The organism is Blautia sp. AM28-27, assembly GCF_003480905.1.
GTDB classification, from domain to species: Bacteria; Bacillota; Clostridia; order Lachnospirales; family Lachnospiraceae; genus Fusicatenibacter; species Fusicatenibacter saccharivorans.
Window position 1 is genome coordinate 1 of sequence record NZ_QUJK01000003.1, and the last position, 230,686, is coordinate 230,686.

Sequence of the window (230,686 nt, forward strand, 5' to 3'; positions counted from 1 at the left end):
TCATTTTGGTGCAAGCGTAATTCATGAGTAACGTAGCAATATTTTGCGCTTACTTTATAGGTATTCAGATCATATCTGGATAAAGCAGGAATTCACTATGCTTATCTACCACCGTACAGTCCAGACCTGAACCCAATAGAGAAAATGTGGTCAAAAATGAAAGCGATTCTTAGAAAACAAAAAGTACGTGTCGCTTCTGAGCTGCCTGAAGCTGTAAAAAAAGCTCTGGAAATGATAAGGCATACGGATTGTGAGGGGTGGTTCCATGCGTGTGGATATATGCACTAATTTATGGAAATGCTATAGTCGTAAAAAAATTATATATAAGAATAAGTGGTATTGAATATATAAAAGAAACTGTGTTATAATATATTGACATTATAGAGGAAAGGAAAAGTGACAATGGATAATTCTACTAGAAGAATGATTAATTCATTAGCGGAAGATGTATTGAGTGCGTACAATATATCTGTACCAATTGGAAATATTGATGAAATTGTTGAAAAGCTAGGTGGTACTATCCAGAAGGAAGCTTTTTTTTCTGATGGTGCCGTTGAGAAAGAAGGAAATGGATTTAAAATTATTGTATCTCCTTTTCAAGATGAAAAAAGAGAACGTTTTACAATAGCACATGAATTAGGCCATCTTTTTCTTCACATGGGTTATCGAACCAATAATGAATTGTGGGAAAAACAGGAGAATAATATTTATCATCGAATTGGAAATTCAGAAAAGGAATATCAAGCAAATGAGTTTGCGGCAGCTTTTTTAATGCCGGCGACAGAATATCTTGCTGTATTAAACAAAGTGGCAGAGGGAAATATGGTTGATACATCTAAAATAGCAGAATATTTTAACGTATCGATAGAAGCGGCAGCGAATAGAGGAAAATTTTTGGGGTATTTAAGATGGTAGATCAAACTCAGAGATTAAGCAGATATAGAGAATTAATACAGGAATTGAATGAAACGAAAAAAATGGAAATAGCTCGACGAACAGTTGAGCTATTCTTTTCGTTTGATATCGTAAATTCATCGTTGTATAAAACAATCAACTACACAGGATGGTATAATGTGATTATTTCTTTATTTAAAGAAATACAAGCAAGCGTAATGAAACTTATGCCAGGTGCAGAGATGTGGAGAGTTTTAGGGGATGAAATAGTTTTCATAATCCCGATAAAAGAAAACAAGGATTTTTTCGTATATACAGATAAAATATTTGAGATCCTTAATATTTTTGTACTTAAGTTAAAAAATGGTCAATTTTTTGATGAATTGGAAATCGATAATGATAAGAAGCTTTTAATGAAAATGCAAAATGTTATTTCGCTAAAAGCAGCTGCATGGATTGCAATTGTGGGTGAAAATGTACAACAAATAGAACGATATGATAATTTGCTGGAAAGATACAAATTAAGAGAAGGGTATGGGCTTATTGAATTTCTGGGAAATGACATTGATGCTGGATTCAGAATAAAAAAAGAGACTGAAAATAGAAGAATGGTTATAAGTTTTGAACTTGCGTACATCTTAGCAAAGGATACAGACTATTTGAAAAATATACATATCATTACATACAAAACTTTGAGAGGAATTTGGCAGAATAGATTATATCCTATTATTTGGTATCACGATCCCAAATATGCTGAAAACATACAGTTTGAGGACAGTTTTTTTTATGATGAGACAGAAGAAAATGAATTAACAAAAGAGTATTTTTCTAACAGAGAAAATTCAGTATTAAAAAAAGAGATGTATTATAATGTTTATAATGCATTAAATAAAATTTTGTCTGATCAGAATTTGATACATAAATTTGTAAAAATGGATAAAATTATAGAAGATTCACCGACAACACAAACGGCAAAAGGAAATTTGTTAGAACCCAAATTTTTCTTGAGACTTCATTGTGTGGCGGTATGCTATGATAAATCTACGAAGAAAATATTAATAATGAAACGATCAAGTAAAAGAGAAAAATACCCAGATAAGTGGGAATTTGGGTGTGCAAAAGCGGTTTTAGAAAGATCCTTAAATGAACAGATTGAGCAGGAATATTATAATGATTTCGGGGTTAAGATAAAAGTTGTTTGTGATGAAGAAAGAGAAGATAAGCAGCCGATACCGTTGGCATTGTATGAAGTGGAAAGTGAACAAGGAAAAGATAAGGGAGTCATTTCATTAGCTGAAGTAGTCGAAACGTATAAGAAAAGCGATTTTAAAGAAAATGAAAAACATTCCGAAGTGCGCTGGATTTCGAGAGAAGAAGTTGATACCTTTAAGGAAGACACTGTTAAAGATTTTAAAAACACATTAAAGCTGGCATTTGCAAAAATGGAGGAGATGTATGGAAATACAGATGAATGATAATTCTATAGTAGAGATGTTGGAAACAATATTTTCGAATGTTAATAGTTGGTTAAATTTTGCAGAAGCAAAAAACGCTGCATTGATGGCGTTTAATATAGCAATGTTAGCAGTAACATGGGGGAGTACAGAGAATGCTGGTAAGAACATATTATTTTATGGTGTGAATCTTGCAATAGTAATATCAACAATCATAGCTTTAAAATCGTTTAAGCCTGATAAGGGAAAATGTAAAGAAGAAACAGGCGTTATAAAAGAAAATGATAATTTGCTTTTTTATGAAGACATTGCAAAGTATTCGAAAGAAAGTTATTTAATAGCTCTATACAAAAAGTATCAAGATACAGTGAAAACGGAAGATGAACTTTTAAAAAGAGAAATAGATTATGCGGATGAAATAACATACAATGCTAAAATTATTGTTCAAAAATATAAGTGTTTTAAGAATGCATGGTATGTGGATTTTATAGGATTGGTGGGAATTGCTGTATTAATTCTGGCAGCCTAAAATGTGTAAAATTTCAATGGATAGTTTTTCATCGTTTACTTAAAAACAGGCTGAGCAATAGACGAATGTAAAACAAAGGAGTTGATATTGTGCCGTCATTAGCTTCATTTCAATTAACACCGCCTCAGGATGCGAGAGAGTTTGAACAATTGATGAGGGATTACTGTAATTGCATATATCCAGGAATGGCATGCTTATTTGCACGACCTGGGCAGAAACAGTATGGCGTTGATGTTGTTAGTACAGGCTCCAATGGGGTGGTGGCAATTCAGTGTAAGAATTATCAAGATATGTCTGTTTCAATTTCGATGATAGATCAGTGGATTCAGGGCGCAGAGGAGTTTAAACCGGAGATTTCTCATTTCATAATTGCGATTGGCGCTAAGACGGATGGAGAGATTCAAAAGTATGTGCTCAAAAAAAATCAATATCGGCAAAGCCATAATTTGTTTTCTGTTGAAGTAGTCTACTGGGAGGAGATCAGTGCATTTTTGAAGTCTGATGCACGAATACTGCAACGTTATTATCCGTTTATCAATACGGATGGAATCCAAGATCAATTTGATATTGCTTATAGCAGTTTAGACATAATTCGGCATGATTTTGTAGAGTTGATATTGAGGTATAAAATTCTGGATTTTTTGTTGGAAGATCCTTTTGTAGGTATAAAAACAGAATATCTTATATTGTCAGACAAATTTGATATAGCTTTAAAAGATCTGCTTCAGCGGACTGTGTTTTTGCAAGAAACTGAATTATATCAGAAAATAATCGCATTCTGTGGAAAATGGAATAAATATAATGGCTATATAGGGCTTAAAGTACAACCGAGCAATAATGGGCAATATGTCAGAATGAATCAAGTGCTGATGGAGGATTATGAAGAAATAGAAGCTATTGTTCAAAGAATGAAAAGTGAAATCTGCGAAATTTACGAATCAATAAGTCAATAAATGTAATGAAAAAAGGAAGATTTTTGACAAAATCTGTGATATACTAAAATACAGGTGTTTCAATCTATGATTGAAAAACGATGTTCCCTGGAGAGGGACAGAAATTAATACTACAATGATAAAGTAAGGAACAAAGAAAAGACATGTCACACAAAACTCTATTTTTACAGCAGTCCTACATCGACTGCACAAACCAGTACACCGCGCTTCTGGAAGCGCCGAATCTGCCGTTATGGGATTATGTAATTCTCACAGCATCCAATGAGGAGCAGGCTGCATCGTACCGTACACAGATTCAGTATCGTCTGGAGCACCATATGATTCCAGAGTCGACACACTATGCAGTTCTTCCGGATCCAGACGGAAAACGAGTAGGCAGTGGCGGCGCCACATTGAATGTTCTGCGCTACGTTCATGAAAATGCAGGCTCATTCGAGAATCAGCGGATTCTGGTAATCCATTCCGGCGGCGACAGCAAGCGGGTGCCGCAGTATTCTGCCTGCGGAAAGTTATTTTCACCGGTGCCACGTGTTCTGCCGAATGGAAAACGTTCTACTCTGTTTGATGAATTTATGATTTCCATGAGTGGTGTGGCCGCACGGATGAATGCTGGTATGTTGGTGTGTTCCGGCGATGTGCTGCTGCTGTTCAATCCGCTGCAGATTGATTTTTATGGCAAAGGTGCAGCGGCGCTTTCGATTAAAGAGCCGGCGGAGATCGGAAAAAATCACGGTGTTTACCGGGTTGACAGCGAAGGAAATGTAGGTGGTTTCCTGCACAAAAAAACAGTGGAGCAGCTGCAGAAACTGGGAGCTTCGGATGATCAGGGAAATGTAGATATCGATACAGGAGCGGTAATCTTCAACAGTGAGATGCTGCAGGCGCTGTACCAGCTGGTGGATACGAAAGAAAAATTTGCAGCTTATGTGAATGAGAGTACCCGGCTTTCCTTTTATGCTGATTTTCTCTACCCTCTGGCATCAGACTCTACGCTGGAGCAGTATTATAAAGAAACACCGGAAGGTGATTTTACGCCGGAACTGGAACAGTGCAGAACGGAGTTGTGGAGTGTATTGCATCCGTATCAGATGAAACTGATTCGAATGTCACCGGCTGCATTTATCCACTTTGGTACGACAAAAGAACTGCGTGAGCTTATGACAGAGCGGATGGATGAATTCTATTATCTGGGATGGACATCGAACATCAACACGAATCGGGAGGAAGCGGATTTTGCAGCTTCGAACAGTTACGTCAGCCCGAATGCAGAGATTGGAAAGGGAAGCTACCTGGAAGACTGTATGATTCGCAATAAGTCACAGATAGGTGAAGAGTGTGTGATTTCCGGCGTGACATTAGATGGTCAGACGATTCCTGCGCATACTGTTCTGCATGGACTGAAACAGCAGAATGGAAAATTTGTTGTCCGCATGTACGGTGTTTCTGACAATCCGAAGGAAGCATTGCTGTTTGGAAAAACATTGCCGATGCCGCTCTGGGAAGCTGCGATTTATCCAGTATGCGATTCAATGGAAGAGGCAGTGCATCAGACACTGGAAGCCTGGAGAGAAGGTTTTCCGATTCGGGAAGATGCGATTTCACTGAAAGACAGCTTTAACCAAGCAGATCTTTCTGCACTGATGCCGTGGCAGGAGAAGGTATCGGATAAAGTAGAACTGGAAGAAATTCTGGAGGCAATTGATCGAAAGGAAAATTTAACCAGACTGGTTGAGCAGATGCGGGATGGTATCTCAGAGCGGGTGAAAGGTGAACTGCTGAAAGAAGCACAGAGATTAAGCGAGACAGAGCTTGATCAGTTCAGCAGAAAGATCAGAATTTATTATGTTCTGTCCTGTTTTGATGAAAAGTATATGGACTCCTGCTTTGCGACCATCAGCAGCGGTATTCTTGCCGGAGCTGTAAAAGGTCTTTGCTATGATGCCGATGCGAAAATGGGAAAAGATCAGGTTACCGTAAATCTTCCGGTCCGTGTGAACTGGGGAGGCGGCTGGAGTGATACACCGCCGTACTGCATGGAACATGGCGGAACCGTACTGAATGCGGCTGTGATGCTGGACGGAAACTGCCCGATCGAAGTTGTGGTTAAGAAAGTCGACGAACCGGTGATTGTTCTCGCAAGTGCGGACAGTGGTGCCGAGCAGACCTTTACCGATATTTCCAGTTTACAGGATTCCAGCAATCCATACGATCCGTTTGCCCTGCACAAAGCGGCACTGATTGCCTGCGGCGTGATTCCATATAAGGATCCGATTTCCGTGCAGGAAATCACGGAAAATCTGGGAAGCGGCCTGTATCTTTCCACGCAGGTCATCAATATCCCGCGCGGTTCCGGCCTTGGAACATCTTCGATTCTGGCGGGTGCCTGTGTAAAAGCGCTGTATGAGATGCTGGGAAAAGAGGTAACAGACGAAGAGCTGTATGACCGTGTTCTTTGCATGGAACAGATTATGTCTACCGGCGGCGGATGGCAGGATCAGGTCGGAGGTCTGGCACCGGGAATCAAGATGGTTTCGAGTGAACCGGCAATTCGACAGAGAATTACGTGTGTGCCGTGCAAAATCAGTGAAAAGACAAGAAAAGAACTCGACGAGCGTTTCTGCCTGATCTATTCCGGACAGCGCAGACTGGCAAGAAATCTGCTGCGGGATGTCGTTGGACGATATGTCGGAGGAATCGAGGATGCGGTGGATGTCTTATATGCGATTCAGCAGACGGCGGTTCTGATGCGGTTTGAACTGGAAAAAGGCAATATCGATGGATTTGCAGAGCTTTTGAATCAGCACTGGGAATTATCCAAGAAACTGGATGCGAGTTGCACGAATACGTGTATTGATATGATCTTCCATTCCGTAGAAGACCTGATTGACGGAAAGATGATTTGCGGTGCCGGCGGAGGCGGTTTCCTTCAGGTTGTGCTGAAAAAGGGCGTAACACAGGAAGATGTGCGGAAACGGCTGCGTGAAGTTTTCCAAGACAGCGGTGTAGATGTATGGAGCTGTTCACTGGCGTAGGAGGAGGAAAAGAATGTTAAAAGGAATATCACCGTTATTATCACCGGAACTGTTAAAGGTGCTGGATGAAATGGGACATGGAGATGAGATTGTATTTGCCGATGCGAATTTTCCAACGGTCAGTACAGGAAAACGAATTGTACGTGCAGACGGAATCGGTGCAGTGGAGCTGCTGGATGCTGTTTTGCAGCTGTTCCCGCTGGATCAGTACGATGAGGATCATTTTGTACTGATGGAAGTGGTGCCGGGAGATCCGGTTCAGACGCCGATCTGGGATGAGTATAAAGCGGTTCTGAATCGATACGAACCGGAAGCAAAAGTACATACGATGGAACGCTTTGCCTACTATGAGCGTGCAAAAGAAGCCTATTGTGTTGTGGCAACGGGTGAGACGGCACAGTATGCCAATATGATTCTGAAAAAAGGTGTGGTAAGATAGGAATGGAATATTTTGCTTCGTCGTCCCATTCGGTGTCGTCGCAGCGTATTTTATATACACCGTCGGAATTTGCCAGAACTTCACTTCTGTATTTACAGGAAACAGGTTCGCTCCATGCACTGGCGGCGCATACGTCTCATCGAGAGCATCTGGCTTCGTATCTGTTCTTTTCGGTAACATCGGGGTCAGGAGAGCTGAATTACAATGGGAAAACGTATGCACTGCATTCCGGAGACTGTGTTTTCATCGACTGCAGAAAACCGTATTCCCATGCGACATCGGCAGATCTGTGGACCTTGCAGTGGTGTCATTTTTACGGTCATACCATGCCTGATATTTACAAAAAGTATCAGGAGCGCGGCGGACAGCCGGTTTTTCATCCCAAGGAAATGGAAGAATTGGTAGAAGTTATGACAGACCTGTATTCTGCGGCAGGATCGGACAGTTATGTGCGGGATATGAAAATTAATGAGATTTTAAACCGCCTGCTTTGGATTCTGATGAAGAATTCCTGGCATCCGGAACAGGGACGCGCTGCGCATGCCAGAAAACGGATGAGCATGGAAAAGGTGAAAAGTTATCTGGATGAAAATTATAAGGAACATATTACACTGGAACTGCTGTCACAGAAATTTTATATTAATAAATATTATCTGACGAAGATATTTAAAGAAACATATGGTGTGACAATTATTTCTTATCTGGAAACGAGACGGATTACGCAGGCGAAAAATCTGCTTCGATTTACTGATATGACGGTGGATGAAATCAGTGCCGCAATCGGAATGAATGATGCAAATTATCTGGCGCGCCGTTTTCGAAAAATAGAAGGAATGAGTCCGGGAGAATACCGGAAAAAATGGTAAAACAGAAAACCGCAAATCATTTTCAGCAGATCGGGCAGAAAATGGTTTGCGGTTTTTCATTACAATTTAGAAAAGGGACGGCAGATCGTATTTATGTTTATCGTGTACATTGATGTCTTTTCCGAATTGGACTTCAATGATCTGCAGTTCCGTATCAGCAAAAATGGTGTGTTTGCTGCCTGCATTCATCTGCAGGGTGTCACCGGCGTGAACATTGTAAATAACGCCGTCGATCACGGCACGTCCTGTGCCGGAAATAACGTTCCAGACTTCGTTCCGGAAATCATGACTGTGGTAGTTCATCTGATGACCCGGATTTAAAGTTACTTTAATCGTAAGACTTTCTTTTTCGATATCCAGAATGCGGAAACTGCCCCAGGATTTTTCTGCAAACATAACGCGGTGATCCAGGGTATTGACAAAGGGCTTGATGTAACTGGACTGCTCTTTGTCGGAAACCAGGATGCCGTCCGGGCTTGCAGAAACTACAATGTCTTTCAGACCCATACAGAGTACGGGAAGATTCAGCTCGTTGACTACGTGCACATTTCTGCAGGTTTCGTTAAACAGTGCTTCACCGACATTGTGGCTGTCCATGGCCTCAGTAAGAGTATTCCAGGTTCCAAGGTCTTTCCACATGCCGGAGAAACGCATCACTTCGATACGGTCCTCGTGTTCTACCACTGCGTAATCAAAGCTGATTTTGTCTAACGTTTCATATTTATTGAAAAGATCTTCGTAGTTTTCAAAATCAATTAATGCATGAGCACGATCCAGAACATAACCAAGACGGAAAGCAAAAACACCGCCGTTCCAAAGAGCACCCTGGGAAATATACTGTTCTGCAATTTCTTTGGTCGGTTTCTCTTTGAACATCGACACCGTGCTGACAGGAGCCGGGGTGTCTGGAATAATGTATCCGTATTTTTCGCTTGGATAGGTCGGTTCAATACCCATCAGAACCAGGTTGGCATTGCTGGAAGCAGCCTGGGCACCGAGGTCTTTTAAGGCATCAAAATAATCAATTTCCACATAAGGGTCAACCGGGCAGACAACGACAGGTTCGTCCTCGGAAATTCCCTTTACATCCTTCAGATAGGCTGCGGCAAGCGCAATGGCCGGGAATGTATCACGGCGGCAAGGCTCAACGCTGATGCCGACATCTTCTCCTAACTGATTGTGGATGGCGGAAACCTGTGATTTTGAGGTCGCGATGGTTACCGTTGCATCCTTGTCGATCGTACGGATCTGACGGTAAACGCGCTGTACCATGGATTCCAGTTCACCATCTGCCGTATGGAAAATTTTGATAAACTGCTTGGAACGGATATCATTGGAAAGCGGCCACAGGCGCTGGCCGGAGCCGCCGGATAATAAAACGATATTCATAAAGTTTCTCCGTTATCTTTCTGCACGCATCGGGTTGTTCAGGAAATCCTCGTAGGAGAGACGGATGCCGTCTTCCAGCTCGGTTTTGTAGGTCCAGCCAAGAGCGGTTGCTTTGGATACGTCGAGCAGTTTTCTTGGAGTACCATTTGGCTTTGTGCTGTCCCAATTGATTTTTCCATTATAACCGATTACTTTTGCAACAAGCTCTGTCAGCTCTTTGATGGTCAGTTCTTTTCCGGTTCCAGCGTTTACGGTCTCATTTCCGGAATAGTTGTTCATCAGGAAGACACAGAGATTTGCAAGGTCATCGACATACAGGAACTCACGCAGCGGAGAGCCGTCGCCCCAGCAGGTAACTTCCGGCAGATTGTTAACCTTTGCTTCATGGAAGCGGCGGATCAGTGCAGGAAGTACGTGGCTGTGGGTTGGATGATAGTTATCGTTTGGTCCGTAAAGATTGGTTGGCATAACGGAAATATAATCAGTTCCGTACTGACGGTTCAGAAACTCACAGTATTTTAAGCCGGAGATTTTTGCAAGTGCATAAGCCTCGTTTGTTTTTTCCAGTTCAGAAGTCAGCAGACAGCTTTCCTTCATTGGCTGCGGTGCCATACGCGGGTAAATGCAGGAGGATCCAAGAAACTCCAGTTTTTTACAGCCGTTTTTCCACGCAGAGTGGATGACATTCATTTCCAGTGTCATGTTATCATACATGAAATCTGCCAGTGCTTCCTGGTTTGCAACGATGCCGCCTACTTTTGCAGCAGCGAGGAAGACATATTCCGGTTTTTCCTCTGCGAAAAATGCCTCGACAGCATCCTGACGGCAGAGATCCAGTTCTTTGTGGGTACGGGTAATGATATTTTCATAACCCTGGCGTTTCAGTTCTCTTACAATCGCGGAACCAACCATTCCACGGTGTCCGGCTACATAAATTTTTGCATTTTTTTCCATCATGATATTTGCATCTCCTAAATTAAAGTGCGGCTTTCATGGCTTTTTCCTGTTTTGCAAGCTGACGGTCATGCTTTGCCATAATTTCTACTAATTCAGCATACGTTGTTTTCTGCGGATTCCATCCAAGAACGGTTTTGGCCTTGGTCGGATCGCCCCAGAGGTTATCAACGTCGGTCGGACGGAACCATTCCGGATTGACACATACCAGCATTTTGCCGGTTTCTGCATCGTAGCCTTTTTCTTCCAGACCGGTGCCTTCCCAGCGGATGGTAATGCCGTTTGCAGCGAATGCTTTTTCAGTGAAATCACGTACGGTATGCTGCTCGCCGGTTGCGATGACGAAATCTTCCGGTGTTTCATGCTGCATAATCATCCACATGCACTCCACATAATCTTTTGCATAACCCCAGTCACGCAGGGAGTCCATGTTCCCAAGTTCCAGATGATCCTGAATACCTTCTGCGATTCTTCCGGCAGCCAGTGTGATTTTACGGGTAACAAAGTTCTCACCGCGGCGCTCGGATTCATGGTTGAACAGAATACCGTTGACAGCAAACATGCCGTATGCTTCGCGGTACTCTTTTACAATCCAGAAGCCATACTGCTTTGCAACCGCATACGGGCTGTATGGATGGAACGGGGTTGTCTCGCGCTGCGGAACCTCTTCTACTTTTCCATACAGTTCAGAAGTAGATGCCTGGTAAACTTTTGTCTTTTTGGTAAGGCCAAGAATGCGGCATGCTTCCAGAATACGAAGAACACCAAGAGCATCCACATCGCCGGAATACTCCGGAACATCAAAAGAAACCTGTACATGAGACTGTGCAGCCAGGTTGTAAATCTCATCCGGCTGGACAATATTGATAATACGAATCAGCGATGACGAATCAGAAAGGTCACCGTCATGCAGTGTGATTTTATCCATAATGTGCTCGATACGAGCTGTATTTGCAAGCGAAGCGCGACGGGTGATACCATGAACCTCATAACCTTTTTCTAACAGAAACTCCGCAAGATAAGAGCCGTCCTGACCAGTGATACCGGTGATAAGTGCTTTTTTCATTCGAAAATCCTCTCTATTCAATAATGTGTAGTGTGGAGAAAAATCTCCGTATTAGTTGTTTGTGTATGTAGTTTAACGGAAGATGGGGAGAAATGTGAGAGGATATTTTGGGGGTTGATAGCATTATATTGGTTTATTCGGTCAGAAGTGGTTTGATTTCCTTTTCTGAGGCACTAGTTCATGGATAAGTCAAATTTGGAAAAATGGTGGGAAAAGATAAGCACAGAACTTGACACATAAGAACAGGAATGATAAACTAAGATTGAACAAAATCGCTGCGCGATGGCCTGCCAAGGCTGTGGCGCAGTTTTATTTTTATTAAAAAAGCAGTGGAATTACTTTCCATAATCCGTTATTGTTAAGTTACCACACGAAACAACTGAACTAAGAAAGCTCCACTGCCTATGATAAGAATAACATTTTCCAGTCTCTTCCGCAACCGGAATTATGACGCTAACGCACCTCCGAATAGGTAGATGTAATTATTAACACTCTCCATATAATGATATGATACCTCTGAAGTAGACAAGGTAAATAACCAAAATCTACGTTGGAGGTATTTTTATGGGAAAAAAACCCAAGTGTACGGTTGAAGAAAAAATTTCTGCTGTCGAGGATTATCTGAATGGAATACGTTCTGTCTCTGAAATTATGGTAGATTTATCTATAAAAAGTACACGAACTATAAGAGACTGGATACTGGCATATCAAAATGGGGGAATAAAAGCCCTCTGCCCTGTTACAGCTAACCATTCCTATTCCAGTGAATTTAAAATTGAAATGGTTCGGAAGTATATCAACGGGGAAGGATCGGTTACCGATTTATGCGCCAGATATGGAATTCCTGCACATGCAACACTACAAAAATGGATTTCGTTGTATAATGCCAATAGAGAACTTAGGGATTATGATCCCAAGAGGGAGGTCTATATGGCAGAAGCACGAAGAAAGACAACGTTAGCTGAACGTAAGGAAATCGTTGAATACTGTATTACCCATAACCGTGATTATAAAGGAACAGCTTCTCTATATGATGTTTCTTATAGCCAGGTGTACTCATGGGTCAGAAAATATGATGCTGTTGGGGAAGATGGACTGTCCGATAAACGCGGGCACCACAAAACGGATGATGAAGTCGATGAACTGGAATGGCTGCGCCGGGAGAACCTGCGACTAAAGCGCCAGCTTGAAGAAAAAGATATGGTGGTGGAACTGTTAAAAAAAAGTGAAGGAATTCGAAAGAATGTGAGGCTTGGAAAACTACGGTTTGAATCAAAATATCAGGCAATAAAATATTTTTACGAAAAAAAGCAATGGGGTGTCAACTGGATGTGCAAACAATTGGGCATATCACACGCTGCTTACTATAAATGGCTGCACCGGACAATTCCAGAGCAGGAATCCGAGAACACAAAACTGGCAGAACTGATAAAGGAGTATGACGAACGGTTCGGACATATCTTGGGATACAGGCGGATGACAAGCTGGATCAACCATTTCAATCACACCAGCTACAGCAGGAACAGGGTTCACAGAATCATGAGGAAGCTGGGAATTCATTCTATTATCCGTAAAAAGAAGAAGAAATACCCGTCGTCCAGACCGGAGACAACAGCGGAAAATAAGCTGAAGAGGGAATTCAATGCAACGAAACCTAATGAGAAATGGGCTACGGATGTTACGGAATTCAAGGTTCCTGAGACTGGCAGGAAACTATATCTCAGTGTCATCCTTGATCTATATGATCGATTTCCAGTTGCGTATGTCATAAGCGGAAGAAATGACAATAAGCTCGTGTTTGACACATACGATAAGGCTCTCAAAGATAATCCGGATGCCAGGCCGATTTTTCATTCTGACAGAGGTTTTCAGTACACGAGCAGAATATTTCAGAAAAGGCTTCGAGAACAAGGCATGGAACAGTCTATGTCCCGTGTTGGACACTGCATTGATAATGGTCCTACTGAAGGATTGTGGGGGATTATCAAATCAGAGATGTATTGTATGTATAAGATAACCGACGAGATATCTTTACGTTCGGCAATCGACAAATATATAAAGTTTTATGCCGAAGAAAGACTGCAGGAAAGATTCCATTGCAAAACGCCACTGGAAGTACGAAGCGAAGCATTATCAGCGGAAACCCCGATACAATATCCGATTGCTGAGAACAAAAGAATAGAAGCATACAAAGCAAAATGGTGTGCCTCCTCCTCTCTGGCACGTCAGGAAAGAGAGTTTGCCAGATATGATCTCGATCTCTCCACAAAGACTATGGCGAACTGGATCATAAACTGTGCAGACAGATACCTGAAACCGCTGTATCAGCTGATGAAAGAGGAACTTCTGGAAAGCAGATATATCCATTGTGACGAAAGCCGGATCCAGGTACTCGGAGAACCGGATCAGAAAGGGACGACCCAGAACTGGATGTGGGTATATCTCACGGATGAATTCAGTGGTTCCCCGCAGATGGTACTCTTCGATTATGAAAGGACCCGTGCGGGATATCATCCTGTAAACTTTTTAGGGGACAGGTTTCATGGGTATCTGACCTGTGATGGATATCAGGCTTATCACAGTTTAGGAGAAGGTATCATAGTAAGCGGGTGCCTTACCCATGCAAGACGACGTTTTGATGCAGCCCTCACAGCATTAAAAAAAGACTTTACAAAAGAACAGCTGAAAGAGACCATTGCATATCAGGCGATGTCAAGGATCGGGATCCTCTATAAGATCGAGGAAATGATCCACAATAAAGCACCGGAAGAAAAATATGAGGAGCGCCAGAAACAGTCCCGTCCAGTTATGGATGCCCTGTTTGAATGGCTGCATACGATGGAAGATTCTGTAGACAGGTCTTCCCTTATTGGTGATGCCATTTTGTATACGCTTAATCAGGAAGCATATCAGAAACGCTATCTGGAAGATGGCCATCTCAGTATAGACAACAACAGTGCAGAACGTGCATTGAAAAACTTTGCAGTGGGACGCCGCAACTGGCTGTTTGCCAAAAGTGTACGGGGAGCTGGTGCCAGTGCCCTTGTTTACAGCATTACAGAAACGGCACTTCTGAACCATCTGAAACCATACGCATATCTGACTTATATATTGGATGAACTCAGAAAAATGGGAGCTTTTCCTAAAGAGGAAGAGTTAAAGAAACTGCTTCCATGGTCAGAAGATCTTCCGGAATACTGCCGTACTAAACTAAAAAATAATACTAAGCCATCTGATATAGAATTTGGCAGACAGCCAGAAACAGTATCAGATGGCTTTTATAAAATGTCAATATACGGATGATTACCTACTTACCTGTGTACAGCTCGGTATCAGCATTGCCGACCTCGACCTGCTGACCATCGGGTTGGTCAATGATATGTTCACGGAGCGGCAGAATGACGGCTATTCGTACAAAGAGCTGGCAAGTCAGTCGGACTTCGATCGATTTTAAAGGTTCGACTTATTTTACTTGACTTTGCAGACTATCTGATTTATTATACTCGTAAAGAAGTAACTTACGAGTTACTAACTCACGAGTATAATTATTGGAGGTGAGTAGATGAGTCAATTCTATTGCCGTGAGGATGAGCTGCGGAAACTGAATAAACGGTATGCAGGTGATAAGTTTGAGTGCATTGTCATCTACGGCAGACGGCGTGTTGGTAAAACGGCACTGATCAACGAGTTCTGCAAAGATAAGCCTACCATTTTCTTTTCTGCATTGAACACGACAGGAAAGGAAAATCTGGAAGCTCTCTCAAAGTCGATTATGAGTTTTGAGCGGCCGGATATGGAGTCTGCACCGGAGTTCAGGTCCTATGATGCAGCTTTGGATGAGTTGACAGCACTTTCAAAGGAAAAGAGGATTGTCTTTGTCATTGATGAGTATCCTTATCTTGCAAAAGCAAAACCAGCTATTTCAGCGATGCTGCAGCACATCATCGACCACAAATGGACAGAGTCCAAGATGTACCTGATTCTTTGCGGCTCCTCTATGAGCTTCATGGAGAGTCAGGTGCTTGGAAAGGAAAGTCCGTTGTATGGCAGACGTACTGGCCAGTTTAAGATTGAGCCGCTAGACTATAAAGAAACCGCTGTGTTCCACCCAAATCTGTCTGCAGAAGACAATTCCCTGATTTATGGGATCACGGGAGGAGTTCCCCACTATATCAATAAGTTGGATGTGCGAGATAGTGTGGATGAAGCTCTGTTGGATAATTTCTTTGACCGCTCCAGCTATCTGTATGAGGAACCGGGGAACTTACTGAAGCAGGAACTCCGGGAGCCGGCCATTTATAATGCAATCATTAAAGCGATTGCAGAAGGTGCTTCCCGAATGAACGATATCAAGATGAAGGTCGGCGAGGAAAACTCGGTCGTATCGAAGTACCTGAAAACGCTGATCGACCTTGGCATTGCGAAGAAAGAAACACCGATTACAGAAAAACCGGGTAAGAAAACCATCTATCTGCTGGCTGATAACTTCTTCCGTTTCTGGTATCGGTTTGTGCCAATCAATATGAGTGCCATTGACTCTGGCAGAATTGCAAAGACCTATCCACACGCTGTAAAGCAGTATCTTCCTGATTACATGGGTCTAATTTATGAGAAGATGTGTCAGGATTACCTGCTCTATTATTCGGATAGCCTTCCTATTGAGCTGAGTGAAATCGGCCAGTGGTGGGGGACAGACCCGAAGAAGAAAAAGCAGATACAGATTGATATCGTCGGAACTCCTGTTGAGGGCAAAGACTATATCATCGGTTCATGCAAATACCGGAATGAGAAAATCGGTGTGGATGAACTCGATTTGATTCGGGATTATGCCTCAGTTTTTGGAAAGGGCAACAACTATCACTACTATATCTTCTCGAAAGGCGGATTCACAGATGGACTTCTTCAGGCACAAGAGCGAGGTGAAGTTCGGCTGATAACGCTGGAAGACCTTTACAAGTAAAAATTCTAATCAACCCTGCTGGTGAAAGTTGGCAGGGTATTTTAGTTTGCGCGCCATGGGCGCGCTCTAACGGGTGAAAGTCCCGAACACGCCTAGGCGACAAGGAAGTGTATAGCTGAACAGCAAGGGTGTCTATCGTAAGGTAGAATCTGAAGGAAGCTGTAAGCGAACTCTTGGTCCGACGGACAGAAATCACATATGAGGCTAGGTTCCGCTTGGTAAGTCTGCTAAATAAGACAAAGCCGTAAAGTTGCCGTTTGTAGGAACCGAGTAAATGTGGCGGATATATGAGAGAAAAGAGCGTGCACCTTAAGCGTGGAGGTCTCACAGGGGTTTCATTAGCCTAGTAACAACGAACTGTGAGAAGTCAGCCGAGCCCATAGTAGTAAAGAAGTCTCTGTAATGGAGATGGAGCGAAGGGGCGAACAATCAATAAGTTTGAGTATGTCTCGTATTGCAGAAATGACAACATCTGCCGTAACCAATCGGGAAAAGGGTGGTCAAATCAAGCGAGACGGAAAGGAAAGAACGCATGTACACAAGTAGTCTAATGAAGCAGATACTGTCCAGCGATAATCTCAACAGAGCATATCTGCAAGTCGTACGAAATAAAGGTGCCGAGGGAGTGGACGGAATGAAGTACACAGAACTTAAAGAACATCTTGTAAAGAACGGCGAAATAATCAAGGAACAGTTGAGGACAAGAAAATATAAACCTCAACCAGTACGAAGAGTGGAGATACCAAAGCCAGACGGTGGTGTCAGAAACCTGGGAGTACCAACAGTAACAGACAGATTCATACAACAAGCCATTGCACAGGTCTTAACACCAATCTATGAGGAACAGTTCCATGACCATAGCTACGGATTCAGACCGAATAGATGTGCACAGCAAGCAATCCTAACAGCACTTGATATGATGAATGATGGTAAGCCATTTATCTTGAAGTGTCTGAGAAGACGGAAGCTGCCAAAAAGGCTGGATGCCGGGTTTCCGTTTCCGGAATGTTGAAATTTTTAGGTGTCTCTCGCTCAGGATATCTTGCATGGCTCCACCACGTACCTTCTGATACAGAAAAACGTCGTAAAGCTGTAAAAGCAAAAATACAGGATATTTATGATAATTCCAAGCAGAACTACGGTGCTCCGAAAATCACTGTAGAACTTCGAAAAACTGGTGAAGTCATTTCGGAAAGAACCGTTGGTACATATATGCGCCAAATGGGAATTCGTGCTCAGTGGAGCAAACCATGGACGATCACCACAAAAGATTCCGATTTTAGCACTGAATTACAAAATATCCTTGATGAGCAATTTAATCCTGATCGTCCGAATGCAGTCTGGTGTTCGGATATTACCTACATCTGGACAATAGATGGATTTGTCTATCTGACCAGTGTTATGGATTTATTTTCCAGAAAAATTATAGCCTGGACGCTTTCAGAAACACTGGAAGTATCTTGCGTGATTGATACTATAAACAAAGCCAAAGCTCGCCGAAATATCGATCAACCATTCATTATCCATTCGGATCGTGGCAGCCAATATGTTGCAACAGGCACGCATCAAATCCACAAATCTGGATTACCTGAATAAACTGACCAAGCTGGATCTGCTTGTGATCGATGATTTCGGTCTTATGGATCTCGACCTTGATAAATGCCGGGCTCTCTTTGAAGTCCTTGACACCAGAGATGGAAGAAAATCAACTGTAGTCATCTCACAATTTCCAGTCAGCACATGGTTCGATATGTTTGCCGATAACACCTACGCCGATGCGTGTCTTATACGAATCACGGATAAGCACCATACGTATCGTCTGGAGATGAACGGTATAAATATGCGTGAAACAGAATGATGTAATCTAGCGGTACTTCGTACCGTTAAAAATGGAATAGCCGTTCCGCAGTAGCGGAACTGGCGTTCCGTTTAAGCGTAATTTGCAGTGTACGATGAACACGTCAAATATCAGAAATTATAAACCAAAAGATTTTGCTGAATTATTAGGGGGTTCGGTCAAAACGTTGCAGCGATGGGACCGGGAAGGAATTTTAAAAGCCAACCGTACTCCAACAGACAGACGCCATTACACTTATGATCAGTACCTTCAATTTAAAGGAATTCATACAGAGTGGAGAGTATTGGGGTCAGACCCTCTTATGATTTTCTTACAATGAATTTGCACTTTTTAAAAGGAAGAAAGCTGCTTATCACGGCCGGTGTGTATGAATCGGAAGTGGCGGAGAAGGTACAGGATACCTTTGAGAAGTATCGAGAAACACAGAGTTATAAAGAAGCCATCCTCTCAACCGCAAATACTCTTCAACTTTCCAAAGCCTCCGTCACCTCATACCTGCCATATCAGAAAGGCGTGTACTTCCCGAGTACAGCAGATAAAGAGAAAATCAGTGTTGGAGCAGAGCGGCAGCGGAGATACAGAGCGATAAGAAAACTGAGATCAGAGCCGACAGAGGAGCACCTGTGGGAGACGGTCTTGCTTTATTGTGGTGTGCAATTTAAAACCTATTCCGGCTTACCCTTTACCTATGAAATACGAAAGGGCAGAAGCGGCGAATATACAAAGGAATTGTGGATCGACCGCCGAGGGAAGAGCAAAAGCCTGGCGTGGAGTTCTGTGCTGCTGGCACTGGGGAATATCAAAAAGGTAGGAGAAGTAGTTGAACGACCAAAGGCTCTGAGTGACATCCGGGGTGTGACTTACATCTATGGGATGTTCTATCGCTTCGGACTGATCGATGTGCCGAAAGAAGTGAAGGAAAAGAAAAATGATCGAGGCAATAAAAAACAGAAGAAGGGAAGAGAAGATATGCTTGAAGAAAATATAAAATTTTTTAGGAGACTTTAAAAATCCTATCATTTATGATATGATCTATATAATATATGCGAGAGGAAAAATATATGGATTACGATATTGAAATGAATAAGAAGGATTACCAAAGAGAAAAAGAAGCTCGTGCGAAGCGGTTGGAAGCATATGCGGAAGCGATTCAAACGATCACTTTGCAGAAATCGTCCAAAGTGATAGAAGAACTTATAGAGGAGAGACGCAGGCAGGGGCTGACACAGCAGGACTTAGCGGATATGACGGGAATTCTTGCACCGAATCTGGCGCGGCTGGAGAGCAGAAAAAGGGTTCCAACACTGGTCGTGCTGCAAAAATACGCTTCGGCGTTAGGAATGCACATTGAAGTAAAATTGTGTGATGGAACAGAAGAGGAAAGATATACAAGATCAGATGTGACAAATCAAGAATATGATACCGATGTGAAACGGGTGGCGAAGCCGGTATAGGTGAATATATGCAAAAATTATATGGGAAAATCTTTTAGTTATACGAGAAAACATATTTGATAGTAAAGGGGCAAAATACAAATGAAAACCAGACGAATCACCTTAGAAACGCATCTGCACAAGATAGCAGAATATGATGAAACTGTAAAAAATCTGGAAAGTGTATTCAATATTCAGAAGCAGAAAGTTATAAGATATATCGGCTCTGTCGTTACATCGTTTCCCACTTATAGTACGCACGATGCCGTTCATTCCATGAATATTATTTCAGCGATCGAAAAGATTCTTGGACAAAAGACGATTAAGAAAATGTCGGGCATTGATACGTTTTTAATCTTAATGTGTGCTTATATGCATGATACAGGAATGCTGTATTCGGACGAAGAAGTGAAACAATTATGGGAAACGGAGGGATTTCAGGATTTTCTCACTTCTGCCAGAAAGAGAGAAGATGAAGTAGGAAGAGCTGCGCGGAAGATTGATAAGGCAGAAAAAGGAGAAGGATGTTCGGTTCTTGAAGTACGCCGTTCTGTTGCTGTGATTCTGATGGAGTATTTCCGCCCAAGACATGGCCAGAGAATCAAGCATGTGACAGATGCCAGAACAAGTGAATTTGGTTCATTACTGTCGATAGATGATTCATTCCTGCCAGACAGAATTATTCATAACATCTATCGGATATCCATGGCGCACAACTGGTCGTTTGAGGATATTTTAAAAGAAATGCCATTGGCAGATTCATTCGGTGTTGAAGAATTCCATCCGAGAATGGTTGCATATCTGATCCGTATGGGCGATTTATGTGATATGGATAATAATCGTTTTAATGGTGTTGGAATCAAAGTATTCGGCAATCTCGGAGAAGAAAATCTTGCACATTATTTCAAACATAAGAGTGTAGAGACTTTACATATATCTTCGGATGGGATAGTAGTTGTTGCCAATGTCTGTTATGATATGATTCAGAGGGAATGTGAAGAGAACTGGCTGAAACATATGGAGAAAGCAGAACGGGATTCTGCGCTGAAAAATATATTTCAGAATACGGTGAAAGAGCATATTAACTGGAAATCCTGGCTGGAGCAGGAGGTTACTGCAGGAAAGATGCATTCAATGGAATTATTTCCAGAGAAAAAGTTTATTTCTGTTCCTGAACTGAAGTATAAGATTTTGATTGACGGAGAGGAATCTGAATCTACACATAAAAATCTGAAGTTTCTTTTCTCATCTGAAAAGGCATTTAAACTGATTGAAGATATCAGCATTTACCAGAATAATAAATTGATTTTTGTGAGAGAACTGATACAGAATGCACTGGACGCAACAAAGATGCAGTTATACAGGACGTTGTCTGCGTATGGCTTTCAATTTAATGAAAAAACATCGCCGTTTGATGTAGAAAGAGCATATCCCAATATTTTTGAGGAACATGCGATTATGATTCACACAGACTATAGTCGTGAAACGGGAAAAGTTTATTTTTCGATTCGGGATAAAGGGATTGGCATCAGCATGGATGAGTTTAAACGTAATATTCTGACAACAGGACGAAGCTGGCCGGAACGAAAAGAATACCAGGATGAAATCAAAAGAATGCCGGAATGGCTGAGACCGACAGGGGCATTTGGAATTGGACTGCATACGGTATTTTCAGTAACAGATTCCCTGACGATACGAACTAAGTCCGATAGTGAGAACAAGGCAAATGAGATGACATTATATTCAGGGAAAAAAGGTGGTTATGCATTTTGCAAGAAAACGAATCAGACTCTGCAAAGGGGATCAGAATTTAGTTTTTCGTTTCTGTTAACGGAAGAACTGAAAGAATGGGTAACCGGAAGTAATGGTGGAAAATTGTTTCTCGAAAATGTAAATGATGGAATACAAAAGGAAATTAAAAAGATAATGGAAACGTGGTGCGTAACACCTATGGTTTCCATCTATGCGGATCAGGATTATGGAATACCAGCTTTTTCGCAGTCGACCTGGTACAATGAACTGAGCAGAACAGAAAAAGAAAATCAATTGATTGATCAGTCTGTCGAGTCAGAACGATATCATTTTGCGTTTACAGATGACTACCGGTCGATAATGGTGTGGGATCGGGAGAAGGATTGTGCATTAAGTTTTGGAATGGAGAGCATGGAAGGAAATAACGTTTGCTATAAGGGGATTCGTCTTACAGAAAGGATGGAATCTGGCAAATGCAGTGACAGCTTATATCTGAATCAGATGGATGTGCTGGATGGTGCAGGAAATGATTGGGTGGACGCAGCAAGAATGAAATTATCTCTGGCAGCACGCAGAAAACTGGAAAGCGTTGTGGAAGAGGCTACTGCATTTGCAAAAAGAATATATGTTTTCATGTTGGATGAATTTTATCAAGACAATGATATTAGAAATCTCACAAATGATATTGATGCAATGGCAAATAGAATTTATCAGAAGAAAGAGATATCATTGAAAGAAATATGGACAGAGGGCTGTGAACTTAAGAAAAAATATTGGGGAGTGCCAGAGTGGTGGAACCATAAAATGCTTACCAGAAAGATACTGCCATATTTTTTAATTGTAAAAATGTTAGATAAAAGCATAAAACTGTGGGATCCAGAGTCTGGGATGGAAGAGGTGCAGCATATATTTTGCCTTGCAGATCAGTTGATTAAAAGATGGAAAATGGATTGGAACGGAATGCACGGGGAATCCTTTCAACAGTCGTATTTTGATCAGCAGATGAGAACTCTGCTGTGGCATTTTCTGCAGATTGCAGGAATTGGATTTTCCTATGTTGCGTTTGAAAAAGTGAATTTTGACGATAACGAAAAAAATACGTTGTTTGAATATAAAAATTTGATTACGCAGAAAAGCTTTCAATTTTATCAAAAAGCATTTCCGTTCTGCTCGCAATGGAAATTTACAAAAGATATGTATCAGTGCGTAGAGGAGAGTGCCATAAGCGGGTTGATTCGATGGCGACCGGAATTCAGGAACAGAGTTCCGGATTTTATTAGATGGAAATATTGCCTGCCGAATTCGGCTTTGGATAAAGTGTTTGTGGAATGGAGAGCAGAGCACTGTTTTTCAAATGTAAAACCGTTGGAAATATTCCTGAGATTTTCAGGGATTCCTGAAATTGTATTAGACATACCAGGGGAAAACTGCCCGATTGGAGAAAAAGAGAAAAAAGTATGGCGTAAATTCTGCACAGAGTCCTATCTTAACTGGAAACTGTTTTATCGAATCAGACCATTATCTGAAGTTGCAAAAGATATGCTGAATAAAGAGACGATTGTTTTAAGGAGACCATTTACGACATATATAAGTGAACTGTTTCCGGTTTTCCACAGAATGTCTCTTGTAAGTATGGACGAAAGAAGGATGGAATTCAGCATTCATAACAGTAACACACACGGAGTACAGATAGATTCACAGACGAAAAAGAGAATATTTAAAGAATTCTGGAAAGAAGTAGAGCGGAGCCATGATCCGAAGGGATATGTGGCTATGATTGGAATGGAAGAATATCCGATGCTTGGAATTGAAAATGCAGAAGAACAATATCATGCACAGATTGGAATGCTGGCGAAGTATCCGGAGATACCATTATGGGATTATGGGGCAGGAATCAAAGCGTTTATGGATCAATTCATTGGATGTCCAATTGATGAAAAGAGTCAGGAAATTATAGATCGTATTATTAATTCAGAGGGTGGAAAGGCAGTGATTCATTACATCGCAGTGTACAGAAAAAAGACGGGAGATGATGTGAAAGAAGAGAAAATTGAGACACAGTACAGGGAGTTTTTGAAAGAGTTGATTTATTGTTGGGCAGATGGAAGATGCACGTTTGGATGAAAAAACGAAAAATAACAGTATACGAATCCCTGCCATTTTGATTCGCGGAGTTGATATTATGCCATCATTAGCATCATTTACGAGAGTATGAAACTTTTCTGTAAAATAATGTTTAGAAGGCTTTTCTGTGATGCAATAAATATCGTTAGGAGGGTCTTTATTATGGAAAGACAAAAGAAACCTGTATATCGAGTACAAATTTTCAAAACGAAGAAAAATTCTAAAATAAGTTTGTAATTATTTTAGAAAACTGGTATACTTAATTTGAAACATGGCAAAGCTTATGTTAAGCTTGAGCTGGCTTTATGAAGGAAGTGAGTGCTTTGAACATTAAAAAGCTAGTTTTTAAAAATTTCAAGACATTGGAAGAGGTGTCGTTTGAGCCGGGACGTGTAAATGTTTTTATTGGAGCAAATGGCTCTGGAAAAACAACAATCCTTGAGGCTATTGGTTTGCTTTGTGCTGCTATGACAGATCGAGTAGATAACGCAAGTATGCAGCGGAAAGGTATTCGTCTTAGTGTTCCGGGACTTTATAAGTCGGCATTCTCCGATTTAAGGAGAAAAGCACCAACCATCAATTTTGATGTGTCTTGGCGACAAAATGAAAAGGACTATCAATATGGAGTCAATTTGAATGTTCCAAATGAATCGGATTCAGCCAGACGAGACATGTGGCGTTATCATTCGGAAAAATTGACTGTAAATAATCAAACACTGTGGGGAAGAAGCGGTGCATCAAAAACAACATATGATCCGTATGTAGGGTTACTGATGCTCGAACCTAATGAAGAACTTGCTGAGGTTAGACCGGAAATTGAGAAGTTTAAGAACTATGCGATTTATCAACCTAACACACAAGCATTGAGAGGAACGCTCCCTGATCCGTATCAGGTTAATCCTATCGGTTTGTGCGGAGGCAGACTTGCAGAGGCAATTGAAGAAATCATGAGGCAAGATGAAGACGGTGAAAGCTACTTGCAGAATCTTCCACTGGATGAAGTCTTGGAACTGATCGATTGGGCAAGTGGGTTTGATGTGACTGCACCTAAAAAGTCAAGCGTAAATGCTGCTGTTCCGACGACGAGAAGAATTTTGGAGTTCCAAGATCGATATTTGACTTCAAAAACAAGCTTTACCGCTTACGATGCCAGTGAAGGAGCGTTGTATGTTCTGTTTCTTCTTTGCTTGGCATTGCACCCTGATGCACCGGGCATTTTTGCTGTGGATAGTTTTGATCATGCAATGCATCCTAGACTTGCGAGAGAGACGACAAAGCTGTTCTGTAAAACAATTCTGGAACAGGATAAGACTGTTTTTGTAACAACCCACAACCCTCTGGTTTTGGACGGACTTGATTTAATGAATGATGATATAAGATTGTTTGCAGTAAACAAGAGCAGAAAATCAGGTCACACATCTTTACAGAGAATTCAGGTAACTAAGGAGTTAATGGATTCTGGTTATTCTCTGTCGAGATTGTGGACAGAAGGACGGTTAGGGGGCGTACCAAATCTGTAATGAAAACGATAGGAATTGTTGCAGAAGGCCCACGGGATTTTGAACTGATTGCTGCAGTCATTGATACAATTACCAATGAAGAAAACAATTATCAAATGATTCAGCCAGAACCCAACATGATCGGACAGTTTGGAAATGGTTGGAAAGGTGTCTGGAAATGGTGTGAAGACAATCAGGGAAAGCTGAAGGCCTATATGCATTCCTTGACACCAGTACTTGATCTTTTGGTTGTCCATATGGATGGAGATGTCCAAAGATGCGAGAAAGAAGTCCATTGTGTTTGTCAAAGGGCACTTTGTGATGCGCCGGAAGGAGCACATCCGCTTACCTGTGAAAAAATAATTGGAGATAGAAACGAATGTCCGGTTGCGTTACCGTGTGAACACCATGGAAATACTCCAGATGCAGAGGCTGATTTTTTAAGAACATTCATAAGGACGTTGTTGCTTCCGGAAGATGGACTGGCTGTGAGCTATATGATTCCGTTTGATGCAACGGATACATGGATTGTGGCAGCCTGTGATCAGTACGATGATTATGAAACATTACTTGATCCGTGGGTTAACATCATTGCACATTCACCGCAATATCATGGAGTGAAAATTAAAAATCGTCCTAAAAAAGAAAAACGGACATACGAAAAGTTAATTGAAACTGTTTGTGAAAATTGGGATGATGTGGTTGCAAAATGTCCACAAGCAAAACGGTTTGATGAAGATGTACGTGATTTTTTGATTAAACAGAAAACAGCAAATGTGTGATAAACGGGGCTTCTTTTCGCTGAGGAAAGTGACTGAAGCACATCCGAATCAGTATTATTTTGAGCGAATTGATACATGTGATAATGCGTTGGTTCGCTCTTTTTTTTGCCTAACGGAAGGAAGCATGAAGGCTGTGCCTCATACCGCATGAACCACAGACAGCACCCAGGTGTAATCCGAAGTGCAGCTGTGGCTTATGCGGTTTTGCTTCTGAAACGGGAAAATATTGGGCTGAATAAAATAAAAGTTTCCGAAATGGGAAAATATTTTGATGTTCTGCGTATAATATGCCATACTGAGAAAAAAGAAGAAATGGAGTCACACCAGAACAGATGATATCATCGACTGGCTTTTGGGATGATGTCACTGTGTAAAGACTACCTCAAAGATCGTTCCACCGGACGGGCTGGACTGAACGGTTATTCTGCCGTCATGTACGCGCACGATTTCATGAACCAGGGCCAGCCCAAGGCCTACTCCGCCAAGCTGGCGGCTTCTGGATTTATCTACGCGGAAGAATGGTTCAAATATGCGTTCTTTTAATTCAGCCGGGATTCCGCTTCCGGTATCTTCTACGGACAGGCAGATGTTTTTTCCCTTCCGGTATGCGGTTACGGTAACCTGTCCGCCGAAATGGTTGTATTTGATTGCATTCTCAACAAGATTGTATACCATCCGGTAAATCAAAATGTCACTTCCGACCATCGTGGTATCTTTACAGTTCCCGATCAGTTTTATCTCCTTTTCCTGGGCAAGCGGTTCCAGATCCACCAGTACTTCATCGACGAGGGCATCAACGGCAATGGTTTCATCCCTGCTTACTGTTTGAAGCTCACTCATATCGAGCAGTGTCTTGACCATTTTGCTGAGTCGGCCGTTTTGCTCCGTCACCATTTTCAGTGTTTGTAAGGTGTCGGCGTCATTGCCCGGATGCGGGGTGGAATGGTATAAATCGAGCTGTACCTGCATGACAGACAATGGGGTTCGAAGCTCGTGTGCTGCATTTGCCGTAAACTGTCTCTGGATTTCAAAAGCATCTGCGAGACGTTCCAGCATCTTGTTATACGAAATACGAAGCTGGTTCAGCTCTTTTACTTTGTTTTCTTCAATGCGCGAATCGGCCAGATTCTGTGCCTGCACCTCCTCAATTTTTTCGGAGAACTCACGAATGGGTCTGAGCGCATGGCCACTGATAAAATAGGTAGCGACACCGCCAAGAAGGGCCAATAAAGCGGAAAGGATCAGACTGTTTCTTTTGTAGTCTGCTTTATTGTTGTACACCTGAACAGAGAAATCTCTGGCAAATTCATCCCACTTGTCCTCCGGAATGCTGATATAGATTTGATCGGAACCGTCTGTGGCACCGTCCCCGTCCTGATCTTCGGCATCATCGCCCCTGGCATCTACGGTCTCCTGCAGGGAATCGATATAATAAATTCCGTTTTTATAGACAAGCAGGGTCAGACATCCACAGATGACCGCAATATATAGGGTAATGATACAGGTAAGTCTCCACTGCAGTGATATTTTTTTCATCGGTCGGACTCCTCTCGTATTTGATATCCTTCGCCTACTTTATTCAAAATCGGATCGTATCCAAGTACCGCCCTGAGCTTTCGCCGAAGCGAAGACATATGTACGCGGATGGATCCGCTGAAGCTGTCCACGGAGGCATCCCAGACATGCTCGATCAATTCTTCCTGACTTACCGGTCTGCCAAGGTGAAGAAGCAGATATTCCAAAATGCCGTTTTCTTTTCTTGTCAGGGGAACCAGGGTTCCGTTGGCATAGGCCTCTCGTTTGATGGTATCGAATTTGATCCCGCCACTTTCCAGACAGACATCCTTTTGTACAAATTTTCTTCTCGTCAGACTGCGGATCCGCGCTTCCAGCTCCTGCAGATGGAACGGCTTTTCCATATAATCATTTGCCCCGGCATCGAGTCCTTCTACTTTGTCTGCAATCTGTCCTCTTGCAGATAAGATCAGCACCTTCGTTTCTTCGTTTTCCTTCCGGAGCTCTTTTAGAAGATCCATTCCGTCCATGCCGGGCAGATTGAGATCCAGGACAATCAGATCATAATTTTCTGCCAGGATGCATTCCAGAGCCTCCGCCCCATCATAGCAGGTATCTACCTCGTACCCGGCGGAGTACAGACTTCTGGCAACTGTGTCACACATTTGTTTCTCATCTTCCACGATTAATAATCTCAAAATTTTTTTCACCTGCCCATTTCTTAACAATGATTTTACAACAGCTATTGTATAATATCAGAGTCAGCTGGTCAATCAATAAAATCAAAGGAGCAACCACATTTTGAAATGCGGAAAAATATCTCAAATTGTTCTAGTTATCACAGGCATAGCGATGATGGGCTATGGCGCCGTCAGAGGGGAAGCGGCTGCTGTGCTTGGGAAAGCAATTAAATTATGTCTGGAGTGTGTCGGAATTGGATAAGAAAAAGAAGTTACGATCAAAGAAAATAGCCGGAATACGCGGGTGGATCCAGGCAGCGGCCACACTGCTTACCAATCCTCATATCCCCAATTTTTTTCAGGGCAAAATATATCAGGGCAAGGCGAAAACGGTATGCGTACCGGGCCTAAACTGTTATTCCTGTCCTGCTGCGACGGGAGCGTGCCCCATCGGAGCCTTTCAGGCGGTTGTCGGATCATCCAAATTTAAGTTTTCCTACTACATAACCGGGTTCCTGATTTTACTCGGCGTGACACTGGGAAGATTCATCTGTGGTTTTTTGTGTCCGTTTGGATGGTTTCAGGATTTGCTTCACAAAATCCCTGGAAAGAAATTCTCCACGGCCAGACTGAAGCCGCTGCGGTATCTGAAATATATCATCCTTGTTGTTTTTGTGATTCTTCTGCCGATGTTTGCAACGAATTCGATCGGGATGGGAGATCCGTTCTTCTGCAAATATATTTGTCCGCAGGGCGTTCTGGAGGGGGCGATCCCGCTTTCCATCGGAAATGCCGCAATCCGGTCTGCACTGGGCAAGCTGTTTTCGTTTAAATTCTGTATTCTGATTACGGTTGTCGTGCTCAGCATCTTGTTTTACAGACCCTTCTGCAAATGGATCTGTCCTCTTGGGGCAATCTATTCCTTATTTAATAAGGTAAGCTTTTTACATATCACGATTGAAAACAGCAAATGTGTCGGATGCAATCAGTGTTCCAGGGCATGTAAAATGGATATCGACGTGTGCCGGACCCCAAATCATCCGGAATGCATCCGATGCGGAGCCTGCATCAAGGCCTGCCCGAAGGATGCGATCCACTATCAGTTTATGGGAAAAACGTGTCAGAAAAAGGACACCGGAGATCAACAGTCAGAGATCAGAAACCATTGATCAGCAGCAGATCACGAAGCATCGAAGGATGATATTGAATTCTTGTTTTTTACATTATACTATCTTAAAAGGAGCCATAATTTATGAAAACCAAAAGAACTTTTATCCCTGTTTTTACACTCAGCGTAGCATTATTACTTACCGCATGCAACGGAAAAGAGGCTGCAGACACAAAGAAAACGCAGACAACCCAGACGGAATCCGGCACAGAAGCTGTTACGGGATCTGTTGCGGAATCCGGAACCGAAACGGCAGGGGCTTCCGGCACAAAGCTGGACGATTTATATCAGCAGGAGAACCAGATTTTTGCAGATCATGCGGATGTATGGAACAAGGTGTTTGGCATGATGAATAAAAGCACGGCGGATCCAAGCGGAAATTATGCGGATTATCTGGCAGACACGGTTGAAGCCAACAAGGATTCTTTTTCAGAGGACGAGCTGAAAACACTGACGGATGATATTCAAACGATACGAACAATCGAGGAACAGATGGCGGAAATAGAAAACGGCAATACAGCATCGGAAGATAGCGACGCGAAAAACGATTCCGAAGAGGCATCTCCGTTCCGGGATTTCTCGGGCCAGGATTATGATGGCAACACCGTTGACGAAAGTCTGTTTTCCAAAAATGCGGTAACGGTCGTGAATTTCTGGTTTACTGGCTGCAAGCCTTGTGTTGCTGAGTTATCCAAGCTGAACGAATTAAACGATGCAATCAAATCCATGGGAGGCGAGGTTGTAGGCATCAACACAGAAACCTTCGACGGAAATCAGGATGCGATCAAAGAAGCAGCAGCGGTTCTTGAAAGCCAGGGTGCGAAATACCGCAATCTTTCCATTGACTCTGCTTCCGCGGCCGGAAAGTATGCTTCCGATATTATGGCATTTCCGACCACAATCTTAGTCGATCGGAACGGAAATATTGTAGGAGAACCGATGCTTGGTGGAATCGACAATCAGGAGAATTATGATACGCTGATGAAACAGATCCAGTCTGTGATGGATGCAGACAGCGCGAAGTAAGACGAGAGCTGCGGCAGCCGAAGAAAGCAAACGATACTGCAAAGTGAGGCTTGCGGATTGCGGAAGTGATTTAGGGCTTGACATTATAGGAAGGGAGTGCGAAAAAGCAAAGTTACGTTTTTTCGCACTCCCTTTTCATAACAGGATTTTTTTCAAATACATTTACAAGACGAGGTAGCGGGCAAAGGAAAAAGGAACGTTTCATTTTCCGTTTTGTTATGAATTGATAGTCCGTTCTGAATCCGCAGGTTTCATGGAGATCGTCAGTGATTTCCTGACGTTCATATACCGGCATGAAACCCTGTTCTTCTATATCCGCAAATTTTATGTCTTTTAAAGTGTGAAGTAATTGTTCTGTGGTATAAGTCCCTTTCAAGGAGCGGTTTAATAACCGGAAATGTAACAAAGCAAGAAAGCAGGTGAGGAAATGAGCTTTAATCCGGTCTTCACGGTTTAAGTAAACGGGTCTGGCTTCAAAGTCTGTTTTCATAGTTCTGAAACAGTCTTCAATCTGCCATCTTCCTTCACTGACTTTTAGGATAGCTGCAACGTCATCATCAAGCAGATCTGTACATACAGCATAAATGATGATACAACTTCAAGTTTGCAGGGCAGGTGGCTATCATGGAGATGAAGAGAAATGGATGAGAGGAAAGCGTATTGGTTTGAACAGCCATATATGCCGCGGATGAAAAATATTGCGGTGGCTCCTGTTATTCTGGAAGATGGAAGGCTGTCCTTCTGTGTTCCGGGGGATGATGGTCCTCCGTGGTCCGGGGTGTGGAACCTGACTGGAAAGATTGTTTTGGACGGGGATGATTATATTTACGAAAGCATCGGTCACCTGGTTGGCTGGTGCTTTTTTCGTGGGGAAATGGAGGTGGCGGAATGACGTATGAGTTCGGGTCGAAGGAGATTGTGAAGGGTTCCGGATATATTTCCAGGCAGTGCTGAACCACATTGGGGTCAGACCCCATTACTGTTGTGGGAAACTTTTGGGCGGTTCCTGTTTTTGGGCTTGAAATTCGAAAAATCTTTATACAATCTTAATGCCATGGAAAAGGTATTTATACGTTTTTAAAACGGAAGTCTCTAAAATAAGGAAGAATCAAAAAGAAGGAGTAAAAAGAGAAATGTGGAGTATAAAACTGCGATACAGGAAACAATGGTCGTCGTTTGAAATTATCATTCTTGGATTTGCGGGGGTAATTCTGGCAGGAGCACTGCTTTTGATGCTTCCTGTGGCTTCGCGGGAAGGAAATGTAACGCCATTTACAGAAACACTGTTTACTGCAACATCAGCCGCCTGTGTGACAGGACTGGCAGTCAGAGATACAGGAAGCTACTGGTCCGTCTTTGGACAGAGCGTGATTTTGCTGCTCATTCAGATCGGTGGTCTTGGTGTGGTTACGATCGCTGTTTCGATTGCGATGCTTTCCGGGAGAAAAATTTCCCTGATGCAGCGAAGCACGATGCAGGATGCGATTTCTGCCCCGAAGGTAGGCGGAATTGTGCGCCTGACGCGTTTTATCCTCAAAGGAACCTTTGGAATTGAACTGTTGGGGGCGTTGTTTCTTCTGCCTGTTTTTTTACGGGATTACGGCGGAAAAGGAATCTGGATGGCGTTGTTTCATTCTGTATCCGCATTCTGCAATGCAGGATTTGATCTTCTTGGAAAAACGGATCATCTGTATCCGTCCCTGACTTCTTATGTGGGAAATCCACTGGTTAATCTTACGATTATGGGGCTGATTGTAATAGGTGGAATCGGATTTCTGACCTGGGATGATATCTATACAAAAAAATACCATTTTCGTCAGTACTGCATGCAAAGCAAGGTGATCCTGCTTACAAGTCTGTTTCTGATTTTTGTTCCGGCGGCCTTCTTTTTCTTCCGGGATTTCGCTGGAATGCCGGTCAAGGAGCGGACGCTCTGCGCATTGTTTCAGTCCGTGACAACAAGAACGGCCGGATTTAATACGGCAGATCTTTCCGGGATGACAGGTGCCTCCCAGGCGATCATGATTGTTCTGATGATGATTGGCGGAGCACCGGGATCAACGGCTGGCGGAATGAAAATTACCACATTTGCCGTGCTGACAGCTAATGCGTCTGCTACGTTCCGTCAGAGAGAGGACACACAGATGTTTGGACGCAGGGTGGGCCAGGAGGTATTAAAAAATGCATCTACGATTCTGATGATGTATCTTTTTCTGGTGCTAATGGGAGGAATGGTGATCAGTGTGGCAGAAAATCTGCCGATTTCTGAATGTCTGTTTGAGACAGCATCTGCTGTTGGAACGGTTGGCCTGACGCTTGGAATTACGCCGCGGCTCGGTGTTCTTTCGAAAGGAATTCTGATTGCACTGATGTTTCTTGGAAGGGTTGGCGGTCTGACTCTTGTTTATGCTGCGATGCCGGGGAGAAAGAGCGCACATGCAAAAATGCCGCTGGAAAAAATAAATGTAGGATAAGAAGAGAGGAAGAGAAGAGATGAAAAATATTTTACTGATTGGAGTAGGAAGGTTTGGGAGACATATTGCCATGCATCTGAATCAGCTTGGACATCAGGTGATGGCGGTAGACCGAAATGAGGAACGGATCGATGCCGTGATGCCGTATGTGACAAATGCACAGATCGGTGACAGTGTCAATGCAGACTTTCTGCGATCCCTTGGTGTGGGAAATTATGATGTCTGTATTGTGACGATCGGAAGCAGCTTTCAGGATTCGCTGGAAACCGCGTGTCTTTTGAAGGAGCTGGGCGCAAAATGGGTCGTGTCCCGGGCAGAACGGGATGTACAGGAAAAATTCCTGTTGCGGAACGGAGCGGATCAGGTTGTTTATCCGGAAAAACAGATGGCAAAATGGACAGCGATTCGTTACAGCTCGGATCATGTGTTTGACTATATTGAAATTGACAGTCAGTATGCGATTTTTGAGGTTGAAATCCCGGAGAACTGGATTGGAAAAAATGTCGGCCAGCTGGATATCCGGAAAAAATACGGTATTAATATTCTGGCAACAAGAAAATATGGAAAAACAGATGTTGCGGTGTCTCCGGAGACAGTTCTGGATGGCGATGCTACCATATTGGTTCTTGGTGAATATAAAGCGATCCAGAAATGTTTTCGAATCTGAAAGAGAGGTGATTTCTGTGTTAAGTGTAGGACTGCTCTTCGTTACCCTGGTCGGTTTTTTGTCTGGAGGTGTGCTCGTGGATCAGATAGAGACATTTTTCACGGAAAACAGAAGAGAGGAACCGGAAACGGGACAAAATTTCACGGAAAACAGAAAACAAGAACAGGGAACGGGAGAAAAAAAGATTTCCTGACTATAGCTTTCTCTTCATTTATGATCTACAATAGGAGGTGGGGTGAGACAGTTGGAAAAAGAAAAACAAAAAAAAGAGCATATCCTGGTGTGTCTGTCCTCTTCGCCATCCAATGAAAAAATTATTCGGACTGCGGCGCAGATGGCACAGGCGTTTCAGGCCGGCTTTACGGCATTGTATGTGCAGACAGCAGAAAAAACAGAAAAAACACCGGAGGATCTGGCAAGGCTGCAGAAGCATGTTCGTCTGGCAGAGCAGAGCGGGGCAGAAATTGTAACGACACACAGTGAGGATATTGCCCTGCAGATTGCAGAATACGCAAGAATTTCCGAGGTGACGCGGATTGTCATTGGAAAGAGCATGATGAAGCAGGGCTATTTCCATCAGCGAAGGGTGTGGACCGAGCGTCTGACGGATCTTGTGCCTGATCTGGAAATTCACATCATTCCAGACTCAGACGTGTACCGGAGATATCAGAAACGAAAAAAATTTCCGGAGTGGATGGAGCTGCCTTCCTGGAAAGAACTGATGCTTACGGTTCTGATTCTGGCTGCTGCGACCGGAATCGGAGAAATCTTTTTTCGGCTCGGTTTTACGGATGCCAATATTATTACGGTATATCTGTTTGGCGTCATGCTGACATCTATTCTGACCAGCGGTTATACCTGTAGTGTGGTCAGCTCTGTGGCAAGTGTTGTCCTGTTTAATTATTTTATGACAGAGCCAAGGCTTTCGTTGCATGCGTATGGTTCCGGCTATCCGGTGACCTTTGCGATCATGCTTGGCACTTCAATCCTGACCAGTACGCTTGCTTCAAAATTGAAAGAAAATGCAAAGCTTTCTGCACGAGATGCCTTTCGAACCAAGATTCTTTTTAATACCAGCCAGCTTCTGCAAAAGGCAGAGGATGCGTCAGAAATTTTTGATATTACGGCAACGCAGCTGATAAAGCTTCTGGGAAGAAATCTGGTTGTGGCGCCGGTAGAAAAAAAGAAAAACGGCATTGTGCAGGGAACTCTTTATAACGCCGAAACAGGAATAAAATCAGAAAAAGTTTTTAATGAGAAAGAACAGGAAATCCTGCAGTGGGTTCTGAAAAACCGGAAACGGGCGGGAGCTATGACAGAACGTTTTTCTGAAGAACCGTATCTGTACCTTTCCATCTATGCGGCACAGAACAGATATGGTGTGATCGGCATTTTCATCGGACAAAAGCCACTGGATGCGTTTGAGAACAGTATCCTGCTTTCTATTCTGGGAGAGTGCGCCATGGCACTGGATCGGGAACAAAGTGCGAGAGAAAAAGAAGAGGCGGCAGTCATGGCGAAAAATGAGCAGCTTCGGGTGAATCTGCTGCGGACGATTTCCCATGATCTGCGCACACCACTGACATCAATTCTCGGCAATGCAGACTCTTTGATCAGTAACTTTGACGCACTGGACGAAGGGATGCGGAAACAGATTTTTTCGGATATTTATGAGGATGCCGGATGGCTGATTGAACTGGTGGAAAATCTGCTTGCGCTTACGAAAATAGAAGATGGAAGTGTAAAACTGCAGTTATCCGATCAGGTGGTTGAGGATGTAGTCCGTGAGGCGCTGCGCCATGTAGAACGGCGGAAAAACGAACATAAAATTACGGTGGACTGCGGGGAAGATGTACTGCTCGCCCGCATGGATGCAAAGCTGATTGTGCAGGTATTGGTAAACCTGATCAACAATGCAGTAAAATATACACAGGCAGGATCCAAGATCCGGATTACAGCCGGAAAAGAAGAAAAAAACGTATGGATTGCGGTGGAAGATAATGGACCCGGCATTCCGGCGGAGTGCAGGGAGCATGTATTTGAAATGTTCTATTCCGGAAAAAATAAGGTGAGTGACAGCCGCAGAAGCCTTGGCCTTGGGCTGGCGCTGTGCCGTTCCATTGTAAATGCGCATGGCGGGGAACTGGTGCTTCGTGACTGCGCTCCGCACGGCTGTCATTTTCGTTTTACGCTGCCGCTCAGTGAGGTGAATTTAAATGAATAAGACATTGATACTGGTTGTGGAAGACGATACGCCGGTCCACAACCTGATTACGACAACACTGAAAACACACGATTATAAATAACCACATTGGGGTCAGACCCCATTACTGTTTAGAAATTTTGTTCCTGTTTTGGCAATTCTGACACTGCAGACTGTGCTGAATAACAATATCAAAACGGCAGAAGATGTTGAAACTTATCTGGGCCTTAACACCCTGGTCGTTGTTCCGGATTTTGGAAGCAAAAAGAAATCCAGAAGACGAAGAAAAGACTGAACATAAACACAGAAAATTAAAAAGGAGCATCTCCAGGTTTCAAGTTCGAAACCGGAGATGCTCCTTTTTCGTATGCTGCAGAATGAAAAATTATTCTCCCGCCACCGTCACATCCCGCAGCAGTACCGCACACGGCACCACGCGGTTGTTTATCTGCTGTGTCTCTTTCGAGAAAGTCAGATTTTTCAGCACATCGTCATAACGGGCGGAAAGTGATCCGCTGGTTGTCGGATGGGAGGTGGTTCCGTCGCTCTCATACGCGAGCCGGATCTCACCGCCGCAGGTGCCGCTTACGGCATCCATATCAAACGCACTGAAATCGGTGATTTCTATATGCGGCATGCTGCGCAGCTCGTCGAGTGTTTTCGAACCGCCTTCAACTACCATGTTATTCATGGAAGTAGTATCCTTCATGCCGATATAATGGGCATGCTGAAGGCTGCCCCAGTAGGAGCGGCAGATGCCGTTTTCAAACAGAACGCGCTCGGCTACCGGCATACCGGTTTCGTCGTACGGCGCGTTTTTGGCAGAGCCGTCGAGCGTCGGCACGAGGCGGATATTCAGCGGATCCGCATCCGCACCGGTGATGGCTTCACCGATTTTTGCTTTTGCAACGCCCATATACTGATAAGAAGCGTTGGTATGCATGGCAAAATACTGGAAGAAGCTGCCGACGGCATTTCCGGTCAGGAGAACATCAGCATGCTCATTCTGCCGGGTCGGAACAGCATTCAGACGCTGGCGGCCGGTGTGGAACATTCCGCGCACTTCGGCGATGATCTTCTCGGCAGATTTGTCGGAGAAGCGGAGATCCTTGTAGATCTCAATCTCATGATCATCCTTGCGGGAGTTTGTGACAATCTCGATCTCGCAGTCAAAGCCGGAGAAGGTGACATCGACACCGCGGGAATTGCGGATGTGTGTCTGCTTCTGATTGACAAAAATCTCATAGGAGTTTACGCGGGAATCCTCTTCCGCCTTGATTTCCTGCATAGCCTGCACCAGTTTTACGAGTTCAGCGGTAAGATCGCGGGAAGCATCAGCCATGTCGGCGCTTGCTTGGGCATCCGATGGCTCTGCAACAGGGTACCATGGGTTCTGCACAAACTGTGCGGCGAACAGCGCCTGGTCAATTTCCTGCTTCATTTCTTCGCGGGAAATGCCCTGGTGGATCTCTTTTTCTGCGCTTCCGCGGAATTTTCCATCCTCACTGTCGACAAAGACGGTCAGAAACGTATGCGTTACTTTTTTCGCGCGGCTCATGTCGAGCTTCTGACCGATGAAAAATGCCTCGCGGGATTCGGTCTGCTCTTCGCGGATCAGAAAGTCGCTGGCTTTGCTTGTTTTTAATACATCGTATAATTCGTTCATCAGCCTAACCTCACTTTACATTTCAGATACGGGCCGCCATCGCTGACTTTGACCCATTCTTTGTGACCTTTTCCGCACATGCCGGAGCCGAAGAGCTCTTCTTTGTCGGAAACCATGGAGATGCTCTTTAAGAGATCCGGAACGTAGCCGGTCAGGGTGACAGGAGATACGACTTTTCCGGTCAGCTTACCGTCTTTGATCTCGCGGCCGAGTCCGACCATGCACTGGATGCCCCAGTGTTTCGGGTCTTCCATACCGGACTGAACGCTTTCGAGAAGATAGCCGTGCTCAATCGAAGCGATCATATCATCGAGTTTATCTGTGCCTGCGGTGAAGTAGGTGTTGGTCATACGGGAGTAGACTTTGCGCTCGAAGCTCTCGCGTTTTCCGTTTCCGGTCGGCGTGGTGCCAAGGCGGAGTGCGCTTACGAGATCGCTGATGCCGGTAACGAGTGTACCGTGGTCGATGACCGTGGTGTCGGTGCCGAGCGTTCCCTCATCATCAAAAAGATAACTGCTGACCTGCTGTGCGCCGACTGCTCCGTCGTGCATGGAGGAGAGCTGGGAGGCAACAGGCTTGCCGATATACTCTTTGGCGAGTGCGCGGTTTTTGACAAACATATCCATCTCGACACCGTGGCCGAATGCTTCGTGTGCAATCACGCCGGTGACATCCGGTGCGGTGATGACATCGTACATGCCAGGGATGACCGGATCGGAGTGGAGCTTGTCGTACAGAACGGCGATGATTTCCTCAACAATCGCATCCATCTCATTTAAGATTTCCACGCCTTTCAGGCCGGAGCAGGAACGGTACGACATATTCTGTTTTCCGTTTTCTGTGCCGATTGCGGAAAGGGAGCCCTCCGAGAAAGCGTAGGACTGCATCAGATCCTTTTTGGAGGAGAGGAACAGCTTGTTGACACGGGCGAAGCTGACGGTACTCTGGAATTCCAGAATTCCTTCATGGGCAGCGCCGGCGTTGCAGAGCTTCCGAAGGTGGGAGAGAATCTCCTCTGCGGAGACGGTCTCCGGGTCAATCTCGATTTCATTCTGCATCGTTTTGGTGATGGCTTCTTCCTGCACGAGAGGAGACTCCATCTGCGCGATGCCGAGTGCCTTTAATGCCTGAAATTCGGATTTCAGCGCGGAAGTAATTTCCTCCGCAAGATCTGCGGCATCGGTGAGGTTGTTGAAGGAATATTCGGTGTAGGAACCGTCCTGCCATGCACGGACAACGAAGCCGCGTTCACAGAAGTGATAATCGCCGACGGTGGTCTGATGCATGCTGACGCGGTAGGTCGTACCTTTGACATCGGTGCAGAGCACGCTGACATAATCGAATTCGCGCTCGAGCAGACGGATCAGTTCCTGAATCTGTGGTTTGATTTCCACAAGATAGGATGACATTGGAACCTGCATAAGTTTGGTGTCCTTTCTGGAGCCTGCCGGAGTGTTCGATAGAGAACCTGCGCCGGGGCTCAAAATAATAGAATCCGGAAAAAATAGTTTCGAAAAAATCCCGAACATAGTTTCATTATAGAAGTGGGAAATGGAAAAAGCAATAAAAAAAGGTTGACAAAATGAATTTTGATGATATACTTTGAATATCAAAACATTTGAAAAGAAAAATGTTTGAGAATGAAATAAGCAAGAGGACAGTAAGGTGAAAAACGGCAGAATTGCGGGAACCGGTTCGTATGTACCGGAGACGATATGGAAAAATGAAGATCTGGAAAAGATGGTGGATACGAGCGATATCTGGATCCGGGAGCGGACGGGAATCGGTGCGCGCCACATAGCCGGGGAGGAGACAGTTGCCCAAATGGCAGTAAAGGCGGCGAGAAGAGCGCTGGAAAATGCCGGGATCTGTTCGACAGAGCTGGATCTGATTCTCGTCGGAACCTCTTCGTCGGAGAGTATCTTTCCGAATACCGCCTGTCTTGTGCAGGATGAAATCGGTGCTTTCCGTGCCGCCTGTCTCGATGTCAGCGCCGCCTGCACCGGGTTTCTTGCGGTGTATGAACTGGGCCAGCTGTATATCCGGAGCGGCAAGGCAAAAAACGTGCTGCTGATCGGCGCAGATGCCCTGAGCCGCCTGGTGGACTGGCACGACCGCGGAACCTGCATTCTGTTCGGGGACGGCGCGGGAGCCATTGTGCTGACGGCGGAGGAACAGGAGACAAAAGCGTGCGAAAAGATCCATTCCGATGGAGAAAAAGGCGTGTCGCTGACCTGCGAAAAGGGAACGTATCTGCAGATGGACGGCCGTGCCGTGTTCCAGTTTGCCTTATCCCGCGTGCCGGAAGTCATCCGCGAGGTGCTCGCGGAAGCCGACATGGCGGTCGAAGAGATTGATGCGTTTATCCTTCATCAGGCAAACAGCCGCATCATCGACGGCGTGGCAAAACGACTGAAGGCACCGAAAGAAAAATTTCCGCGGAATATCGAAGCATACGGCAATACATGTGCGGCGAGCATTCCGATTCTGCTGGATGAGTGGAACCGGTCCGGCAGAGCCAAAAAAGGACAGAGAATCGTTCTCTCCGGTTTCGGAGCAGGACTGATCTGGGGCGCGGCGTACCTGGAATGGTAAGAAACGCCCATATAAAATAAGAAGAATAAGAAAAAAAGTGAGGACAAAAACATGTTAGAAAAAGTAAAAGAAACCGTAGCAGAAGCACTGGGAGCAGACATCGATACCATCACAGCGGAGACTTCCTTCAAAGAGGATCTCGGAGCAGATTCCCTGGATCTGTTTGAAATGGTCATGTCCCTCGAGGACACCTGCGGCGTGGAAATCCCGACCGAGGATCTGGAAACGATGGTAACTGTCGGTGATGTTGCAGAGTATCTGGAGCAGCACAAAAACTAAGAAAGATCGGGAAGCAGGAGGAAGCGATTCATGATCACAGAAGTGACAAAATTACTCGGGATTCAGTATCCAGTCATTCAGGGCGGCATGGCCTGGGTGGCGGAGCATCATCTGGCAGCGGCAGTTTCCGAGGCCGGCGGCCTTGGCCTCATCGGAGCATCGGCGGCACCGGCAGAGTGGGTTCGGAATGAAATCCGCGAAGCAAAAAAACTGACGGACAAACCGTTCGGCGTCAACATCATGCTGATGAGCCCGTATGCGGATGAGGTGGCAAAAGTGGTTGCCGAGGAAGGCGTAAAAGTCGTTACGACGGGCGCAGGAAATCCGGAGAAATATATGGAACTGTGGAAAAACGCTGGTATCCGCGTCATCCCGGTGGTCGCTTCCGTGGCTCTTGCAAGACGAATGGAGCGTGCAGGCGCAGATGCCGTTGTGGCAGAAGGATGTGAGTCCGGCGGCCATATCGGCGAGACGACAACGATGGCACTCGTTCCGCAGGTGGCAGATGCCGTAAAAATTCCGGTCATTGCGGCCGGTGGAATTGCGGACGGACGCGGCATGGCAGCAGCCTTTATGCTGGGTGCCGAGGCGGTTCAGATGGGAACGCGTTTTGTCGCTTCGAAAGAGGCCGTTGTGCATGAAAATTACAAGCAGCTGGTGATCAAGGCGAAAGATATTGATACCCGCGTGACAGGCCGCACAACCGGTCATCCGGTGCGGGCGATCCGAAATGAGATGACACGCCATTATCTGGAACTGGAAAAAGAGGGAGCTCCGTTCGAAGAGCTGGAAAAACTGACGCTCGGCGGTCTTCGAAGAGCCGTTGTGGACGGCGATGTCAAAACCGGAAGCGTGATGTCCGGTCAGATTGCAGGTATGGTAAAAGACGAGAAAAGCTGCAAAGAAATCATAGAGCAGATGATGAATGAGATGGAAGAACTTCTGAAAGGAGCACCGGCGCGGTTATGAGTAAAACAGCATTTATGTTTCCTGGACAGGGTTCCCAGTGTGTCGGCATGGGCGCGGATTTTTATGAAGCATGTCCGAAAGCGAGAGCCGTCTACGATATGGCATCCGAGCTGATCGGGATTGATATGAAAAGACTCTGTTTTGAGGAAAATGAACATCTGGATCAGACAGAGTTTACCCAGATTGCACTGCTGACAACCGGAATGGCGATGGAGCAGTCCATCCGGGCGTGCGGCCTTACGCCGGATGTGACAGCGGGCCTCAGCCTTGGCGAGTACAACGCGATTGTGTCCGCCGGCGGTATGGAAATGGCGGATGCGATGAAGGTCGTCCGCAGAAGAGGCATCCTGATGGAGGAGGCTGTTCCGGCAGGCGAGGGCGCGATGGCGGCGGTGCTCGGCATGGAAGCTGCAAAAATCGAAGAGATTTTGAGCGGGATTTCCGGCGCCTACATTGCCAATTACAACTGCCCGGGTCAGATTGTCATCACCGGATATGAGGCGGCAGTGGCAGAGGCTTCGGAAAAGTTAAAAGAAGCAGGTGCAAAGCGGGTACTTCCGCTGAACGTAAGCGGCCCGTTCCATTCCCCGATGATGGAAGCTGCGTCCCAGGGGCTGACCGAAGCGCTCGAGGGCGTCGGCTTTATGGAGTTGAAGATTCCGTATGTGACGAATGTAACCGGCCAGTATGTGCGTGACATTGCACTGACGCGCGGCCTTCTGATCCAGCAGGTGGCATCCGGTGTGCGGTGGCAGCAGAGCATCGAGGCAATGATTGCGGACGGCGTTGATACCTTCGTGGAGATCGGACCGGGAAGAACACTGACCGGCTTTTTAAGAAAAATCAACCGGGATGTAAAAGGTTACAATATCCGCACCTATGAGGAAATGCATCAGGTGTGCGAAACTTTATTATAGATAGTGGATTATGCAGCAGGAGAATGAGATGTTAAGTGGAAAAACAGCAGTAGTAACGGGCGCATCCCGCGGAATCGGGCGTGCGATTGCAGAAAAACTGGCGGCGGAGGGAGCCTTTGTTGTCATCAATTACAATGGTTCAAAAGAGGCGGCCGAAACCGTGCTTGCGGGAATCCGCGCGGCAGGAGGAGACGGCTGCGTGATGCAGTGCAATGTATCGGATTTTGCGGCGTGTGAAGCGTGGATGAAGGAAATTCTTGCTTTGTATGGGAAAATCGATATTCTGGTCAACAACGCGGGCATCACAAAGGACGGCCTTCTGATGGGCATGTCGGAGGAAGCCTTCGACCGTGTCATTGAGACAAACCTCAAGGGAACGTTCAACTGCATCCGCTTTGCGGCACGGCCGATGATCCGCCAGAAGAGCGGCTGCATCATCAACATGGCTTCTGTGGTCGGCGTGGCAGGAAACGCCGGACAGGCAAATTATGCGGCATCGAAAGCAGGTGTGATCGGCCTGACGAAAACAGCGGCACGGGAACTGGCATCCCGCGGCATCCGCGTCAATGCGATTGCGCCGGGCTTTATTGAGACCGATATGACGGAGGTTCTTTCGGATAAAGTGAAAGAAGCATCCGTATCCCAGATTCCTCTCGGCCATTTCGGAAAGCCGGAGGATGTGGCAAACCTGGCCGCATTTCTGGCATCCGAAGCGGCAGCTTACATCACCGGACAGGTGATTCACTGCGACGGCGGCATGGTGATCTAAGAAAAGGAGAGTTGGAATGAAGAGAAGAGTAGTCATCACAGGGCTGGGTGCGGTAACCCCGATTGGAAATACCGTGGAGGAATTCTGGAACGGCGTCCGCAAGGGAGCCTGCGGAATCGGAACGATTACGAAATTTGATACAGCAGAATATAAAGTACATCTGGCAGGCGAGGTCAAAGGCTTCGTGGCAAAAGAACGCATGGATTTCAAGGCGGCAAGACGAATGGGAACTTTCTCCCAGTATGCCGTTGCGGCAGCAAAAGAAGCGTTTGCAGATGCCGGCATTTCCATGGAGAATGAAGATCCGTTCCGCGTCGGCGTTCTGGTGGGCTCCGGCGTCGGTGATCTGAATGCATGCGAGCAGGCGAAAGCCAAAATTGATGCCGGAAATCCGTCCCGCGTCAACCCGTTTACCGTTCCGGTGATGATTGCGAACATGGCGGCGGGAAACGTTGCGATTGCACTCGGCGCGAAAGGAAAATGTACCAGCGTGGTAACGGCGTGTGCGACAGGAACGCACTGCATTGGCGATGCCTTCCGCGCAATTCAGTACAACGACGCGGACATCTGTGTGGCAGGCGGCGCGGAGAGCGCAATTACGCCGGTCGGCGTGGCAGGCTTTTCGGCACTGACCGCACTTTCCGAGTCGGAAGATCCGCTGCGGGCTTCGATTCCGTTTGATAAAGACCGGAACGGTTTCGTCATGGGCGAGGGCGCCGGCATTCTCGTACTTGAGGAGCTGGAGCATGCGAAACAGCGCGGCGCGAAGATCTATGCAGAGGTAGTCGGATACGGCGCAACCTGCGATGCGTACCACATTACTTCTCCATTGGAAGATGGAAGCGGTGCGGCACGTGCGATGGAGCTTGCGATGGAAGAAGCGGGAGTAAAACCGGAAGAAGTTACTTATATTAATGCACACGGAACGTCCACACATCACAACGATCTGTTTGAAACGCGTGCGATCCGGAAAGCCTTCGGTGATGCGGCAGACCATGTGCTGGTCAACTCGACGAAATCGATGGTCGGTCATCTGCTCGGCGCGGCAGGCGGTGTGGAAGCTGTTGTCTGTGCGAAATCCATTCAGGACGGCTTCGTGCATCAGACGGTTGGAACAAAGGAAGCAGATGCGGAATGCGATCTGAATTACTGCATCGGCGCTCCGGTGGAAACCGATGTGAAACTGGCAATGAGCAATTCCCTTGGTTTTGGCGGCCACAATGCGGTGCTGCTGTTTCAGAAATATGAATAAAGCGGCATCGTGTTCCGGTGCAGAAAGGAAAATAAGATGGAATTAGATCAGATTTTACAGTTGATTGATAAAGTTTCGGATTCTTCGCTGACCGCGTTTGATTACGAGGCTGATGGGATCAAGATTGCCATGGAGCATGGAAAAGCAGCTCCGGTGCAGGTGCAGATGAGCGGGGTTCCATCCGGTGCCGGTCTGCAGATGGCAGAGATGATGGGCGGAGCAAATGGCGTGACAGTGAAAGAAGCAGCCATGCCGGAGAGAAAAGAAACGGCAGGAAAAAATACAGCGGCTGAGGAGCACAGTGAAGCAGAAGAAGGCGTTTTTGTGACATCCCCGCTGGTCGGAACGTTTTATACAGCTCCGGCAGAGGATGCCGAGCCGTTTGTGAAGGTTGGCGACACCGTGAAAAAGGGACAGGTCGTAGCAATCGTGGAGGCCATGAAGCTGATGAATGAGATCGAGAGTGAAGTGGACGGCGTGATTGCGGAGGTTCTGGTGAAAAACGGCGAGATGGTTGATTACGGAAAACCGCTGTTCCGGGTGAAAGCGTAAAGCCGGGACGAGAAAGGAAGCAGCGAATGAACAGTTTGACAACGAAACAGATTCAGGAGATTATTCCACACAGACATCCGTTTCTGCTGGTGGATTACATAGAAGATTTTGAACCGGGCGAATTCGGTATTGGATACAAATGTGTGACGTACCGCGAGGACTTTTTTGCCGGTCATTTTCCGCAGGAGCCGGTGATGCCGGGCGTGCTGATTATCGAGGCGCTGGCGCAGGTCGGTGCGGTTGCGATTCTTTCTCTTGACGAGAATAAGGGAAAAATTGCATTTTTCGGCGGCATCAACAAGTGCCGTTTTAAGGGAAAAGTGAAACCGGGAGACAAACTTCGTCTGGAGACGAAAATTATCCGCCACAAGGGACCGATGGGCGTCGGGGAAGCGGTTGCTTCGGTCGACGGCAAGGTGGTCGCGCAGGCGGAACTGACCTTTATGGTGGGGGCAGCACAATGATTCGAAAAGTTTTGATTGCAAACCGTGGGGAGATCGCGGTCCGGATTATCCGGGCATGCCGTGAGATGGGAATTCTCACGGTCGCTGTTTATTCGGAGGCGGACCGGGAGGCACTGCATGCGCAGCTCGCGGATGAGGCGGTGTGCATCGGGCCGGCGCCGTCGAAGGACAGTTATTTAAATATGGAACGTATTTTGAGTGCGGCGCTTGTGACGGGGGCGGATGCGGTTCATCCGGGATTTGGATTCCTGTCGGAGAACAGCACGTTTGCGCGGAGATGCCAGGAGTGCCACATTACGTGGATTGGGCCGTCGCCTGAGGTGATGGATCGGCTGGGTAATAAGTCTGAGGCGCGAAATACGATGCAGGCAGCCGGTGTGCCGGTGATTCCGGGGACGAAGGAACCTGTTTTTGACTGGGAGACGGGTCTTTCTGAGGCCGACCGGATTGGTTTTCCGGTGATGATTAAGGCGGCGCTTGGAGGCGGCGGCAAGGGTATGCGCATGGCGGAGACGCGCGGGGAGTTCCAGAGTGCGTTTCAGACGGCGCAGAAGGAGGCTAAAAGTTCGTTTGCGGACGAGACGATGTATGTGGAGCGGCTGATTCGTCATCCGCGTCATGTGGAGTTTCAGATTATGGCGGACTCGTTCGGGAATGTGATTCATCTTGGGGAGCGGGACTGCTCGATTCAGAGGAATCATCAGAAGATGATTGAGGAGTCGCCTTGTGTGGCGATTGATGACACGCTGCGGGAGCGGATGGGCTCGGCGGCGGTCCGGGCGGCGAAGGCGGCGCATTATGCGAATGCGGGGACGATTGAGTTTCTGCTGGAGCCGGACGGGAATTTTTATTTTATGGAGATGAATACGCGGATTCAGGTGGAGCATCCGGTGACGGAGTGGGTCACGGGGGTGGATCTGATTCAGGAGCAGCTTCGGGTGGCTTCGGGGATGCCGCTGTCGGTGACGCAGGGGGAGGTACGGCTTTCGGGTCATGCGATTGAGTGCAGGATTAATGCGGAGAATCCGGCGAAGAATTTCAGGCCTTGTCCGGGGAAGATTACGGAGATGCATCTGCCTGGGGGATTTGGAGTACGGGTGGATACGGCGGCGTATGACGGGTATGTGATTCCGGCGTTTTATGATTCGATGCTGGCGAAGCTGATTGTGCATGGGAGGACGCGTGAGGAGGCGATTGCGCGGATGAGGAGTGCGCTGGGGGAAGTCGTCATCGAGGGAGTCGACACTAACGTTGATTATTTGTATTCTATTTTAAATGAAGAGGAGTATCTGGCCGGGAGGGCGGATATTGAGTTTGTGGAGCGGTTGACGGAGAGATTGTGAGAGACGGACGCCGCCCGGCAGTACAGCAGAGGGGGACGGCGCGGTTTCAGAGGAAAGAAACACTAAGGTCTCCAGCATTTGCTAAAACCATTTTCAAAAATCCAAAACTCGCTGTCGCTCAGACAGTTAGATTTTTGAAAATAACGCAAATTCTGGAAGCCTAAGTGTTTCTATAGCAATCCCCGAAAATAATGCAAAAAATTCAGCACCGCAGAGCGTGAATTACTGCGTCACAGATTTTCGTCGTACCCCGGTACGCCTTCAAATCTGTTCCTTGCAATTCGCGCTCTGCAGCACTGCCTTTTTGGCATTATTTTCGGGTCTTGCTATAGTTCCTCCTGCAAATGCGCCGCCCCCCTCTGCTGTACTGCCGGGCGGCTGAGATCAGACACACGACTGGGAGAGTGTGGTCAGCGACACCGCGGGGCGGTGCGGCTGGGATGACAGGAGTGAGCGGTGAAGAGAGAATGAATGCCTCGATGGGTGAGGTATGTGGTTGGAAGATTGTTATGGTGACAATAGAGTGAAAGTGTTATGACGTAAGGAGTGATGGTGGTATGATGCTGGGTAAGTATTTTAAGAAGACGGTGTTTCGGAAGGAGCACACGGCGGATGGGGTGGTGCCGGAGGCGCCGCAGGGGATTTTGAAGAAGTGTAATGCTTGTAAGGGGGCTATTTTTACGGAGGATGTGAAGAGGAATCTTTATATTTGTCCGAAGTGTGGGAATTATTTTCGGGTGCATGCGTATCGGAGGATTGAGTTTCTTCTGGATGATGGGAGTTTTGAGGAATGGGATCAGGGGATGACGGCGGGGAATCCGCTGGGGTTTCCGGGGTATGAAGAGAAGGTGAGGGCTCTGCAGGAGAGAACAGGACTTACGGAGGCTGTTGTGACTGGTAAGGGACGGATCAACGGGATGGAGACGGTGATCGGGGTCTGTGATGGCAGGTTTATGATGGCCAGTATGGGTGAGGCTGTTGGGGAGAAGATTACGCGGGCGGTGGAGAGGGCGACGAAGCTCTCGCTGCCGGTGATTTTGTTTGCGTGCTCGGGAGGGGCGCGGATGCAGGAGGGGATTGTTTCTCTGATGCAGATGGCGAAGACGTCGGCGGCGCTGAAAAGACACAGTGATGCGGGGCTTTTGTATGTGAGTGTGCTGACGGACCCGACGATGGGCGGCGTGACAGCAAGCTGGGCGATGCTGGGGGATATTATTCTGGCGGAGCCGCATGCGCTGATCGGGTTTGCGGGACCGAGGGTTATTGAGCAGACAATAGGACAGAAACTGCCGAAAGGATTCCAGCGGGCGGAGTTTCTGGTGGAGCATGGGTTTGTGGATCGGATTCTGCCAAGAGAAGAGGCGAAAGAGGTGCTGTCGGAGATTCTGCGGATGCATGGGAAAGATATCGAAGTTTCCTCGGAAGTGCTGACTTTGGGGGATGGAGACGTGAAGCGGTCTTTGGTAGCACCAGAAACGGGAGAGAAAACATCGGCTTGGGACTGTGTGCAGAAAGCGCGGAAAAAGGACCGACCGGTGGGAGAAGATTATATTCGGGAGCTGTTTCCTGATTTTATTGAGTTTCATGGTGATCGACTGTATGGCGATGATGCGGCGATCATCGGCGGTATTGCATCGTTTGACGGCACACCGGTCACGGTCATCGCCGAGGCGAAAGGCGCGGATACGAAAGAAAACATCCGCCGCAATTTCGGCATGCCGTCCCCGGAGGGCTACCGCAAAGCCCTGCGTCTGATGAAACAGGCCGAAAAATTCCACAGGCCTGTTATCTGTCTCGTAGACACCCCAGGCGCCTTCTGCGGAATGGAAGCCGAAGAACGCGGCCAGGGCGAGGCGATTGCGCGGAACCTGTATGAAATGTCAGCGTTAAAAACGCCGGTTCTTTCTATTGTCATTTCAGAAGGCGGCAGCGGCGGTGCACTGGCACTCGCCGTGGCGGATGAAGTGTGGATGATGCAGAATGCCATCTACTCCATCCTGTCGCCGGAGGGATTTGCAAGCATCCTGTGGAAAGACGGCAAACGCGCGCCGGAGGCCGCCGAGGTGATGAAGCTGACGGCGGGGGATTTGAAGGAACTGGGAATTGTAGAAGAGATTGTGGAAGAGCCGGGGGAGTTTACGGTGGACACAATGCCAGTGGTGTGTGAAGAATTGAGAGGCAAAATTCTGAGATTCCTGGAAAAGTATGAGAAGATGGATGGGGAAGAACTGGTAGAGGAGAGGTATCGGAGATTTCGGGATATGTGAAAAGAAGATTTTGACATATTCTGAAATGCATGATATTATGATATTGAAAAGAGTGCTACCGATAGACGGTTAGTCCATATTTATTGGTTTATGTAAGAATAGTCGCCAAAGTTTGCAGGACTGGGCGGCTATTTTTGTGATTTCGCAGTATCTTTGCCGAAGTTGTATCCAAGGCTAAAGCAGGTTAAGCCGAAACTTACAACTGCTATGAAGTCGATAATACTCATGGCTTAGCCCTCCTTTCCAAGGAATTCCCATATAAAGGGTTTCTATGTAATCGGAGAGTCACAGTCCCTCCGTAGAAGGACTAACCGCCTACCGTTATGGCAGCACCCGTATATTGAGTATAACAGTTTCTTGTAGTCCATTCAACAAAAATATGATTGAAATGCAGAATAAAAATATACGGATTTTAGATATACAAAATAAATAGAGGATTTGAAGGGAGGAATAACTAATTGACGTTGGCGGAATTTATGGTAAGATAGAGGGGCAGAATAAGAGTGCGGGAAATATTCTGCGGGTTCAGACGAAGGTCTGTGAGTTGAAAAACATTTTTGAATAACTGTTATGTAAAAAGCATTGGAAAATAATCTGATGCTTTTTATATTTTAGACTATTTAAGAATTATTCAATAATATAAACTTTACATTATTGAAAACTTATAAAAATATAATTTGTATTGCATGTTAGTAGAAAAGGTGATATAGTGAAAATATAAAAGAAGAAGCTATCAGATATTGGCAGTATCGGATAACTTCTTCAGGTAGAAAACTGATTCAATTTAGAAATAAGATCTAAAAAGAATAGTAAACTACGAACATATACTATTCTATACGTTATTTTCTAATTTGTAAAGTCTTCTATAATTTTAGAGTAAAAAATACTCTAACACACAAAGGAAGAATTACAAAATCTAAAAATCTTTGTAAATTCCCAATGTGAAAATAAAAATCAAATTGATACTAAGGCAGAAATGCGATTTAAGAGGAGAGGTGGTAAAAAGGATTTTGAATAGAATTATTTGACATGTCAAAGTAGAAAACGATGAGGTATAAACTAAATATATGATCGAACAAAAGTTTGAAAATATATTGCGCTACAGGTCGGAGTCTGCTATAATGTGGTAAAAATGAATAAAAAATCAGAACTTGACTCCGAAAAATAAACAAAATAGACAAAAGGAGAAAGTGATGAATAATACAAACGAAAATAAAACAAGTGACATTTATCTTGCACATGTGGATTTTGAAACAGGCCGTACCCAGAGCTTTCAGGAACATACAGATAATGTAACATCATATGCAAAAAGCATTTGTCCTATGGGAGAGATTCAGAAACTTGTCGAGGCGGCCGCACTTTTTCATGATGCGGGGAAACTCTCTGATGATGTGCAGAAAGATTTTCAAGATATCTTGAAAAAGGGGGATCAGGCACACCGAAACGATTTGGATCACTCAACCGCAGGTGGACGGATGCTATGGAAAATGATGCGGCAGAAAACAGCAGCAGAGCTGTTAAGTACAGTTGTGTACTCACATCATGGAATCAGCGACTGTATTGATTTTGAAAGCGGGTGTACCTTACAGGAACGCAGAGCGGAAAAAGAGTGTCAGGAAGACATTGTGAAGGAAAGATTTTTTCAGATCTTTGATAAAGAGAAAATCCAAAAAGTGTGCGAAGCAGCAGATGCACAATATGTTCAGATTAATAAAAAAATAGGAATGTTTGTGCGAAAAAGCACAAAACAAAATCGTCATTGTGGAAATGGATATTTTTATATTGGAATGTATTTCAGAGTATTGCTTTCTATGCTGCTTGACAGTGATTGGACAGATACGGAAAAATTTTTTCAGAATGAAGAATTGAAACAACGTATTTCAAAGAAAGAAATACAGAAAATATGGCAACAGAGTATACAATGTTTTGAGAACTATCTTAATCATGAAATTCGAAACAAGGCAGAAAATGGCCAGAGTCTTCAGGCAGTCCGGCAGGAGATTTCTGAGAGGTGCTATGAAGAGGCAGAAAAAGAAACGAGACTGTATCGTCTGACAGTACCAACGGGAGCTGGAAAGACATTAAGTAGTTTGCGCTTTGCACTGTATCGTGCCGAGCGGACCCAAAAACAGCATATTATTTATGTTGCCCCATTTAACAGTATTTTAAGCCAGAATGCCGATGAGATCCGGAGAGCAGTTGACGATCCGGATATCGTACTGGAACATCATTGCAATGTGATTCTTTCGGAGAAAAAGCAGGAGAAAGACTATAAAAAACTGACAGAAACATGGGATGTGCCAATTATTATGACATCAGCTGTACAGGTATTGAATGTACTTTTTTCGGGACAGAAAAGAGATATCCGCAGAATGCATACCTTATGTAACAGTGTGATCATTTTTGATGAGGTACAGGCCATTCCGAAGAAGTGTATGGAACTTTTTAACTTAGCAGTAAATTTTCTTACCAATTTTGCGGAATCGGATGTTGTATTATGTTCAGCTACCCAGCCATCCATTAAAGATTTGAAAGAGAATAATTTAAGTGAATGCATGGAGATGACGGAAATCATAGAAAAGTATGAAGAAGCCTTTCGAAGAACGGATATCGTAGATTTGACAGAAACAGAAGCGTATCCGGGCGGAATGGAAATTGAGGATCTCTGTGATTTTACGTTGCAGCAAGCTGAGACATTTCGAAATGTGCTGGTCATAGTAAATACAACCGAATGTGCAAAACAAGTATATGAAAAGATAAAAAGCAGCTGTTCAGACGAAGATCAAGTTTTTCACCTGAGCAATAAACTTTGCCCGCAAAATAAAGAGGACACGTTGGAAACGGTCCATGCGGCATTACGAAAAAATAGAGAATCCGGATATACAGGCAGAGTGATCTGCATCAGTACACCGGTTGTAGAAGCGGGTGTAAATTTTTCTTTTGGCTGTGTCATTCGATCAAAAGCGGGATTGGATCATGTGATCCAGGCCGCTGGAAGAGGAAATCGCCACAAGGAGTATCCCTGGTTTGGAAAGATTTACATTGTACAATTGACAAACGAGGCCGAAAGTCTGGAAAAGCTGCCAGAGATACAAGAAGAACAAAGAGCAGTACAAAAATTATTAGAACAATTTCGAAGTAAGCCTGAAATTTTTGAAAAAAGATTAGATTCGTCGAAAGCGATAGCGATTTATTATCAGTATTACTATCAGGTGCTGCAGGCTGATATCACGAAATTTCCGGCGAAAAATTATAAAACGACCTTGCTAGAAATGCTGGGAAAAAATTGTCCGGGAAGAAAACAATATTGGCATAAGTTTGAACAAGAGTATAAGGGGGGAATGGCACAGGCATTTGCAACGGCAGGAAAAGAATTTGAAGTTATTTCTAATGATTATAAGATTCCAGTTGTGGTTCCCTATAATGATGAGGCCAAAAAACTGATTGCAGCATTTGTCGGAGCAGATGGTGAGTATTTACCTTGGGAGGAAAAGCAGAGGATGCTGCGGGAACTGCAAAAATATACGGTTGGAATTTCAGAAGTGCAGAAGGAATGTCTTAATAATGCAATATATCAAATTAGTGATGAAGAAATACTCGCGTTGAGCGAAGGGTATTACAGCAATGAAGTTGGTGTGTTGGAAGAACCGCAGATGAACTTTGAGAACTATTAAACATATTGGAGGTGGTACAATGGAAAAACATGCGAATACCATAGAGTACGAGGTGTATGGGAACTATGCATTGTTTTCTGATCCGGTGGTGCGTGTTGGAGGCGAAAAAACAAGTTATTCAATTCCAACTTACGAGGCATTGCGAGGTATTACGGAAAGCATATTTTGGAAACCCACGATCTTTTGGGTAATTGATGAAATTCGCGTTATGAACCGGATTCAGACGGAAACAAAAGGTATTCGTCCTATTAAATACAATGGCGGAAACGAACTGGCATACTACACGTATTTAAAGGATGTGCGTTATCAGGTACGTGCTCATTTTGAATTTAATGAGCATCAGGTCAACATGGTACAGGATAGAAATGAGCGAAAATATCAGTGCATGTCAGAAAGAATGGTAAAGAGCGGAGGCCGGAGAGATATTTTTCTTGGAACAAGAGAATGTCAGGCATTTGTGGAACCGTGTGAATTTGGCAGTGGAGCAGGATATTATGATGATATGGAAAAAGATATAGATTTCGGTTTCTCTTATCACGGAATTACTTATGCGGAAGAAGCCGTTTTGTCGGAGGATCAGGGAAAAATGACGGTAAGATTCTGGGAGCATCCGACCATGACAAGGGGAGGCTACATCGTTTATCCCCGTCCGGAAGAGTGTACAATCAAACGTCATATACGAAAAATGCAGCCGAAAATATTTGAAAATATCGAGAAAGAAGAACATGAAAAAAGGGAGGTGAAAGATACGTGAACTGGGGAAGAGAAGCACTGGATTTGTACGAAAAAAATCTGAACAAGGTAGGAAAAATAGAATATCGTGGTGAATTTCCCTATACGCTGCTTCCAACATTCCACTCAACGGCAACGGCACAGATTACGGTAACCATTGATGAAGAAGGTAACTTTTTACATGGCGAACAGGTTCCTGCAAATGATAAATTTACCATTATTCCGGTTACAGAAAAATCAGGAAGCCGAACATCTGGAAAAGAAGCCCATCCCCTGTGTGATAATTTAAGATATCTGGCGGGCGATTATCCGCTTTATGTGGCGGACGATGGAAGCTGTTTTGAAATTTATATGGAACAATTAAAAAAATGGTATGAGTCAAAATTTTGCCATGATAAAGTAAGAGCAATTTATTATTATCTGCAGAAGAAAAGTTTGATGCATGATTTGATTGAACAGAAGGTATTGAAGCAAAATGAAGATGGAACGCTGGCAGAAAAGGAAACGATTCAGGGAATTGATCAAAGTAAAGCGTTTGTGCGATTTATTGTGCGCTCTTTAAGTAATCCACTGACAGAAACAGTTGATGAATGCTGGAAAGATAAGACCTTATGGGAAAAATATCAGCAGTATCAGCGGTCTATGGAAGGGGAAAAGGGACTTTGCTATTTAAGTGGAAAAAGAGAAAGTATTTCCTATCTACAGCCAAAGAAAATCCGAAATGAAGGAGACGGCGCGAAACTGATTTCTTCAAATGATAAGGATAATTTTACGTATCGTGGTCGATTTACAACGAAAGAAGAGGCATTTGCAATTGGAAATGAAACATCCCAGAAGGTTCACAACGCATTGAAATGGATTATCCGCAGACAGGGAGGCACATATGATACCATGGTGTTTGTTACATGGGAAACAGCGGAGGATTCAGCAGGAGAATTAGAAGTTCAATGGGACTCGGATACGGAGCATATTATATCTGAATTTGATGAATGGGATACCGGACTGGAAGATCCGGAGTTTGACACCAATGCGATCGGAGCGGAGCTGTTTCAGAAGGCGATGAGTGGGTATCGCACGCTGCAGAACGAGGAAAAATGTCCCACGACCATGAAATATATGGTGTTATTAGGAGTCGATGCAGCAACACCGGGGCGCCTGGCAGTCGTGGAAGCAAAAAAAATTGAAGAAACGCGATATTTAGAGAATATCAGAAAATGGCACAAGGACTGCTGGTGGCGTCATGAAAAATGGAGAGACGGAAAAAGAATTGTTTATTATGGCATGGTTGGAGTAAAGGAGATAGCGGATCTTTTATTCGGAATAGAAAATAATGGAAGTATTACCATTGTAGATGGAAACAGCAAAAAACTTTATGCTGAGGTTGCAAAGCGTATCTTGCCATGTATCTGGGATGGGCAGAGAATACCAGCTGATTATGTGGAAAGGGCGATAAATAAGGCATCTAATCCATTGGCATATAAAGAACGGAGAAACTGGGAGCAGATTTTGCAGCTTGCGTGCTCCATGGTTAAAAAAAGAAGAAAAGAACTTTATAAGGAGGAATGGAAAATGGCGGTAGACAAAAATTGTACAGAAAGAGATTACCTGTATGGAAGATTGCTTGCTGTAGCAGATCGAATTGAATATCGGACTTTTGATATGGATAAGGACAGAAGCAGAATTACAAATGCAAAGCGATACATGAATAATTTTTCGCAGAGACCGTTTGAAACCTGGAAAGTTATTGAAGAGAATATTCAGCCGTATTTGAACAAATTGCCAGTGCCGGAACGAAGATTTTATGAAAATCTGCTGGACGAAATCGAGGACGCATTTGAAAGTGTAAACGATTATCAGGAGAATAAACGTTTGAGCGGCTTATATTTACTTGGATTTCACAGTCAGTCCTGTGCGCTGAGAACTTACAAAACAGAGAAAACAGAGGAGGAATAAAGAAATGAGCGAATTAAAAGGAAAAATTGATTTTACATTATTTGTGAGTGCAACGAATGCAAATCCCAATGGAGATCCACTGAACGGAAACCGTCCGAGAATTAATCTGGATGGATATGGGGAAATTTCAGATGTCTGCATTAAACGAAAAATCCGAAACCGCCTGCAGGATCTGGGACAGAAAATTTTCGTGCAGTCAGATGACAGAACGGACGACTCATTCAAGAGTCTGAAGGAGCGCGCAGATGGTTGCGAGGAGCTTAAAAAACAGATGGGAAATAAGAAAGATGCGAGCAGAGATCTCTGCGCACAGATTGCATGCAGGGAGTGGATCGATGTGAGAGCATTTGGACAGGTTTTTGCATTTAAAGGAATTCCAGTATCCTTTGGCGTACGCGGTCCGGTGTCGATTCATCAGGCAGTAAGTCTGTCTCCGATTGATATCATGAGTATGCAAATCACCAAGAGCGTAAACAGCGAGGCCGGAAAAGAAGGAAAGGCATCTGATACGATGGGAACGAAACATAGAGTTGGGTTTGCTGTATACAAGGTGATGGGAAGTGTCAATGTGCAGCTCGCGGAAAAGACGGGCTTTACCCAGGAGGATGCTGAGATACTGAAAGAAGCACTCATGACATTGTTTGAAAATGATGCATCGTCAGCACGTCCGGAAGGAAGTATGGAGGTATGCCGGATGTACTGGTGGCAGCACGAGGAAAAAACACCGGCTATTTCGAGTGGAAAGATCCAGAGAGGATTTGACTGGAATAAAGATTTAGATCATCCGAGAAGCTTTAAGGATTATGATATTACCTGGAATGTAGAAGGATGCAGAGAACCGGAGATTTTTGATTTTGTCTAAAGATACGGTCGTTTTCCGTGAGGGGTGAATTGGAATGTATGATGAGGATGATTATCTGCAGTTGTCAGGAATTCAACATTTTGCATTCTGCCGGCGCCAATGGGCACTTGCATATATCGAGATGCAGTGGCAGGAGAATGTCCGCACGGTAGAGGGAAAGATTCTTCATGAAAATGCACATAATCCGGGTCTCAAAGAAAAAAGAGGAGATCTGCTGATTGTGCGTGCGATGCCGGTTCACTCCTGCGAAATGGGAGTGAGCGGCGAGTGCGATGTGGTGGAATTTCATCGGGTGAAAGAGGGGATTTCACTGCATGGAAAAGAAGGATTTTATCGTGTAGTGCCAATAGAATATAAGCGGGGAAAACCAAAAGAAGGAGAAGAGGATATCCTGCAGTTGGCAGCGCAGGCGTTTTGTCTGGAAGAAATGCTGTGTTGTGAAATCGAGTATGGATATCTTTATTACGGTGAAGTCCGCAGACGCCATAAGGTAGAATTTGATAATGCAATCCGGGAAAAAGTGAAGCAGATATTTGCAGAAATGCATAAGTATTATGAACAACAGTATACACCGAAAGTAAAAATAAGCAGGAAATGTAATGCATGTTCCTTGAAAGATATTTGTCTGCCGGTTTTAAATAAGAATAAATTGGTTGCGGAATACATTACCAAGAGAATGCAGGAAGAGGAAAATCTATGAAAAGATTGCTGAATACCTTGTATATTACTTATGGAAATCGTTATCTTTCACTTGATGGGGAAAATGTCGTAGTAATGGAGGATAAAAAGGAAATAGGAAGAATCCCTTTACATAATTTACAGGCGATCGTGACCTTTGGCTATACAGGAGCGAGTCCGGCATTAATGGGGGCGTGCGCGCAAAGAAACATTGAATTATCCTTTATGTCCGGAAATGGTCGTTTTCTGGCGAGAGTCAGCGGAGAAGAAAAGGGAAATGTGACACTGCGAAAAACACAATACCGCATCAGTGAGAAAAAAGAAGAAAGCGTCAAAATAGCAAAGAATTTTATTCTTGGCAAGGTCTATAATGCCAGGTGGGTGCTCGAGAGAGCCGCCAGAGATTACAGTATGCGGCTGGATGCAGAATTGCTTAAGAAAAAATCAGCTTTTCTGGGGCAGAGTATGAATAAAATCAGAGAATGTGAAGATGCTGGAACACTTTTAGGACTGGAAGGAGAAGCTGCATCGGTATATTTTTCCGCTTTTGATGAACTTATTCTGCAGCAGAAAGAGGATTTTTATTTTCATGGAAGAAATAAGAGACCACCGTTAGATAATGTGAATGCGATGCTTTCGTTTGGATATTCTTTACTGGCAGGAATGTGCGGCGGGGCGCTGGAAGCAGTGGGCCTGGATTCATATGTTGGATTTTTCCACACAGATCGTCCGGGACGAATGTCATTGGCGCTGGATCTGATGGAAGAATTTCGTAGCGTTATGGTAGATCGGTTTGTTCTGACACTTATCAACAAGAGGATTATGAAGCCAGAATATTTTTTAACTAAGGAAAACGGTGCCGTTATTATGACGGAGGAGGGACGAAAAGCCTTTCTTAGTGCATGGCAGGGAAAAAAACAGGAGATGATTACGCATCCATTTTTAGGCGAAAAGATCGAGTGGGGAATGGTTCCATATGCACAGAGCATGCTGCTGGCACGTTTCCTGCGAGGGGATCTGGATGAATATCCGCCATTTTTGTGGAAGTAGGTGATTTTTAATGCTGGTGCTGATCACATATGATGTAAATACACAAACCGTAGCAGGCAGAACGCGATTGCGCAAGGTAGCAAAAGAATGTACCAATTACGGCCAGCGAGTCCAAAATTCTGTCTTCGAGTGCCAGATGGATGCGGCTAAGTGCCGACAGGTAAAAGATATACTAGAAAAAATCATAGATAAAGAGACCGATAGTTTGCGGTTTTACTATTTGGGTGAAAAGTACAAAAACAAAGTAGAACATGTTGGTGCAAAAGCGGTATTTGACGTGATGGACACACTGATTCTGTAGTGCGAATGCCAAGTGCACAGAAAAAAGCAGGAAGATTCGCACTTGAAATTTAAAGGATTTTTGCTGAAAAGATAGAATTTGGGGGAGGAGGGAGATGAAATGAGGAAGAAAATATAGAGATATTGAATAAGCATAGCCGCGATTTAGAAGAAAAATTTGTCTAAATTTGCCGTCGCCCTCCGTGAGGGCGTGAGTTGAAATAAAAAACGAATGTTGTCTTGATATTTAAGTATAAAGTCGCCCTCCGTGAGGGCGTGAGTTGAAATGCCGGAGCATACGAAAACAATCGTCAAAAGCGGTCGCCCTCCGTGAGGGCGTGAGTTGAAATGTAAGCGTGGTGTTGCTGGAAGGATGGTTCGTGTTGTCGCCCTCCGTGAGGGCGTGAGTTGAAATTTAAACCTTCCTACTTGAACAGTGCGGGGGCATCGTCGCCCTCCGTGAGGGCGTGAGTTGAAATGCCCGATTGCTCGTTGAAATGGAAGAGGGGGGGGGGTCGCCCTCCGTGAGGGCGTGAGTTGAAATATCAAGTCGGCGAGGAGAGGACAACCCAGAACGGTCGCCCTCCGTGAGGGCGTGAGTTGAAATAAACGGAATCCTTGCGACGTACTACGGGAATTTGTCGCCCTCCGTGAGGGCGTGAGTTGAAATGAAGGTGACCTGTGAACTGCTGAAAGACAGCGCAGGTCGCCCTCCGTGAGGGCGTGAGTTGAAATGACAGGATAGACACAATGTGCTAAGATCTGAATGTCGCCCTCCGTGAGGGCGTGAGTTGAAATCTCTTTCCATTCAGGGCGAAACGGTGGCAGATATGTCGCCCTCCGTGAGGGCGTGAGTTGAAATGACGACGTTTACAACGCTTTGCATCCTGCTTTGGCGTCGCCCTCCGTGAGGGCGTGAGTTGAAATGGCTTTGGAGGGGCGGAAGAATGAAAGAAACGAGTCGCCCTCCGTGAGGGCGTGAGTTGAAATAAACTGCTGCCGACCATTCCAGATGGTCGAAAAAGTCGCCCTCCGTGAGGGCGTGAGTTGAAATGTCTTTCAGTAGCCGGATCCGGCGGAATTACCTGTCGCCCTCCGTGAGGGCGTGAGTTGAAATGTTGAAAGAAAAAAAGGAGAAAAAATAATGGCAAAGTCGCCCTCCGTGAGGGCGTGAGTTGAAATGACCTTCTTTATAACTACTGCTGGGATCCGTTTACGTCGCCCTCCGTGAGGGCGTGAGTTGAAATATAATTCCATTCTGTAAGATACCGCTCCTGCTCCGGTCGCCCTCCGTGAGGGCGTGAGTTGAAATAAGAAAGAGAGACAGAGCAGTGAACGAATTTTTAGTCGCCCTCCGTGAGGGCGTGAGTTGAAATACAGCTACGCCGTATCCTCCGTACGATGTAGGTGGTCGCCCTCCGTGAGGGCGTGAGTTGAAATACTGGTGACTGGCGGAATGCTTGGCAGAGCGTCAAGTCGCCCTCCGTGAGGGCGTGAGTTGAAATATCATCTCCTTTTAATAATCCGAAAAATTCTAAGTCGCCCTCCGTGAGGGCGTGAGTTGAAATTGAAAAGTATATGGGGGATGATCTCCAGTCAATGGGTCGCCCTCCGTGAGGGCGTGAGTTGAAATAATCACGATAGAAATAAAGTGATCGGAAGAATCGTCGCCCTCCGTGAGGGCGTGAGTTGAAATATCCCGGGAAGGGAACAGGGCATCGTGCTGGATGTCGCCCTCCGTGAGGGCGTGAGTTGAAATGATGCGTCCCCACACAACCGGCCCGATTCCTTTGTCGCCCTCCGTGAGTTGAATCTTCAAACATTGGCGGAATTATTTAGAGTATGATGTATCACACTTCGTGAGTTGAAATAACAGCAGTTATTCCGCAAGCAGAGGAGCGTTCTCAGGAGTGAAATGTGTTTGACACGAAAGGCAAACAATGTTAATCTATAACTAAAGTAAGCGACAACTAACCGCTCATGTATTCGCAAGAACCATGAGCGGCTATTTTTCTATTTTAATATTCGGTGAGAAAGGAGGAAAATTATGAAGAGTCCATTTAAAATATTTTGGATCGTACTCGGTTTTCTGTGCCTGGGATTTGGTACCATCGGCATTGTGCTTCCGATTCTGCCGACAGTTCCATTCTATATGGCAACCCTGTTCTGCTTTGCGAAAAGTTCGGAACGGCTGCACAGCTGGTTTATTGGGACCCAATCATATAAGAAGCATCTCGACAGCTTCGTACAGCATCGGGCGATGACGGTAGGAACGAAATGTAAAATTATCGGGATGGTAACGGTTGTGATGGCGATCGGCTTTTTTGCTATGAAGAATGTGCCGATTGGAAGAATCTGTATTGCTGTGGTATGGATGTGCCATATTTTGTATTTCTTCCTGCGGGTCAAAACCGTAAAAACAGAAGATCATATCCTAGGAGAAACAAAATGAACAAAGTAGAAAAAAAGCGGCAGAAAGAACAGTACGTCGTGGAAGAGATGATCCGCCTGTACTGCCGGAAGAACCATGGAAAAGAGGGGCATGCATCCGGCGGGATGTGTCCGGAATGTCAGAAATTAGCGGACTATGCAAAACAGCGGAGCCAGAAATGTCCCTTCATGGAACAGAAAACATTCTGCGCAAACTGCAAAGTACACTGCTACAAGCCGGAAATGCGGGAAAAGATCCGCGCCGTTATGCGGTTTTCGGGGCCGAGGATGCTGCTGTATCATCCGATTTTAGCTATCTGGCATTTAATCTGCAGCATGAGAGAGAAGCGAAAAGCAAAAGCATAAAAGAGAGGTACTTATGATTAAAACAAGACTGGTGGGGCTGCTGTCCCACGCGAAAAAGTATATCGTGTACACGATTCTGTGGCAGTGGGCGGCGCTTCTGTCGCAGGTGATCGCGGTATTTACGGTTGCCGATCTGCTGGAACGGGTCGTGTATGGTGCGGTAACGGCAGCGGCTGTGAAACGGACGATTTTTACACTGGCAATTGTTGTTGTGATCCGCTTTTTCTGCGAGCGGATGGGCGCGCGGTCGTCGTATCTTGCGTGTGTGGATGTGAAACGGATTCTGCGTGAGAAAATTTATGAGAAAATGCTGAAACTGGGGGCATCCTACAGCGAACAGGTATCATCCTCGGAGGTCGTACAGGTATCCACGGAAGGCGTGGAGCAGCTCGAAACCTATTTTGGAAAGTATCTTCCGCAGCTGTTCTACAGCCTGATTGCGCCGCTCACCTTGTTTGTGATCCTCTGCCGGGTGAGCATGAAAGCGAGCGTGATTCTTCTGATCTGTGTGCCGCTGATCCCGATTTCGATTGTGGTTGTGCAGAAGATTGCGAAGAAGCTTCTGAACAAATACTGGAGCATTTACACCGGCCTTGGCGATTCCTTCCTTGAAAATCTGCAGGGTCTGACGACATTAAAAATTTATCAGGCCGACCAGCAGAAAGCCGACGAGATGGATGTGGAATCCCAGAACTTCCGCCGGATCACGATGAAAGTTCTGACGATGCAGCTCAACTCAACGAGCGTGATGGACATCGTAGCATACGGCGGCGCGGCGGTTGGCATGGCGGTGGCGGTATCGGAATTTCTGAAAGGAAACCTCACCGTGTCCGGCACGCTCTGCATTGTGCTGCTGGCGAGCGAGTTTTTCCTGCCGCTTCGTCTGCTCGGATCATTCTTCCACATCGCGATGAACGGCATGGCGGCGAGTGACAAGATTTTCAAAATCCTCGATCTGCCGGAGCCGCAGACGGGAGAGCGGACGCTGCCGGACGGACCGCTGGATGTCGTGTTGGAGGATGTACATTTTTCCTATGAAGAGGACCGGGAAATCTTAAAAGGCATTGACCTGACGCTCCCGGCGGGCAGTTTTGTATCACTGGTCGGCGAATCCGGCTGCGGAAAGAGTACGATCGCGGGTATCCTTGCGGCAAAGAACCGTGGATATACAGGGCGCATCACCCTGGGCGGTGTGCCGCTCTCGGAAGTCGCTGAGACGGATCTGATGAAGCACGTTGTTCTGGTCCGCCACAATAGTTACTTATTTAAAGGAAACGTAGAAGAGAACCTGCGCATGGCGAAACCGGATGCGACGAAGGAGGAGATGGAGGCGGTTCTGCAGAAAGTCAATCTGCTGGGATTCTTACAGACACAGAACGGACTGCAGACAGAGCTTCTCGAAAAAGCAGGAAACCTCTCCGGCGGCCAGTGCCAGCGTCTTGTGATTGCGCGGGCGCTGCTTCGGAGCGACAGTGCGGTGTATATCTTTGATGAAGCCGCATCGAATATTGATGTCGAGAGTGAAGAGATGATCATGAATGTGATTCATGAACTCGCAAAGACGAAAACGGTATTGCTGATTTCCCACCGCCTTGCGAACGTCGTACAGTCAGATCAGATTTATTTCCTGAAAAACGGTACCATCTGCGAGCGTGGAACGCATGCGGAACTGATGGAACAGAACGGCGCATACCGGCATCTGTACGACAGCCAGATGGTACTGGAAAACTATGGAAAGCAGGGGAATGCATGATGCACGAGAAGAAAAATACAGCAAAACGCAGAAGCGCCCTCCGGATTATGGGAAGCCTGATCGGGCTGGTGAAGCCATTGCTTCATATTATGATGGCGGCAATTATTCTTGGAACAATGGGATATTTATGTGCGATCTTCCTGACGATTCTGGCAGGACAGGTCATCGTGCATGGCTTACTGACGGGCGCGGCAGGGACGAGCCTTTCGGTGCAAAACATGTGGCTTGTACATACCCCGGTAAAAACGATACTCACGGTGATGATCGTGATCGCGGTGCTGCGCGGCATTCTGCATTATGCGGAGCAGTACTGCAACCACTTTATTGCTTTTAAACTGCTGGCGATCATCCGCCATAAAGTGTTTGCAGCTTTGCGGAAGCTCTGCCCGGCGAAGCTGGAAGGACGGGACAAAGGAAATCTGATTTCGATTATCACAACCGATATCGAACTTCTGGAAGTATTCTATGCGCATACGATTTCCCCGATTGCGATTGCAGCATTAACTTCTTTGATTATGGTATGCTTCATTGGAAGATACCATGTTCTGGCAGGGCTGCTTGCACTTGCGGCGTATCTGACGGTCGGCGTTGTGATCCCGATGTGGAACGGAAAGCGCGGAAGCCAGAAAGGAATGGAGTTCCGGACAGGCTTTGGCGAGCTGAACAGCTTCGTGCTGGATTCCCTGCGTGGCCTCGACGAGACGATTCAGTACGGACAGGGCGAAAAACGGAAAGAGCAGATGTCAGGGCGGTCGAAAGAACTGACTTCTGTGCAGGAAAACTTAAGCCGCATGGAAGGCTCCCAGCGGTCTGTCACCAACATGGTGATTCTTCTGGCATCGTTCGGCATGCTGGCACTGACGATCTATCTTTACACGAAAGGCGGGATCGGATTTGAGGGAGTCCTGACCTGCACAATCGCGATGATGGGTTCCTTCGGCCCGGTCGTGGCGCTGTCCAGCCTGTCGAATAACCTGAATCAGACGCTGGCAAGCGGCGAGCGTGTGCTTTCCCTTCTCGAGGAAGCGCCGCTGGTGGAAGAAATTCCGGGAGATGCGGCATCCGGCGGTGACCACGCATTTGCAGGAGCCGAGGCGCAGAATGTAACGTTTGCCTACGAAGACGAGACGATTCTGGATCAGTATTCGCTGAAACTGGAACCGGGAAAAATCACCGGCATCCACGGCGCGAGCGGTTCCGGAAAATCGACGATCTTAAAACTTCTGATGCGCTTCTGGGATGTCCAGACGGGGCGCGTTTCCGTGGACGGAGCCGATGTCCGCGAAATCCCGACGAAGTATCTGCGCGATATGGAAAGCTATGTGACGCAGGAGACACATCTGTTCCACGATTCGATTGCGAACAACATCGCTATTGCAAAACCCGGCGCGACGCGGGAAGAAATTATGGAGGCGGCGAAGAAGGCGTCCATACATGATTTCATCATGACACTGCCAAACGGCTACGACACCGAAGTCGGAGAACTCGGCGATACGCTGTCCGGCGGAGAAAAACAGCGGATCGGTATCGCGCGGGCATTCCTGCATGACGCATCCATGATCCTGCTGGACGAGCCGACATCGAATCTTGATTCCTTAAATGAAGGAATTATTCTGAAATCCCTGAAAGAATCGGCAGAAGAGAAAACCATTGTGCTCGTATCGCACAGAGTGTCCACGATGAACGTCGCGGATGTGGTATATGAAATGGAAAATGGCCGGATTTCCTGATTTTACAGCACTTGACAGAGAAAAGACGATGTGCTACACTAACAGTCGTTAAAGAAAAAACAATTAAATATCGATGTGTAAGGTGTCGGACATGCGTGTCCGGTGAAAAGGGAAGCAGGTGTGAATCCTGCACGAACTCGTCACCGTATTTTGCAAGCAGGGGAATGATCCACTGGGAAACCGGGAAGGAGACCGATGCGCTGGAGTCAAATCCTGAAGCAATGAGCCGGGAGACCTGCCTTTCGCAGTACAGGAACGTTACGTTCGTGCCACGAGGAACTGGCAGTACAAAACAGGAAAGCGGACATTTGCCCCACAGCGGGTGAGATGGTTTTCTTTGTGATGAAAATACTGGAAGCCCCTCGTTGAAAAACGAAAGGGCTTCTTTCTATTTACGCGGGCAACGAGCCAAAGTCCGTGCTTGCACGAGACCTTAGCGACTGCCGCGATAACTTGAGAAACTCGCGGAGCGTGTTTCTCATAGTTTGAAATGTAAAACGTCCCCGATATTGGTTGTTGCAAAGATACCAGCAAATGGGAGGAAAACAAAAATGAAAAAGAAACTTGTAGTCGCTTTAATTTCAGCAGCTATGGTAACATCTATGCTCGGCGCATGCGGAAGCAGCAACGCATCCAGCAGCAGCGCAAGCAGCACAGCAACAAGCAGCGTAAGTGCATCTTCCGCATCTGAGGAAGACACCACAGCAGCAAGCAGCAGCGTAAGCGCATCTTCTGCATCTGAAGAGGTATCCGCAGATGCAGACCAGGAGGCAGCAGATAAAGTGGCAGCTTTGATTGACGCAATTTATGTACAGGAAAGAAATGATAACACCGACGAGCAGTGCAAAGAAGCAAAAGAGGCATGGGATGCCCTGACAGACGCACAGAAAGAACTCGTAGAAGGTGAGAACGCAGATCCGGATTACTTCGGAAGAGACACAGGGGATGCTTCCAAGGATGATCCGTTAAACGGAGACGAGATCGGCGAGAATGAGCTTCTGGTTGTAAGCTTTGGTACTTCCTTCAACGACAGCCGTGCTGAGGATATCGGAGGCGTTGAGAAAGCTCTGCAGGCTGCATATCCGGACTGGTCCGTAAGACGTGCCTTCACTGCACAGATCATCATCAACCATGTACAGGCCCGCGATGACGAGAAGATCGACAACGTAGATCAGGCACTGGAAAGAGCTGTAAGCAATGGCGTGAAAAAACTGATTATTCAGCCGACTCATCTGATGCACGGCGCAGAGTACGACGAGCTGAAAGAAGCAGTAGATAGCTATAAAGATAAATTTGAGTCCGTAACCATCGCAGAGCCGCTGCTTGGCGAGGTTGGAAGTGACGCTACCGTAATCAACGAGGACAAACAGGCCGTTGCAGAAGCAATCACGGCACAGGCAGTAAAATCTGCAAATTATGACAGTCTGGATGCAGCAGCAGAGGACGGCACTGCTTTCGTATTTATGGGACATGGTACTTCCCACAATGCAAAAGTAACTTACAGCCAGATGCAGACACAGATGGATACTCTTGGATACAAAAACGTATTCATCGGAACCGTTGAGGGCGAGCCGGAAGAGACCGCCTGCGAGAATGTGATCGAGGCAGTAAAAGCAGCCGGATACAAGAAAGTAATTCTTCGTCCGCTGATGGTTGTTGCAGGTGACCACGCAAACAACGATATGGCAGGCGAGGATGAGGATTCCTGGAAGAGCCAGTTTGAGGCATCCGGTGCATTCGATGAGATCAACACTCAGATCGAAGGTCTTGGAAGAATTGATGCTGTTGAGCAGCTGTATGTACAGCACACCAAGGCAGCTATGGACGGCAACGGCGTTCAGGACGATGCTGAATAATTAGGGGTTGTATTCCGAACGTAAAATAGAGTAAAATAAGATCCGGCAGTACGGCTGAAGAGACTCAGTGTGCTGTCGGATTTTAAGTTGAGCGGATGAAAAAGATCCGCTTCAAGGTGATACAAGGAGGAATTTTATTATGAGAAAAAAATTGGCAGTTCTTTTTCTTGGAGCAGCACTGACTGTATCCATGCTCGGCGCATGTGGCGGAAAGGATGCAGCGTCATCTTCTGCATCTGCAGTATCTGCGTCTTCTGCGGCAGACGCATCTTCCGCTTCTGTACAGGATGCATCTAAGGCAGAGAGCAGTACATCCACATCAGATGTTTCAGCAGAAAGCGCATCGGCAGCGGAGACTGCAGGAGAAAGCAGCGCATCAGAGCTGGAAGACGGTACGTATACGGCAGACTTCAATACAGACAGCAATATGTTCCATGTCAATGAAGCAAAAGAAGGAAAGGGTGTCCTGACGGTAAAAGACGGAAAAATGACCATCCACGTCAGCCTGGTATCCAAAAACATTGTCAATGTCTTTGTGGGAACAAAAGAAGAAGCACAGGCAGACGGCGCAGAGCTGATCGAGCCGACCACAGATGAGGTAACGTATTCTGACGGAACCACAGATGAAGTGTACGGCTTTGATATCCCGGTAGAAAAACTGGACGAGGATTTCAATGTTGCGATCATTGGTAAAAAAGGAACCTGGTATGATCATGTAGTCAGCGTATCCAATCCGGTACCGCAGGAGTAATCCCGGAAGAAAACAAAAGATATCCACAGAAGGCGAACCATTTTGCACCGTCTGTCCACAGAAATTGTGGAAAGAGAGGGGAAAAGCGGTTCGCCTTTGTGGATATCTTTTCTTATTTTTCCGGAAACAGTTTGCGGAACAGAAAACGGATGAAGGGTCCGCAGTACATGAGCTGCCAGAAGAAGGCAACCGGGAAGTTTAAAAACGTGGTCTGGAGCCAGACAGCAACGAATTCCTTTCCGGCATTTTTAAACAGCAGCGTTGCAATAAAACTCATAATCGGACACATAATAGCAATAATCATAATGGAAATTGCCAGCGTGATTACGATCGGACGATCCTGCGGTGTTACCATGCAAAAAGCTAATTTGTGAGCCAGATGATCCACGAGGAAAAACTCGAGGATAAAAGCGGCCGGCCACATGATTATCATCTCGTGAAACGCCATCAGAAAGACCTGATTTGTCATTCCGCCGATGTTCATGGAAATGTTGTAGCAGATCATGGCATAGACCATCAGAAAGGACATCATGAGGGTAAATACAACGTTTTGAAATTTTGTTTTTGGCATCGATTGTTCTCCTTTTCTTTGCAATTTTGAAAAATGGGCGCAAAAAAGACACATGTGTTGTTCGTTAACCAAGCAATGCACTTGTGCCGTTTCCAATCTGATACCAATCTTTTCTGCAGTTTTTAATTTTGAACCGTCGATTATTATAACGTCTCTGGCGGCGTTTGGCAAGAGGAAATTGAGAAATTTTTAAAAAAGACAGATAAACAAGAAAATTCGATGCGTGCTGGAAGCACGGTTTGGCGAATGGTGCGGGGAACGGCACCGGCGGGAAAAAGAATGGATTGCGAAACGGGAGCGGGATTGCTACAATAGAACATAGTGAAAACAAAGAGAAAACGCAAAAGGAAATCAATATTATGTCAGAGATCAGAAAAATCGAAAACTTTGCGGCGCCGGAGCTCGACGTGTATGCGCGTCTTTCAGAACCGCAGTTATTGCACTATTATGAACCGCAGCCAGGCCTTTTTCTTGCGGAGAGTCCGCGTGTCATCGAGCGTGCGCTGGATGCCGGATATGAACCGGTTTCGTTCCTTGCCGGAAGCGCAGAGCTTGCCGCAAACGAAGCACTCTTTGCGCACTGCCCGGACGCGCCGGTCTATACAGCAGAGACGAAGGTGCTGGAACAACTCACAGGCTTTGCCCTCACGCGCGGCATGCTCTGCGCGATGCACCGCCGCACGCTTCCGGCTATGGAGGAAATCTGCCGGAATGCCCGCCGCGTGGCGATTCTGGAAAATGTCGTGAACCCGACGAATGTCGGTGCGATTTTCCGTTCTGCCGCCGCGCTTGGCATCGATGCCGTGCTTCTCACATCAGGCTGCAGCAACCCGCTGTACCGCCGCGCCATCCGCGTGAGCATGGGAAATGTCTTCCAGGTCCCATGGACCGTGCTGCCAGGCGGCAGTTACTGGCCGGAGCAGGGAATTGCTGCACTGCAGGAACTTGGATTTTATACCGTTGCGATGGCATTAAAAGAAGACTCCGTTCCGATGGATGATCCGTCGTTGAAAACGCATGAAAAGCTCGCCATTCTGCTCGGAACCGAGGGTGACGGACTGGCAAGTGATACGATCGCTGAAACAGATGCAACCGTGCTGATTCCGATGACACACGGTGTGGATTCACTGAACGTCGCTGCGGCGAGCGCTGTCGCATTCTGGGAGCTGGCGGGAAGAAGATAAAGATGTTCCGTCGGTACCGGAGATTACGGAATAAAAATAGGATCAGAGATAGATTTTCGGGATGCATATTTTGATGCATCCCTTTTTGAATTTATGAATTTTGAAATTCCTTCCGATACATCTGCGGCGTACATCCCACTTTGCTTCGGAACTGCCGGTTGAAGTTGGAAAGGTTGCGGAAACCATTGTCGTACGCGATTTCGGACACACTCCGCGTCGTACTGCGCAGCGCCTCGCAGGCGGCTTTGATCCGAAGCTGTGTCAGATATTCAACGGCCCCGAGTCCGAAGGTCTGCTTAAAACAGCTCATAAAATAGCTTTTGCTCAAATGCGACAGCCTGGCAAGTTCCTCTATGGTAATCGGGTCGGCGAAGTGCTCCTGGATATAGGCGAGCACAGGCCGCAGGTTTTCAGCAGCCGCAGGCATGGCGGGACGATCGGTGCAGAGTTCCGGCGATGCGGCGAGCAGATAGAAGAAGCGGAGCAGCTCACTTTTCAGCAGAAGATCGGAGACAGCAGAGTTTTCACGGATGCAGCGGAAAATCTGATGGACGGATGCAGAAAGTGCAGCATAACCGGAATGTTCGGGTGAAATCGGTGCCTGGATGCGGCGCCGGGCGGAGAAAAACGGCTGCAGAATTTCCGTGTAGCTGCGGTCGTCATACCCGCCGATCAGCATATTCTGGTGGAAAACAATCGTATCATAAAACATCGACTCCTGCTCGGCGGGCAGAATGGCATGTACGAGGTTCGGCTGAATCAGAAAAATATCACCGGCATGCGCCGTAAGCAGACGGTCCTCATACTGAAAATACCCCGTTCCGCGTTTGATATAATTCAGCTCCATCTCCCCGTGCCAGTGCAGCGGTACGCCGGGAAAATAGTCGGGCATCCGGCAGTCATAATAACTGTAGGGAACCTGCATGGAGCCGTGCTGGCGTTTTTCTTTCGCAGCAGAAAGCATCATAAAATCCTCCTCCAAAAAGCATGTCCGTAAAATGCCGGGAATGGCAGAGCGTGGCATGGATAAAATCAGTTAATGTTCACTCAGCAGTGAAACACTTGCTGTTTCGCTGCGTAAGAAAGTGATTCAGGCGTGAGCAGCCCTCCTTTTGCGAAGCAAAACTTTAAATGAGGGTTGCGAAGGTTACAGTTCGCTGGGTACCAGTGAACTGTAACTAAAATCATAGAATAGTATTAGAATGAAATAGGAAATTACTGGTATTTCAGCGGATACAGTAGTAATATATCATATAGAAACACTTGCTGCAACGACGAAAATACAGCAGAAATAAGAGCGAAAGAGGAAAAGAAAAAATGTCAAAATGGTTAGATAACGCAGTATTTTATGAGATTTACCCGCAGTCCTTCAACGACACCAACGCCGACGGAATCGGAGATTTCCAGGGTATCATCGAAAAATTAGACTACATCAAGGAACTGGGCTGCAACGCCATCTGGATCAACCCGTGCTTCCTGTCCCCATTCGGTGATGCAGGATACGATGTCGCAGATTACTGCCGCGTTGCACCGCGCTACGGAACGAATGAGGATCTGAAGAGAGTTTTCGAAGAGGCACACAAACGTGACATGCACGTTCTGCTCGACCTGGTTCCGGGCCATACATCTGTTGAGCATCCATGGTTCAAAGAATCCATGAAAGCAGACCGCAATGAATTTACAGACCGCTACGTATGGACCAATAACGTATGGGAAGCACCGGAAGGAATGGGAAGCCTGCGCGGCATTTCCGAGCGTGACGGCGCCTGCGCCATCAACTTCTTCTCCAACCAGCCGGCCCTGAACTACGGCTTTTATCAGCCGGATCCGGAAAAACCGTGGCAGCAGTCCTTTGATGATGAGGGACCGCAGGCAACGCTGGCAGCGATGGAAGATGTCATGAGATTCTGGCTGAACATGGGCTGCGACGGCTTCCGTGTCGATATGGCGGGCTCTCTGGTAAAGAACGATCAGGAAGGCAAAGGAACCATCCGCCTGTGGCAGCAGGTACGGAAATTCCTCGACGCCGAGTTCCCGGATGCAGCCATGGTATCCGAGTGGGGCGAGCCGGACAAATCCTTACAGGGCGGCTTCCACATGGACTTCCTGCTTCACTTTGGACCGTCCCATTACAACGATCTGTTCCGCTGCGATGAGCCATTCTTCTCCAAACGCGGAAAAGGAGATATCTCTGAGTTTGTAGAGACCTACAAAACCAACTACAATAAGACCGCACAGAAAGGCCTGATCTGCATCCCGTCCGGAAACCATGATATGGACCGTCTGGCACGCCGTCTGCAGGGGGATGAGCTGAAAATTGCTTTCGCTTTCCTTCTTTCCATGCCAGGTGCGCCGTTCATCTACTACGGTGATGAAATCGGTATGCGCTACGTCGAAGGCCTGAAATCCGTTGAGGGCGGATACAACCGCACCGGTTCCCGTTCTCCGATGCAGTGGGATGACAGCACCAACGCAGGATTCTCCAGCGCACCGGCCAGTGACCTCTACATCACCATGGACCCGGGCAAAGACCGTCCGACCGCCAAAGCACAGATGGCCGATCCGGATTCCCTGTACCACGAAGTTAAAAAACTCATCCAGATTCGCCAGAGCAGCAAAGCACTCTTAAGCCGCGGAACCATCGAGTTCGTTTATGCAGAGAAAAACCAGTATCCGCTGGCATACGTCCGTGAGGCTGAGGGTGAAAAAGTCCTCGTTATCATCAACCCATCCGACAAAGAGCAGTCCTTCCCATACAGTGCAGAGCTGAAGGATGCCCTCTACACGATCGGAGGAAAAGCAGAATCCAAAGACGGAACCATCACCATCCCGGCACAGTCCGCAGGATTCTATCATATCTGATCGAAAATAAAAATGACAGGGAGATCCAATCGAATTTTTTCGGAGGATCTCCCTGTTTTTAAATATGATACACTCTCAGCTCATGCAATGCCCTGGTCGCTGCAATATACTGCGCCTGCATCATTATCTCCCGTTTCTCGTCCTTCGGGAAAATAGAGAACACCTGATCAAACTCCAGCCCTTTCGCCAGATAAAATGTGGTAACCGTCAGTCCTTTCTTAAAACTGGAGCTGTCACGGTTCAGCCAAGAAAGCCGCTTCCCGCAGTCAAAATCTTTTTCTGCCAGAATCCCCCGCAAAATTAAATAAGCCCGTTCCGCCGTCTTCTCATCCGGTACAATCACCGCCGCCGTCTCATACGTTTTCTCATCTGGAAGCAGCGTATCCACTGCCTCCCGCAGAGCCGCCTCAAGATCCGTGACATCCCGTTCCAACACCGGCATTCCGTGCCGTTCAAACAGCTCCAGATCCGTCACGCCAATGAGATTTGCCGCATACGACGCAATTTCCACCGTATTCCGGTAACTCTTCCGCATCTCAATCCGCCGCAGATCCTTCCCGAAAATCCCCGGTAAAAACTGCAGTACATCCTGCTGCTGATCCGCCATCGTCTGCGCCCGGTCGCCGAGAATCGTCATCTTACAGGAAAACATCCGCCGGATAATCAGATACTGGAGCAGCGAATAATCCTGCATTTCATCAATCACCAGATGCTTAATATTCGACCGCTCCGCCTGCCGCGACAGGCGGTACTTCAGATACAGAATCGGATACACATCCTCATACCGCAGTTTCCGCTTCTCCAACGGCCGCCGCGGCAGCGTCTGATATCCCTCTTTCTTCAGAAAACGATTGTAGAGAACATAAAAATCCATCGTCTCATACATCTTCCGGAATTTTTCGATGAGCGGAATCCGCTCCTCCTCCGGCAGATCCCGGTTCAGCAGCGTCTCGATCTCGTCAATAAACGTCTCCGCCACCGCATCCATCCGCGAGAGCAGCGGAATATCCGCAAACTTGTCATAAAACAGCGTAATAATCTCCGATTCTGACTTCACAAACGACTTATACGAAACGTCTGAGAAATTCATCAGCTCGTCCTCAAGCTCCAGCGCAAATCCCTCCATCTGGTCCACAAACGCCTGCGACTGTTTTAAAGCAAACCGTTCTGCGGCTTTTGGATCCCGCATCTCCCGCTCAATCTGATCACAGCGGTCCTCACAGTCCGCCGCCGTGTCCTGTAATTTGCGGTAAGCAAAGAGATCAAAACTCATCTCCTGAATATTCTCCTCACCGAGCTCCGGCAGAATATGTGAAATATAATCCGAAAATACCCCGTTCGGCGATAAAATCAGAATATTCGAAGACTTCAGATTCTGTCTGTCATGATACAAAAGGTAGGCAATCCGATGCAGCGCCACCGATGTCTTGCCGCTTCCCGCCGCTCCCTGAATTACCAGAATCCGGTCCTTCGTATTGCGGATGATCGCATTCTGTTCCTTCTGAATTGTGCGGATAATATTCTTCAGCTGTACCTCGCCGTTGCTGCCAAGCTCCGCCTTTAAAATATCATCATCAATTTTCACATCACTCTCAAATCCGTAAATCATCTTTCCATCCCGGATCTTATACTGCCACTTGGAACAGATTTCCCCTGTCATCTCGCCGCCCGGCGCAAGATAGGAAGCCGGCCCGCGGTCAAAATCGTAGAAAAGACCGCTGACCGGGCTTCTCCAGTCGTAAATCAGCGGCAGCTCGCCCGGCCGCTCCGCAAAATTGCCGATGCCGATATAGAAAATTTCCGGCTCATCATCCCCGTCATAGCAGAAATCCACACGCCCGAAGAACGGAGAATCCAGCATTTTCCGGAAGCGGCTCCGCAGAAGAAGCTGCTCCTGATTCGCATTCACCTGATGCAGCAGCGCCTGCTGATTGTCGTAATCCTCATATCCGTACTGGTCCATCTCGGTATAGTTCTGCCAGTAATAATCGTGCATATTTTCAATCTCTTTCTGTCCGTCCAGCAGAGACTGGCTGATCTCGGCAAGACGCGCCAGCAGCTTTTCCAGCACAAAAGAAAGATATTCCTGTCCGTTTTTCTGGTCTGTCATAAAAGGAAACCTCCTCTTAAAAATATAATGTCGAGTGCCGGAAAACCCGGCTGATCTTATCAGTATAGCAGACAGGCACGTTTCCTGCAATTCAAACATAAAATAAAGAAAAATCCCCTTTGAGGTGCCGCTTTTCTTGGAACCCTTTTTAAAACCACTGTCTGCACAGGAAGAAAAAAGCTGTCTGGATGCGTATCAGAGGGGCGATACAAAAGCCAGAGACATTCTGGTCGAGCGGAATCTGCGCCTGGTCGCGCACGTTGTGAAAAAGTATCAGGGCCTGCCCGATGATCTCGACGATCTGATTTCCATTGGAACGATCGGCCTCATCAAGGCGGTGATGACATATGATTCGAAAAAAGGAAACCGGCTGGCCGCATACGCCGCCCGCTGTATTGATAATGAGCTGCTGATGTATCTTCGGAGCAAAAAGAAAACGGCACGGGAGATTTCCCTCTACGAGCCGATCGGAACCGACAAGGAGGGAAATGAGATCCATCTGCTCGACATCGTGGAGGGCGGCGGGGAGGATATCGCGGAACAGTACAACCGGAAAGAGGACGCGGTGCGGCTGTACTGTTATCTGGATTCGGAATTAAAAGAGCAGGAAAAACAGGTGATTCTTCTCCGGTACGGCCTTGGCGGAAAAGCAGAATACACACAGAAACAGGTCGCTGCCCGGCTCGGCATCAGCCGTTCGTACGTGTCGCGGATCGAGAAGAATGCAATTGAAAAGTTGCGGTTACGGTTTGCCGCTTCGTAAATGCTTGACATTTCAAACGGACTGCTTCTATAATAAAGGGTAAGGAAATCAGGTGCAGAAAAGGTTTCCTTATCCTTACTTTTTCGAACAAAAATCAAAGATAATATCTTCCCGGTGTTCTTGCCGGACATTTTCCCAAAATGAAAAATAAATAGGAACTATACGACCTGCTACTGAAAGAAAAGGAGGTTTTCTTTGTATTGCAGTGTATTATCAGCCACCGTCTCGGGCATGGAGATGATTCCGGTGCAGGTGGAGGCGGATGTCAGTGACGGCATGCCGCAGTTTACGATGGTCGGCTACGTGAGTGCCCAGGTAAAGGAGGCGCAGGACCGCGTGCGGACAGCCCTCAAAAACATGGGAATTTCCCTGCCGCCGAAACGAATTACGATTAATTTATCCCCGGCGGACGTCCGAAAAGAAGGATCGCGTTTCGATCTTCCGATTGCAGCGGGCGTTCTGATGACGCTCGGTCGGATTCCGCCCAGGTCACTCCGGAAAACGATGGTGCTCGGTGAACTCGGCCTTGACGGCCATGTGCAGGAGATCAGCGGTGTATTTCCGGCAGCGGCGAAGGCGCGGGAGCTTGGATGCACAACGCTTCTTGTTCCAGCCGGAAATGCCGCGGAAGGGGGTCTGGTCGGCGGGCTTCACGTCGTTGGAATCCAGAATTTACAGGAGCTTTTGAACTACTGCTGTGAAGGGAAAATGCCGTCGCTTCCGTCTATAGAAAATCAAAAGAAGGAGGACGGAAAAGAGCCGGACTTTTCCGAAGTGCAGGGCCAGACGGCGGCGCGGCGGGCGGCGCTCATCGCTGCGGCCGGATTTCACAATCTGCTGATGCTGGGGCCGCCGGGCAGCGGAAAATCCATGATCGCAAGGCGGATTCCGACGATCATGCCTCCGATGTCTGAGGAGGAGCAGATGGAAGTAACGCGGATCTACAGCATCGCCGGAATGCTTGCCAAAGGAGAGGGTGTCCGCCGGGAGCGGCCCTTCCGTGCTCCGCATCACACGATGACGCCGCAGGCTCTTGCAGGCGGCGGAAAACAGCCGTCTCCGGGCGAAATTACGCTGGCACACCGCGGTGTTCTCTTCCTTGATGAACTCCCGGAGATGACGCGCACAACCATTGAGATCCTGCGCCAGCCGCTCGAGGAGCACCGGATTGTGATTTCCCGTGTCAGCGGAAACTATGTGTTCCCGGCGTCATTTCTGATGGTGGCGGCAATGAACCCCTGCCCCTGCGGCTTTTACCCCGACTTATCGCGCTGTACCTGCGCACCCGGCGACATCAGCCGGTATCTCTCGAGAGTCAGCCAGCCGTTCCTCGACCGCATGGATCTCTGCGTGCAGGTGGAAGCACTTTCCTACGAGGATCTGCACGGCGAGGAGCGGTGCGAATCCTCGGCCAAGATGCGGGAAAAGGCGACGGCAGCGGCGGAAATTCAGGCGGCGCGCTACCGGCAGGAGTCGATTCATTTCAATAGCGAACTGAAAGCGGGCCAGATCGAGAAATACTGTATCCTGGAAAAGGCAGCGGAAGAGCTTTTAGAGGATGCCTTCCGCCGCCTGCGCCTCAGCGCGCGTTCCTACCACGGGATTATCCGCACCGCGCGGACAATTGCGGATCTGGACGGGGCGGTCAAAATCGGCGTGCCGCATATCAGTGAGGCGATCTGCTTTCGGAGCGCCGACAAAAGTATATGGAGGATCTGACGTATGGCGATGGAAATCTTTACAGTCGGCCGCGGGCAGGAGGGCTATCCGGAGCGGCTTATGCCGTTCGCGGACATGCCGTCCCGCCTTTTCGTGCGGGGCGCGCTGCCGGCGGATGAGCAGAAAACAGCGGCGATTGTGGGCGCGCGGATATGTACGGCGTACGGAAAGAGCCAGGCGGCCTTTTTCGCGCAGGTGCTGGCGGCAAACGGCGTGGCGGTGATCAGTGGACTGGCGTGCGGAATCGACGCGGCGGCGCACGAGGGGGCACTGCGCGGAAAGGGAAAGACGTTTGCCGTGCTTGGCTGCGGCGTGGATATCTGCTATCCGAAACAGAATTACCCGCTGATGCGGCGGATGCTGGAAAACGGAGGCGGTGTCTTAAGCGAATTTCCGCCGGGCGCAGAGCCGCTTCCGTGGCATTTCCCGATCCGCAACCGCGTGATCAGTGCGCTGGCAGATGTCGTTCTGGTAATTGAGGCAAAAGAGAAGAGCGGCTCGCTCATTACGGCGGACTACGCGCTGGAGCAGGGAAAAACGGTATTTGCCCTGCCCGGACGGACAACGGATGCGACAAGCCGCGGCTGCAACCGCCTGATCGCGCAGGGAGCGGAAATTGCGATTTCACCCGAAACGATTCTTGAGGAGCTGGGCGTGAAAAAGGCCGGGACAAAAAGAGCCGCACCGCGTCCGCGCTATGGAAAAGAGGCGGAAATGGTTCTGAAAACACTCGCGGCAGAACCGCAGAATCTTGCACAGCTTGCCGGCAGCACCGGAATCCCGCTGCAGGAGCTGACCGGCATTCTGCTGGCACTCGAAATTGACGGCGTTATTGCGGAAAATCCGCCGGGCGTGTACATGGCGTTATCGTAAAAGGGACGAGGAAAAGAAAGGTTTTGTGATATTCCGCCCGGTGCACAATTATAATAGAAGAAAAAGAAAAAAGGGGGCTCTTCTGCGCCGCGTGCATGTCTGAAAAAGGAAAAAGAAAAGAAAAAAATCAGGAAAAATCGTTAAAAAATAGAAAAAATCCTGTTATTTTGTCGGGAAATATCGAAAAATGGTACATTTTAAAAATGGAAAACACTTGCAAGAAAAAACTTTTTGGTGTATAGTCAGTGGAAGTTACGACTAATTTAGGAATTATTCTGGAATTTGTAATGATGCAGAACTATGCGATATGAAAAACGCAATATAGATCTGGACAGTTATAAAAATATGTATTCAGGAGGCATCAGAGGTGGCAAAATATCTTGTAATAGTGGAATCACCGGCAAAAGTCAAGACGGTGAAAAAGTATCTCGGGGCAAATTACGAAGTTGCAGCATCTATGGGCCATGTGCGCGATCTGCCGAAAAGCCGGCTTGGAATTGATGTAGAACATGACTTTGAACCAAAATATATCACCATCCGCGGAAAAGGAGAGCTTCTGGCATCTCTTCGAAAAGCCGCAAAAAAAGCAGATAAAGTTTATCTCGCAACTGACCCTGACCGCGAGGGAGAAGCAATTTCCTGGCATCTGTCGATTGCGCTGAATCTCGATGAGAACAAGATGCGCCGCATCACCTTCAACGAGATCACAAAATCAGCAGTCAAAGCGTCGATCAAACAGGCACGCGACATCGATATGAACCTGGTGGACGAGCAGCAGGCGCGCCGCTGCCTCGACCGTATGGTAGGTTATGAAATCAGCCCATTGTTATGGAAGAAAATCAAACGCGGACTTTCCGCCGGCCGTGTGCAGTCCGTTGCACTGCGCATCATCGGCGACCGCGAGGATGAGATCAATGCGTTCATTCCGAAAGAATACTGGACACTGGAAGCAGATCTGAAAATTCCGGGCGAGAAGAAACCGCTCGTCGCAAAATTCCACGGCAAAGGCAGTGAAAAGATGGCGATCGAGACGAAAGAGCAGCTCGATGAAATCTTAAAGGGACTGGAAAATGAGACCTTTACCGTATCCGAAGTGAAAAAAGGAGAGCGTTCCAAGAAAGCGCCGCTTCCGTTCACCACGAGTACCCTGCAGCAGGAAGCATCGAAGGTGCTGAACTTCTCCACGCAGAAGACGATGCGTCTGGCGCAGCAGCTCTACGAGGGCGTGGAAGTAAAGGGAAAGGGAACGATCGCTCTGATTTCCTATCTGCGTACCGATTCTACACGAATCAGCGAGGAGGCCGATGCGGCAGCACGTTCCTTTATCCAGGAGCAGTACGGCACAAAATATACCGCAAGCGGGGACACGACGGAGAATAAAAACAGCAAGGCACAGGATGCGCACGAGGCCATCCGTCCGACCGATGTGACGAATACACCGGTAATGGTAAAAGAATCCCTGCCAAGAGATCTGTTCCGCCTGTATCAGCTGATCTGGAAACGCTTTGTGGCAAGCCGCATGCAGCCGGCCGTCTATGAGACAATTTCCGCACGGATCAATGCAGGAGAGTATCTCTTTACAGCAGCTTCCTCCCGTCTGGCATTTGATGGTTTCATGTCCGTTTACACCGATCCGGATGAGGAAAAGAAAGAGAAAAACGCCGCTGTCCGGAGCCTGGAGGCAGGAACGGAGCTGGCACTGGAAAAGATGGATCCGCAGCAGCACTTCACACAGCCGCCGGCACACTACACCGAGGCATCCCTTGTCAAAATGCTTGAGGAACTCGGCATCGGCCGTCCAAGTACGTATGCGCCGACCATCACAACGATCATCAACCGCCGTTACGTGGCAAAGGAGAACAAGAACCTTTACATGACAGAGCTCGGCGAGGTGGTCAACAACATGATGAAAGAGGCATTCCCGAGCATCGTGGATGTCAACTTTACGGCAACGATGGAAGCTCTGCTCGACAGGGTTGGAGATGGAAGTGTTCCGTGGAAGACAGTAGTCGAGAACTTCTGGCCGGATCTCTATGAGGCGGTCACAGAGGCAGAAAAGAACCTCGAAGAAGTTAAGGTAGAGGATGAGGTGACAGATGTCATCTGCGAGAACTGCGGCCGCAACATGGTGGTCAAATACGGCCCGCACGGAAAATTCCTCGCCTGCCCGGGATTCCCGGACTGCAAGAACACGAAGCCGTATCTGGAAAAGATCGGTGTTCCGTGTCCGAAGTGCGGAAAAGAAGTGATCCTGCGCAAGACGAAAAAAGGACGGAAATATTATGGATGCGAAAACAATCCGGAATGCGATTTCATGTCCTGGCAGAAACCGTCTGCCAAGAAATGCCCGCAGTGCGGCGGCTATATGCTGGAAAAAGGCAATAAGCTGGTCTGCGCGGACGAGCAGTGCGGCTATGTAGAAGCACGCGAAAAGAAAGACGAAGACTGAGAATGACAAAGCGGTCTGTACTGGTGAAAAACTGGTGCAGGCCGTTTTTTTGCTTATCGCGGCGGAAAAACAGGAAGATCCGAAAAAATTTAGCATGAATTTTTATAAAATTTATAGTTTTCTGAAAAATATATTGATTTCCGGAAAACTACATGATAGAATGAGCTTAGTTTTAAGGGTTGTCTGAAAAAGGCATCAGTGTGCATTTTTTTCGGCGGATACGCCAAAAAAATGCAGAAAATAAAGAAAGGAGAAGAACATGAGCGTACAACTGCTGGATAAAACCAGAAAAATCAACAAACTGCTTCATAACAATCACTCCACGAAGGTCGTGTTCAACGATATCTGTGAAGTCCTGATGGAAACGTTAAGTTCCAATATCCTGGTGATCAGTAAAAAAGGAAAAGTGCTGGGCATCAGCCTTTGCCCGGGCGTGGAAGAAATTACAGAGCTGATCGAGGATAAGGTGGGCGGTTATGTCGATGCCGCATTAAACGAGCGTCTCCTCGGCGTACTCTCCACAAAAGAGAACGTCAATTTACAGACCCTCGGCTTTGAGCGGCCTGGTGTAGAGCGCTACACCGCAATTATCTGCCCGATCGAGATCGCCGGAGAACGCCTTGGTACCGTATTTATGTACCGCTGCACCCCGCAGTACGATATCGACGATATCATCGTCAGTGAGTACGGCACAACCGTTGTCGGACTGGAAATGATGCGTTCCGTCAACGAGGAAAATGTGGAGGAAAACCGTAAGGTTCAGGTGGTTAAATCCGCATTCAACACGCTGTCCTTCTCCGAACTGGAAGCCATCATCCATATCTTTGATGAACTGAACGGGGATGAGGGCATTCTGGTTGCAAGCAAAATTGCAGACCGCGTCGGCATCACAAGATCCGTCATCGTAAATGCCCTCCGCAAATTCGAGAGCGCAGGCGTCATCGAGTCCCGTTCCAGCGGTATGAAGGGAACGTATATCAAGGTATTAAATGATTATATCTTTGATGAACTCGACGAGATCAAAGCAAGAAAGAACCTGAAAGGAAAGGGCGATGCCCATCCGGACGAGGCGAAAAAATAAAAAAGTGGAATGTAGAAAAGAATCGGAGCCGTTTAAGAATGGCGCCGTTTCTTTTTGTGCAAAAAAGCATTCGGGGAGCGGAAAAAATGGTATCATTCCCGTTTTTAGGAATAAACTATAATTAGATTCTAAAGAGAGTATAAAATATGAAAAAATTGCCAAAATAAGAAAAAACGAGGAAATAAGAGAAATTAAGAGCTATCACGAGAAAAAAAAAGAGAATTACAAAATTCATACATTTGCGAAATGAGGTGGAAAACACTATAGTAAGAACCATCAAGTAGCACTCGAATGAACTGAGTGCTAATAAATAAAACTGAATGAAATCTTGAAGGAGGAAACATAAATGAAGTTAGTACCTTTAGGTGACAGAGTTGTATTAAAAGAGTTAAAAGCAGAGGAAACCACAAAATCCGGTATCGTACTTCCGGGACAGGCACAGGAGAAACCGCAGCAGGCTGAGGTTATCGCAGTAGGACCTGGAAAAGTAGAAGACGGCAAAGAAGTAAAAATGGAAGTTGCAGTCGGAGATCAGGTAATCTATTCCAAATATGCAGGAACCAACGTCAAACTGGAAGACGAAGAGTACATCATCGTAAAACAGGATGACATTCTGGCAGTTGTAAAATAAAGAATAATCAAGTAAAAATCAGGAGGCATGACAATCATGGCAAAAGAGATTAAATATGGAGCAGAGGCAAGAAACGCTCTTCAGAATGGTGTAAACCAGCTTGCAGATACCGTACGTGTAACCCTTGGACCGAAAGGAAGAAACGTTGTTCTGGACAAACAGTACGGCGCTCCGCTCATCACAAACGATGGTGTTACGATTGCAAAAGAGATCGAGCTGGCAGACGGCTTTGAAAACATGGGCGCACAGCTCATCAAAGAAGTTGCTGCAAAGACCAACGACGTAGCAGGTGATGGTACCACAACCGCAACCGTTCTGGCACAGGCTATGGTAAACGAAGGAATGAAAAACCTGGCAGCAGGTGCGAACCCGATCGTTCTTCGTAAGGGAATGAAGAAAGCAACCGATAAAGCTGTTCAGATCCTTGCAGAGATGAGCCAGCCGGTAGCAGGCAAAGAGCAGATTGCAAAAGTTGCAGCTGTTTCTTCCGGAAGCGAAGAAGTAGGCCAGATGGTAGCTGACGCTATGGAAAAAGTTTCCAAAGACGGCGTTATCACCATCGAGGAGTCCAAGACCATGCAGAACGAGCTGGAGCTGGTAGAAGGTATGCAGTTCGACCGTGGATATATCTCCGCTTACATGTGTACCGATATGGAGAAAATGGAAGCCGTTCTCGACAATCCATATATCCTGATTACCGATAAGAAACTGTCCAACATTCAGGAAGTTCTTCCGCTGCTGGAGCAGATCGTACAGAGCGGCGCAAGACTGCTGATCATCGCTGAGGACGTAGAGGGCGAGGCTCTCCAGACACTCGTGATCAACAAACTGCGCGGAACCTTCAACGTAGTAGCTGTCAAAGCACCGGGATACGGCGACAGAAGAAAAGCAATGCTCGAGGATATCGCAATCCTGACCGGCGGCCAGGTGATCTCCGAGGAAGTTGGTCTGGAATTAAAAGACGCTACTCTGGAAATGCTCGGACGTGCAAAATCTGTTAAAGTTCAGAAAGAGAACACCGTTATCGTTGACGGTGCCGGCGCAAAAGATGCCATCGCAGCAAGAATCGGCCAGATCAGATCCCAGATCGAGGAGACCACTTCTGAGTTCGATAAAGAGAAACTGCAGGAGAGACTGGCAAAAATGGCAGGCGGCGTAGCTGTTATCCGTGTAGGTGCAGCAACCGAGACCGAGATGAAAGAAGAAAAACTCCGTATGGAGGATGCTTTAAATGCAACGAGAGCAGCCGTAGAAGAGGGTATCATCGCAGGCGGCGGTTCTGCATACATCCATGTAACAACACAGCTTGCAGAGCTGATTGACAGCTTGGACGGCGACGAGAAGATCGGTGCAAGAATCGTACAGAAAGCACTTGAGGCTCCTCTGTTCCACATCGTAACAAACGCAGGTCTGGAAGGCGCTGTTGTTATCAACAAAGTAAAAGAGTCCAAAGTAGGTGTTGGATTTGATGCATACAACGAAGAGTATGTAGACATGATCCAGGCTGGTATCCTTGATCCGGTTAAGGTTACCAGAAGCGCACTGCAGAACGCTACCAGCGTTTCCGCAACCCTGCTGACCACCGAGTCCGTAGTTTCCACCATCAAAGAGCCGGCTCCGGCTATGCCGGCAGGCGCAGACGGCGGAATGGGAATGATGTAATTTCCGGGATAAAAATGTCTGGTAAAACAAAATAAGAAAACCGGCTGGCAAAGACCGTAGCGGAACATGGGTTCCGAAGTCCTGTCTTTGCCGGCCGATTTTTTAGTGGAAAGTTTTTCTTCCATTTCGCATGGCCCTGAATCGTTACAAAAAATTTCAGAAAGTTTTCATGCTTTCGCCGGGCGGCGTATATGGACGCTTCCGGCGTTTTATGCTATACTGATTTGTAGGATGTTGGGGGAAATACAACAAAGGAGAAGAAACACACATGGCAAGTCGTTATGAATCCGACATGACAAGGAAGGAGAAGATGCAGCTCGAAAAAGAGAAGCTGTCGAAAATGAATTTTAAAGAGAAACTGGCCTATATCTGGGAATACTACAAGGCTGTCATTTTCGGCATCATCGCTGTTATCTTCATCATCGGCACGATTGTGAATATCCATGAAAATGCGAAGTATTATGACCTCGTGAGCATTGCCGTAGTGGATTACGCAGGACTGCAGGATGTAAGTCCGATCGAGGAGGACCTAAAAGAAGCGCTCGGAACCGGAGATAAGTACGAAAAGGTAAGCATCGATACAAGCTACAGCTTCGGTGAAAACCTGGAAAACGCGGATTACAACACGCTGATGAAATTCACAGCCGTGATTGCCGCACAGAGCATGGATGTTCTGATCTGTTCACAGGCCGTGTACGACAACTACAGCAAAGACGATTATTTTCTGGATCTGTCCACACTGTTTGACGAAGCGACGTGTGAGAAGTACGGGATAAAGGCGGGAGATACCTGCCTCGACATTTCCAAATTGAAAAAGTACCAGGATATGGGCCTTACGTACTATGAGCCGTGTTATCTGACCGTGTTGGTCAATACAAAGAACGCGGACAATGTAGCAAAACTGATCGAATATCTTGAGGAGGATGGAGTAAATGAGTGATCTGTACACAGAAGTGCTGGTGAAAAAACAGCAGACAGGAAAAGACAAGGCGATCAAAGGAGTTCTGATCTTCTTTACCGTTCTTTTTGCAGCCGCAGGAATTATGATGAATCCGCTGATTCTGCTTCTTGCGCTGGTACTTGGAATCGTAGACTATATTTTTATCCCGAAGCTTTCGGTAGAGTTTGAGTATCTGTACGTCAACGGCGAGCTGGACATCGACCGCATCTATTCGCAGTCAAGAAGAAAAAGAGCCGCAAGCTATGAGCTTTCCAACATGGAAATCCTGGCGCCGTACCAGTCCCATCAGCTTGATTCCTACAAAAACAACCAGAGTATCAAACGTTACAACTATTCCTCCGGCATCGAAGGACAGGGCCACAAACCGTACGCATTCGTCATCTCCAAGGACAATGCCATGCAGATGGTGATCTTCGAGCCGGACGAAGTGATGTTAAAAGATATCCGCAACCGTGCACCAAGAAAAGTATTTATGGATTGACAGCTTTTTTGTTTTATGTTAAATTAGGTGATAAATCAAAAAGACTTAAGAAGAAAGGAAGAAATGAAAATGGGTACAATTATTGGCGATGGTATTACCTTCGATGATGTGCTTCTGGTTCCGCAGTATTCTGAAGTAACCCCAAACATGGTAGATCTGACTACGCATCTGACCAAGAAGATCAAGCTGAACATCCCGATGATGAGCGCCGGCATGGATACGGTTACAGAACACCGTATGGCAATTGCCATGGCACGTCAGGGAGGAATCGGTATTATTCACAAGAATATGTCGATTGAGCAGCAGGCAGAAGAAGTAGACAAAGTAAAACGTTCTGAGAACGGTGTTATCACCGATCCGTTCTATCTGTCTCCGGAGCACACCCTGGAAGATGCCAATAATCTGATGGCAAAATTCCGTATTTCCGGTGTCCCGATTACCGAGAACGGAAAACTGGTTGGTATTATTACAAACCGTGATCTGAAGTTTGAAACTGATTTCACCAAGAAAATCAAAGAGTCCATGACCAGCGAAAACCTGATCACTGCAAAAGTAGGCGTTACGCTGGACGAGGCAAAAGCAATCCTTGCAAAATCCAGAAAAGAAAAACTTCCGATTGTCGATGACGATTTCAACCTCAAAGGTCTGATCACCATCAAAGATATCGAGAAAACCATCAAGTACCCATTGTCCGCCAAGGATGAGCAGGGACGTCTGCTCTGCGGTGCCGCAGTCGGCATCACGGCAAACGTGCTCGATCGTGTCGATGCGCTGGTAAAAGCACACGTAGACGTGATCGTCATCGACTCCGCTCACGGACATTCCGCAAATATCTTCAAAACACTTCGTCTCATCAAAGAGCATTATCCGGATCTGCAGGTAATCGCCGGAAACGTGGCAACCGCAGAGGCAACAAGAGACCTGATCGCAGCCGGAGCAGACGCTGTTAAAGTCGGTATCGGACCTGGTTCTATCTGTACGACCCGTGTCGTTGCAGGTATCGGTGTACCGCAGGTCACAGCCGTTATGGACTGCTATGAGGAAGCAAAGAAGACCGGAACTCCGATCATCGCCGACGGCGGTATCAAGTACTCCGGAGACATGACAAAGGCTATCGCAGCCGGTGCCAATGTCTGCATGATGGGAAGCATCTTCGCAGGATGCGATGAGAGCCCGGGAGATTTCGAACTGTTCCAGGGAAGAAAATACAAAGTATACCGTGGAATGGGATCCATCGCAGCCATGGAGAACGGAAGCAAAGACCGTTACTTCCAGACCGGCGCCAAGAAACTGGTTCCGGAAGGTGTGGAAGGCCGTGTAGCATACAAAGGCCTCGTAGAGGACACTGTATTCCAGCTGATCGGCGGACTTCGTTCCGGTATGGGCTACTGCGGAGCGAAAGATGTTGAGACCTTAAAGGAGACCGGAAAATTTGTGAAGATTTCCGCAGCATCCTTAAAAGAGTCCCATCCGCATGATATCCACATCACCAAAGAGGCTCCGAACTACAGCGTGGACGATAAATAAGAATAAAAAGTCGCAAAAGGCAGAAGGGGGAAAGGGCAGAAACTTTTCAGCTTCTGCCTTTTCAAATGAGGGAGCGCTTATTTGCAGCGGGGAGAGAACATATGGCACAGAAGAGACGGGGAAAAACGACAAGAAAACAGAGGCAGCGCCAGCTTCACCGCAGAATGTTTCTGACGGGAGTTCTGGTGGTGCTGATCTGCGTCGGCATTTACAGCGGCATCCGCCGTGTGGCAAAAACGGCAAGTGATATCACGGCCGTTGACTATTCCGGTTCTGATTATGAGGACAACGATATCACCGACTGGACCGGCGCTCCGCCGATTGATGTGGAGCTTCTGACGCCGAACAGCTGGTCCAGACCGCAGACGAGGCTGAAAAAGGTGGACGGTATCGTTATTCACTACACCGCAAATCCGGGAAGCACGGCGATGCAGAACCGTGATTACTTTGAAAACCTGCCTGAGACGCAGGAGGCGCAGGCCAGCAGCCATTTCGTCGTCGGCATCGAGGGAGAAGTCGTTCAGTGTATCCCGACGAGTGAATGGTCGTATGCATCGAACCAGCGTAATTTTGATACAATCTCGATTGAATGCTGCCACCCGGATGACAGCGGTGAATTTACCGATGAGACATACAATTCTGTGGTCCAGCTCGCCGGTTTCTTATGCAAGCGGTTCAATCTGACTTCGGACGATGTGATCCGTCACTATGATGTAACCGAAAAGCTCTGCCCTCTGTACTACGTGGAGCATGAGGATGCCTGGATTCAGATGAAGGCAGATATTCAGGCGTATGCGGATTCACTTTCCTAAGAGCTGTTTTTAAGAAAAATGAAAAAATCCCCGTTGGGAAAATCAGTTTCAGGAGAAATGATTTTTCCAACGGGGATTTTTCTGTTATCCAATATTTTTAGTAATAGTAACGCCGTCTGCGCCGCTTTCTTTTTTTCGTATTTCCGCCGAGTGCAATCCAGCAGAACAGCCGTACAAACGTGATGCCGAAGAGAACGCCGATGCTGTCGATGCCGACGTCCTTTACCGACGGGCCGCGGTTGGCGACCATCGTCTGGTGGAACTCATCGCTCGCGGCAAAGGCGACACAGAGGATGCCGGCAAGAAATGTGAGCGCGAAGCCGCGCAGGCCGTAGACGTAGAGCGGAAGCGAAACACAGATTGCAAGCAGACAGTACTCTGTCATATGAGCCAGCTTCCGCACCGGGTACTGATACTCGTCAGCCAGTTCCTGGATCTTCTCATCATCCCATCCGCGGTCCATGACGTGGTCGATCGTGATGAAAATGCCGCGCGCCACTTTTTCACTGAGCTGTGAGGATTCCGTTCCGTTCTGGGAAGAGAAGGAGAAAATCAGCGACATCATCAGAATCGCCGGGATGAAGGAAAACGGTTTTAACAGTGCAATTACAATTCGATTCATAAAATACCTCCGGTAAAACAAAGCAGGTCAGACCGGAAACTTTTTATGCGGTATGCTCGCGGATTCTGGCAATCGCAGAAAAGATCAGGAATGCCAGCAGGTTCACGATTACGACCGTCGCTCCGGCAGGGGAGGATAGGAAAAACGAGAGGGACATGCCAAGAAGGAAGCACACCACCGAGAGAACCGCGGAGCAGATCACCACGCTCTGGAAGGTATGGCAGAGACGCATCGAGGTCAGTGCCGGGAAAATCAGCAGGCTGGAGATCAGAAGCGCGCCCATCATGCGCATGCCGAGAACGGTGGTGATGGCGGTTAAGAATGCCAGCAGCATGTTGTAAAATTCTGCGCGGACACCGGTTGCTTTGGCAAATGTCTCGTCGAAAGTGACGGCAAAAATACGGTTGTAATACAGGACGAACAGGATCAGCACGACGATGGAGAGCACCACGGAGAGAACAACGTCCTCATCACTCATCGCAAGGATGCTTCCGAACATGTAGTTGTTGACATCGGTGTTCATGCCGCTCGACCACGAAACCGTGATGACACCGATCGCAAGCGCAGAGCTTGAAATCAGGCCGATGGCGGCGTCGCCTTTGATCTTGCTGGATTCGTTCATGCGGAGCAGCAGAAAGGCGGCAAGCACGACGACAGGGATTGTGAAGGCAAGCGGAGCAAAACCGAGTGCCGTTGCAATTGCAAGAGAGCCGAATCCGACATGGGAGAGGCCGTCGCCGATCATGGAGTAGCGCTTTAATACGAGGCTGACGCCAAGCAGTGCGGCACACAAAGAGACGAGAATGCCGACCACAAGGGCACGCTGCATAAACGGATAAGAAAGCATTTTCAGCAGATTCGAAATCATAAGTCAGCACCTCCTAAAAACTGTTTTCCCGCCTCGGTTTTCAGATACTCGTCCATCGGACCGAAGAAGACCTGCTTCTGGTCGAGCTGGAGAATGTGCGTTGCGTCCGGCAGAATATTGCGGATATCGTGGGAAACCATGATGATTGTAACATTCTGCTCGCGGTTGATGCGGCGGATGAGCTGGTACATTTCGTTTGTCATGACCGGGTCAAGGCCAGTGACCGGCTCGTCGAGGAGCAGCAGTTTCTTTGTGGCGCAAAGCGCACGAGCGAGAAGCACACGCTGCTGCTGGCCGCCGGAGAGATCACGGTAGCATCGTTTCTTTAATGGAAGGAGGTCGAGAAGCTCCATATTGCGGAGCGCGTCCTCTTTGTCTGCCTTTGTGTAAAACGGCGGGAAATGCGGGTGGTTCTGCCGGCCGGACAGCACGACTTCCCAGACGCTCGCCGGGAAATCCTTTTGTGCGGCGGTCTGCTGCGGCAGATAGCCGATCTCGCTTGGATGAAGCCCGTCGCCGGTTGTGATCGAGCCGGTGGACGGATTTTTTAAGTGAAGCAGTCCCTTGATCAGAGTACTTTTTCCGGAACCGTTCTCGCCCACAATACAGAGGTAGGAGCCGGCTTCCAGGGCAAAGTTGACATCGGTCAGGACCGGGATGCCTTCGTAGGAGAAGGTGACATCACTGCAGGTAAGTAGAGCCATTAGTTCAGAGCCTCCTTTAGTGCGGCGACATTCTGTTCCATCAGGGAAAGATACGTGGCGCCGTTTTCGAAATCATCTTTGGATACGTTGTGACAGGAGTGAAGCAGCAGCTTTTTCGCGCCGGTCGCCTCACAGATGCAGTCCGTCATTTTTTCGTTGGACAGCTCGGTGTGGAAGACGACAGGAATCTGCTCTTTGGTGATATTGTCAATTAAAAAAGAAAGTGTTTTGGCACTCGCCTCGGATTCCGAGGAGCAGCCGGGGAATGCCGCGTAATAGTCGAGGCCGTAGGCGTCCGCGAAATAGCGGAACGGAAAACGGTCGCCGAAAACGATGGTGTGGCGGCTGGCATTCGCTGTGACATCGGAAAATTCCTCATCGAGGGAGGTAAGCGAAGCGAGGTATGAAGCAGTGTTTGCCTGATAATCGTCCGCGTTTTCCGGGTCGAGGCGGCAGAGCGCATCGCAGAGCTTCTGGACAATCCGCATTGCATTTTTCGGTGAAGTCCAGACGTGCTCGTCCTGTTCGCCGTGGGATTCGTGCGCATGATCATGGGAAGATTCGTCGTGTGTATCCTCGTCCTCATGGTCGTGTACATCCTCGTGATCTGCATCTTCGTCCTCATGGTCGTGCGCATCCTCGTCCTCATGATCGTGTGCGTGGCCGTGGGTCTCCATTCCCTCGACGGTTTCCTCGGCAACGGTGTCAACGCAGTCCATCAGCGTCACTACCTCTTTGTTCGAGGTATCGACAGAATCAAGGATTGTCTCGACCCAGGCATCGGAATCGCCGCCGACGTAGACGAAGAGATCACATTCGGAAACCGTAATCATATCGCCCGGTGTCGGTTCAAACGAGTGACTTTCCGCACCCGGGGAAAGCAGCATGTGGAGATCGAGATGATCGCCGCCGATGGCGCGCAGAAAATCATACTGCGGAAAAATCGTAGCCACGGCGGAGAGTTTCGTGTTCTCCTGGGAATCCGCCGTCTCTTTTGAGGATCCCGCACAGCCCGTCAGAAGAAGGAGGGCAGGAAGGAGGAGAAGGCGTAACGTTTTTTTTGAAAAAAATGTCATGATACTCCTTTCTGAAAGAAAACACGGAGGCATTCGAAAAAGCTCCGTATCAGACTGTTTCGTGACAAATGCCGCAGGAGTGGGAAGCGGCAGACGGGAACAAATGTCCCCGAAAAAAGATCAGTTATCATCATATAGCAGGGAGGATTCATTTGTCAAGGAAAGGAAAACCAGTTATAGAAAAGAGGGAAAAAAACTGCCTTTCCCTGTAAAAAAGAAAGGCAGTTTTGAGAAAATTTCTTGATTTTACGATACCCTGCGGAACTGTGCCTGGTAGAGCTGGTAGTACGCGCCCTGTTTTGCCATCAGTTCGTCGTGGGTTCCCTGTTCGAAAATCTTTCCGTGGTCGATCACGAAAATCCGGTCCGCATTTTTAATAGTAGAAAGACGGTGCGCAATGATGAACGAGGTACGGCCCTTCAACAGGCTTTCGATTCCCTGCTGCACCTGAATTTCTGTCTGTGTGTCGATGCTGGACGTCGCCTCGTCGAGAATCAGAATCCGCGGATCAGACACCATCGTTCTGGCAAAGGCGAGAAGCTGGCGCTGGCCGTTGGAAAGACGGGCACCGCGCTCGCTGATCTCGGTGTCATAGCCGTCCGGCAGCTCTATGATAAAGTCATGGGCATGCACGGCCTTTGCGGCGGCAATGATTTCTTCCTCCGTGGCATCGAGCTTTCCATACGCAATGTTGTCGCGGATCGTGCCGGAGAAGAGAAAGTTGTCCTGTGTCATCACGCCCATCTGGGCACGCAGGCTGTTGATGGAGACATCCGTCAGGCTGTGGCCGTCGACGCGGACCGTTCCCGAAGTAATATTGTAGAAACGGCTGATCAGATTGACAATGGTCGTCTTTCCAGCGCCGGTCGGGCCGACGAGTGCGATCGTCTCACCGGGAGCCGCTGTAAAGCTGACATCTTTTAAAACCAGCGTGTCCGGATCATCGGAGTAGGCAAAGCTGACGTGGTCGAACGTTACTTCTCCTTTGATCGGCGGCAGTTCTGTGACGCCAGGCTTGTCGGCAACCTCCGCCGGTGTGTCGAGGATCTCAAAGATTCGCTCCGCAGCGGAAAGGTTCGTGATCAGCTTGTTGTAAAAACCGGCCAGGTTCTGGATCGGATCCCAGAACATCGTCAGATACATCGCAAACGCCGTGAACGTACCGATCGGAACGGCATCCACGCCGAGCACGGAAATACCGATAAAATACAGAAGAAACGTTCCGATGCCCCAGGTTACCTCGATCACAGCGGAAAAACCATCCGCCAGGCGGACCGCATGGATAAAGGAGTTCTGATGCTCAAGAAGAAGCCGGTCAAACTCGCCCTGCGATTCCTGCTCTGCGGTAAAGCTCTTGATGATGCGGATACCGGAGAAGTCCTCGTGGATATACGCCGTAACATTGGAAGATTTTTTCCGGAACGTCTGCCATCTCTTGTGTGCGACGATCTGAATAAAATACATGCCGATAGCGATCAGCGGCAGCACGAGAATCGCACTTAAGGAGAGCCAGATGTTTTTGATCATCATGATCACCAGAATGGCGATGATCGTGAGAATGTTCGGAATCAGCTTTGTGACACCGTCGTTCAGCACATCCTTTAACGAGTTGACATCGCCGATGATGCGCGCCAGAATCTTTCCGGCCGGGCGGGTATCGAAAAAGCTGAAGCTTAAGGTCTGGATATGTGTGTAGAGCTCGTCACGGATTTCCAGAAGAATGTTGTTGGTAATGCGCGCCATCAGAAGCATCCGCAGGCGGACACCGGCCGCGTAAACCAGGTTGATTACAACCATGAATACGCAGAGGGCAACAAGCCCGCGCCAGTCTTTCTGCGCAATATTGACGTCGATGGCGTACTCCAGGAGCAGCGGGTTCACAGTGGAAATCGCGATGGTAACGGCGAGAACCACGAGAACGACGGCAACCTGGCGTTTATAATTTTTTAAGTAGGAGAAGAGGCGGCGGATGGTCGCGCTCTTTAAGACCTCTTTCTGCTCTTCATCTACTTTACTGGAATTGATAGCCATAATCGTATTGTTCCTCTCTTAACGGGTAAGTAAATACAGAAGTTGTCGGGTAACAAATTAAATTGAATTAAGCATTGGCAGGAAGTGCCTGCTCGAGGGCTGCCTTTGCTTTATGGTAATCACCGTACTGAGCCTCCCAGGTGGAGTAGTACAGGCCTTTCTGTGCCATCAGACTCTCATGCGTGCCGCGCTCGGCGATGCGTCCGTGATCGAGATACAGGATCTCATCGGCACTCTGCACCGAAGAAATGCGGTGGGCAATGATGATCTTGGAAACATCTTTTTTCTCGGCGAGATGGCTCTGGATTTCGTATTCGGTCTCCATATCGAGCGCTGAGGTGGAATCATCCAGTACGAGGACCGGAGCCTGTTTTGCCAGGGCGCGTGCGATGGAAAGACGCTGCTTCTGACCGCCGGAAAGTCCCATGCCGCGCTCGCCGATGACGGTTTCGTACTGATCCGAAAGATGGTCGACGAACTCGGAAGCACATGCAGCGGAGACAGCGTTATGTACCTCCTCGGATTTCATCGTGCTGCGGCTGCCGAGGCGGACATTCTCAGAAATGGTATCTGAGAACAGGAAGACGTCCTGCATGACGACGGAAGAAGTATCGCGCACGGTGCGCAGCGGCAGGGTGCGGATATCGTGGCCGTCGAGACAGATGGAACCGTCGGTGACATCGTAAAAACGCTCGAGCAGATTGACGATGGTTGTTTTTCCGGAACCCGTCATACCCATGATGCCGAGTGTGTGGCCCTGCTTTAAGGTAAAGTCGATATCCTGCAGAATCGGTGTGTCATGCAGGGAGAAATCGACGTGATGGAATTCCAGGTCACCCGGAAGTTTTGAAAGCTCCACCGGATTTTCCGGTTCTGCGATCTGCGGCTCCTCTGCGAGAATTTTGTTCAGCTTCTTGTTGGAAGCAATCGCAGAAGCGAAGCAGTTGCCGAGCCAGCCGACGTTTTCGATCGGCCAGGTGATCTTGGAGGTGTACTCCATAAAGGCCGTTAAAACACCGAGCGTAATGCGTCCGTGGATAACACCGTAGCCGCCCGCGAGAAGGACGAGCACGCGCATCAGCTTCGTAAGAAACGAGATGGCGGGATCGTATTTCATCAGGACGCGCGCCTGATCCATGTTGAGATCGCAGTATTTCTGATTGTGTTTCTGGAATTTTTTGATCTCATACGGTTCCCGTGCAAAGGATTTGACGGTGCGGACACCGGCGAGATTTTCCTGTGCAACGGTATTCATGACGGCGTTTTCCTCGCTGATCGCATCGTAGACACGGTCGAGTTCTTTTTCGAGGCGGATTGCGATGCCTGCGACGAAAGGAAGGATCGCCACGGAGACGAGTGTCAGCGGCAGATCCAGTTTGACCATACTGACCATTGCCATCATGATACAGATCAGGCCTTCTAAGATCAGCATGCCGGCAAAGCCGAGGATATCCCAGATCCGGTCGACGTCATCGCGCACACGGGCGAGGAGTTCGCCGGTATTGTTTTTGTCAAAGTATTCCACCGAAAGCCGCTGGACGTGGCGGAACAGGTTGTCCCTCATCTGGCTGGCGACGCGGACGCTGCTGACATCGAATAAAAATTCTTTGATGTACTGAAACAGGGCTTTTGCGGCACCGATCAGAAGAAAGGCGGCAAGGTATTTCCAGAGCAGTTCCATTTTGTGACCGACCAGCACGTCATCCACGATGTGCAGCGTGACAAGCGGCGCGAGCATATCGAGAAAGACACTTAAGGCCATGGAACCAAAAGCGAAAACGTAGTAGTACCAGTTCTGGAGCAGGTACTTACCGATTGGATTTTTCTTCATGAATGTTAAAACCTCCTCATTGATGTCGTTTGGGTGTCTGGCAGAACATAGGCTTTCAAAAGCTCCGTAAGTGTGGGAACGGAACAACGGGAAACGAAAGCGAAGGCTGCGTTTGTATATAAAAGAAGGGAATCGATGCGGTAAGAAGACCGCGGAATCTGCCTGCCGGAAACGGAGCGAAGCCGGAAAGAACGGTTTCGTACTGTTTATAGCAATAAAAAAAGCCGCAGTATCAACGTACCGCGCCTTCTGTGCGAAATAGCAGGCATAAAGAATGCATAGAGATTTGTTATGCAGAGTTAATGCTTACAAAGAATTTCGAAAGAAGGGCAGCCACCTGGTTTGATCGCCATACGAAGTTTATTCTGCTTTACGCTGGATGCATAAATAAGATTGATCATAAGTGGTGTTCTCCTTTCATGATTTTTTCTGCCGCATCTGATCGAACACGACAGCTTATGGTTCTAAGCTACTCCTGTTTTCCGGATTTGTCAATTGTTATTTTCAAAAATTAAAAAATAAAAGCTGCAAAAGGTATGAAAATTGCGAATTTGGGTAGCTGTTTTGGGGAATATGCGATATAATAAACGAGAGTATAAGCGGAAAAATCACAAGATAACATGTGAAACGAGGGGACAAAAAGATGGAAAAAATAATTGCAGGCCTGGTGCAGATGGATTCCGGGCCGGATATGAATGAAAATATGCGTATGGCCGAGCAGTATGTGCGGGAGGCGGCGGAACAGGGAGCGAAGCTGATTCTTTTCCCGGAGACCGCAGAATACACGGGAGCAGACATGCCGGGCCACGCAAGTGCAGTGCCGGGCTACGTCAGCCGCCGGTTTTCCAGCCTTGCCAAACGGTACGATGTCTATCTGCACTGCGGCAGCATGACGGTACGGCGCCATCCGGGGCGTCCGTCCAACACGTCGTTTCTGTTCGGACCAGATGGAGAAACGATTGCAGAATACAGCAAAATACATATGTTTGACGTAAATATTCCGGGCAGTGTCTCCTACGAAGAATCACGCGAGATCTGCCCGGGAAATGAAATTGTTCTTGCGGACACGGCGCTTGGCCTGTTCGGCATGAGCATCTGCTACGATATCCGCTTTCCGGAACAGTACCGGCTGATGGCATCCTCCGGAGCAGATGCATTTCTGATAGCGGCGGATTTTACGAAAGCAACGGGAGAGCGCCACTGGGAAGCACTGCTGCGCACGCGCGCCATTGAAAACGGATGCTACGTGCTCGCCGCCAACCAGTGCGGCCAGAAAGCGCGGTTTGAGGCGTACGGCCATTCCATGATCATTGCGCCGGACGGCGAAATTCTTGCGGAGGCAGATGATACCCCGCAGGTACTCATCGCAGAGCTGGATCCGGAAGTGCTGGAGCGGACAAGAAATGAAATCCCGTCTCTGGAAAACAGGAGAGACGATCTTTACCGTGTAAGCTCGGGAAACGTACGGATTTATGAAGAATAAAAATGCAGGGAGGAAATAAGAAGATGGATCAGTTTATACAGTATACCCCGACGGAAGTCGTGTTCGGAAAAGAGACCGAAAACCAGGCAGGCGCTGAGGTAAAGAAATGGGGCGGCACAAAGGTGCTCGTCGTTTACGGAGGCGGAAGTGCAAAACGGAGCGGTCTTCTGGACCGAGTGGAAGCATCTCTTGCAAAAGAGGGCCTTGCCTTTGAAGAGCTTGGCGGCGTAAAACCAAACCCGAGACTTGCCCTTGCCGAGGAGGGTGTGAAAAAAGCAGTGGAAATGCAGGCAGACTTTATTCTTGCCGTCGGCGGCGGAAGCTCGATTGACACCGCAAAAGCCGTTGCACACGGAGCTGCAAATCCGGAGGAGGCACTCTGGGATATCTGGACGAAAAAAGTACCGCTGACAAAATCTCTCCCGGTAGGAGCGGTTCTGACGATTCCGGCAGCCGGAAGCGAGATGAGTGATTCCGCCGTTCTGACAAACGAGGCAATCGGCAAAAAGGCAGGCATCAACACGCCGTTCAACCGCTGCAAATTTGCCATCATGAATCCGGAGCTGGCAGCAACCCTGCCGAAATACCAGATTGCCTGCGGCGTAACCGACATCATGATGCACACGATGGAGCGCTATTTCATTCCGGAGAGCCAGTGCGAGATGACGGACGAGATTGCAGAGGGACTCCTCCGTACCGTAATCAAAAACGGACCGAAGGTTCTGGAAAACCCATCCGATTACAATGCGATGGCGGAAATCATGTGGTGCGGAAGCCTGTCACACAATGGACTGACGGAGTGCGGACGCGGCAAAGATTTTTCGGTACATAAATTTGGCCATGCGTTAAGTGCAAAATACGATGTAGCACACGGCGCATCCCTGGCGGCAGTCTGGGGTGCCTGGGCGAAATACCAGTACGATGAGGAGACGGTTCTCTGGCGGTTTGCACGGTTTGCAGAAAAAGTCTGGGGCATCACAGAGGGAAGCGATCACAAACGGGCAACGGAAGGCATTGAGCGCACAGTAGCGTTCTTCCATTCGCTCGGCATGCCGACCTCCCTGCATGAGCTTGATATTCTGAACCCGTCGGATGAGGATCTGCGTGCCCTTTCCATGGATGCAACACAGCAGGACACCGTAAAACTGTCCCGCATCCGCAAGCTGGGCGCACAGGAAGTATATGAGATTTACCAGATGGCGCGATAAAAGGAGGAAAAACAGATGGCAAAAAAGAAAATCGCAGCACTGCTGATCGCAGCGGCCGTTGCGGCAGGAGGCTGGGCGCTTCCGGCAAGGGTAAGCGCAGCAGAAAATGACGGCACGGCCGTAACCTGGCAGCAGGATGAGACGGAAAGTTCCGAGCAGAATTCGGATGAGGAAGCGGCAGCGCAGGAGCAGAGCGGTACTTCGGAAAACGAGACGCCGGCTGTTACGATTCCAGGTGAGGACAACGAACAGGAGCCGGAAGAGAAACTTCCTGCCGGCTGGGTGAAACAGGAGGACGGAAGCTGGAAATACAGAAAAGAGGACGGCACGATGGCCGCCAGAGAGTGGATCACCCATCTGAACCGGAGATATTATCTGAATGCAGACGAAATCATGTGCACGGGTCTTTCGATGGTCAACGGAAAGCTCTATTATTTTGAGAGCTGGGGCGGAGCCGGATTCCAGGGCTGGAAAAAAGTCGGCGGGGCATGGTACTATCTGAACGAGGACGGAAGCGTCAAAACGAATGAATGGTTCGTTCACGACAAGAGAACATACCATGTAGATGAAAACGGTGTGATGAGCACCGGACTGCAGAAGATTGACGGAACGCTCTACTACTTCGAGAGCTGGGGCGGAGCCGGATTCCAGGGCTGGAAAAAAGTCGGCGGAACATGGTACTATCTGAATGAGGACGGAAGCCTCAGAACGAATCAGTGGTTTGTGCATGATAAAAGAACGTACCATGTAGACGCAGACGGTGTGATGAGTACCGGCTGGCAGACGATTGACGGCGTTGATTATTACTTTGAAAGCTGGGGCGGCATGCGCGTGAACGCCTGGGCGGCCAAGGGCAGTGACTGGTATTACATGGACAGCAACGGAACCCCAAAAGGGGAAGGCTGGCTGCTGTATGACAAGAACTGGTATTATCTGAGGCAGGACGGCAAAATGATGCACAGTGAATGGCTGTGGTATGATAATAACTGGTATTACCTGCAGAGCTGGGGCGGCATGTATAAGAGCCAATGGGTAACGATCAAAGGCGCAACGTATTACTTCCGGAGCTGGGGCGGTATTTACAAGAACGGCTGGCAGGAAGTGGACGGAAAAACGTATTACTTCCGAAGCTGGGGCGGCATCTATAAGGATACCTACATCGACGGCTATTACGTTGATAAAAACGGTGTCCGCCGGAACAGCAAAAATATCTGCGTGGCAATCGACGCAGGACACCAGAGAAGAGGAAACAGCGAGAAAGAGCCGATCGGACCGGGATCATCGACCTATAAGGCGAAGGTTGCTTCCGGAACATGCGGTGTGGCAACCGGCATCAATGAGTATGAGCTGAACCTTGCGGTATCTTTAAAGGTACGCGATATCCTTGAGGAGCGCGGCTACGATGTTTACATGATCCGCGAGACGCACGACGTCAATATCAGCAACTCCGAGCGTGCAAAACTTGCCGTGCAGAACGGAGCAGACATTCTCGTGCGTGTACACGCGAACGGAGATTCGAACCAGTCGGTTTACGGAGCACTCACGATGGCACCGAGCAGCAGAAATACGTATCTTTCCGGTGATGTGGTCAGCAAGAGCCAGAAGCTCTCCCAGAAGATGATCGCAGCATTCTGCAAAGACACCGGTGCGAAGAACCGCGATGTGATTTACACCGATTCCATGAGCGGCATCAACTGGAGTACCATTCCGGTCACGATCATTGAGCTTGGCTTCATGAGCAATCCTTCCGAGGACCGTTTGATGGCAACCGAGGATTACCGAAACAAGATGGCACAGGGAATTGCGGACGGAATCGACGCATATTACGAATAAACAAAGGGACCTGTCTGAAATGGGCGGGTCCTTTTTGCATGCAAAAAAAGAAAGCGGAGCGAGTCCGCTTTCTTTTGGGAATCCATAGGATCAGATCTTATTTGTTGTTGTTTTTCTCCAGCTCCTGCATTTTCATCGCACGAACCTTCAGCGGCAGACCGAACAGTGTGATGAATCCGTCTGCATCGTGGTGATCGTAGAGATCGCCGGTGGTGAAGGAAGCAAGAGACTCATTGTACAGGCTGTACGGAGAAGACTCGCCGGCTTTGATGATGTTGCCTTTGAACAGTTTGAATTTTACTTCGCCTGTTACATATTTCTGGGTTACATCAACGAATGCCTGGATTGCCTCGCGCAGAGGAGTGTACCATTTTCCTTCGTAAACAACCTCAGCAAGCAGGTTTCCGAGATCTTTCTTTGTTTTCAGGGTCTCACGGTCGAGAATCAGCTCCTCTAACTGCTCATGTGCAGCCATCAGGATGGTTCCGCCAGGAGTCTCATAAACACCGCGGGATTTCATGCCGACAACACGGTTCTCAACGATATCAACAATACCGATGCCGTGTTTTCCGCCCAGCTTGTTCAGCTCGGTGATGATTTCAGAAACTTTCATTTCTTTTCCGTTTAAGGTCTTCGGAACGCCGGCCTCAAAGGTCATGGTTACGTACTCGCCTTCGTCCGGAGCTTTTTCCGGAGGAGTGGTCAGTACGAGAAGATCGTCGTAGTTCGGCTCGTTGGACGGATCCTCAAGCTCAAGTCCCTCATGGCTGATGTGCCACAGGTTACGGTCACGACTGTAGCTGTGGTTTGCATCAAACGGAAGGTCGATGCCGTGTGCTTTACAGTAAGCCAGCTCGTCTTCACGGGACTGCATGGTCCATACATCGGTCATTCTCCAAGGAGCGATTACTTTGATATCCGGAGCAAGGGCTTTGATGCCGAGCTCGAAACGGATCTGGTCATTTCCTTTACCGGTAGCGCCGTGGCAGATGGCAACAGCACCTTCTTTTCTTGCGATCTCAACGAGTTTCTTTGCGATAACCGGACGTGCCATGGAAGTACCGAGCAGGTATTTGTTCTCATAAACAGCGCCTGCTTTTACGCATGGCATGATGAAGTCTTCACTGAACTCGTCGATAACGTTTTCGATATATAATTTGGAAGCGCCGGAAAGTTTTGCTCTCTCATCGAGGCCAACCAGCTCGTTTCCCTGGCCGCAGTCGATGCAGCAGCAGATTACTTCGTAGTCAAAGGTCTCTTTCAGCCACGGAATAATGGCAGTAGTATCAAGTCCGCCGGAATAGGCAAGTACAACTTTTTCTTTCATAATGTAAGATCCTCCTTGGATTTCTCGTGCACCTATATGCGCGGTGCATCGTCAATGACTAAAATATACATCATACGACAGGATTATGCAAGCTTTTTTTCAGAAATTCAAAAAAAACTTGCATAATATACATTCGAGGTGTATACTTATGCAATCGACAGTATATGACAGCAGAAAACAAAGATTTTTCATTGAAAAAAGAAAATAATTGAGCTATCATAAAGAGAAAAGAAAAAATGTCCGGCAAGACAAGAAAACGGGCGAAAGAAAAAAGGAGAAAAAGGTATGATCAGAGCAGGAATTATCGGTTCTACAGGATATGCAGGAGGCGAGCTGGTGCGTATTCTCCTGGGACACAAAGATGTGGAGATTAAATGGTATGGTTCCAGAAGCTATATCGATAAGAAATATGCGTCGGTTTACCAGAATATGTTTCAGTTAGTAGACGATGTCTGCAAGGACGACAACATGGAGCAGCTTGCAAAGGAAGTAGACGTCATTTTTACAGCAACTCCGCAGGGACTCTGTGCTTCCCTGGTAAATGATGAAATTCTTTCGAAAGTAAAGGTCATCGACCTGAGCGCCGATTTCCGTATTAAAGATGTAAAAACGTATGAAGAGTGGTACAAGATCGAGCATAAATCCCCGCAGTATATCGACGAGGCAGTTTACGGACTGTCCGAGATCAACCGTGAGAAAGTAAAACAGGCGCGCATCGTGGCAAACCCGGGATGCTATCCGACCTGCTCAACTCTTTCGATTTATCCTTTATTAAAGGAAGATCTCATTGATGGCAACACCATCATCATCGATGCAAAATCCGGAACTTCCGGAGCAGGAAGAGGAGCGAAAGTGGACAACCTCTACTGCGAGGTTAATGAAAATATCAAGGCATACGGCGTTGCCGGCCACCGCCACACACCGGAGATCGAGGAGCAGCTTTCCTATGCAGCCGGCTACCCGATCACCCTGAACTTCACCCCGCATCTTGTTCCGATGAACCGCGGCATTCTCGTAACGGCATATGCATCCCTGAAAAAAGATGTGACTTACGAAGAGGTTAAAGCCGTTTATGATAAGTATTATGCCAACGAGCAGTTTGTACGTGTTCTCGATAAGGATGTCTGCCCGCAGACGAAATGGGTCGAGGGAAGCAACTATGTGGATGTCAACTTCAAGATCGATCCGAGAACGAAACGAATCATCATGATGGGTGCGATGGACAACCTGGTCAAAGGCGCAGCAGGACAGGCGGTACAGAATATGAACCTGATGTTCGGCCTGCCGGAAAACGAAGGCCTGTGCATGCCGCCGATGTTCCCGTAAAAAAGACAGAAGCAGACAACAGACGGAATTTACGAAAAGTGAGGATAAAAGAATGAAAAAGATTGAAGGAGGCATCACTGCTGCAAAAGGTTTTCAGGCAGCAGGCGGCGCAGCAGGAATTAAAAAACAGGGCGTAAAGGATATGGCACTTGTCTACAGCGAGGTACCGTGCGTAGCAGCAGGAACCTTTACTACAAACATCGTAAAAGCAGCTCCGGTCAAATGGGACCAGGAGATTGTATACAACCATCCAACCGCACAGGCAATCGTCTGCAACAGCGGAATCGCCAATGCATGCACCGGCGAGGAGGGCTATGGCTACTGCAGAAAAACCGCAGAGGCAGCATCGGCTGCACTTTCCATTCCAGAGGACTCCGTTCTCGTTGCATCGACCGGTGTTATCGGAAAACAGATTCCGATCGATAAGATCGCAGCCGGCGTGGAAATGCTGAAACCGCAGCTTGCAGCTACAAGAGAAGCCGCAGCTACAGCAGCACAGGCGATCATGACAACCGACACCGATCCGAAGGAAGTTGCTGTTCAGATCGAAATCGGCGGAAAAACCGTAACGATCGGCAGCATGTGCAAGGGCTCCGGCATGATCCATCCGAATATGTGCACCATGCTGAGCTTTGTGGCAACCGATGCCAATATTTCGAAAGAGATGCTGCAGAAAGCACTGAGCGAAGTCGTACCGGACACCTACAACATGGTTTCCGTAGACGGTGATACTTCCACAAACGATACCGTTCTACTTCTGGCAAACGGTCTTGCCGGAAACCCGGAAATTACGGAAGAAAACGAGGATTACAAGATTTTCAAAGAAGCACTCTTTGAAGTCAATAAAACACAGGCGATGCACATCGCAGGCGACGGCGAGGGCGCAACCGCACTGTTCGAAGTGACGATTCAGGGAGCCGAGAGCAAAGAGCAGGCCGTGACACTGGCAAAATCCGTCATCACATCGAGTCTGACGAAAGCGGCAATCTTCGGCCATGACGCCAACTGGGGAAGAATCCTCTGCGCGATGGGTTACTCCGGAGCAAAATTCGATCCGGAAAATGTAGATCTCTACTTTGAGAGCGCAGCCGGAAAACTGCAGATTATCACGAAAGGTGTTGCCGTTGACTACAGCGAGGAGGAGGCAACGAAGATCCTCTCCGAGCCGAAAGTAACTGCGATCGCCGACATCCACCTGGGAGAGGCGACAGCAACGGCATGGGGCTGCGACCTGACCTATGACTATGTAAAAATTAATGCGGATTACCGTTCTTAAAAAACATTCGGATGAAATTCTGAGGGAATACAACGAAAACGTGCCGGGAAATCGTGTTTCCGGTACAGCAGAACCAGGAATCAAAAGAGGAGAGCGAGGAAAAAATCATGGTAAATCAGATGTATCTGGACAAAGCAAATGTGCTGATCGAGGCACTTCCTTATATTCAGCGGTTCAACCGCAAAATCATTGTCATCAAATACGGCGGAAGCGCGATGGTGGATGAAGAGCTGAAGAGAAACGTTATTCAGGACGTTGTTCTTCTGAAGCTGGTTGGATTCAAACCAATCATCGTACACGGCGGCGGAAAGGAAATCAGCCGCTGGGTCGGAAAGGTCGGCATGGAACCGAAGTTTGTCAACGGCCTTCGTGTAACGGATGCGGATACGATGGAAGTGGCAGAGATGGTGCTGAATAAGGTCAACAAAGAGCTTGTCACCATGATTCAGTCGCTCGGTGTCAACGCAGTCGGCATCAGCGGAAAAGACGGCGGTCTCTTAAACGTAGAGAAAAAGCTGTCCAAGGGAGAGGACATCGGCTTCGTTGGAAATATCAAAAATGTAAATCCGAAGGTGCTGTACGATCTTCTGGACAACGACTTCCTGCCGGTTGTCTGCCCGGTTGGCATGGACGATGATTTCAACACCTACAACATTAACGCAGACGACGCAGCCTGCGCGATCGCAGAGGCGTTAAATGCAGAAAAACTGGCATTCCTGACCGATATCGAGGGTGTATACAAAGATCCGAAGGACCCGGAGAGCCTGATTTCCGAGCTCCACGTACAGGAAGCAAGAGATCTCATCACCAACGGAAATGTCGGTGGCGGTATGATTCCAAAGCTCCAGGGCTGTATCGACGCGATTGAGAACGGTGTTTCAAGAGTCCACATCATGGACGGAAGAATCCAGCACTGCCTGCTGCTTGAGATCTTTACGAACAAAGGAATTGGTACGGCGATTTTAGGGGAAAACAAGGAGAAATTCAATCATGAAGACAAATGAGTATATGGAACAGACCGAGCAGTACGTGCTCCACACCTATAACCGGTTCCCGCTCGTGATCGACCACGGCGAGGGCGTTCATCTGTATGACACCGACGGAAAAGCATATCTGGACTTTGCAGCAGGTATCGCGGTATATGCGCTCGGCTACAGCAATGACGATTATAAAAAAGCAGTGAAAGACCAGGTGGACAAAGTCATCCATGTTTCCAACCTGTTCTACAATGTTCCGATGGGCTCCGCGGCAGAAAAGCTGGCGAAGGCATCCGGCATGGATAAAGTATTCTTTACGAACAGCGGTACGGAGTCGATCGAGGGAGCCATCAAAGTAGCGAGAAAATACGCTTACTTAAAAGACGGCAGCAACGATCACGAGATCATCGCGATGAACCATTCTTTCCATGGAAGAAGCCTTGGAGCGCTTTCTGTAACAGGAAATACGCATTATCAGGATCCGTTCAAACCGCTGATCGGCGGCATTAAATTTGCGGATTTTAATGATCTGGAGAGCGTAAAGGCACAGATTACCGACAAGACATGTGCGATCATCATGGAGACTGTACAGGGCGAGGGCGGTATCTATCCGGCAACGAAAGAATTTTTACAGGGCGTGCGCGATCTGTGTGACGAGCACGACATTCTGCTGATCCTCGATGAGATCCAGTGCGGCATGGGAAGAACAGGAAAACTGTTCGCATGGCAGGATTACGGCGTACAGCCGGATGTCATGACGTGTGCAAAAGCACTTGGCTGCGGCGTTCCGGTCGGCGCCTTCGTGCTGAATAAAAAGACGGCAGAGCATTCGCTCGTTCCGGGAGACCACGGAACGACATACGGCGGAAACCCGCTGGCCTGCGCGGCTGTCAATGCTGTATTTGAATGCTATGAGAAACAGCATGTCGTAGAGCATGTAGCAGAGACGGCTCCGTATCTGGAGAAAAAGCTGGACGAACTGGTGGAAAAATATGACTGCCTCGCAGCACGCCGTGGAAAAGGCTTTATGCAGGGCCTTGTCGTAACGGGCCGTCCGGTCGGAGAAGTCATCAACCGCGCGATTGAGAACGGACTTCTTGTGATTTCCGCCGGAAGCGACGTTCTTCGTATGGTACCGCCGCTTGTGATTACGAAAGATGACATCGATGAAATGATTGAAAAACTGGAGAAAGCATTACAGTAATGTGAAATAGACAGCCGTCTGGTTTCCTAGGCAGGAGACCGGTCGGCTGTTTTCCTGCTGTCCCTGAGTTCTGTATAAAAACGGGGAAAAAAGGAATAGTATAAAATGTACTCTCGGAGCCTTTCTGCACTTGCTTTTACGGCCGATTTTCCGCCAGCTGCACCCAAATTTCATCAACGTACGCACCGCGTACGCCTCAGAAATTTGGGCACAGCTGACAAAAAATCTTCTCGTAAAATCAAGCGCAGAAAGACTCCGAGAGTACATAAAAAAACAGCAGGAGGAAAAATCAATGGCGGGAATTTTAACAGCGCTGCTCTCCGGAGCGCTGATGAGTATTCAGGGTGTTTTCAACACGGAGGTGACGAAACAGACGAGTACATGGCTGGCGGCCGGCTGGGTGCAGATCAGTGCGTTTGTCGTCTGTCTTGCGGCATGGTGCATTACCGGGAGGGAGCCGATCGGGGATCTGTTCCGCGTAAAGCCGTGGTATCTGCTGCTCGGCGGGGCAATTGGCGCGTTTATCACGATCACGGTTATCTGGAGTATGGCAGGGCTCGGCCCGGCGAAGGCGGCGATGCTGATCGTCATTTCCCAGCTCGCAGCGGCGTGGCTGATTGAACTGTTCGGCCTTTTCGGTATGGAAAAAACGGATTTCACCGTGCGCAAGCTGCTCGGCATGGCAGTGGCAGTTGTGGGAATTGTAGTGTTTCAGTGGGAATAACGATTAAGATTTCTACTTGTATTTTTATGGTTTCTTCGATACAATAGAAACGTAGTTATGCGTACACAAGGGACCCTTGCGCGTCAGATGCGAAGCGGAAGGGAGTACACAGCATGAAATTGAAAAAACAGCAGAACAGAGGCAGAAAACATGCAAAAATACTGGCGGCGATGCTGGTTTTTTTGCTCTGCGGATGCAACCACAGGGATACAGAATACAAACTGTCAGATAGCACAGGCGGGAGCACGGCGGAAACCGTTTTCGGGAATCAGAAGGAAGTGGATGAGGAGCAGACGGTTTCCGAAAAAAGCGCTGGAGAAACCACAGGCATTCCGGAAAAACGTGAGGCACAGGAGGCAGCACCGGAAGAAACGGTGCAGGTTTATATCTGCGGTGCGGTCGCTTCCCCCGGTGTCTACACGCTGCCGGGCGGAAGCCGCGTAGTGCAGGCTGTGGAAGCGGCAGGCGGATTTCTGCCGGATGCTGAAGAAAAAATCCTCAATCTTGCACGGAAAATCGAAGACGGAGAGCAGATCACCGTCTGGACGCGCGAGGAGGCAGAAAACATGGAAATCACGGAAACGCCGCAGCAGAATACGGGCGGCACGGAGCAGGCTTCCGGTTCCGGCAAAGTCAACCTGAACACGGCCGGAAAAGAAGAACTGATGACACTCTCCGGCATCGGAGAGAGCCGTGCGGATGCCATCATCGCCTACCGCGAAGCAAACGGCCCGTTTGGTTCGATTGAGGAGATTATGAACATTGAGGGCATCAAGGAAAAGATGTTTGAAAAGATAAGGGGTTCTATCGAGGTTTAGAACAAGAAGGAGAAGAAATGGCAAAGAAAGTTCTTGTAGTTGATGATGAAAAACTGATCGTAAAAGGAATCCGCTTCAGCCTGGAGCAGGACGGCATGGAGGTTGACTGCGCATACGACGGCGAGGAAGCACTCTCCATGGCAAAAGAAAAAGAATACGATATGATCCTTCTGGATCTGATGCTGCCAAAGCTGGACGGATTGTCCGTCTGCCAGCAGATCCGTGAATTTTCCAACGTTCCGATCGTCATGCTGACCGCAAAGGGCGAGGACATGGACAAAATCCTGGGACTGGAATACGGCGCAGATGATTACATCACAAAGCCGTTCAACATTCTGGAAGTAAAAGCACGCATCAAGGCCATCATGCGCCGTGCGGCCCGCCAGGAGCCAAAAGAAGAGAAAGCAAAAGTCGTACAGGTGAAAGACCTGCGGATCGACTGCGAGAGCAGAAGAGTCTTCATCGGAGACCGCGAGATCAATCTGACTGCGAAGGAGTTCGATGTGCTCGAGCTTCTCGTCTTCAATCCGAACAAGGTGTACAGCAGAGAGAACCTGCTGAATATTGTCTGGGGCTATGAGTACCCGGGCGACGTGCGCACCGTAGATGTACATATCCGCCGTCTGCGCGAAAAGATTGAGAAAAATCCAAGTGAACCGAAGTACGTTCACACAAAGTGGGGAGTTGGTTACTATTTCCAGGCTTAAAAACAAAGAAAAATGGAAGTTTCTGCGGAGTCTGCGCTTCCGCATCACGGTGATTCTTGTGATCATCGGCATTGTACCGTGTGTGATCCTTGAGAAGAGCATCGTAAACAGCTATGAGGACCGTGCGGTATCGGTGCGCAGCATTACCGTAAAAAATCAGTGCGATATTATCTGCAACCAGCTCATCCAGCAGAATTACATGGAAGATCCTGGATCGGATGTCATCAACGGACAGCTCAGTATGCTGACAAATATCTACGGCGGCAGAATCCTGATTATCGATCAGGATTTCCGCGTCATCAAAGATACGTACGATATGGACCGCGGAAAGACGATTATCTCGCAGGAGGTCATCCAGAGCTTTCAGGGCAAGGAGACGAGCCAGTATGACCGGAAAAACAGCTATCTGGAAATGACGGTGCGGATTCAGAATACCGAGACGAAGGAGACGCTCGGCGTTATGCTCGTCAGCATTTCGACGGATGAGATCCGTGCGAATATGAAAATTCTGGAGACGAAGGGAATGACGATTCTTTCGATCATTGCGCTTCTCGTGCTGGTTTTTGGCTATCTGCTCGCGGGCATTCTGATGAAGCCGTTCCAGAAGGTCACCCGTTCCATCGAGGACATCACCGACGGCTATCTCGACGAAAGCATTTCTGTTCCGGATTACCTCGAGACAGAGCTGATCACGGACGCATTCAACAAGATGCTGACCCGCGTCCGCACGCTCGACGATTCCCGCCAGGAATTTGTTTCGAACGTCTCGCATGAGTTAAAGACGCCGCTTGCGTCCATGAAGGTTCTGGCGGATTCGCTGAACGGGCAGGAGGGCGTTCCGGTGGAACTTTATCAGGAGTTCATGCAGGATATTACCTCGGAGATCGACCGCGAAAACCAGATTATTACCGACCTTTTGTCGCTGGTCAAGATGGATAAAAAGGTGGCAGACCTCAATATCACCCAGGTCAATATCAACGAGCTGTTAGAGCAGCTGCTGAAGCGGCTTCATCCGATTGCCGCACAGAAAAATGTGGAGCTCATTCTCGACAGCTTCCGCCCGGTCAATGCGGAGGTGGATGCGACGAAGCTCTCGCTGGCGTTCTCGAATCTGATCGAAAACGGCATCAAATACAACAACGAGAATGGATGGGTGCGTGTATCCTTAAATGCGGATCACAAATATTTCTACGTGACGGTGGCAGACTCCGGCATCGGCATCCCGGAGGAGTCGATTGCGCATATCTTCGAGCGTTTCTACCGCGTGGACAAGTCCCACTCGCGGGAAATCGGCGGAACCGGCCTTGGCCTTGCGATTGCGCGGAGCGCGATTGTCATGCACCGGGGAGCGATCCGTGTATACAGCAAAGAAAACGAGGGAACGACATTTTCCGTGCGGATTCCTCTGAATTACGTGATGTAGGAGGTGGCGCACATGAAACGGATACTTGGCGTACTGCTGGCCGGCGTGCTGCTTCTTAGCGGCTGCGGGCAGTGGCAGAAGAGCCAGAAGGAGTCGGCGTATCACCTGTACTGCCTGGACAAAACCGGCACAACACTGGTGCAGGAGCCGTATGAACCAAAAGAAGGAACGGATCAGAAACTGATCAAGGAGCTGGTTGACGCGCTGCAGGAGAAACCTGCCAAGGACGGAAACCAGGCACTTCTTTCCAATGGGATTTCCATCAAGACGTATACGCTGGAGAACGGGCTCCTTACGCTGAATTTAAGTGGAGAGTACGGAGAGCTTGCGCGGCCGCAGGAGGTTTTGGTGCGTGCAGGACTGGTGCGTACCTTTGTGCAGGTTCCGGAGGTGGAGCGCGTGACGCTTCTGATCGACGGGGATCCGTTAAAGGATTCCAAAGGACGCGAGATCGGAACGATGACGGCGGACAGCTTTCTGGAAAATTCCGGAAGGGAAATTTATCAGTATCAGTATGCGACGCTGACACTGTATTTTGCAAATGAAGCAGGCGATCATCTTGTGAAAGAGACGCGGCGGGTGCCGTACAGCACGAACATTCCGCTGGAACGTGTCGTGGTGGAGCAGCTGATGAAGGGACCGAAAGAAGACGGCCACTATGCAGTGCTGCCGGATACGATGAATGTCTTAAGTGTCACGACATCCGATCGGATTGCCTATGTGAATTTTGACAAATCTTTTAAGGATTCTGCGCTTTCGAGTGTGGCGGAGCAGATTCCGATTTACGCGGTGGTGGATTCCATCACGGCGAACTGTAAGGTGGATAAGGTGCAGTTTTCCATCAACGGAGAGAGCGATGTAACCTTCCGTGAAACGATGAAACTCAATCAGTTCTACGAGGAAGACCTGTCTTATCTGGAGGAAAAAGATACATGAGAAAACGGCCCATGTGCCTGGCGTGTCTTGGATTCATGCTGGTGCTTGTGCTGCTGCGGATTGCGGGCGTGCCTCTTGGCACGCCTTTTTCTGACCCCAAATACGAAAACAAAGCGCAGCAGGGCAGGAAGGTGTGGATTGCAGGGACAATTGAAACGTATGAGAAAAAGAGCAGCAACAACGGGTATGTGCTGCGTGGGGAGGGAAGCAAAGGGAAAATTTATCTGCTCGCAAAGCGGGGAGATCTGCCGGTCGGAGCCGCTGTGCGGGTGTACGGAACTGTAAAAAAGCCGGAAAGCCCGCGCAATCCGGGGATGTTTGATGAGAAAACATATTATGAGGGAAAAGGCTGTGCGTTCTACGTGATTTCGGAGCGGGAGGAAGTTGTGGATGCCGGGCGGTGGAATCTCGGCGAAGCGCTCCGGCTGGAGCGGGGGCGGTGCTGTGCCGTTTTAAAAGAAATGATGCCGGAGGAGGAGGCAGGTGTGCTTTCTGCGATGCTGCTCGGGGAACGGTCGGAACTCACGGAGGAGACGTATCTGGCGTATCAGCAGAGCGGTCTGCTGCACCTGATTTCCGTTTCCGGCATGCATCTGATGCTGCTCGGCATGGCACTCCGACGGCTGCTGATGGCGCTGCATCTGCCAAAAACTTCCGCGTCTCTGGCAGCGGCCGCCGGTATGGTGCTGTATGGCATGTTTACCGGCAGCGGAACGGCGACCGTGCGTGCAGTGGTGATGTTTGCGGTGCGGATGGGAGCTGTCGCAGTGGGAAGGACGTATGATTCCTTAAGTGCGCTCTCTCTTGCGGCAATTCTGATGCTGGCAGAAAACCCCTCGTATCTGGAGCAGAGCGGGTTCTGGCTTTCGTTTGGAGCAGTAACAGCCATTTCCGGGGTTTATCCGGTTCTGGCGGGGGAGAAGGCGGAACGGAAGAGACGCGGGGAAAAAACGGGGTTGGAAAAGCTTGCGGCGAAAGGAAAAGAGGCTGCGATGGTGTACCTTTCCCTGCAGCTTGTCATGATCCCGCTGCAGGCGTGGTATTTTTATGAGATTCCGCTCTTTGCGTTTCTGCCGAATCTGTTTGCAGGAGCTGTCATGACGGCGGTGCTGCTGACGGGTGCTGCGGGGCTTCTGGCGGGACTGGCAAGCGTGAAAGCGGGAAGTGTTGTTCTGCTTCCGGCGCGGTTCCTGCTCACACTTCTGCGGCAGATGACAGCGGCGGTCGCACAGATTCCGGGAAATGTGTGGATCTGCGGTCAGCCGGAAAAATGGCAGATGGCAGGATATGGAATCATTCTGACCGGTCTGCTGGTGATACTGTATGTGCGAAAACGAAAACGGGAGATGAATCCGGATGGGGCAAAACGAACAGGTGCGCAGGCACGAAAGCGGGAGCGGATGCTCTTTGGTATTACCATGTTTTTTGCCTGTGTTCTGCTTTTTTACCGTCCCCGGGAAACGTTTTCCATTACAGCGCTGGACGTCGGCCAGGGCGATTCGCTGGTGGTGGAGAGCGGCCGTTTTGTGATGCTGAATGACGGCGGGAGCAGCAGTGCGTCTGCGGTCGGGGAAAAAAGGATTCTCCCATATCTGAAACAGCGCGGCATTGCCGCTCTTGATGCCGTTGTTATCACGCACCCGGACGCAGATCACACGAACGGAATCCTCGAACTGCTGGAGCTGATCGGGGAGCAGAAAACGGCGCTTCGCATCCGCCATCTGTTCCTGCCTGTGTGGATGAAAGGAAGCGAAAAAGAAAATCCTTTTATTTTAGCCGCACAAAAAGCGGGAATTATGGTAGAATATCTAAAAAAGGGAGACGAGATCCGTGCAGGAGAACTCACCGTATCGGTACTTCATCCGGGAGCGTGCGAAGACTATACGGGAGAGGAAAACGCCGGAAGTGTTGTATTACAGCTTTCCTGCGGTGCCTGCCGCGCACTTCTGACGGGAGATCTGGAGGGAAGCGGAGAAGAAGAGGTCCTGGGGGCGGCAGAGCGGTGCCAGATTTTAAAGGTGGCGCACCACGGCTCGAGAAATTCAACGAGCGAGGCATTTCTGAACCGCATACAGCCGCAGATCAGCCTGATTTCCTGCGCGTGGCCGGGACGGTACGGCCATCCGCACCGGGAGCTGCTGGAGCGGCTTCGTGCCTGCAAAAGCCATATCTACGGAACACCGGTGGATGGAGCCGTGACAGTACAGCTGAAGCGTGACCGCCTGGCGGTTCACGGATACCGGTCGGATGTGGAATTTCCCGTCTCCTGAATGGTCAAAAGCTCCGGCTGCTGCGGCACTGCGCAAACGTGCTTCTGCCGGAACGAAAGAAAGAGGATGGAATGAAAAGCATTTTAGAAGATATCAAAACGCAGAATTTTAAGCAGGCCTACCTGCTCTACGGAGAAGAAGCCTATCTGAAGCATCAGTATAAAAACAAGCTGAAAAACGCACTGCTGCCGGAGGACGACACGATGAATTTCTCCCGCTTTGAGGGAAAAGGAACCGAGATTCCCAAAGTGATTGACCTTGCGGAGACGATGCCGTTTTTTGCGGACCGCCGTGTGATTCTGCTGGAAAATACAGGATTTTTCAAAAACAAAGCCGACGCGCTGGCAGACTACATGGGATCCCTGCCGGATTATCTGGTGCTGATCTTCGTGGAGGAGGAAGTCGATAAGCGGAACCGTATGTACAAGGCGGTGCAGAAGCAGGGAAGAGCAGTGGAATTTGCTCGTCAGGACGAAAAGACGCTGATGACCTGGGTACTCGGCATGATGAAAAAAGAGGGAAAAAAGATCACGCGCCAGGATATGGAAGATTTTCTGGAAAAGACGGGCACGGATATGGGAAATATCTCGCAGGAGCTGGAAAAACTGCTCAGCTATACGATGGGAAGAGATGTGATCACGCGGGCGGATATCGAGGCAGTCTGCACAACGCAGATTACGAACCGGATTTTCGAGATGATCCGCGCGGTAACGGAGAAGAAGCAGCGGAAAGCGCTCGATCTGTATCAGGATCTGCTGGCTTTAAAGGAGCCGCCGATGCGGATTCTCTTTCTGCTGGCACGCCAGTTCAATCTGCTGCTGCAGGTCAAAGAGCTGCTGGCAGAGCACTGCGATCAGGCAACGATCGCAAAACGGACGGGACTGCAGAGCTTCGTTGTGCGGAACTATATTCCCATGTCGCGCCAGTATGCGGCGGAGGAATTAAAAGCGGCGGTCAATGACTGCGTGCAGATGGAAGAGGACGTGAAGACGGGAAAAATTTCCGATCTGCTGAGCGTGGAGCTGCTGATTACGAAATACAGCAGGGCGGCGTAAGAGCAGAGTTTTCTAAAAAGAACAAGGCGTATCGGCCAGTTTTCCTGTACCGGTACGCCTTGTTCTGTGTTTATCAAAAGATCTGTCGCGGCGCACTCTTTTGGTAAGCATAAAAAAAGAACCCAGCCACATGACGGTATGACTAAGTTCTCTTTGTTTTATATCTTTATTATGCGATTGAGTTTACAGCTTTGCTCAGATTGGATACTTTTCTGGCAGCGTTGTTTTTATGATAAACGCCTTTAGAAGCAGCCTTGTCGATGGTAGAGATCGCATTTACTAATGCAGCAGCAGCAGCCTCTTTATCGTTTGCAGCAACAGCAGCATCTACTTTTTTCATAGAAGTCTTAACTGCAGAACGGATTGCTTTGTTGCGGTCTGCCTTTGTCTGATTTACCAGGATTCTTTTCTTTGCGGATTTAATGTTAGCCAAACTGTACACCTCCAATATTTTTAAAATTAATGTGATTTAAGGGATGTTATTCAATGGAACAGACACGGGCGCTCCACTGAAACATGCTTTATTATCCTATAATATTTCGCATGTTTTGTCAATACATATTTTTGAAAAAATTGCAAAAACTACAACAAAAATACAGGAGAAGGAGAAAAGTATGATAGGAAAGTATAGGATGCGGACAGACCTGGCGATGGAGAATCAGGAAAAATTTGAGAGGGACCATGTGGAGATCTCCGGGGTCGAGATTGAGAAGAAGAAAAGAAAGGCGGAAATTCAGACAACCGTTGTGAAAATCACATCGGAGCAGGGTGCAAAAATGATGGGAAAGCCGAAAGGGACGTATGTGACGATCGAAGCGCCGCTGCTTTTGACGGCAGACGAGGAGGAGAACCGGAAAGCGGCGGAGGAGTTTTCCCACTGTCTGATGGAAATGGTGCCGGAAGCGTGCGGATCCGTTCTTGTGGCCGGCCTCGGCAACCGCGGCATCACGCCGGATGCGCTCGGGCCGGAGACGGTGGAGCAGCTTAACGTTACGCGCCATCTGGTGCGCACCTACGGAAAGAAGGGCCGGGAAGTGAGTGCCCTTGCTCCCGGCGTTATGGCACAGACGGGCATGGAGGCAGTGGAAATCCTGCGCGGAACGGCAGAACAGACCCATCCAGATGTGATTCTCGCCGTGGATGCCCTTGCCGCATGCAGTATTCACCGGCTGAACTGTACGATCCAGCTTGCCGACACCGGAATCTGGCCGGGCTCGGGCGTCGGAAACCACCGCAATGCCTTAAATCAGGAGACGCTCGGCGTGCCGGTCATCGGAATCGGTGTGCCGACCGTTGTAGGGGCAGGAACGATCGTCCACGATGCCGTCGCAGGCGTTCTGGAATCGCTGGAGGAGTCCGAGATGGATGAATTTCTGGGAGAAGTCATTTCACCGGCGCTCGAAAGCCTTTACGTGACGACAAAAGAGATCGACGAGATGGTCCGCCGCCTGGCCGGGGTTCTTGCGGCAGGTATGAATCAGGCATTTTCCGGGGAAATGTAACATATCATGAATATGGTGATAATATGTGGAATGCCAGGCGAAATGGACGATGGTTCGGATGGGGATGTCTTTTCCTGTCCTGCAGTATACTGCTGTTCCGCAGTGCAGCGGTTCTCCGGAAAAATCATTTCTCAGAGGGGAAAGTTCTGCTGCAGCGGGCGGCAGCACAGGCGGAGCAGTTATCCGTGGATGTGATGATGCCGCTTCTTTTTTATGACGGAAAAGAGGACGGAAGGGGATGGATGGAAAATCTCCTCGCGGCAGTGCGGGATCAGATACCGGCGCTTCGGGAGGGAAGCACGGCAGAAAATACGCTGTCTGCCGGGACAGAAGCAGCGGAAACGGATACGGCGAAGCAGGATTCGAATCCGGGACCGGGAGCAGAAAGAGGGCAGACAGAATCGAAGGAGCAGGGAACTGAGGAAGATCAAAAGGATGGAACTCAAAAAGATGAAACTCAAAAAGATGGAATGGAAATCACGGAGCCGGAGCAGACGGAAACAGGAATCACAGAACCGGCAGCCGGAGAGTCGGCATCAACGGCAGAACCCGAAGCGCCGCAGTCTGTCCCGGAGGAGACCATCGAAACCGGCGGCGCACCGCGTGAGATTCTCTACCCGGAGGCCGACACGATTCAGGAGACAATTTCCCCTGACCTTCTTGCTGACCCGCAGGCGCTCCTGAACCGCTTCTTCGTTGTCGATCCCAACACTTCGGTCCTGCCGGGCGAGATCGACGGCAGCACCCTGCTCGGAAAAGACCTGACCCTGCCGGAAAATGCCGAAGGCCCGCAGATTCTGATCTATCATACCCATTCGCAGGAAACCTTCGCCGATTCCCGTCCGGGAGAAAGAGCGGACACGGTAATCGGCCTCGGTGATGATCTGCAGGAGCTTCTGGAAAAGCAGTACGGATACGAAGTGCTTCATATTACAGAGGCATTTGACATGAAAGAAGGCTGTCTCGAGCGGAGCCGCGCCTACAACTACGCGGAGCCGGTCATCGCAGCGGCGCTGGAAGAACACCCGTCCATTCAGGTCGTGATCGACCTGCACCGGGACGGGGTCAATGGTTCAAAACGTCTTGTGACAGAAATCAACGGAAAGCCGACCGCGCAGATCATGTTTTTCAACGGCCTTTCCCGCACGAAAGAAAGCGGCGAACTGACAAGCCTGCCCAATCCGTATCAGGCGGAAAACCTTGCATTTTCCTTTCAGATGGAGTATGAGGCAAAACAGTATTATCCCGGCTTTTCGCGCTGTATCTATTTAAAAGGCTACCGCTACAACCTCCATCTCCGCCCGAGATCTGTTCTTCTCGAGGTTGGTGCGCAGACGAATACGGTCGAGGAGGTGAAAAATGCAATGGGGCCGTTTGCGGATATCCTGCATAAGGTTCTGTCGGGCAAAAGTCCGGCATCAGGCGGATAAATTTATCTTGCTTTTTTGAGTGGAATTTCGTATCATACAAAATAGACAGATTGCGGGAGTACGAAATATGGAGCAATCTGGTATCGTAGGGAAAAAGCAGGAGGAAAAAACTTGTCAGGAATAGATCAGAGTAAAATTCGTAATTTTTGTATTATTGCCCATATCGACCATGGAAAATCAACCCTTGCGGACCGTATTATTCAGAAAACAGGCCTTTTGACCGAGCGTGAGATGCAGGATCAGGTGCTGGACAATATGGATCTGGAGCGTGAGCGCGGCATCACGATCAAGGCACAGGCAGTCCGTACCGTATACAAAGCGGCCGACGGCGAGGAGTACATTTTAAACATGATTGACACCCCGGGCCATGTTGACTTCAACTATGAGGTTTCCCGAAGCCTTGCCGCATGCGACGGCGCGCTGCTCGTTGTCGATGCATCGCAGGGTATCGAGGCGCAGACCCTTGCCAACGTCTACCTCGCCCTTGACCATGACCTGGATGTGTTCCCGGTCATCAACAAAGTAGACCTTCCAAGCGCCGAGCCGGACCGTGTAATTGCAGAGATCGAGGATGTCATCGGACTGGAAGCGCAGGATGCACCGCGGATTTCAGCAAAAACCGGCCTGAACGTGGACGAGGTGCTCGAGCAGATCGTACAGAAAATTCCGGCACCGGAAGGTGATCCGACGGAACCGTTAAAAGCACTGATTTTCGATTCCGTCTACGATGCATACCGCGGCGTCATCATTTCCTGCCGTGTGATGGAAGGAAGCGTGAAAAAAGGAACGAGAATCCGCATGATGGCGACAGGCGCTGTCGAGGAAGTTGTCGAGGTCGGCTACTTCGGCGCAGGCCGTCTGATCCCGTGCGACGAGCTCTCCGCCGGAATGGTAGGCTATATCACCGCCAGCATCAAAAACGTGCGCGACACCCGCGTGGGTGATACCGTAACCGATGCCGACCGTCCGTGTGCAGAAGCACTGCCGGGCTACAAAAAAGTCAACCCGATGGTATACTGCGGCATGTACCCGGCCGACGGCGCACAGTACGGCGATCTGCGCGACGCGCTGGAAAAACTGCAGTTAAACGATGCATCCCTCTTCTACGAGCCGGAGACATCGGCAGCACTGGGCTTTGGCTTCCGCTGCGGTTTCCTTGGACTGCTTCACCTGGAAATTATTCAGGAGCGCCTGGAGCGTGAGTACAATCTGGATCTCGTGACGACCGCACCGAGCGTTATCTATAAGGTTCACAAAACCGACGGAACCGTCATTGACCTGACCAACCCGTCGAATCTGCCGGACCCGTCCGAGATTGATTATATGGAAGAGCCGCTGGTAAAAGCAGAGATTATGGTGACGACCGACTACATCGGACCGATCATGGAGCTCTGCCAGCAGAGACGAGGCCAGTATCAGGGAATGGAATACATGGAGACGACGCGTGCGATGCTTCATTACCATCTCCCGCTGAATGAGATTATCTACGATTTCTTTGATGCCTTAAAATCCCGCTCCAAAGGTTACGCGTCATTCGACTACGAGCTGCTCGGCTATGAGAGAAGCGAGCTTGTAAAACTCGATATCCTCGTCAATAAAGAAGAAGTGGATGCGCTGTCCTTCATCGTATTCGAGGGATCTGCCTACGAGCGCGGAAGAAAGATGTGCGAGAAGCTCAAAGAAGAGATTCCGCGGCAGCTCTTCGAAATCCCGATCCAGGCGGCTGTCGGATCGAAGATTATCGCCAGAGAAACCGTCCGCGCGATGCGCAAAGACGTCCTCGCCAAGTGCTACGGCGGCGATATTTCCCGAAAGAAGAAGCTGCTGGAGAAGCAGAAGGAAGGTAAGAAGCGGATGCGCCAGGTAGGAAACGTGGAGATTCCGCAGAAAGCCTTTATGAGCGTGCTGAAACTGGATGAAAATTAAGAAATAAAAATGAGACCGGCCTGTCGGCGCCGCCTGCTGTTGCGGGAGCGCAGGGGCCGGTCTTTCGATCGTACGGAGGAAAAGCAGAATGAATAAAAAAAGAAAACCACTGGAACTCTATGTGCATATCCCGTTCTGCATCCGGAAATGCGCCTACTGTGATTTTGTCTCGGGACCGGGTACGAAGGCAATGCAGAAGGAGTATGAAGAGACTCTGCTGGCAGAAATCGATGCGGCGGAAGAGGCGGCGGAAAGGGAAGTAATTACTGTCTTTTTCGGCGGCGGAACACCATCCGCGGTAGAGGCCGGAATGCTCGCCCGTGTGATGGAAAAACTGCGGAGCAAGTACGTTTTTTCAGAGGATGCCGAGATCACGCTGGAGGCCAATCCGGGAACGCTGGATGTGGAAAAACTGAAATGTTACAGGAAGAGCGGCTTCAACCGGATCAGTATCGGCTGTCAGTCGGTTCACGATGAGGAGCTGAGACGGCTGGGAAGAATCCACACGTTTGCGGAATTTCAGGAGAGTTTTGCACTGGCACGGGACGCCGGGTTTGCGAATATCAACGTGGATCTGATGTCAGGTCTGCCGGAGCAGAGTGAAGAGAAATGGGAAGAGAGTCTTCGGACGATCGCGGAGCTTTCTCCGGAGCACATTTCCGCCTACAGCCTGATCGTGGAGCCGGGAACCCCGTTTGCGGAGCAGAAACTGGATCTGCCGGATGAGGACACAGAACGCGAAATGTATGCCAGAACGGCGGAAATCCTCGCAGAATACGGCTTTTTCCAGTATGAGATTTCCAATTATGCAAAGCCGGGCTTCGCATGCCGCCACAATATCGGCTACTGGAAAAGGACGGATTATCTGGGGTTCGGGCCTTCCGCGGCATCGTTATTTGGAAACCGCCGGTGGACGAACACGGCAGATCGATCTTTGTATCTGAAAGCGTGCGGAGCACTGGAAAAGATCCGTGAGGATGAGGAAATTCTTTCCCGGCAGGATGCCATGGAAGAATTTATGTTTCTCGGCCTTCGAATGACACAAGGGATCTCGACGGCGGAGTTTGAGGAGAAGTTTGGAAAGGAGATCCATGCCGTATACGGCGGGGTTCTGAAGAAATACGAAGCGATGCATCTTTTACAGGAACACAGCGGGCGCCTGGCTCTGACACGCGATGGGATTTCCGTCAGCAATGTGATTCTGGCAGATTTTCTGCTGTAAAAAGATGATAAAGAAATAGAACAAATGTTTGCATAACGCACGGCGGTGTGCTATAATGGGAGAAAACGAGACAAGATTCCTGTCCCTGTCCGGACAGGGATTCCAATTAATAAGAGGAACAGTTATGGCAGAGAAAAAAGAGTTTATCAGAATACGGGGAGCCAGGGAGAACAACCTGAAAGCACTGAATGTCGATATCCCCAGAAATCAGTTTGTTGTATTTACGGGCCTCAGCGGTTCAGGAAAGAGTTCGCTTGCGTTTGACACGATCTATGCGGAGGGCCAGCGGCGGTACATGGAGAGCCTTTCCTCCTACGCGCGCCAGTTCTTAGGACAGATGGAAAAACCGAATGTGGACAGCATCGAAGGCCTGCCGCCTGCTATTTCGATCGATCAGAAATCGACGAACCGGAACCCGCGTTCCACCGTCGGAACCGTGACGGAGATTTACGATTACTTCCGTCTTCTGTACGCGAGAATCGGTATTCCGCACTGCCCGAAGTGCGGAAAAGTCATCAGCCGCCAGTCGGTGGACCAGATGGTCGATCAGATCATGGCACTCCCGGAGCGGACGAAAATCCAGCTTCTCGCGCCGGTTGTGCGCGGCCGCAAGGGAAGACACGAAAAGGTGCTCGAACAGGCAAAACGCAGCGGCTATGTCCGCGTGATGATCGACGGCAGCCAGTATGAGCTGTCCGAGGAGATCACGCTGGATAAGAACCTGAAACACAACATTTCCATTATTGTGGACCGTCTTGTAGTCAAACCGGACATTGAGAAACGTCTGACGGATTCCGTCGAGAACGTACTGGATCTGGCGGACGGCCTTCTGGTGGTCGACACGATGGACGGAAATCAGCTCAACTTCAGCCAGAGCTTTTCCTGCCCGGACTGCGGCATCAGCATGGAGGAGATTGAGCCGAGAAGCTTTTCCTTCAACAACCCGTTCGGCGCCTGCCCGAGCTGTGCCGGCCTTGGCTACAAGATGGAGTTCGACGAGGATCTGATGATTCCGGACAAGACCGTATCCATCGCAGACGGAGCTATCACCGTGCTCGGCTGGCAGTCCTGCACGGACAAATCGAGCTATACGAGAGCCGTTCTCGATGCGCTCGCAGAGGAGTACGATTTTTCCCTTTCCACTCCGTTCTGTGAATATCCGAAAAAAATCCACGATATCCTGATTTACGGAACGAACGGAAAATCCGTCAAGGTGCATTACCGCGGTCAGCGCGGCGTCGGTGTGTACGATGTGGCTTTTGAGGGGCTGATCAAAAATGTAGAGCGCCGCTACCGTGAGACCGGATCGGATTCTACAAAACAGGAATACGAAACCTTCATGCGTGTGACCCCGTGCCAGGCGTGCCATGGCCAGCGTCTGAAACCGACGTCGCTTGGTGTGACGGTCGGAGATAAAAATATTTTTGAAGTAACATCCCTTTCCATCGACAATCTGCAGAAGTTTATGCAGAACCTCGAACTCTCCGAACAGCAGCTGCTGATCGGAAAGCAGATTTTAAAAGAGATCCGTGCGCGTGTGAGCTTCCTTGCGGATGTCGGATTAAACTATCTGACCCTGGCGCGCGGAACGGCATCGCTGTCCGGCGGTGAGGCGCAGAGAATCCGTCTGGCAACGCAGATCGGCTCCGGCCTTGTCGGTGTCGCCTATATTCTCGACGAGCCGAGCATCGGTCTTCACCAGAGAGACAACGACAAACTTCTCGCGACGCTGAAACATCTGCGTGACCTCGGAAACAGCCTGATCGTCGTGGAGCACGACGAGGATACGATGCGCGCCGCTGACTGCGTTGTCGATATCGGCCCGGGAGCCGGTGAGCACGGCGGAGAGCTGGTGGCGATCGGAACGGCGGAAGATCTGATGAAAAATCCGAATTCCATCACCGGAAAATACTTAAGCGGAGAGCTGAAAATTCCGGTTCCGTCCGAGCGCAGAAAGCCGACGGGCTGGCTGAAGGTAGTCGGAGCAAAAGAGCACAATCTGAAAAATATCAACGTGAATTTCCCGCTCGGTGTCATGACCTGCGTGACCGGAGTCTCCGGATCGGGAAAGAGTTCCCTTGTCAATGAAATTCTGTACAAACGGCTGGCAAGAGATCTGAACCGTGCGCGGACGATTCCGGGTGCACACAAAGACATCATCGGTATGGAACAGCTCGATAAGGTCATCGACATCGACCAGTCCCCGATCGGAAGAACACCGCGTTCCAATCCGGCAACGTACACAGGTCTGTTCGATCAGATCCGCGACCTGTTTGCGGCAACGCAGGATGCCAAGGCGCGCGGCTACAAGAAGGGAAGATTCAGTTTTAATGTGAAGGGCGGCCGATGCGAGGCCTGCGGCGGCGACGGTATCCTGAAGATCGAAATGCACTTCCTGCCGGATGTCTATGTGCCGTGTGAGGTCTGCCATGGAAAACGGTACAACCGTGAGACACTGGAAGTCAAATACAAAGGAAAGAGCATCTACGATGTGCTGAATATGACGGTCGAGGAGGCACTGGAATTCTTCAGGCCGGTACCGTCGATTTTCCGGAAATTACAGACCCTGTACGATGTCGGCCTTTCCTACATCCGCCTCGGCCAGCCGTCCACCACGCTGTCCGGCGGAGAAGCGCAGCGTATCAAGCTCGCAGCAGAGCTGAGCCGCCGCGGCACGGGAAAAACGATCTACATTCTCGACGAGCCGACGACGGGACTTCATTTTGCGGATGTCCACAAACTGGTGGAGATTCTGCACCGCCTGTCCGAGGGCGGAAATACCGTCGTTGTCATCGAACACAATCTGGATGTCATCAAGACGGCGGACTATATTATTGATATCGGACCGGAGGGCGGAGACGGCGGCGGAACCGTGATTGCGTGCGGAACGCCGGAGGAAGTGGCCAAGAGCCCGGTATCCTACACCGGAAAATATGTCGAAAAATATCTCTAAAAAATCCTTTCCATTTTAAAAGGGATTGTATATAATAAGAAGCGGGTTGGGTTCAGAGCACATTCGATCCTTTTGGGTTTCGGGTGTTTTGAACCCGAACTTATTCTATACAAATTTCAAACAGATTAAAATAAAGAAAAATAAAAGAGAACAGGAAAGGGGATTACTATGGCTGCAACGACCGATATCGGAATTGATCTGGGGACGTCCAGCATCCTGGTCTATGCCAAGGGAAAAGGCATTGTATTAAAGGAGCCGTCCGTAGTTGCGTATGATAAAGATGCAGATAAAGTACGGGCAATTGGAGAAGAAGCGCGTCAGATGATTGGACGGACACCGGGCAATATTATGGCGGTCCGGCCCATGCGGCAGGGCGTGATCACGGACTTTCTGATCACCGAGCGCATGCTGCGCTACTTTATCCAGAAGGCAATGGGAAGAAGAGCATTCCGGAAACCGAGAATCAGCATCTGTGTGCCGTCCGGTGTGACGGAAGTAGAGCGGAAGGCTGTGGAGGAGGCAACGTACCAGGCGGGAGCCCGGGAAGTGCTGATCGTGCCGGAGCCGGTGGCAGCGGCAATCGGATCCGGAATTGACATTACGAAACCATGCGGAAATATGATCGTGGACATCGGTGGAGGCACGACGGATATCGCTGTGATCTCGCTTGCGGGAACCGTTGTTTCCAATTCGGTCAAGATTTCCAGTGAGACATTTGACCAGGATATCATCCGCTATGTACGGAAAACATACAACGTATTTATCGGAGAACAGACCGCAGAGGCAGTGAAAATCCGGATTGGTTCCGCTTATCCGCGGGCCGAGGAGAAAACGATGGAGATCAAGGGAAGAAACGTCATCACCGGACTTCCGGCGACGATTACGGTTTCCTCCGACGAAATCCGAGGTGCCCTTGCCCAGACGACAAACCAGATTGCGGACGCGATCTGTGCCGTGCTGGAAAAAACGCCGCCGGAACTGGCATCCGATGTTTCCGACCGCGGCATTATCCTGACCGGAGGCGGCAGTCTCCTTGCCGGAATGGACGAGCTGATCCAGGAGCGGACCGGCATTAATACCGTGACAGCAGAAAATCCGGCGAGCGTCGTTGCGCTTGGAACCGGCCAGTACCGCGAAGTGATGAATGAATTTGAAAGCCAGTTTTGATAAAAGATGAGTGAAAAAGAAAAAGTAGAAGGCTACGTAGAACACATTATTTTCCGAAATGAGGAGAACGGCTATACCGTCCTGAATCTGAGCATGAAGGGGCGCGAGCTGACATGCGTCGGCACGCTTCCGATGATCGGAGAGGGCGAGCTGATCGAGGCTTCCGGAGATTATATTGAACATGCTGCCTATGGAAAGCAGTTCCGCATTGAATCCTATGAGACGAAAGTTCCACAGGATTCTGTTGCATTGGAGCGGTATCTCGGTTCCGGTGCGATCAAAGGAGTCGGTGCGGCGCTGGCGGCAAGAATTGTGCGCCGCTTCGGTGACGATACGCTTCGGATCATCGAGGAAGAGCCGGAGCGCCTCGCGGAGGTAAAGGGAATCAGCGAGCGGAAAGCGCGTGAAATTGCACAGCAGGTGGCAGAAAAAGCCGAAATGCAGAATGCGATGATTTTCCTCTCGGGATATGGCATTGCACTGAATCTCGGTGCAAAGATTTATCAGCAGTACGGGGACAATGTGTACCGGATTTTAAAGGAAAACCCGTATAAAATGGCGGAAGATATCGCAGGCGTGGGATTTCGGACGGCGGATGAGATTGCCGGAAAAATCGGGATTGCCGTGGACAGCGAATTCCGCATCAAGAGCGGTCTTTCGTATGTGCTGAATCAGGCGACGGCAGAAGGCCATGTCTATCTGCCGGAACCGGTGCTGCTTCGGAGAGGGCAGGAACTTCTCGGCGTAGAACCGGAGCGGATGCAGAAATCTCTGCAGGATATGGCAATCGACAAAAAAGCGGTCATCCGCGAGCTCCCGGCCGAACGGGAAGGGGATGAGCCTCTGCGGATTGTGTACGCCAGCCAGTATTATTATCTGGAACTGAGTACGGCGCGCATGCTGCATGAGCTGAATATTACATGCGAGGAAGACCGTGAGGCAATCGAAAAGCGGATCGGAAAGATCGAGAAAAAATATCAGATCGAGCTGGATGAGATGCAGAAGACGGCAGTCGTTGAGGCGGCATACAGCGGTCTTATGATCCTGACCGGAGGTCCCGGAACCGGAAAAACGACGACCATCAATGCGATGATCCATTATTTTGAGGCAGAAGGCCTCGACATTTTCCTGGCAGCGCCGACCGGAAGAGCGGCGAAACGAATGACAGAGGCAACTGGCTGTGAGGCATGCACGATCCATCGTCTTCTGGAACTGACGGGAAATGTGGATGATTCCTCGGCAAATGTGCATTTTGAGCGGAACGCAGATAATCCGCTCGACGCGGATGTCATCATCATTGATGAGATGTCGATGGTTGATATCCACCTGATGCATGCCCTTCTTTCCGCGATTGTGCCGGGAACAAGGCTGATCCTGGTGGGAGACCAGAACCAGCTTCCAAGTGTCGGCCCGGGCAGTGTCCTCCGGGATCTGATCCGTTCGGAATGCTTTCCGATTGTCTGCCTGACACACATTTTCCGGCAGGCATCCCAGAGCGATATTGTTGTCAATGCACATAAGATCCATAATGGGGAAGAGGTTATACTGGACAATAAGAGCAAAGATTTCTTCTTTTTGAAACGGTACGATGTCAACGTGATCTGGAAAGTGCTGGTGACGCTGGTGTCCCAGAAACTGCCGCGTTATGTGGATGCCCGCCCGCAGGATATCCAGATTCTGACTCCGATGCGGAAAGGTGCACTCGGCGTGGAAAATCTGAATCAGATTCTGCAGAAATACCTGAACCCGCCCGCACCGGACAAAGCCGAGCGGGAAAATGGAGGTAATATCCTCCGCGAGGGCGACAAGGTCATGCAGATCCGCAACAATTACCAGATGGAGTGGGAAATCCGCGGCATCAACGGAATCGTGGCGGAGCGCGGTATGGGTGTATTCAACGGAGACCTCGGCATGATCCGGAGTATCAACCCGTATACCGAGGTGATCACCGTGGAGTTTGAGGAAGGAAAATTCGCAGACTATACGTTCAAACAGGCGGACGAGCTGGAGCTCGCCTACGCCACAACGATACATAAAGCGCAGGGAAGCGAGTACCCGGCGGTTGTGATTCCGCTGCTCGGCGGCCCGCGCATGCTGATGACGCGGAATCTTCTGTATACGGCCGTGACGAGAGCCAGAAAGTGCGTCACCATCGTCGGAAGTGATGTGACATTCCAGGCAATGATCGGAAATCATATCGAGGCGAACCGGTATACAACGCTCGCCAGAAGAATCTGGGAAATGCAGGAAGAAAACGCGTAAACACGTTTTTCCGGGGCATGGATGCGGCTGCATCCGGCAGAGTGGATAAGGGAAAGCGCAGGTTACATGAAAGAAAAAAATAAAACAGGAAACTGGCTTTTAAACGCAGTTTATCCGAGACGATGTCCCATCTGTGACGGACTGCTGTCACGTGAGGAACTGTATCTATGCCGGAATTGTGTGGAAAAGATCCATCCGATTCTGGGCGCGCGGTGCAAAAAATGCGGGAAACCCGTGGGCAGTGAGGAAGAGTTCTGCCGGGACTGCAGCAGAACGAGGCACAGCTTCGACCGCGGTTTTGCGCCGTACGGTTACCACGGGGAACTTGAGGCTTCCCTGATGCGGTTCAAATATCATGAACGGCAGGAATACGCCGGATTTTATGCTCACGCGGCGTTTTTCTATGTGGGAAAGCAGATCCAGAGAAGAAATCCGGAGGTGCTCGTTCCGGTGCCGCTTCATCCGGCGAGACAGCGGCAGCGCGGCTACAATCAGGCGGAGGTATTTGCAGAAAAGCTGGCAGAAGAAATGGAACTTCCCATGAATGCCCGCCTGATCCGCCGTGTGAAAAAAACAAAACGCCAGAAAGAGCTTAGTCCCGCCGAGCGGCGGAAAAACCTGGAGGGAGCTTTTGCATTGGCAAAGCCGGGACAGATGAAATACTGCCGGATTCTTCTGGTAGATGACATTTTCACAACGGGAAGCACGGTTGATGCCATTGCGTCACTGTTGAAAGTGAATGGAGCAGAACAGGTGGATTTTGTTTGTGCGGCAATTGTAAAATAGTGTGTGAATATTTTGAGAATAGCTTTCCAATATCGGAAACATATGGTAAAATAAACATAATTTAGAACGGGAAGAGGAGACCAAGAGGCATGTTGGACGAAAAAAGGATTCGTCAGATGACAAAACTGGCTTTTTTCGAAAAAAAAGAAGAAAAAAATGCCTTACGAATCGGCCGCTATTTTCGGAGTGATTACATCGGAAAAGAGCTTCTGAAAAATTTTTTTCTGGCTTCCATCGGATACATTCTGGTACTTGCGGTTGCAGTCTTATATCATATTGAATGGTTGGTGGACGAGATAGACACAATCGACCTGCAGTTTGCAGCAGGGTGTCTGATCGCGTCCTATCTGTGTTTTCTGGCAGTCTATTCCATTGCCGTGTATGTGATCAGCACGATCCGTTACCAGGGAGCACAGAAAAAGCTGAAATGGTATGGAAAAGAGCTGGATGACCTGCAGAACATGTATGAGGAACAGGAAAAAAGCGGGAAGAAATCCGGGCGCAGGAGGAAGGAAACATGACAGTATTGATTGAACTGAAAGAAAAATTAAAAGAGTTTTACGGCTCCTGCAGCGGAATCGTACTTCCGATTGTGAAATTTCTGCTCGCTCTTGCTGTATTTCGTGGTATTAATTCCAATCTCGGCTATCTGAAGATGCTGGACAGCATGTATGTGGTATTGATTCTGTCACTGATCTGCGCCATCCTGCCATTGAATGGAATGGTTTTCCTTGCAATGCTGGTGATCATCGGCCACTGCTTTGCACTTCACATGGTAATCGCGGGTCTTGCGGCGCTGGTTCTGCTGGTGCTCTGGTTTCTATATCTTCGCTTTGTGCCGAAGGATGCGCCGGCACTCCTTTTGACACCGCTCGCATTCTGGCTTCACGTGCCATCTGCTGTTCCGGTTGCCTATGGTCTTGCCGGCACGCCGCTCTCTGCATTTTCAGCAGCCTGCGGTGTCGTTGTCTACTATATGTGCGACATGATTCACGGAAAAATGGAGCCGCTGCTTCATGCGGCGGAAGCACCGGAGATCACGGCAGTCGTACAGGAATTTTTCAACGGCCTCTTCCGCAATGAGGAAATGCTGCTGGTTCTGATCGCCTGCGCACTGACCGTACTTCTTGTCAATGCAATCCGCCACAGCAGTGCGGACTATGCATGGCAGATTTCCATTGTGGCAGGTTCGGTTGCCTATGCGGTTATTATGATTGCCGGAAGCCTGGCACTGGATGTACAGATTGCACTCCCGATGGTTCTGATCGGGGCGGCGGCCGGCTGTCTGGTTGGATTTGTTCTGGAGTTTTTCCTGTTCGGTGCAGACTACACCCGGACAGAATACCTGGAATATGATGACGACGATTATTATTACTACGTAAAAGCCGTTCCAAAATTCAATGTGACAAAGGCACAGCGCTGTGTGACTTATATTCGGAATGAAAAGAAAAAAGAACCGGATCTGACAGACGAGGAACTCGATGCTCTGGCAAATCTTGGACATACAGAAGAATCCGGGAACAGCAGGGATCTTGATGAGATCGAGGAAAAAGAAGAAATAGAAGAAATAAACGAAACAGAAGAAATAAACGAAACAGAAGAAATTCAGGAAGAAGAAATTCCGCCGCTGGACGAGGGCGATTATCAGGATGTGGATTATAAGAGCATGCTGGAGGACACCTTAAAGGATCTTTAAAAGAATTTTGAAAATCAGAAGAAAACCGGCCGGGGGAAAAGAAAGGAAGTGACAGTGTGCGTGGCGTGTGGAACTGGATTGTCACAAGAACGGCAGACTACGGGCTGCCAAAACAAATTGAACTGATTGATATTGTGCAGATTCTGCTCATTGCATTTTTCGTCTATCACCTGATCCGCTGGCTGCAGAATACAAAGGCCTATACGCTGATGAAAGGTATTTTTCTGATTGGTGTCTTTGTCATCATTGCAAACGTGCTGAAAATGCAGACGATTCTGTGGCTGTTCGGAAACATCGGCGGGGCGGCGATCACAGCGGTTGTAATTATCTTTCAGCCGGAGCTTCGAAGAGTGGTCGAGCAGATTGGAGAAAAGAATCCGCTGTCTGCCATTTCTTTTGCGAGCGGCCAGGAGGAAAATGAACGGTTCAGTGACAAAACCATCAATGAACTGGTAAGGGCCAGTTTTGAAATGGGAGAAGTAAAGACCGGAGCGCTGATCGTCATCGAAAAGACCATCACCCTGGAGGAATATGAAAAGACCGGAATCCCGATTGACGGCGTTCTGACCAGCCAGCTGCTGATCAATATTTTCGAACACAATACGCCGCTGCACGACGGAGCCGTGATTGTACGGAACAACCGTGTCACGGCAGCAACATGTTACCTGCCGCTGTCCGACAACATGGATCTGAACAAGAATCTTGGAACACGCCACCGTGCAGGTGTCGGCATCAGTGAGGTGACGGATTCCTTTACGATTATTGTCTCCGAGGAAACCGGAAATGTGTCGTATGCTTCCGGCGGAGAACTCCACACGGCAGTAACACCGAGCGACCTTCGGGAGCAGCTTCACAAAATCCAGAAGCTCGCGAAAAAACCGGAAGAGAAGAAAGGATGGCATATCCGCGGAATGCGTCAGAAAGTGGAGGGAGAGAAGAAATGAAAAAGAAAATTCTGAAAAAGCTTCTGAACAATCTCCCTTTGAAAATTCTTTCTATCCTGATTGCCATTGTAATCTGGTACGTTGTGGTCAGTGTGAATGACCCGATTGTGAAAGAGCGCTTTGATGTCCCCGTGCAGGTGACCAATGAAGCCTACATCGCAGCCGGAAAGAAAACATACCAGATTGCGGAGGAATACCAGACGGTCACGGTTACTGTCACGGACAACAACTCGGTTGTCAGCCGGCTGAAAGCATCGGATATCACTGTCACGGCCGATCTGACCCAGATTGTGACGATGGATACAAACCCGGTTTATGTGCCGATCAAGGCAGCGTGCTCCATGGTAAAACAGGAAAAACTGAGCACAGTGACAGCAACGATCCCTGTGGAAATCGAGGATGTGGACAGCGAAAAATTCCCGATCACAATTGACGCAGGAAATACGAAACCGGCAAAAGATTACGAAGTGGGAACGATGACTTCCGATCCGGAGAGCATCACCATTTCCGGCCCGACGTCCCTGATCAATAAGATCAGCAGTGTGGTGGCAAAAGTAGATGTAACCAATATGCGGAATTCCGGAACCGTCACGGCGGATCTGATGATTATTGATAAAAACCAGGATGAGATGCCGGAATCCCAGATGGAATTTTTGAATTTCGACAGCGGCTCCCCGCAGGTGGATGTGGATATTGAACTGTGGCGCCGTGTATCCGGTATTAAGCTGAGTGCACTGTACAGCGGAACTCCGGCAGACGGCTATCAGATTAAAAATATCTATACCACACCGGAGGAAATCACCGTTGCCGGATCCGAGGAGGCACTTGCAAAGCTGGCGGATGAAGGCAATACGATTGAAATTCCGGAAGACTATACCTCCGTTGCAGGACAGCGCTCCGATGTGGAGACGACGGTTGACTTAAGCGATGTTCTCGCCGATGTGACAGATCTGAAAGTATCTTCCAGTTCGTCTGCATCCGTTACCGTTCACGTAACGGTTATGCCGAATGAGAGCAGGGAATTTGAACTTGATGTCGATCAGATCGAGACGGGCAATCTTCAGTCCACTTATACCGTTCTGTATGATCAGACACAGCTTGCAATCCGCATTAAAGCATCGGACAAAAATCTGGCCAAATTAGATACTTCCCAGATCAACGCATCCATAGATCTGAATGGAATGGGTGTCGGGGATTACGAGGTACCGGTAAAAATCACACTGCCGGATGGCTATGAGCTCGTAGACAGTGTCAAGACAACGATTCATATCAAAGAAAAAGCAGTAGCAAATAAAACGACAGGAACAAATTAGGAGGGAAACCAATGGTAAGCGGAAAAGTGACCGTGAAAAATCCAACCGGCCTTCATCTTCGCCCGGCCGGAACCCTGTGCAAACAGGCGATGCAGTTTAAATCATCTATTACATTCCACTACGGAGATGGAAATACAGCAAATGCAAAGAGCGTCTTAAGCGTCCTTGGCGCATGCGTCAAATGCGGAGACGAAATTGAGCTGTTCTGCGAGGGAGAGGACGAGGAGGAAGCTCTGCAGTTCCTTGTCAATTCCATCCGGACGGGACTTGGGGAAGAACTGTAAGGAGAAAGAACAATGAAGAAATATGATTATGTTCTGGTTGGCGCCGGTCTGTATTCCGGAGTGATTGCTTATCTTGCCGGTCAGGCAGGGAAAAGCTGTCTTGTACTGGAACGAAGAGATCATACAGGCGGAAATATTTACTGCGAAGAAATCGAGGGAATTCATGTACACAAGTATGGAGCGCATATTTTCCATACTTCGAATAAAGAGGTGTGGCAGTTTGTCAATTCGCTGGCAGAATTCAACCGTTATACAAACTCGCCGATTGCCAACTACAAAGGCGAAATTTATAATATGCCGTTCAATATGAATACCTTCAGTAAAATGTGGGGAATCCGCACACCGGAAGAGGCGAAAACAATCATCGAAGAGCAGAGAAAAGCTGTTCCGGGAGAGCCGAAAAATCTGGAAGAGCAGGCGATCAAACTGGTTGGAAAAGATATTTATGAAAAGCTGGTTAAGGGTTATACAGAAAAGCAGTGGGGAAGAGATTGCAGTGAGCTGCCGAGCTTTATCATCAAACGGCTTCCGGTGCGCTTTACGTATGACAACAACTATTTCAATGACCTTTATCAGGGAATTCCGATTGGAGGCTATAACGTTCTGACAGAGCGGCTTTTTGAAAAAGCGGATGTACAGACAGGTGTTGATTTTCTGGAAAATAAAGAAAAGTACCTGGCGATGGGTGAGACGGTGATTTACACCGGAGCGATTGATGCGTTTTACGATTATGCACTTGGCAAGCTGGAATACCGTACGGTGCGCTTTGAAACAGAAGTGCTGGATACCGACAATTATCAGGGCGTAGCTGTAGTAAACTACACCGATCGGGAGACACCGTATACGCGTGTGATCGAACACAAGCATTTCGAATTCGGAACCCAGAAAAAGACCGTCATTTCCAGAGAGTATTCCACCGACTGGAAAGAGGGGATGGAGCCGTACTACCCGGTGAATGATGCCAGAAACCAGGAACTTTATCAGAAATATGCCGCACTTGCGGAAAAAGAAGAGAAGATTATCTTTGGCGGAAGACTTGGAGAATACAAGTATTACGATATGGACAAAGTCATTGAGGCTGCACTGAACCAGTGGGAGAAAATGCAGCGGTAGGAAAAAGAACTGCAAACGGAAATCAATCAAAACGGACTGCACACTTGACAGCAGTCCGTTTTTTGACTATATTATAAACGATATCCGGCTGGAAAATACCGGAAAATAAGAAAATGAAAGAGGTCGTTATGAGAAAAGAATATGATGACGAGGATGAAATCCCGGAAAGACGCCATTCCTCAGGAAAGAAAAAGAAGAAATTCGGCTGGGTTAATGTGCTCACCATCCTTCTCGTAGTTGTACTGGTTGTGCTCGTCGGTGTCTATGCTGTAATCAATCACTATTACAGCAAGAGTAACTACGTAAGCGATGATAAAATCACGATCAATAAATCCACAGAGGTTGAGACAGAAAGTACCGGGTTGACTGATGAGGAGACGGATGCCCTGCAGTCTGAGATTTTAAATGAGACACAGGACATTGAACTTCCAAACAACAATAACGTGTACAACATTCTGCTGATCGGTGTTGACCGTCGTGACAAAACGTGGTATGGAAACTCCGATTCCATGATTCTGATGTCCATCAATAAAGATACAAAACAGATCCACATGACATCCTTTATGCGTGACCTGTATGCAAATATCCCGGATGTCGGTGTGAAAAAACTGAATGCAGCCTGCGCATATGGCGGCGGTCCGCTGGTTGTACGAACCATCGAGGACAACTACAAACTGCCGATTGACAATTATGCAAGTGTTGACTTCGATTCCATGATTGACATTATCGATGCCATCGGCGGAATCGAGCTTTCGCCGAGCGATGATGAAATCCGTGTAGCGAACCAATATGTTGATGAAATGTGCAGACTCCGTAATGTGGATGCTTCCGCCCATCAGTATACAGCAGGCGGAGAGCAGCATGTGGATGGCTATCAGGCAGTTGCATATGCAAGAATCCGTTACGTTGGAAATTCTGATTATCAGAGAACGGAGCGTCAGCGAGAGGTTTTAAGCAAGATGATGCAGAAAATGAAATCGTCAAGCGTAACAGAACTGAGTGCACTGGCGGATACCATTCTTCCAAGTGTTACCCATAACATTGATCAGTCTACATTGATGACATTGATCGGAGAGCTGCCGACAATTCTGTCCTACGAGATTGTACAGAGCCGTGTACCGTACGACGACTTGTACTCCAGCAAGGGTGAGATGCTTGTTCCGGACTTCGCAGCAACCATCTCGAGACTTCAGACAGAGATCTATGGATCTACCACGGTAAACGAATAAAAGAACAGTAAAAAGCCTTCTGTTTCCGGTCAGAAAACCGGGGTCAGGAGGTTTTTTCTGCCCGAAAAACAGGAAAAAACCATAAGAAATTTGTAAGGTATTTTACCGGCGGATAACTTGAAATAGATGGAAAAATGTAGTAAGCTATAAATTGTATAAGAGTAAAAAAATGGGAGGATGAATAAGAATGAAAAGAAAGTTTCTGGCCGCAGCCGTACTTGGCGTCATGGTAAGTGTTACACCAGCCGGTGCATATGCAGCTTCTACAGAAACCAGTCCATTACCGGTAAATTCGGAAAGTGATACTGTAGCTCAGGCCGAAGACGAAGAAACGACTCCGACTCCGGCGCCAACTGAGACCCCAGAGGTTACACCGAGTGAGACTCCGGCTCCAACCGAGGCACCGACCGCAACACCAACCGTAACACCAACTGAGACCCCTTCCGAGACACCGACGCCGAGCGCAACTCCGGCTCCGGAAGTAAGTAATCTGAAGGAAGGCTGGAACAGCGTTGAAAAAGATGGAAAGAAACAGTTTCAGTACGGAGTTCTGGATGAGAATAATAAGGTGGTAGCTGCTACCGGACCAATAGAAATCGACGGCGTCGATTATGCGTTTGACGAAAATGGCTATATGCTGACCGGTGAAGTAGAGCTGACGGATGAAGATGGAAAAACCGGAATCTACTACTTTGAGACAGAAGGGGAAGATCCTGCAAAAGATGAACTTGGTTCGAGACAGCAGGGTATTTGTGAAGGAAAAGTATTTGCACCGGAACTGAAAAAAAATGAACTTGTTACCATCAAATTTGAGGATGGCAGTGTGGATGATTACTATGCCGATGAAGAAGGCTATGCAGTCTGGAGCACAACTCAGAAAGTAGGAGATGTAACATATCTGTTTGGCAATGATGGAACCCGCGTAAAAGAGGCAGGTTTCCAGACTGTTGTTGATGAAAACAATGTAACGCATACCTATTATCTGAATGCAGAAGACAGCACTGTATCTCTTGGAAATCACAATGCGTATCAGCAGGGAGATCGTACGGTAAGCTGGTTGACGGTTGGCTCTAACTGGTACTTAGTGGATGCGGAAACAGGGGAACTTCTTTCAGGATGGCAAAAGGTAGATACAGCAATCTACTATATGAAACCAGCTTCCTTTGATGCAAACGGAAATTTGAAAGATGGAAGTTTCGAGATGGAAACCGGTAATCAGAAAAATAAATCCGGCTGGGCACAGATTGATGGAAAATGGTACAGCTTCTGCAGCTGGGGCGGCGTACGGACAGGCTGGTTCAATTACGATGGAAATAAATATTATCTCCATGAAGACGGTCATATGGAAGACAACGCGCTGAATGTGAACGGAACCATGTATCTCTTCAAGAGCTGGGGCGGCATGTGTGTCAACGATGTTGGAAGCTATAATGGAAATTATTATTACGTTGGTGCTGACGGAGCCGTTTCGACGACAACAGGATGGAAAAAAATTAAAACCAGCACGCAGACAATCTGGTACTGGGCAACTGCAGACGGCGGAAAACTGCTGACGAATTCCTGGCTGGATTACAATGGAAACAGCTATTATCTGAAAGCCGATGGAAAAATGGCTTTTAATGAGTGGCTGGATAACACCTATTACTTCCGCAGCTGGGGTGCGGCCTACAAAAACGCATGGGCAAAAGTCAACAATGTATGGTATTATTTTGACGGAAATGGAAAGAAATATACCAGCGGCTGGCTGACCTACAAAGGAAATAAGTATTATCTGAAATCCGATGGAACCATGCTTGCCAATGAATGGCTCGATGGAAAATACTACTTCAAGAGCTGGGGTGGTATGTATAAAAACGAATGGGGCAAGTCCGGCGATACCTGGTACTGGTTTAATGCAGATGGAACCAAACGGACGCAAAAAGGCTGGTTCCTCTATGATAAAAATTATTATTATCTGGATAAAGATGGAAAAATGCTGACCGGCTGGGTTTACCATGACGGTAACTATTATTACATGAAGAGCTGGGGCGGCATGGCACATGACGAGTGGATTCTTCATGATAAGAACTGGTACTACTTCAAGAGCTGGGGCGGCATGTACCATGATCAGTGGCTGACACTGAACGGTTCTCAGTATTATTTCCGCAGCTGGGGCGGAAGATATCAGAACTGCACCGCTACGATCAATGGAAAACAGTACAAATTCGATGCTTCCGGACGCAGAATCACGGAAGGATGGGAGTACATCGGAAAATACCGCCGTTACCGCAAAGCAGACGGTTCTTTGATGGAGGATGTGACAAGCATCTTCAATCCGTCATCCAAATACATCACAGTAGACAGAACCCGCGGACGTGTCACCATTTACGGCTATAACAGTGCAACCGGTTCTTACGATACCCCGATCAAATCAATGATCTGCTCCGTAGGAAATCCAATCAGTTACACTGCAGCAGGAACATATAAAATCGGCTGGCAGTTGAAAAAGAAGCAAATGAGAGGTGAAGATTATGTGTGCTGGGCACCATATGTATCACAGATTTATGACGCTGTTTACTTCCATGGCGTAGCAAGCAGCACACCGGATCTGAATATGATCTCTGCCGTAGACTTCAATTCCCTGGGATCACCGATGTCACATGGTTGTGTCAGACTGACTGCAATCGATGCAAAATGGATTTATGATAACGTCAGCAGCGGAACAACGGTCCGCATTGGCGACAATCTGGATTATCCGCTGACAAACCCGACCCGTTATACCTGGACAGGCGGTGCTTTCGGAAGCGATCCGACATATCGATAAAAAATAGAACAGGAATACCTGTATGAGAAAATCCATCGGGGCAGCAGTGCCGCCGATGGATTTTCTGATAAGAAGACATCGGCCATTTTACAGGAAAGGAAGACAGATACGATGGAATTACAGGAAAAGAAAAAGAACCGGACAGAACAGAAAACAGATATGCAGAATAAGGAAAAGGCATTGCTTACCCAACTTGACGAGATTGCAAAACAGGATCTCTGTCTGGCATTCTCCGGCGGTGTGGACAGCAGTCTGCTGCTGAAGCTTGTCATGGATGCATCTGCAAAATATGGAACAAAGGTTTATGCAGTAACCTTTCAGACACGGCTGCATCCGCCCTGCGACCTGGAGACAGCGACAAGAGTAGCAAAGGAGGTTGGCGCTGTTCATGAGGTCCTTTTTGTTGATGAGCTGGAGCAGGAGGCAATCCGTTACAATCCGGAAAACCGCTGCTATCTCTGTAAGCACTATCTATTTGGGAAACTTCTGGAATTTGCCCGCGATCACGGTGTCACCCAGGTACTCGACGGAACAAATGAGGATGACCTTCATGTCTACCGGCCGGGGCGAAAAGCGCTGAGAGAATATGGTGTTATCAGCCCGCTTGCAGCGTGTCATGTGACAAAAACAGAGGTAAAAGCACTTGCCGCAAAGTACGGCGTTTCCGTAGCACACCGTCCATCCACTCCATGTATGGCGACACGCCTTCCCTACGGGGCAGAAATTAACTATGACGTTCTGGATCGGATTGCGGACGGCGAAGCATGGCTTCATACGCTGTTCGGTGCGGAAGAGAATCTCCGCCTGCGTGTACATGGCGATGTGGTGCGTCTTGAAATTGCACCGGAGCGTATGGGGGAAGTGCTTGAGAAGAGAGAAGAAATGATTGCATATCTGAAAAAGCTCGGCTTTTCTTACCTGACGATGGATCTGGAAGGGTTCCGTTCCGGCAGTATGGATGAGAAAATAACACAGAAAGAGGAAACAAAATGAAAGCAATTTTAAGTGCGGACCGCAAATGGGGTCTGGGATATCAGGGACGGCTGCTGGTAAGTATTCCGTCTGATCTGCGGTTCTTCCGTGAAACTACGATGGGACACGTTGTCGTGATGGGAAGAAAGACACTTGCTACACTCCCGGCAGGGCAGCCCTTAAAAGGCAGAACGAATATTATTTTAAGCCGTGATCCGGAATGGAATGTCCGCGGCGCAACCGTTGTCCACAGTATCAAAGAGCTGATGGAAGTGTTAAAGCCGTATGAGGACGACGATATTTATGTTGCGGGCGGCGGAGAAATTTACTGTCAGCTTCTCCCATACTGTGATACGGCATACGTCACACGAATTGACATGACGTATCAGGCGGATACCTTCTTTGAGGATCTTGACGAATCACCGGATTGGGAGATGGTAGAAGAGGGCGATGAGCAGACCTGCTTTGATATTGAATTTTATTTCACGGAATACCGAAGAAAGAATGAAAAGGCAGAACGCCCGAGATAAGGGTAAGACAGGACGTAAAAAACGGAGAAACCACAGAAAAAGCGGCTTCTCCGTTTTTTTATATAGAATACAAAAAGTATCAGTGCTGTCCGCCTGCAGAAAGCTCCAGCATTTTTTTCTTAATATCATTTTCGAGCTGTACCAGCTCAACTTCAGCGGCGGCACGTTTCTGGCGGCCGTCCTCCTGAATCTTCATCACTTCATCGAGGGTAGAGATCAGGCTCTGGTTCGTCTGTTTTAAGGTTTCCATATCGACGATACCGCGCTCAGATTCTTTTGCAGTCTCGATCGTTGCCATCTTCAGATTCTCCGCATTCTTTTTCAGAAGCTCATTTGTCATATCCGAAACCTGGCGCTGTGCTTTGGCAGCCTCAGTCGAGTGATGAACGCCGAGTGCAATGATCATCTGGTTTTTCCAGAGCGGAATGGTGTTGACGAGTGTGGATTGGATCTTTTCGGCCATTACAGAATCGCTGTTCTGAATCATGCGGATCTGCGGCGCTGTCTGGATCGAAACCATACGGGTTAGTTCCAGATCATACAGTTTCTTCTCAAATCGGTTGCAGAGATCTTCGAGATCCTTGGCAGCCTGTGCATCTTCGGCCTTTCCGGTCATCTGCGCTTTATTCTGCAGATCACGGAGTTCTGTGGAACGTACCAGCTCCAGCTTTTTCTTTCCAGCGAGAATGTACATGGTTAGCTCTTTAAAATAATTCAGGTTCTGTGCATACATCTGATCCAGAATGGCAATGTCTTTCAGAAGCTGCCGCTGGTGGCCGTCGAGCACGTCACAGATTTTATTGACATTCACCTCTGCCTTGTCATACTTCGCTTTCATTGCATTGATTTTGTTCGTGCTTTTCTTAAAGAAAGAGAATGGTCCCTTTTCTTCTTCTGCGTCAAACGTTTTCAGCTCTGTCACAACAGAGGTGAGCAGATCGCCGATTTCCCCGAGATCTTTGCTTCTGACGTTCTCCAGCGTTTTCTCGGAAAAGTCTGCCATTTTCTTCTGTGCACCGGCACCGTACTGCAGAATGCCGTTTGTATTGGCAAGATCAATCTGGGAAACAAAGGCATTCACCATGGCTTTCTGTTCGTCGGACAGAACAGAATCATCCATGACCTCTTTCTTTTCTTCCGGCTGCTGTACCGGAAGTTCCGGTTCCGGCTCCGGAGCGCCGAAACTTAAGCTTGGAATTTCAGTGGTGTCCTTTACAAAATCATTCATGTTTTCTATTCTCCTTTTCTTCGGTACGGAAACGTAACCGGTGATTTGATTTCAATTGTATAGCTTTGAATAGTTACATGTGAAGCGGCTCAATATCCTGCTTTGACGGACCTGCCTGATTTGTCAGTCCCTCCTGCGCCAGCATCGTCTGCAGAACAGAGATATCAGAAGAAATATCCCATGCCGTTGTCTGGAACAGATCATCAAGCAGCTTTTCGAATGCGGCATTGATGGTATCCAGTGTGTCCTCGATTTCCTTCTTGGTTCGGAGGATATTGTCGCTTTGAATTGGTTCGTTCTCAAAGGAACGGTAAGCGTCGAGCAGCTTCCAGGTTGTCGGCATATAGTAATCCATAAATTTCCGCAGGGCGGCGGCTTCTTTTGGGCGCTTTTTTGCCTCCTCGAGAATCCGGGTAACAACCGTTTCGAGACGGCTCAGCTTGGCTGTGATGACTTCACCCGGCAGATCCAGGTTGCACTGATGGATCTTCTGAATATAAGATTCACATTCTTCCAGCATCTGCTGGTATTCCGGCGTTACACCGGAGGCCTCCAGCTGTTCACGTGCTTTCTGCTCAGCAATCTGCTGTTCCTTCTGGCTGGCGAGCATTGCGCGGTACTGGTCGTAGCAGTCATTTGTTACCATCAGACAGGTACCATTCTCGTCGAGGTGGCCCTGGCGCAGCATGGATTTATCAATCATGGTCGTAATATCGGTCAGAAGCTCACCTTTCTCACAGTGCATACTGTCGCAGAGTTCTTTCGTGGAAATATATTCCTTTGTGCCGATCAGCGTACAGATCTGGCGGAAATGGCGGACCAGACGCCGGTTTTTACTTCCCTTTTTCAGAAGAATGCCGCCGCCGATGGTAAATGCGGCAAAAATAAGAGAAGGAATCAGCGCGCTGTTGTCTGGACCTGCAAATAAGGAATACAGACTAAGCGCTGTGCAGCAGCCGAACAGTCCGGTGACACCCCAGCCGGCGGCCGTCTGAAATCCGCCGACAAGTGCAAGATCGGTGGATGGCATAAAGCGCTCGCGCAGTACACGGCGTTCTTGTATGCGGCTGTTCCATTCCGTATTCTGGGAGGTCTGCCAGGTATGGGAAGGTTTGGGAACCGGGTTCGCGCTCTTACCCGGCATCGTGCCTCCCGGCCCGTAGGAATAGTGATGCGGTCCGGTCTGCTGCGCTGTATTATTATGGGAAGAATGCTGGCTGCTGTAGGAAGTATCTGCGGAATAGCCGCGGGACGGCTCCTGTGTGCCATTTGCACGGAATGGTCCCTTCCGGTTTGGGTAGACAAACTGGTTGATGGTGTCTGAAATCTTCCGGTTTAATTCCTGAAAATCCTGAGAATTTACAGCGTTATCCACAAGCTTTCCAATACTGTCGCCGACATCCTTTAAATCATCTTCAAAACTCATGACAGTTCCTTTCTGATGAGGTACTTTTTCTGTGTACCGTTTTCCATTTATTATACAATGCGATTGGAAATCTTACAAGCATACAGTGCTTAATTTTCTATGAAGCTGGAGCTGACGGGAATGGTTACAGTTCACAGGAAATGATTTTGTTTTTGGATGAGTTGAAAGAAAGCAGTAACTATTATATACTAAAGAATATCGAATGTCAGAAAAAATCAAATCAGAATAAAGGGGCCGCAATACTAAATGAATAAAAACGAAATTATCCAGATACAGGGAATGGAATATAAAGAAATGACAAAACAGCTTTTGAACAAATGTGCCTTAGCTACGCTCATTCCTTCGAAGGTCAGTCTCATCGGTATTAAGCCAAATCTGGTAGCACCTGTCCCGGCGGAGTTTGGAGGGACGACACATCCGGAGGTGGTTGCGGGGATCATCGAATATCTTCAGGAAAACGGATTTACTAACCTTCAAATCATGGAAGGTTCCTGGGTCGGGGATAAGACAGAGGAATCGTTTGAGGTCTGTGGATACCGTATGCTTTCGGAACAGTACGGCGTTCCGCTTATCGATGCGCAGAAGGAAAAAAGCATGCCGGTGCAGTGTGGTGATATGGAACTTCAGATTTGCGAATGTGCGAAAAAGGTGGATTTTATGATCAATGTCCCGGTCATGAAAGGCCATTGCCAGACTAAAATTACCTGCGCACTGAAAAATATGAAAGGTCTCTTGCCGAATAAAGAAAAACGTCATTTTCATGCCATGGGACTTCATCGGCCAATTGCGCATCTGGGGCTGGGGATTCATCAGGATTTTATTTTGGTGGATAATATCTGCGGAGACCTTGACTTTGAGGATGGCGGTAATCCGTTTATTATGAATCGCCTTTTCGCTGGGTTAGATCCGGTGTTGATCGATGCATATGTCTGCGCGGAACTGCATTATAAGCCAGAAGATGTCCCGTATGTCAAAATGGCAGAAGAGTTGGGCGTGGGCAGCGCTGATCTCACACGGCTTTCAATCCGCCAAATTGGCGAAATTGGTGAAAAAAGAGTGATTCCGGAAAAACGGAAGATCGTGGAACTGCAGGATGCCGTAGAGGAAGTTGAGTCCTGCAGTGCCTGCTACGGCTATCTGATCCCGGCGCTCGACCGGCTGAAGGAGGAAGGACTGCTGCAGGAACTCCACGAAAAAATCTGCATCGGGCAGGGATACCGGGGAAAGAGCGGGGCGCTTGGTGTGGGAAGTTGTACTTCAGGGTTTAAATACAATCTGAAAGGCTGCCCACCGACCGATGAGCAGATGTATGAATTTTTGAAGCAGTACATTGCAACTAGACGAAAAACAGAAGCAGAAAAATAGCAACAGAGGAGAGAGCGAATGAAAAAAGCAGTCAAAGCCATTTTAAATGTATTGTCCTACGGCGGAATTGAAGTAGAATCCGCCCGTCGGCTTGCCGATATCAAGAAGCTGGATCCGATTCGTATTTTTCTGCGAAAATTGGATATGGAAATATATAATGGGGACTACAAGGTTCCGATTCGGCTGTTCTTCCCGGATGAAAAAATGGAGGAGCATGGTGCAAAAGAAGCGATTCTGTTCTTCCATGGCGGCGGCTGGACAACCGAGAGTGTGGAGACATACGACCGTGTCTGCGCGCGCATGGCGCAGTCGACGGGGCAGATTGTTGTATCGGTAGAATACCGTCTTGCACCGGAGCATCGTTTCCCGACAGGCTTAGAAGACTGCTACGCCGCCGCCCAGGCAATGCTGCGCGGGGAGATTCTGCCGGAGGTAACGCCGGAAAATGTCACGATCATGGGCGACAGCGCAGGAGGAAATCTTGCGGCTGCGGTCTGCCTGATGGCGAGGGACAAAAAAGAACTGCTGCCGGGGAAACAGATTTTGATTTATCCGGCGGTAAATTCCTGTTACACAGAGAAATCACCGTACAAATCCGTGAAAACCAATGGAACCGGATACCTTCTGACCAGTGTCAAAATGGAAGATTATGTAATTCTGTATCAGCGGACCGAAGAAGACCGCAAAAATCCGTACTTTGCACCGGTACTGGCAGAAAATCTGCAGGGACTGCCGGACACGCTGGTACTGACGGCGCAGTACGATCCGCTGCGTGATGAGGGCGAGGATTATGCGAAAAAGCTGAAAAGGGCTGGCAATCTGGTTGAACATCATCGGATCAAGGGCGCATTGCACGGCTATTTTGCGCTTGGCATTGAACACCTATATGTGCAGGAAAGTTTTCAGTATATGAATGCATTTTTAAGGAAAGAAAAACAGCAGAAAAATGCAGACGAAGAACTGGAAAACATAGCAGCAGTGAAGAAACAATTGACACACGGGAAGGCGTAAGGAGGCATAGAAAATGAAGAAAGAACATTCTTCGCGCTGGAGAAAGCTGGACAACGCGGCACAGGCATTTCCGGCGGCCACCGGAAAAAAGGATACGAGAGTCTTCCGGTTTTACTGCCAGCTGAAAGAGGACATCCAGGCGGATCTGCTGCAGAAAGCGCTGGAGCAGACAATGGAGCATTACCCGGTGTTTTCCATGGTACTGCGGAAAGGTCTTTTCTGGTTTTATCTGGAGCAGCGCGATCTGCCAGCAAAAGTAGAAGAGGAAAAGCGTCCGCCGTGCAGTGAGATTTACGTACCCGACCACAAAACGCTTCTTTTCCAGGTTTCTTACTATAAAACCCGAATCAATTTCGAAGTATTCCATGCCCTGACAGACGGCACCGGTGCGATGCTGTTTCTGAAAGAACTGGTGAGCAATTATCTGATCTTGTGTCATCCCGAGGAAATCTTTTCAAAGGTCAGCGAAGACATGCTGACAGAGACAGATTTCGAGGAGGACAGCTTTTCACAGTATTACACCGGAAAGAAAAATGAAAAAGAAAAAAGCCGCCCGGCATACCAGATCAAAGGCGAGTATCTGGAGCAGGAGGAGATGGAAATTACTGAGATTCTGCTTTCCGCGGAAGCAGTTCATAAGTGCGCAAAAGCACATGGCGTGTCGGTGACGGCGTACCTTGCGGCGGCGCTGGTATATGCGGTATATGAAGAAATCCCGAAAAGCAGGCTGAAAAAGCCGGTTTCTCTGATGGTTCCAGCCAATCTCCGCAACTTTTTCCCATCCGCATCGATGACGAATTTCTGGAGCTGGATCGAGATTGCCTGTGATCTTGGGCCGGAGGCATCGTTTGAGGATGCCCTGCAGATCACGGGAGCCGCGATGCAGAAAGAGGCGCTGAAGCAGGAGATTTCCACACGTATGAACGATCTGGTGCGGATTGAGCGGAATCCGGTGCTGCGCGCCGTGCCGCTGGAAATCAAAAATCTGGCGCTGATGGCGGGCACGACGCTCGGCGGACGAAGCATTACGACCGTCTATTCCAATATCGGCCGGATTCAGATGCCGCCGGAGTATGAAACATATATTGAGCGGTTCGGATTTTTCACCAGCACCGACAAAGTACAGATGTGTTCCTGTTCCTACGGTGACAGCATGGTGCTTGGAATCACATCTAAAATCGCTGATTCCAATATTGAACGGAACCTGATGCATCTGCTGCAGAAAGAGGGCATCGCCTGTGAACAGGAGGAAAATGATTTTCCGGGACAGAAAGAACAGCCGCACGGGACGGCCAAACTGGGATTGAAAATTTTTTCTTTCACCTGCATCGCGGCTGTCGTACTCTGCTGGATGATGAATTTCCTTGCAACGCCGCAGATGTGGTGGGCAGGTTATGCGACAGCGGGTGTGTTCTGCGCCTGGCTTCTGATCCGGGTGGGATATCAGAAACGGAAAAATCCACTCAAAAACAGTATGTGGCAATTGATCTTTATTATGATCGGTGCGATTCTGTGGGATTATGCGACGGGCTGGATCGGCTGGTCTGTCGATTTCGCAATTCCGCTCGCCGTTCTTATGAATGGCGCGACGATGCAGATTCTGGCAAGAGCGTACAAAATGGAGGTCAGTGAATATCTTTTTTATCTGATGCAGTCCGGAGCAGCAGGAATCGTTCCGGCGATTTTGTGGTTGACGGGAACTGTCCGCATTACCTGGCCGTCCGTGATCTGCGTGGGCCTTAGTGTGCTGTATCTGATCGGGCTGTTTTTTTTCCGCGGAAAAGATTTTATGCGGGAAATGCAGAAAAAATTCCGGGTATGAAGGGAAAAGGTGATAGAAAAAATAAGAAGAGCAGGTAAGAAAAGTGGATGTTGGTCCCTTTTCTTACCTGCTCTTTTGAAACTTGTGTGTGTCTGCGGCGGAAAAGCCTGGAGAGATATCTACTGCGCCTTCTCCTCACAGCCGCAGGAATCCCACGACGGCATTTCATCCCCATTTTTAATCGCATCGCGAACCGCGCTGTAATACCGCACTTTCTGCTGAATATGTTCGAGATCAGATTCCATGCGCTCGATTTTCTCGCGTGTATTCTGCTCATGTTCCTTGAGAATGGCAACCATCTGGTCAATATTTCCCGGGATATCGTTCTCAAGCCGGAAAAACTCCTGAATCCCCGCAATCGGAAGCCCGGTGCGTTTGAAGCAGAGAATTGCGGTCATGCAGTCAATGTGCTGCTGGGTGTAAATTCGTTTCTTACTTTCGGTATGAATGACATCCGTCAAAAGTCCGATCTCCTCATAATAACGAAGCGTAGAGGCCGGAAGTCCAAAACGCTCGGACATTTCACGAATGGTGTAGGTCTGCTGTTCCATGGAAAAACCTCCTTGAACGATAGAGTTTGAATAGTAGAATAACTTCTTAAAGTATACTTTAAGAAAGTGAAATTGTAAAGAGAGAATCTTCGTTACGTTTCACTTGGCAGTGCAGCACTTGCTGTTTTGATGCGTAGGAAAGGAATATTTATCAGAAAGTGAGAAGAAAAAGTACATTGCTTATTTGCACCAGAATGGAATATAATAGAAAGCAGAAAAAACGTGAAAAATGTGAGGAATCATCGTGAAACAGGAAATTATAGCAGACCTGTCCCGGATTACGGAGGAGGAACAGGCGATTCTGGACGGCAAGACGGAAGTGGAAAAGGAGCGGTATTCGAGCGGGCAGAAGTTTGTGATGGATGCGGGAAAGCTGCTGGAGCGGGGAAAATTGATTGATATTCGGCCGCACACGCGGTTTATTCGTTTTCCGGCGCACAGCCACAATTATGTCGAGATGATCTACATGTGCCAGGGAAGCACCGTGCACACCATCAACGGGGACCGGATCGAGCTGAAAACGGGTGAGCTGCTGATTCTGAATCAGAATGCAGTGCAGGAAATTGAACCGGCAGGGCGTGACGATATCGCGGTCAACTTTCTGATTCTGCCGGAGTTTTTTGACCAGACGCTGCGAATGATCGGGGCAGAGGAGAATCAGTTAAAGGATTTTATCGTCGGCTGTCTGAAAAGCGGGGAGGTACCGCTCTGTTATCTGCATTACAGAATCGCGGATGTCCTTCCGGTGCAGAATCTGATCGAAAATCTCGTCTGGACGCTCTTACATCACCAGAGCAATAAGCGGAGCATCAATCAGATTACGATGGGCCTTTTATTTCTGCAACTCATGAACTACACCGAACGCGTGCAGGTGGGAGAGCAGTATTTTGAACAGGAGATGCTGCTCGGCGTATACCGCTATATCGAGGAACATTACCGGGAGGGCAGCCTTTCGGAACTGGCGGAAGAACTGCACTACGATTTTTACACCTTAAGCCGCATGATCCGCCGCCTGACCGGGAAAAACTACACCGAACTCGTTCAGAACAAACGCCTGACCCAGGCCGCGTATCTGTTGGAAACGACGGGACTTTCCGTGGCAGACATCGGCGAGCGGGTCGGGTATGAGAACATGAGTTATTTCCATCGGATTTTCAAAGAGCGCTATGGAATATCGCCGAAGAAGTACCGGGTGGAGAAGAAAATACAATAGGACAAGAAAAACGGATCGAGTATCTGACTTTAAAATCAGATGTTCGATCCGTTTTTTGCGTGTAAATCGTATCAATTACTTACTGTTCATTTTCATCCTTCGGCAGCCGCACGATCCGTACCTTGTCGACTCTCCGGTCTGCCATTTTCAGTACGGTTACGTCGAGGCCATCCGAGACGAAATGATCGCCTTCCTTTGGCACGCGCTCGAGGATCCCCATGATCCATCCGCTGACCGTAAAGACGTCAAATTCTTTGTCAATATCGAGCTCTTCATACACCTTGTCGATGCTTGCCGTTCCGGTCACGAGGTATTCGTTTTCGGAAACTTTCTGGATTTCCTGTACAACCGCATCATGCTCATCCCAGATTTCGCCGACGAGCTCTTCGAGGATATCTTCCATGGTGATGATACCGTCGGTGCCGCCGAATTCATCAATGATAATGGCAATATGCGATTTCTTCGCCTGCATTTTTTTCAGCAGCGGGCCGACCTTCGTATTCTCGGTTACAAAGAGCGCCGGGCGGATGATGCTGCTTAGCGGTTTGTTGGTGTGGTAAATGTGGTTGTGGAAATCCTTCTGATACACAATTCCCACAATGTGGTCGATATCATCATCATACACCGGCAGCCGGGAAAATCCGGTGTCGGAGAAAGTCTTAGCGATCTCGGATTTCGTCGCATCGAGCGGAATGCCGATGACGTTGACACGCGGAGTAAAGATCTCTGCGGCCTCCATCTCCATGAAGCCGATTGCATTCTGAATCAGATCGCCTTCCTGATCGTCGATGTCGCCCTCCTGGGTCGCCTCCTCGACGATGGTCATCAGTTCCTCATCGGTGATGCCGTGGTTTTCCGAGGATTTGAAGATGCGGGAGAGCAGCTTCTTCCACTGGGAAAAGAAAAACGTCACCGGGGTCAGCACGATCATCAGAATGTGGAGAAACGGTGCGGAAAATTTGGCGATCGTCTCCGGGGATTCTTTTGCAATGCTTTTCGGGGAAACTTCGCCGAAGATCAGGACCACGATAGTGGTTACGATCGTGGAAACCGTCGCACCGGAGTCGCCGCCGAGAATCTTGATAAAAAGCACCGTGGCAAGGGAGCTGAGTCCGATGTTGACGATGTTGTTGCCGACGAGAATCGTGGAGAGCAGCTTGTCAAAGTTCTCCAGCAGCTTTAACACCAGTTCCGCCCGCTTGTCGCCTTTTTCTGCCATATTTTTCATGCGGATGCGGTTCAGCGAGGTGAAAGAAGTCTCCGTCGCCGAAAAGTAGGCTGAGAGCATGACGCAGATAAGAATGATGATGAGTGACACAATGTCGCTGTTCATTTGTTTTTCCTTTCTTAGGAAACCGGGACACGATGCAAAAAATGTACAAAAAGACATAACCTATCTTGAATCTGGCGGAATCAAAGATAGATTATGTCTCCGTTTATCAAATGATGAAAATAAAGCATCGTCGAGGCATACTGCCTGAGTCGTCCATGTTTCTGTAATCCTTTCGTTGATCAGTAATCCCTTTTATTGTACGGTATGTGGGAATAATTGTCAATAAGACATGCGAAAATCACAGGAAATACGAAACCGCATTGTTGTAGCTGATATTTTCCACCATCTCTTTCAGAAACTCCAGGTTCGCCGGGTACTCCCCGTTTTCCACCCAGTTTCCGATTTGATTGCAGAGAATCCGGCGGAAATATTCGTGGCGCGGGAAGGAGAGGAAGCTGCGGGAGTCGGTCAGCATGCCGATGAAGGTGGAGAGCATGCCGATGCTGGAAAGCGTCGCAAGCTGGGATTCCATGCCGTATTTGTGATCGTTGAACCACCATGCGGTACCGAACTGCACTTTCGAGCGGATGCCAGGCGCAGCAAAGTTTCCAGCCATGCTTGCAAGCATCGGGTTGTCGCCCGGGTTCAGAGAGTAGAGCACAGTTTTCGGCAGTGCGTCGTCCTCGTCCATATCGTTTAAGAAAGCGCCGAGCATCGGGGCAAAGGCGAAATCGTTCATGCTGTCAAAGCCGGTATCGGCACCGAGCGCACGGAACATCCGCTTCGAGTTGTTACGGAGTGCTTTGATATGAAGCTGCATGGCGATATTGTGCTTATGATACAGCCGTCCGAGGTTCGTCAGAAGGAAGCCCTTGTACATGCCGAGCTCTTTTTCAGTGAGAGCACCGCCGTTCATGCGATTTTCAAATACATCATTCGCCTCAGCAGCCGTGCATGGCACATAGAAGCAGTCCTCAAGGCTGTGGTCGCTGACAACGCAGCCGGCGGAGAGGAAGAAGTCGAGGCGGCAGGAGAGGGCATGCACCATATCCTCTGCGGATGCAATCGTCCTGCCGGCGGCAGCGGCAAGCTTTTCCACGTATTCCGGGAAATCCGGCTTTTCGAGATGAACGGCGCGGTCCGGGCGGAAGGACGGCAGAACGCGGCAGGCAAAGTATTCCTTTTGTAATGCCAGATGGCAGTGCAGATCATCTGCAGGATCGTCGGTGGTGCACAGATGCGACACATGCTGGTTCAGAATCAGATTGCGCACGGTAAACTCCTTCGTCTGCAGTTTTGCATTCGCCTCATCCCAGATCTCCTTCGCTGTTGCGCGGGAGAGCGGTGTCGTGATGCCGAAGTACCGCTGCAGCTCCAGATGTGTCCAGTGGTATAAAGGATTGCCGATCGCGTTCTCAATCGTCTCGGCAAACGCCAGATATTTGTCGTAATCATCGGCGTTTCCAGTGATCAGATCCTCCGAAAAGCCCATCGCACGCATGGCACGCCATTTATAATGATCCCCGCCGAGCCAGACGCGTGTCAGATTCTCCATCTGGCGGTCTTCGAGAATCTCCTGTGGATTCAGATGGTTGTGATAGTCAAAAATGGGCATTTTTTCAGCCGCCTCGTGGTACAGTGTTTTCGCCGTATCGGTCTGCAGCAGAAAGTCAGCGTCCATAAAAGGTTTCATATGGAAATACCTCCCCTTTAGAATTGAGCGGTCAGAGCAGCAAGCGTATCTGCCACAGCGCCAGGTCCCTGAAGCATCGAGACAAAAGCATCCAGTACACGGTCAGAAAGTCCGGCGAAAATCAGATCCACACCGAAAATCGAAGCATCGGAGAGCAGCGGAGCCAGAGTTTTGGAAAGGGTCTCGCGGTCAGCCGGTGCGCCGAGTTTCAGATCCTGCACATACGGGCGGACCGTGGCAAGCAGCGGATCCGGGCTCAGATCAAATGCATCGCCGTTGTCATCCACGCCCATCAGATACCGCAGCCATCCCGCAAATACAGCCGGAATTGCCTGAAGATCCGAGAGTGACAGCTCCGGAGAAGCAAGATACGATTTGATCGTCTCACCGAACCGGATCGACAGCTTCTGTGACGTATCGGTTGCAATTCGCTGCGGCGTATCCGGCATAAACGGATTCGGGATGCGGATGTTCAGCACTTCATCGATAAACTGCTTCGGAGAGAGAATACCAGGATCGGTGACAACCGGAAGTCCTTCGATATATCCGATGCGCTCCACGAGCTTTTTCAGTACCGGATTTTTCATCTCCTCACTGATTAGTTCATAGTCCAGCAGGCAGCCGAACACAGCGAGTGCGGTGTGTAGCGGGTTCAGGCAGGTGCAGACCTTCATGCGCTCTGTTTTGTTGACAGTTTCCCGGTCGGTAAAGATCCATCCGCTCTTTTCCACCGGCGGCCGTCCGTTCGGGAAATGATCTTCGACTACGAGGTACTGGCATTCCTCTGCATTGACGAACGGAGCAACGTAGGTGTGGCGGGAGGTGACGATCGACTGTGCATCAGCGAGGCCGTTCTCCTCGAGTATCTTTTCGATGGAACCATCCGGCCGCGGGGTGATCTTGTCGATCATGGTCCACGGGAAGCTGACTTTTTCCGGGTTCTGCAGATAGGAGAGGAAGCCTGGCTGTACCAGCTTGTTTTCTTCCCATGCAGAAGCGTAGGCTGTCAGGGCAAGGGAAAGTTTTTCGCCATTGTGGGAGCAGTTGTCGGTGCTGACCATCGCAAACGGTTTTTCGCCTGCAAGAAATCTTTCATATAAAAGAGAAGCAACTTTTCCCATATAGCTGGTAACGGAAGAAGGTCCGGCAGCAAAATCGGCAGCAACAGACGGCAGCAGTTCGCCCGCACCGTTTTTCAGGGAATATCCCTTTTCGGTGATCGTAAACGTCGCCATCTGCAGGGAATCCTTGGTAAAGATTTCTTTTAACCGGGCAAAATCCGGAGAATCCGCCGTATCGGCAGCCAGCGATTCTGCGATGCTTCCAACAACGGTTTTCTCGACAGAACCATCGGCTTTTAAGGTCACCAGAATGCTTAAATTATCGTGCGGCTGGTACATATCACGGATGATTTCTGTATCGAAGCCCTCCGCAACGATGACACCGCGGTCAAAGGTACCGTTGTTCAGCAGTTCCTGTGCTGTATTTGCCTGGAAGGCACGGAAAATATTTCCGGCTCCGAAATGCACCCAGCACGGAGATTCTTTCGTGCGGGTGATCATTGCTTCGCGGTCATAGGATGGAAGCGCATAGCCTGCGGCTTCCCACGCTTTTTGATCTGCCAGTCCGGCAGCTGTTAAGTTAAGAGACATCAGTAAAAACCTCCTTTAAATTCCACGTTTGTGACTCTTGTCAATAGCTTCCCAGAGTCCGTTTAAATAAGTCGCGCCGAGTGCGCGGTCATACAGTCCATAGCCCGGCATTGCCTTCTCGCCCCAGATCATACGTCCGTGGTCCGGGCGGATCGGGCCGTCAAAGCCGATGTCGTACAGCGCTTTCATGATCTCATATATATCGAAGCTGCCGTCAGAGGAAAGGTGTGCGGCCTCCTCGAAATCCTGCTGGCTGTGGAATTTCAGATTGCGGACGTGAGCGAAGTGGATGCGGCCCTTTAAGGAACGGATCATATCCGGCAGATCGTTCTCCAGGTTCGTTCCGTAGGAGCCAGAGCAGAAGGTCACGCCGTTGTGCGGGTCATCGACCATCTTCATCATGCGCAGAATGTTTTCTCTATTAATGATGATTCTCGGAAGACCGAAGACACTCCATGCCGGGTCGTCCGGGTGAATGGCCATTTTGATGTCGTACTCGTTGCAGACCGGCATGATGCGTTCGAGGAAGTATTTGAGGTTGGCAAACAGTTTCTCATCATCCACATCGCGGTAAGCGTCAAAGAGCTCTTTCACTTTTGCCATGCGCTCCGGCTCCCAGCCGGGAAGAATTGCGCCGTTTGCATCACCTGCGATAGATTCAAACATTTTTTCCGGAACAAGTGCGTCTACGGCGGACTGTTTGTAGGCAAGTACGGTCGAGCCGTCCGGACGGACGCGTGCGAGTTCTGTTCTGGTCCAGTCGAAGACCGGCATGAAGTTATAGCAGACAAGGTGAATGTCTTCCTTGCCGAGGTGCTTTAACGTTTCAATATAATTATCGATGTACTGCTCACGGTCCGGGCTGCCGATTTTGATGGCGTCGTGGATGTTGACGCTCTCGATGCCGGAGATGTGAAGTCCAGAGGCCTCAACCTCTTCTTTTAACGCGTGAATCGCTTCGCGTGTCCACACCTCGCCCGGGGTAGTGTCGTACAGAGTTGTGATGACTCCGGTTACGCCCGGAATCTGGCGGATCTGCTCTAAGGTAACGGTATCAAATTTGGAACCATACCAGCGAAATGTCATTTCCATAAGAAAAACTCTCCTTTATTTTGTAATGTACTCTCGGAATCTTTCTGCACTTGCCTTTGCAGCTGGCGGAAATCATCTCACAAAAACAAGCACAGAAAGATTCCGAGAGTACATTGTATTTTGCAAGTGGTGTTCTTTGCTTTTTATTGTATCGTTTCTTAAGAAAAAAGCCATGGCAAGAATTGTTGAGCACATTGCAAAAGTTGCGGCGGTTGGCCGGGAAAAAGCAAAATCAGCCTACAGGTGTGATAAGTAATATCTTTCTGGTATGACTAACCAATAGGAAAAACCTATAATCGATTCATCGAAATAACAATTACCAAAAGGCGTTTTAGGGGTTGCACATAGAAAAAATATGCATTATAATATGCCATGTAATCGAGAAACACATTAAACATATCGACTTAGTAGGAAAGGAGAACAGCAAATGAAAAAAACAGACAACAGACGAATGCAGGAGAACAGAATGATGGAGATGTGTTGTTGCTGTTGCTGCAGCTCCAATCAGAATAAAGAAAAATAAGAAACATTCGCAGGCAGAAAAAGCATAGCAGAAATTGCATGTGCGGGCAGGCCGGAACGAATGCCTGCTATTTTTTTAACCTTTTTTAAAAGAAATGCGAATGAACAACATAAGAATAGATAATAAACAGACATAGAAAACGGAGGACAAAAACATGAGCGGATGCGGATGCAGCTTCACCCCAGTTGAAAATAAAGAAACCGAAGAAATCAAATACACAGATGCACTGGCAGAACAGTTTGCAGCAGAAGTCGGAGTAGACCCAAGACCAAATGAAACCCTTGTAGAGATCGATGAGCGCGGCGCTTTCATCCGTCAGCCAAATGCATTTATCCAGCCATTCGGCGATAAAGAAGGCGGCCTGAAAGCAGAAGCAAACCGCTTCGGGATCTACTGGGCAACCGGATGCAACTGGTCCAACCGTCCGATCATCGTGCGGGAGCTTTTAGGACTGCAGGATGTGATCTCGGAGACGAGAGTTTCTCCATCCGGCGAGACAAACCGTTACGGACATGCATTCGGACAGTATCCGGATTTCAAGGATCCGGCGACAGGCGCTTACTTCTTAAGTGAGTTCTATAAAAGAGCAAACCCGGACTTCAAAGGAAGAGCAACGACACCGACCCTGGTGGATGTCAAAGAGAAAAAGGCTGTGAACAACGATTATCACCGCCTTACGAACTATCTCGAAGTGCAGTTCCGTCCATTCCAGCCAAAAGATGCGCCGGACCTGTACCCGAAAAAATTCCGGAAAGAGATCGATGAGTTTAACGACTGGCTCTTCCCGCATATCAACAACGGCCATTACCGCATGGCATTCTGCCAGTCACCGGAAGCATACGATGAGGCATACGAAGATTTCTATGAATCCCTCGATAAGCTGGACAAACGGCTGGAGACGAACCGTTTCCTGTTCGGCGACTACATCACCGACAGCGATGTCCGCGCTTACGTCACTCTGATCCGTTGGGATGTCAGCTACTTCCACAACGTAGGACCGGTGAAGAAACCGATTCGTGATTACAAAAATATCTGGGGCTACTTAAAAGAGCTGTATGCGATCCCGGCCTTCCGTCACGGAAGCGATCCGCAGGTGCTGGCACTTTCGAGACCTGGAAAGAAATTAGGCGAGGTTCTCTTCCGCGGATACAACGAACGAATCCTTGCAAAAGTAGATTTCGAGAAGCTGATGGCAGACGATGGATCGAGAAGAACACTCAGCAAAACACCGGATGAAGTATTCCTTCGCCATCCGGAGGGAGAGACCTACGAGGATTACGCAGGAGAAATCTCAAAAACCATCTGGAACAGCCCGAAATGGGAAGACAGAAACCCGAAGAACGGCGTACTTTCCGTGGATGCATCGATTAATCCGCTGAAAGGACTTTTATAAAGAGATAAGACAGAAGAATCCGGAGCGCTCTGGTAGAACACTCTCAGGCAGCCGGGGTGCGGCCGGAACTGAAAAGAACGAGAAAATGAGGAGGATTTTATTATGAAAAAGACAAAGAAATTCTGGGCAGTATTGGCAGCGGCTGGCCTTTTGGCAGCAAGTTTTGCAGGATGTGGAAGCAATGCATCAGCAAATGCAGGAAGCAGCAGCGGTTCCGCAGCATCATCTTCCGCAGAAGGCAGCTCCGCATCGGATTCCGGTGAGAAAAAAGTGATCAAAGCTGTAACAAGCGGCACACTGGCACCGTACTTTTACGTAAATGATGACAACGAGCTGACCGGTGTCGATATCGATATCGTAAAAGAAGTGTTCAACCGCCTTCCGCAGTATGAACTGAAAATTGAGCAGGCAGATGCACTGCAGGGTGTGCTAAGCGGTCAGTACGACATCGCAGTCAACAACTATGGATATACCGATGAGAGAGCAGAATCCTACTACTTCTCTTTACCATATAAAACCAGCTTCAACGAATACATTCAGAGAACCGGCGATGAGCCGCTGACTTCTCTTACCGATCTGGCAGACCGCGGATACAAAATTGAGCTGAGTGCAGGAAGCCTTACCGCAAATGCACTGGAAAAATGGAATACAGACAACCCGGATCACCAGATCAATATCGTATATTCCAATGCAAACTTCCAGGTCCGCTACCAGCACATCGTAGATGGAACCGCTGATGTGGCAATCGACGACGGACCGATCATCGACAACCTGCTTCCGCAGTTCGGACTGGAAGGTCAGCTGGAAGCAAACGAGATCGACGAGGAGACCGAAGATTTCCTGTTCCCGCAGAACAATACCTACTTCCTGTTTGGAAAGAACGAAGAGGGCGCAGCACTCCGCGAGGATGTTGACAAAGCCTTAAAAGAGATGAAAGGAGACGGAACTCTTTCCAAGATCACAACCGAGTATCTCGGCGTGGACACCAGCCCGGACGAGAAATACTTTGATGAGACACCAAACTAGAATATCGTTTTCGAAATAAGAACAGAAGAGATTACAAAACAGACGGGAAGCGGATCGAGAACATCCGTTTCCCGATTCTAAAAGGAGCGAAAAACATGGCAGAAATTTACCGGGTAGAAAAGGGAAGCGAAGAGTGGAAATACAAAGCATATGATTACGTCAGAACCGATGCGTTCTGCTTGGGACAGAACATTCCGATTGAACTGGAATTCGGACAGGACGAGAGCAAAGATGATCTGCAGGCGATTCTGCTGACAGAAGATCACAAGCCGGTAGCCGGCTGCCGCATCGCATTTCCGGCGGAAAAGACAGGAAAAATCGAGCGTGTCTGTGTTGTCAGAGAAAAACAGAAAAGCGGATACGGCCGCGTACTGATCGAAGCCGCTGAGAAATGGCTGAAAGAATACGGTGTCGATCACATCGTCATCACGAGCCAGGACCGCGCCGCAGGCTTTTATGAGAAATTAGGCTACAAACTGAATCCGGACGCTGACCTGTCGGTATACGACCACCATGCACTGAAGAAAGACGAAGAGCCGAAAAAGCCGAAGAAAAATCTTGGCTTTACCTGTGTACTGGTAGAAAAATACGTGTAAGAGAGGACAAAAATCATGGGAAAATTATTTGACGTTTCACTGGTATTTTCATCCATACCAGAATTGCTGACAAAGCTGCCGATCACGCTGGAACTGGCCGTGGTTTCTATGCTGATCGGACTGGGACTGGGACTTGTGATGGCGATCATCAAAATGAAAAAAATCAGAGTGCTGACGCAGATTACGAATCTTCTGATTTCACTGCTCCGCGGCACGCCGGTCATCGTACAGCTGTACGTTGCGTTCTTTGGTATTCCCATGATGTTCAAGGCAATCAACCAGCAGTTCGGAACGAATCTGGCGGTTGCCAATATTTCCGGTTTCGTCTATGCGATGATCGCTCTGGGACTGAACCAGTCGGGCTTTATGGCTGAGATTATCCGTTCGGCTCTGCAGTCCGTTGACCCGGGCCAGATCGAAGCAGCACATGCACTCGGCATGACGTATCCGCAGACACTGCGCCGCATCATTCTGCCGGAGGCCTTTGAGGTTGCGCTTCCGACCCTTGGAAACTCTTTTATCAGTATCATCAAAGGAACGTCTCTTGCTTTTACCTGCGCCGTTGTCGAGATTACCGCACAGGGCCAGATTATTGGAGGAAGAACGTATCGCTACTTTGAAGTTTACGTTTCACTGGCCATCATTTACTGGCTGGTAACGCTGGTGATCGAGCAGATCATCCGCGTAATTGAAAATAAAATCCGGATTCCGGACCAGGTAGAGCTGGCGTCCGCAAACGGGGAGGGTAAGAAAAATGATAAAAATTGATCATTTATCAAAAAAATATAACGACAACGTGGTGCTCGACGACATCAGCCTCGAGATCAAACAGGGCGATGTTGTGGGAATCATCGGTCCTTCCGGAACCGGAAAATCAACGCTTCTGCGCTGCGTCAACCGCCTTGAGACACCGGAGAAGGGAACGGTGACGATCGGGGACAAGGTGATCGGCCTTTCCGAGCGGAAACCGAAAGAGCTTCTGTATTTAAGACAGAACACAGGAATGGTGTTTCAGCGGTTCAATCTGTTTGAGAAGAAAACCGCACTGGAAAATGTGATGGAAGGCCTGATTGTTGTCAAGAAGATGAAAAAAGACGAGGCCAGAGCCATTGCATTAGAAGAACTGAAACTGGTCGGCATGGAGAAATGGGCAAACCATTATCCGAAACATATGTCCGGCGGACAGCAGCAGAGGGTGGCGCTCGCAAGAGCCCTCGCCATGAAACCGCAGATTCTGCTGCTCGACGAGCCGACTTCAGCCCTTGACCCGGAGCTGGTTGGAGAGGTTCTGGATGTTATTAAAAAAGTTGCGGCACAGGGATATACAATGCTTCTGGTTTCCCATGAGATGAACTTTATCCGCCATGTGTCGAACCGTGTGATCTTCCTTGATAAAGGACACGTAGTAGAAGACGGAACACCGAAAGAAGTATTCGAGCATCCGCAGAATCAGAGAACACGGGAGTTCTTCAGCAAGATGCATATTATGGCGCAGCCTGAGTATGTTATTTAAATTGAGCAGTGCCGGAATGCAGTGAAGCAGGAAATTTTGTGCTCGCACGAAATTTTCTGTTTTGCTGTATTCTGATAGGGCGAAAGCCCGAAGCCCAGGGAAGCGAAGCTTTTCTGGGCCGCACTGCGGACACAGCCAAAGAGTAGGAGAAAATATTATGATAGATGAGAAAAGAATTGCTGATTTTTTTGCGGAGCTGGTATCTATCGATTCGCCGTCCTTAGAGGAGCGCGAGATGGCGGACACCTTAAAAATAAAATTCGCCGAAATCGGGGTTACGCTTACAGAAGATCATACGCAGGAGCAGACCGGCTCCAATGCGGGCAATCTGTTCGCGCGTATTCCGGGCAGCCTTGCAGGAGCCCCGGTTCTCTTTGCGGCCCACATGGACACTGTTGAGCCTGCAAAAGGAAAAAAAGCCGTCTCCCATGAGGATGGAACCGTAACGAGCGACGGCACGACAGTTCTTGGCGCCGACGACCTCGCCGGTGTGACAGTCATCTATGAAGCTGTCCGTCACCTCATCGAGACCAAAACACCGCACCGCCCGATCGAAATCCTGATCTCGACTGGTGAGGAGCTGTACTGCAAAGGCGCAAATGCCTTCGACTACAGCCAGGTGCAGGCAAAAGAAGCATACGTTCTGGATTTAAGCGGCGCGATCGGTGCAGCCGCCTACGCGGCACCGACACTCGTTTCCTTCGCGGCGAAAATCCAGGGAAAAGCCGCCCACGCCGGTTTCCACCCGGAGGACGGCATCAACAGCATCCAGGCGGCCGCCCGCGCAATCGCACAGCTTCCGCAGGGCCACGTGGATGAAAGCACCACTGCCAACATCGGAAAAATCGGCGGCGGCTCCGGTACCAACATCGTTTCGGAAAGCTGCGTGATCGAAGGCGAAATTCGAAGCCTGAACCACGAGACGGCGATGGAGCTTCTGGAAACATATTACAGAACCTTCCAGCAGGAAGCAGAGAAGATTGGTGCGAAGCTGGTCTGGGAAGAAAAGCTGAATATCCATGCGTATGAGACGCCGCTGACAAGCGATGCCGCAAGGCATTACGAGAGCGCCGTTGCAGAAGAAGGCCTGACCGCTGCATTCGAAAAAACTTTCGGCGGCAGCGACAACAACGTCTTTGCACAGCACGGCATCGAAGGGCTTGTCATCGCAACCTCGATGAATCAGGTACACAGCTGCGCCGAGTACACAAAAATCCCGGAAATAGCGCAGGTGGCGCGGATTGTGGCCAATCTTGCCGCACCGCAGGAAGCCTGAACAGATCCCGGACGAAAAAACAGAATACGTAAAAAATCCCCAAAGCCCGTCGGCAGATGTGAAAACGAAAACCGGCGGACTTTTCCTGTTTCCGGCATGGCTTGCCACGCAGAGAAAAATAGTCTATAATAGGGAAAAGCTTCCGGTACATGCCGGAATTTAACACCAGTAGACAAGAAGTCCCCAGCTTCTAAAGCGGTGGGATGAATTATTAAAAGAAACATAACGGCAGTGGCGGGCGGAGAAAAATCGGTATCCTCCACTGACATGAGGCAAGTCACAGTCGAACTATTTTCGGCATGTCAGACTTCGTGAAAATACCGACTGTGAGTTGAAACAAGAATAAAAGAGGAGAAACAATGATACAGACACCAATTCAGAAACTGGAATTTCCAAACGACAGAGGCGTCCGCCTGTACTGCAAGCGGGAGGATCTTCTTCCGTTTTCCTTAGGCGGAAACAAAGTCCGCATCGGACGTGCTTTTTTCCAGGATATGCAGGAGAAAAACAAAGACTGCATGATCATCTACGGAAACAGCAGATCCAACCTCTGCCGCGTGCTGGCCAATCTGTGCTGTGCCGAGAAAATTCCATGCTATATGATCTGTTCTTCCGAAGAAAACGAGGAACAACCGATCGAAACCAACAACAGCCGTCTGATGAAATGGCTCGGAGCCGAAGTCATTCCGTGCAGAAAAACAGAGATTGCACAGACCGTCGAGCAGACGATGAACCGTTTGACAGAAGAGGGATATCACCCATATTATATTTTCGGGGATAAATTCGGAACGGGCAATGAAGGCACACCGGTACAGGCCTACGTGGACGGCTACCGCGAGATTCTTGCGTGGGAGAAAGAACAGAACATTTCTTTTTCTCATATCTTTGCGGCATCCGGAACCGGCTCGACCCAGTGCGGCCTGGTAAGCGGAAAACTGCTCGAGCAGGGAACGGAGCAGATCATCGGCCTTTCGATTTCATCCCGCGAGTACGACCGCGCCACCCGCATTATGGAGAGCGGCATTTCCGATTATTTTGCGAAGAATCATCTCGTGCTGCCGGAAGGATGGGAGAGTGAACTTCATCTGGAAATGGGATACCGCCAGGGCGGATACGGCCAGTACGATGAGCGGATTTTACAGGTGATCCGGGAAGAGTTCTGCCGGAACGGCCTTCCGCTGGATCCGACGTACACCGGAAAGGCATTCTGGGGAATGAAGCAGTACATAGAAGAACATCAGTTACAGGACTGCGATGTGCTTTTTATCCATACCGGAGGCACGCCGCTGTTCTATGACTGCATTCTGAACGATACCGATGGAGGAAAAAAATGAAACTGATTTCAATAGTCATCCCATGCTACAATTCCGAGGCAACGATCCGGAAAGTTGTAGAGATGGTGATGGAAGAATTCAAGAAAATGGACGGATATGACTGCGAATTTGTCCTGGTGAACGACGGTTCCCCGAAAGACAATACGTATGGGGAGATCAAGAAGCTCGGTGAGCAGTATCAGAATGTCAAGGGCATCAACCTGCTGCGCAATTTCGGCCAGCACAATGCGCTGATGGCGGCACTCCACTACACCGAAGGAGATTTTATTCTCGGCATGGACGATGACATGCAGACACATCCGTCCCAGATCAGCAAACTGATCCACAAGATGGAAGAAGGATACGATCTGGTTTACGGCTGCTATCCGAAACGGAAAAATTCGTTCCTGAAAAATGTCACCAGCAAACTGAACGAAGTTTCCTCCCGGATTCTTCTCGGACGGCCAAAAGACATCGTTTCCAGCAATTTCTGGATGATTACCCGCCAGATCAAGGATGAGGTGGTAAAATACGACAGCTTCAATCCCTATATTGACGGCATTTTCTACCGCACGACACACAAAATCGGAAATGTAGAGGTGGAGCATTTCAAACGTGCAGTGGGAACTTCCAACTATACGTTAAAGAAACTGATCAAATTGTGGCTTGCCTACTGGAACTATTCTGTAATTCCGCTTCGCATATCGTCCGTTCTCGGCGGAGTTTCTGCAGCCGGCGGTTTTCTGGCAGCCATCATGATTGCCATCCGAAAGCTCATCAATCCGACCGTGATGGTTGGCTGGTCTTCGACGATCTGCGCCATCGTTGTTTTTTCCGGATTGATTCTGATGGTGCTCGGCATCATCGGAGAATATCTCGGAAAGATGATTCTGATTCTGAACCGCACGCCGCAGTATATTGTGCGGGAAACCATTAACGTATCTGATGAGGAAGAAAAAAAGTGAAAAAAATCATGATTTTAGGTGCCGGTATTTACCAGGTGCCGCTGATCCGGACTGCACGCAGAATGGGTCTTTACACGATCGTAGTGAGTATTCCCGGCGATTATCCGGGGTTTGCACTTGCAGATAAAATTTATGAACTGAATACGCGGGATAAAGAAGCGATTCTTGCGGCGGCGGAAAAAGAACAGATCGACGGAATCTGTACATCGGGAACCGATGTGGCCGTCAGCACAATCGGCTATGTCTGTGAAAAGATGCATCTGTCCGGCATTCCGTATGAGGCGGCGGAAATTCTGACCGATAAGGCAAAGATGAAAGACGCATTCCGGCAGGGCGGCGTTTCCGCGGCAGACGGGATGCGGGTAAGAAGCGCAGAGGAGGCACAAAAAGCCGCAGAACAGCTTGGATACCCGGTTGTCGTAAAACGGGTGGACAGTTCAGGAAGCCGCGGAATTACCGTGGTGGAGCATTCCGGACAGATCGAAGAAGCGTATGAAAATGCGAGAAACGGTTCGGCAAGAGATTATGTGCTGGTTGAAAAATTCCTCCGCGGAACGGAGATCGGCGTGGATGGATTTGCGCAGAACCACAAACTGGTCTTTCTGGCACCGCACACGAAATTTGTATACCGCGGTGCACACACGACCGTTCCGGTCGGCCACGCATTTCCGTATGGATGCAGCGGGGCACTGCGGGAAGAAATTGCCCGCCAGATGCAGCTGGCCGTCACCGCATCCGGTGCCGATCAGTGCTCCGTCAATGCGGATGTCTTTGTGGACGGAGAGAAGGTCTGGATCATTGAAATGGGCGGAAGAACCGGGGCAACCTGCATTCCGGAACTGATTTCAACGTATTACGGATTTGATTTTTATGAGCAGATGATCAAAAGCGCCCTCGGGGAAGAAACGGATTTTCAGCAGACGGAAAGCTGCCCGTGCATGGCAAAACTGCTGCTGAGTCCGGTAAGCGGAACCATCACACAAATCGACCGGGATCAGGTCGAACGTCTGCGTCAGGAAGGGCTGGAGCTTGTCCTGGATTATCCGGAGGGGCATGAAGTTTCTGCCATGGCAGATGGAACTGACCGGATCGGCCATGTGATTGTAAAGACTGACCGGGAAGCGGAACTGGATGAGCAGATGAAGCGGGTGTACCGCTGTATCTGGATTGATGGAAAAAATCTGGAGACAATCTGGGAAGAGAAAACAGCAAAATAAAAAACCCGGAATCTTTTCAAGACCTCAGAAGAGGAGCGAAAGGATTCCGGGTTTTGCGTTGCCAGGCATATCAATATCCGGTGGACCAATTTTGATTACACTATTTTTACAGGCTTCATCATCATCCGATAGTAGACTGGAATCAGCAGTGCAACCGCACCGAACCAGGCAAACGGTGTGCGTCCGTTCTGCATACTCTGAATCGAGGTGCGGTAGACGGCGAGAAGGCCGAGCAGGAAGTAGAACGGCGCTTCGATCGTCAGGAATGCATCGGAGTAATGGTAAGAATCCGTGATTTCGCTCGAAAAGCTTGGTGAGCAGGTGCATCTGTCCCGCGAGGTCTGCTGCCGCCTCTTCCGGAAAATGACGGGAAAGACGGTGACGCAGTATCTCGAGGAATACCGTGCGTCCAAAAGCCTGCCGCTCGTCGAAAGCGGCTTTTTGCCACGAAAAATATGTTACATCTGTTTGATTGCCTGCAGCATTTCAAGATCCGAAGCAGTCACCTTGATATTGGAAACCATCGTTCGGCCGTCCGGTTTTTTCACCGTGACTTCGAGAATCGTTCCCTCCTCGATCTGCGAGGATGCGAGATCGCTCATGAATTTTACGAACTTCGGGTGGTTTTGGGCGAAACGGTTTCTCAGATTTTTTAATTCCATTAACTTCATTGGGTTAAATGCCATTCTTTTTTCTGTCCTTTCTATTCGAAACTTCTTTCGAAACATGAAAGTATTGTAACATGGAAAAGAAAAAATGCAAGCGGATAAAAAGAGAAAAGACAGAGATACTGGGAATAAGAGAAAAGATTCTCAATTAGAATGGGAGAAAAACGAATGAAAGCGAAGAAGTATCTGCTGTTTTTTCTTTTGGGCTACTGTATTTATATTGCCATCGAAGTCACCTACCGCGGTTACAGCTTCCGCCTGATGGGCATTGCCGGAGGACTGTCCCTTGCAGGAATCGGAATGCTGGAAGACGCCGGGCTGCGCCGCTTTCCGCTGGCGTTTCAGATGATGGTATCTGCGGTTCTGATCACGGCCATCGAACTGTATTCGGGAATGTTTTCCCTGCGGGTGCTGCATTACCGTATGTGGGACTACAGTGCGCTGCCGTTTTCCTTCTGCGATGGGATGATCTGCCCGTGGTTTTTCGGGATCTGGTATCTGCTCTCGGTGGTTGGGATTTTTCTTACGGACTATGTGAGCTATTATATCTTCCACGAGGGGACGCACCCGGTGTATCGAAAGAAGAAAAAGGGTTGTGCCGAAGGGGAGTTCGTTATAAAATAAGAAAAAACAACCCAGGCAGGAGGTCCTCATGGAAAACGAAAAAAATTATCTGGAATATCTCGCAGAATTGTACCCGACCATCGAAAAAGCAGCGACCGAAATCATCAATCTGCAGTCCGTTATCAACCTTCCCAAAGGCACGGAGCATTTCCTTTCGGATATTCATGGCGAATACGAAGCCTTTTCTCATGTACTCCGCAACGGTTCCGGTGCCGTGCGAAAGAAGATTGACGATGTCTTCGGCCACACGCTCGGCATTTCGGAAAAACGTGCGCTTGCAACCCTTATCTATTACCCGAGAGAGCGCCTGGAGATGGAGAAAAAGCAGCAGGAGGACATCGATGACTGGTACAAGGTCATGCTGTACCGCCTGATCGACGTCTGCAAAATCGTTTCTTCCAAATACACCCGTGCCAAAGTGCGGAAAGCCCTGCCGGCGGATTATGGCTATATCATCGAGGAGCTGATCACCGAAAAGCCGGAGGTGCTCGACAAAGAAGCATACTACGAGGCGATCATCCAGACTATCCTCGAAATCGGAAGCGCCGAGAACTTCATCATTGCCGTGGCAGAGCTGATTCAGCGGCTCGTTGTTGATCATCTCCACATCATCGGCGACATCTTTGACCGCGGTCCGGAGCCGTATAAAATCATGGACTGCCTGATGAATTACCATTCCCTCGATATCCAGTGGGGCAACCACGATGTGCTCTGGATGGGCGCTGCGACCGGCCAGCCGGCGTGCGTGGCCAGCACGATCCGTATCTGCCTCCACTACGGCAATCTCGATGTGCTGGAGGACGGCTACGGCATCAATATGCTTCCGCTTGCCACCTTTGCTCTCGAGACGTACGGCGATGATCCGTGCGAATGCTTTGCCGCAAAAGGCGGCGAGGACAGCGGAAATTCCCAGCAGATGCTGGAGCGCCGCATGCACAAGGCCATCACCGTAATGCAGTTAAAGCTCGAGAACCGTCTGATCCGTGAGAACCCGGAGTACGGCATGGAAAACCGCCGTCTGCTGGAAAAGATCGATTACCAGAACGGAACGGTGGCGATTGGGGAGAAAACGTATGCTCTGCGCGACAAGAGCTTTCCGACGATCGACCCGGCGCATCCGGACGAGCTGACAGAAAAAGAGGCAGAAGTGCTCGATAAGCTGATCTTCGCCTTCCGAAACAGCGAAAAACTGCAGGCGCACGTCGATTTCCTGCTCAAAAAAGGAAGCCTCTACCGCGTCTACAATGGAAATCTGCTGTACCACGGCTGCATGCCGATGAATGAGGACGGCACCTTAAAAGAGGTACAGGTCGACGGAAAGAAATACAAGGGAAAAGCACTGTACGATATCCTCGAGCACAACGTGCGCCGCGCATTTGTAAGCCGCGATCCGAAAAAACGGGAGCAGGGCCGCAATACGCTGTGGTATCTGTGGACCGCGCCGAATTCCCCGCTGTACGGCCGCGACAAGATGACAACATTTGAGCGGTATTTCCTCGTAGAAAAAGAGACCTGGACCGAGGTGAAAAACGCGTATTACCGCCTGATCGAGAAAGAGGAGACGGCGGACCGGATCTTACAGGAGTTCGGGCTTGCCGGTGAAAATGTACATATTATCAACGGCCACGTCCCGGTACACCAGAGTGCCGGTGAAAGCCCGGTCAAATGCGGCGGCAAGGTGCTGATCATCGACGGCGGCTTCTGCAGGGCGTACCACAAAGAAACCGGCATCGCGGGTTACACGCTGATTTACAACTCGTACGGCCTCAGCCTCACCGCGCACGAGCCGTTTGAATCGACAGAAAAAGCAATCCAGGAGGAGAAGGATATTGTCTCCCGCCAGGTGGCGGTGCGGTACAACATGAAGCGCCAGTTAGTCGGCGATACGGATCAGGGACGGCAGATCCGGCAGCGCATCCGTGAATTAAAGGAACTGATCGAGGCGTACCGCACGGCTCAGTTAAAAGAGCTTCTTTAAATCAAGGGTTTTCAACTGCGCCGGAAAATGGTATAATTAAAACAGTGTGCGCAGATGGAAACACTGTGCGCTGGAACAGATGGAAAGAAGGAAGAAACATATGAGGGCATGGATTGCCAGGATGACAGAAGATAACATAGATCAGAGCGCGATCGAAAAAGCAGGAGAGATTCTGAAAAACGGCGGTCTGGCGGCATTCCCGACCGAGACCGTATATGGTCTTGGCGGAAATGCGCTGGATGCCAAAGCTTCCGAGAAAATTTATGCGGCAAAGGGCCGTCCGTCGGACAACCCGCTGATCGTCCACATCGGAAGAATGGAGGACCTCGAAACCGTAGCGGCAAACGTGCCGGAGAGTGCACGCAAACTGGCAGCCGCATGCTGGCCGGGACCGCTGACGATGATTTTTGAGAAAACAAATGCCGTTCCGCTCGAGACGACGGGAGGCCTTACCTCCGTAGCCGTGCGCTACCCGAGCAACAAAGTGGCAAACGCACTGATCTTAGCCGGAGGCGGCTTCATCGCAGCGCCGAGCGCCAATACATCAGGCCGGCCGAGCCCGACGAAAGCCGAGCATGTGATCGAGGACCTTGGGGACAAAATTGACTGTATCATCGACGGAGGAGACGCCGAGATCGGCCTCGAATCCACCATCGTCGATTTTACAGAGGAGATTCCGACGATTCTCCGCCCGGGCTATTACAACAAAGAGATGCTGGAAAAAGTGCTTGGAACCGTGCGTGTCGATCCGGGAATCCTTGCGGAGGACAGCCATGTGCGTCCGAAGGCACCGGGCATGCGCTACAAACATTATGCGCCGAAGGCAGACCTTACGATTATCCAGGGCGAGATGGAACGGGTGATTCCGGAAATCAACCGCCTTGCCGCAGAACAGGAAAAGGCAGGAAAGAAAGTGGGCGTAATCTGCACCGATGAGACACGGGAGCAGTACACCACAGGAGATATCAAGAGCATCGGGCTGCGCGCCGAAGATGAGACGATCGCGCATCACCTGTTTGCGATTCTGCGCGACTTCGATGAGGACGGCGTGGAAGTGATTTATTCCGAGGCTTTCGACACCCCGCGTATGGGGCAGGCGATCATGAACCGCCTGTTAAAAGCCGCAGGCCACAAAGTAGCAGAGGTATAACAGTGAAACATTACAGCAGGATTTTATTTGTGGACGCGGACGATACCGCGCGCGCACCGATGGCGAAGGCGATTCTGCAGAGCAAAGAGCTTCCGTGGCCGATGGAAATTGGTTCCCGCGGGCTTGTCGTTCTGTTTCCGCAGCCGGTCAACCAGAAGGTAGAGGCAGTGCTTGCGCGCAACGGGCTTTCGGCCAAAGACCACACCACCACACCGCTTACCGCGGAGGACATCAACGACGACACGCTGCTTCTTGTGATGGAGGACAGTCAGAGGGAAAAGATCCGTGAGGACTTCCCGGATGCGCCCCATCTGCAGACGATCGCCGGATTTCTGCGGCTGGCAGGAGACATCCCCGCCCTTTACGGGGAACCGCTTACCGAATACGGAAAATGTTATGAAGCGCTGGAATTCCTGATTGAAGGTGTTCTTGCGCGGCTGAAAGAGGAGGAAGAACAATGATAGCTTTAGGATGCGACCACGGCGGATATGAGCTGATGCAGGAGGTAAAAGCATATCTGGACAAACAGGGACTGGAATATCAGGACTTCGGATGCTACAGCAACGAGGCAGTTGATTATCCGGTTTACGCCAGAAAAGTAGGCCATGCGATCCAGAACGGAACGTGTGATAAGGGAATCCTGATCTGCGGAACCGGAATCGGCATTTCTATCACGGCAAACAAAATGGAAGGAATCCGTGCAGCACTCTGCACCGACTGCTTCTGCGCAGAGGCAACCCGCCTGCACAACGATGCCAACGTACTGGCGATGGGAGGACGTGTTGTAGGCCCTGGCCTTGCAATCAAAATCGTAGAAACCTTCCTGAACACTCCATTTTCCGGAGAAGAGCGTCACGAACGCCGGATTCACTTGATTGAGCATGAAGGCGAAAATGAATAAATTTTGAACAAAACAAAGGAGAAGGGAAAATGGCAAGAACAGTCATCATGGATCACCCGCTGATCCAGCACAAAATCGGTATTATCAGAAAGAAAGACACAAGCTCCAAGGAGTTCCGCGAGATGATCAGCGAGATTGCAATGTTGATGTGCTACGAGGCAACCAGAGAGCTGCCGCTCACAGACGTTGAAATTGAAACCCCGATCTGCAAAACAACCGTAAAAGAGCTCGAAGGAAAGAAAATGGCAGTTGTGCCGATCCTCCGTGCCGGTCTTGGTATGGTAGAAGGTATGCTGGCTATGATTCCGGCAGCAAAAATCGGACACATCGGTCTGTACCGTGATCCGGAAACCCTGGCACCGGTTGAGTATTACTGCAAACTTCCGTCAGACATCGCAAGCCGTGAAGTATTTGTAACCGACCCGATGCTGGCAACCGGCGGTTCTGCAACGGCAGCCATCACCATGCTGAAAGAAAAAGGCGCAAAGAAGATCCACTTCATGTGCATCATCGCATCTCCGGAAGGAATCGAGAAAATGCATGAGGTTCACCCGGATGTCGATGTTTTCGTCGGAGCACTGGATGACCATCTGAACGAGCACGGCTACATTGTACCAGGCCTCGGCGATGCCGGAGACCGTATCTTCGGTACGAAATAAGAGCGGAAGCAAAGTACGTTAAGAAAACACAGGGGAAATGGGTATGAGCGATAAACGAGAGGATTATATTTCCTGGGATGAATATTTCATGGCAGTTGCCCAGCTTGCCGGTATGCGCTCGAAGGATCCGCACACACAGGTGGGAGCCTGCATTGTGAGCGAGGACAACAAGATTCTGTCCATGGGATACAACGGTTTCCCGAGAGGCTGCTCGGACGACGAGTTCCCGTGGGGAAAGACAAGTGAAAATCCGCTGGAAAACAAGTATCTTTACACAACGCACAGTGAACTGAACGCCATCCTGAATTACCGCGGCGGAAGCCTCGAGGGAGCCAAGCTGTATGTGACATTGTTCCCATGCAACGAGTGCTGCAAGGCGATTATCCAGGCGGGAATCAAAACGGTGATCTACGACTGCGACAAGTACGCGGACACCCCGTCCGTGATCGCATCGAAACGGATGATGAAGGCGTCCGGAGTCACTTTTCAGAAATACCACCGCACAGGGCGGGAAATTACCATGTCCCTGTAGCAGAAAAGATAATAGAAGGAGCGCGCCTGAACGAACAGAAAGTTCAGACGCGCTTCGTCTGTATACACGAAAAGACAAGAAACGGGAGGGCACCATGGAGAGCAATTTCGAATGGATTACGGCAAACGGGGATATCGGCATCCGCTTTTTCCACAGCATCGACGACGGCGGCTACGGACCGGTGAACTTCCAGACACCAGAGTACGTCGATTACCTTGACGCCGCAGATTATGCACACGATATGATCGGAAACCTGAACGTCGGCATGAACTGCTGGATCGACTGGAACTTCCTCGTAGACAAAGACGGCGGCCCGCGCCACGTACCGATGGGATTCACCTCAGGTCTGATTGTGGATGATGATTTCCATTACCGCAAACCGATCATGTACCACTACATCGGCCATATTTCCAAATATATTGCTCCGGGTGCAAAACGCATCGGCTGGAGCAAATACGGAGCAAACCTGGATGTAACGGCCGCAGTCAATCCGGACGGAAGCTACGTTGTGATCCTGCTGAACCGCACAAAAGAGGATTCCGGCTGCTTCCTGCGTGTCAACGGACATATCATGCGTGTCGATCTTCCGGCAGAGACACTCAGCACGGTTGTAATCGAGAAATAAAAAGCAAAAATAAAAAAATGCCTTCTGTGCAGAATGGAAACAGTCTGCGCAGAAGGCATTTTTGTAAGATACGATTTATTTTTGATCGGAATCGGAAGAATCTGAGTTTTTCTCTTCGGTTGAAGGCTTTGCCGGTGTATACGGCGCATCAACCGGAGACTCTTCCGGGGCCAGCTTTGTCAGCGCTTTGCGCAGCCGGTAGCCCGGGAAGTGGAAGACTTCGGCCTCGTCGATCTTCTTTTTCTGATATGGGATCGCCTGTCTCGTTTCCGGATCAATGTGGTCCATGTGGAAGTAAAACGCATCGTCATCCGGCAGGTGATGTTTTTCAAGACGACGGTTGGCGAAGTTGCGGCAGACCGTGCAGATAATGGCACAGACCGGAACGGCGATGATCATGCCAAAGACACCCCAGAAGCCGCCGCCGATCAGAATCGAGATGATGATAAGGAAGCTGGACACGCCGGTCGTCTCGCCGAGGATTTTCGGTCCTAAGAAGTTTCCGTCAAACTGCTGCAGGAGAACGACGAAAATCAGGAAATACAGTGCCTGCAGAGGGTCGATCAGAAGGATCAGCAGAAGACACGGAACGGCGCCGAGGAACGGGCCGAAAAACGGAATGATATTCGTCACACCGATGATTACGCTGACCAGCAGTGCGTACGGGGTGCCGATCAGGCTCGTCACAAGATAGCAGATGGCACCGATGATGATCGAATCGATGACTTTTCCAACAAGGAATCCGCTGAATTCCTGGTTCACATACTGGCAGTCGCGGATCACGGCATTTCCGTGATCCAGACCGAGCAGCGCGTAGACTGCTTTTTTCAGCTTGGCAATGTAGCTTTCCTTGTTGTACAGCATGTAGATCGCAACGATCGCGCCAAGCAGAATATTTTTGAAAAACGTAACCATGTTGACGAGCTGTCCGGAGAGGTTCAGAAGGAACGTACGGAGCATCGGCATCAGGTCATTGGTCAGCCAGTTGGAAAGCTTTGCGGAGAACATGGAGATGTACTGGTCTGCCGTCTGCTGCATCTCCGGGTAATTCGCCAGCACTTTTGTGGCAAAATCCTGAATGTTGTTTGCGTAGTTGGAGAAGTTGGAGACAATGTTTGTGATACTTGAGAACAGCTCCGGGATCAGGGTCGCAATGAGTCCGTACAGCGCGAAAAGCATGGCGACGTACGTCAGAAGAATCAAAAGCGCCCGTACAAGCTTTTTGCAGCGTACCGACTGTGTTTTTCCGTGGCGGGCGAAGAGTCTGACGATGATCCGCTGTTCTATGAAGTTAATGATCGGGCTGATCACATAGGCGAGAATCAGGGCTGCAATCAGGGGGGAGAGAATGTCGAGGACATTGTGAAAGGCGGTCCGCACAGAAGTCTGGTGGAAGAGCAGGTAGTAAAAAATCATGGACGCTGCAAGTACCAGAAAGGCAGTAACGCCGGCCCGGACATATTTTCGGTAACGATCCAGTTTCATAAAAATGTAAATCCCCTTTCGAATTTTATTAACCTCTATTATACACATGCAATCCCCAAAATACAACCGCAACCACACTTGCGGGAAAAAAAGGAAACTGCTATACTGGAAAAGCAGATTTAGAAAAAGGAGATAACAAATTTGAAGATAAAAATGCCGCCAAGCGTAAATATGGTAATCGATTCCCTGCATGCGAAAGGCTTCGAGGCGTACGCGGTCGGAGGCTGTGTGCGCGATACGATTCTTGCGCGGGAGCCGGACGACTGGGATATTACAACCTCTGCTTCCCCACAGCAGGTAAAAGAAATTTTTGACCGCACCGTGGATACGGGACTGGAGCACGGAACGGTAACAGTTCTGGCCGGAAGCGGCGCGCACGAGGTCACGACGTACCGCATCGACGGAGAGTATGAGGACGGCCGCCATCCGAAAGAAGTGGTCTTTACCTCCAGCCTCGCCGAGGATCTGCGCCGCCGTGATTTTACGATCAATGCGATGGCATACAACAACGAAGAGGGGCTTGTGGATCTGTTCGATGGAATCAGGGATTTACAGCGCAAAGTCATCCGCTGTGTCGGAAATCCGACCGAGCGGTTCAGTGAGGATGCACTGCGGATCCTGCGTGCCCTCCGCTTTTCCGCACAGCTCGGCTTCAAACTTGATCCGGCAACACTGGATGCCATCATAGCACTCGCGCCGACGCTTGAAAAAATCAGCGCCGAGCGGATCCGTGTGGAACTGAATAAACTGCTGATCTCGAAGCGGCCGGAGTACATGGAGGCCGTCTATGAGGCGGGTATTACAAAAATTGTGCTGCCGGAGTTTGATGAACTGATGAAAACGCCGCAGAACAATCCGCACCACTGCTATAATGTCGGTGAGCACACGATTGCCGCTCTGCAGCACGTTCCGGCAGATCCGATTCTGCGCTGGACGATGCTGCTCCACGACATTGCAAAACCGGCGTGCCGCACAACGGATGAGGCCGGCATCGATCATTTTAAAGGCCACGCACCGGCGGGGGAGAAAATGGCGAAAGCGATTCTGCGCCGTCTGAAATTCGACAACGAAACCATCCGCAAGGTCGCAGCATTGATCCGCTGGCATGACTGCCGCATGGCTCCGGAGAAACCGGTGATCCGCCGTATTCTGAACAAACTCGGCCCGGAGCTGTTCGAAAAACTGATGATCGTGCAGGAAGCCGATACGATGGCCAAAAGCCTGTACCAGCGGGAGAAAACCCTGGAACGGATCGGAAAGGTAAGGGAGTGCGTCAGAGAAATTCTCGATAACGGCGACTGCTTTACGTTGAAAATGCTGGCCGTTTCCGGCAAAGATCTGATGGAACTCGGTGTCCCAAAAGGCCCGAAAATCGGCGAATGCCTGAACGCGGCGCTGGAAGAAGTGATGAAAGATCCGGCGAAGAATACAAAAGAATACCTGACAGAGTACGTAAAAACACTGCTGTAAAGCCAAAACGGCAAACAAAAGAGAGCCGGGGACAGAACAATCCGTCCCCGGCTCTCTTTTGTTTTTTGCTGGTTTTATACGTTCAGATCACGCAGCAGATCCGCATACCAGCAGAACACATGGGCAATGCGGTACAGTTCGCTCTCCTTGGAGACGGTGCGCCACAGCTCTTTATAGCTGTGCAGCCACCGTTCGAGATCTCCGGCGAGTGCAAAACAGTCTTCTTTCTCCGGCAGAGTACCCTCGGAAAGAAGGGAAGCGCGCAGGAACGGCAGCAGGCGGTTCAGCACTTTCAGGCCGTCTGCGGCGAGCAGGTACGCATAGATCATCGGACGGTTCTCCGGGCGGACGGTGCCGGCTTTCTCGTACAGAACGGCGCAGAGCGCGTCGATTGAAGCATTTGCTGCATCCGCATCGCCTTCCGCGCAGGAGCGGAGCAGTTCGGCAGCCTCTTCTTTGTCCTGATGCAGTTCGAGTGCTTCCTGTACCATAACGGCAGTGCGCCACGGATACGCATCCTGATGGCAGAGAAGATCGAGCACGGAAACGAGTTTTCCAGAAGCATCACCAAATTCCAGCACGGAAATCTGGCGGTTGATTTCCTCCTCCGGCAGAATGCCTGCATTCCAGGAGAACGCCGCGCCGTAGATCATGCCGATGCGGGAGAAGTCCGGGTGATTGATGTGGCCGTAATCGCCCCAGTCAGTGTTCAGAAGTCCCATCGCATGGCATTCGTGGCCGTAGCGTGCCATTCTGGAAATGTTTTCATACGCCTCATGATACTTGTTGATGAGCTGGTTCCATCCCTGTACGCCCGGGCACACATACAGATGCTCGGCACCGGAATTGGCAAGGCGGGTCAGACGCTCCGATGAAACATTTGACGCATAATCCCAGTGGAGGCAGATCAGGTTCTTCGGCAGGAGATGATAAACTTCCGGCTCCTGGCTGATGACATCACTCCAGAACATCGGCGTGCGGCCGGATTCAGTGATATAGTTGGCAAGCTCTGTCACAAACTCGGTGTAGATGACGGTGGTTCCCTTTTCCTCGACGAGTGCGCGGGAAGCCCCTTTTCCAAGGTCAAACGTTTCATCCGCGCAGAGATTGAAATACTTCGAGGAGAAGAGCTGCATATATTCGGAAAGAATGTGTTTGGCAAGGGAGAGGCTCTCCGGGTTTGTGATATCGAGCGTATGGTGCGCCTGGCGGTCATAGAAGGAGAACGGAGCCGAAGCAGAGCCTTCCAGTTCGCACAGATGTGCATACGATTTCGTGCAGAGCAGCTTGTACAGATGGCCGAAGCTTGCAAGCGACGGAACGAGATCAATGCCAAGTCCCTTGCAGTAGCGGTCCAGCTCGAGGATGTCCTCTGCAGTGAGCGGCGTATCGTCGCGCCACATCTCGGTCAGATCATCGAAGAGATAGCTGTGCTCGATGTAGAGCTGAAGCTGATTGATTTTATAGAAGCTCAAGGTGTCGGCAAGCTGTTTCAGATAGGAAAGCGTCGGAACACGTCCGCGGGTCACATCGTGGTAGAAGCCGCGGTTTTCCATGGCCGGTTTGTCGGAGATCAGGACGGTTGGAAGAACAGCACCTGCCTGGCGGATCATCTGACGGAGTGTCTGCACGCCGTAGAGAACGCCGCTTTCCAGAGATCCGCAGATCGTGATGTTTTCTGGTGTGACAGCGAGGGTATAAGCCTCACGGGATAATTCCGGAGAGGCAGTCAGATAGATCAGGTGTGATCCCACCGGCTGATGACGGCGGCAGATGGCAGGACGGAATCCCGTCTGTGTCTCAATCTCCTGCTGCAGAAGCTGTGCTGCAGAAAAAAGCTCAGCCGGGCTCTCGGAATCGAGAAAAATGCGGCTGTCATAGTGAATTGTAAAGGTGCCCTCTCCGTAGGAAAGGGAAGATGGCTGTGGTAAGAAAATCATAAAAACCCTCCTTAAAATAAAATGATTTTAGAGAACCCCATAACAGGTGTTTTTCATCCTGTCAAGTTTGGAATATTTTACCATGCGGTGAAATTAAAAACAATAAAATAAGAGAAAAAGAAAACACTTTCAACATTGCTTTTGGGATGAAAGAAAAAACAGAAACCAGTATGCATGGCACAGGGCGGATACGCATACATTGAATCGTGACCCCAAAAACGATCACAACAGGGAAAGGAGTCAGGCTCTTGTATGATTATGGATTGAGTGTGCTGTCCCATTACGGTCTTACGGCTTCCGGCACAATGCGGGTGCGGGGCGCTTTATTGTGCCACACCGAACAGGGGGATAAGCTGATCAGCGAGTTCGGGACGGCGGCAGAAAAACTGGAGCAGCGGTATCTTCTACAGTGCCGCATCACGGAGTCGGGGCTCCTGCGGTGCGATCAGATTCTGCGGAACGAAGAGGGAGCGCTTGCAACGCGCGGGGACGACGGAGGAACGTACATTGTGCGGAACTGGTACCCGGGCCGGGAATGTGAGACGGGAAACAGTGAGGATCTTATCCGCGCCTCGGACGCGCTGGCGCGGCTACATACGGCAGCTCATCTGCCGGTGAAAATGGAATACCGGAGGAAATCCATCGTGGAGGAGTGCATCCGCCACAATGTGGAAATTCGAAAGATCCGAAAGTATTTGCAGACAAAAAAGAAGAAAAATGAGTTCGAAAAACTGCTGCTGGCAAGCGCCGGTCCGTATCTGGAACAGGGAGAGCGGGCGGCCGCGGAAATGAAAGCTTCTTCCTATGAAAAACTGCGGCAGCGGGCGGACGAAGAAGGCGCCGTCTGCCACGGGGAATTCAGCCAGCACAATATTCTGCTGGAAAACGGCAGAGGCGAAACGGCGGTCAATTTCGACAAGTGGAACTTCGATCTCCAGGTGGCAGATCTTGGCTATTTTATGCGGAAAATTCTGGAAAAACACGGCTGGAGCGAGCGCGCGGCAGAACGGATTTTAAACGCCTACAGCGCCAGACGGCCGCTCGATGAGGGGGAAATCGAGACACTCCGCCTCTATCTTTCCTATCCGTGGAAATACTGGAAACTGGCAAACCGCTACTACGGAAGCAGAAAATCGTGGATATCCGGGCGGAATACGGAGAAACTAAAAACACTCAATGCGCAGCAGGCAGACTGGCTGCGGTTTGTTAAGGGATCCTTCTTTTAACCGTGCGGTGGAAAAGAGTCTGTTTTGGGCAGAAATCGCCATAAAACCGCTGGTATGGGGGACTTTTTTCTTGACAAGAGAGACGCATTAGTATATAAATATATACAGCTACGCGAAAAAGCCGGTCAACGTAACAGACTGATCATCCGGAAGAAAAACAGCCGGCAGGGCAGGTCGTGTGTATCAGCGGGCCCGCGTACCATGTAAAAAACAAATGTAAGATACAGGAGGAGTAAAACTCATGAACAAAACAGAATTAGTTGCAGCTATGGCTGAGCAGACAAATTTATCCAAAAAAGATGCAGAGGCTGCTTTAAAAGCATTTATCGATGTAGTATCTGAAGAATTAAAGAAAGGTGAGAAAGTTCAGCTGGTAGGCTTTGGTACCTTCGAAGTATCCGAAAGAGCAGCAAGAGAAGGAAGAAATCCGCAGACTGGCGAGACCATGGAAATCAAAGCTTCCAAAACTCCGAAATTCAAAGCAGGAAAAGCTTTAAAGGACATGATGAACTAAGTAAAAATCTATGCGCTTAGATAAATTTTTAAAAGTATCAAGACTGATCAAGCGGCGTACCGTAGCCAATGAAGCCTGTGATGCAGGCCGTGTCCTCGTCAACGACAGACCGGCAAAAGCATCCGCACAGGTCAAGGCAGGAGATGTACTGGAAATTCAGTTCGGAAGTAAATCCGTCAGGGTAGAAGTGCTGAATGTGCAGGAAACCGTGAAAAAAGAAGAAGCACAGGAGCTTTACCGCTACTTATAAGAAGTGCGGCAGGATTCATGTGCAGCGAATAAAAAGAGAAAACCTTCATATAATGGGTGTATAGACCATTGTATGGAGGTTTTTTGTATGGGGGAGATGAACGAACAGGCGCACCGCCTTTTGCTGGAACAGCGGAAAACACTTTCTCTTGGCGGCGTGCAGGATGTGAAAAGCTTTGATGAGAACGAAGTTCTGCTCGTGACCGTCTGCGGTGTTCTTACCATCCGCGGAAAAGAGCTGCATGTGGGCCGTCTGGAGCTGGAAAAGGGAGAGGCGGATATCGAAGGCAGCATCGACAGCCTGGTCTATACGGAACATGGGCCGCTGCAGAAGAAGGGGTCTGCGCTTGCGCGGCTGTTCCGGTAAAAATGAGTGCGTATGTCACCCGGGAGCTGATTCTGTTCGCCTGTTCCATCTGGCAGGGGGCAGTCCTGGGGTTCTGGTACGATCTGATCAAGACAGCGCGGAAACTGATCCGCCACAGCCATGTGGCGGTATCTGCAGAGGACCTCTGCTACTGGATTGCGGCAGCGCTGTATCTGTTTGTACGGATTTACGGAGAGAACAGCGGCGTTCTCCGCGGGTATCTGTTTGGCGGCATCCTTGGGGGCGCTGCATTGTACCACGCATCGTTTGGACGCTTTCTTCCGGAACTTCTGGCAAAGGGAATCAAAAAAGCAGGGCGAATCCTCGCTTTTCCAGGAAAATGGCTGGTAAAAAGTATGAAAAAACGGAGAAAAAGGTTGAAATTTCATGGGAAGAACGGTAAGATGTAACTACACATGTAAGAACAAAAGAAACAAGTCTGCGGACGAAAAACAACAGATAGTTTGGCTGCAGATGGTTGGAAAATAGAAAGCAAGGGTAAAGAAAAGAATGAAAGAAAGGGAAGAAAAGAATTCTGGCCGAAAGAAAAAAGTCAGAAAGAAGAGCTGTACAACAGAGTTCTCAATTACCATAGTCCTGTGCTGCCTGGTTGCAGTCCTTACCGTAAAGGGAATCAGCCTTCAGCAGAAGGTCAATGCAAATGCATCCCGTCTTTCCAGTCTGGACAGCCAGATTGAAGAGGAGAAGCAGCGCACCGATGATATTACCGCCTTGAAAGAATACATGCAGACCGATGAGTACATAGAAAAAACGGCAAGAGAAAAACTTGGCATGGTAAAGGATAATGAGATTTTATTTAAAGAATCCCAGTCGAAATAAACAAAACAGATAAAGAAAGGGCATGATTTCGCAGTCCCCTTTGAAGTCCAGAACAAAGAGAGGAGGAGCGGAACATGCCGGAGTGGATCATTGCCATGTTCCTGATCGGCGCATTGCTGTCAGCAGGGGACATGGCTAAAATTTTTTTGGAAGCCAGAAGAAGCCGCCGGGAAGCGGCCGTCTATGACAATCATCCGCAGAAACTGCAGATGGAGCACTACGCCGATTCGTTCCGCGTTCTGGCAGAGAGCTTTTACCAGATGCCGTCAAAAAGTGTGATGCCGGAGACGGGCCGGGTGGACAAGATTCTGGAAAAAGAACAGCAGGAAGTCTGCAGCCGCTGTGCGAAGGCGTCGTGGTGCTGGGAGCAGTACGGAAACCTGACGCGCGAGCGGTGCCAGGAACTTCTTCAGACAATCGCCGACGGGGATGAGGACGAGATCAGCCGTGCAAAAGGCGAATGGAACGCCTCCTGCCTGAACGGCTCCCGCTTTCTGGAACTGTTCTGGAACCGCTACCAGCAGGAACGCCAGACGGCGCTCTGGTCGGGGCGTGTGGCGGAGAGCCGCCGCGTGGTGGCAGAACAGTTAAGTGAAGTCGCCGGGATTATGGACCGCGCCGCGTGTGATCTGTACAGCCTCAACAGTCTGCCGGACGAGCTCTCGGAAAAAATCTGCCGCCAGATGAAGAAAAACGGGGCTTTCGTCCAGAAAATCTGGCTCCAGGAGCGGCCGAAAGAGCATTTACAGATCTATATGACGGTCAAAGCGGGCCGTCACTGCCGGATCACGCTTCGCCAGACGGCGGAACTGATCGGTTCCCTGTGCGGAATCCCGATGGTTGCGGTACGCGACGGGGCACAGGTCTTAAGCGGAGAATACCAGACGGTGCTGTTTCAGGAGGATGTGAAATTCCAGGTTCTCTACGGTGTGGGACGCATCACCAAGGAGCAGGAGAGTATCTCCGGGGACAATTACAGTGTGCTCTGCGAAAACGGCCAGTTTGTCCTCTGCCTGTCGGACGGCATGGGTTCCGGGATCGAGGCAAACAGGGAGAGCGAGACGGTGGTGGAGCTGTTTGAACAGTTCCTGCGCGCCGGATTCCCGCGGATCATGGCGGCACGGATGATCAATTCGATGCTTCTGCTGCAGCCAAAGGAAGGGATGTTTTCCACGTTTGATGTTGCTTCGATTAATCTCTACACAGGCGTCTGCAGCTTTTTGAAAGGAGGTGCATCGCCGACGTTCCTTAGGCGGGATACGTGGGTGGAGGTTGTGGAGTCGACCAGTCTTGCCGCAGGTCTCGTTTCCCAGACGGATTTTGATACCACAACGAAAAAGCTGTACGACGGTGATTACCTTGTGATGATGACGGACGGAGTGCTGGACGCGCTGCCCGGGGACAGGACGGAGCAGATGAAGCAGCTTCTTCTCGAAGTGAAAAACAGCGAGCCGCGGGAATTTGCCCGGGAGCTTTTGGAACGCGTGCTGCGCCTCGGCGGCTGCCGCGCACGGGATGATATGACGGTTCTGGTCGCCAGAATCTGGAAAAAATAGGAGTAAAAACGAAGGATGCGAGAGAAAGTAAGAGCCTTTATGGAACAGTATCATATGGTAATGGCAGGCGAACGCGTGCTGCTCGGCCTTTCCGGCGGCGCGGATTCCGTCTGCCTGTTTCATCTGCTGCGGGAACTGCAGGAGCCGCTTGGCTTTTCGCTGCTGGCTGTCCACGTCAACCATAATCTGCGCGGCGCGGAAGCCGGGCGGGATGCGGCATTTGCAGAAAATCTGTGCCGGGAATATGATGTTCCGTTCTATCTCTATTCCTGTCCCGTGGAGAAGATCGCAAAAGAAAAGCATCTCTCGACGGAGGAGGCGGGACGCGCGGCGCGGCAGGAAGTTTTTGCAGCGTGCGCAAAGGAGCAGAGGGCAGTGAAAATTGCGCTCGCCCATCACCAGGATGACGTTGCGGAGACGATGCTGCATCACCTGGCACGGGGAACGTCGCTGGCCGGACTTGCCTCCTTACGCCCCGTGCGGGGGAATGTGATCCGTCCGCTTCTCTGCGTCGGACGAAAAGAGATCCGGCAGGAACTGGAAAGCCGTAAGTGTTCCTGGTGTGAGGACAGCACGAATGCAGAGGATGCCTACACGAGGAACGGAATCCGCCACCATGTGCTGCCGTATCTGACCGAAGAGGTCAATCCGCGTGCCGCCGCGCATATGGCACAGACATCGCTGGACCTGCTGGAAACGGAGGAATATCTGGAGCAGCAGACGGATCAGCTGATGGAGCGGTATGCATCCGCAGAGAAAAATGCGGTTGTGCTGCGTGATGCGGTGAGCAGCGAAGCGCCTCTTCTGCAGCGCTACGTGATCCGGCGCGTTCTGGAACAGCTGGCGGGAAAACGGAAGGATCTTACCAGGGAGCATCTGGAATCTGTGCGGGAACTTTTTGAAAAGCAGGTCGGAAAAAGTGTCTGCCTGCCGTATGGAATCACCGCCGTGCGCGGATACGAGACGCTCCGCCTGGAAAAGCAGGGAGTGCATTTAAAAGAAGAACGGAAAAGGAAAAGCGGCGAAGAAGTTCCAATTCCGGTTCCGGCCGGGTGGGAAGAGGAAAAAAGTCTCGCATTTGCAGAAAATCCAGTCACGATTGTGAAAAAAACATCGATTTTTCCCGAAAGAATTGAAGAAAAAAAGTATACGAAATGCTTTGACTGTGATAAAATAAAAGACGGTCTTGTCCTCCGCACGAGAAGAAGCGGAGATTATCTGAGAGTAACCGCAAAAGGCGGGAAAAAGAAACTAAAAGATTATATGATTGATGCCAAGATACCGAAAGAGGAGCGGGATTCCATTCTGCTGCTCGCCGACGGACCGGAGATCTGGTGGGTCGTGGGGTATCGCAGAGGAGAGAGCGGCCGTGTCGGGGAAGACACGAAAGCAGTTCTGCAGATACAGATTGGCGTTGGTAAGGAGGAAAACAGATGAAAGAGACAATCAGAGTATTATTAAGCGAAGAAGAAGTAGACAGACGAATTAAAGAAGTAGCAGACCAGATCAACCGCGATTACGCAGGAAAGGAAGTGCACCTGATCTGCGTTTTAAAAGGCGGCGTATTCTTTATGTGCGAGCTGGCAAAACGCATCACAGTGCCGGTAAGCCTTGACTTTATGTCCGTATCAAGTTACGGCGATGACACCAAGTCCAGCGGAGTTGTCCGTATTGTAAAAGACCTGGATCAGCCGCTGGAAGGAAAAGACGTTCTGATCGTGGAGGATATCATCGATTCCGGAAGAACGCTTTACTATCTGATCGACATCCTGAAAAAGAGAAATCCGAAATCCGTACACCTGTGTACTCTGCTCGACAAGCCGGAGCGCAGAGTGCGCGATGTCAAAGTAGATTATACCTGCTTTAATATCCCGGACGAGTTCGTCGTAGGCTACGGCCTGGATTACGCACAGAAATATCGGAATCTTCCATACATCGGAGTAGTGGAGTTTCACGAAGACGAGGAGTAAAAAGAAAATATGAACAGACAGCGCAGTGGATTTGGACTCTACGCGGCGTTTATGGTGATTATCGTGCTTGCCATGTTCTATATCACCGGAAAAATCAGCGCAGGCAGCAGCCCAAGTCAGCAGAAATTTGAAACCGCCGTAAAAGACGGCAAAGTGACATCCGCGCAGATTGTCCAGAACAAAGAAGTGCCGACCGGCTCCGTCGTGGTACAGGAGCAGGGCGGTGACAGTTATACGGTCAATGTGACCGACGTAAACGCAGCTATCAGCCTTCTGGAGGATGCTGATGTAACGTACACCGTACAGAATGTCCAGAGAGACAGCATTTTCATGACGTCCGTCCTGCCGGCCCTGCTGCTCGGTATGATCCTTCTTTTCGGCATGTCGATGATGAACCGCTCCATGGGCGGCGGTGGAGGCGGCGGAAACAAAATGATGAATTTTGGAAAAAGCAACGCCCATATGTCCACCGACAAAGACAAAAAAGTCCTGTTCCGCGATGTTGCGGGCTTAAAAGAGGAAAAAGAAGACCTCGTTGAGGTGGTCGATTTCCTGAAAGCACCGGAGAAATATACACAGGTCGGCGCGAGAATCCCGAAAGGAGTTCTTCTTGTGGGCCCTCCTGGAACCGGTAAAACCCTTCTGGCGAAAGCTGTTGCAGGAGAGGCAGGCGTGCCGTTCTTCAGCATTTCCGGATCCGATTTCGTGGAAATGTTCGTCGGCGTCGGCGCTTCCCGTGTCCGCGACCTGTTTGAGGAAGGAAAAAAACATGCGCCGTGCATCATCTTCATCGATGAGATCGACGCCGTGGCAAGACGAAGAGGCACCGGTATGGGCGGCGGCCACGATGAGAGAGAGCAGACATTAAACCAGCTTCTCGTTGAGATGGATGGTTTCGGCGTCAATGAGGGCATCATCGTGATGGCAGCGACGAACCGTGTCGATATCCTGGATCCGGCGATTCTCCGTCCGGGCCGTTTTGACCGCCGCGTGGTTGTAGGACCGCCGGATGTCATGGGCCGTGAGGAAATCCTGAAAGTCCATGCAAAGAACAAACCGCTGGCCGAGGATGTGGATCTGAAACAGATCGCGCAGACGACCGCAGGCTTCACCGGCGCAGAGCTGGAGAACCTGCTGAACGAGGCAGCAATCATGGCGGCAAAGGACCGCAGAAGATTTGTGCGCCAGGCCGATATCAAGTCTGCTTTCATCAAAGTGGGCATCGGTGCGGAGAAGCGCAGTAAAGTCATTTCGGATAAAGAAAAACGGATCACCGCATACCATGAGACAGGCCATGCGATCCTGTTCCATATGCTGCCGGATATGGAGGCGGTCTATACGATCTCCATTATCCCGACAGGTCCTGGCGCAGCGGGCTACACGATGCCGCAGCCGGAGAACGATGATATGTTCCAGACGAGAGGCAAAATGATGCAGTACATCACCGTATGCCTCGGCGGCCGTGTGGCAGAGGAGCTGATCTTCGACGATATCACAACGGGCGCATCCCAGGATATCAAACAGGCGACGGCTACCGCGCGTTCCATGATTACGAAGTACGGTATGTCTGAGAACCTTGGTCTTGTCGCTTACGATTCCGACTCGGATGAGGTCTTCATCGGCCGCGACTGGGGCCATACGAAGAGCTACAGCGAGAATGTAGCCGCAGCCATCGACGAGGAAGTCCGCCAGATGATCGAGAAATGCCACGATCAGGCGAAACAGATTATTCTGGAGCATTCCTATGTGCTGCATGAGTGTGCAAAGCAGCTGATGGAAAAAGAGAAGCTGAGCCGTGCTGAATTCGAAGCCATTTTTGAGCAGGAAGCACAGATGACAGGAACAGCACCGGAAGTTTCTGGAGAAATCTGATATCTTTTTATTTGCAATAGAAAACCTGCAGAGAACAAAAAAAGTTTTTTGCAGGTTTTTTTCTGTGATTTTACGGGCGTTTGTGCAAATTAAAACAGAAAATCCGAAACGCCGGAAAAATTCATCGTTATTTTGAATAAGAATCAAATGAAAAAAAAACGCGATTTGTGCAGACTTTTTGAGGGACGTATGGTACTATAATAACTGTAAAAACCCCCCAATACATTATATAGTTTTTGCTACACCCCATAAGAGAAATACCTTCTCCAAAAGAGCCAGCGTACCCCGCTGGCTCTTTTACTGTATAAAAATCCAATAAACACAATCGTTACATGTGTTCAGAAAAAGGTTGTATTACATGGCGGTGTGGGGTAAAATATAAGGAATGAATGATTGAGAAAGACAGAGGCGTTAGTTCATGGATAAAACAAGAATGCAGCAGTATATGTCACAGATGCGGGCGATGTTCAACAAGCATGCGCTCTACAGCGATGAATCCCCGCAGTATCAGATTCCGTTTGAGCCGAACCCGGGCGACACGGTGAAGATCCGGTTCCGTACCCTGAAAAATAATGTAGATGCGGTTTATTTCATCAGCGGTTCCACCCGTGCACAGATGCAGGTCGGTTTGGTCCGGAACGGTTTTGATTATTACGAGATCGAGATTCCGGTCGGAAATGAGCCGATCCGCTATTTTTTTGAGATTCAGGCAGGCCGCGTGGTCTGTTATTACAACAAGCTCGGTGTCACAAGAGAGCTGCAGGAGATGTACTCTTTCGGCATTATCCCGGGCTTCCATACGCCGGACTGGGCGAAGGGCGCTGTCATGTATCAGATTTTTGTGGACCGCTTCTGCAACGGAGATCCGTCCAACGATGTGCTGACGGGAGAGTACAGCTATATCGGTGAGCAGGTCAACAAGGTGGATGACTGGAACCGCTTCCCGGAGCAGATGGATGTCCGCAATTTCTACGGCGGCGATCTGCAGGGCGTCATTGACAAGATGGATTATCTGCAGGATCTCGGTGTGCAGGTCATTTATCTGAATCCGGTGTTTGTTTCGCCGTCGAACCATAAGTATGATATTCAGGATTATGACTATATTGATCCGCATTTCGGAAAGATTGTCTCCGACGAAGGCGATCTGCTCTGGCCGGGCGACAAGGACAATACGCGGGCAACGCGGTATATTGACCGTGTGACGAACAAGGCGAACCTGGAGGCGAGCAATGAACTGTTTATCCACCTGGTGGAGGAGGCGCACAAGCGCGGCATGAAGGTGATTCTGGACGGCGTTTTCAACCACTGTGGTTCGTTTAACAAGTGGCTGGACCGCGAGCGGATTTATGAGGCCGGAAAGGGCTATGAGCCGGGCGCGTATGTGGCGCAGGACAGTCCGTATCACACGTTTTTTAAGTTTTATAATGAGCATAGCTGGCCGTACAATGAGTTTTATGACGGCTGGTGGGGCCATGATACGCTGCCGAAGCTGAACTACGAGGGTTCGGAGAAGCTGATGGAGGATATTATGCGCATCGGCGCGAAGTGGGTTTCTCCGCCGTTTAATGCGGACGGCTGGCGGCTGGATGTGGCCGCTGACTTAGGACACAGCCCGGAGTTTAACCACAAGTTCTGGAAGGAGTTCCGGCGCGTTGTGAAGGAGGCGAATCCGGAGGCGATTATTCTGGCGGAGCACTACGGCGATGCGATGAGCTGGCTGCAGGGCGATGAGTGGGATACAGTGATGAACTATGATGCGTTTATGGAGCCGGTTTCCTGGTTCCTCACGGGTATGGAGAAGCACAGTGATGAGTTTAACCAGGGGCTTCTCGGAAACAGTGAGAGTTTTATCGGGGCGATGACGTATCATATGCCGGCGTTTTATGCGCCTTCGCTGTATACGGCGATGAATGAGCTGGATAATCATGATCATTCGCGGTTCCTCACGAGAACGAATCATCGTGTGGGGCGTGTGGCGAATGTTGGGCCGTATGCGGCTGCGGAGAATACGAATAAGGCGGTGCTGCGCGAGGCGGTTGTGATTCAGATGACGTGGCCGGGGGCGCCGACGCTGTATTATGGGGATGAGGCCGGCCAGGTCGGGTTTACGGATCCGGATAACCGGAGGACGTATCCCTGGGGACAGGAGGATCAGGAGCTGATCCGATTCTATAAAGAAATGATTGCGGTGCATCGGAGATTTCCGGTGCTGGCGATGGGATCGCTGAAATTTTTGTACCATGATTATAATGTGCTTTCTTATGGACGGTTTAATCAGGAGGAGCAGGTAATTGTGGTGATTAATAACCGGAATGAGAGGGTGCATGTGGAGATTCCGGTGTGGCTTACCGGGATTAACCGGAGTTCGGTGGTGAAGCTGACGCAGGTGTTTGCGACGGATGCGGTGGGATTTTCTTCGGAGGAGAAAGAAATCGAGGCACCGGCGGGCATACTGGAGATGGATTTGCTGCCGTTATCGGGAGTGGTACTGCATAGATGCGAGGAGTGACGGATTTGGGGGACGCCTCGCCGCCGCACACCCGGTGGTCTTGCGTGATGCGCAGGGCAGCGGTGGAAAAGCGGGGGAAAAACGTAGAAAAAACGGAGGTCTTTCGACAGACACCGGCATTATTCGCCGGGAAATCTGATGATTTCCCAGCTCAGAATGCCTTGAAATCTGGTGTTGAGCACCAGATTTCAGTCTTTCGAAAGGCTTCCGTTTTTTCTGGTTTTTCCAACCCGCTTTTCCAATGCTGCCCTGCGCATCACGCAAGACCACCGGGCGCGCGGCGGCGAGGCTGGTAGTGGGAACGGGAGATGGGGCTGGATCCGCTAGGGCGGATCGGCGTAAGATTTTTGGGGGAGAATGGAAAAAGAGCTCCGATTCGTATGAATCAGAGCTCTTAATCGTGCCGCAAACCGGGATCGAACCGGTACGGGTATCACTACCCACGGGATTTTAAGTCCCGGGCGTCTGCCAGTTCCGCCACTGCGGCATATGGACGGAGATGGATTCGAACCATCGAAGCAATTTGCAGCAGATTTACAGTCTGTCCCCTTTGGCCACTCGGGAATCCGTCCATGTATTTTGTTTTGTGTCAGAATGACTTCCGACATTGATTGATTATACTGGATGTGGAGCAAAAATGCAAGTGTTTTTTTGAAAAAATAAGAAAAAAGTTGAAAGGGGGGAGCGGGTCAGGTATAATATGATATATATGGGCTTCTATATTGAGAAATAAACAACCTGAAAATGGAGGGCATAGGGTAACTATGATTAAAATTAAGGATTATATCCGTGCGGGGTCGCTGGAAGAGGCGTATGAGCTGAATCAGAAGAGAAGCGCCTGTATTTTAGGCGGAATGCTCTGGACGAAGATGGGAGAGCGACAGGTGCAGACGGCAATTGATCTTTCCGGACTCGGACTGGATCAGATTGAAGAGTCGGAAGAGGAGTTTTCCATCGGATGCATGGTGACGCTGCGGCAGATGGAGGAGCATGAGGGGCTGAATGCTTATACCGACGGTGCGGCACGGGAGAGTGTGCGGAGTATTGTCGGGGTGCAGTTCCGGAATCTGGCTACGGTGGGAGGCAGTATTTTCGGCAGATTTGGATTTTCGGATGTGCTGACGCTGTTTCTGGCGCTGGATACGGAGGTGGAGCTGGTTCATGCGGGACGGATGCCGCTGGCGGAGTTTGCCTGTTCAAAGAGAGACAGGGATGTGCTGGTAAGGCTGATTGTGAAGAAGCATGAGGGTGTTACGGTTTATCAGAGTCATCGAAATTCCAGAATGGATTTCCCGGTGCTGACGTGTGCGGTGCGGGTGGAAGACGGAAAAGGATGTGCGGTGCTTGGGGCAAGACCGGCGAAGGCGGCACGTGTAGAGCTTCCGGCGGAGCTGGCGGAAAAGCTGGCGGCTGGAAAGGCATCTGCGGAGGAGCTGAAGGCGGCGGCTTCGGAGATTTCTGATCAGTTTACGTATGGCAGTAATATGCGCGGAAGTGCAGAATATCGTCATCATCTGGGACGGGTGCTGCTGCGCAGATGTATGGAAGAAATTCAGAAGAAGGAGGAGCAGTGATGAAGATTTCGATGATCTTAAATGGAAAGAAGACGGAAGCGGAAATCGATGCAGACATGCTCCTGATCGATTTTGTGAGAAGCCAGGGATGCTACAGTGTGAAGCGCGGCTGTGAGACGTCGAACTGCGGGCTGTGTACGGTTTTTCTGGAGGGAAAACCGGTGCTGTCGTGTTCGGTGCTTGCGGCGCGGGCGAATGGATGTAAGGTGGATACGCTGGAAGGCCTGCAGGAGGAAGCAGAAGAATTTGGTTCCTTTATTGCCGGACAGGGCGCCGAGCAGTGCGGGTTCTGCAATCCGGGGATGATTATGAATGCGATTGCGCTGTTCCGGGAAAATCCGGATCCGAGTGAGGAAGAAATTAAAGAATATCTGGCGGGAAATCTCTGCCGCTGTTCCGGATATGAAGGACAGCTTCGGGGAATTTTGAATTTCCTTGCCTGGAAAAAGCAGCAGGGAGGTGCGTCATGAGCAGAGAAAATCATATCTATGAACCGGACTGGTCGGGAAGAACCGATCAGCTCTGCAGTGTGAATAAGCCGGTGATCAAAAAGGATGCCCTCGCGCTGGTAACCGGAAAGCCGGTTTATGTAGATGATCTGGCGCCGAAGGATTGTCTGATTGTCAAGGTACTGCGGAGTCCGCATGCCAATGCAATCGTAAAATCCGTGAAAAAGACGGCAGCAGAGCGTGTTCCGGGCATTGAGGCGATTTATACCTGGGAGGATGTGCCGAAACAGCGTTTTACAATGGCAGGACAGACCTACCCGGAACCAAGCCCGTATGACCGTCTGATTCTCGATCAGCATGTGCGCTACGTGGGAGATCCGGTGGCGATTATTGCCGGAAAAGATGAAAAATGCGTGGACCGTGCGCGGAAGCTCTTGAAAGTAGAGTACGAAGTGCTTCCGGCCATTCTGGATTTTCATCAGTCCAAGGATAATGAACTGCTGGTGCATCCGGAGGAAAGCTGGAAATCGCTCTGTCCGGTCGGTGCGGACAATCAGAGAAATCTCTGTGCAAGTGCGGAAGATCACAACGGAGATGTGGAAGCCGTGCTCGCAGAGTGCGATGAGGTCGTAGAGCATACGTATCATGTACGCGCAGCCCAGCAGGCGATGATGGAGACGTTCCGGACATACTGCTTTATGGATACCTACGGACGGCTGAATGTGCTGAGCTCGACCCAGATCGTTTACCATGCGCGCCGCATTCTGTCCAATGCACTCGGCATTCCGAAATCGAAGATCCGTGTTTCCAAGCCGAGAATCGGCGGCGGATTCGGAGCGAAGCAGACGGTGGTTGCCGAAATTTTCCCGGCGTTTGTAACCTGGAAAACCGGAAAACCGTCGAAAATGATCTTTACGAGGGAAGAGTCCCAGACAGCATCCACACCGCGCCATGAGATGGAAGTAACGATCCGCCTCGGTGCGATGAAGGACGGAAGAATCCGTGCGATCGATCTGTATACACTTTCCAACACGGGTGCATACGGCGAGCATGGACCGACAACGGTCGGCCTTTCCGGCCACAAATCGATTCCGATGTATGGATCTCTTGAGGCTTACCGGTTTGCGTATGATGTTGTGTATTCCAACGTAATGTCAGCCGGTGCTTACCGCGGATACGGTGCGACGCAGGGTATCTTTGCCGTAGAATCTGCTGTCAGTGAGATGGCAGCGCGTCTTGGCATCGATCCGATCCGGATCCGGGAGCAGAACATGGTCCGTGAGGGACAGTTCATGCCGGCTTACTATGGCGAAACGGCAAACAGCTGTGCGCTTGACCAGTGCGTGGAGCGTGCGAAAGAGATGATCGGCTGGGATGAGAAATATCCGTGCCGTGATATGGGAAATGGAAAGGTGCGCAGCGTCGGCATTGCGATGGCGATGCAGGGCTCCTGTATTTCCAATCTCGATGTCGGATCGGCAACGATCAAAGTCAACGACGACGGCGGTTATACGATGCTGATCGCAGCGGCCGATATGGGAACCGGCTGCGATACGATTCTGTCCCAGATGGCGGCAGAGTGTCTGGAGTGTGATGTGGATGACATTACTGTTGTCGGCGCAGATACCGATACGTCCCCGTATGACTCCGGTTCCTATGCATCGAGTACGACGTATATTACCGGAAAAGCGGTGGAAAAAGCCTGCATGACGCTTCGGAAACGAATCTGTGCCCTGGCGGCAGAGCGGATGAACGTGCCGGAAGATGAGACAGAATTTACCGGTACCGGCGTCGTGCATGAAAAGAGCGGAAGCAGCATGACGATGGAAGAAATCGCAACAGCGGCCATGTGCAATAACGGCATCGCGCTGGAAGCGACGGAAAGCAACTGCTCTCCGGTATCGCCGCCGCCTTATATGGCTGGTGCGGTCGAGATCGAGCTGGATAAAGAGACCGGCGAGGTCAGGATTCTCGATTATGCCGCCGTTGTCGACTGCGGAACCGTCATCAACCCGAACCTTGCGCGCGTACAGGTCGAGGGCGGTCTGGTGCAGGGCATCGGCATGACGCTGTTTGAAAATATCCAGTACACGGACAAGGGTCAGATGATCAATAATTCGTTTATGCAGTATAAAGTGCCGACCCGCCTCGATATGGGCAAGCTGCGCGTCGAGTTTCGGAGCAGCTACGAGCCGACCGGTCCGTTCGGTGCAAAATCGATCGGCGAGATCGTCATCAACACACCGGCTCCGGCGCTGGCACATGCAATCTACAATGCGACGGGTCTGTGGTTCCGCGAACTGCCGATCACGAGCGAGCAGATTGCAATGGGAATTGCGGAAAAAGAATGCGAGTAACGATACTTTATCTGGCAGCCGGGAACAGCAGACGGTTCGGGGAAAATAAGTTGCTCTATCCGCTGGATGGAAAGGCGGTGTACCGCCATCTGCTGGACCGGCTGGCCCAAATTGCCGGAAGGCATGAGAACTGGGAACTGCTGGTTGTGACGCAGTATGAAAGGATTCTGGAGGAGCTTGCGCCGCTGGTAAAAGCCGGGCGTCTGCAGACGGTGTTTTCGCCGGACAGCGAAAAAGGAATTTCCTATACAATCCGCGCGGGAATCGAGGCGGCGGAGAAGCAAAATGCCGATGCCTGTGCGTGTTTTGTGGCGGATCAGCCGTACATGAAGGAAGAGACGGCGGAGCGCTTTCTGGAATCCATGGAGATGCAGAAGGCTCCACTTGGCTGCGTTTTCTGCGGCGGCGAGAGCGGCAATCCGGCGTGGTTTTCAAAACCTTATTTTTCAGAACTAAAAGAACTTTCCGGCGACCGCGGCGGGAAAAAGGTGCTGAAACGGCACTGGGAATCGGTAATTCCGTTCCTGGTCGAAGCCGCGTGGGAATTAAAGGATCTGGACCGGAAAGAGGATCTCTGCTGCAGAGACACCGGCGGCTGCCATGAATAAAATTTGAGACAGTGCGAAATTTGATGGATTTGGACTTGCATTTCCAGTGAGAAGTAAGTACAATGGGTATAATAAAAATTCGGGAGGCTTCAAAAAAATGCAGTTATTGGAAGACAGAATCCGCAAAGACGGAAAAGTACGCGAGGGAAATGTCCTGAAGGTGGACAGCTTTTTAAATCATCAGATGGACGTCAATCTGTTCCGGGAAATCGGAAAAGAGTTTCAGCGTCGTTTTGCGGGAGAGGAGATCACGAAAATCCTGACCATCGAGGCATCTGGAATCGGAATTGCCTGTGTTGTGGCTGAAATTTTTAATGTTCCGGTTGTGTTTGCAAAGAAAACACAGACTAAAAATATCGCCGGCGATGTTTATACAACAAAAGTAGAATCTTTCACCCATGGAAGAGTTTATGATATCATTGTTTCCAAAGAATTTCTGGGAAAAGGAGACAAAGTTCTCCTGATCGATGATTTCCTGGCAAACGGAAAAGCGCTGGAAGGACTGGCAACCCTGGTACAGGATTCCGGTGCAGAGCTCGTAGGAGCAGGCGTTGTCATCGAAAAAGGGTTCCAGATCGGAGGAAAACTGCTGCGTGACCGTGGCATTCATCTGGAATCTCTTGCCATCGTCGATGGTATGGATGATAAAACCGGGGAAATTACCTTTCGGAAACAGTAAGGAGGCGTCAAAATGGCAAATCTGATTGCAAGAATTGCCGTTCTTCTGGTTCTGGCGGCCGCAGGAATGGTGCTGGCCGACAGAAAAGAAAAAATTGATCTCAGTGTGTCACTGCTGCTGTTTCTGGCGGCAGTCAATGTGACCTCTTTTTTCAGCCTGAAAGATAACAGGATTGTAGTTGTTATGATTCTGACGGTATATTTTCTGTTGTATGCAGGCGCAAAAGAGCTGCTGCGGAGACGGGCAGAGAAAAAAAGAAAATGAATGCAAACCGAACATCCGGCTGCGAGCACCCATGCAAAAGTGCCGGTCGGATGTTTTTTGAATTTTCCTGTAAATTCAAAAAACATCCGGGCAGGATCGCGCTGCAGAGCGATATTGCAGAAGAACTCCATATGGAAGGGGATGCCGCAAGAATCCACCAGCTCGTTTCTCTTCTTGTGGATAACGCCGTTAAATACACTCCGGAGGGTGGAAAAATCCACATTTTCTGGCGAAAAAACGGCAAAAAAGCAGAATTTTCGGTGCAGAATACCTGCGATACCATGCCGGAAGGTGATCTCAACCGCCTCTTTGACCGCTTCTACCGTGCGGATGCGTCGCGGGCCAGGGAAAGCGGCGGCTATGGAATCGGCCTTTTCGTGGCAGCTGCAATTGTAAAGGCACATAAGGGAAAAATCACCGCAGAGCGGACACGAGATGGCATCTGTTTTAAAGCAGTCTTTCCGGCAAAAGGATGAAAGAAACAAAATTCCGGAAAAATGACGGCAGGGTAGGAAAGGCAGACACACAAAAAAGCAGAAATCAAAAGCTTCCAAGAGAGAAAAAACAAAAGAAAACAAAAGAAAACAAAAGGAGGAATATATGATGTTTGATTGTGGTTTACAAAACATTTTCCAGCTGAAAAGCGGACAGTCCCGTTCTATTAACTGGGAAAACCGGAATGGAGAAAAAGGAAAAGGCGGCATGGCATCCAGCGATCTTGGTCCGTCCAGAAAAGGTTCCCCGTGCATCCCGAAAATAGAAGCAGGAGAGACCGTAATACTTGGTGAGATCCAGGGAGAAGGCATCATTCAGCACATCTGGATCACCGTCACAGACCGTACCAGTGAACGCAACCGCTATGTTCTGCGGGATCTTGTTCTCCGCATGTACTGGGACGATGAAGAATTCCCATCCGTGGAATGTCCGCTTGGCGATTTCTTCTGCTGCGGTTTCGGTGTTTCCTATCAGGTAAATTCCGTCCCGATTGCTGTCAATCCGACCCGTGGTTTCAACAGCTATTTCCCGATGCCGTTCCGTAAAAACGCCCGTATTACCATTGAAAATCAGTGTGATGAGCCGATTCCGGCCTTCTTTTATCAGATCGACTATTGCCTGACAACGGTTCCGGAAGATGCTGCCTATTTCCATGCCCAGTGGCGTCGTCAGCGCATCACGGAAAAGGCAAAAGACTACGTTGTCCTCGACAACATCAAAGGGAAAGGCCAGTACGTTGGAACTTATCTTGCACTGACCAGCCTCGAACGCTACTGGTACGGAGAAGGTGAGATGAAATTCTACATCGATGGAGACAAGGATTATCCAACCATCTGCGGAACCGGAACAGAAGATTACTTCGGCGGTGCCTGGAGCTTTGCAACACAGCAAAATGGCCAAACCGTTGAAAATCAGTACTGCACTCCGTATCTTGGATATCCTTACTACTCTACCCACGATACCTTCCTTCATAATGATTACCACAATGATGATCAGATGCCACAGCGTAGCTTCTACCGCTGGCATCTTCTTGATCCCATCCTTTTTGAGAAGGATCTTAAGGTAACCCTGCAGCAGATTGGTGTCAGTCACGGAGGCCTCTTTGAACGTCAGGATGATGTCGCTACCACAGCTTACTGGTACCAGACGCATCCTCATGTACCATTCGCGCCACTCATGTCCAGAAAAGAGCGCTGGCCAAGATGATTTTTGACGCTTTTCCTATTTTATATGTTTCATGACTTTGCATATCGGCTACAAGAGTCCGTTCCGAACAAATCTGCTTCCAACGAATTTGTCCGGAAACGGCTCTTTCTTTTTTTATATGGTATTCGAAAAGCGATCCGGATTACAGAGGTCCGTCTTTTCACAAAGCTTTCACATTTTCCGTCCATTCTTTAAGGTTCCTTTAAAGTTTCCTCATTATACTTAAAAATGTAAAAAACATTTCCGGAAGTAAATCAAACGAAAGGATCAATCGATTATGATGCAAAGCCAACAGATTCCCATGACCTTCCAACGGTATGAAACAAAATACATGCTTTCCCCGATCATGGCTCGCAAGCTTCGCAAGAGCCTTCCGGGTCATCTGCAGATGGATGAATACGGCCTTGATACCATCTGCAGCCTCTATTACGATACCCCGGATCACCAGCTCATCCGCCGTTCGCTGGAAAAACCCGTCTACAAAGAAAAACTGCGACTCCGCAGTTATGGTCCGGCCAAAGAGACCAGCCCCATATACGTAGAACTAAAGAAAAAATATGAAGGAATCGTCTACAAACGCCGCGAGCGCATGATATTATCAGAAGCGGTTCCCTATCTTGCGGGAAAATCAGAACCGGGCTTCGACAGCCAGATTCTCCACGAAATCACCTGGTTTCGCAACTACTACCGGGGGCTTGCTCCCGCTATGTACATCGCCTACGACCGCATCGCCTGCTTCGGCACGGAAGACAGGAACTTTCGTGTTACCTTCGACACCAATATCCGATGGCGTACCGAAAATCTGTGTCTTGACGGTCCAACGGAAGGAATCAGGCTTTTAGAACCAGGCTGGTATCTCATGGAGGTGAAAACACCAGGTGCTGTGCCCCTATGGTTCAGCAAAATTCTGGATGATCTTGCAATCTATCCGGCATCATTTTCTAAATACGGCTTTGCCTATCAGATCGAAAATCAGAAAGCATCAGAAGAAAAAGAAAAAGCTTTCATACCATTCACAGATATCCGGCAAACCGTATCAAAAACAGCATTCCGTTAGCTGAATCAGGTAAGTCCTCTGCGGCCATTGCGAAAAGCAAGAAGCAGTGGGTGGACTCACGGCTTGCGAAGAGCCTTTTTCAAACATAATCTGCTTCACAAAAAAGAAAATGTAACTATTCAGAGCCATGCAAAATAGAAGAAAAATCGCGAATCATGTTTGCATGAATGAGCGGTTTTTCTGGAATTTCATATGGCGAGAAGCAACATCGCAATGTAGCGTAAGCGGAATCGAGATGGGGCTCTGAATAGACAAGAAAATAAAAAAATTCTGGGAGGAATTTGCTATGCTTAACACAATATTCAGTTCCGTTTTTACAGAAACAACCGCCGCCTTCACCTTTGGTCAGTTCCTTGCCTGCACAGCAGTGTCTCTGATTCTGGGACTGTTGATCGCTGCTGTTTACAGGTACAAAAGTGAATGCACCAAAAGCTTTGCTGTCACGCTTGTTCTGATGCCTGTGATCATACAGATGGTGATCATGCTCGTCAATGGAAATCTTGGAACCGGAGTCCCTTGATTATACCAGTGTTTTTGACGATATCTTTACCAGGTATCTGACCCGTTGCGAGCTTGTACAGGTAAAAACCACGAATATGGGAAGTCTTTTCAAGCTGGAGTATCGCATCGTATTCCGCGAGGAAGGCGAAGAGAAAAACATGATTGACCAGCTCCGCTGCAGAAACGGAAACCTTGAAATCCTGTGCAGTCGTGCGCAGACCGGAAGGGAGGAATTATAATGAATCGAAACAGAAAGAAAAAAAACAGAAAAAAAGAGACCGGCGCAGTCGTCAGCCTGCTTCTTGCATCATCGCTGGCCTTCGGCGGATGCGGCACAGCAGTGACATCTTCCAGCTCTGTGAATGCCGAATCTGCCCGTACAGAGTCAACCGGCGAAACATCTGCCGACAACGCGGATACCACATCAGAGAGCACAGATTCGGAAAATGCAATGGAAAGTGCCTCCGACATTGATTTCGATCTGGAACTGACCGAATCCACTATCGACACCGAATTCACAGACCGTGAGAAGAGCGGAAGCTACAAAGCGTCGGAAGCCGTAAAAATTACACTTAATAAGACGACAGCTACCGTCTCCGGCAGCGGAGTCAAAGCAGATGGCAGCACAATTACCATCACGGAAGAAGGCGTTTACATCGTAAGCGGAACACTTGAGGATGGCCAGATTATCGTAGACGCATCCGATTCCGACAAGGTTCAGATCGTACTCGATGGAGTCCATATCAACTGTAAGACGAATGCTGCCATCTACGTTCGCGAAGCGGACAAAGTTTTCATCACGCTTGCTGAAAACAGCAGCAACACGCTTGGCGGTGGAAACGAGTACACTCAGATTGACGACAACACGGTAGACGGCGTTATCTTCTCCAAATCAAATCTTGTCTGCAACGGGACAGGAAGTCTGACCATCGAGGCAGACTACAAGCACGGGATTGTATCCAAAGATGACCTTGTGATTACCGGCGGAACCTACAAAATCGCCGCTGCGGACAACGGGATCACAGCCAAAGATCAGATTAAAATTCTGAACGGAAGCTTTGACATTGATGCTGCAAACAGTGCGGTCAAAGCGAAGAATACGGATGACGCAGAGCTTGGAAATATCTATATTGCTGGTGGGATTTTTACGATCGAGGCGGAACAGGATGGATTCCATGCAACCGGCAGCATCGTTGTCGATGATGGAACCATCACCGTAAACTCTGGTGACGACGGTTTCCATGCGGAGCTCGACACCGTCATCCATGGCGGAACGATCCTTGTTGAAAAAAGCAACGAAGGCCTGGAAGGAAAACGCGTCGTGGTCAACGGCGGTGACATTACCATAAACGCCAGCGACGATGGCATCAATGCCGCAAATTCCGGCGACGATGGCGTCAACGCCATAAATCCTGGCGCCAATGCTGTCGGTTCCGGTGACGATGACAGCAATGCCGCAAGCTCAAACAACGATAGCAGTGCTGCCGTAAACTCCGGTGATGATGGCAGCATATCCGGCGAGGCAGACGGAAAGGAACCTCAGCAAATGCCGCCTGATACAGAAAACGGCAGCGATATGCAGCCATCGCAGGACTTCGATCCGGAGAACGCTCCGTCTGACGGAAATGCGCCGCAGAACTTCGATCCGGGGAACGCTCCGTCTGACGGCGATGCTCCACAGAAGATGCAGGGAGGCCCCGGCGGTGGAGGCAACTCTGAGCTTTACATTAAAATTACCGGCGGAACCCTGACCGTATCCGCCGATGGTGATGGTCTTGATTCCAACGGCGGTCTTCTCGTGACCGGCGGAACTACGATCGTGTACGGGCCGACCAGCGATGGTGACAGTGCCCTCGATTATGACGGAAGTGCAATTGCAACCGGCGGAACCTTGGCTGCCATCGGCAGTGCCGGCATGACAGAAAGCTTCAGCGAAGATTCTACCCAGCCCGTCATCACCTACTACTGTACGGAAACCCAGTCCGCTGCCACTACCATCACACTGACAGACAGCGATGGAAGTGCCCTTTTCACGATTGCACCCGAAAAAGCCTACGCCAGCATTGTTTTCACCTGTTCCGAAATGAAACTGGACGCAACGTATACTCTGACTGCCGGTACCGACAACGAAGAGATCACCCTCACGGACATCATCACCACCGCCGGAACCCGGTCTGTTAAAACGATGAGCGATCCCAAAGGTGGAAAAATGTCAAATAACAGCGACAACAAAGGAACTCCGCCTTCAAAACCAAGCGACACGGCTGAGTGAACCGTTATAGTTCATTCAGCACCGGAACATTTGCTGTTCCGGTGCGTAAGAAAGTGATTCTACCGTGGCTGTCTTCCTACTTCCAATTTACCGTATTCTGTGCTAAAATAACCTCACAAGAAAAGAGGTAGAAAAATCATGTATGATAAACTGACCGAAAACGATATTAAAAAAATGCAGGAAGAAATCGACTACCGCAAACTGGTTGTCCGTCCAAAAGAACTCGAGGCTGTAAAAGAAGCCCGTGCCCAGGGCGATCTCAGCGAAAACTTTGAATACAAAGCTGCCAAACAGGACAAAAACCGCAACGAAAGCCGCATCCGCTATCTGGAAAAAATGATCAAAACCGCTCACGTTATTTCAGATACCTCAAAGGACGACGAAGTCGGCATCAACAATACCGTCCAGGTTTACATTGAAGAAGATGATGAGACAGAAACCTACAAACTTGTCACCACCGTTCGTGGTAATTCTCTCAAAGGATACGTCAGTATCGACTCGCCATTAGGAAAAGCCATTCTGGGTCATAAAGTCGGCGACCGCGTCACTGTAAAAGTAAGCGATGCCTATAGTTATGATCTCATCATCAAATCCATCGAAAACACTGCGGATACCGATGATGAACTCCGCAGCTATTAAAGGACAGAAAGAAAGGAAAATACCAGTCATGGAAAAAATTGCAAGCTTTACGATCGACCATATCAAACTTAAACCAGGCATTTACGTTTCAAGAAAAGATCACGTAGGTGACAGTGTCATCACAACCTTCGATCTGCGCATGACATCTCCAAACGATGAGCCTGTTATGAATACCGCTGAGGTCCACACCATCGAGCATCTTGGCGCAACGTTCCTGCGTAATCACGAAGAGTGGAAAGATAAAACCGTATATTTTGGTCCAATGGGCTGCCGTACAGGATTTTACCTGCTGCTGGCCGGTGATTACAGCTCGAAAGATATCGTTTCACTCGTAATAGAAATGTATGAATTTATCCGCGATTTCAAGGGCGAAGTCCCGGGTGCATCTCCGAAAGACTGCGGAAACTATCTGGATATGAATCTGTCCATGGCAAATTACCTTGGCAAAAAATACCTGGATGAGGTTTTGTACGGAATTGATGAATCCCGTCTCGTCTATCCGGAATAAATTCTAAAAATGGTAACTATTCAGCGCCATGCAATTTCGCATGGCTCTGAATAGTTACAAAAAATGAAAGAAAACAGGGGGAAACAGAGTATGAGAACCATGGAAAACGAAAAACTGCGTGTGCAGATCAGCGATCACGGTGCAGAACTTTGCAGTATCTACGATAAGGAAGCTGACCGTGAGGCAGTCTGGATCGGAGATCCGGCCTTCTGGAACCGCCACGCACCGGTTTTGTTCCCGTTTGTCGGAAAAGTAAACGGTGGATTCTATACCCACAAAGGAGTCAAATATCCGATGGGCCAGCACGGTTTCGCCCGCGACAACGAATTCGAGTGCATCGAAAACACCGAAAACAAAACAGTACACCGCCTGGTATCGACCGAAGAAACAAAAAAAGTCTACCCGTTCGATTTTGCCTTCACCGTAACCCAGGAACTCTCCGGCAGAACCCTGACCATAACCTGGAGCGTAGAAAACACCGGTGATGATGACATGTACTTCTCCGTCGGCGGACATCCTGCATTCATGATTCCGGAACAGTATGACATCGTCTTCAACAAAGGCCTGGAAAACCACACTGAGACCGAACTCGAATACGTCCTGATCGACCCGGAAACAGCAGGCGTCGATGTCGCACATCCGAGAAAACTGAAACTTCAGGACGGCAGAATCCCGTACACCAGAACTCTTTTCGAAGAGGACGCCCTGATCTTCGACAACACCCAGGTCGAGCGCGTCGGCGTAGAAGTTGATGGAAAACCGTATGTCACTCTCACCTGCAAAGGCTTCCCGAGCGTCGGCGTATGGTCCAAGCCAAAAGCAGATGCCCCGTTCGTGTGCCTCGAGCCATGGATCGGCCGCTGCGACAACGTCGGCTTTGACGGCGAATTAAAAGACAAATACGGCGAACAGCACCTGAAAGCCGGTGAAACCTTCCAGGCAGGCTACACCATCACCATCGGAGAATAAGGACCCGAAAAAAAAGAAAAACCTCCGAAGTACAGCGAAAAGAACACGATTCCTGTACTTCGGGGGTTGAAATTTTACGGTTTCTTTACTATAATTAGCATCAAACCCAAAAAACGCATGTAGTTCATCATGCACAGAAGAAAAAACAGGAGGGAACGTTCTTGAAAAGAGAAACGGTTATCGTACTTGATTTTGGCGGTCAGTACAATCAGTTAATTGCAAGACGTGTACGTGAGTGCAACGTTTACTGTGAGATTTATTCTTACAAAACAGACATCGAAAAGATCAAAGAAATTCAGCCGAAAGGTATTATCTTCACCGGCGGCCCGAACAGCGCATATCTGCCGGATTCCCCGACTTATACAAAAGAAATTTTTGAACTTGGAATCCCGATCCTCGGCATCTGCTACGGATCACAGCTGATGATGCATCTGCTCGGCGGAAAAGTAGAAGTAGCACCGGTCAGAGAATATGGAAAAATTGAGGTAACTGTAGATACCAGTTCCGCACTGTTTGAGAACGTATCCGAAAAAACCATCTGCTGGATGAGCCACAACGACTACATCTCCAAAGCAGCTCCGGGATTCGAAATCATCGCCCATACGGATGACTGTCCGGTAGCAGCCGTTGCAAACGTAGAGAAAAACCTCTATGCAACCCAGTTTCATCCAGAAGTTCTGCACACCAAAGAAGGAAAGAAAATGCTTTCCAACTTTGTATACAATGTCTGCCGCTGCGCCGGCGACTGGCACATGGACTCCTTCGTAGAAGAATCCATCAAAGCTATCCGCGAAAAAGTAGGCGACGGAAAAGTCCTCTGCGCACTGTCCGGCGGAGTCGATTCCTCCGTAGCAGCTGTTATGCTTTCCAAAGCAGTCGGAAACCAGCTGACCTGCGTATTCGTAGATCACGGCCTGTTGCGTAAAAACGAGGGCGATGAAGTAGAAGCAGTCTTCGGACCGGACGGCCCATACGACCTGAATTTCATCCGCGTCAACGCACAGGAGCGTTTCTATGCAAAATTAAAAGGCGTAGAAGAGCCGGAGAGAAAACGTAAAATCATCGGCGAAGAGTTCATCCGCGTCTTCGAAGAAGAAGCAAAGAAAATTGGTGCTGTAGACTTCCTGGTACAGGGAACCATCTACCCAGACGTTGTAGAGAGCGGCGTCGGCGGAGAATCCACCGTCATCAAATCCCATCATAACGTCGGAGGACTGCCGGACTACGTAGATTTCAAAGAAATCATCGAGCCGCTGCGCAACCTCTTCAAAGACGAAGTAAGAAAAGCCGGCCTTGAGCTCGGCATCCCGGAATACCTCGTATTCCGTCAGCCATTCCCGGGCCCGGGACTTGGCATCCGTATCATCGGCGAAGTAACCGCCGAGAAAGTCAAAATGGTACAGGACGCCGACGCGATCTGGCGCGAAGAAATCGACAAAGCCGGAATCGCCCACGAAATCGGCCAGTACTTCGCAGCCCTGACCAACATGCGCTCCGTCGGAGTCATGGGAGATGAAAGAACCTACGATTACGCCATCGCCCTCCGCGCCGTCACCACCACCGATTTCATGACCGCCGAAAGCGCCGAAATCCCGTGGGATGTCATCGGAAGAACAACCAGTCGAATCGTAAACGAAGTCAAACACATCAACCGCGTCATGTACGATTGCACCGGAAAACCACCGGCAACGATCGAGTTTGAATAAATCGAGTTGCTTAAAAAAGCCAGTGTTTATGCGGGTTTCAGCGATTTCGATTAGTCTTTTGATAACAAATTGATAACAGTCATAGCAAGTGCCATTATTCTTGTTATCCAGTGGTTTATGGGTAACGGAACAATTAACAGGTGGCTTGCAGACTAAAGTTCGGAGCTTGGCTCTGAACAAATTCCATATTATAAACTAAGCCCTTAGCTGTGGTTAATAACCATAGTTAAGGGCTTTTTTGTCGTTGCCAAAGCATCTGTAGGGAGCTGCCAGTGGCAGGTCCTGTAGGTGCTTATTTATCTTTCAAGTGGTCTTTGAATGCTTCCACGAGAGCGTCACTTAATTCCTGTGATGGAACTTTTGCCCAACGCTGTGTGGTGTCGAACTCTGGATAATGGTAACGCCAGTTATCGTATTCTTCTCTGTTGATTTCTTCGGAAGATAGCTTGTCTGCCTGTTCTTTCCAAGCATACAGCATTTTGAGGAGTTCATATGCTTCTCTGCCTTTGTCCTTGTTGACCTTTAAGCATACCTCTCCGTCTGCTTCACTGACAGTAAGACCGTAAATATCTTCAAGGGTAAACAGAGTGTGCATAAGACCGATATAGCTGTCTATGTCAGGAACATCAAGAGCCTGTGGAGAAACATCAAGCACCTGTGCCAATGCATTTGTAAGGTCTGCTTTCGGTTTGCGTGTACCAGTTTCGTACTGTGCCAAACGCACATCAGCACTCTTTTCTGGAAAACCGATTGCTGTACCGAGATACTTTTGTGTCATACCACGCATTAGTCTGAAAAAATGTATTCTTTCGCTGATAGCCATAATGATACGCTCCTTTTATATTTAGTGAAATAAGTATAGCAGAAATGTTTAGTGGAAGTCAAGAAAAACCGAAACAAAAATGTTTAATATTTTCTTTGCAACCACTTGACAATAGCAAATATGTTTAGTAAAATAAATTACGAATTAAACAAATATGCTTAATGCGACAACTGAATGACCGTCCGAAAAGCCAAACCGCCAAGACCTCGTCGGAGCAAGTTCCGTATCGTTCGCTTGTGTGCAAGCACAAAAGCTCATTCGCTGCACTGCTCCTCCTCTTCCCCAAAAGTCTCCGACTTTTCGGGAACCCCTATACGAGCGAGCGCCTGATGTACTGCGGTGCATTGGGACAGCACAGCGCCTGCCGACAAGCAGGAGTGCCTGTTGGAACTTTAACACGGAGAAAGCGGCAAGCAAAAAATTATTTTAAGAAAGGAAGAAAAAGGATATGGAAAACAGATTTATCCGAGCCGAAGATGTGGCTCAGGAACTAAACGTATCAAAACCTTATGCATATAAACTCATCAGACAATTAAATGAGGAATTGAAAGCAAAGGGCTTTATTACGATTGCAGGGCGTGTAAATCGCCAGTATTTTTACGAAAGGCTCTACGGAGCAGGAAAGGGGGAAATGTAAATGCCGGTATTTAAGAATGAAGATAACGGTACTTGGTATGTGATGGCAAGGTATGTGAACTGGAAAGGGGAACGCAAGCAGAAATGCAAGCGTGGCTTTGCTACCAAACGAGAAGCACAGGAATGGGAAAGAATGTTCAAATTGCAGACTTCTTCAGACCTTGATATGAGTTTTGAAGCCTTTACGGAGCTTTATATCAATGATGTGAAGAACCGTTTGAAGGAAAACACGTGGCTTACCAAAGAGCATATCATACGCACAAAGATACTTCCGTATTTCGGGAAACTGAAAATCAGCGAGATTTCCACAAAGGAGATTATTACTTGGCAGAATGAAATGCTTGCCTATCGTGATGAGAAGAAAAAGCCTTATTCACAGACGTATCTGAAAACGCTGCACAATCAGTTGTCCGCCATTTTCAATCACGCTGTCCGCTACTATGAACTGCGTTCCAATCCTGCGGCAAAGGTGGGAAATATGGGACGTGAGGAACACAAGGAAATGCTGTTCTGGACAAAGGAAGAATACAAGAAATTCTCTTTTGAGATGATGGACAAGCCTGTTTCCTTTTATGCGTTTGAAATGCTTTACTGGTGCGGTATCCGAGAGGGCGAGCTGTTAGCTTTGACTCCGGCAGATTTCAACTTTGATAAGGAAACAGTCACAATCAATAAATCCTATCAGCGTTTGAAAGGGCAGGATGTGATTACTTCTCCGAAAACGAAAAAGAGCAACCGCACGATTAAAATGCCGAAGTTTCTGTGTGAGGAAATGAAAGAATATCTCGGTATGCTTTACGGATTGAAGAAGAAAGACCGTATCTTTACGGTGACGAAAAGCTATCTTCATCACGAGATGGACAGAGGGGCAAAGGCGGCAGGCGTGAAGCGTATCCGCATTCACGATCTCCGTCACAGCCACATTTCACTCTTGATTGATATGGGCTTTTCTGCGGTGGCGATTGCTGACCGAGTTGGTCACGAAAGTATTGATATTACTTATCAGTACGCACACCTCTTTCCGTCAAAGCAGATTGAGATGGCAGAAAAATTAGATGATTTAGGGAAAGGAGATTTTGAAAATGTCAGCTAAGAACAGAGATAACAAAAATCGTTGGAGGAATATCACAGTAGGGTTTCGAGTATCGCCCGAAGAAAACGAACTCATTAACAGAGCTGTAGCTCTATCAGGATTGCCAAAACAGGAGTATTGTTACCGCCGTTGCTTAAATCAGGATGTGGTGGTACAGGGCAATCCGAGAGTGTATAAGGCGTTGAAAACGGAATTTGCCACAGTCCTTGCGGAACTGAAAAGGATTGAAGCAGGAAAAGGTGTGGATGATGAACTGCTGAGTGTAATAGAACTGATTTCCATTATTCTCGGCGGTTTGAAAGGAGAGGATGCGAATGGAGAATAAAAAAGAAATGACTATTCCAAATGTATCTGCGGCAACAGATGCGGAACAGTCACTTTCCAAATGTACTGACAATAGTATAGTCAATCAGGATACGGATTTCAAGGGGTACGAGCAATCTTTTGAAGAAATGCAAAGGGAAATACTCAGACAGTTAGACCCTTCCTATCTGAAAACAGTATCAATGACAACGCTGTATGATACGGTGTTTGAGGTTCAGACACCACTTATCGACGGTCTGCTCCAAAGGGGAACTTACCTTTTCGTAGGTTCCCCGAAAGTGGGAAAGAGCTTTATGATGGCACAGCTTGCCTATCATATCAGCACAGGCACACCGCTTTGGGAGTATAAGGTGCGTAAGGCAACGGTGCTTTATTTTGCCCTTGAAGATGATTACCCACGTTTGCAGAAGCGATTGTTTCAGATGTTCGGTGCAAAGGAGACAGGCAATCTGTATTTCGCAACGGAATGTAAAACGGTCAATGGCGGACTGGAAGAACAGATAAGAGGGTTTATGAGGGAACACCCAGACACAGGCTTGATTATCATAGACACCTTAAAGCGTGTGCGTGAAGCAGGCGGAGCAGATTACAGCTACGCAAGTGATTATGATGTTGTGGCAAGGCTGAAAGCGTTGGCAGACAGTTACAAGGTTTCAATGCTTATTGTTCATCATACACGCAAACAAAAATCGGAAGATATATTCGATATGATTTCAGGCACGAATGGTCTGATGGGTGCGGCAGACGGTGCATTTGTTCTCAGTAAGGACAAGCGTACTTCCAACAATGCCACACTTGATGTTGCTGGCAGAGACCAGCAGGATATGAAAATCCATCTTGTAAGGGACAGCGAGCGATTGGTGTGGAACTTTGCAAAATCGGAAACGGAGATGTGGAAAGAACCGCCCGAACCTCTGCTTGAGAAGATAGCGGATACGCTCTTTTCGGAAAGTGACAGATGGGAAGGAACTGCTTCGGAACTTTGCGAAAGGCTTGCGGTGGATATAAAGCCGAATGTACTTTCTTTAAGGCTCAGTATCAACGCAAGCAGGCTGTTTCGTGATTACGGTATCCGTTATCAGAACAGCCGCACACACGACGGAAGAAAGGTTTCACTTTGGAAAGAAACCGAGCAGACGGCGTGACAAACGGTGTCAAAGGTGTCAATGTTTTTGAGAGCAGCACGCTGTGAAAAACATTGTCACCATCGTCACACTTTGACACCGGATAAAGTTTAGGGGAGTGTGCAGAGAGTGCCTTTTCAAAGGCGGCTCTTTGGTCTCGCCTGCTGGCTCGGTCGGTTCGCAGGCGTGTGTGCCACCGGCACACGCTCACCCCTCGGAGAGCCTTCGGAGAACGCAAAACCTGTTTACAGGTCGCATTTTTGATGGGTGTACCCGTCAAAAGTGCTTTTGCGTTACTTTTGACAAAAGTAACAAAACCTGAGAATGTTGAAATTTACAGATGGGAGATGAAAAAATGCAGAGAACGATAAGTGCAATGGTCGGTAAAGGCTCGGTCAATCACAATAGCCGAAAGTTCCGAGCAGAAAATGTAGACGGAACTCGTACTCATCTCAATATCGACTACTGCAATGAAAATATAAAGACAGTTTATCACGAATTGTTTGATGAAGCATTGGAAAGATACAATGCCAAGCAGATAAGGTCAGACCGAAAGATAAAAGATTATTATGAAAAAATCCGAAGTTCCAAGCAGGAAAAACCGTTCCACGAAATCATTTTACAGGTGGGCGGTAAGGGAAATATGAACGCCGATACGGAAAACGGAGAACTGGCAAAGCAGATTTTAGATGAATACTATCAGGGTTTTCAGGAGCGAAATCCACAGCTTCGGGTGTTCTCGGCTCATCTGCATATGGATGAAGCTACACCACATCTGCACATAGATTTTGTACCTTTTACCACAGGCAGCAAGCGTGGACTTGATACAAGAGTGTCACTAAAGCAGGCTCTTGCAACGCAAGGTTTTAAGGGCGGCAGTCGTGGCGATACGGAGTGGTCGCAATGGATACAGTCCGAAAAAGAACAGCTTGCGGCGGTGATGGAACGTTATGGGATTGAGTGGGAACATTTAGGCACACACGAAAAACATCTTTCTGTTTTGGATTATAAAAAGCAGGAAAGAGAAAAAGAAGTGGCGGCATTAGGTGCGAAAATCGAGCAGAAACAGATTGAATTTGATGTGTTGTCGGAACGAGTATTGAACTATGATAAGGCAAAAGACGAGCTGTCAAATCTTGAAATAGAGCTTGATACTGCACCGAAATATCAGTTGCCAGAACCAGAGAAATTTATGACTGCAAAGGCATATAAAACCAAAATGGCAGAGCCGGTTGTAAGGAAATTGAAGCAACTTGTCAAAACGGTGCTTGCCCGCTGCTTTGAGGGGTGGGACAACTATCATAGGCTGAATACAGCGAATGCACAGTTATACCGCACCAATCAGCGTTTGGAGAAAGTCAATGAAAGATTGACCGAAGAAAACAAAATCCTAAAAGCAGAAAATAAAGATTACAGCCTGCTCCGTAAGGTTTTTGGTCGCAAACAGATAGATGATTTGTTGGAGCAGGCAAGAACAGTTAAAGGTCGCAAGCGTGATAATACACGATCACGATAGACAAAAATCACAGGAGGAAAAGGAAAATGACAAAGACAATTTTTGAAGAAATGGGCGGAACTTATAGACAGGTGGGTGATTATTTATTGCCGAACATCACAGTACCAGCCGAAGAAGAAATAGAGCCGATTGGTTTATGGGGGAAACGACATGCAAGGCATTTAAAGGAACACTATAAAGTGTTATATATGAACCTGCTGACAAGCGGAAAGCTGCATAGTTATCTTGCAGAAGTCGATAAGCAAGCAGAGGATATGTTTCTTCGACTGGTAAAGGAATATGCCGACAGACAAGATGTGACGGAACAATTAAAGAAAGATAATCCCTACGAATGGATTGGAAGAATGAATAATATTCAGGCTTGTGTGAGGGAAGTTGTAGGAACGGAGTTGATTTACACATAAGCGTTTTACGGTATGGTGCTCCTGCGTTTGCTGGAGTGCTGTGGTTGTGGTTGTAAAGAGGTTGTGAAAGATTGAATTTCGTAATGGTTGGATGTATAATTAGGAAGTGAAAATTTTAATTTGCACTTCCATAAGGTGAAATGTATTGACACAAAAAATACAGTATGATAGTATTGCCATTAGAAGAAAGAAAGGCACATTTTGTGTAAGGTGAGGAAATGATTAATAGATAATTTGATTTAAGTAAGACACATATAGTTATTGAGCCTGTAGAGAATAGGTTTGTTTTGTGTACGCTTAAGTTGGATTATCGCAAGAGGCATTTCCTTTGTTTTCCTTTTGGAAAAGAAATAAGGGGCTATTTAGCGAGTCTATTTTTGCGTATGCAAAAAAGACTCGTTTTTGTGTGTTCAAAATAATAATTGGCTCAGACTTCGAAAAGGAGAAACTTTAATGTTGCAGATAAAAAAATTAAATTTAACACATAAAAAAGACCTGAGAATAATTCTTAATGATTTCAACCTTGTGCTAAATGATGGAGATAAGGCAGTTATTATTGGAGAAGAGGGAAATGGGAAATCGACATTAATGAAGTGGATATACAATCCGTCGCTTGTAGAAAACTATATAGAAGCAGATGGGGAAAGGATAATGGGACACGAACGTCTTGGTTATCTTCCGCAGGAGATGCTCGATGAAGATAAGGAAAAAACAATATACGAATATTTTTCTGAAGAGGAAATATTCTGGGAGAAAACGCCTAAAGAATTGTCTGTTATTGCGGGAAAATTTGGAATGAAAAATGATTTTTTCTACAGTAACCAGACAATGGGTAGTCTTTCAGGAGGCGAAAAAGTCAAGACACAACTTATGAGGCTTTTCATTCGCGATGTTTCTGTGCTGTTGTTGGACGAACCTTCCAATGACATCGACATTGCGACGCTTACATTACTGGAAAAAATCATAAATGACTGGAAGCACATTGTGCTTTTTATTTCACACGATGAAACGCTGATAGAGCGTACTGCCAACATGGTGATACATATCGAGCAGATTATACGAAAAACAAAGGCGAGATATACCGTGGCAAAGCTTCCCTATAGACGCTATGTGGAAGAACGGCTTCATAAATTTGAAATCCAAAAACAGCGGGCACTGAGTGACCGTAGGGAGAAAAAGATTCGCGATGAAAAATATCAAAGAGTTATGCAGAGTGTACAAGGTGCATTAAGAAGTTGTACCAGACAAGCACCGTCTGTTGCCAAAAACTTAAAGGACAAAATGCATACGGTTAAGGCAATGGAACGAAGATTTGAAAAAGAAGATGAAAATATGACTCAGATGCCGGAACAGGAAGAAGCAATCTTTGTCAAATTAGGGGATGAAAACTCACACATTCCCGCAGGAAAAACGGTCATAGAATATGAACTTTCAAAGCTTGTGACTCCGGATGGCAAAAGAATTTTAGCAGAAGGAATTCATTTAAAAATAAAAGGTTCAGAAAAAATCTGTATGATAGGAGCCAACGGGGCAGGAAAAACGACTCTTCTAAAAAAGATAGCGGAAGAACTCCTAAATCGGAATGACATTAAAGCAGAATATATGCCTCAAACTTATGAAGACCTGCTGGATTTGGATGTTACACCGGTTGATTACCTTGATAAAACAGGAGATAAAGAAGAGCGTACAAGAATTAGAACATACCTTGGTTCACTTAAATACACACCAGATGAAATGGAGCATCCGATTCGGGAGTTATCAGGCGGACAAAAGGCGAAAGTGCTTCTCTTGAGGATGAGCTTAAGTGGTGCAAATGTTCTTATTCTGGATGAACCGACAAGAAATTTTTCACCATTGTCCGGTCCGGTAATAAGAAAAATGCTCCGAGAATTTCCGGGGGCTGTCATTAGCATTTCTCACGATAGAAAGTATATTGAAGAGGTGTGCGATAAAATATATCAGCTAAATCCTAATGGATTACAGCTAATTGGTGATTGATAACAAAAAGGATGAAAGACTGACAAATTTCAGGCTTTTAGTGAGTTGGAAAGCATACAAAGATTTGAATTTGGAGGATAGATTATGGTACGTACAGAAGATGCATGTGAAATTATAAAATATGCTTTGCAAAACGAAATTAAAGTATATTTAGATGGCGGATGGGGTGTTGATGCACTTCTTAAAAGAGAATCAAGAATACACAATGATATTGATTTGTTTGTTGAACTGAAACATTATCATGATTATATTTATGTGATTAAGCAGCATGGATTTGAGGAAGTAAATACTGATTATACAACGGATGGTCATACTGTCTGGAAAGATGATAAACAAAGAATCATTGATTTACATTGTTTTGAATTTACAGATGACGGAATTGTTTATGAGGGAGATATATTTCCATCAAAAACTTTTTCCGGTATTGGAAAAGTTGGAGATATAACTGTTTCTTGTATTGAACCATTGAGTCAGGTAATGCTTCATTTGGGATATGAACACGATAAAAATGATGTGCATGATGTGATGCTGTTGTGTGAAACATTTCAAATAGCAATACCAGATGAATATAAGGAAAAGTAAAATTTCAGTTTTGTGTTGAATCTCTAAGCAAAATAGCTTATAATTTGACATGCTACATATAGTTATTATCCACAGTTATCGAGTAGGTGTTATCAATGCCGATAACAAAATGATAACATTAGCTCGTATAGGCAGGATAATATGGATATATCAAATAATCAAAAGAACGAGAAACATTACAGAGAATAATTCCTAAACAAAAAGCGTTAGTCTTTGTAGAGTTTGAATAGTTGGAGCAGAGCTTCAAAGCCTTTATTTTCAAGGGTTTTGAGGCTCTTTCCTTTTAGAATTGCATTTTGATTGCATTTTTTTATTCAACTGCTCTGTGATAGATTGCTGTATGCTGATTGCTGGTGTAATCGGCAACACTGGTTGTTGCCGGAGTATAAGTGAGAACGCCAGTTAATTTTTTGGCAACTTCCACGTTGGTGTTGGGATATAAATGTCCATAGGTTCCTAACGTGGTCTGTATCTTTTCATGCCCCAGACGTTCTTTAATCAATAAAGGATTTTCTCCCATACTGATGAGCAGGGAAGCATGGGAATGTCTGAGTGCATGAATCTTGATACGGTGTACGCCTGCCAATCCAGCAAGTTTTTCTAAAGCCCGTGGGAGGGTGTGCTTACTGGTGGGAATCCCATTATAGCTTAGTACAAGGTCACAGTCATTTAAAACCTTTTGCTGTACTTCCTGCCATGCTTTTAATTCTTTGATGGTATCTGTGTCAATATAGATAGTGCGAATACTGGCTTGTGTCTTTGGTTCCACAAATTTGTATTCGTCCATTGTTTTATAGTACAGCGTTTTCGTTATACTTAAAAGTCCGGTTTCAAAGTTGATGTCCGACCATTGCAGGGCTGCGGCTTCTCCGATTCTCATTCCAGTCATAAACAGGAGCCAGTATGAAATGAAAAGGTAATGTTCGTAATAATCGCCCTTGTAGAGCAGGGAAATTACCTTTTGAAATTCATCCAGTGTCCAGAAATCCACTTTTGTTTTCTTGCTCTTGATGTTTCCTATCATTCGTGACGGATTTTTCTTTGCAAGACCGAGAACAACTGCTCTGTCAAAGGCAATAGAGAGCATACCTTGTACAATACGGATATAGTTTGGACTAAATTCTTTTGCGAGTTCAAGCTGCCAGTTCTGGACGTTAATGGGTTCTATCTCATCCACCGTCATTTTGTAAAAGTATGAAAAATGCTTCTGAATGGTAGAACGGCGGTTCAGATAGGTACTTTCCTTTACCTGTGTTTTATACCAAGGCAGGTAAGTTTCTTCAATGAACTGTTGAAAGGATAGCTGCTGTTTCTTTTCCGTTAATTCCTCTGTGGATGTCAGCATAAGCTTTGAATATGCTTCTCTAGCTTCCTTTTTTGTCTTGAATCCGCTTTTGTATTTCTGAATCTGTTTTCCGGTAATCGGATGAAAACCTAAGTTTGCTCTAAAATAATAAGTTCCGTTTTCTGCTTTCTTAATAGGGTCTTTTGCCATGATTTCACTCCTTACATAAATGTGCAAGAAGTACAATCAGTTTGATTTATCAGTAAAAGTAATCCCTAGCAATTCTTCCACAGCTTCTCTGGGAACCCTGTCCAGTTTGCGTGACTGATAGTAGGTATGCCCTTTTGAAATCATAAGTTTTTTTGCTTCTCTTATGATGTCTGCTGCGAATGAAGTCCCATAACCCAGTTCTATTAAGTCTTTTTTTGTTACTGTAATCATGTTCCTCCTTTCCATAGACCAGATATGGAACCCTCAATATCTGTCTATATTATATCAGATTTTATGGCAAAAGTAATATTAAGATTGTATTTCCTGCAAATAGTTATTTGATTTTGAATGAAAAATTATAATTCAAAATAGTATATAAGCAAGCCGAACAGCTTTCGCTAAAGCTCATGGGAATCTCACCCCTGCATGGTTCTCATCCAGCCGTACCCTTTGTCAGCGGTGCTACATCATCACACAGACTAAGGCTGTACGGAAGTATCATTATCACGATAGAAAGGTCATGGCGGCAGCTTTTGCGGTAAGCTGCTTATGGAACGCTGGCAGGAATCGCTATCCGGTTTCATCCCTCCTTTGGTGGGTCACGGCGTGCCAGCCCAACGGCTCTCTTTCTATCGAAACGTATTCGGCTGCTTTATGCTGCGTTGATTAGACGCTTTCTTTTTCAAGGAACAATCCGGCTTTGTCAGCCTGTTAAAGTGCACTGGTGATAATGCACTTTAATAGACTGGCAAGCTCTGTCTGGGAAGCATGAGCTTGTCCATGCTTCCACAGGAGAGCGTTATTTCTAGTTGGGTTCCCTGATTTCAAAAGATAAAATCTTTGCAATCAGACGTGTTTCCATCCGGCGGCGTAGGGTTTCATCTACAACCATGTGGGTATTCCCGTATTCGTCTTTCATGGGACGCATGGAACGGCTGGCAATAAAACCGCTGTAATGGCGTACAATCTGGTTGACTGCTTCAATGTCACCATCCGCAGCCCTTACAATCACAGGAAACGGAATCATAGGGTGCTTTGCTGTCATGCTTCTTCCTCCATAAATTTTTTGATAAATTCCAGTCCGGCGTGTCTTCTTCTCTGTATGGTAGAACGGTTGACTTCCAGAATTTTTGAAATCTCCGTATCGTCAAATCCAAGAAAATAATATCTCAGGATAACGTCACGTTTCTTTCCATCCAGATTTTCTAATGCTTCTGCTAACAGGTTGTTTTCAATGCGGACAGTAAATCCATCCATTTCAAAAGTATGGAAGTGGGATGGATAGGTGTCTTCGGAAGAAAACAGATTGACGGTGTAATCGTCCATATCACAGAACAGGGTTTCCCGTTTACACTGTCTGGACAACGCTTTGAGATAGTCTTTGTGTTCATCCTCCATAGCGACTTTACAAATGTAATCAAACTGGTTCTCTATGGTTGTCTGAAATTCAGATGGCTTCATCATTGCTCACCCCCTTTCCAGCCTTGAAAGGGAGCGAGTTGATAGGAATCTCTGCTTCTTTCCCCCTTTTCGCTCTTAGTCCCGACAGGACAGGGGGTGCAGTTGCGTTTTGAGAAGAAAAATTTAAAAACTTTTTCTTCCAACTAAAAAAGCACGCAAACAGACGATATTTCTGCTTGTGTGCTTCGATAGTTCTTTCTATGTATTCTGAAAAACCACATTGAGGGTCAGACTTTTCTAGTGTAGGCGGATGGCTTTTTTTAACGGCTTACCGAATGTAGATATATTTAAGAAAATATTTTGCATAGCGGCTTCCTCCTGTAAGCCGCTTTCTGTATCAAGTAGTGGACTTTAAAAATCATCTGCATTTCAGGCAAAAAAGACGGCGGCTTTTGTTAAACCGTCGTCTGGAAATGATGATGTAATTTTTGACGCAGGGAAAGTATGCTGCCAAATAACGGTTTTTTTTATTTCCGTTTCGGCAGCATAGTTTTATCTTTAATACGCATAATAGGAACTGTACAACTATGCAATACGTTTTTCTATACCTGTCGCTATTACAACAGGAACAGTAAAATGTACAGAGGTGGTGTATTATGCGTAAAAAAGAAGATAAATATGATTTCAGGGCGTTTGGGCTTGCCATAAAAGAAGCCCGTAAAAAACAGGGTTTGACCCGTGAACAGGTGGGAGCAATGATTGAGATTGACCCACGCTATTTAACCAATATTGAGAATAAAGGGCAGCACCCCAGTTTACAGGTGCTGTACGACCTTGTATCTCTGCTGAATGTATCAGTGGATGAGTTCTTTTTATCCTCTGATAGTCTGGCAAAAAGTAGCAGACGAAGACAGCTTGAAAGCAAAATTGACAATTTTACAGACGCAGACCTTGTTATCATGGAAAGCGTTGCTGATGGTATTGTCAAATACAAGGAAATGGAAGATAAATAACTTCTATTGCCTGCAAGAATAAGATTGAAATTAAAATGAGCCGATAGTCTATAAGCTATATAGCTTATAAATTATCGGCTCTGCGTCTAGGCGTCTGGCTCTTTGATAATGGTTGTAATTCCGTTTTTTATTGTCACTAAATTTTCTTTTTTGCATTTTGGACAAAAGAGAGGGAAATTTACCAGTTCCGTGTCTTTGCGTATTTTAGTTCGTGTCTTGTTGTTACAGACAGGACAAAGTACCCATATTTGTTGTTCTGCCATAAAAATCACCTGCCTTATGGAATAGCTGAAAATAGAATTGAAAGAGTGTTATTTATAAAGCGATACCACATTCTAAGGCTAGGAACATAAGTTTTTCTGCTTTACTTAGCCCATATTCACACAAATCTCTAATATCCCAAGTATCATTATCTAAACAATCAGCTCCATATAAAAATTGAAGAAAAGGAATATTCCTAAATGTACAAACAGCTAAGGCTGCTGAAAATTCTAATTCAACAGTAATACAGCCTTGAGCTTTTCGGTCATTGATAATACCTAAAGTTTCTCTATATATTCCATCAGTAGTCCAACTTTTTCCTGTTATATAAGGGCAGTTATACTTGTCTAAACATGAAATCAATGTATTTATGTATTCTGGGTTTACTGATAATTCCTGATTTGCAGGAATATAGTGATAGCTTGTTCCCTCATCTCTAACCGCAGAGGTGGGGATAATGATTTTATCTTTCACGGAATCATTTAAAATACCACAACTTCCAAAAAGAATAATTTTTTTTGCTCCTAATGCAATAATTTCCTCTAAGCCAGATACACAAGCAGATGCACCAACTAATGATAAATAAAAAGCTATTTCTTTTCCTTTATAATTGATTTTATATACCGGATTTACTCCATTTGCTGTATATAATTCTGCAATTTTTTGAACGGAGTTCAAAGAGATAAACTTATCAATAATGTTTTTGGAAAATGTGGAAATACATACTTCGGGGAAATTATCAATGGGCTTTGTACAATCTGTGGGATTGATTAACGCTGTTTTTTCTTCATAGAATTTCTGAAAAATAGTAGTATCCATATTCTACACATCCTTTCCAAATTATTTTAAAAGAATATTTTTTATAATATACAAGATGTTTTCGGGTATTTGAGGACTTATAAGCATAAGGTTGCTATACAGCCGTACTCCTTGATAAGAAAATATAATTATATCAATAATAGCTTCGGCATTTACTTCGTTAAATTCTTTTGTTTTTATTCCATAAGCAATTAAAGATTCCCAAGTCTTTTTACTTAATAAATATTGCTCATATAGCAGACTTTCATTGCCTTTACGCTGTAAAGTACTAAAAAATTCATAAATTGCTAAAGTTAAACAATTACTACTATCTAACATTTCTATTTGATAGCGATTTAATAGTTCTAATAGAATTTGTTTAGCAGGAACTAGACTTTCGATTTTGTTTAAAACTTCATTTTCTTGTGTTTGCATAAGAGAGTTAATGATATGAGAAAAAATTTCTTCGGTACTTGAATAGTGTCTATAAAGACCACCTCGACTAAGTCCGGTTTTTTCACATATATCTTTCATTGTGACTTCTTTAAATCCCTTTTCTGCAAATAATTTGTATGCTTCTGAACAAATAAGTTCTTTGGTCTTATCGCCTTTAGCACTCACTACTATAACCTCCTTTGCGACACATATGTCTCTTTTAATAATTATGCGACATTTGTGTCGCAAAGTCAAGAGCTATTTCACAATCTTCCAGTTTTCTCCGTTCTTTTCCAGCATAAGGTCAAACTGTGATACCTGTGTTGTCATGGTCTGGTTATCCAGATATTTCACTGCAAGGGAAGCTGTCACCTGATTACCGCTTCGGTTGTAGACCGGATTCACCAGTTCGGAGAAAATATATTCTTTCCCCACAGGTTTCAGCACGCCCTCATTCACATAATAGGTCAGCTCCTTTGCGGTTGCCGTAGGGTACAGCTTGAAAAAGGTAGTGAGAAATTCGTTGATTTCCTCCGTGGTGATGGAATCCACCGTACCGTCACTTTGTACCGCTTTTGGGGTGTAGCCGGATTTTACGGGAACGCTGGTGATGGTAGGGTTCTGGACAATCGTCAGGTTTCCAGAGCCGTCCACATAGACCGTCACCTGATAGGCGGAACGGACGTTTTTACTGGATTCTCCCTCTGTGATACGCTGTTCCACCGTATAGGTCACTTGATAATGCTGCTCCTTTTCTTCTGTGATTTCCCATATCTGAAAATCGGTCAGGGCAGACGATACGGGGATGTCTTTTCGGACAGTATCTACATTCAGGGCTTGTAGTTCTCCGGTGAGATAGCCTTTTAAAGCATTTGTCCGGTTATCAATGGAAGCGGCGGACTGTTCCCATGAATAGTAGACTTCTGCGAAATTCTCCACAAAATTCTCTATCTTGTGGGTGTCGAGGATGGTTTCCTCAATTACTTTGGTTTCATGGACAGTATGAATGTCTATCGCCGTGAAATTCTTATAGACGGCAAACAGGAAGCTCACTGCCAGCAGCACCCACAGGGCAATCACGGTTTTTTTGTGGGTATTGACTTTGTAGACTTTCAGTTTCTTTTCTTTCTGCTTTTTCTGGTTTTCCTCTTTTCTAATCTGAATCATATCGGTTCATCCTTTCTTATTGTTTGATTCGTCCGGCTCCGGCAAGGTGCTGTTGCCAGTAGGAGCCTGTCAGGTCTGCGTAACCAATGGGATTTCCGGCATGGTACATCCGGTTATTTCCCACATACAGCCCCACATGGGTGATGTAGGTTCCGGCGTTGTAGGTGGAGTGGAAAAAGACTAAATCCCCTGCTTTTGCTTCGGACAGGGGGATGTGCTGCGTCACATTGTACTGTTCCTGTGCTGTCCGTGGCAGAGCGATTCCTGCCTTGCCATAGCACCACTGCACCAGTCCCGAACAGTCAAAGGAAGTGGAGGGGGAATCACCCCCGTACACATACGTCCAGCCCTCATACTTTAAGGCTTCCTCCATGATAGCCTGCACCGTTTCATCATCAAACTGTGCCACGGTCAGGTATTGCGATACCAAGAGGACATAGAACATATTCCCGTAGGAATACCGCCAGCCCCCGTTTTTCTCTACCGCAACAGGGTTAGTGTAGGTGACTTTCTTTCCGCCGGATTTGTCCCTTGCGAAGCTCTCTGCCAGTTCAAAGGTGTATTTTTTTCCGTGTCCTGCCACATAGTCTAGGAAACCGCCGCCGTAATTATAGGATTGAATCACACTGTTTAAGTCACAGCCCTTTGTTTCTGCCGCTGCGAGCAGTTCCGAGAAATACTTGCAGCCCTGTTTGATGGATTCTTCTGTACTAAGGGAGTTCGGGGGAAGCCCCAGAGATTCCGAGGACTGCATAACGTCTTCCAGCGTGCCGCCGGATTCCACCTGAATGATGGCGAGCAGCACATTTAAGTATTCCTCTATGCCATATTCCCTTGCATACTTTTCCAGCATAGGCTTATGGGCGAGGACTTCCTGTGATACGCTCACGCCCCCATAGATAAGGTTTCCACCGCTTCCGCCGTCTTCCTCATCCGAGAAGACAATCACCACCAAAAGGAGCAGGGAGAACATCATCACAAACACGCCGGAACAGGCAAAGAAAAGGTGTCTTAACTTCATGGTTTCTCCCCTTTCTTCTGTTTGGCAGCCGCTGTTACTGTTTTTCTCCACTCCTTTCTGGCGGTGGTACGCCGGATGGTAAAGTTCGATTCTTTTACCGCAGGGGCAGCCCGTTTTCTTTCCGGTATCACAGGAGCCGTATTTGTCTTTTGTCTTTCCTCTGGTTTGTCTGGGGAAGCCGGAGGGACTATCTGGCGTTCTGTCCTTACAGGCGGTATCTGTTCATGGTGGATGGAAGCTGCCTTTACCACCGGAACCGAAGCCCGTTCTGCCACAGTTCCCCCATAAGGAACCTGTCCCCGTTCCCTGATGGATGGGGAAACTGGCTGCATGGCTGGTTTTCCTGTATGAGTGGTATCTACATGATGTCGGAAATCTTCCGGCTGCTTTGCAGTAACAGGGCGTTCATGGACGGGAGCCGCCCCTTTGGGGGATTCGGAAGCTGTCTGTTGCGGCTGTTTTGCCTGTTCCAGTTCCGCCCTGCGTTCTGCAATGATCTGTCTGCGGCGTTCTGCCTGTGCGTTCCGCTGTTCGGCTCTGGCAGTTCGGGTCTGGGTCACGCTGGAAGTAAAATCCCGTACTCCCTCTGATACCTGTGTTTTCCCGTGGTAAAGGGCGTACTTTGCATTGACAGGCAAATCCTTTGCCTGCTCCCGAAGCTGTCCGGCAGTATCGGCTATCTTATCTTTGGTATCTGCCACCGCACCTACCGCAGAGCCAGCCCGTTTCCATGCGGATTCCTTTTCCGGTGCTGCCTGTCCGTCTGGTCTGCTGTGGTCTGCCTGCGTCCGTTTGGAAGAGCCGGAGCTGGAAGCAGTTCTCTGGTCTGAGCCAGCCTGTTTTCCTGCATGGTAGGCAGCCGTACCAGCCCCAAGAGCCGCCACAGAACGTCCTAACTTATGCTGTAAACGGTGCATATGGGCGTGCATGAGCATACGGGGTCTTCGCATGATACGGCTCCCCATGCTTTGGGAATCCCCACTCTGTAAGGAGAACATCCCCATCAAATCCCCCAGCTTGAAATAAATTCCGGCAAAGGTCACTATCTGCAAGAACGCCGTCAGGAAGAACGGGTATTCCCCAGACAGGTTGTAGAGCATGGTGGAAATGCTGAACGCTACCGTGATAATCAGGGTGATTCCGGCTCTGGTAAGGATGGTATTGAACAGCTTTGTAATGGCACGTTTTGACATCCCCTCAAAAGAGGGAACCATGCTAAGGAGGAAGCTCACAGGCAGGAACATGGCGTAGATGATAAAAAGTACCTGTGAAAAAATCATTATCCCCGTGAGCAGGAATACAAAAATGGAGATACCGATATTGAACATGAACAGGAAGAATACGGTTCCCAAGCGGTTGATGGTCTTTGTGATGGTAAGGTTGGTATTTTCCCTGTCTTCGATTTCCTCCGCTACGATTTCTTCCCTGTCCTGCCCGTTGTTTTCGTCTGGACTGGTTGAGAGCAGGCGTTCCACACGGTCAGCCCCAAGGCTTTCCACATCCGAGTTGCCATATTGTAGCAGGAGCCACGGCTGTTTGACCTGAATGGAAAACAGGCTGTCCCGTATCAAATCCACGCTGTCTTTTCCCTGGCTTTCCGAGTTCGGCAGCACAATCTTTGTACCAAGGGTCAGGCTGGCATTGCTGATGTCTGCGGAAAATTCATTGATTTTCCCGATATAATCAGGAGCATAAGCGATAAAGGCAGCGGACAGCACGAACACCACCACGAAATTCACAACGGCATGGATGGCTTTTGTGGTTTCCCGTTTGATAAGCCCTGTGTAGGCAACGTAAAGCCCCACCACCAGAATGAGAATCAGCAGGAACCCGATATAAAATCCCTCCGAGGACAAGCCGCCTGTGGTAACGCCTGCCAAGGTCTGCATATTTTTCCCAATGGAATCCGCCGTAGAGGAAATGAAGTCCAGCGAGTAGGCTTCCTGAATCAGATAGCCCGTGGCGTTGGAAAGGTACAGGCTGATTGTCCAGATAAAATTTGTGATGGCATACAGCCCGTACATCACCTGTTTTCCAATACCGTCCAGCCAGTTCCACGGGAGCCAGTCCCATCCGCTGTCCACATAAAAATCAAGCTGGTAGTTGTCCAGAGGATATTTGCTGTATTCGTTGGCAGCGTCCACCGTATCATCAACCAGTCCGGCAGCGTGGGCGGCTGTGCCGAAGACTGCAAGCAGCAGGAGGATGAGCAGGAGTGCCAGAAGCACTCTGCCAATCACTTTTCCTGCCATGCTCCCGATTTTTTTCAGGGAGGTTTTTCCCTTTGTCCGGCAAGGGACAAAGGCTGTCCCCTGCTGGATGGGCTTTCTTATCTTCATTCCTCCACCTCTTTTCTAACAGGCGGTCTGGTGTCAAAGGCATGGAACAGGTCTTCAAAGATAGGGTGGAACTGTATCACTCCCACACGCCCGTACAAATCACTGATAAGGCACTGTCCGTTTTCCAAGTCACGGAGCCGTTTCTGGTTGTTTTTATCTTCGGAATCCACCCCGAAAAAGGCGAGGGTCTTCTTGATTTCGTTGATGTCCGTGGAACGGAACGCAAACTTTAAGCCCAGATTGTTTTTCAGCTTTTCATCCAGTAAATCGTCCGTGTTCTGGGTGACAAAGTAAACGCCTGCGTTCATGGCACGTCCGGCACGAACCAGCTTCATAGAGAGGGTCTTGCCCTGTGCCACCTGTAAGAAGCTCCATGCTTCATCCAAATCCACAATCTTAAACACGCTGCGGTCGGTATGGATGAAGTCGAGGGCAAAGGTGCTGATTACAATGAGCATTGCCACGGAAAGCAGTTCCATTGTGGTGTATTCTTCAAACGAGGTTTCCTTATCCGGCAGCACCAAATCCGCTACCTGAATGATGTTGAGCTGCTTTTCAAGGCTGATGGACTGTGTGACATCCCCATCCGAAAAGAGCAGGTGTGCAAAGTCATAGTCCGTAAAGGATTCGATATGGTCGGCTATGCTGGTGCTGATGGTGGTTCCCTCCGCCCGTAGTTCCTCAATCACCTTGAAAAGCCCCCGTTCCTCACTGTTTGTCACCGCACGGATGGCTTTCCGAAGAACAGGAAATTTCTCCCCGTCACGGCTGGAAATGCCCGTTAAAAAAGTCAGGATGTCGATTGCCAGTGATTCGGAATCCTTTGGGTTCTCCATAATCACATACGGGTCGAGCAAGCCCCTGTTCTGTTCCTCTGAGGTCAGGTTTACGATATTGATTTCATGGGCGATTTCCGGCAGGGTTTCTTCCCACTGTCCCCGTTCTGCTTTCGGGTCAACAATGAGTGCCTGTGCCCCAAATAATACGGAATAATAGACAATCATGTTGTTGCTGAATGATTTTCCACCGCCGAGGGAGCCTACAAAAGCGGCAGCAAGGGCGTTGGTGACGGAGCCTTTTACCCCTTGACTGGCAAGGGCAGGCTTTAAGTACACGTTTCTTCCTGTATCAAGGCTGTACCCGATATAAATGCCCTCCGGTTCCCCTAACATCTGGGTTGCCCCGAAGCCAAGACCAGCAAGGAAGTCACTGGTGACATACTGGATATAATCGTTCAGATACCGTTTGCTGGCAGGAAGAAATTCCCCATGCAGCCCCAGCATATCCCCAAAGGGGCGAACCAGCTTCACGTTCAAATCGTCATAAAAATCTTTCACCTCATTGCAGCGGCGTTTCAGTTCCTCCAAGTCGGGAGCCGTCACACGCACCACATAGGACAGCTTATACATAGATTCCTTGCTCTGGTCTAAGGTGGATTCCAGCTCATTTACGCTGTCTAAAGCGTCCACCACGTTTGTACTGGTTTCACTGTCATTCTGCCATGCGTGGTTGTCCAAATCTTTCAGTTCTTTTTTCTTGTTCCGCACCGTGGAGAGGGCTTTCCGGTTTGTCACAATCTCCACATTCATAGAGGTATCAATGGGAAAAGTGAATTGCTGCTGCTGATAGTAAAAGATTTCCGAGGATGGGAAGTCCAGTTCCCCTACAATGCTGTTGATGGTAAAGTAGGCGGCATAAACTGTCCCGTCTTCCTGTTCGATTTTCAGATACCGCTGGTTTTCCTCTATCAGACAACGGGTGGGTTTGATGAGGTCATAGTATTTCACCAGCGTTTCCTCCTGAAACCGTTTCTTCGGAAGATAATACTCATAATCTTCGTAGGCGGTTCCGGTCTGCCCGTATAAATGCTCAATCAGATAGCCAAAATCGTCCTTGTTAAGCCGCCGGACTTTGAAGCGGCGTGAGATTTTACTTTCCAGCAGCTTTTCCATCTTCTGAAACCGCCAGATTTCTTCATTGCTCATGGAAACAAAATCCCCCATGAGTTTGTGGTTGACTTCATGGAGGAAATCGGAAACGGCGGTCTTTGCTTCCCTGCGAAACTGCTTCATGGTGACTTCCTGCTCATTGACAAGCAGCTTGAAGCCGATAAAAAAGCGGTAGTCCACCTGATTTTCCCCTATCATGGAAATCAGGGCTTCGGTCTGTGTGTCAATCTTTGCACAGGCAATATCTTTTAACTTGCCTGTTACTTCCTGTTTGGAGCGTTCCTGTGCTGCCCGTATGCTGGATTCGGTGCTGATTTGCAGGGCGTGAATCTTCCCGTCCCTGTTCTGGGCGATAAGCTGCCGGAACGAATCGTGTACCTGATATTTCTGTTCAGGGCTTAAAAAGGAATAGTTGTAGGGAAGCAGCTCATAGTAAGCGAAGCACTCCCCGTCATGGTTGAACACAAGGTTATTTTCGATATATTTAATCGGATATGCCATAAATATCACTCCTTACTGCCGTGATGGGCTGTGCCGGATATTCCTTTTCCAGCTTCACGGGCTTTCCTGCATAGGTCAGTTTCGGGCGTACCAGATATGCCAGTACGGATTTCAGGAAGCCGTAAGGCTTCTTCCCGTCAAAGGTCTTCTGGCACATGAACCAAGTGAGGGCAAAGGGTACGCCGAAATATTTCAAAAATGCCCCGTCAATAAACGAAAGGGGAGGGAGGTTCCCCAAGAGCATAACTGCAAATACCGATACCACGAACCACGCCATCTGTGTGAACGTGATGGGGAATGGCAGCTTAAAATCATTGATGGAATAGAGTACCTTTTCCACCGACCAGATACTGGTATAGCTTCGTATTTTCTTCATGTTGTCCGTCCTTTCTAAAAGATGAGGGCAGCAAAAGCCGCCCCTGAATCAAAAAATCCGCCTGCATTTCTCAAGGAGATACAGACGGGTCTACCGTAAGATTTCATATACGCCGTGGTTCGTGACAACAAAGGTTCCCTCCAATTCCATGTCACGCCCATAGGCGGCATAGTCGATATAGTTTTGTAAGTGTGCCGGAAGTTCTCCGAGCTGTCCGCTTTCTTCCAGATAGTAGCGAGCCACATCCGCCATATCGTCACAACCAGAATGGCAGATAATATCGTCTTCATGCTCACAGAGTTCTTCGATACTGCCAAAATAGGATTGCAGCTCTGATAGTTCCTCCTGAATGTACTCCGGTAAGTCCTCCACCATTTCACACAGGCGGTTGACTTCCTCAATGGGGGTATATTCGTCAATCTCAAAGGGCAGCTCATAATCATGGATGGCGTATTCCTCATACTCATCATTCAAGCCGATACGTTCCTTGACTTCCTCAAAATCCACAGGTGGCGTGAACCATGCCCCTACCAGTTCGCCCTCATTGTATTTGCCTAAGTTGGCAATGTAAATCCGCATTTCTTCCAAGTTCCTCCACCTCCTTTTAGCGGTAAAAAAAGATACCATTGTCCGTAAACAGGTAGTTTTCGCTGGTTTCCAGTTCCCGACCAATGGCAGCGTAGTCGATATGGTTCAACAGGTCTGGATGTACTTCTCCGAATACCTGAACCTCCTGTACCAGATAACGGGCGAGGGATTCCCCGTCCTGTACCGGATAATAGCGTATCTGGTCTTTGTGGTCGATAAATTCCGTAAAGCTGGGAAACCACCGCTTTTGTACCATATCCATTTCATAATAGAGGGGCGTTCCCTGCATTTCCTGTACCATCCGGCAAAGGGCGTTGATTTCCCAGAGCCTTGTGTTGCCCTCCAATGGAAACGGCAGCTCATAGTCTTCAATTTCGATTTCTTTCTCACTCTGAACCCCAAGACGTTCCCTGATTTCTTCAAAATCCACAGGACAGGAAAACCATGCCCCAGGGTATTCCTCAAAATCCTCATGGTAAAACCGTGTGGTGTTCAGGATGTAGATTCTCATTTCCTCAATCTGTATCACGTCCTTTCTTAGAACAAAAAATGGCAACTAACTTTGTTTGTCAGTTGCCATTTTTCTAATAAAATATTCGCTTTAATTCTTCATCACTATTGATTTTTTTAATTACCCAAGGTTGTAAAAAATAATTGATTTGTGGGTCTAACATACTTACTAAATGAGTTTGTCCGGCAGGGGTTAATATTTGTAAATGTTGAAGTTCTATTACTAATCCATTGTTCATGGGTAATGGCAGGGTGTGAGTTGGTTCACGTAAAAACTCCCGAATGATTGTCACCTGTTCTGGTGTCATATTTTTCAAATATTTAATCTGAGCAGTTCCTAATCTCTTTGAAGCATACTTGTCATAAAAGAAATGAAAAATTTTAGATAGTAATAAAACTATTAGTAAGGCTGTGGAAATCACAAAAACAATGCCTATTGTAAAACCATATTTTTCTCGAAAATTTATAATATAAAACTTTTGGGCTAACTTTTGAGGCAATAATAATAATGTACCACTGGCAATAGATAAAGCTCCTAAAATGTTCGGTGGTAATTTCAAAAAATCAATAAAATCCTTCATACATTTCCTCCACTTTCAATTACTATATAAAGAAATTATACCACCATTCTTAGTTTATCTCAATTATCATACGCTATCATATTACATCTTCTTTCTTTTGGGGAGTTACGCTCCCCAAGCCCCTAGTGGACTTCCGCCATGAAGCAATCAGAGCTTGCTCCATAACGGAAGTGTAAAATGGGTTTTTCTATGCACCGATAATCTTATTGAACAGTTCCAGTAAGATGTCCTTTACACCGTCCGCATTGAAGACCAGCCCAACCGCTACAAGGGAAACTACCAGAAAACCGATAAGTTTGGAAAATTCCCTCTTAAATCCGAGGTACAGTCCAATCACCACGATTGCCAGCAGCACAAGGGACTGGGCGTTGGATAAAAACCAGTTGTAAAGATTTTGTCCGAAATTCATAAAAGCTCCTTTCTTTCCTGTAAGAGTTCTTAGGTTCCAAGATTGCCGCCGTTAAAGCACCACCTCCTTTGCAGCGGCGGCTTGCTGCTTCAGGATTTTTTCGTGCTTCTCCGTCAGCCTTGCATGGGTGATGATGTCATGGACAATCTGGGTATGGTTCATCTTATCCAGACGGAGAGCCAGCTTTAACGTGGGGGCTACCTGATGGGAGAGCCAGTGCAGGGTGCGTTCAAAGGAATAGGGTTCCGGTTTGGTTGTCAGTTTCAGGATTCCTCTGTGTTCCCCGATAAACCACGCCCATTCCTCATTGATACGCCAGTCAGAACGGGGCTTTGTATCGTCCCTGTCCACGAACCGGACATAGCGGTTGATGATTTGAAAGGCTGTCCGTTCTGGATTGTCATGTTCTAACAGGTCACGGATGGCGTAAAAGGCACGCTCATTTTTCAGCCGGATTTCAAAGCGGTTCTTTACCTCTGCGTCCGCAATGGGAATATCGTGCTTTTTGTACTGCTCATAGTCCTTTTCATAAATGCAGAAGTACACCTCACTTTGGAGGGAGCCGATATACAGGGTGTTCCCCATACATTCTTTTTCCCCACGCCGTACCAGTTCGCCGCTGCGGTAGCTTTTGAAGCTGCGGAAGACCGAGATACATTCCTCATTCCGGCACTTCTCTGTCAGATGGGGAATGTTCAGGATTCCCGTTTTGTCATTGATGGCGAGGTCAAGCCGCTTCATCACGCCGTCTTCCATGAGAACATCCATGAAAAACTCATACCAGCTCCGTTCCTGTGCCAGCAGATAGCTTTCAAACTGGCGGCAGCCACGCCCTTTCAGTTCCAGCAACACCCCTTTTTCCAGTTCCGGTGATACCAGAACGAAAATATCCCCCAGATAGTAATGCTCTGTGTAAGAGTAGAAGCCGTAGTCTTCATGGATAAAGTAGGGAAGTTTTAGCCGCAGCACGTCTTCCACGATATGTTTTACATCCGTAGTGGGGAAGCGAATCCGCACATAGTCAAAGAGCATTTCAAGGGGAGCGTCTGGATTGAAGCGTTCCAGAGCTTCCGTGATGGTTTCCTGTAATGCTTCGGATGGGTGAGCCTTGCCTGTTTCAATATCGCTCAGGTACGGACGGGTGATTCCGGCAGCTAACGCAAGTTTCTGTTGTGAGATACCATAAATTTCCCGTTTCTCTTTGATGTCCCGTACCCATGTTTCTTCATTCAGTGAAAATCCCTCCTGTCTAAAAAAGCGTATGTCAACTTTCAGAGCCTTGTTGACATACGCCGGATATGGGAAAATCCCTTGTGTACCGTGGGATTCTGCCCTGTTGTTTGATTGTTGTCTGTCGATTTGTACCCCTCTGTTAGATACGAGGGGTTTATGCTGGCGTGCCTTGCGGCACACCAGCCACAGCAGGTCAGTCCGTTTCTGCGGCTTTCGCTTCGCACGCCGCCTGCACTCCCTGCCTGCTGTCTATGAGCTTTTTAATTTCTTTGAGGAAATCGTGTCCTTTTGGTACAAGAGGCGTGTAAAACTCCGAGATAACGCTGGTTCCCACATCCACATAGCCACGCCCTTTTATCTGCTTTAGAAAGAAGTCCTTTGTGGTTTCCCCGAACATCATCCCATAGCCCATTTCCGACATCCGCCCCAGAGCCACACGGAAATTAAACTGGTCACGGATTCCATCCCCCAGATACTTTGCGTCCGGACGCTGGCAGGCGAGAATCAGGAAGAAGCCTGCCTGCCGCCCGAGCATAACGATTTGCTTTAATTTGTTGAGGACGGCGGCGTTTTCCTTTGTGCCGAGCATTTCCATAAATGCCACATATTCATCAAAGATAAGGAAATGTGCCGGAAGTCCCAAGTAAGCGTAGTTTTCCCCTGTCCGGTAATTCTCCATGAGCTTCATGTCTTCACTGCGTTTCATCATTTTTTCATAGAAACGGTCAATGCAGGCGAGCATATCTTCCTTTTTGTAATACACATCCGGCATAACCGTCTGTAAATCCGCAAGGTCGGCGTTCTTTGGGTCTAACACGAACAGGACGGTGTTGGTGCGGAGCAGGGCTTCAATGAGGGTCAGGATGAAGTAGGTCTTTCCGCCGCCGGTTCCTCCGGCAATGAGCATATGGGGGAGCTTGTCATACTCCCACCAGACATTTTCCATAAGCTGGAGCCTGCCGTCCTTTGCCTGCACGTCCTCAATGGAGATACGGTTGGCAATGGTGTCATAGAGCAGGGTGTACTCCACATAGGAATCCTTTAATTCCTTATCCGTCAGCTCACAGTACAAGCCGCTTTCCAGCTTTTTCTCCAAGTTTAAGAGCTGTTCCTGATATTTTCCCAAGGTGATTTCTACACGGATATGGAGCAAGCCCTGTTTCATCCGGTAGTAGATTTTGGGAAAGTAAGTGATGGTTTCTTTGGAACGGCTAGAAGACAAGCCCTTGAAAAAAGCGTCTTCCTTTCTCTGTTCCGATTCATACCACTTGTTTTCCAATACCATCCTTGCCAGCTTTTGGCGGTGGATGAGCTGCTTTACTTCATCCCTGCGGTATCGCCAGAACAGAAGAACGGCTGTAAGACACACCGACCCTGCCATGCCCATACTAAATAACAGGTAAGGGATGTTTACATCCTGTAATATCTGGGAGAGGGACACTTCCTGCCAGTTGGTTCCGGCAATCTGCCCTGTATGAAACAGCAGGACAACCAGCAGGAAGACAGGGAACAGGGCGGCAAGGGCAGTATGGGACACAAGGTCTTTATCCGTGGGACGGATACGTTTTCCACGGGGGAAAAGCTGTTTTATGGGAACAATCCTCCTTTCATTTTTTTATGTTCCTGTTATTTTACAGGGGAACGTCTTTCTTCGGCGTCTGCGGATTCATGGCAGCCCCTTTTTTCAGGACAATATCCTCTGCCTTGATGTACCAGTCCACCTCTGCTCCCTGAAAGGTAGCCGTTGCCACGGTATCTGCCACAGGACTGATAAGTTCTACCTCTGCGTTGTAATCGAACTCCTTTAACGGCACGCTGGCAGGGATGGAAACCTGAATCATACGTCCCTGTCCTCTGGATTTTAAGTCATAGGTACGCTCCTTGATTTCTTCTGATACCGAGCCGTCTTCATTCTGGAGGTGAACCTCACGGCGGAGGGCAGAAAATTTCAATGCCCCGAATGTTGCTTCCTTGTCAATCACGATTCCGTTTGCTAATCTCATAGTCTGATGTCCTCCTTTTCCTTACGCTTTTACCATATCGTCAGCGTGCAAAATGTAGTTGGTAAAGCCCCTTGTGCCGATTTTATAGCCCTCTGCGGTGATACGGGGATTGACGAGCTTCACACGTTCCTCAAAGTCAAAATGTTTTTCTCCGGCTTCGGCAGGGAGGATAACCACAATATCATCCGCCCTCTGTACGTCTGAATACAGATTGAAGCTGCGGGAGAGTACCGCCATGCGTCCGTTGATTCTTCTCTGTTCTGTTTTGTCTTCTCCGGCAAACTCCAAGTTGCCGAATGTTTTTTCCATGTTGGGGATAACGAATTTTAATTCCATATAGATGTACCTGTCCTTTCTGAATGTTGTGTTTGATGGTTGGTTTCGGGTTCTGGTCTGGAAGCGGAGGGGAACGCTCCGGCGGTGGTGATTTCTTCGTGGTATCACATCCTTTCTGGTTTTAGGGTAAAAAAATAGACGCTCAGTTTTGAACGTCTATTCCCTATTTAGTTTTGCAACTAATTTACATTGAGTTGTATGTTCTGTATATTGATAATTGTCATATTTTTTTCTAAAGGTGTGAGTTTCGGAATTAAATATGTGAACGCTTCCTTCTAATTTATCTAACATATCAGCAGCTTCGTCAGAAGAAGTTCTAATTACATAATCAGAATACAATAAGTATGTTGATGATTCACGACCTATTCTAAAAAATTCAATAGGGTTAAAAAAAGTATCTTTTAAATTTGGTGAGATTCTTTCATCATCAGGTATTGCTATTGTATAATCTACGGAAAATATTTTTGAAAATCCTTCTATTTTTTCGAGTATATAATCTGTATCATAGGAAGTTTTTGAATAGAATGTTTTGTTTAAATAATAAATATTGAGTAGAAATAAGGCAGCTAAAGCCTTAATTAAACATTCTAAATTTGCATATCTAAAAAATTTTACTCTATCATGTTTTATTTTATTATAGGCATAATACCAAGACCAGATACTTTTAGTCTTTCCGTTTAACGTATATGTTTTATCTTTGTTAAACGGAACAAGCTTAACATCAAATATATTTTCATTACAGTTATCTAGGTCAAACGACACATATTTTTTTGATAAAAGAAATATGTGTTCAAGTTTTTCAAAATAGTCGTTAAAATATACCACTTTGCGTATATGTTTATTTTTATCATAGAATTTAATTTTTTCACGTTTGCACAACTCTTTAGATATGTTTTCTATTTCAGAAACTGTTCTTAAAAGTAATTCGGAAATTTTAATTGAATAAGTTTTTAACTGTTTCTTGTCAAAGGTTATAAAATAGCTTAATTCGTTTAACTCTTTTTCTAACTGTTTATATACAGGAAAAAATAAATTTTGTTGCATACAGTGCCTCCTAATCTTAAATTATAAAATATTATACCATTTTTTTGAAAAGTGAAAATTGTTTTTAAAAATAATCCTAAAATATATTTTATAATTCTAAGTTTAGTACCAGTATGTTTTAAAGGAAAAATAGACGCTCATTTCTGAACGTCTATAAAGGAAAGATATTGAGGTTTGCTGGTTTATACTATAAATCTGGATGTACTTCGATTGCATTTTTATTGCATTTTTTATTTTTTTTCATATAGATTTTAGTGGTTGATAGTTCCTGAAAATGCCTTAAAATCAATGATTTTCACTTATATGGCATACGGTCTGTCTGGAGTTTGAATAATGTACATGAGCCAAGAAATGCCGAATTTACGGCGTTCCTTGGCTCGTTTTTAGTTGAGTGACAATCAAATGACAATAATATTTGAAAACTGATTTAGAAGGAATAATTTCCGGGTAATCCATATCGATATATGCGGATGTTGTTAATCCAGCTAAGACAATTAGACTTTGAGGTATAGTTAAGGTTGTATCCGCCATTATAACGACCTGGAACTGAGATAATATTGTATCCTTTTTGTCTTAAATTTGTGATAATAAATCTTGGAACTCCTAATTGTTTTAAAGTAAGATTTCTGGTTGGATTTGTAGCCAACATGGTAATTACTTTGGTTTCGAGAATTTGTATTTCGGCTGCAGTCATATAGTGCCCTCCTTTGGTTGAGATTTGTTTAGGAGGAACATTTAAGAAAGATTTTACATAGGCATACAATTGATGTACATTCCCGTTAAAGAATTCATCTGCAATTGATTGAGGTGTATTGCAGTCACGTATTCGTTCTAAAATGGTGGAGAAAATTAGTTCTCGCTGAAATTGTTTATAGGTACGATTAAAAACGGCCTTGCAAATTCTAGTCAATTGCTTTGTCGAATAGCCTAGCGCTTTTGCTACTTCATGTTGTTTAGTTCTGTTATAAGCATAATAGATGATGTTCTTTGCGATTGTATTTTCCATTTGCATCCTCCGTATATATAGCATTATCTCATAGGGAAGAAAGATAGTCTTTGTCAAAAAGGGACATTTTATCTAATATTTGAAATCTGATGCCCCGTAAAGACAGATCAAAATATATGTTCATCGTATAGTTCCAAGTATTTGTTATTACTTTCGTGGTTTTCAATAATTGATATGATTGTATCGAAATATTTGTTTCCCAATGCCTTTCTGCTTTGTGTGGAATATATCCAAACAATGTGAAGCGGTTCAGCATATTCGTGAATGCCAAATCCACCCCACAGCAAGTCGCTAAAAGCATTCATATTACGACCTATTTTGAAGTCAATTTTAGAAGTTAATTTCTGTTCTATTTGGTCAAAAAAATCATTAAGCGTATGGATATCACGTCCATCAATGAATATCCACTTTTCAGCATTTGCATCAAGGATAGGATTTGTTATTTCAGTTACTATGAAAGTGCCTATTACTCTTGGACCTTCATATATATCCAAACACTTGTTGAGCCATAATATATTTGCATAATGTTTCGGTGAAATAAAAGTAATGGAAGCGGGGATAGATTTGTTCAAGGATACAGCACTATCAAAGCTAAGAACAGAGGTTGTCATACAGTTTTTTTTAATCATTGTGGTAGGACGAATGCCGGGAAAGATGGGGGTTATTCTACCAGTGTTTTTTAATATTCCTTTTGCATCTATATTGAGCATATAATTTCCGCCTTCCTATTTTTGGTGTAATCATACCATATCACCATATTTTCATTTTCAATATCTTGAATAACACTCAACAAGCAAGATTGATCAGTATCAAATTCAAATTGCAGTATATTGTATTTGTCTGGACGTTCTTGGAAGGTCCTGGTTACAATGGCTACTTCTTTCTTATGTATGTAGTCCTCGTATACTTAGTATTCTCGCCAAATGTTTCACCTATAATCAAATCGAAATCATTTACATCAAACTCTGGAAAAAATACATCTCCATCTTCGATATTCATATCTACTTCTGTAATGTACATTACATCAACAAAAGGGATAGCCTCTTTGTATACTCCATACCCTCCTGCTATATAAATATTTGAATTGTCAGAAAGTGCCAATGCTTCTGCCAAAGATGATACAGTAATTAGGTTTTCGCCTTCATATTTCATTGTCTTTGATACTATTATATTTTGGCGATTTGGAAGTGGATGACCAATTTCTTCATAAGATTTTCTTCCCATAACTACAATATTTCCGATTGTAAGTTCCTTAAAAAATTTTTGCTCACCTTTGATTTTCCAAGGAATCTCACCATTTCTACCAATAACATTATTTTTTGACCTTGCAACAATCAATCCAATCATTTTCTACCTCTAAAGTTTTTTATTTGTTTTTTTCGTAAACAAAAGATTCCCAAAAGGGGTTTGGGGAATTGCTTATAAATCTTCTTCTGCAAAGAATTCAAAGCTAACATTTTCTAATAGTGAATCTTTATAATCATCAAAGTGATTGAGACAGCAGTTTTGAATTTTCTCGATTTTTTCTTTGGGTGCAACTATGACTATCACAGATTTACAGTTACGGTCTGTATTAGATTTATAGTTTTCACACATATATTTAACATTCGTTATCAAATGTTCAAGTCTATTATTTGTAATATTAGTAATAGTCCAATATTTGATTTCAAAAATCAAGTCATTCTTGGTATGTTTTGAGAGAGCGATAATATCGTATTCGAGTCTGCCTATACGCAAGTTTTGTTTGAGAAGATATCTGCGAGAAAGCTTTTGGAAAAAATATTTGTAACATTTATCCTCTATTTGCATGTATCTTACAACTCTGTCGGATAAAACATTTGTTGAATTGTTTTGTTCTGTAGAGATTTCATTAGCTACTTTTTCAACAGTTTCTGAAGAACTTAATTGTGTGGCGTTAATCTTTTTGGTAATGGTATCAGATTTTATTTGCTCGTCAAGTTCTTTTTGAATGCTATACCATTTACAACAGCCAATAATTATTAAGACTAGACCTGTTACAATAAGTACAATGGAAACTACAGGCATAATTGTGGTTGTGAAATCTAATAATTTTAAATTATCATTCATCCTTTGAATTGAAATTTCGGATAGGTTATCGTAATCATTTTGGCTTATGAGTTTGTAGTTTGTGTTAAGTATATAAAGATATGCCAATACAGGTAGTGTGATAAGCAACATGCCTAGTGAAACGAGAAATTTGTAAAAACTATCGTATTGTAATTTATCCATAATTGTGTCCTTTCAGATTATTCTCTTTTCGGTTTCCTTTTCCTTTTCACATAAGAGAAATCCGGAAACAAGTCTTTTAACAATTCAGCAGCTTCTTCTACATCGTCATCTTCATTCATTTTTTGAACCAGTAGCTGGTCGTCATCATCAAGATTCAACGAAACAGTGTACTCTTTATTTGGGTCTATTGGGTTCATTGGGTATTTTACCTCTTTAAGATAATATTCCGTTTCTGATATTTCTCCATCTTCCAGTTTGTCTCGTAAACGTGCCCAATACTCAACCATCTTTCGGAAGTTATCAAGGTCTTCCTGTGGACGGGGACCGGCATTTGGAAGCCGCTCTTCAAATTTAAAGCAAACTTCTTCACCTTTCATAGTAGGGCGTAATCCATATGCCCATTCAATGTCAAACAGCACATGAAGTGCGCTGAATATATTTGCAACATCAGGGTCAGATAATGCATAAAAACTGACTCCTAG

At 48.0% G+C, this 230,686-nt stretch carries 206 protein-coding genes, 2 tRNA genes, 7 pseudogenes, 1 CRISPR repeat array and 1 riboswitch (1 of these 217 cut by a window edge); of the genes and pseudogenes, 156 read left to right on the forward strand and 59 right to left on the reverse strand.

Features of this window, described 5'->3' with window-relative positions; translation table 11 throughout:
- Positions 1-75: 75 nt before the first annotated feature.
- From DW743_RS19035 to DW743_RS06390, 8 genes are all read left to right on the forward strand, one after another.
- Positions 76-288, forward strand: a complete 213-nt coding sequence (locus DW743_RS19035) for a transposase (RefSeq protein WP_119188555.1) — start codon at positions 76-78, stop codon at positions 286-288.
- A gap of 114 nt (positions 289-402) precedes the next feature.
- Positions 403-915, forward strand: coding sequence for an ImmA/IrrE family metallo-endopeptidase (locus tag DW743_RS06360; protein WP_117760945.1), 513 nt, complete (start codon positions 403-405; stop codon positions 913-915).
- A complete protein-coding gene (locus tag DW743_RS06365) occupies positions 909-2,369 on the forward strand; it encodes a hypothetical protein (protein ID WP_117760947.1) in 1,461 nt (486 codons plus the stop codon). Before DW743_RS06360 ends, DW743_RS06365 begins: the two co-directional genes overlap by 7 nt.
- The gene (locus DW743_RS06370; protein ID WP_117760949.1) at positions 2,350-2,877 is read left to right on the forward strand and encodes a Pycsar system effector family protein; all 528 of its coding nucleotides are present in this window, start codon (positions 2,350-2,352) and stop codon (positions 2,875-2,877) included. The genes DW743_RS06365 and DW743_RS06370 overlap by 20 nt, the downstream gene beginning before the upstream one ends.
- Before the next feature lie 89 nt (positions 2,878-2,966).
- Entirely contained in the window at positions 2,967-3,830 is an 864-nt protein-coding gene (locus tag DW743_RS06375) for a restriction endonuclease (RefSeq protein WP_118760254.1), read from the forward strand.
- Positions 3,831-3,973: 143 nt separating this feature from the next.
- Entirely contained in the window at positions 3,974-6,862 is a 2,889-nt protein-coding gene (locus DW743_RS06380; RefSeq protein ID WP_117760953.1) for a fucose pyrophosphorylase domain-containing protein, read from the forward strand.
- A 13-nt stretch (positions 6,863-6,875) separates the two neighbouring features.
- Positions 6,876-7,301, forward strand: a complete 426-nt coding sequence (gene fucU, locus DW743_RS06385) for an L-fucose mutarotase (protein WP_055228359.1) — start codon at positions 6,876-6,878, stop codon at positions 7,299-7,301.
- Positions 7,302-7,303: 2 nt separating this feature from the next.
- Positions 7,304-8,167: an AraC family transcriptional regulator gene (locus DW743_RS06390; RefSeq protein ID WP_117760955.1), complete on the forward strand. Its 864-nt coding sequence runs from the start codon at positions 7,304-7,306 to the stop codon at positions 8,165-8,167.
- Between the two features lie 66 nt (positions 8,168-8,233).
- Here the strand turns inward: DW743_RS06390 and DW743_RS06395 are convergent, their stop codons facing one another.
- The 3 genes from DW743_RS06395 to gmd are packed head-to-tail and all read right to left on the reverse strand — an operon-like array spanning position 8,234 to position 11,576.
- On the reverse strand, positions 8,234-9,556 hold the full coding sequence (locus tag DW743_RS06395) for a sugar phosphate nucleotidyltransferase (RefSeq protein WP_117760957.1): 1,323 nt from the start codon (positions 9,554-9,556) through the stop codon (positions 8,234-8,236).
- Positions 9,557-9,568: 12 nt separating this feature from the next.
- The gene (locus DW743_RS06400) at positions 9,569-10,510 is read right to left on the reverse strand and encodes a GDP-L-fucose synthase family protein (protein WP_334291844.1); all 942 of its coding nucleotides are present in this window, start codon (positions 10,508-10,510) and stop codon (positions 9,569-9,571) included.
- A gap of 22 nt (positions 10,511-10,532) precedes the next feature.
- Positions 10,533-11,576, reverse strand: coding sequence for a GDP-mannose 4,6-dehydratase (gmd, locus tag DW743_RS06405; RefSeq protein WP_055228363.1), 1,044 nt, complete (start codon positions 11,574-11,576; stop codon positions 10,533-10,535).
- Positions 11,577-12,356: 780 nt separating this feature from the next.
- On the opposite strand from gmd, the pseudogene DW743_RS19040 reads away from it, so the two are divergent.
- From DW743_RS19040 to DW743_RS06465, 13 genes and pseudogenes are all read left to right on the forward strand, one after another.
- Positions 12,357-13,694: pseudogene (locus tag DW743_RS19040) on the forward strand (IS3 family transposase); the annotation flags it as partial.
- 60 nt (positions 13,695-13,754) lie between these two features.
- Positions 13,755-14,792 (forward strand): annotated as a pseudogene (gene tnpC / locus DW743_RS19045) (IS66 family transposase); the annotation flags it as partial.
- Positions 14,793-14,847: 55 nt separating this feature from the next.
- Positions 14,848-15,030, forward strand: coding sequence for a hypothetical protein (locus DW743_RS06415; RefSeq protein WP_082424984.1), 183 nt, complete (start codon positions 14,848-14,850; stop codon positions 15,028-15,030).
- Positions 15,031-15,138: 108 nt separating this feature from the next.
- On the forward strand, positions 15,139-16,536 hold the full coding sequence (locus DW743_RS06420; RefSeq protein WP_112483362.1) for an ATP-binding protein: 1,398 nt from the start codon (positions 15,139-15,141) through the stop codon (positions 16,534-16,536).
- Positions 16,537-17,068: 532 nt separating this feature from the next.
- A pseudogene (locus DW743_RS06425) lies at positions 17,069-17,482 on the forward strand (reverse transcriptase domain-containing protein); the annotation flags it as partial.
- Between the two features lie 59 nt (positions 17,483-17,541).
- Complete coding sequence (locus DW743_RS06430; protein WP_242991131.1) at positions 17,542-18,132, forward strand: IS3 family transposase; 591 nt, start codon at positions 17,542-17,544, stop codon at positions 18,130-18,132.
- Positions 18,089-18,394 (forward strand): annotated as a pseudogene (locus DW743_RS06435) (ATP-binding protein); the annotation flags it as partial. The gene DW743_RS06430 and the pseudogene DW743_RS06435, both read left to right, overlap by 44 nt.
- Positions 18,395-18,503: 109 nt before the next feature.
- Positions 18,504-18,656 (forward strand): annotated as a pseudogene (locus tag DW743_RS06440) (MerR family transcriptional regulator); the annotation flags it as partial.
- Between the two features lie 11 nt (positions 18,657-18,667).
- On the forward strand, positions 18,668-19,402 hold the full coding sequence (locus DW743_RS18390) for a hypothetical protein (RefSeq protein WP_243004567.1): 735 nt from the start codon (positions 18,668-18,670) through the stop codon (positions 19,400-19,402).
- A gap of 53 nt (positions 19,403-19,455) precedes the next feature.
- On the forward strand, positions 19,456-19,848 hold the full coding sequence (locus DW743_RS06450; protein ID WP_022461287.1) for a helix-turn-helix domain-containing protein: 393 nt from the start codon (positions 19,456-19,458) through the stop codon (positions 19,846-19,848).
- A gap of 81 nt (positions 19,849-19,929) precedes the next feature.
- Positions 19,930-23,703, forward strand: coding sequence for an HD domain-containing protein (locus DW743_RS06455; protein ID WP_117760962.1), 3,774 nt, complete (start codon positions 19,930-19,932; stop codon positions 23,701-23,703).
- 323 nt (positions 23,704-24,026) lie between these two features.
- A complete protein-coding gene (locus tag DW743_RS06460) occupies positions 24,027-25,223 on the forward strand; it encodes an AAA family ATPase (RefSeq protein ID WP_117760964.1) in 1,197 nt (398 codons plus the stop codon).
- Entirely contained in the window at positions 25,223-25,984 is a 762-nt protein-coding gene (locus DW743_RS06465) for a hypothetical protein (protein ID WP_117760966.1), read from the forward strand. The genes DW743_RS06460 and DW743_RS06465 overlap by 1 nt, the downstream gene beginning before the upstream one ends.
- A gap of 363 nt (positions 25,985-26,347) precedes the next feature.
- Here the strand turns inward: DW743_RS06465 and DW743_RS06475 are convergent, their stop codons facing one another.
- Together DW743_RS06475 and DW743_RS06480 are read right to left on the reverse strand one after the other, a co-directional pair.
- The gene (locus DW743_RS06475; protein ID WP_117760971.1) at positions 26,348-27,520 is read right to left on the reverse strand and encodes a sensor histidine kinase; all 1,173 of its coding nucleotides are present in this window, start codon (positions 27,518-27,520) and stop codon (positions 26,348-26,350) included.
- The gene (locus DW743_RS06480; protein ID WP_243004565.1) at positions 27,517-28,164 is read right to left on the reverse strand and encodes a response regulator transcription factor; all 648 of its coding nucleotides are present in this window, start codon (positions 28,162-28,164) and stop codon (positions 27,517-27,519) included. The genes DW743_RS06475 and DW743_RS06480 overlap by 4 nt, the downstream gene beginning before the upstream one ends.
- Before the next feature lie 133 nt (positions 28,165-28,297).
- Between DW743_RS06480 and DW743_RS18890 the strand changes: the two genes are divergently transcribed.
- The 3 genes from DW743_RS18890 (at position 28,298) to DW743_RS06495 (ending at position 30,373) form a co-directional block, all read left to right on the forward strand.
- Positions 28,298-28,441: a CD1871A family CXXC motif-containing protein gene (locus tag DW743_RS18890; RefSeq protein ID WP_117760973.1), complete on the forward strand. Its 144-nt coding sequence runs from the start codon at positions 28,298-28,300 to the stop codon at positions 28,439-28,441.
- Positions 28,434-29,348, forward strand: coding sequence for a 4Fe-4S binding protein (locus DW743_RS06490; RefSeq protein WP_117760975.1), 915 nt, complete (start codon positions 28,434-28,436; stop codon positions 29,346-29,348). Before DW743_RS18890 ends, DW743_RS06490 begins: the two co-directional genes overlap by 8 nt.
- Before the next feature lie 83 nt (positions 29,349-29,431).
- Complete coding sequence (locus tag DW743_RS06495) at positions 29,432-30,373, forward strand: TlpA disulfide reductase family protein (protein ID WP_117760977.1); 942 nt, start codon at positions 29,432-29,434, stop codon at positions 30,371-30,373.
- Positions 30,374-30,485: 112 nt separating this feature from the next.
- Here DW743_RS06495 and DW743_RS18895 read toward each other — a convergent pair.
- Positions 30,486-30,959, reverse strand: a pseudogene (locus tag DW743_RS18895) (transposase); the annotation flags it as partial.
- Positions 30,960-31,013: 54 nt separating this feature from the next.
- Here DW743_RS18895 and DW743_RS06505 point away from each other — a divergent pair.
- The 5 genes and pseudogenes from DW743_RS06505 to DW743_RS18900 form a co-directional block, all read left to right on the forward strand.
- Complete coding sequence (locus DW743_RS06505) at positions 31,014-31,265, forward strand: hypothetical protein (protein ID WP_243004552.1); 252 nt, start codon at positions 31,014-31,016, stop codon at positions 31,263-31,265.
- Between the two features lie 241 nt (positions 31,266-31,506).
- Entirely contained in the window at positions 31,507-32,847 is a 1,341-nt protein-coding gene (locus DW743_RS06510) for a TrkH family potassium uptake protein (RefSeq protein WP_055227415.1), read from the forward strand.
- A gap of 19 nt (positions 32,848-32,866) precedes the next feature.
- Positions 32,867-33,514 carry a potassium channel family protein gene (locus DW743_RS06515; RefSeq protein WP_022462603.1) on the forward strand — a complete coding sequence of 216 codons (648 nt, stop codon included), beginning with the start codon at positions 32,867-32,869 and terminating at the stop codon, positions 33,512-33,514.
- Between the two features lie 235 nt (positions 33,515-33,749).
- On the forward strand, positions 33,750-35,738 hold the full coding sequence (locus tag DW743_RS06520; RefSeq protein ID WP_117760979.1) for a DUF4118 domain-containing protein: 1,989 nt from the start codon (positions 33,750-33,752) through the stop codon (positions 35,736-35,738).
- Positions 35,731-35,817: pseudogene (locus DW743_RS18900) on the forward strand (DNA-binding response regulator); the annotation flags it as partial. The gene DW743_RS06520 and the pseudogene DW743_RS18900, both read left to right, overlap by 8 nt.
- A 285-nt stretch (positions 35,818-36,102) precedes the next feature.
- Here DW743_RS18900 and DW743_RS06530 read toward each other — a convergent pair.
- The gene (locus DW743_RS06530) at positions 36,103-37,383 is read right to left on the reverse strand and encodes a metallopeptidase TldD-related protein (protein ID WP_117760981.1); all 1,281 of its coding nucleotides are present in this window, start codon (positions 37,381-37,383) and stop codon (positions 36,103-36,105) included.
- Positions 37,383-38,804 (reverse strand): TldD/PmbA family protein, encoded by a 1,422-nt coding sequence (locus DW743_RS06535; protein WP_117760983.1) that lies wholly within the window; start codon positions 38,802-38,804, stop codon positions 37,383-37,385. The genes DW743_RS06530 and DW743_RS06535 overlap by 1 nt, the downstream gene beginning before the upstream one ends.
- A 244-nt stretch (positions 38,805-39,048) precedes the next feature.
- Between DW743_RS06535 and DW743_RS06540 the strand changes: the two genes are divergently transcribed.
- From DW743_RS06540 to DW743_RS06650, 23 genes are all read left to right on the forward strand, one after another.
- Positions 39,049-39,978, forward strand: a complete 930-nt coding sequence (locus tag DW743_RS06540; RefSeq protein ID WP_117760985.1) for a beta-ketoacyl-ACP synthase III — start codon at positions 39,049-39,051, stop codon at positions 39,976-39,978.
- Between the two features lie 51 nt (positions 39,979-40,029).
- Positions 40,030-40,257: an acyl carrier protein gene (gene acpP / locus DW743_RS06545; protein ID WP_022462597.1), complete on the forward strand. Its 228-nt coding sequence runs from the start codon at positions 40,030-40,032 to the stop codon at positions 40,255-40,257.
- Between the two features lie 30 nt (positions 40,258-40,287).
- Positions 40,288-41,226 (forward strand): enoyl-[acyl-carrier-protein] reductase FabK, encoded by a 939-nt coding sequence (gene fabK / locus DW743_RS06550; RefSeq protein ID WP_022462596.1) that lies wholly within the window; start codon positions 40,288-40,290, stop codon positions 41,224-41,226.
- The gene (gene fabD, locus DW743_RS06555) at positions 41,223-42,143 is read left to right on the forward strand and encodes an ACP S-malonyltransferase (RefSeq protein ID WP_117760987.1); all 921 of its coding nucleotides are present in this window, start codon (positions 41,223-41,225) and stop codon (positions 42,141-42,143) included. Before fabK ends, fabD begins: the two co-directional genes overlap by 4 nt.
- A gap of 28 nt (positions 42,144-42,171) precedes the next feature.
- The gene (gene fabG / locus DW743_RS06560; RefSeq protein WP_022462594.1) at positions 42,172-42,912 is read left to right on the forward strand and encodes a 3-oxoacyl-[acyl-carrier-protein] reductase; all 741 of its coding nucleotides are present in this window, start codon (positions 42,172-42,174) and stop codon (positions 42,910-42,912) included.
- A gap of 16 nt (positions 42,913-42,928) precedes the next feature.
- Entirely contained in the window at positions 42,929-44,164 is a 1,236-nt protein-coding gene (gene fabF / locus DW743_RS06565) for a beta-ketoacyl-ACP synthase II (RefSeq protein WP_117760989.1), read from the forward strand.
- A 36-nt stretch (positions 44,165-44,200) separates the two neighbouring features.
- Entirely contained in the window at positions 44,201-44,716 is a 516-nt protein-coding gene (gene accB / locus DW743_RS06570) for an acetyl-CoA carboxylase biotin carboxyl carrier protein (RefSeq protein ID WP_117760991.1), read from the forward strand.
- 26 nt (positions 44,717-44,742) lie between these two features.
- The gene (gene fabZ / locus DW743_RS06575) at positions 44,743-45,180 is read left to right on the forward strand and encodes a 3-hydroxyacyl-ACP dehydratase FabZ (protein ID WP_022462591.1); all 438 of its coding nucleotides are present in this window, start codon (positions 44,743-44,745) and stop codon (positions 45,178-45,180) included.
- Positions 45,177-46,523: an acetyl-CoA carboxylase biotin carboxylase subunit gene (locus DW743_RS06580; protein ID WP_117760993.1), complete on the forward strand. Its 1,347-nt coding sequence runs from the start codon at positions 45,177-45,179 to the stop codon at positions 46,521-46,523. Before fabZ ends, DW743_RS06580 begins: the two co-directional genes overlap by 4 nt.
- A gap of 557 nt (positions 46,524-47,080) precedes the next feature.
- Positions 47,081-48,790 (forward strand): acetyl-CoA carboxylase carboxyltransferase subunit alpha, encoded by a 1,710-nt coding sequence (locus DW743_RS06585; RefSeq protein WP_117760995.1) that lies wholly within the window; start codon positions 47,081-47,083, stop codon positions 48,788-48,790.
- Between the two features lie 1,193 nt (positions 48,791-49,983).
- Positions 49,984-52,464 carry a CRISPR-associated helicase Cas3' gene (gene cas3, locus DW743_RS06590; protein ID WP_117760997.1) on the forward strand — a complete coding sequence of 827 codons (2,481 nt, stop codon included), beginning with the start codon at positions 49,984-49,986 and terminating at the stop codon, positions 52,462-52,464.
- A 19-nt stretch (positions 52,465-52,483) separates the two neighbouring features.
- Complete coding sequence (cas5c, locus tag DW743_RS06595; protein ID WP_117509538.1) at positions 52,484-53,218, forward strand: type I-C CRISPR-associated protein Cas5c; 735 nt, start codon at positions 52,484-52,486, stop codon at positions 53,216-53,218.
- Positions 53,215-55,149 (forward strand): type I-C CRISPR-associated protein Cas8c/Csd1, encoded by a 1,935-nt coding sequence (cas8c, locus tag DW743_RS06600; protein ID WP_117760999.1) that lies wholly within the window; start codon positions 53,215-53,217, stop codon positions 55,147-55,149. Before cas5c ends, cas8c begins: the two co-directional genes overlap by 4 nt.
- 4 nt (positions 55,150-55,153) lie before the next feature.
- Complete coding sequence (cas7c, locus tag DW743_RS06605; RefSeq protein ID WP_117761001.1) at positions 55,154-56,011, forward strand: type I-C CRISPR-associated protein Cas7/Csd2; 858 nt, start codon at positions 55,154-55,156, stop codon at positions 56,009-56,011.
- A 34-nt stretch (positions 56,012-56,045) separates the two neighbouring features.
- Positions 56,046-56,711 carry a CRISPR-associated protein Cas4 gene (gene cas4, locus DW743_RS06610; protein WP_055264944.1) on the forward strand — a complete coding sequence of 222 codons (666 nt, stop codon included), beginning with the start codon at positions 56,046-56,048 and terminating at the stop codon, positions 56,709-56,711.
- Entirely contained in the window at positions 56,708-57,739 is a 1,032-nt protein-coding gene (cas1c, locus tag DW743_RS06615; RefSeq protein ID WP_117761003.1) for a type I-C CRISPR-associated endonuclease Cas1c, read from the forward strand. Before cas4 ends, cas1c begins: the two co-directional genes overlap by 4 nt.
- A 10-nt stretch (positions 57,740-57,749) precedes the next feature.
- Positions 57,750-58,040: a CRISPR-associated endonuclease Cas2 gene (gene cas2, locus DW743_RS06620; protein ID WP_117761005.1), complete on the forward strand. Its 291-nt coding sequence runs from the start codon at positions 57,750-57,752 to the stop codon at positions 58,038-58,040.
- A gap of 171 nt (positions 58,041-58,211) precedes the next feature.
- A CRISPR array of direct repeats spans positions 58,212-59,777; the repeat unit is 30 nt; unit sequence GTCGCCCTCCGTGAGGGCGTGAGTTGAAAT.
- Between the two features lie 288 nt (positions 59,778-60,065).
- Positions 60,066-60,470, forward strand: a complete 405-nt coding sequence (locus DW743_RS06625; RefSeq protein WP_117761007.1) for a YbaN family protein — start codon at positions 60,066-60,068, stop codon at positions 60,468-60,470.
- The gene (locus DW743_RS06630; RefSeq protein WP_022462170.1) at positions 60,467-60,814 is read left to right on the forward strand and encodes a nitrous oxide-stimulated promoter family protein; all 348 of its coding nucleotides are present in this window, start codon (positions 60,467-60,469) and stop codon (positions 60,812-60,814) included. Before DW743_RS06625 ends, DW743_RS06630 begins: the two co-directional genes overlap by 4 nt.
- A gap of 13 nt (positions 60,815-60,827) precedes the next feature.
- Positions 60,828-62,567 (forward strand): ABC transporter ATP-binding protein/permease, encoded by a 1,740-nt coding sequence (locus tag DW743_RS06635; RefSeq protein WP_117761009.1) that lies wholly within the window; start codon positions 60,828-60,830, stop codon positions 62,565-62,567.
- The gene (locus DW743_RS06640; RefSeq protein WP_117761011.1) at positions 62,567-64,297 is read left to right on the forward strand and encodes an amino acid ABC transporter ATP-binding/permease protein; all 1,731 of its coding nucleotides are present in this window, start codon (positions 62,567-62,569) and stop codon (positions 64,295-64,297) included. Before DW743_RS06635 ends, DW743_RS06640 begins: the two co-directional genes overlap by 1 nt.
- 63 nt (positions 64,298-64,360) lie before the next feature.
- A riboswitch (cobalamin riboswitch) is annotated at positions 64,361-64,554 on the forward strand.
- 294 nt (positions 64,555-64,848) lie between these two features.
- Positions 64,849-66,153 carry a sirohydrochlorin cobaltochelatase gene (locus DW743_RS06645; RefSeq protein ID WP_117761012.1) on the forward strand — a complete coding sequence of 435 codons (1,305 nt, stop codon included), beginning with the start codon at positions 64,849-64,851 and terminating at the stop codon, positions 66,151-66,153.
- A gap of 139 nt (positions 66,154-66,292) precedes the next feature.
- Positions 66,293-66,904 carry a hypothetical protein gene (locus tag DW743_RS06650; RefSeq protein WP_022462174.1) on the forward strand — a complete coding sequence of 204 codons (612 nt, stop codon included), beginning with the start codon at positions 66,293-66,295 and terminating at the stop codon, positions 66,902-66,904.
- Positions 66,905-67,016: 112 nt separating this feature from the next.
- On the opposite strand, the gene DW743_RS06655 is transcribed toward DW743_RS06650, so the two are convergent.
- Positions 67,017-67,475 carry a DUF2798 domain-containing protein gene (locus DW743_RS06655; RefSeq protein WP_022462175.1) on the reverse strand — a complete coding sequence of 153 codons (459 nt, stop codon included), beginning with the start codon at positions 67,473-67,475 and terminating at the stop codon, positions 67,017-67,019.
- Between the two features lie 359 nt (positions 67,476-67,834).
- Here DW743_RS06655 and DW743_RS06660 point away from each other — a divergent pair, with 359 nt between their 5' ends.
- A complete protein-coding gene (locus DW743_RS06660) occupies positions 67,835-68,659 on the forward strand; it encodes a TrmH family RNA methyltransferase (RefSeq protein WP_022462176.1) in 825 nt (274 codons plus the stop codon).
- 91 nt (positions 68,660-68,750) lie between these two features.
- Here the strand turns inward: DW743_RS06660 and DW743_RS06665 are convergent, their stop codons facing one another.
- Positions 68,751-69,626: an AraC family transcriptional regulator gene (locus DW743_RS06665; RefSeq protein ID WP_158568545.1), complete on the reverse strand. Its 876-nt coding sequence runs from the start codon at positions 69,624-69,626 to the stop codon at positions 68,751-68,753.
- Positions 69,627-69,976: 350 nt separating this feature from the next.
- Here DW743_RS06665 and DW743_RS06670 point away from each other — a divergent pair, with 350 nt between their 5' ends.
- Positions 69,977-71,521, forward strand: coding sequence for an alpha-amylase family glycosyl hydrolase (locus DW743_RS06670; protein ID WP_117761016.1), 1,545 nt, complete (start codon positions 69,977-69,979; stop codon positions 71,519-71,521).
- Positions 71,522-71,579: 58 nt separating this feature from the next.
- Here the strand turns inward: DW743_RS06670 and DW743_RS06675 are convergent, their stop codons facing one another.
- On the reverse strand, positions 71,580-73,631 hold the full coding sequence (locus DW743_RS06675; protein ID WP_117761018.1) for a HelD family protein: 2,052 nt from the start codon (positions 73,629-73,631) through the stop codon (positions 71,580-71,582).
- A 136-nt stretch (positions 73,632-73,767) separates the two neighbouring features.
- On the opposite strand from DW743_RS06675, the gene sigK reads away from it, so the two are divergent.
- The 11 genes from sigK to DW743_RS06730 all read left to right on the forward strand — a co-directional run bounded on the left by sigK (position 73,768) and on the right by DW743_RS06730 (position 86,590).
- Positions 73,768-74,394: an RNA polymerase sporulation sigma factor SigK gene (gene sigK, locus DW743_RS06680; RefSeq protein WP_117761225.1), complete on the forward strand. Its 627-nt coding sequence runs from the start codon at positions 73,768-73,770 to the stop codon at positions 74,392-74,394.
- Positions 74,395-74,589: 195 nt separating this feature from the next.
- Positions 74,590-76,113 (forward strand): YifB family Mg chelatase-like AAA ATPase, encoded by a 1,524-nt coding sequence (locus tag DW743_RS06685; RefSeq protein WP_022462181.1) that lies wholly within the window; start codon positions 74,590-74,592, stop codon positions 76,111-76,113.
- Positions 76,114-76,116: 3 nt separating this feature from the next.
- Positions 76,117-76,986 carry a DNA-processing protein DprA gene (gene dprA, locus DW743_RS06690; RefSeq protein WP_022462182.1) on the forward strand — a complete coding sequence of 290 codons (870 nt, stop codon included), beginning with the start codon at positions 76,117-76,119 and terminating at the stop codon, positions 76,984-76,986.
- A 367-nt stretch (positions 76,987-77,353) separates the two neighbouring features.
- On the forward strand, positions 77,354-79,435 hold the full coding sequence (gene topA, locus DW743_RS06695; protein WP_055227381.1) for a type I DNA topoisomerase: 2,082 nt from the start codon (positions 77,354-77,356) through the stop codon (positions 79,433-79,435).
- A gap of 259 nt (positions 79,436-79,694) precedes the next feature.
- Positions 79,695-80,516 carry a GTP-sensing pleiotropic transcriptional regulator CodY gene (gene codY / locus DW743_RS06700; RefSeq protein WP_022462184.1) on the forward strand — a complete coding sequence of 274 codons (822 nt, stop codon included), beginning with the start codon at positions 79,695-79,697 and terminating at the stop codon, positions 80,514-80,516.
- A gap of 346 nt (positions 80,517-80,862) precedes the next feature.
- Complete coding sequence (groES, locus tag DW743_RS06705; protein WP_022462185.1) at positions 80,863-81,147, forward strand: co-chaperone GroES; 285 nt, start codon at positions 80,863-80,865, stop codon at positions 81,145-81,147.
- A 36-nt stretch (positions 81,148-81,183) separates the two neighbouring features.
- Entirely contained in the window at positions 81,184-82,809 is a 1,626-nt protein-coding gene (groL, locus tag DW743_RS06710; protein ID WP_022462186.1) for a chaperonin GroEL, read from the forward strand.
- A gap of 268 nt (positions 82,810-83,077) precedes the next feature.
- Positions 83,078-83,749, forward strand: coding sequence for a hypothetical protein (locus DW743_RS06715; RefSeq protein WP_055227379.1), 672 nt, complete (start codon positions 83,078-83,080; stop codon positions 83,747-83,749).
- The gene (locus tag DW743_RS06720) at positions 83,742-84,251 is read left to right on the forward strand and encodes a DUF6106 family protein (RefSeq protein ID WP_055227377.1); all 510 of its coding nucleotides are present in this window, start codon (positions 83,742-83,744) and stop codon (positions 84,249-84,251) included. The genes DW743_RS06715 and DW743_RS06720 overlap by 8 nt, the downstream gene beginning before the upstream one ends.
- Positions 84,252-84,320: 69 nt before the next feature.
- Entirely contained in the window at positions 84,321-85,778 is a 1,458-nt protein-coding gene (gene guaB, locus DW743_RS06725; protein WP_117509520.1) for an IMP dehydrogenase, read from the forward strand.
- 101 nt (positions 85,779-85,879) lie between these two features.
- The gene (locus tag DW743_RS06730) at positions 85,880-86,590 is read left to right on the forward strand and encodes a peptidoglycan recognition protein family protein (protein ID WP_117761020.1); all 711 of its coding nucleotides are present in this window, start codon (positions 85,880-85,882) and stop codon (positions 86,588-86,590) included.
- 97 nt (positions 86,591-86,687) lie between these two features.
- Here the strand turns inward: DW743_RS06730 and DW743_RS06735 are convergent, their stop codons facing one another.
- From DW743_RS06735 to DW743_RS06750, 4 genes are read right to left on the reverse strand one after another with little or no spacing between them, the layout of a single operon-like run.
- Positions 86,688-87,212, reverse strand: coding sequence for a VanZ family protein (locus DW743_RS06735; RefSeq protein ID WP_117509519.1), 525 nt, complete (start codon positions 87,210-87,212; stop codon positions 86,688-86,690).
- A 43-nt stretch (positions 87,213-87,255) separates the two neighbouring features.
- The gene (locus tag DW743_RS06740) at positions 87,256-88,080 is read right to left on the reverse strand and encodes a metal ABC transporter permease (protein WP_117761022.1); all 825 of its coding nucleotides are present in this window, start codon (positions 88,078-88,080) and stop codon (positions 87,256-87,258) included.
- On the reverse strand, positions 88,077-88,784 hold the full coding sequence (locus DW743_RS06745) for a metal ABC transporter ATP-binding protein (RefSeq protein WP_117761024.1): 708 nt from the start codon (positions 88,782-88,784) through the stop codon (positions 88,077-88,079). The genes DW743_RS06740 and DW743_RS06745 overlap by 4 nt, the downstream gene beginning before the upstream one ends.
- Positions 88,784-89,737: a metal ABC transporter substrate-binding protein gene (locus DW743_RS06750; protein ID WP_243004553.1), complete on the reverse strand. Its 954-nt coding sequence runs from the start codon at positions 89,735-89,737 to the stop codon at positions 88,784-88,786. Before DW743_RS06750 ends, DW743_RS06745 begins: the two co-directional genes overlap by 1 nt.
- Before the next feature lie 13 nt (positions 89,738-89,750).
- Here DW743_RS06750 and DW743_RS18105 point away from each other — a divergent pair, with 13 nt between their 5' ends.
- On the forward strand, positions 89,751-90,104 hold the full coding sequence (locus DW743_RS18105; RefSeq protein ID WP_173815799.1) for a hypothetical protein: 354 nt from the start codon (positions 89,751-89,753) through the stop codon (positions 90,102-90,104).
- A 2-nt stretch (positions 90,105-90,106) separates the two neighbouring features.
- Here the strand turns inward: DW743_RS18105 and DW743_RS06760 are convergent, their stop codons facing one another.
- On the reverse strand, positions 90,107-91,891 hold the full coding sequence (locus DW743_RS06760) for an ABC transporter ATP-binding protein (RefSeq protein ID WP_117761029.1): 1,785 nt from the start codon (positions 91,889-91,891) through the stop codon (positions 90,107-90,109).
- A 67-nt stretch (positions 91,892-91,958) separates the two neighbouring features.
- Complete coding sequence (locus tag DW743_RS06765; protein ID WP_055264910.1) at positions 91,959-93,722, reverse strand: ABC transporter ATP-binding protein; 1,764 nt, start codon at positions 93,720-93,722, stop codon at positions 91,959-91,961.
- 643 nt (positions 93,723-94,365) lie between these two features.
- Between DW743_RS06765 and DW743_RS06770 the strand changes: the two genes are divergently transcribed.
- From DW743_RS06770 to DW743_RS06780, 3 genes are read left to right on the forward strand one after another with little or no spacing between them, the layout of a single operon-like run.
- Entirely contained in the window at positions 94,366-95,205 is an 840-nt protein-coding gene (locus DW743_RS06770) for a carbon-nitrogen hydrolase family protein (RefSeq protein WP_117761031.1), read from the forward strand.
- A gap of 23 nt (positions 95,206-95,228) precedes the next feature.
- On the forward strand, positions 95,229-96,413 hold the full coding sequence (locus DW743_RS06775; RefSeq protein WP_082424905.1) for an iron-containing alcohol dehydrogenase: 1,185 nt from the start codon (positions 95,229-95,231) through the stop codon (positions 96,411-96,413).
- Positions 96,414-96,428: 15 nt separating this feature from the next.
- Complete coding sequence (locus DW743_RS06780; RefSeq protein ID WP_117761033.1) at positions 96,429-98,246, forward strand: N-acetylmuramoyl-L-alanine amidase; 1,818 nt, start codon at positions 96,429-96,431, stop codon at positions 98,244-98,246.
- Positions 98,247-98,343: 97 nt separating this feature from the next.
- Here the strand turns inward: DW743_RS06780 and DW743_RS06785 are convergent, their stop codons facing one another.
- On the reverse strand, positions 98,344-99,576 hold the full coding sequence (locus DW743_RS06785) for an argininosuccinate synthase (RefSeq protein WP_055218598.1): 1,233 nt from the start codon (positions 99,574-99,576) through the stop codon (positions 98,344-98,346).
- 282 nt (positions 99,577-99,858) lie between these two features.
- Between DW743_RS06785 and argC the strand changes: the two genes are divergently transcribed.
- The 11 genes from argC (at position 99,859) to holA (ending at position 112,289) form a co-directional block, all read left to right on the forward strand.
- Positions 99,859-100,899: an N-acetyl-gamma-glutamyl-phosphate reductase gene (gene argC, locus DW743_RS06790; protein WP_117761035.1), complete on the forward strand. Its 1,041-nt coding sequence runs from the start codon at positions 99,859-99,861 to the stop codon at positions 100,897-100,899.
- 52 nt (positions 100,900-100,951) lie between these two features.
- Positions 100,952-102,175 carry a bifunctional glutamate N-acetyltransferase/amino-acid acetyltransferase ArgJ gene (gene argJ, locus DW743_RS06795; protein WP_117761037.1) on the forward strand — a complete coding sequence of 408 codons (1,224 nt, stop codon included), beginning with the start codon at positions 100,952-100,954 and terminating at the stop codon, positions 102,173-102,175.
- 107 nt (positions 102,176-102,282) lie between these two features.
- On the forward strand, positions 102,283-103,179 hold the full coding sequence (gene argB, locus DW743_RS06800; RefSeq protein WP_117761227.1) for an acetylglutamate kinase: 897 nt from the start codon (positions 102,283-102,285) through the stop codon (positions 103,177-103,179).
- Positions 103,166-104,356: an aspartate aminotransferase family protein gene (locus DW743_RS06805; protein ID WP_022462205.1), complete on the forward strand. Its 1,191-nt coding sequence runs from the start codon at positions 103,166-103,168 to the stop codon at positions 104,354-104,356. Before argB ends, DW743_RS06805 begins: the two co-directional genes overlap by 14 nt.
- A 292-nt stretch (positions 104,357-104,648) precedes the next feature.
- The gene (locus DW743_RS06810) at positions 104,649-105,080 is read left to right on the forward strand and encodes a DMT family transporter (protein ID WP_022462206.1); all 432 of its coding nucleotides are present in this window, start codon (positions 104,649-104,651) and stop codon (positions 105,078-105,080) included.
- Between the two features lie 113 nt (positions 105,081-105,193).
- Complete coding sequence (locus tag DW743_RS06815) at positions 105,194-105,898, forward strand: helix-hairpin-helix domain-containing protein (RefSeq protein WP_117761039.1); 705 nt, start codon at positions 105,194-105,196, stop codon at positions 105,896-105,898.
- Between the two features lie 17 nt (positions 105,899-105,915).
- Positions 105,916-106,605 carry a response regulator transcription factor gene (locus tag DW743_RS06820; RefSeq protein WP_022462209.1) on the forward strand — a complete coding sequence of 230 codons (690 nt, stop codon included), beginning with the start codon at positions 105,916-105,918 and terminating at the stop codon, positions 106,603-106,605.
- Positions 106,550-108,028 carry a sensor histidine kinase gene (locus tag DW743_RS06825; RefSeq protein ID WP_022462210.1) on the forward strand — a complete coding sequence of 493 codons (1,479 nt, stop codon included), beginning with the start codon at positions 106,550-106,552 and terminating at the stop codon, positions 108,026-108,028. The genes DW743_RS06820 and DW743_RS06825 overlap by 56 nt, the downstream gene beginning before the upstream one ends.
- Before the next feature lie 12 nt (positions 108,029-108,040).
- Positions 108,041-108,964 (forward strand): GerMN domain-containing protein, encoded by a 924-nt coding sequence (locus DW743_RS06830; protein WP_055227346.1) that lies wholly within the window; start codon positions 108,041-108,043, stop codon positions 108,962-108,964.
- Entirely contained in the window at positions 108,961-111,234 is a 2,274-nt protein-coding gene (locus DW743_RS06835; RefSeq protein ID WP_117761043.1) for a DNA internalization-related competence protein ComEC/Rec2, read from the forward strand. The genes DW743_RS06830 and DW743_RS06835 overlap by 4 nt, the downstream gene beginning before the upstream one ends.
- A gap of 71 nt (positions 111,235-111,305) precedes the next feature.
- Entirely contained in the window at positions 111,306-112,289 is a 984-nt protein-coding gene (gene holA / locus DW743_RS06840; protein WP_055227342.1) for a DNA polymerase III subunit delta, read from the forward strand.
- A gap of 169 nt (positions 112,290-112,458) precedes the next feature.
- On the opposite strand, the gene rpsT is transcribed toward holA, so the two are convergent.
- Complete coding sequence (rpsT, locus tag DW743_RS06845; protein ID WP_022462214.1) at positions 112,459-112,722, reverse strand: 30S ribosomal protein S20; 264 nt, start codon at positions 112,720-112,722, stop codon at positions 112,459-112,461.
- 181 nt (positions 112,723-112,903) lie between these two features.
- Here rpsT and gpr point away from each other — a divergent pair, with 181 nt between their 5' ends.
- The 18 genes from gpr to DW743_RS06935 all read left to right on the forward strand — a co-directional run bounded on the left by gpr (position 112,904) and on the right by DW743_RS06935 (position 136,421).
- Complete coding sequence (gpr, locus tag DW743_RS06850) at positions 112,904-113,791, forward strand: GPR endopeptidase (RefSeq protein WP_117761044.1); 888 nt, start codon at positions 112,904-112,906, stop codon at positions 113,789-113,791.
- A 23-nt stretch (positions 113,792-113,814) separates the two neighbouring features.
- Entirely contained in the window at positions 113,815-115,221 is a 1,407-nt protein-coding gene (locus DW743_RS06855) for a stage II sporulation protein P (protein WP_243004554.1), read from the forward strand.
- Between the two features lie 111 nt (positions 115,222-115,332).
- A complete protein-coding gene (lepA, locus tag DW743_RS06860; RefSeq protein ID WP_022462217.1) occupies positions 115,333-117,147 on the forward strand; it encodes a translation elongation factor 4 in 1,815 nt (604 codons plus the stop codon).
- A gap of 88 nt (positions 117,148-117,235) precedes the next feature.
- Positions 117,236-118,369 (forward strand): radical SAM family heme chaperone HemW, encoded by a 1,134-nt coding sequence (gene hemW / locus DW743_RS06865; protein ID WP_117761046.1) that lies wholly within the window; start codon positions 117,236-117,238, stop codon positions 118,367-118,369.
- 124 nt (positions 118,370-118,493) lie between these two features.
- Positions 118,494-121,322 carry an excinuclease ABC subunit UvrA gene (gene uvrA, locus DW743_RS06870; protein ID WP_055218624.1) on the forward strand — a complete coding sequence of 943 codons (2,829 nt, stop codon included), beginning with the start codon at positions 118,494-118,496 and terminating at the stop codon, positions 121,320-121,322.
- A gap of 168 nt (positions 121,323-121,490) precedes the next feature.
- On the forward strand, positions 121,491-122,489 hold the full coding sequence (locus tag DW743_RS06875) for a rod shape-determining protein (RefSeq protein WP_117761048.1): 999 nt from the start codon (positions 121,491-121,493) through the stop codon (positions 122,487-122,489).
- Positions 122,490-122,495: 6 nt separating this feature from the next.
- Positions 122,496-124,751, forward strand: a complete 2,256-nt coding sequence (recD2, locus tag DW743_RS06880; protein ID WP_117509504.1) for an SF1B family DNA helicase RecD2 — start codon at positions 122,496-122,498, stop codon at positions 124,749-124,751.
- A gap of 66 nt (positions 124,752-124,817) precedes the next feature.
- Entirely contained in the window at positions 124,818-125,537 is a 720-nt protein-coding gene (locus DW743_RS06885) for a ComF family protein (RefSeq protein ID WP_158568546.1), read from the forward strand.
- 89 nt (positions 125,538-125,626) lie between these two features.
- On the forward strand, positions 125,627-126,058 hold the full coding sequence (locus DW743_RS06890; protein WP_022462226.1) for a hypothetical protein: 432 nt from the start codon (positions 125,627-125,629) through the stop codon (positions 126,056-126,058).
- Positions 126,055-127,233 (forward strand): hypothetical protein, encoded by a 1,179-nt coding sequence (locus tag DW743_RS06895; RefSeq protein WP_117761052.1) that lies wholly within the window; start codon positions 126,055-126,057, stop codon positions 127,231-127,233. Before DW743_RS06890 ends, DW743_RS06895 begins: the two co-directional genes overlap by 4 nt.
- Positions 127,234-127,289: 56 nt before the next feature.
- Positions 127,290-128,177, forward strand: coding sequence for a diadenylate cyclase CdaA (gene cdaA / locus DW743_RS06900; protein ID WP_330410111.1), 888 nt, complete (start codon positions 127,290-127,292; stop codon positions 128,175-128,177).
- Positions 128,174-129,490, forward strand: a complete 1,317-nt coding sequence (locus DW743_RS06905) for a CdaR family protein (protein ID WP_158554979.1) — start codon at positions 128,174-128,176, stop codon at positions 129,488-129,490. Before cdaA ends, DW743_RS06905 begins: the two co-directional genes overlap by 4 nt.
- 11 nt (positions 129,491-129,501) lie before the next feature.
- Positions 129,502-129,774 carry an HPr family phosphocarrier protein gene (locus DW743_RS06910; RefSeq protein WP_022462230.1) on the forward strand — a complete coding sequence of 91 codons (273 nt, stop codon included), beginning with the start codon at positions 129,502-129,504 and terminating at the stop codon, positions 129,772-129,774.
- 12 nt (positions 129,775-129,786) lie between these two features.
- Positions 129,787-130,887 carry a UDP-galactopyranose mutase gene (gene glf, locus DW743_RS06915; RefSeq protein ID WP_117761054.1) on the forward strand — a complete coding sequence of 367 codons (1,101 nt, stop codon included), beginning with the start codon at positions 129,787-129,789 and terminating at the stop codon, positions 130,885-130,887.
- Between the two features lie 128 nt (positions 130,888-131,015).
- Positions 131,016-132,116, forward strand: a complete 1,101-nt coding sequence (locus DW743_RS06920; RefSeq protein ID WP_158565815.1) for an LCP family protein — start codon at positions 131,016-131,018, stop codon at positions 132,114-132,116.
- 187 nt (positions 132,117-132,303) lie between these two features.
- The gene (locus tag DW743_RS06925; protein WP_117761058.1) at positions 132,304-134,919 is read left to right on the forward strand and encodes a L,D-transpeptidase family protein; all 2,616 of its coding nucleotides are present in this window, start codon (positions 132,304-132,306) and stop codon (positions 134,917-134,919) included.
- Positions 134,920-135,030: 111 nt separating this feature from the next.
- The gene (gene larE, locus DW743_RS06930) at positions 135,031-135,912 is read left to right on the forward strand and encodes an ATP-dependent sacrificial sulfur transferase LarE (RefSeq protein ID WP_330376945.1); all 882 of its coding nucleotides are present in this window, start codon (positions 135,031-135,033) and stop codon (positions 135,910-135,912) included.
- Positions 135,909-136,421 carry a dihydrofolate reductase gene (locus tag DW743_RS06935; protein ID WP_117761060.1) on the forward strand — a complete coding sequence of 171 codons (513 nt, stop codon included), beginning with the start codon at positions 135,909-135,911 and terminating at the stop codon, positions 136,419-136,421. Before larE ends, DW743_RS06935 begins: the two co-directional genes overlap by 4 nt.
- A gap of 79 nt (positions 136,422-136,500) precedes the next feature.
- On the opposite strand, the gene DW743_RS06940 is transcribed toward DW743_RS06935, so the two are convergent.
- A complete protein-coding gene (locus tag DW743_RS06940) occupies positions 136,501-137,649 on the reverse strand; it encodes a toxic anion resistance protein (RefSeq protein WP_117761062.1) in 1,149 nt (382 codons plus the stop codon).
- 73 nt (positions 137,650-137,722) lie between these two features.
- Positions 137,723-139,075: a 5-bromo-4-chloroindolyl phosphate hydrolysis family protein gene (locus DW743_RS06945; protein WP_117761064.1), complete on the reverse strand. Its 1,353-nt coding sequence runs from the start codon at positions 139,073-139,075 to the stop codon at positions 137,723-137,725.
- A 246-nt stretch (positions 139,076-139,321) separates the two neighbouring features.
- Here DW743_RS06945 and DW743_RS06950 point away from each other — a divergent pair, with 246 nt between their 5' ends.
- From DW743_RS06950 to DW743_RS06960, 3 genes are read left to right on the forward strand one after another with little or no spacing between them, the layout of a single operon-like run.
- Positions 139,322-140,440: a DUF362 domain-containing protein gene (locus DW743_RS06950; RefSeq protein WP_117761066.1), complete on the forward strand. Its 1,119-nt coding sequence runs from the start codon at positions 139,322-139,324 to the stop codon at positions 140,438-140,440.
- An 18-nt stretch (positions 140,441-140,458) separates the two neighbouring features.
- A complete protein-coding gene (locus DW743_RS06955) occupies positions 140,459-141,451 on the forward strand; it encodes an alpha/beta hydrolase (protein ID WP_117761068.1) in 993 nt (330 codons plus the stop codon).
- Between the two features lie 13 nt (positions 141,452-141,464).
- The gene (locus DW743_RS06960; protein ID WP_055227317.1) at positions 141,465-143,273 is read left to right on the forward strand and encodes a DUF6320 domain-containing protein; all 1,809 of its coding nucleotides are present in this window, start codon (positions 141,465-141,467) and stop codon (positions 143,271-143,273) included.
- A gap of 119 nt (positions 143,274-143,392) precedes the next feature.
- Here the strand turns inward: DW743_RS06960 and DW743_RS06965 are convergent, their stop codons facing one another.
- Positions 143,393-143,824 carry a MerR family transcriptional regulator gene (locus DW743_RS06965; RefSeq protein WP_055227315.1) on the reverse strand — a complete coding sequence of 144 codons (432 nt, stop codon included), beginning with the start codon at positions 143,822-143,824 and terminating at the stop codon, positions 143,393-143,395.
- Positions 143,825-144,068: 244 nt separating this feature from the next.
- On the opposite strand from DW743_RS06965, the gene DW743_RS06970 reads away from it, so the two are divergent.
- Positions 144,069-145,037: an AraC family transcriptional regulator gene (locus DW743_RS06970; RefSeq protein ID WP_117761070.1), complete on the forward strand. Its 969-nt coding sequence runs from the start codon at positions 144,069-144,071 to the stop codon at positions 145,035-145,037.
- 79 nt (positions 145,038-145,116) lie between these two features.
- Here DW743_RS06970 and DW743_RS06975 read toward each other — a convergent pair whose 3' ends face one another.
- From DW743_RS06975 to uxuA, 4 genes are all read right to left on the reverse strand, one after another.
- A complete protein-coding gene (locus DW743_RS06975) occupies positions 145,117-146,370 on the reverse strand; it encodes an HlyC/CorC family transporter (RefSeq protein WP_117761072.1) in 1,254 nt (417 codons plus the stop codon).
- Positions 146,371-146,608: 238 nt separating this feature from the next.
- Complete coding sequence (gene uxaC, locus DW743_RS06980; protein ID WP_117761074.1) at positions 146,609-148,003, reverse strand: glucuronate isomerase; 1,395 nt, start codon at positions 148,001-148,003, stop codon at positions 146,609-146,611.
- A gap of 17 nt (positions 148,004-148,020) precedes the next feature.
- On the reverse strand, positions 148,021-149,655 hold the full coding sequence (locus DW743_RS06985) for a mannitol dehydrogenase family protein (RefSeq protein ID WP_117761076.1): 1,635 nt from the start codon (positions 149,653-149,655) through the stop codon (positions 148,021-148,023).
- Positions 149,656-149,670: 15 nt separating this feature from the next.
- Positions 149,671-150,747, reverse strand: coding sequence for a mannonate dehydratase (uxuA, locus tag DW743_RS06990; protein ID WP_117761078.1), 1,077 nt, complete (start codon positions 150,745-150,747; stop codon positions 149,671-149,673).
- Between the two features lie 677 nt (positions 150,748-151,424).
- Here uxuA and DW743_RS07000 point away from each other — a divergent pair.
- The 9 genes from DW743_RS07000 to DW743_RS07045 all read left to right on the forward strand — a co-directional run bounded on the left by DW743_RS07000 (position 151,425) and on the right by DW743_RS07045 (position 160,569).
- The gene (locus DW743_RS07000; protein ID WP_117761082.1) at positions 151,425-152,663 is read left to right on the forward strand and encodes a glutathione S-transferase C-terminal domain-containing protein; all 1,239 of its coding nucleotides are present in this window, start codon (positions 151,425-151,427) and stop codon (positions 152,661-152,663) included.
- A 102-nt stretch (positions 152,664-152,765) separates the two neighbouring features.
- On the forward strand, positions 152,766-153,689 hold the full coding sequence (locus DW743_RS07005) for a transporter substrate-binding domain-containing protein (RefSeq protein ID WP_117761084.1): 924 nt from the start codon (positions 152,766-152,768) through the stop codon (positions 153,687-153,689).
- 95 nt (positions 153,690-153,784) lie between these two features.
- Entirely contained in the window at positions 153,785-154,285 is a 501-nt protein-coding gene (locus tag DW743_RS07010; RefSeq protein ID WP_117761086.1) for a GNAT family N-acetyltransferase, read from the forward strand.
- Between the two features lie 15 nt (positions 154,286-154,300).
- Entirely contained in the window at positions 154,301-155,053 is a 753-nt protein-coding gene (locus DW743_RS07015; RefSeq protein ID WP_022462083.1) for an amino acid ABC transporter permease, read from the forward strand.
- On the forward strand, positions 155,040-155,798 hold the full coding sequence (locus tag DW743_RS07020) for an amino acid ABC transporter ATP-binding protein (RefSeq protein ID WP_022462084.1): 759 nt from the start codon (positions 155,040-155,042) through the stop codon (positions 155,796-155,798). Before DW743_RS07015 ends, DW743_RS07020 begins: the two co-directional genes overlap by 14 nt.
- A gap of 157 nt (positions 155,799-155,955) precedes the next feature.
- Positions 155,956-157,074: a M20/M25/M40 family metallo-hydrolase gene (locus DW743_RS07025; protein WP_243004555.1), complete on the forward strand. Its 1,119-nt coding sequence runs from the start codon at positions 155,956-155,958 to the stop codon at positions 157,072-157,074.
- 359 nt (positions 157,075-157,433) lie between these two features.
- Entirely contained in the window at positions 157,434-158,408 is a 975-nt protein-coding gene (locus tag DW743_RS07035; RefSeq protein WP_117761088.1) for a 1-aminocyclopropane-1-carboxylate deaminase/D-cysteine desulfhydrase, read from the forward strand.
- The gene (locus DW743_RS07040; RefSeq protein ID WP_117509476.1) at positions 158,405-159,352 is read left to right on the forward strand and encodes a glycosyltransferase family 2 protein; all 948 of its coding nucleotides are present in this window, start codon (positions 158,405-158,407) and stop codon (positions 159,350-159,352) included. The genes DW743_RS07035 and DW743_RS07040 overlap by 4 nt, the downstream gene beginning before the upstream one ends.
- Positions 159,349-160,569, forward strand: coding sequence for an ATP-binding protein (locus tag DW743_RS07045; protein WP_117761090.1), 1,221 nt, complete (start codon positions 159,349-159,351; stop codon positions 160,567-160,569). Before DW743_RS07040 ends, DW743_RS07045 begins: the two co-directional genes overlap by 4 nt.
- Before the next feature lie 95 nt (positions 160,570-160,664).
- Here DW743_RS07045 and DW743_RS07050 read toward each other — a convergent pair whose 3' ends face one another.
- Both DW743_RS07050 and DW743_RS07055 read right to left on the reverse strand, forming a co-directional pair.
- Positions 160,665-160,982, reverse strand: coding sequence for a hypothetical protein (locus DW743_RS07050; protein WP_243004556.1), 318 nt, complete (start codon positions 160,980-160,982; stop codon positions 160,665-160,667).
- 45 nt (positions 160,983-161,027) lie between these two features.
- Positions 161,028-161,255 carry a hypothetical protein gene (locus DW743_RS07055; RefSeq protein WP_117761092.1) on the reverse strand — a complete coding sequence of 76 codons (228 nt, stop codon included), beginning with the start codon at positions 161,253-161,255 and terminating at the stop codon, positions 161,028-161,030.
- A gap of 150 nt (positions 161,256-161,405) precedes the next feature.
- On the opposite strand from DW743_RS07055, the gene DW743_RS07060 reads away from it, so the two are divergent.
- From DW743_RS07060 to DW743_RS07095, 8 genes are all read left to right on the forward strand, one after another.
- The gene (locus DW743_RS07060) at positions 161,406-161,861 is read left to right on the forward strand and encodes a putative ABC transporter permease (protein WP_158568547.1); all 456 of its coding nucleotides are present in this window, start codon (positions 161,406-161,408) and stop codon (positions 161,859-161,861) included.
- Between the two features lie 28 nt (positions 161,862-161,889).
- Positions 161,890-163,839, forward strand: coding sequence for a fructose-1,6-bisphosphatase (locus tag DW743_RS07065; RefSeq protein WP_117761096.1), 1,950 nt, complete (start codon positions 161,890-161,892; stop codon positions 163,837-163,839).
- Between the two features lie 100 nt (positions 163,840-163,939).
- Positions 163,940-164,989, forward strand: a complete 1,050-nt coding sequence (locus DW743_RS07070; RefSeq protein WP_022462093.1) for an L-threonylcarbamoyladenylate synthase — start codon at positions 163,940-163,942, stop codon at positions 164,987-164,989.
- A 2-nt stretch (positions 164,990-164,991) separates the two neighbouring features.
- The gene (locus DW743_RS07075; RefSeq protein WP_055218690.1) at positions 164,992-165,450 is read left to right on the forward strand and encodes an arsenate reductase/protein-tyrosine-phosphatase family protein; all 459 of its coding nucleotides are present in this window, start codon (positions 164,992-164,994) and stop codon (positions 165,448-165,450) included.
- On the forward strand, positions 165,447-165,890 hold the full coding sequence (rpiB, locus tag DW743_RS07080) for a ribose 5-phosphate isomerase B (protein ID WP_055218692.1): 444 nt from the start codon (positions 165,447-165,449) through the stop codon (positions 165,888-165,890). The genes DW743_RS07075 and rpiB overlap by 4 nt, the downstream gene beginning before the upstream one ends.
- Positions 165,891-165,919: 29 nt before the next feature.
- The gene (gene upp / locus DW743_RS07085; protein ID WP_022462095.1) at positions 165,920-166,549 is read left to right on the forward strand and encodes a uracil phosphoribosyltransferase; all 630 of its coding nucleotides are present in this window, start codon (positions 165,920-165,922) and stop codon (positions 166,547-166,549) included.
- A gap of 43 nt (positions 166,550-166,592) precedes the next feature.
- On the forward strand, positions 166,593-167,081 hold the full coding sequence (locus tag DW743_RS07090; RefSeq protein ID WP_022462096.1) for a deoxycytidylate deaminase: 489 nt from the start codon (positions 166,593-166,595) through the stop codon (positions 167,079-167,081).
- Between the two features lie 94 nt (positions 167,082-167,175).
- Positions 167,176-167,706, forward strand: coding sequence for a glycoside hydrolase family 30 beta sandwich domain-containing protein (locus DW743_RS07095; RefSeq protein ID WP_117761098.1), 531 nt, complete (start codon positions 167,176-167,178; stop codon positions 167,704-167,706).
- 75 nt (positions 167,707-167,781) lie between these two features.
- Here the strand turns inward: DW743_RS07095 and DW743_RS07100 are convergent, their stop codons facing one another.
- On the reverse strand, positions 167,782-169,191 hold the full coding sequence (locus tag DW743_RS07100; RefSeq protein WP_158568548.1) for an AI-2E family transporter: 1,410 nt from the start codon (positions 169,189-169,191) through the stop codon (positions 167,782-167,784).
- Positions 169,192-169,332: 141 nt separating this feature from the next.
- Here DW743_RS07100 and DW743_RS07105 point away from each other — a divergent pair, with 141 nt between their 5' ends.
- Positions 169,333-170,661 carry a CCA tRNA nucleotidyltransferase gene (locus DW743_RS07105; RefSeq protein WP_117761102.1) on the forward strand — a complete coding sequence of 443 codons (1,329 nt, stop codon included), beginning with the start codon at positions 169,333-169,335 and terminating at the stop codon, positions 170,659-170,661.
- Between the two features lie 74 nt (positions 170,662-170,735).
- Here the strand turns inward: DW743_RS07105 and DW743_RS07110 are convergent, their stop codons facing one another.
- The gene (locus DW743_RS07110) at positions 170,736-172,601 is read right to left on the reverse strand and encodes a beta-N-acetylhexosaminidase (protein WP_117761104.1); all 1,866 of its coding nucleotides are present in this window, start codon (positions 172,599-172,601) and stop codon (positions 170,736-170,738) included.
- A gap of 248 nt (positions 172,602-172,849) precedes the next feature.
- Between DW743_RS07110 and DW743_RS07115 the strand changes: the two genes are divergently transcribed.
- The 11 genes from DW743_RS07115 to DW743_RS07165 all read left to right on the forward strand — a co-directional run bounded on the left by DW743_RS07115 (position 172,850) and on the right by DW743_RS07165 (position 183,704).
- Positions 172,850-173,827: a CotS family spore coat protein gene (locus DW743_RS07115; protein WP_055227261.1), complete on the forward strand. Its 978-nt coding sequence runs from the start codon at positions 172,850-172,852 to the stop codon at positions 173,825-173,827.
- A 241-nt stretch (positions 173,828-174,068) separates the two neighbouring features.
- Complete coding sequence (locus DW743_RS07120; protein ID WP_022462103.1) at positions 174,069-174,341, forward strand: HU family DNA-binding protein; 273 nt, start codon at positions 174,069-174,071, stop codon at positions 174,339-174,341.
- A 10-nt stretch (positions 174,342-174,351) separates the two neighbouring features.
- Entirely contained in the window at positions 174,352-174,591 is a 240-nt protein-coding gene (locus DW743_RS07125; protein WP_022462104.1) for an RNA-binding S4 domain-containing protein, read from the forward strand.
- A gap of 87 nt (positions 174,592-174,678) precedes the next feature.
- Complete coding sequence (gene yabP / locus DW743_RS07130) at positions 174,679-174,957, forward strand: sporulation protein YabP (protein WP_330410109.1); 279 nt, start codon at positions 174,679-174,681, stop codon at positions 174,955-174,957.
- Positions 174,958-174,959: 2 nt separating this feature from the next.
- Positions 174,960-175,367, forward strand: a complete 408-nt coding sequence (gene yabQ / locus DW743_RS07135) for a spore cortex biosynthesis protein YabQ (protein WP_117761106.1) — start codon at positions 174,960-174,962, stop codon at positions 175,365-175,367.
- 100 nt (positions 175,368-175,467) lie between these two features.
- Positions 175,468-175,797, forward strand: a complete 330-nt coding sequence (locus DW743_RS07140) for an FtsB family cell division protein (RefSeq protein ID WP_117761108.1) — start codon at positions 175,468-175,470, stop codon at positions 175,795-175,797.
- A gap of 74 nt (positions 175,798-175,871) precedes the next feature.
- On the forward strand, positions 175,872-177,353 hold the full coding sequence (locus DW743_RS07145) for a SpoIIE family protein phosphatase (protein ID WP_055218705.1): 1,482 nt from the start codon (positions 175,872-175,874) through the stop codon (positions 177,351-177,353).
- A 15-nt stretch (positions 177,354-177,368) separates the two neighbouring features.
- Positions 177,369-178,790 carry a tRNA lysidine(34) synthetase TilS gene (gene tilS, locus DW743_RS07150; protein ID WP_117761110.1) on the forward strand — a complete coding sequence of 474 codons (1,422 nt, stop codon included), beginning with the start codon at positions 177,369-177,371 and terminating at the stop codon, positions 178,788-178,790.
- On the forward strand, positions 178,787-179,323 hold the full coding sequence (hpt, locus tag DW743_RS07155; RefSeq protein WP_022462110.1) for a hypoxanthine phosphoribosyltransferase: 537 nt from the start codon (positions 178,787-178,789) through the stop codon (positions 179,321-179,323). Before tilS ends, hpt begins: the two co-directional genes overlap by 4 nt.
- A gap of 9 nt (positions 179,324-179,332) precedes the next feature.
- Positions 179,333-181,195 (forward strand): ATP-dependent zinc metalloprotease FtsH, encoded by a 1,863-nt coding sequence (gene ftsH / locus DW743_RS07160; protein WP_117509464.1) that lies wholly within the window; start codon positions 179,333-179,335, stop codon positions 181,193-181,195.
- A gap of 418 nt (positions 181,196-181,613) precedes the next feature.
- Positions 181,614-183,704: a glycoside hydrolase family 13 protein gene (locus tag DW743_RS07165; protein WP_117761112.1), complete on the forward strand. Its 2,091-nt coding sequence runs from the start codon at positions 181,614-181,616 to the stop codon at positions 183,702-183,704.
- Between the two features lie 401 nt (positions 183,705-184,105).
- On the opposite strand, the gene DW743_RS07170 is transcribed toward DW743_RS07165, so the two are convergent.
- Together DW743_RS07170 and DW743_RS07175 are read right to left on the reverse strand one after the other, a co-directional pair.
- Positions 184,106-184,191 (reverse strand) — tRNA-Leu (locus DW743_RS07170).
- Between the two features lie 3 nt (positions 184,192-184,194).
- Positions 184,195-184,276 (reverse strand) — tRNA-Tyr (locus DW743_RS07175).
- A 192-nt stretch (positions 184,277-184,468) separates the two neighbouring features.
- Here DW743_RS07175 and DW743_RS07180 point away from each other — a divergent pair.
- The 16 genes from DW743_RS07180 to guaA all read left to right on the forward strand — a co-directional run bounded on the left by DW743_RS07180 (position 184,469) and on the right by guaA (position 198,988).
- Positions 184,469-185,278, forward strand: a complete 810-nt coding sequence (locus DW743_RS07180) for an FAD binding domain-containing protein (RefSeq protein ID WP_117761114.1) — start codon at positions 184,469-184,471, stop codon at positions 185,276-185,278.
- Positions 185,278-185,748, forward strand: a complete 471-nt coding sequence (locus DW743_RS07185; RefSeq protein ID WP_022462114.1) for a (2Fe-2S)-binding protein — start codon at positions 185,278-185,280, stop codon at positions 185,746-185,748. Before DW743_RS07180 ends, DW743_RS07185 begins: the two co-directional genes overlap by 1 nt.
- The gene (locus DW743_RS07190) at positions 185,745-188,084 is read left to right on the forward strand and encodes a xanthine dehydrogenase family protein molybdopterin-binding subunit (protein ID WP_082424482.1); all 2,340 of its coding nucleotides are present in this window, start codon (positions 185,745-185,747) and stop codon (positions 188,082-188,084) included. The genes DW743_RS07185 and DW743_RS07190 overlap by 4 nt, the downstream gene beginning before the upstream one ends.
- The gene (locus tag DW743_RS07195) at positions 188,075-188,692 is read left to right on the forward strand and encodes a nucleotidyltransferase family protein (RefSeq protein WP_117761116.1); all 618 of its coding nucleotides are present in this window, start codon (positions 188,075-188,077) and stop codon (positions 188,690-188,692) included. Before DW743_RS07190 ends, DW743_RS07195 begins: the two co-directional genes overlap by 10 nt.
- Before the next feature lie 97 nt (positions 188,693-188,789).
- Complete coding sequence (locus tag DW743_RS07200) at positions 188,790-189,371, forward strand: xanthine phosphoribosyltransferase (RefSeq protein ID WP_055218716.1); 582 nt, start codon at positions 188,790-188,792, stop codon at positions 189,369-189,371.
- Between the two features lie 12 nt (positions 189,372-189,383).
- Positions 189,384-189,635 carry a hypothetical protein gene (locus DW743_RS07205; RefSeq protein WP_022462118.1) on the forward strand — a complete coding sequence of 84 codons (252 nt, stop codon included), beginning with the start codon at positions 189,384-189,386 and terminating at the stop codon, positions 189,633-189,635.
- Positions 189,632-190,111 carry a sensor histidine kinase gene (locus tag DW743_RS07210; protein WP_022462119.1) on the forward strand — a complete coding sequence of 160 codons (480 nt, stop codon included), beginning with the start codon at positions 189,632-189,634 and terminating at the stop codon, positions 190,109-190,111. The genes DW743_RS07205 and DW743_RS07210 overlap by 4 nt, the downstream gene beginning before the upstream one ends.
- A 127-nt stretch (positions 190,112-190,238) precedes the next feature.
- On the forward strand, positions 190,239-191,336 hold the full coding sequence (locus DW743_RS07215; RefSeq protein WP_117761118.1) for a glycoside hydrolase family 172 protein: 1,098 nt from the start codon (positions 190,239-190,241) through the stop codon (positions 191,334-191,336).
- A gap of 277 nt (positions 191,337-191,613) precedes the next feature.
- Positions 191,614-192,393 carry a polyphosphate polymerase domain-containing protein gene (locus DW743_RS07220; protein ID WP_117761120.1) on the forward strand — a complete coding sequence of 260 codons (780 nt, stop codon included), beginning with the start codon at positions 191,614-191,616 and terminating at the stop codon, positions 192,391-192,393.
- 286 nt (positions 192,394-192,679) lie between these two features.
- Positions 192,680-192,913: a hypothetical protein gene (locus DW743_RS18775; protein WP_330418082.1), complete on the forward strand. Its 234-nt coding sequence runs from the start codon at positions 192,680-192,682 to the stop codon at positions 192,911-192,913.
- The gene (locus tag DW743_RS18780; protein WP_055227235.1) at positions 192,885-193,133 is read left to right on the forward strand and encodes a hypothetical protein; all 249 of its coding nucleotides are present in this window, start codon (positions 192,885-192,887) and stop codon (positions 193,131-193,133) included. The genes DW743_RS18775 and DW743_RS18780 overlap by 29 nt, the downstream gene beginning before the upstream one ends.
- Positions 193,133-195,166: a carbohydrate-binding domain-containing protein gene (locus DW743_RS07230; protein WP_117761122.1), complete on the forward strand. Its 2,034-nt coding sequence runs from the start codon at positions 193,133-193,135 to the stop codon at positions 195,164-195,166. Before DW743_RS18780 ends, DW743_RS07230 begins: the two co-directional genes overlap by 1 nt.
- A gap of 138 nt (positions 195,167-195,304) precedes the next feature.
- Positions 195,305-195,805, forward strand: coding sequence for a GreA/GreB family elongation factor (locus DW743_RS07235; protein WP_022462124.1), 501 nt, complete (start codon positions 195,305-195,307; stop codon positions 195,803-195,805).
- Positions 195,806-195,833: 28 nt separating this feature from the next.
- On the forward strand, positions 195,834-196,313 hold the full coding sequence (locus tag DW743_RS07240) for an S-ribosylhomocysteine lyase (protein ID WP_022462125.1): 480 nt from the start codon (positions 195,834-195,836) through the stop codon (positions 196,311-196,313).
- Positions 196,314-196,403: 90 nt separating this feature from the next.
- On the forward strand, positions 196,404-197,282 hold the full coding sequence (locus tag DW743_RS07245; RefSeq protein ID WP_117761124.1) for an aldose 1-epimerase family protein: 879 nt from the start codon (positions 196,404-196,406) through the stop codon (positions 197,280-197,282).
- 161 nt (positions 197,283-197,443) lie between these two features.
- A complete protein-coding gene (guaA, locus tag DW743_RS07250) occupies positions 197,444-198,988 on the forward strand; it encodes a glutamine-hydrolyzing GMP synthase (protein ID WP_055218727.1) in 1,545 nt (514 codons plus the stop codon).
- Positions 198,989-199,280: 292 nt separating this feature from the next.
- Here the strand turns inward: guaA and DW743_RS07255 are convergent, their stop codons facing one another.
- Positions 199,281-199,811: a helix-turn-helix domain-containing protein gene (locus DW743_RS07255; RefSeq protein ID WP_009247529.1), complete on the reverse strand. Its 531-nt coding sequence runs from the start codon at positions 199,809-199,811 to the stop codon at positions 199,281-199,283.
- Positions 199,812-200,259: 448 nt separating this feature from the next.
- Here DW743_RS07255 and DW743_RS07260 point away from each other — a divergent pair, with 448 nt between their 5' ends.
- The 8 genes from DW743_RS07260 to DW743_RS07295 all read left to right on the forward strand — a co-directional run bounded on the left by DW743_RS07260 (position 200,260) and on the right by DW743_RS07295 (position 207,488).
- Positions 200,260-200,448, forward strand: a complete 189-nt coding sequence (locus tag DW743_RS07260; RefSeq protein WP_009247528.1) for a transcriptional regulator — start codon at positions 200,260-200,262, stop codon at positions 200,446-200,448.
- Complete coding sequence (locus tag DW743_RS07265) at positions 200,449-201,540, forward strand: site-specific integrase (RefSeq protein WP_009247527.1); 1,092 nt, start codon at positions 200,449-200,451, stop codon at positions 201,538-201,540.
- Positions 201,530-201,865: a plasmid mobilization protein gene (locus tag DW743_RS07270; RefSeq protein ID WP_009247526.1), complete on the forward strand. Its 336-nt coding sequence runs from the start codon at positions 201,530-201,532 to the stop codon at positions 201,863-201,865. Before DW743_RS07265 ends, DW743_RS07270 begins: the two co-directional genes overlap by 11 nt.
- Positions 201,855-203,009, forward strand: coding sequence for an AAA family ATPase (locus tag DW743_RS07275; protein WP_009247525.1), 1,155 nt, complete (start codon positions 201,855-201,857; stop codon positions 203,007-203,009). The genes DW743_RS07270 and DW743_RS07275 overlap by 11 nt, the downstream gene beginning before the upstream one ends.
- A 355-nt stretch (positions 203,010-203,364) precedes the next feature.
- Entirely contained in the window at positions 203,365-204,504 is a 1,140-nt protein-coding gene (locus DW743_RS07280; RefSeq protein WP_019190307.1) for a plasmid recombination protein, read from the forward strand.
- Between the two features lie 26 nt (positions 204,505-204,530).
- On the forward strand, positions 204,531-204,908 hold the full coding sequence (locus DW743_RS07285; protein WP_009247523.1) for a TnpV protein: 378 nt from the start codon (positions 204,531-204,533) through the stop codon (positions 204,906-204,908).
- A 453-nt stretch (positions 204,909-205,361) separates the two neighbouring features.
- Complete coding sequence (locus DW743_RS07290) at positions 205,362-206,906, forward strand: ATP-binding cassette domain-containing protein (protein WP_009247522.1); 1,545 nt, start codon at positions 205,362-205,364, stop codon at positions 206,904-206,906.
- A gap of 84 nt (positions 206,907-206,990) precedes the next feature.
- Positions 206,991-207,488, forward strand: a complete 498-nt coding sequence (locus DW743_RS07295) for a nucleotidyltransferase domain-containing protein (RefSeq protein ID WP_009247521.1) — start codon at positions 206,991-206,993, stop codon at positions 207,486-207,488.
- 310 nt (positions 207,489-207,798) lie between these two features.
- Here DW743_RS07295 and DW743_RS07300 read toward each other — a convergent pair whose 3' ends face one another.
- The 4 genes from DW743_RS07300 to DW743_RS07320 form a co-directional block, all read right to left on the reverse strand.
- Positions 207,799-208,983: a site-specific integrase gene (locus DW743_RS07300; protein WP_117761126.1), complete on the reverse strand. Its 1,185-nt coding sequence runs from the start codon at positions 208,981-208,983 to the stop codon at positions 207,799-207,801.
- A gap of 36 nt (positions 208,984-209,019) precedes the next feature.
- Complete coding sequence (locus DW743_RS07305; protein WP_011861908.1) at positions 209,020-209,214, reverse strand: DUF3173 domain-containing protein; 195 nt, start codon at positions 209,212-209,214, stop codon at positions 209,020-209,022.
- A gap of 574 nt (positions 209,215-209,788) precedes the next feature.
- Positions 209,789-210,028, reverse strand: coding sequence for a helix-turn-helix domain-containing protein (locus tag DW743_RS07315; protein WP_117761128.1), 240 nt, complete (start codon positions 210,026-210,028; stop codon positions 209,789-209,791).
- Positions 210,025-210,447, reverse strand: a complete 423-nt coding sequence (locus DW743_RS07320) for an RNA polymerase sigma factor (RefSeq protein ID WP_117761130.1) — start codon at positions 210,445-210,447, stop codon at positions 210,025-210,027. The genes DW743_RS07315 and DW743_RS07320 overlap by 4 nt, the downstream gene beginning before the upstream one ends.
- Positions 210,448-211,040: 593 nt before the next feature.
- Between DW743_RS07320 and DW743_RS07325 the strand changes: the two genes are divergently transcribed.
- A complete protein-coding gene (locus DW743_RS07325; protein WP_103900081.1) occupies positions 211,041-211,397 on the forward strand; it encodes a helix-turn-helix domain-containing protein in 357 nt (118 codons plus the stop codon).
- An 86-nt stretch (positions 211,398-211,483) separates the two neighbouring features.
- Here DW743_RS07325 and DW743_RS07330 read toward each other — a convergent pair whose 3' ends face one another.
- From DW743_RS07330 to DW743_RS07440, 22 genes are all read right to left on the reverse strand, one after another.
- Complete coding sequence (locus DW743_RS07330; RefSeq protein ID WP_080664505.1) at positions 211,484-211,660, reverse strand: cysteine-rich KTR domain-containing protein; 177 nt, start codon at positions 211,658-211,660, stop codon at positions 211,484-211,486.
- Between the two features lie 52 nt (positions 211,661-211,712).
- Positions 211,713-212,477 carry a nucleoside phosphorylase gene (locus tag DW743_RS07335; RefSeq protein WP_117761132.1) on the reverse strand — a complete coding sequence of 255 codons (765 nt, stop codon included), beginning with the start codon at positions 212,475-212,477 and terminating at the stop codon, positions 211,713-211,715.
- Positions 212,478-212,498: 21 nt separating this feature from the next.
- Positions 212,499-213,077 (reverse strand): TetR/AcrR family transcriptional regulator, encoded by a 579-nt coding sequence (locus DW743_RS07340; RefSeq protein WP_117761134.1) that lies wholly within the window; start codon positions 213,075-213,077, stop codon positions 212,499-212,501.
- A gap of 72 nt (positions 213,078-213,149) precedes the next feature.
- A complete protein-coding gene (locus tag DW743_RS07345; RefSeq protein ID WP_117761136.1) occupies positions 213,150-214,058 on the reverse strand; it encodes a conjugal transfer protein in 909 nt (302 codons plus the stop codon).
- Between the two features lie 16 nt (positions 214,059-214,074).
- Entirely contained in the window at positions 214,075-215,079 is a 1,005-nt protein-coding gene (locus DW743_RS07350; protein ID WP_011861916.1) for a bifunctional lytic transglycosylase/C40 family peptidase, read from the reverse strand.
- A complete protein-coding gene (locus tag DW743_RS07355; protein ID WP_117761138.1) occupies positions 215,076-217,418 on the reverse strand; it encodes a CD3337/EF1877 family mobilome membrane protein in 2,343 nt (780 codons plus the stop codon). Before DW743_RS07355 ends, DW743_RS07350 begins: the two co-directional genes overlap by 4 nt.
- The gene (locus tag DW743_RS07360; RefSeq protein ID WP_117761140.1) at positions 217,415-219,868 is read right to left on the reverse strand and encodes an ATP-binding protein; all 2,454 of its coding nucleotides are present in this window, start codon (positions 219,866-219,868) and stop codon (positions 217,415-217,417) included. Before DW743_RS07360 ends, DW743_RS07355 begins: the two co-directional genes overlap by 4 nt.
- Positions 219,852-220,244: a conjugal transfer protein gene (locus DW743_RS07365; protein ID WP_005427021.1), complete on the reverse strand. Its 393-nt coding sequence runs from the start codon at positions 220,242-220,244 to the stop codon at positions 219,852-219,854. The genes DW743_RS07360 and DW743_RS07365 overlap by 17 nt, the downstream gene beginning before the upstream one ends.
- A gap of 90 nt (positions 220,245-220,334) precedes the next feature.
- Positions 220,335-220,823, reverse strand: coding sequence for an antirestriction protein ArdA (locus DW743_RS07370; protein ID WP_180958843.1), 489 nt, complete (start codon positions 220,821-220,823; stop codon positions 220,335-220,337).
- Between the two features lie 25 nt (positions 220,824-220,848).
- Positions 220,849-221,343, reverse strand: a complete 495-nt coding sequence (locus tag DW743_RS07375; RefSeq protein ID WP_117761233.1) for an antirestriction protein ArdA — start codon at positions 221,341-221,343, stop codon at positions 220,849-220,851.
- Between the two features lie 73 nt (positions 221,344-221,416).
- Positions 221,417-221,923, reverse strand: coding sequence for a superinfection exclusion B family protein (locus DW743_RS07380; protein ID WP_011861920.1), 507 nt, complete (start codon positions 221,921-221,923; stop codon positions 221,417-221,419).
- Positions 221,924-222,110: 187 nt separating this feature from the next.
- Positions 222,111-222,332, reverse strand: coding sequence for a hypothetical protein (locus DW743_RS07385; RefSeq protein WP_002570387.1), 222 nt, complete (start codon positions 222,330-222,332; stop codon positions 222,111-222,113).
- A gap of 51 nt (positions 222,333-222,383) precedes the next feature.
- Positions 222,384-223,607 (reverse strand): MobT family relaxase, encoded by a 1,224-nt coding sequence (gene mobT / locus DW743_RS07390; RefSeq protein ID WP_117761235.1) that lies wholly within the window; start codon positions 223,605-223,607, stop codon positions 222,384-222,386.
- 151 nt (positions 223,608-223,758) lie between these two features.
- Complete coding sequence (locus tag DW743_RS07400; protein ID WP_117761144.1) at positions 223,759-225,156, reverse strand: FtsK/SpoIIIE domain-containing protein; 1,398 nt, start codon at positions 225,154-225,156, stop codon at positions 223,759-223,761.
- Between the two features lie 40 nt (positions 225,157-225,196).
- Positions 225,197-225,568: a YdcP family protein gene (locus DW743_RS07405; protein WP_117761146.1), complete on the reverse strand. Its 372-nt coding sequence runs from the start codon at positions 225,566-225,568 to the stop codon at positions 225,197-225,199.
- A 21-nt stretch (positions 225,569-225,589) separates the two neighbouring features.
- A complete protein-coding gene (locus tag DW743_RS07410; RefSeq protein WP_002578441.1) occupies positions 225,590-225,904 on the reverse strand; it encodes a YdcP family protein in 315 nt (104 codons plus the stop codon).
- 156 nt (positions 225,905-226,060) lie between these two features.
- Positions 226,061-226,948, reverse strand: a complete 888-nt coding sequence (locus DW743_RS07415) for a hypothetical protein (RefSeq protein ID WP_117761147.1) — start codon at positions 226,946-226,948, stop codon at positions 226,061-226,063.
- Positions 226,949-227,375: 427 nt separating this feature from the next.
- Positions 227,376-227,954, reverse strand: coding sequence for a helix-turn-helix domain-containing protein (locus DW743_RS07420; protein WP_117761149.1), 579 nt, complete (start codon positions 227,952-227,954; stop codon positions 227,376-227,378).
- A 107-nt stretch (positions 227,955-228,061) separates the two neighbouring features.
- Positions 228,062-228,664: a barstar family protein gene (locus DW743_RS07425; protein ID WP_117761151.1), complete on the reverse strand. Its 603-nt coding sequence runs from the start codon at positions 228,662-228,664 to the stop codon at positions 228,062-228,064.
- Positions 228,665-228,827: 163 nt separating this feature from the next.
- Positions 228,828-229,301 carry a dihydrofolate reductase gene (locus DW743_RS07430; RefSeq protein ID WP_012740003.1) on the reverse strand — a complete coding sequence of 158 codons (474 nt, stop codon included), beginning with the start codon at positions 229,299-229,301 and terminating at the stop codon, positions 228,828-228,830.
- Positions 229,302-229,373: 72 nt separating this feature from the next.
- On the reverse strand, positions 229,374-230,204 hold the full coding sequence (locus tag DW743_RS07435; protein ID WP_117761153.1) for a hypothetical protein: 831 nt from the start codon (positions 230,202-230,204) through the stop codon (positions 229,374-229,376).
- Between the two features lie 17 nt (positions 230,205-230,221).
- Positions 230,222-230,686 carry the 3' portion of a helix-turn-helix domain-containing protein gene (locus DW743_RS07440; protein WP_117761155.1) on the reverse strand. Its footprint extends 177 nt past the window's final position, so 465 of the gene's 642 nt are visible here — the last part of the coding sequence; its start codon lies beyond the right edge, outside the window — the gene reads right to left on this strand; the stop codon is at positions 230,222-230,224.

Bases quoted from the DNA above. Each gene is read 5' to 3' on its own strand.
- DW743_RS06360 (WP_117760945.1), top strand. From the start codon at position 403: ATGGATAATTCTACTAGAAGAATGATTAATTCATTAGCGGAAGATGTA.
- DW743_RS06365 (WP_117760947.1), top strand. From the start codon at position 909: ATGGTAGATCAAACTCAGAGATTAAGCAGATATAGAGAATTAATACAG.
- DW743_RS06370 (WP_117760949.1), top strand. From the start codon at position 2,350: ATGGAAATACAGATGAATGATAATTCTATAGTAGAGATGTTGGAAACA.
- DW743_RS06380 (WP_117760953.1), top strand. From the start codon at position 3,974: ATGTCACACAAAACTCTATTTTTACAGCAGTCCTACATCGACTGCACA.
- fucU (WP_055228359.1), top strand. From the start codon at position 6,876: ATGTTAAAAGGAATATCACCGTTATTATCACCGGAACTGTTAAAGGTG.
- DW743_RS06390 (WP_117760955.1), top strand. From the start codon at position 7,304: ATGGAATATTTTGCTTCGTCGTCCCATTCGGTGTCGTCGCAGCGTATT.
- DW743_RS06395 (WP_117760957.1), bottom strand. From the start codon at position 9,556: ATGAATATCGTTTTATTATCCGGCGGCTCCGGCCAGCGCCTGTGGCCG.
- DW743_RS06400 (WP_334291844.1), bottom strand. From the start codon at position 10,510: ATGGAAAAAAATGCAAAAATTTATGTAGCCGGACACCGTGGAATGGTT.
- gmd (WP_055228363.1), bottom strand. From the start codon at position 11,576: ATGAAAAAAGCACTTATCACCGGTATCACTGGTCAGGACGGCTCTTAT.
- DW743_RS06415 (WP_082424984.1), top strand. From the start codon at position 14,848: ATGGCTTTTATAAAATGTCAATATACGGATGATTACCTACTTACCTGT.
- DW743_RS06420 (WP_112483362.1), top strand. From the start codon at position 15,139: ATGAGTCAATTCTATTGCCGTGAGGATGAGCTGCGGAAACTGAATAAA.
- DW743_RS06430 (WP_242991131.1), top strand. From the start codon at position 17,542: ATGTTGAAATTTTTAGGTGTCTCTCGCTCAGGATATCTTGCATGGCTC.
- DW743_RS06450 (WP_022461287.1), top strand. From the start codon at position 19,456: ATGGATTACGATATTGAAATGAATAAGAAGGATTACCAAAGAGAAAAA.
- DW743_RS06455 (WP_117760962.1), top strand. From the start codon at position 19,930: ATGAAAACCAGACGAATCACCTTAGAAACGCATCTGCACAAGATAGCA.
- DW743_RS06465 (WP_117760966.1), top strand. From the start codon at position 25,223: ATGAAAACGATAGGAATTGTTGCAGAAGGCCCACGGGATTTTGAACTG.
- DW743_RS06475 (WP_117760971.1), bottom strand. From the start codon at position 27,520: ATGAAAAAAATATCACTGCAGTGGAGACTTACCTGTATCATTACCCTA.
- DW743_RS06480 (WP_243004565.1), bottom strand. From the start codon at position 28,164: ATGTGTGACACAGTTGCCAGAAGTCTGTACTCCGCCGGGTACGAGGTA.
- DW743_RS06495 (WP_117760977.1), top strand. From the start codon at position 29,432: ATGAAAACCAAAAGAACTTTTATCCCTGTTTTTACACTCAGCGTAGCA.
- DW743_RS06505 (WP_243004552.1), top strand. From the start codon at position 31,014: ATGGATGAGAGGAAAGCGTATTGGTTTGAACAGCCATATATGCCGCGG.
- DW743_RS06510 (WP_055227415.1), top strand. From the start codon at position 31,507: ATGTGGAGTATAAAACTGCGATACAGGAAACAATGGTCGTCGTTTGAA.
- DW743_RS06515 (WP_022462603.1), top strand. From the start codon at position 32,867: ATGAAAAATATTTTACTGATTGGAGTAGGAAGGTTTGGGAGACATATT.
- DW743_RS06530 (WP_117760981.1), bottom strand. From the start codon at position 37,383: ATGAACGAATTATACGATGTATTAAAAACAAGCAAAGCCAGCGACTTT.
- DW743_RS06535 (WP_117760983.1), bottom strand. From the start codon at position 38,804: ATGCAGGTTCCAATGTCATCCTATCTTGTGGAAATCAAACCACAGATT.
- acpP (WP_022462597.1), top strand. From the start codon at position 40,030: ATGTTAGAAAAAGTAAAAGAAACCGTAGCAGAAGCACTGGGAGCAGAC.
- fabK (WP_022462596.1), top strand. From the start codon at position 40,288: ATGATCACAGAAGTGACAAAATTACTCGGGATTCAGTATCCAGTCATT.
- fabD (WP_117760987.1), top strand. From the start codon at position 41,223: ATGAGTAAAACAGCATTTATGTTTCCTGGACAGGGTTCCCAGTGTGTC.
- fabG (WP_022462594.1), top strand. From the start codon at position 42,172: ATGTTAAGTGGAAAAACAGCAGTAGTAACGGGCGCATCCCGCGGAATC.
- fabF (WP_117760989.1), top strand. From the start codon at position 42,929: ATGAAGAGAAGAGTAGTCATCACAGGGCTGGGTGCGGTAACCCCGATT.
- accB (WP_117760991.1), top strand. From the start codon at position 44,201: ATGGAATTAGATCAGATTTTACAGTTGATTGATAAAGTTTCGGATTCT.
- fabZ (WP_022462591.1), top strand. From the start codon at position 44,743: ATGAACAGTTTGACAACGAAACAGATTCAGGAGATTATTCCACACAGA.
- DW743_RS06580 (WP_117760993.1), top strand. From the start codon at position 45,177: ATGATTCGAAAAGTTTTGATTGCAAACCGTGGGGAGATCGCGGTCCGG.
- DW743_RS06585 (WP_117760995.1), top strand. From the start codon at position 47,081: ATGATGCTGGGTAAGTATTTTAAGAAGACGGTGTTTCGGAAGGAGCAC.
- cas3 (WP_117760997.1), top strand. From the start codon at position 49,984: ATGAATAATACAAACGAAAATAAAACAAGTGACATTTATCTTGCACAT.
- cas5c (WP_117509538.1), top strand. From the start codon at position 52,484: ATGGAAAAACATGCGAATACCATAGAGTACGAGGTGTATGGGAACTAT.
- cas7c (WP_117761001.1), top strand. From the start codon at position 55,154: ATGAGCGAATTAAAAGGAAAAATTGATTTTACATTATTTGTGAGTGCA.
- cas4 (WP_055264944.1), top strand. From the start codon at position 56,046: ATGTATGATGAGGATGATTATCTGCAGTTGTCAGGAATTCAACATTTT.
- cas1c (WP_117761003.1), top strand. From the start codon at position 56,708: ATGAAAAGATTGCTGAATACCTTGTATATTACTTATGGAAATCGTTAT.
- cas2 (WP_117761005.1), top strand. From the start codon at position 57,750: ATGCTGGTGCTGATCACATATGATGTAAATACACAAACCGTAGCAGGC.
- DW743_RS06625 (WP_117761007.1), top strand. From the start codon at position 60,066: ATGAAGAGTCCATTTAAAATATTTTGGATCGTACTCGGTTTTCTGTGC.
- DW743_RS06630 (WP_022462170.1), top strand. From the start codon at position 60,467: ATGAACAAAGTAGAAAAAAAGCGGCAGAAAGAACAGTACGTCGTGGAA.
- DW743_RS06635 (WP_117761009.1), top strand. From the start codon at position 60,828: ATGATTAAAACAAGACTGGTGGGGCTGCTGTCCCACGCGAAAAAGTAT.
- DW743_RS06640 (WP_117761011.1), top strand. From the start codon at position 62,567: ATGCACGAGAAGAAAAATACAGCAAAACGCAGAAGCGCCCTCCGGATT.
- DW743_RS06645 (WP_117761012.1), top strand. From the start codon at position 64,849: ATGAAAAAGAAACTTGTAGTCGCTTTAATTTCAGCAGCTATGGTAACA.
- DW743_RS06650 (WP_022462174.1), top strand. From the start codon at position 66,293: ATGAGAAAAAAATTGGCAGTTCTTTTTCTTGGAGCAGCACTGACTGTA.
- DW743_RS06655 (WP_022462175.1), bottom strand. From the start codon at position 67,475: ATGCCAAAAACAAAATTTCAAAACGTTGTATTTACCCTCATGATGTCC.
- DW743_RS06660 (WP_022462176.1), top strand. From the start codon at position 67,835: ATGTCAGAGATCAGAAAAATCGAAAACTTTGCGGCGCCGGAGCTCGAC.
- DW743_RS06665 (WP_158568545.1), bottom strand. From the start codon at position 69,626: ATGATGCTTTCTGCTGCGAAAGAAAAACGCCAGCACGGCTCCATGCAG.
- DW743_RS06670 (WP_117761016.1), top strand. From the start codon at position 69,977: ATGTCAAAATGGTTAGATAACGCAGTATTTTATGAGATTTACCCGCAG.
- DW743_RS06675 (WP_117761018.1), bottom strand. From the start codon at position 73,631: ATGACAGACCAGAAAAACGGACAGGAATATCTTTCTTTTGTGCTGGAA.
- dprA (WP_022462182.1), top strand. From the start codon at position 76,117: ATGGCGATGGAAATCTTTACAGTCGGCCGCGGGCAGGAGGGCTATCCG.
- codY (WP_022462184.1), top strand. From the start codon at position 79,695: ATGAGCGTACAACTGCTGGATAAAACCAGAAAAATCAACAAACTGCTT.
- groES (WP_022462185.1), top strand. From the start codon at position 80,863: ATGAAGTTAGTACCTTTAGGTGACAGAGTTGTATTAAAAGAGTTAAAA.
- groL (WP_022462186.1), top strand. From the start codon at position 81,184: ATGGCAAAAGAGATTAAATATGGAGCAGAGGCAAGAAACGCTCTTCAG.
- DW743_RS06715 (WP_055227379.1), top strand. From the start codon at position 83,078: ATGGCAAGTCGTTATGAATCCGACATGACAAGGAAGGAGAAGATGCAG.
- DW743_RS06720 (WP_055227377.1), top strand. From the start codon at position 83,742: ATGAGTGATCTGTACACAGAAGTGCTGGTGAAAAAACAGCAGACAGGA.
- guaB (WP_117509520.1), top strand. From the start codon at position 84,321: ATGGGTACAATTATTGGCGATGGTATTACCTTCGATGATGTGCTTCTG.
- DW743_RS06730 (WP_117761020.1), top strand. From the start codon at position 85,880: ATGGCACAGAAGAGACGGGGAAAAACGACAAGAAAACAGAGGCAGCGC.
- DW743_RS06735 (WP_117509519.1), bottom strand. From the start codon at position 87,212: ATGAATCGAATTGTAATTGCACTGTTAAAACCGTTTTCCTTCATCCCG.
- DW743_RS06740 (WP_117761022.1), bottom strand. From the start codon at position 88,080: ATGATTTCGAATCTGCTGAAAATGCTTTCTTATCCGTTTATGCAGCGT.
- DW743_RS06745 (WP_117761024.1), bottom strand. From the start codon at position 88,784: ATGGCTCTACTTACCTGCAGTGATGTCACCTTCTCCTACGAAGGCATC.
- DW743_RS06760 (WP_117761029.1), bottom strand. From the start codon at position 91,891: ATGGCTATCAATTCCAGTAAAGTAGATGAAGAGCAGAAAGAGGTCTTA.
- DW743_RS06765 (WP_055264910.1), bottom strand. From the start codon at position 93,722: ATGAAGAAAAATCCAATCGGTAAGTACCTGCTCCAGAACTGGTACTAC.
- DW743_RS06770 (WP_117761031.1), top strand. From the start codon at position 94,366: ATGGAAAAAATAATTGCAGGCCTGGTGCAGATGGATTCCGGGCCGGAT.
- DW743_RS06775 (WP_082424905.1), top strand. From the start codon at position 95,229: ATGGATCAGTTTATACAGTATACCCCGACGGAAGTCGTGTTCGGAAAA.
- DW743_RS06780 (WP_117761033.1), top strand. From the start codon at position 96,429: ATGGCAAAAAAGAAAATCGCAGCACTGCTGATCGCAGCGGCCGTTGCG.
- argC (WP_117761035.1), top strand. From the start codon at position 99,859: ATGATCAGAGCAGGAATTATCGGTTCTACAGGATATGCAGGAGGCGAG.
- argJ (WP_117761037.1), top strand. From the start codon at position 100,952: ATGAAAAAGATTGAAGGAGGCATCACTGCTGCAAAAGGTTTTCAGGCA.
- argB (WP_117761227.1), top strand. From the start codon at position 102,283: ATGGTAAATCAGATGTATCTGGACAAAGCAAATGTGCTGATCGAGGCA.
- DW743_RS06805 (WP_022462205.1), top strand. From the start codon at position 103,166: ATGAAGACAAATGAGTATATGGAACAGACCGAGCAGTACGTGCTCCAC.
- DW743_RS06810 (WP_022462206.1), top strand. From the start codon at position 104,649: ATGGCGGGAATTTTAACAGCGCTGCTCTCCGGAGCGCTGATGAGTATT.
- DW743_RS06815 (WP_117761039.1), top strand. From the start codon at position 105,194: ATGAAATTGAAAAAACAGCAGAACAGAGGCAGAAAACATGCAAAAATA.
- DW743_RS06820 (WP_022462209.1), top strand. From the start codon at position 105,916: ATGGCAAAGAAAGTTCTTGTAGTTGATGATGAAAAACTGATCGTAAAA.
- DW743_RS06830 (WP_055227346.1), top strand. From the start codon at position 108,041: ATGAAACGGATACTTGGCGTACTGCTGGCCGGCGTGCTGCTTCTTAGC.
- DW743_RS06835 (WP_117761043.1), top strand. From the start codon at position 108,961: ATGAGAAAACGGCCCATGTGCCTGGCGTGTCTTGGATTCATGCTGGTG.
- holA (WP_055227342.1), top strand. From the start codon at position 111,306: ATGAAAAGCATTTTAGAAGATATCAAAACGCAGAATTTTAAGCAGGCC.
- gpr (WP_117761044.1), top strand. From the start codon at position 112,904: ATGATAGGAAAGTATAGGATGCGGACAGACCTGGCGATGGAGAATCAG.
- DW743_RS06855 (WP_243004554.1), top strand. From the start codon at position 113,815: ATGTGGAATGCCAGGCGAAATGGACGATGGTTCGGATGGGGATGTCTT.
- hemW (WP_117761046.1), top strand. From the start codon at position 117,236: ATGAATAAAAAAAGAAAACCACTGGAACTCTATGTGCATATCCCGTTC.
- uvrA (WP_055218624.1), top strand. From the start codon at position 118,494: ATGGCAGAGAAAAAAGAGTTTATCAGAATACGGGGAGCCAGGGAGAAC.
- DW743_RS06875 (WP_117761048.1), top strand. From the start codon at position 121,491: ATGGCTGCAACGACCGATATCGGAATTGATCTGGGGACGTCCAGCATC.
- recD2 (WP_117509504.1), top strand. From the start codon at position 122,496: ATGAGTGAAAAAGAAAAAGTAGAAGGCTACGTAGAACACATTATTTTC.
- DW743_RS06885 (WP_158568546.1), top strand. From the start codon at position 124,818: ATGAAAGAAAAAAATAAAACAGGAAACTGGCTTTTAAACGCAGTTTAT.
- DW743_RS06890 (WP_022462226.1), top strand. From the start codon at position 125,627: ATGTTGGACGAAAAAAGGATTCGTCAGATGACAAAACTGGCTTTTTTC.
- DW743_RS06895 (WP_117761052.1), top strand. From the start codon at position 126,055: ATGACAGTATTGATTGAACTGAAAGAAAAATTAAAAGAGTTTTACGGC.
- DW743_RS06905 (WP_158554979.1), top strand. From the start codon at position 128,174: ATGAAAAAGAAAATTCTGAAAAAGCTTCTGAACAATCTCCCTTTGAAA.
- DW743_RS06910 (WP_022462230.1), top strand. From the start codon at position 129,502: ATGGTAAGCGGAAAAGTGACCGTGAAAAATCCAACCGGCCTTCATCTT.
- glf (WP_117761054.1), top strand. From the start codon at position 129,787: ATGAAGAAATATGATTATGTTCTGGTTGGCGCCGGTCTGTATTCCGGA.
- DW743_RS06920 (WP_158565815.1), top strand. From the start codon at position 131,016: ATGAGAAAAGAATATGATGACGAGGATGAAATCCCGGAAAGACGCCAT.
- DW743_RS06925 (WP_117761058.1), top strand. From the start codon at position 132,304: ATGAAAAGAAAGTTTCTGGCCGCAGCCGTACTTGGCGTCATGGTAAGT.
- larE (WP_330376945.1), top strand. From the start codon at position 135,031: ATGGAATTACAGGAAAAGAAAAAGAACCGGACAGAACAGAAAACAGAT.
- DW743_RS06935 (WP_117761060.1), top strand. From the start codon at position 135,909: ATGAAAGCAATTTTAAGTGCGGACCGCAAATGGGGTCTGGGATATCAG.
- DW743_RS06940 (WP_117761062.1), bottom strand. From the start codon at position 137,649: ATGAATGATTTTGTAAAGGACACCACTGAAATTCCAAGCTTAAGTTTC.
- DW743_RS06945 (WP_117761064.1), bottom strand. From the start codon at position 139,075: ATGAGTTTTGAAGATGATTTAAAGGATGTCGGCGACAGTATTGGAAAG.
- DW743_RS06950 (WP_117761066.1), top strand. From the start codon at position 139,322: ATGAATAAAAACGAAATTATCCAGATACAGGGAATGGAATATAAAGAA.
- DW743_RS06955 (WP_117761068.1), top strand. From the start codon at position 140,459: ATGAAAAAAGCAGTCAAAGCCATTTTAAATGTATTGTCCTACGGCGGA.
- DW743_RS06960 (WP_055227317.1), top strand. From the start codon at position 141,465: ATGAAGAAAGAACATTCTTCGCGCTGGAGAAAGCTGGACAACGCGGCA.
- DW743_RS06965 (WP_055227315.1), bottom strand. From the start codon at position 143,824: ATGGAACAGCAGACCTACACCATTCGTGAAATGTCCGAGCGTTTTGGA.
- DW743_RS06975 (WP_117761072.1), bottom strand. From the start codon at position 146,370: ATGAACAGCGACATTGTGTCACTCATCATCATTCTTATCTGCGTCATG.
- uxaC (WP_117761074.1), bottom strand. From the start codon at position 148,003: ATGAAACCTTTTATGGACGCTGACTTTCTGCTGCAGACCGATACGGCG.
- DW743_RS06985 (WP_117761076.1), bottom strand. From the start codon at position 149,655: ATGTCTCTTAACTTAACAGCTGCCGGACTGGCAGATCAAAAAGCGTGG.
- uxuA (WP_117761078.1), bottom strand. From the start codon at position 150,747: ATGGAAATGACATTTCGCTGGTATGGTTCCAAATTTGATACCGTTACC.
- DW743_RS07000 (WP_117761082.1), top strand. From the start codon at position 151,425: ATGAGCGGATGCGGATGCAGCTTCACCCCAGTTGAAAATAAAGAAACC.
- DW743_RS07005 (WP_117761084.1), top strand. From the start codon at position 152,766: ATGAAAAAGACAAAGAAATTCTGGGCAGTATTGGCAGCGGCTGGCCTT.
- DW743_RS07010 (WP_117761086.1), top strand. From the start codon at position 153,785: ATGGCAGAAATTTACCGGGTAGAAAAGGGAAGCGAAGAGTGGAAATAC.
- DW743_RS07015 (WP_022462083.1), top strand. From the start codon at position 154,301: ATGGGAAAATTATTTGACGTTTCACTGGTATTTTCATCCATACCAGAA.
- DW743_RS07020 (WP_022462084.1), top strand. From the start codon at position 155,040: ATGATAAAAATTGATCATTTATCAAAAAAATATAACGACAACGTGGTG.
- DW743_RS07025 (WP_243004555.1), top strand. From the start codon at position 155,956: ATGATAGATGAGAAAAGAATTGCTGATTTTTTTGCGGAGCTGGTATCT.
- DW743_RS07035 (WP_117761088.1), top strand. From the start codon at position 157,434: ATGATACAGACACCAATTCAGAAACTGGAATTTCCAAACGACAGAGGC.
- DW743_RS07040 (WP_117509476.1), top strand. From the start codon at position 158,405: ATGAAACTGATTTCAATAGTCATCCCATGCTACAATTCCGAGGCAACG.
- DW743_RS07055 (WP_117761092.1), bottom strand. From the start codon at position 161,255: ATGGCATTTAACCCAATGAAGTTAATGGAATTAAAAAATCTGAGAAAC.
- DW743_RS07060 (WP_158568547.1), top strand. From the start codon at position 161,406: ATGAAAGCGAAGAAGTATCTGCTGTTTTTTCTTTTGGGCTACTGTATT.
- DW743_RS07065 (WP_117761096.1), top strand. From the start codon at position 161,890: ATGGAAAACGAAAAAAATTATCTGGAATATCTCGCAGAATTGTACCCG.
- DW743_RS07070 (WP_022462093.1), top strand. From the start codon at position 163,940: ATGAGGGCATGGATTGCCAGGATGACAGAAGATAACATAGATCAGAGC.
- rpiB (WP_055218692.1), top strand. From the start codon at position 165,447: ATGATAGCTTTAGGATGCGACCACGGCGGATATGAGCTGATGCAGGAG.
- upp (WP_022462095.1), top strand. From the start codon at position 165,920: ATGGCAAGAACAGTCATCATGGATCACCCGCTGATCCAGCACAAAATC.
- DW743_RS07090 (WP_022462096.1), top strand. From the start codon at position 166,593: ATGAGCGATAAACGAGAGGATTATATTTCCTGGGATGAATATTTCATG.
- DW743_RS07095 (WP_117761098.1), top strand. From the start codon at position 167,176: ATGGAGAGCAATTTCGAATGGATTACGGCAAACGGGGATATCGGCATC.
- DW743_RS07100 (WP_158568548.1), bottom strand. From the start codon at position 169,191: ATGAAACTGGATCGTTACCGAAAATATGTCCGGGCCGGCGTTACTGCC.
- DW743_RS07110 (WP_117761104.1), bottom strand. From the start codon at position 172,601: ATGATTTTCTTACCACAGCCATCTTCCCTTTCCTACGGAGAGGGCACC.
- DW743_RS07120 (WP_022462103.1), top strand. From the start codon at position 174,069: ATGAACAAAACAGAATTAGTTGCAGCTATGGCTGAGCAGACAAATTTA.
- DW743_RS07125 (WP_022462104.1), top strand. From the start codon at position 174,352: ATGCGCTTAGATAAATTTTTAAAAGTATCAAGACTGATCAAGCGGCGT.
- yabP (WP_330410109.1), top strand. From the start codon at position 174,679: ATGGGGGAGATGAACGAACAGGCGCACCGCCTTTTGCTGGAACAGCGG.
- yabQ (WP_117761106.1), top strand. From the start codon at position 174,960: ATGAGTGCGTATGTCACCCGGGAGCTGATTCTGTTCGCCTGTTCCATC.
- DW743_RS07140 (WP_117761108.1), top strand. From the start codon at position 175,468: ATGAAAGAAAGGGAAGAAAAGAATTCTGGCCGAAAGAAAAAAGTCAGA.
- DW743_RS07145 (WP_055218705.1), top strand. From the start codon at position 175,872: ATGCCGGAGTGGATCATTGCCATGTTCCTGATCGGCGCATTGCTGTCA.
- tilS (WP_117761110.1), top strand. From the start codon at position 177,369: ATGCGAGAGAAAGTAAGAGCCTTTATGGAACAGTATCATATGGTAATG.
- hpt (WP_022462110.1), top strand. From the start codon at position 178,787: ATGAAAGAGACAATCAGAGTATTATTAAGCGAAGAAGAAGTAGACAGA.
- ftsH (WP_117509464.1), top strand. From the start codon at position 179,333: ATGAACAGACAGCGCAGTGGATTTGGACTCTACGCGGCGTTTATGGTG.
- DW743_RS07165 (WP_117761112.1), top strand. From the start codon at position 181,614: ATGGATAAAACAAGAATGCAGCAGTATATGTCACAGATGCGGGCGATG.
- DW743_RS07180 (WP_117761114.1), top strand. From the start codon at position 184,469: ATGATTAAAATTAAGGATTATATCCGTGCGGGGTCGCTGGAAGAGGCG.
- DW743_RS07185 (WP_022462114.1), top strand. From the start codon at position 185,278: ATGAAGATTTCGATGATCTTAAATGGAAAGAAGACGGAAGCGGAAATC.
- DW743_RS07190 (WP_082424482.1), top strand. From the start codon at position 185,745: ATGAGCAGAGAAAATCATATCTATGAACCGGACTGGTCGGGAAGAACC.
- DW743_RS07195 (WP_117761116.1), top strand. From the start codon at position 188,075: ATGCGAGTAACGATACTTTATCTGGCAGCCGGGAACAGCAGACGGTTC.
- DW743_RS07200 (WP_055218716.1), top strand. From the start codon at position 188,790: ATGCAGTTATTGGAAGACAGAATCCGCAAAGACGGAAAAGTACGCGAG.
- DW743_RS07205 (WP_022462118.1), top strand. From the start codon at position 189,384: ATGGCAAATCTGATTGCAAGAATTGCCGTTCTTCTGGTTCTGGCGGCC.
- DW743_RS07210 (WP_022462119.1), top strand. From the start codon at position 189,632: ATGAATGCAAACCGAACATCCGGCTGCGAGCACCCATGCAAAAGTGCC.
- DW743_RS07215 (WP_117761118.1), top strand. From the start codon at position 190,239: ATGTTTGATTGTGGTTTACAAAACATTTTCCAGCTGAAAAGCGGACAG.
- DW743_RS07220 (WP_117761120.1), top strand. From the start codon at position 191,614: ATGATGCAAAGCCAACAGATTCCCATGACCTTCCAACGGTATGAAACA.
- DW743_RS18775 (WP_330418082.1), top strand. From the start codon at position 192,680: ATGCTTAACACAATATTCAGTTCCGTTTTTACAGAAACAACCGCCGCC.
- DW743_RS18780 (WP_055227235.1), top strand. From the start codon at position 192,885: ATGGAAATCTTGGAACCGGAGTCCCTTGATTATACCAGTGTTTTTGAC.
- DW743_RS07230 (WP_117761122.1), top strand. From the start codon at position 193,133: ATGAATCGAAACAGAAAGAAAAAAAACAGAAAAAAAGAGACCGGCGCA.
- DW743_RS07235 (WP_022462124.1), top strand. From the start codon at position 195,305: ATGTATGATAAACTGACCGAAAACGATATTAAAAAAATGCAGGAAGAA.
- DW743_RS07240 (WP_022462125.1), top strand. From the start codon at position 195,834: ATGGAAAAAATTGCAAGCTTTACGATCGACCATATCAAACTTAAACCA.
- DW743_RS07245 (WP_117761124.1), top strand. From the start codon at position 196,404: ATGAGAACCATGGAAAACGAAAAACTGCGTGTGCAGATCAGCGATCAC.
- DW743_RS07255 (WP_009247529.1), bottom strand. From the start codon at position 199,811: ATGGCTATCAGCGAAAGAATACATTTTTTCAGACTAATGCGTGGTATG.
- DW743_RS07260 (WP_009247528.1), top strand. From the start codon at position 200,260: ATGGAAAACAGATTTATCCGAGCCGAAGATGTGGCTCAGGAACTAAAC.
- DW743_RS07265 (WP_009247527.1), top strand. From the start codon at position 200,449: ATGCCGGTATTTAAGAATGAAGATAACGGTACTTGGTATGTGATGGCA.
- DW743_RS07270 (WP_009247526.1), top strand. From the start codon at position 201,530: ATGTCAGCTAAGAACAGAGATAACAAAAATCGTTGGAGGAATATCACA.
- DW743_RS07275 (WP_009247525.1), top strand. From the start codon at position 201,855: ATGGAGAATAAAAAAGAAATGACTATTCCAAATGTATCTGCGGCAACA.
- DW743_RS07280 (WP_019190307.1), top strand. From the start codon at position 203,365: ATGGTCGGTAAAGGCTCGGTCAATCACAATAGCCGAAAGTTCCGAGCA.
- DW743_RS07285 (WP_009247523.1), top strand. From the start codon at position 204,531: ATGACAAAGACAATTTTTGAAGAAATGGGCGGAACTTATAGACAGGTG.
- DW743_RS07290 (WP_009247522.1), top strand. From the start codon at position 205,362: ATGTTGCAGATAAAAAAATTAAATTTAACACATAAAAAAGACCTGAGA.
- DW743_RS07295 (WP_009247521.1), top strand. From the start codon at position 206,991: ATGGTACGTACAGAAGATGCATGTGAAATTATAAAATATGCTTTGCAA.
- DW743_RS07300 (WP_117761126.1), bottom strand. From the start codon at position 208,983: ATGGCAAAAGACCCTATTAAGAAAGCAGAAAACGGAACTTATTATTTT.
- DW743_RS07305 (WP_011861908.1), bottom strand. From the start codon at position 209,214: ATGATTACAGTAACAAAAAAAGACTTAATAGAACTGGGTTATGGGACT.
- DW743_RS07315 (WP_117761128.1), bottom strand. From the start codon at position 210,028: ATGACAGCAAAGCACCCTATGATTCCGTTTCCTGTGATTGTAAGGGCT.
- DW743_RS07320 (WP_117761130.1), bottom strand. From the start codon at position 210,447: ATGATGAAGCCATCTGAATTTCAGACAACCATAGAGAACCAGTTTGAT.
- DW743_RS07325 (WP_103900081.1), top strand. From the start codon at position 211,041: ATGCGTAAAAAAGAAGATAAATATGATTTCAGGGCGTTTGGGCTTGCC.
- DW743_RS07330 (WP_080664505.1), bottom strand. From the start codon at position 211,660: ATGGCAGAACAACAAATATGGGTACTTTGTCCTGTCTGTAACAACAAG.
- DW743_RS07335 (WP_117761132.1), bottom strand. From the start codon at position 212,477: ATGGATACTACTATTTTTCAGAAATTCTATGAAGAAAAAACAGCGTTA.
- DW743_RS07345 (WP_117761136.1), bottom strand. From the start codon at position 214,058: ATGATTCAGATTAGAAAAGAGGAAAACCAGAAAAAGCAGAAAGAAAAG.
- DW743_RS07350 (WP_011861916.1), bottom strand. From the start codon at position 215,079: ATGAAGTTAAGACACCTTTTCTTTGCCTGTTCCGGCGTGTTTGTGATG.
- DW743_RS07355 (WP_117761138.1), bottom strand. From the start codon at position 217,418: ATGAAGATAAGAAAGCCCATCCAGCAGGGGACAGCCTTTGTCCCTTGC.
- DW743_RS07360 (WP_117761140.1), bottom strand. From the start codon at position 219,868: ATGGCATATCCGATTAAATATATCGAAAATAACCTTGTGTTCAACCAT.
- DW743_RS07365 (WP_005427021.1), bottom strand. From the start codon at position 220,244: ATGAAGAAAATACGAAGCTATACCAGTATCTGGTCGGTGGAAAAGGTA.
- DW743_RS07370 (WP_180958843.1), bottom strand. From the start codon at position 220,823: ATGCGGATTTACATTGCCAACTTAGGCAAATACAATGAGGGCGAACTG.
- DW743_RS07375 (WP_117761233.1), bottom strand. From the start codon at position 221,343: ATGAGAATCTACATCCTGAACACCACACGGTTTTACCATGAGGATTTT.
- DW743_RS07380 (WP_011861920.1), bottom strand. From the start codon at position 221,923: ATGAAGGATTTTATTGATTTTTTGAAATTACCACCGAACATTTTAGGA.
- DW743_RS07385 (WP_002570387.1), bottom strand. From the start codon at position 222,332: ATGAATTTCGGACAAAATCTTTACAACTGGTTTTTATCCAACGCCCAG.
- DW743_RS07405 (WP_117761146.1), bottom strand. From the start codon at position 225,568: ATGAGATTAGCAAACGGAATCGTGATTGACAAGGAAGCAACATTCGGG.
- DW743_RS07410 (WP_002578441.1), bottom strand. From the start codon at position 225,904: ATGGAATTAAAATTCGTTATCCCCAACATGGAAAAAACATTCGGCAAC.
- DW743_RS07415 (WP_117761147.1), bottom strand. From the start codon at position 226,948: ATGCAACAAAATTTATTTTTTCCTGTATATAAACAGTTAGAAAAAGAG.
- DW743_RS07420 (WP_117761149.1), bottom strand. From the start codon at position 227,954: ATGGAAAATACAATCGCAAAGAACATCATCTATTATGCTTATAACAGA.
- DW743_RS07425 (WP_117761151.1), bottom strand. From the start codon at position 228,664: ATGCTCAATATAGATGCAAAAGGAATATTAAAAAACACTGGTAGAATA.
- DW743_RS07430 (WP_012740003.1), bottom strand. From the start codon at position 229,301: ATGATTGGATTGATTGTTGCAAGGTCAAAAAATAATGTTATTGGTAGA.
- DW743_RS07435 (WP_117761153.1), bottom strand. From the start codon at position 230,204: ATGGATAAATTACAATACGATAGTTTTTACAAATTTCTCGTTTCACTA.